The 230686-nt window shown below is 61.4% G+C and carries 188 protein-coding genes, 3 tRNA genes and 1 pseudogene (2 of these 192 cut by a window edge); 77 read left to right on the top strand and 115 right to left on the bottom strand.

Annotation, left to right across the window (positions count from 1 at the left end):
• The 4 genes from PRZ01_RS01430 to uvrC form a co-directional block, all read right to left on the bottom strand.
• A protein-coding gene (locus PRZ01_RS01430) for an HU family DNA-binding protein (RefSeq protein ID WP_273594960.1) crosses the window boundary here: on the bottom strand, window positions 1–271 show its 5' portion. The gene continues 2 nt to the left of window position 1, outside the view; the window shows 271 of its 273 coding nt (coding positions 1–271); it begins with the start codon at window positions 269–271; the stop codon is cut by the window's left edge — 1 of its three bases falls inside, at window position 1.
• Between the two features lie 270 nt (window positions 272–541).
• Window positions 542–1108 carry a CDP-diacylglycerol--glycerol-3-phosphate 3-phosphatidyltransferase gene (gene pgsA / locus PRZ01_RS01425; protein WP_273594959.1) on the bottom strand — a complete coding sequence of 189 codons (567 nt, stop codon included), beginning with the start codon at window positions 1106–1108 and terminating at the stop codon, window positions 542–544.
• Between the two features lie 155 nt (window positions 1109–1263).
• On the bottom strand, window positions 1264–1830 hold the full coding sequence (locus PRZ01_RS01420) for a hypothetical protein (RefSeq protein WP_273594958.1): 567 nt from the start codon (window positions 1828–1830) through the stop codon (window positions 1264–1266).
• A complete protein-coding gene (gene uvrC / locus PRZ01_RS01415; RefSeq protein WP_273595050.1) occupies window positions 1817–3772 on the bottom strand; it encodes an excinuclease ABC subunit UvrC in 1956 nt (651 codons plus the stop codon). The genes PRZ01_RS01420 and uvrC overlap by 14 nt, the downstream gene beginning before the upstream one ends.
• Before the next feature lie 202 nt (window positions 3773–3974).
• On the opposite strand from uvrC, the gene earP reads away from it, so the two are divergent.
• Window positions 3975–5042 carry an elongation factor P maturation arginine rhamnosyltransferase EarP gene (gene earP / locus PRZ01_RS01410; protein ID WP_273594957.1) on the top strand — a complete coding sequence of 356 codons (1068 nt, stop codon included), beginning with the start codon at window positions 3975–3977 and terminating at the stop codon, window positions 5040–5042.
• A 236-nt stretch (window positions 5043–5278) separates the two neighbouring features.
• A complete protein-coding gene (efp, locus tag PRZ01_RS01405) occupies window positions 5279–5833 on the top strand; it encodes an elongation factor P (protein WP_273594956.1) in 555 nt (184 codons plus the stop codon).
• A 169-nt stretch (window positions 5834–6002) separates the two neighbouring features.
• On the opposite strand, the gene PRZ01_RS01400 is transcribed toward efp, so the two are convergent.
• The 9 genes from PRZ01_RS01400 to PRZ01_RS01360 form a co-directional block, all read right to left on the bottom strand.
• Complete coding sequence (locus PRZ01_RS01400) at window positions 6003–6335, bottom strand: hypothetical protein (protein WP_273594955.1); 333 nt, start codon at window positions 6333–6335, stop codon at window positions 6003–6005.
• 74 nt (window positions 6336–6409) lie between these two features.
• The gene (locus PRZ01_RS01395) at window positions 6410–7279 is read right to left on the bottom strand and encodes a 2OG-Fe(II) oxygenase (protein WP_273594954.1); all 870 of its coding nucleotides are present in this window, start codon (window positions 7277–7279) and stop codon (window positions 6410–6412) included.
• A gap of 23 nt (window positions 7280–7302) precedes the next feature.
• Window positions 7303–8085, bottom strand: a complete 783-nt coding sequence (yaaA, locus tag PRZ01_RS01390) for a peroxide stress protein YaaA (protein WP_273594953.1) — start codon at window positions 8083–8085, stop codon at window positions 7303–7305.
• Window positions 8086–8153: 68 nt separating this feature from the next.
• Window positions 8154–9515 (bottom strand): TolC family outer membrane protein, encoded by a 1362-nt coding sequence (locus PRZ01_RS01385; RefSeq protein WP_273594952.1) that lies wholly within the window; start codon window positions 9513–9515, stop codon window positions 8154–8156.
• A 63-nt stretch (window positions 9516–9578) separates the two neighbouring features.
• Window positions 9579–9914: a rhodanese-like domain-containing protein gene (locus tag PRZ01_RS01380; RefSeq protein WP_273594951.1), complete on the bottom strand. Its 336-nt coding sequence runs from the start codon at window positions 9912–9914 to the stop codon at window positions 9579–9581.
• A 19-nt stretch (window positions 9915–9933) separates the two neighbouring features.
• A complete protein-coding gene (locus PRZ01_RS01375; RefSeq protein ID WP_273594950.1) occupies window positions 9934–10587 on the bottom strand; it encodes a protein-L-isoaspartate O-methyltransferase family protein in 654 nt (217 codons plus the stop codon).
• An 86-nt stretch (window positions 10588–10673) separates the two neighbouring features.
• Complete coding sequence (locus tag PRZ01_RS01370) at window positions 10674–13823, bottom strand: efflux RND transporter permease subunit (RefSeq protein ID WP_273594949.1); 3150 nt, start codon at window positions 13821–13823, stop codon at window positions 10674–10676.
• Window positions 13824–13838: 15 nt separating this feature from the next.
• Window positions 13839–14951 (bottom strand): efflux RND transporter periplasmic adaptor subunit, encoded by a 1113-nt coding sequence (locus tag PRZ01_RS01365; RefSeq protein WP_273594948.1) that lies wholly within the window; start codon window positions 14949–14951, stop codon window positions 13839–13841.
• 85 nt (window positions 14952–15036) lie between these two features.
• Window positions 15037–15756, bottom strand: a complete 720-nt coding sequence (locus PRZ01_RS01360; RefSeq protein ID WP_273594947.1) for a TetR/AcrR family transcriptional regulator — start codon at window positions 15754–15756, stop codon at window positions 15037–15039.
• Window positions 15757–15974: 218 nt separating this feature from the next.
• Here PRZ01_RS01360 and PRZ01_RS01355 point away from each other — a divergent pair, with 218 nt between their 5' ends.
• The 7 genes from PRZ01_RS01355 to PRZ01_RS01325 all read left to right on the top strand — a co-directional run bounded on the left by PRZ01_RS01355 (window position 15975) and on the right by PRZ01_RS01325 (window position 23243).
• Window positions 15975–16799 carry an undecaprenyl-diphosphate phosphatase gene (locus PRZ01_RS01355; protein WP_273594946.1) on the top strand — a complete coding sequence of 275 codons (825 nt, stop codon included), beginning with the start codon at window positions 15975–15977 and terminating at the stop codon, window positions 16797–16799.
• A 117-nt stretch (window positions 16800–16916) separates the two neighbouring features.
• A complete protein-coding gene (map, locus tag PRZ01_RS01350) occupies window positions 16917–17729 on the top strand; it encodes a type I methionyl aminopeptidase (protein WP_273594945.1) in 813 nt (270 codons plus the stop codon).
• 70 nt (window positions 17730–17799) lie between these two features.
• Entirely contained in the window at window positions 17800–20382 is a 2583-nt protein-coding gene (locus tag PRZ01_RS01345; RefSeq protein ID WP_273595049.1) for a [protein-PII] uridylyltransferase, read from the top strand.
• The gene (mnmH, locus tag PRZ01_RS01340; protein ID WP_273594944.1) at window positions 20379–21491 is read left to right on the top strand and encodes a tRNA 2-selenouridine(34) synthase MnmH; all 1113 of its coding nucleotides are present in this window, start codon (window positions 20379–20381) and stop codon (window positions 21489–21491) included. Before PRZ01_RS01345 ends, mnmH begins: the two co-directional genes overlap by 4 nt.
• 116 nt (window positions 21492–21607) lie before the next feature.
• The gene (locus tag PRZ01_RS01335) at window positions 21608–22390 is read left to right on the top strand and encodes a DUF2189 domain-containing protein (RefSeq protein ID WP_273594943.1); all 783 of its coding nucleotides are present in this window, start codon (window positions 21608–21610) and stop codon (window positions 22388–22390) included.
• Between the two features lie 17 nt (window positions 22391–22407).
• Window positions 22408–22617 carry a DUF2788 domain-containing protein gene (locus tag PRZ01_RS01330; protein ID WP_273594942.1) on the top strand — a complete coding sequence of 70 codons (210 nt, stop codon included), beginning with the start codon at window positions 22408–22410 and terminating at the stop codon, window positions 22615–22617.
• Window positions 22614–23243 (top strand): YitT family protein, encoded by a 630-nt coding sequence (locus PRZ01_RS01325; protein WP_273594941.1) that lies wholly within the window; start codon window positions 22614–22616, stop codon window positions 23241–23243. The genes PRZ01_RS01330 and PRZ01_RS01325 overlap by 4 nt, the downstream gene beginning before the upstream one ends.
• A gap of 132 nt (window positions 23244–23375) precedes the next feature.
• On the opposite strand, the gene PRZ01_RS01320 is transcribed toward PRZ01_RS01325, so the two are convergent.
• Window positions 23376–25502 carry a TonB-dependent siderophore receptor gene (locus PRZ01_RS01320; RefSeq protein WP_273594940.1) on the bottom strand — a complete coding sequence of 709 codons (2127 nt, stop codon included), beginning with the start codon at window positions 25500–25502 and terminating at the stop codon, window positions 23376–23378.
• A 122-nt stretch (window positions 25503–25624) separates the two neighbouring features.
• On the opposite strand from PRZ01_RS01320, the gene PRZ01_RS01315 reads away from it, so the two are divergent.
• Genes PRZ01_RS01315 through PRZ01_RS01305 form a run of 3 tightly spaced genes read left to right on the top strand, consistent with a single transcriptional unit; the run spans window position 25625 to window position 27929 of the window.
• Window positions 25625–25918 carry an iron uptake protein gene (locus PRZ01_RS01315; protein ID WP_273594939.1) on the top strand — a complete coding sequence of 98 codons (294 nt, stop codon included), beginning with the start codon at window positions 25625–25627 and terminating at the stop codon, window positions 25916–25918.
• A 21-nt stretch (window positions 25919–25939) separates the two neighbouring features.
• Entirely contained in the window at window positions 25940–27610 is a 1671-nt protein-coding gene (locus PRZ01_RS01310; RefSeq protein WP_273594938.1) for a PepSY-associated TM helix domain-containing protein, read from the top strand.
• The gene (locus PRZ01_RS01305; RefSeq protein WP_273594937.1) at window positions 27600–27929 is read left to right on the top strand and encodes a DUF3325 domain-containing protein; all 330 of its coding nucleotides are present in this window, start codon (window positions 27600–27602) and stop codon (window positions 27927–27929) included. The genes PRZ01_RS01310 and PRZ01_RS01305 overlap by 11 nt, the downstream gene beginning before the upstream one ends.
• A 201-nt stretch (window positions 27930–28130) precedes the next feature.
• On the opposite strand, the gene PRZ01_RS01300 is transcribed toward PRZ01_RS01305, so the two are convergent.
• Complete coding sequence (locus PRZ01_RS01300; protein ID WP_273594936.1) at window positions 28131–29000, bottom strand: alpha/beta hydrolase; 870 nt, start codon at window positions 28998–29000, stop codon at window positions 28131–28133.
• Window positions 29001–29404: 404 nt separating this feature from the next.
• On the opposite strand from PRZ01_RS01300, the gene PRZ01_RS01295 reads away from it, so the two are divergent.
• A complete protein-coding gene (locus tag PRZ01_RS01295; protein ID WP_273594935.1) occupies window positions 29405–30955 on the top strand; it encodes a methyl-accepting chemotaxis protein in 1551 nt (516 codons plus the stop codon).
• 95 nt (window positions 30956–31050) lie between these two features.
• Here the strand turns inward: PRZ01_RS01295 and PRZ01_RS01290 are convergent, their stop codons facing one another.
• Together PRZ01_RS01290 and PRZ01_RS01285 are read right to left on the bottom strand one after the other, a co-directional pair.
• Entirely contained in the window at window positions 31051–31701 is a 651-nt protein-coding gene (locus PRZ01_RS01290; RefSeq protein WP_273594934.1) for a c-type cytochrome, read from the bottom strand.
• 14 nt (window positions 31702–31715) lie between these two features.
• A complete protein-coding gene (locus PRZ01_RS01285) occupies window positions 31716–33089 on the bottom strand; it encodes a cytochrome C (RefSeq protein WP_273594933.1) in 1374 nt (457 codons plus the stop codon).
• 275 nt (window positions 33090–33364) lie between these two features.
• Between PRZ01_RS01285 and mgtA the strand changes: the two genes are divergently transcribed.
• Window positions 33365–36127 carry a magnesium-translocating P-type ATPase gene (gene mgtA / locus PRZ01_RS01280; protein WP_409993789.1) on the top strand — a complete coding sequence of 921 codons (2763 nt, stop codon included), beginning with the start codon at window positions 33365–33367 and terminating at the stop codon, window positions 36125–36127.
• Window positions 36128–36422: 295 nt separating this feature from the next.
• Here mgtA and PRZ01_RS01275 read toward each other — a convergent pair whose 3' ends face one another.
• Both PRZ01_RS01275 and PRZ01_RS01270 read right to left on the bottom strand, forming a co-directional pair.
• On the bottom strand, window positions 36423–37991 hold the full coding sequence (locus tag PRZ01_RS01275) for an acyl CoA:acetate/3-ketoacid CoA transferase (protein WP_273594932.1): 1569 nt from the start codon (window positions 37989–37991) through the stop codon (window positions 36423–36425).
• A 55-nt stretch (window positions 37992–38046) separates the two neighbouring features.
• Window positions 38047–39252, bottom strand: a complete 1206-nt coding sequence (locus PRZ01_RS01270; RefSeq protein ID WP_273594931.1) for a thiolase family protein — start codon at window positions 39250–39252, stop codon at window positions 38047–38049.
• Window positions 39253–39446: 194 nt separating this feature from the next.
• Here PRZ01_RS01270 and PRZ01_RS01265 point away from each other — a divergent pair, with 194 nt between their 5' ends.
• The 8 genes from PRZ01_RS01265 (at window position 39447) to PRZ01_RS01230 (ending at window position 48624) form a co-directional block, all read left to right on the top strand.
• Window positions 39447–40277, top strand: a complete 831-nt coding sequence (locus tag PRZ01_RS01265) for a crotonase/enoyl-CoA hydratase family protein (protein WP_273594930.1) — start codon at window positions 39447–39449, stop codon at window positions 40275–40277.
• Window positions 40274–42166: a feruloyl-CoA synthase gene (locus tag PRZ01_RS01260; RefSeq protein ID WP_273594929.1), complete on the top strand. Its 1893-nt coding sequence runs from the start codon at window positions 40274–40276 to the stop codon at window positions 42164–42166. Before PRZ01_RS01265 ends, PRZ01_RS01260 begins: the two co-directional genes overlap by 4 nt.
• Window positions 42163–42927, top strand: coding sequence for an SDR family NAD(P)-dependent oxidoreductase (locus tag PRZ01_RS01255; protein WP_273594928.1), 765 nt, complete (start codon window positions 42163–42165; stop codon window positions 42925–42927). The genes PRZ01_RS01260 and PRZ01_RS01255 overlap by 4 nt, the downstream gene beginning before the upstream one ends.
• A gap of 38 nt (window positions 42928–42965) precedes the next feature.
• Window positions 42966–44108 carry an ABC transporter substrate-binding protein gene (locus PRZ01_RS01250; protein ID WP_273594927.1) on the top strand — a complete coding sequence of 381 codons (1143 nt, stop codon included), beginning with the start codon at window positions 42966–42968 and terminating at the stop codon, window positions 44106–44108.
• A gap of 101 nt (window positions 44109–44209) precedes the next feature.
• Window positions 44210–45247, top strand: a complete 1038-nt coding sequence (locus PRZ01_RS01245) for a branched-chain amino acid ABC transporter permease (protein ID WP_273595047.1) — start codon at window positions 44210–44212, stop codon at window positions 45245–45247.
• Between the two features lies 1 nt (window position 45248).
• Entirely contained in the window at window positions 45249–47027 is a 1779-nt protein-coding gene (locus PRZ01_RS01240; protein WP_273594926.1) for a branched-chain amino acid ABC transporter ATP-binding protein/permease, read from the top strand.
• A 4-nt stretch (window positions 47028–47031) separates the two neighbouring features.
• Window positions 47032–47778: an ABC transporter ATP-binding protein gene (locus PRZ01_RS01235; RefSeq protein ID WP_273594925.1), complete on the top strand. Its 747-nt coding sequence runs from the start codon at window positions 47032–47034 to the stop codon at window positions 47776–47778.
• 186 nt (window positions 47779–47964) lie between these two features.
• A complete protein-coding gene (locus PRZ01_RS01230; RefSeq protein WP_273594924.1) occupies window positions 47965–48624 on the top strand; it encodes a MarR family winged helix-turn-helix transcriptional regulator in 660 nt (219 codons plus the stop codon).
• A 355-nt stretch (window positions 48625–48979) separates the two neighbouring features.
• Here PRZ01_RS01230 and guaA read toward each other — a convergent pair whose 3' ends face one another.
• From guaA to ltrA, 4 genes are all read right to left on the bottom strand, one after another.
• Window positions 48980–50584: a glutamine-hydrolyzing GMP synthase gene (gene guaA, locus PRZ01_RS01225; protein WP_273594923.1), complete on the bottom strand. Its 1605-nt coding sequence runs from the start codon at window positions 50582–50584 to the stop codon at window positions 48980–48982.
• 30 nt (window positions 50585–50614) lie between these two features.
• Entirely contained in the window at window positions 50615–51889 is a 1275-nt protein-coding gene (locus tag PRZ01_RS01220) for a TCR/Tet family MFS transporter (protein ID WP_338111438.1), read from the bottom strand.
• An 87-nt stretch (window positions 51890–51976) separates the two neighbouring features.
• Window positions 51977–53446, bottom strand: coding sequence for an IMP dehydrogenase (gene guaB, locus PRZ01_RS01215; protein ID WP_273594922.1), 1470 nt, complete (start codon window positions 53444–53446; stop codon window positions 51977–51979).
• A 159-nt stretch (window positions 53447–53605) separates the two neighbouring features.
• Window positions 53606–55306 (bottom strand): group II intron reverse transcriptase/maturase, encoded by a 1701-nt coding sequence (gene ltrA, locus PRZ01_RS01210; protein WP_273594921.1) that lies wholly within the window; start codon window positions 55304–55306, stop codon window positions 53606–53608.
• A gap of 1304 nt (window positions 55307–56610) precedes the next feature.
• Here ltrA and PRZ01_RS01205 point away from each other — a divergent pair.
• Window positions 56611–57162, top strand: a complete 552-nt coding sequence (locus tag PRZ01_RS01205; protein ID WP_273594920.1) for a DUF4124 domain-containing protein — start codon at window positions 56611–56613, stop codon at window positions 57160–57162.
• 43 nt (window positions 57163–57205) lie between these two features.
• Here PRZ01_RS01205 and PRZ01_RS01200 read toward each other — a convergent pair whose 3' ends face one another.
• On the bottom strand, window positions 57206–57544 hold the full coding sequence (locus tag PRZ01_RS01200; protein ID WP_273594919.1) for an RnfH family protein: 339 nt from the start codon (window positions 57542–57544) through the stop codon (window positions 57206–57208).
• Window positions 57531–58016 carry a type II toxin-antitoxin system RatA family toxin gene (locus PRZ01_RS01195; RefSeq protein ID WP_273594918.1) on the bottom strand — a complete coding sequence of 162 codons (486 nt, stop codon included), beginning with the start codon at window positions 58014–58016 and terminating at the stop codon, window positions 57531–57533. Before PRZ01_RS01195 ends, PRZ01_RS01200 begins: the two co-directional genes overlap by 14 nt.
• A gap of 51 nt (window positions 58017–58067) precedes the next feature.
• Here PRZ01_RS01195 and smpB point away from each other — a divergent pair, with 51 nt between their 5' ends.
• Window positions 58068–58589 (top strand): SsrA-binding protein SmpB, encoded by a 522-nt coding sequence (gene smpB, locus PRZ01_RS01190; RefSeq protein WP_273594917.1) that lies wholly within the window; start codon window positions 58068–58070, stop codon window positions 58587–58589.
• Window positions 58590–58606: 17 nt separating this feature from the next.
• Here the strand turns inward: smpB and PRZ01_RS01185 are convergent, their stop codons facing one another.
• The 8 genes from PRZ01_RS01185 to PRZ01_RS01150 all read right to left on the bottom strand — a co-directional run bounded on the left by PRZ01_RS01185 (window position 58607) and on the right by PRZ01_RS01150 (window position 73541).
• Window positions 58607–59803, bottom strand: coding sequence for a PLP-dependent transferase (locus tag PRZ01_RS01185; protein ID WP_273594916.1), 1197 nt, complete (start codon window positions 59801–59803; stop codon window positions 58607–58609).
• Between the two features lies 1 nt (window position 59804).
• On the bottom strand, window positions 59805–61217 hold the full coding sequence (gene rimO / locus PRZ01_RS01180) for a 30S ribosomal protein S12 methylthiotransferase RimO (RefSeq protein WP_273594915.1): 1413 nt from the start codon (window positions 61215–61217) through the stop codon (window positions 59805–59807).
• 303 nt (window positions 61218–61520) lie between these two features.
• Window positions 61521–62090, bottom strand: a complete 570-nt coding sequence (phaR, locus tag PRZ01_RS01175) for a polyhydroxyalkanoate synthesis repressor PhaR (protein ID WP_273594914.1) — start codon at window positions 62088–62090, stop codon at window positions 61521–61523.
• Window positions 62091–62249: 159 nt separating this feature from the next.
• Window positions 62250–64262 (bottom strand): M13 family metallopeptidase, encoded by a 2013-nt coding sequence (locus tag PRZ01_RS01170; RefSeq protein ID WP_273594913.1) that lies wholly within the window; start codon window positions 64260–64262, stop codon window positions 62250–62252.
• A gap of 217 nt (window positions 64263–64479) precedes the next feature.
• Entirely contained in the window at window positions 64480–65925 is a 1446-nt protein-coding gene (locus tag PRZ01_RS01165; RefSeq protein ID WP_273594912.1) for an efflux transporter outer membrane subunit, read from the bottom strand.
• Window positions 65926–65933: 8 nt separating this feature from the next.
• Window positions 65934–69080: an efflux RND transporter permease subunit gene (locus PRZ01_RS01160; protein ID WP_273594911.1), complete on the bottom strand. Its 3147-nt coding sequence runs from the start codon at window positions 69078–69080 to the stop codon at window positions 65934–65936.
• A complete protein-coding gene (locus PRZ01_RS01155; protein WP_273594910.1) occupies window positions 69077–72205 on the bottom strand; it encodes an MdtB/MuxB family multidrug efflux RND transporter permease subunit in 3129 nt (1042 codons plus the stop codon). Before PRZ01_RS01155 ends, PRZ01_RS01160 begins: the two co-directional genes overlap by 4 nt.
• Before the next feature lie 28 nt (window positions 72206–72233).
• Window positions 72234–73541 (bottom strand): efflux RND transporter periplasmic adaptor subunit, encoded by a 1308-nt coding sequence (locus PRZ01_RS01150; protein WP_273594909.1) that lies wholly within the window; start codon window positions 73539–73541, stop codon window positions 72234–72236.
• Window positions 73542–73991: 450 nt separating this feature from the next.
• Between PRZ01_RS01150 and PRZ01_RS01145 the strand changes: the two genes are divergently transcribed.
• The 5 genes from PRZ01_RS01145 (at window position 73992) to PRZ01_RS01125 (ending at window position 80487) form a co-directional block, all read left to right on the top strand.
• The gene (locus PRZ01_RS01145; RefSeq protein WP_273594908.1) at window positions 73992–75080 is read left to right on the top strand and encodes an AraC family transcriptional regulator; all 1089 of its coding nucleotides are present in this window, start codon (window positions 73992–73994) and stop codon (window positions 75078–75080) included.
• 214 nt (window positions 75081–75294) lie between these two features.
• Window positions 75295–76938: an AMP-binding protein gene (locus PRZ01_RS01140; protein ID WP_273594907.1), complete on the top strand. Its 1644-nt coding sequence runs from the start codon at window positions 75295–75297 to the stop codon at window positions 76936–76938.
• A 55-nt stretch (window positions 76939–76993) separates the two neighbouring features.
• The gene (gene phaZ / locus PRZ01_RS01135; protein WP_273594906.1) at window positions 76994–77872 is read left to right on the top strand and encodes a poly(3-hydroxyalkanoate) depolymerase; all 879 of its coding nucleotides are present in this window, start codon (window positions 76994–76996) and stop codon (window positions 77870–77872) included.
• A gap of 36 nt (window positions 77873–77908) precedes the next feature.
• Window positions 77909–78382, top strand: coding sequence for a MaoC family dehydratase (locus PRZ01_RS01130; protein WP_273594905.1), 474 nt, complete (start codon window positions 77909–77911; stop codon window positions 78380–78382).
• A 458-nt stretch (window positions 78383–78840) separates the two neighbouring features.
• On the top strand, window positions 78841–80487 hold the full coding sequence (locus PRZ01_RS01125; RefSeq protein ID WP_273594904.1) for an alpha/beta fold hydrolase: 1647 nt from the start codon (window positions 78841–78843) through the stop codon (window positions 80485–80487).
• A gap of 138 nt (window positions 80488–80625) precedes the next feature.
• On the opposite strand, the gene PRZ01_RS01120 is transcribed toward PRZ01_RS01125, so the two are convergent.
• The 4 genes from PRZ01_RS01120 to PRZ01_RS01105 all read right to left on the bottom strand — a co-directional run bounded on the left by PRZ01_RS01120 (window position 80626) and on the right by PRZ01_RS01105 (window position 85074).
• Window positions 80626–80702, bottom strand: a tRNA-Val gene (locus tag PRZ01_RS01120).
• Window positions 80703–80839: 137 nt separating this feature from the next.
• Window positions 80840–83242: a RelA/SpoT family protein gene (locus tag PRZ01_RS01115; RefSeq protein WP_409993788.1), complete on the bottom strand. Its 2403-nt coding sequence runs from the start codon at window positions 83240–83242 to the stop codon at window positions 80840–80842.
• A 46-nt stretch (window positions 83243–83288) separates the two neighbouring features.
• Window positions 83289–84185 carry an alpha/beta fold hydrolase gene (locus PRZ01_RS01110; RefSeq protein ID WP_273594903.1) on the bottom strand — a complete coding sequence of 299 codons (897 nt, stop codon included), beginning with the start codon at window positions 84183–84185 and terminating at the stop codon, window positions 83289–83291.
• A 139-nt stretch (window positions 84186–84324) separates the two neighbouring features.
• Window positions 84325–85074 carry an SIMPL domain-containing protein gene (locus tag PRZ01_RS01105; protein ID WP_273594902.1) on the bottom strand — a complete coding sequence of 250 codons (750 nt, stop codon included), beginning with the start codon at window positions 85072–85074 and terminating at the stop codon, window positions 84325–84327.
• A 228-nt stretch (window positions 85075–85302) separates the two neighbouring features.
• On the opposite strand from PRZ01_RS01105, the gene ompR reads away from it, so the two are divergent.
• Together ompR and PRZ01_RS01095 are read left to right on the top strand one after the other, a co-directional pair.
• Window positions 85303–86046 carry an osmolarity response regulator transcription factor OmpR gene (gene ompR / locus PRZ01_RS01100; RefSeq protein WP_273594901.1) on the top strand — a complete coding sequence of 248 codons (744 nt, stop codon included), beginning with the start codon at window positions 85303–85305 and terminating at the stop codon, window positions 86044–86046.
• Window positions 86043–87377, top strand: a complete 1335-nt coding sequence (locus PRZ01_RS01095) for an ATP-binding protein (protein WP_273594900.1) — start codon at window positions 86043–86045, stop codon at window positions 87375–87377. Before ompR ends, PRZ01_RS01095 begins: the two co-directional genes overlap by 4 nt.
• 22 nt (window positions 87378–87399) lie before the next feature.
• Here the strand turns inward: PRZ01_RS01095 and ispF are convergent, their stop codons facing one another.
• On the bottom strand, window positions 87400–87930 hold the full coding sequence (ispF, locus tag PRZ01_RS01090) for a 2-C-methyl-D-erythritol 2,4-cyclodiphosphate synthase (RefSeq protein WP_273594899.1): 531 nt from the start codon (window positions 87928–87930) through the stop codon (window positions 87400–87402).
• Between the two features lie 22 nt (window positions 87931–87952).
• The gene (ispD, locus tag PRZ01_RS01085; RefSeq protein ID WP_273594898.1) at window positions 87953–88666 is read right to left on the bottom strand and encodes a 2-C-methyl-D-erythritol 4-phosphate cytidylyltransferase; all 714 of its coding nucleotides are present in this window, start codon (window positions 88664–88666) and stop codon (window positions 87953–87955) included.
• 101 nt (window positions 88667–88767) lie between these two features.
• On the opposite strand from ispD, the gene PRZ01_RS01080 reads away from it, so the two are divergent.
• From PRZ01_RS01080 to rraA, 8 genes are all read left to right on the top strand, one after another.
• Complete coding sequence (locus PRZ01_RS01080; protein WP_273594897.1) at window positions 88768–89802, top strand: RNA methyltransferase; 1035 nt, start codon at window positions 88768–88770, stop codon at window positions 89800–89802.
• A gap of 204 nt (window positions 89803–90006) precedes the next feature.
• Entirely contained in the window at window positions 90007–90681 is a 675-nt protein-coding gene (locus PRZ01_RS01075; protein WP_273594896.1) for a CCXG family PEP-CTERM protein, read from the top strand.
• A 115-nt stretch (window positions 90682–90796) separates the two neighbouring features.
• Window positions 90797–94273: a transcription-repair coupling factor gene (gene mfd / locus PRZ01_RS01070; protein ID WP_273594895.1), complete on the top strand. Its 3477-nt coding sequence runs from the start codon at window positions 90797–90799 to the stop codon at window positions 94271–94273.
• Between the two features lie 24 nt (window positions 94274–94297).
• Window positions 94298–95011, top strand: a complete 714-nt coding sequence (gene serB / locus PRZ01_RS01065; RefSeq protein ID WP_273594894.1) for a phosphoserine phosphatase SerB — start codon at window positions 94298–94300, stop codon at window positions 95009–95011.
• A 214-nt stretch (window positions 95012–95225) separates the two neighbouring features.
• Complete coding sequence (locus PRZ01_RS01060; protein WP_273594893.1) at window positions 95226–97412, top strand: putative bifunctional diguanylate cyclase/phosphodiesterase; 2187 nt, start codon at window positions 95226–95228, stop codon at window positions 97410–97412.
• A 318-nt stretch (window positions 97413–97730) separates the two neighbouring features.
• Window positions 97731–99281: a methyl-accepting chemotaxis protein gene (locus PRZ01_RS01055; RefSeq protein ID WP_273594892.1), complete on the top strand. Its 1551-nt coding sequence runs from the start codon at window positions 97731–97733 to the stop codon at window positions 99279–99281.
• Window positions 99282–99329: 48 nt separating this feature from the next.
• The gene (locus tag PRZ01_RS01050; protein WP_273594891.1) at window positions 99330–99572 is read left to right on the top strand and encodes an RNA-binding S4 domain-containing protein; all 243 of its coding nucleotides are present in this window, start codon (window positions 99330–99332) and stop codon (window positions 99570–99572) included.
• Window positions 99569–100063 carry a ribonuclease E activity regulator RraA gene (gene rraA / locus PRZ01_RS01045; RefSeq protein WP_273594890.1) on the top strand — a complete coding sequence of 165 codons (495 nt, stop codon included), beginning with the start codon at window positions 99569–99571 and terminating at the stop codon, window positions 100061–100063. Before PRZ01_RS01050 ends, rraA begins: the two co-directional genes overlap by 4 nt.
• Here the strand turns inward: rraA and PRZ01_RS01040 are convergent.
• Both PRZ01_RS01040 and PRZ01_RS01035 read right to left on the bottom strand, forming a co-directional pair.
• Window positions 100051–101757: a thiamine pyrophosphate-binding protein gene (locus tag PRZ01_RS01040; protein ID WP_273594889.1), complete on the bottom strand. Its 1707-nt coding sequence runs from the start codon at window positions 101755–101757 to the stop codon at window positions 100051–100053. The genes rraA and PRZ01_RS01040 overlap by 13 nt on opposite strands.
• Before the next feature lie 37 nt (window positions 101758–101794).
• Window positions 101795–103033 (bottom strand): MFS transporter, encoded by a 1239-nt coding sequence (locus tag PRZ01_RS01035; protein WP_273594888.1) that lies wholly within the window; start codon window positions 103031–103033, stop codon window positions 101795–101797.
• Between the two features lie 73 nt (window positions 103034–103106).
• On the opposite strand from PRZ01_RS01035, the gene PRZ01_RS01030 reads away from it, so the two are divergent.
• The 4 genes from PRZ01_RS01030 to PRZ01_RS01015 all read left to right on the top strand — a co-directional run bounded on the left by PRZ01_RS01030 (window position 103107) and on the right by PRZ01_RS01015 (window position 106180).
• Window positions 103107–103955, top strand: coding sequence for an AraC family transcriptional regulator (locus tag PRZ01_RS01030; protein WP_273594887.1), 849 nt, complete (start codon window positions 103107–103109; stop codon window positions 103953–103955).
• Window positions 103956–104099: 144 nt separating this feature from the next.
• The gene (locus PRZ01_RS01025) at window positions 104100–104450 is read left to right on the top strand and encodes a hypothetical protein (RefSeq protein ID WP_273594886.1); all 351 of its coding nucleotides are present in this window, start codon (window positions 104100–104102) and stop codon (window positions 104448–104450) included.
• Between the two features lie 180 nt (window positions 104451–104630).
• The gene (nadA, locus tag PRZ01_RS01020; protein ID WP_273594885.1) at window positions 104631–105743 is read left to right on the top strand and encodes a quinolinate synthase NadA; all 1113 of its coding nucleotides are present in this window, start codon (window positions 104631–104633) and stop codon (window positions 105741–105743) included.
• 146 nt (window positions 105744–105889) lie between these two features.
• Window positions 105890–106180, top strand: coding sequence for a late competence development ComFB family protein (locus PRZ01_RS01015; protein WP_273594884.1), 291 nt, complete (start codon window positions 105890–105892; stop codon window positions 106178–106180).
• A 12-nt stretch (window positions 106181–106192) separates the two neighbouring features.
• Here the strand turns inward: PRZ01_RS01015 and nadB are convergent, their stop codons facing one another.
• From nadB to PRZ01_RS00990, 5 genes are all read right to left on the bottom strand, one after another.
• The gene (gene nadB, locus PRZ01_RS01010) at window positions 106193–107842 is read right to left on the bottom strand and encodes an L-aspartate oxidase (RefSeq protein ID WP_273594883.1); all 1650 of its coding nucleotides are present in this window, start codon (window positions 107840–107842) and stop codon (window positions 106193–106195) included.
• 48 nt (window positions 107843–107890) lie between these two features.
• Window positions 107891–108799, bottom strand: coding sequence for a hypothetical protein (locus PRZ01_RS01005; protein WP_273594882.1), 909 nt, complete (start codon window positions 108797–108799; stop codon window positions 107891–107893).
• A gap of 385 nt (window positions 108800–109184) precedes the next feature.
• A complete protein-coding gene (clpB, locus tag PRZ01_RS01000; protein ID WP_273594881.1) occupies window positions 109185–111779 on the bottom strand; it encodes an ATP-dependent chaperone ClpB in 2595 nt (864 codons plus the stop codon).
• 114 nt (window positions 111780–111893) lie between these two features.
• A complete protein-coding gene (gene crcB, locus PRZ01_RS00995) occupies window positions 111894–112274 on the bottom strand; it encodes a fluoride efflux transporter CrcB (RefSeq protein WP_273594880.1) in 381 nt (126 codons plus the stop codon).
• Entirely contained in the window at window positions 112271–112762 is a 492-nt protein-coding gene (locus PRZ01_RS00990) for a molybdenum cofactor biosynthesis protein MoaE (protein ID WP_273594879.1), read from the bottom strand. Before PRZ01_RS00990 ends, crcB begins: the two co-directional genes overlap by 4 nt.
• 241 nt (window positions 112763–113003) lie before the next feature.
• On the opposite strand from PRZ01_RS00990, the pseudogene PRZ01_RS00985 reads away from it, so the two are divergent.
• The 5 genes and pseudogenes from PRZ01_RS00985 to PRZ01_RS00965 form a co-directional block, all read left to right on the top strand.
• Window positions 113004–113312: pseudogene (locus PRZ01_RS00985) on the top strand (SPFH domain-containing protein); the annotation flags it as partial.
• On the top strand, window positions 113313–113465 hold the full coding sequence (locus PRZ01_RS19220; RefSeq protein ID WP_338111440.1) for an SHOCT domain-containing protein: 153 nt from the start codon (window positions 113313–113315) through the stop codon (window positions 113463–113465).
• Window positions 113466–113636: 171 nt separating this feature from the next.
• Window positions 113637–114029: a PA2779 family protein gene (locus PRZ01_RS00975; protein ID WP_273594878.1), complete on the top strand. Its 393-nt coding sequence runs from the start codon at window positions 113637–113639 to the stop codon at window positions 114027–114029.
• The gene (locus PRZ01_RS00970; protein WP_273594877.1) at window positions 114026–114973 is read left to right on the top strand and encodes a PA2778 family cysteine peptidase; all 948 of its coding nucleotides are present in this window, start codon (window positions 114026–114028) and stop codon (window positions 114971–114973) included. The genes PRZ01_RS00975 and PRZ01_RS00970 overlap by 4 nt, the downstream gene beginning before the upstream one ends.
• Window positions 114974–115372: 399 nt before the next feature.
• Window positions 115373–116635 carry an HDOD domain-containing protein gene (locus PRZ01_RS00965; protein WP_273594876.1) on the top strand — a complete coding sequence of 421 codons (1263 nt, stop codon included), beginning with the start codon at window positions 115373–115375 and terminating at the stop codon, window positions 116633–116635.
• 57 nt (window positions 116636–116692) lie between these two features.
• Here the strand turns inward: PRZ01_RS00965 and moaD are convergent, their stop codons facing one another.
• Genes moaD through PRZ01_RS00940 form a run of 5 tightly spaced genes read right to left on the bottom strand, consistent with a single transcriptional unit; the run spans window position 116693 to window position 122273 of the window.
• A complete protein-coding gene (gene moaD / locus PRZ01_RS00960) occupies window positions 116693–116944 on the bottom strand; it encodes a molybdopterin converting factor subunit 1 (protein ID WP_273595043.1) in 252 nt (83 codons plus the stop codon).
• A gap of 8 nt (window positions 116945–116952) precedes the next feature.
• Complete coding sequence (locus PRZ01_RS00955) at window positions 116953–118251, bottom strand: molybdopterin molybdotransferase MoeA (protein WP_273594875.1); 1299 nt, start codon at window positions 118249–118251, stop codon at window positions 116953–116955.
• Window positions 118244–119650: a threonine synthase gene (gene thrC, locus PRZ01_RS00950; RefSeq protein WP_273594874.1), complete on the bottom strand. Its 1407-nt coding sequence runs from the start codon at window positions 119648–119650 to the stop codon at window positions 118244–118246. The genes PRZ01_RS00955 and thrC overlap by 8 nt, the downstream gene beginning before the upstream one ends.
• Before the next feature lie 38 nt (window positions 119651–119688).
• A complete protein-coding gene (locus PRZ01_RS00945; protein WP_273594873.1) occupies window positions 119689–120999 on the bottom strand; it encodes a homoserine dehydrogenase in 1311 nt (436 codons plus the stop codon).
• Window positions 121000–121046: 47 nt separating this feature from the next.
• Entirely contained in the window at window positions 121047–122273 is a 1227-nt protein-coding gene (locus PRZ01_RS00940; RefSeq protein ID WP_273594872.1) for a pyridoxal phosphate-dependent aminotransferase, read from the bottom strand.
• 16 nt (window positions 122274–122289) lie between these two features.
• Here PRZ01_RS00940 and PRZ01_RS00935 point away from each other — a divergent pair, with 16 nt between their 5' ends.
• The 4 genes from PRZ01_RS00935 (at window position 122290) to PRZ01_RS00920 (ending at window position 126417) form a co-directional block, all read left to right on the top strand.
• Complete coding sequence (locus PRZ01_RS00935; RefSeq protein WP_273594871.1) at window positions 122290–122811, top strand: Mth938-like domain-containing protein; 522 nt, start codon at window positions 122290–122292, stop codon at window positions 122809–122811.
• A gap of 157 nt (window positions 122812–122968) precedes the next feature.
• A complete protein-coding gene (locus PRZ01_RS00930) occupies window positions 122969–123451 on the top strand; it encodes a peroxiredoxin (protein WP_273594870.1) in 483 nt (160 codons plus the stop codon).
• 274 nt (window positions 123452–123725) lie between these two features.
• Window positions 123726–125489, top strand: a complete 1764-nt coding sequence (locus PRZ01_RS00925) for a PhoH family protein (protein ID WP_273594869.1) — start codon at window positions 123726–123728, stop codon at window positions 125487–125489.
• Window positions 125490–125550: 61 nt separating this feature from the next.
• On the top strand, window positions 125551–126417 hold the full coding sequence (locus PRZ01_RS00920) for an HAD family hydrolase (RefSeq protein ID WP_273594868.1): 867 nt from the start codon (window positions 125551–125553) through the stop codon (window positions 126415–126417).
• A gap of 30 nt (window positions 126418–126447) precedes the next feature.
• Here the strand turns inward: PRZ01_RS00920 and PRZ01_RS00915 are convergent, their stop codons facing one another.
• Window positions 126448–126885: a YidB family protein gene (locus tag PRZ01_RS00915; protein ID WP_273594867.1), complete on the bottom strand. Its 438-nt coding sequence runs from the start codon at window positions 126883–126885 to the stop codon at window positions 126448–126450.
• Between the two features lie 540 nt (window positions 126886–127425).
• On the opposite strand from PRZ01_RS00915, the gene PRZ01_RS00910 reads away from it, so the two are divergent.
• Window positions 127426–128178, top strand: a complete 753-nt coding sequence (locus PRZ01_RS00910) for a C40 family peptidase (RefSeq protein ID WP_409993787.1) — start codon at window positions 127426–127428, stop codon at window positions 128176–128178.
• A 16-nt stretch (window positions 128179–128194) separates the two neighbouring features.
• Here PRZ01_RS00910 and PRZ01_RS00905 read toward each other — a convergent pair whose 3' ends face one another.
• The 12 genes from PRZ01_RS00905 to PRZ01_RS00850 form a co-directional block, all read right to left on the bottom strand.
• A complete protein-coding gene (locus tag PRZ01_RS00905) occupies window positions 128195–128689 on the bottom strand; it encodes a hypothetical protein (protein ID WP_273594866.1) in 495 nt (164 codons plus the stop codon).
• Between the two features lie 31 nt (window positions 128690–128720).
• Window positions 128721–130775, bottom strand: a complete 2055-nt coding sequence (gene paaZ, locus PRZ01_RS00900; RefSeq protein WP_273594865.1) for a phenylacetic acid degradation bifunctional protein PaaZ — start codon at window positions 130773–130775, stop codon at window positions 128721–128723.
• 145 nt (window positions 130776–130920) lie between these two features.
• Window positions 130921–132084, bottom strand: coding sequence for an ABC transporter substrate-binding protein (locus tag PRZ01_RS00895; RefSeq protein ID WP_273594864.1), 1164 nt, complete (start codon window positions 132082–132084; stop codon window positions 130921–130923).
• Window positions 132085–132165: 81 nt separating this feature from the next.
• Window positions 132166–132801: a TetR/AcrR family transcriptional regulator gene (locus PRZ01_RS00890; RefSeq protein ID WP_273594863.1), complete on the bottom strand. Its 636-nt coding sequence runs from the start codon at window positions 132799–132801 to the stop codon at window positions 132166–132168.
• Between the two features lie 74 nt (window positions 132802–132875).
• Entirely contained in the window at window positions 132876–133958 is a 1083-nt protein-coding gene (gene paaE / locus PRZ01_RS00885) for a 1,2-phenylacetyl-CoA epoxidase subunit PaaE (RefSeq protein ID WP_273594862.1), read from the bottom strand.
• Between the two features lie 16 nt (window positions 133959–133974).
• The gene (gene paaD / locus PRZ01_RS00880) at window positions 133975–134505 is read right to left on the bottom strand and encodes a 1,2-phenylacetyl-CoA epoxidase subunit PaaD (protein WP_273594861.1); all 531 of its coding nucleotides are present in this window, start codon (window positions 134503–134505) and stop codon (window positions 133975–133977) included.
• Window positions 134505–135308 (bottom strand): 1,2-phenylacetyl-CoA epoxidase subunit PaaC, encoded by an 804-nt coding sequence (gene paaC, locus PRZ01_RS00875; protein WP_273594860.1) that lies wholly within the window; start codon window positions 135306–135308, stop codon window positions 134505–134507. Before paaC ends, paaD begins: the two co-directional genes overlap by 1 nt.
• Window positions 135309–135319: 11 nt before the next feature.
• Entirely contained in the window at window positions 135320–135637 is a 318-nt protein-coding gene (gene paaB / locus PRZ01_RS00870) for a 1,2-phenylacetyl-CoA epoxidase subunit PaaB (RefSeq protein ID WP_273594859.1), read from the bottom strand.
• 39 nt (window positions 135638–135676) lie between these two features.
• Window positions 135677–136678, bottom strand: coding sequence for a 1,2-phenylacetyl-CoA epoxidase subunit PaaA (gene paaA / locus PRZ01_RS00865; protein WP_273594858.1), 1002 nt, complete (start codon window positions 136676–136678; stop codon window positions 135677–135679).
• A 48-nt stretch (window positions 136679–136726) separates the two neighbouring features.
• The gene (gene paaK, locus PRZ01_RS00860; protein WP_273594857.1) at window positions 136727–138052 is read right to left on the bottom strand and encodes a phenylacetate--CoA ligase PaaK; all 1326 of its coding nucleotides are present in this window, start codon (window positions 138050–138052) and stop codon (window positions 136727–136729) included.
• Between the two features lie 51 nt (window positions 138053–138103).
• Window positions 138104–138556, bottom strand: coding sequence for a hydroxyphenylacetyl-CoA thioesterase PaaI (gene paaI, locus PRZ01_RS00855; protein ID WP_273594856.1), 453 nt, complete (start codon window positions 138554–138556; stop codon window positions 138104–138106).
• 31 nt (window positions 138557–138587) lie between these two features.
• Window positions 138588–139391 (bottom strand): enoyl-CoA hydratase-related protein, encoded by an 804-nt coding sequence (locus PRZ01_RS00850; protein ID WP_273594855.1) that lies wholly within the window; start codon window positions 139389–139391, stop codon window positions 138588–138590.
• Between the two features lie 192 nt (window positions 139392–139583).
• Between PRZ01_RS00850 and PRZ01_RS00845 the strand changes: the two genes are divergently transcribed.
• From PRZ01_RS00845 to moeA, 5 genes are all read left to right on the top strand, one after another.
• A complete protein-coding gene (locus PRZ01_RS00845) occupies window positions 139584–140186 on the top strand; it encodes a phenylacetic acid degradation protein PaaY (protein WP_273594854.1) in 603 nt (200 codons plus the stop codon).
• Window positions 140187–140306: 120 nt separating this feature from the next.
• The gene (gene moaA, locus PRZ01_RS00840; RefSeq protein WP_273594853.1) at window positions 140307–141437 is read left to right on the top strand and encodes a GTP 3',8-cyclase MoaA; all 1131 of its coding nucleotides are present in this window, start codon (window positions 140307–140309) and stop codon (window positions 141435–141437) included.
• A 48-nt stretch (window positions 141438–141485) separates the two neighbouring features.
• Window positions 141486–142127, top strand: coding sequence for a molybdenum cofactor guanylyltransferase MobA (mobA, locus tag PRZ01_RS00835; RefSeq protein ID WP_273594852.1), 642 nt, complete (start codon window positions 141486–141488; stop codon window positions 142125–142127).
• A complete protein-coding gene (locus tag PRZ01_RS00830; RefSeq protein ID WP_273594851.1) occupies window positions 142120–142722 on the top strand; it encodes a GNAT family N-acetyltransferase in 603 nt (200 codons plus the stop codon). The genes mobA and PRZ01_RS00830 overlap by 8 nt, the downstream gene beginning before the upstream one ends.
• A 19-nt stretch (window positions 142723–142741) precedes the next feature.
• Window positions 142742–144043 carry a molybdopterin molybdotransferase MoeA gene (gene moeA / locus PRZ01_RS00825; RefSeq protein WP_273594850.1) on the top strand — a complete coding sequence of 434 codons (1302 nt, stop codon included), beginning with the start codon at window positions 142742–142744 and terminating at the stop codon, window positions 144041–144043.
• 38 nt (window positions 144044–144081) lie between these two features.
• Here the strand turns inward: moeA and PRZ01_RS00820 are convergent, their stop codons facing one another.
• Window positions 144082–144906, bottom strand: a complete 825-nt coding sequence (locus PRZ01_RS00820) for a YceI family protein (protein ID WP_273594849.1) — start codon at window positions 144904–144906, stop codon at window positions 144082–144084.
• Between the two features lie 92 nt (window positions 144907–144998).
• Here PRZ01_RS00820 and PRZ01_RS00815 point away from each other — a divergent pair, with 92 nt between their 5' ends.
• Together PRZ01_RS00815 and PRZ01_RS00810 are read left to right on the top strand one after the other, a co-directional pair.
• Window positions 144999–145544, top strand: a complete 546-nt coding sequence (locus PRZ01_RS00815; protein ID WP_273594848.1) for an Mpo1 family 2-hydroxy fatty acid dioxygenase — start codon at window positions 144999–145001, stop codon at window positions 145542–145544.
• Window positions 145541–146608, top strand: a complete 1068-nt coding sequence (locus PRZ01_RS00810) for a 2-dehydropantoate 2-reductase (RefSeq protein ID WP_273594847.1) — start codon at window positions 145541–145543, stop codon at window positions 146606–146608. The genes PRZ01_RS00815 and PRZ01_RS00810 overlap by 4 nt, the downstream gene beginning before the upstream one ends.
• Before the next feature lie 26 nt (window positions 146609–146634).
• Here PRZ01_RS00810 and PRZ01_RS00805 read toward each other — a convergent pair whose 3' ends face one another.
• The 18 genes from PRZ01_RS00805 to hrpA form a co-directional block, all read right to left on the bottom strand.
• Complete coding sequence (locus PRZ01_RS00805; RefSeq protein WP_273594846.1) at window positions 146635–147231, bottom strand: nitroreductase family protein; 597 nt, start codon at window positions 147229–147231, stop codon at window positions 146635–146637.
• Between the two features lie 30 nt (window positions 147232–147261).
• Entirely contained in the window at window positions 147262–147669 is a 408-nt protein-coding gene (locus tag PRZ01_RS00800; protein WP_273594845.1) for a DsrE family protein, read from the bottom strand.
• Window positions 147645–148076: a glycine cleavage system protein H gene (locus PRZ01_RS00795; protein WP_273594844.1), complete on the bottom strand. Its 432-nt coding sequence runs from the start codon at window positions 148074–148076 to the stop codon at window positions 147645–147647. The genes PRZ01_RS00800 and PRZ01_RS00795 overlap by 25 nt, the downstream gene beginning before the upstream one ends.
• Window positions 148077–148106: 30 nt before the next feature.
• A tRNA-Sec gene (locus PRZ01_RS00790) sits at window positions 148107–148199 on the bottom strand.
• A gap of 34 nt (window positions 148200–148233) precedes the next feature.
• On the bottom strand, window positions 148234–150198 hold the full coding sequence (gene selB / locus PRZ01_RS00785) for a selenocysteine-specific translation elongation factor (RefSeq protein WP_273594843.1): 1965 nt from the start codon (window positions 150196–150198) through the stop codon (window positions 148234–148236).
• Window positions 150199–150208: 10 nt separating this feature from the next.
• Window positions 150209–151414 carry a ferritin-like domain-containing protein gene (locus tag PRZ01_RS00780; RefSeq protein ID WP_273594842.1) on the bottom strand — a complete coding sequence of 402 codons (1206 nt, stop codon included), beginning with the start codon at window positions 151412–151414 and terminating at the stop codon, window positions 150209–150211.
• On the bottom strand, window positions 151380–152249 hold the full coding sequence (locus PRZ01_RS00775) for a phosphate/phosphite/phosphonate ABC transporter substrate-binding protein (protein WP_273594841.1): 870 nt from the start codon (window positions 152247–152249) through the stop codon (window positions 151380–151382). The genes PRZ01_RS00780 and PRZ01_RS00775 overlap by 35 nt, the downstream gene beginning before the upstream one ends.
• A 12-nt stretch (window positions 152250–152261) precedes the next feature.
• Window positions 152262–153404, bottom strand: coding sequence for an acyl-CoA dehydrogenase family protein (locus PRZ01_RS00770; protein ID WP_273594840.1), 1143 nt, complete (start codon window positions 153402–153404; stop codon window positions 152262–152264).
• A 40-nt stretch (window positions 153405–153444) separates the two neighbouring features.
• Window positions 153445–154890 (bottom strand): L-seryl-tRNA(Sec) selenium transferase, encoded by a 1446-nt coding sequence (selA, locus tag PRZ01_RS00765; protein ID WP_273594839.1) that lies wholly within the window; start codon window positions 154888–154890, stop codon window positions 153445–153447.
• Complete coding sequence (gene fdhE / locus PRZ01_RS00760) at window positions 154890–155972, bottom strand: formate dehydrogenase accessory protein FdhE (RefSeq protein ID WP_273594838.1); 1083 nt, start codon at window positions 155970–155972, stop codon at window positions 154890–154892. Before fdhE ends, selA begins: the two co-directional genes overlap by 1 nt.
• A 122-nt stretch (window positions 155973–156094) precedes the next feature.
• A complete protein-coding gene (locus PRZ01_RS00755) occupies window positions 156095–156733 on the bottom strand; it encodes a formate dehydrogenase subunit gamma (RefSeq protein WP_273594837.1) in 639 nt (212 codons plus the stop codon).
• A gap of 2 nt (window positions 156734–156735) precedes the next feature.
• Window positions 156736–157617: a formate dehydrogenase subunit beta gene (gene fdxH, locus PRZ01_RS00750; RefSeq protein WP_273594836.1), complete on the bottom strand. Its 882-nt coding sequence runs from the start codon at window positions 157615–157617 to the stop codon at window positions 156736–156738.
• 92 nt (window positions 157618–157709) lie between these two features.
• Window positions 157710–160781, bottom strand: a complete 3072-nt coding sequence (gene fdnG / locus PRZ01_RS00745; RefSeq protein ID WP_273594835.1) for a formate dehydrogenase-N subunit alpha — start codon at window positions 160779–160781, stop codon at window positions 157710–157712.
• Between the two features lie 329 nt (window positions 160782–161110).
• Window positions 161111–162205, bottom strand: a complete 1095-nt coding sequence (gene apbC, locus PRZ01_RS00740) for an iron-sulfur cluster carrier protein ApbC (RefSeq protein ID WP_273594834.1) — start codon at window positions 162203–162205, stop codon at window positions 161111–161113.
• A gap of 203 nt (window positions 162206–162408) precedes the next feature.
• The gene (locus PRZ01_RS00735; RefSeq protein WP_273594833.1) at window positions 162409–164085 is read right to left on the bottom strand and encodes a glycosyltransferase family 39 protein; all 1677 of its coding nucleotides are present in this window, start codon (window positions 164083–164085) and stop codon (window positions 162409–162411) included.
• Window positions 164086–164369: 284 nt separating this feature from the next.
• Window positions 164370–166805 carry a serine/threonine protein kinase gene (locus PRZ01_RS00730; protein ID WP_273594832.1) on the bottom strand — a complete coding sequence of 812 codons (2436 nt, stop codon included), beginning with the start codon at window positions 166803–166805 and terminating at the stop codon, window positions 164370–164372.
• Window positions 166806–166843: 38 nt separating this feature from the next.
• Window positions 166844–168793 (bottom strand): HDOD domain-containing protein, encoded by a 1950-nt coding sequence (locus tag PRZ01_RS00725; RefSeq protein WP_273594831.1) that lies wholly within the window; start codon window positions 168791–168793, stop codon window positions 166844–166846.
• 159 nt (window positions 168794–168952) lie between these two features.
• Complete coding sequence (hrpA, locus tag PRZ01_RS00720; RefSeq protein WP_273595041.1) at window positions 168953–172789, bottom strand: ATP-dependent RNA helicase HrpA; 3837 nt, start codon at window positions 172787–172789, stop codon at window positions 168953–168955.
• Between the two features lie 141 nt (window positions 172790–172930).
• Here hrpA and argA point away from each other — a divergent pair, with 141 nt between their 5' ends.
• From argA to PRZ01_RS00655, 13 genes are all read left to right on the top strand, one after another.
• The gene (argA, locus tag PRZ01_RS00715; protein ID WP_273594830.1) at window positions 172931–174271 is read left to right on the top strand and encodes an amino-acid N-acetyltransferase; all 1341 of its coding nucleotides are present in this window, start codon (window positions 172931–172933) and stop codon (window positions 174269–174271) included.
• Window positions 174272–174373: 102 nt separating this feature from the next.
• Window positions 174374–174646 (top strand): oxidative damage protection protein, encoded by a 273-nt coding sequence (locus PRZ01_RS00710; RefSeq protein WP_273594829.1) that lies wholly within the window; start codon window positions 174374–174376, stop codon window positions 174644–174646.
• A 565-nt stretch (window positions 174647–175211) separates the two neighbouring features.
• Window positions 175212–175508, top strand: coding sequence for an H-NS histone family protein (locus tag PRZ01_RS00705; protein ID WP_273594828.1), 297 nt, complete (start codon window positions 175212–175214; stop codon window positions 175506–175508).
• Window positions 175509–176003: 495 nt separating this feature from the next.
• Window positions 176004–179243: a bifunctional diguanylate cyclase/phosphodiesterase gene (locus tag PRZ01_RS00700; RefSeq protein ID WP_273594827.1), complete on the top strand. Its 3240-nt coding sequence runs from the start codon at window positions 176004–176006 to the stop codon at window positions 179241–179243.
• Window positions 179244–179252: 9 nt separating this feature from the next.
• Window positions 179253–181280 (top strand): DNA primase, encoded by a 2028-nt coding sequence (gene dnaG / locus PRZ01_RS00695; protein WP_273594826.1) that lies wholly within the window; start codon window positions 179253–179255, stop codon window positions 181278–181280.
• Window positions 181281–181686: 406 nt separating this feature from the next.
• Window positions 181687–183918, top strand: a complete 2232-nt coding sequence (gene rpoD, locus PRZ01_RS00690) for an RNA polymerase sigma factor RpoD (RefSeq protein ID WP_273594825.1) — start codon at window positions 181687–181689, stop codon at window positions 183916–183918.
• 144 nt (window positions 183919–184062) lie between these two features.
• Window positions 184063–185031 carry an adenylate/guanylate cyclase domain-containing protein gene (locus PRZ01_RS00685; RefSeq protein WP_273594824.1) on the top strand — a complete coding sequence of 323 codons (969 nt, stop codon included), beginning with the start codon at window positions 184063–184065 and terminating at the stop codon, window positions 185029–185031.
• A 33-nt stretch (window positions 185032–185064) separates the two neighbouring features.
• Complete coding sequence (gene hemH, locus PRZ01_RS00680) at window positions 185065–186159, top strand: ferrochelatase (RefSeq protein ID WP_273594823.1); 1095 nt, start codon at window positions 185065–185067, stop codon at window positions 186157–186159.
• Window positions 186156–186572, top strand: coding sequence for an RNA-binding S4 domain-containing protein (locus tag PRZ01_RS00675; protein ID WP_273594822.1), 417 nt, complete (start codon window positions 186156–186158; stop codon window positions 186570–186572). Before hemH ends, PRZ01_RS00675 begins: the two co-directional genes overlap by 4 nt.
• Before the next feature lie 120 nt (window positions 186573–186692).
• Window positions 186693–187235, top strand: a complete 543-nt coding sequence (grpE, locus tag PRZ01_RS00670) for a nucleotide exchange factor GrpE (protein WP_273594821.1) — start codon at window positions 186693–186695, stop codon at window positions 187233–187235.
• 189 nt (window positions 187236–187424) lie between these two features.
• The gene (gene dnaK / locus PRZ01_RS00665) at window positions 187425–189374 is read left to right on the top strand and encodes a molecular chaperone DnaK (RefSeq protein ID WP_273594820.1); all 1950 of its coding nucleotides are present in this window, start codon (window positions 187425–187427) and stop codon (window positions 189372–189374) included.
• Window positions 189375–189505: 131 nt separating this feature from the next.
• Window positions 189506–190651 carry a molecular chaperone DnaJ gene (gene dnaJ / locus PRZ01_RS00660; RefSeq protein ID WP_273594819.1) on the top strand — a complete coding sequence of 382 codons (1146 nt, stop codon included), beginning with the start codon at window positions 189506–189508 and terminating at the stop codon, window positions 190649–190651.
• 189 nt (window positions 190652–190840) lie between these two features.
• Window positions 190841–192460: a response regulator gene (locus tag PRZ01_RS00655; protein ID WP_273594818.1), complete on the top strand. Its 1620-nt coding sequence runs from the start codon at window positions 190841–190843 to the stop codon at window positions 192458–192460.
• On the opposite strand, the gene PRZ01_RS00650 is transcribed toward PRZ01_RS00655, so the two are convergent.
• From PRZ01_RS00650 to ppsA, 9 genes are all read right to left on the bottom strand, one after another.
• Window positions 192457–193572: a PA0069 family radical SAM protein gene (locus PRZ01_RS00650; protein WP_273594817.1), complete on the bottom strand. Its 1116-nt coding sequence runs from the start codon at window positions 193570–193572 to the stop codon at window positions 192457–192459. The two genes, PRZ01_RS00655 and PRZ01_RS00650, sit on opposite strands and share 4 nt — an antisense overlap.
• A gap of 100 nt (window positions 193573–193672) precedes the next feature.
• The gene (gene dnaB / locus PRZ01_RS00645; RefSeq protein WP_273594816.1) at window positions 193673–195109 is read right to left on the bottom strand and encodes a replicative DNA helicase; all 1437 of its coding nucleotides are present in this window, start codon (window positions 195107–195109) and stop codon (window positions 193673–193675) included.
• A gap of 234 nt (window positions 195110–195343) precedes the next feature.
• The gene (gene rplI, locus PRZ01_RS00640; protein WP_273594815.1) at window positions 195344–195799 is read right to left on the bottom strand and encodes a 50S ribosomal protein L9; all 456 of its coding nucleotides are present in this window, start codon (window positions 195797–195799) and stop codon (window positions 195344–195346) included.
• A gap of 13 nt (window positions 195800–195812) precedes the next feature.
• Entirely contained in the window at window positions 195813–196103 is a 291-nt protein-coding gene (gene rpsR / locus PRZ01_RS00635) for a 30S ribosomal protein S18 (protein ID WP_102767400.1), read from the bottom strand.
• Between the two features lie 44 nt (window positions 196104–196147).
• Complete coding sequence (gene priB / locus PRZ01_RS00630; RefSeq protein ID WP_338111439.1) at window positions 196148–196444, bottom strand: primosomal replication protein N; 297 nt, start codon at window positions 196442–196444, stop codon at window positions 196148–196150.
• 46 nt (window positions 196445–196490) lie between these two features.
• Window positions 196491–196853, bottom strand: a complete 363-nt coding sequence (gene rpsF, locus PRZ01_RS00625; protein WP_273594813.1) for a 30S ribosomal protein S6 — start codon at window positions 196851–196853, stop codon at window positions 196491–196493.
• 281 nt (window positions 196854–197134) lie between these two features.
• Window positions 197135–197992, bottom strand: a complete 858-nt coding sequence (locus PRZ01_RS00620) for a TIGR02285 family protein (protein WP_273594812.1) — start codon at window positions 197990–197992, stop codon at window positions 197135–197137.
• 187 nt (window positions 197993–198179) lie between these two features.
• Window positions 198180–200258: a sodium:solute symporter family protein gene (locus tag PRZ01_RS00615; RefSeq protein ID WP_273594811.1), complete on the bottom strand. Its 2079-nt coding sequence runs from the start codon at window positions 200256–200258 to the stop codon at window positions 198180–198182.
• A gap of 160 nt (window positions 200259–200418) precedes the next feature.
• A complete protein-coding gene (gene ppsA, locus PRZ01_RS00610; protein WP_273594810.1) occupies window positions 200419–202827 on the bottom strand; it encodes a phosphoenolpyruvate synthase in 2409 nt (802 codons plus the stop codon).
• Window positions 202828–203033: 206 nt separating this feature from the next.
• On the opposite strand from ppsA, the gene ppsR reads away from it, so the two are divergent.
• Window positions 203034–203855, top strand: a complete 822-nt coding sequence (gene ppsR, locus PRZ01_RS00605) for a posphoenolpyruvate synthetase regulatory kinase/phosphorylase PpsR (RefSeq protein WP_273594809.1) — start codon at window positions 203034–203036, stop codon at window positions 203853–203855.
• 6 nt (window positions 203856–203861) lie between these two features.
• Here ppsR and PRZ01_RS00600 read toward each other — a convergent pair whose 3' ends face one another.
• From PRZ01_RS00600 to rpsB, 16 genes are all read right to left on the bottom strand, one after another.
• Entirely contained in the window at window positions 203862–204644 is a 783-nt protein-coding gene (locus PRZ01_RS00600) for a TrmH family RNA methyltransferase (protein WP_273594808.1), read from the bottom strand.
• Entirely contained in the window at window positions 204641–205276 is a 636-nt protein-coding gene (gene rnhB, locus PRZ01_RS00595) for a ribonuclease HII (protein ID WP_273594807.1), read from the bottom strand. The genes PRZ01_RS00600 and rnhB overlap by 4 nt, the downstream gene beginning before the upstream one ends.
• Window positions 205245–206405: a lipid-A-disaccharide synthase gene (gene lpxB, locus PRZ01_RS00590; RefSeq protein ID WP_273594806.1), complete on the bottom strand. Its 1161-nt coding sequence runs from the start codon at window positions 206403–206405 to the stop codon at window positions 205245–205247. Before lpxB ends, rnhB begins: the two co-directional genes overlap by 32 nt.
• Before the next feature lie 3 nt (window positions 206406–206408).
• Window positions 206409–207197, bottom strand: coding sequence for an acyl-ACP--UDP-N-acetylglucosamine O-acyltransferase (lpxA, locus tag PRZ01_RS00585; RefSeq protein ID WP_273594805.1), 789 nt, complete (start codon window positions 207195–207197; stop codon window positions 206409–206411).
• Window positions 207198–207210: 13 nt separating this feature from the next.
• Window positions 207211–207651 carry a 3-hydroxyacyl-ACP dehydratase FabZ gene (gene fabZ / locus PRZ01_RS00580; protein WP_273594804.1) on the bottom strand — a complete coding sequence of 147 codons (441 nt, stop codon included), beginning with the start codon at window positions 207649–207651 and terminating at the stop codon, window positions 207211–207213.
• Window positions 207652–207653: 2 nt separating this feature from the next.
• The gene (lpxD, locus tag PRZ01_RS00575) at window positions 207654–208697 is read right to left on the bottom strand and encodes a UDP-3-O-(3-hydroxymyristoyl)glucosamine N-acyltransferase (RefSeq protein WP_273594803.1); all 1044 of its coding nucleotides are present in this window, start codon (window positions 208695–208697) and stop codon (window positions 207654–207656) included.
• An 8-nt stretch (window positions 208698–208705) separates the two neighbouring features.
• Complete coding sequence (locus PRZ01_RS00570; protein ID WP_273594802.1) at window positions 208706–209224, bottom strand: OmpH/Skp family outer membrane protein; 519 nt, start codon at window positions 209222–209224, stop codon at window positions 208706–208708.
• Window positions 209224–211536 carry an outer membrane protein assembly factor BamA gene (gene bamA, locus PRZ01_RS00565; protein WP_273594801.1) on the bottom strand — a complete coding sequence of 771 codons (2313 nt, stop codon included), beginning with the start codon at window positions 211534–211536 and terminating at the stop codon, window positions 209224–209226. Before bamA ends, PRZ01_RS00570 begins: the two co-directional genes overlap by 1 nt.
• Window positions 211537–211546: 10 nt before the next feature.
• On the bottom strand, window positions 211547–212914 hold the full coding sequence (gene rseP / locus PRZ01_RS00560; RefSeq protein ID WP_273594800.1) for an RIP metalloprotease RseP: 1368 nt from the start codon (window positions 212912–212914) through the stop codon (window positions 211547–211549).
• Window positions 212911–214110 carry a 1-deoxy-D-xylulose-5-phosphate reductoisomerase gene (gene ispC, locus PRZ01_RS00555; RefSeq protein ID WP_273594799.1) on the bottom strand — a complete coding sequence of 400 codons (1200 nt, stop codon included), beginning with the start codon at window positions 214108–214110 and terminating at the stop codon, window positions 212911–212913. The genes rseP and ispC overlap by 4 nt, the downstream gene beginning before the upstream one ends.
• Before the next feature lie 25 nt (window positions 214111–214135).
• Window positions 214136–215023: a phosphatidate cytidylyltransferase gene (locus PRZ01_RS00550; RefSeq protein WP_273594798.1), complete on the bottom strand. Its 888-nt coding sequence runs from the start codon at window positions 215021–215023 to the stop codon at window positions 214136–214138.
• Window positions 215024–215048: 25 nt separating this feature from the next.
• Complete coding sequence (gene uppS, locus PRZ01_RS00545) at window positions 215049–215783, bottom strand: polyprenyl diphosphate synthase (protein WP_273594797.1); 735 nt, start codon at window positions 215781–215783, stop codon at window positions 215049–215051.
• Window positions 215784–215798: 15 nt separating this feature from the next.
• A complete protein-coding gene (gene frr, locus PRZ01_RS00540; RefSeq protein WP_273594796.1) occupies window positions 215799–216359 on the bottom strand; it encodes a ribosome recycling factor in 561 nt (186 codons plus the stop codon).
• A gap of 46 nt (window positions 216360–216405) precedes the next feature.
• Complete coding sequence (pyrH, locus tag PRZ01_RS00535; RefSeq protein WP_273594795.1) at window positions 216406–217116, bottom strand: UMP kinase; 711 nt, start codon at window positions 217114–217116, stop codon at window positions 216406–216408.
• Between the two features lie 151 nt (window positions 217117–217267).
• Entirely contained in the window at window positions 217268–218164 is an 897-nt protein-coding gene (gene tsf / locus PRZ01_RS00530; RefSeq protein ID WP_273594794.1) for a translation elongation factor Ts, read from the bottom strand.
• A gap of 128 nt (window positions 218165–218292) precedes the next feature.
• Window positions 218293–219039, bottom strand: coding sequence for a 30S ribosomal protein S2 (rpsB, locus tag PRZ01_RS00525; RefSeq protein ID WP_273594793.1), 747 nt, complete (start codon window positions 219037–219039; stop codon window positions 218293–218295).
• A 515-nt stretch (window positions 219040–219554) separates the two neighbouring features.
• On the opposite strand from rpsB, the gene PRZ01_RS00520 reads away from it, so the two are divergent.
• The gene (locus tag PRZ01_RS00520) at window positions 219555–220865 is read left to right on the top strand and encodes an FAD-dependent oxidoreductase (protein ID WP_273594792.1); all 1311 of its coding nucleotides are present in this window, start codon (window positions 219555–219557) and stop codon (window positions 220863–220865) included.
• Window positions 220866–220982: 117 nt separating this feature from the next.
• On the top strand, window positions 220983–222560 hold the full coding sequence (locus PRZ01_RS00515; protein ID WP_273594791.1) for an NAD(P)H-hydrate dehydratase: 1578 nt from the start codon (window positions 220983–220985) through the stop codon (window positions 222558–222560).
• 50 nt (window positions 222561–222610) lie between these two features.
• Here the strand turns inward: PRZ01_RS00515 and rnr are convergent, their stop codons facing one another.
• Window positions 222611–224938, bottom strand: a complete 2328-nt coding sequence (gene rnr, locus PRZ01_RS00510) for a ribonuclease R (RefSeq protein WP_409993786.1) — start codon at window positions 224936–224938, stop codon at window positions 222611–222613.
• A gap of 193 nt (window positions 224939–225131) precedes the next feature.
• On the opposite strand from rnr, the gene PRZ01_RS00505 reads away from it, so the two are divergent.
• Window positions 225132–225216, top strand: a tRNA-Leu gene (locus tag PRZ01_RS00505).
• A gap of 246 nt (window positions 225217–225462) precedes the next feature.
• Here the strand turns inward: PRZ01_RS00505 and PRZ01_RS00500 are convergent.
• The 6 genes in view from PRZ01_RS00500 to hflK are tightly spaced (at most 57 nt apart) and all read right to left on the bottom strand, a layout consistent with a single transcriptional unit that may run on beyond the window.
• Entirely contained in the window at window positions 225463–225984 is a 522-nt protein-coding gene (locus PRZ01_RS00500; protein ID WP_273594790.1) for a phosphoribosyltransferase, read from the bottom strand.
• A gap of 41 nt (window positions 225985–226025) precedes the next feature.
• Window positions 226026–227369 carry an adenylosuccinate synthase gene (locus tag PRZ01_RS00495; RefSeq protein WP_273595039.1) on the bottom strand — a complete coding sequence of 448 codons (1344 nt, stop codon included), beginning with the start codon at window positions 227367–227369 and terminating at the stop codon, window positions 226026–226028.
• A 46-nt stretch (window positions 227370–227415) separates the two neighbouring features.
• Complete coding sequence (locus PRZ01_RS00490) at window positions 227416–228579, bottom strand: ATP phosphoribosyltransferase regulatory subunit (protein ID WP_273594789.1); 1164 nt, start codon at window positions 228577–228579, stop codon at window positions 227416–227418.
• Window positions 228580–228636: 57 nt separating this feature from the next.
• The gene (locus PRZ01_RS00485) at window positions 228637–228828 is read right to left on the bottom strand and encodes a DUF2065 domain-containing protein (RefSeq protein ID WP_273594788.1); all 192 of its coding nucleotides are present in this window, start codon (window positions 228826–228828) and stop codon (window positions 228637–228639) included.
• A 12-nt stretch (window positions 228829–228840) separates the two neighbouring features.
• Entirely contained in the window at window positions 228841–229740 is a 900-nt protein-coding gene (hflC, locus tag PRZ01_RS00480; protein WP_273594787.1) for a protease modulator HflC, read from the bottom strand.
• 20 nt (window positions 229741–229760) lie between these two features.
• Window positions 229761–230686, bottom strand: the 3' portion of a protein-coding gene (gene hflK / locus PRZ01_RS00475; RefSeq protein ID WP_409993785.1) for an FtsH protease activity modulator HflK. It continues 418 nt past the right edge of the window; 926 of the gene's 1344 nt are visible here — the last part of the coding sequence; its start codon lies off the right edge, out of view — the gene reads right to left on this strand; its stop codon occupies window positions 229761–229763.

The raw sequence follows: 230686 nt of genomic DNA, 5'->3' as shown, positions 1-230686 counted from the left end.
AATTCACAGCGTCCTTCAAAGCTTTTCCGGGACGAAATTTTGGCACTTTGGCGGCCTCAATCTTGATGGTGTCGCCCGTGCGCGGATTGCGGCCAGAGCGCGCTTCGCGCTGGGTCACGCTGAAGGTCCCAAACCCCACCAAAGAAACGGAGCCATTTTTCTTCAGTGTGCTCTTGACGCTGCCGATCACAGCTTCGAGTGCACGCGCCGCCGCCGCTTTGGAAATATCGGCTTGCACGGCAATGTGATCGATCAGTTCAGACTTGTTCACTTCGATACCTCTCAAAGGTGGGTAAGCGTGCCCACGGCACGCTCAGATGTTCAGGCCCGCGCTGCACGCAATGCACGGCGGTAGATGTTTCACTGCTCGAAACAATTCAACAAACGCAATAGCGAGCAGAATTTCAAAAGGGGTTGCGGCGCCGACCCGAACGCCGCGAAGCAGCGGATTTTATGCGGATTCAAGACCCGTCAGGGCCAAGGAAAAATCCTGATACAAAAGATCTGACCAATCGACACGCAGCATGCGCCGGTCGCACATTCAGCGCGCTTTGGCGCGAATTTCAGGAAGCGCTTTTTGCAGGTAATAGACCATGGACCAGATGGTCAAGATCACCGCCAGGTAAATCAACCAAGTGCCCCAAACATGCGTGGGGATCAGGTCAAACAGGCGGCCATCAAACAGCAAAAAGGGAATCGCCACCATCTGCACTGTGGTCTTGAGCTTGCCGACCATGTGCACAGCCACACTGCGCGACGCGCCGATCTGCGCCATCCACTCACGCAGCGCAGAAATGGTGATCTCGCGCCCGATGATGACCAAGGCCACCAGCGCATTGACGCGCCCCAATTCCAACAAGACGAGCAAGGCGGCGCACACCAGAATTTTGTCCGCCACCGGATCCAGAAAGGCCCCGAAGGCGGAGGCTTGATTCAGCTTGCGCGCCAAGTAGCCGTCAAGCCAGTCCGTTAGCGCAACCAGCACAAACAGGCCGGTGGCCAGCAGATTCTGATTGACCGCAGAAATGTCCAGGTAGAACACCCCCACGATCAGCGGAATGGCGACGATGCGGGCCCAAGTGAAGAGCGTAGGCAGTGTGAAGAACATGCTGGGCATTGTGCACAACAAAAGGGCATGATTTGCCCTGGGCCGGCAGAGAATGTGGCTTTATTGTTGCGCCGACACGGAGGTGCAGCCACCGCAGTCCTTCACGCGCTTCACCGCAGCCCCAAGTTTTTCAGCCCAGGGCATAGCGCGATACATCAGTCCAGCGTTCGCGGCTTGAATTTGCGCTCGTCGTTGAACAAAAAGGTCTCGGTGAATTTCCAGGGTCGCGGCATGGCGGAGACATCACCATACGGCGCGGCACGGTGTACGGCGTCCATCGCCAGTTGCAAGGTTTCGAGTGCTTGCCCGGGCTTGCGCAACACGGTGATGGCTTTGATGCTGCCGTCCCGCTTCAATTCGACTTCCAACACAGGGATGGCCAACAAGATGGCCGGCACCTCGCCCATATAACTGTGTTCCGGGTTGGCTGCCACCAGACGCTGGGCCGCCTGCTTGCGCAATTCGTCGCCGTTGCGCACCGGCTTCGGCTGCGCGAGCACCACCGGTTTGCCCTCGGCCGAACTGTTGCCGGGCGAAGGCTTGGGGGCTGGATCGCCACGGCCCACAACACCGCCGGCAGCCTCGGATGCCGTACCCACCTGGGGCGTGCTGCCCGCAGCAGGGCGAGGGCCGCCATCCATCGAACAGCCGGACAACAAGGCCGCCAGTCCCAAGCCCAAGGCCACGCGGGACCAAGCGGGCGCAGTTTCAATGCAAGACACGATAAATTTCCTCTGCCAATTCACGGGATATGCCTTTGACCGTCGCAATTTCTTCGACGCTGGCCTGCGCCACGCCACGCACTCCCCCAAAACGCTGCAGCAGTTGGGCCCGCTTTTTCGGCCCCACGCCGTCCACATCCTCCAAACGTGAGCCGCCCGTGCGCACGGCAGCGCGCTTGGCGCGCATGCCCGTGATTGCGAAACGGTGCGCCTCATCGCGTATTTGCGCCACCAGCATCAAGGCGGCAGAGTCCCGGCCCAATGACACTTTGACACGGCCATCCGCGAACACCAATTCTTCGAGCCCCACCTTGCGGCCCTCGCCCTTTTCCACACCGACGATCAGGCTCAAGTCCAGGCCCAACTCTTCGAACACCTCGCGCGCCATCGAGACTTGACCCCGGCCACCATCCACCAGCACCAGATCTGGCAAACGCCCCGTCCCCAATTGCGCCGCTTCGGCCAGTTTGCTGTAGCGGCGAGTCAGCACCTGCCGCATCGCGGCATAGTCGTCGCCACCGGTGATTCCGTCAATGTTGTAGCGCCGGTACTCGCTGCTCTGCATCTGGTGCGACTCGAACACCACGCACGACGCCATCGTCGATTCACCCGCGGTATGGCTGATGTCAAAACACTCGATGCGAAAGGTGTCCAAATCTGGGGCTGACAAATCCAGGGCTTCAAGCAAGGCCCGCGTACGCGCCTGCTGCGAGCCCTCTTCAGACAACAAACGCGCCAAGGCCAACTCAGCGCCCTTGATACACATGTCCTGCCAGATGCGCCGCTGCCCGCGGGGCTGCGCTTGCGTGGTGACCTTGAAGCCGGCTTGCTGGGTCAAGGCCTGCGCCAACGCATCGTCCACCGCCTCACTCACCACGATCAACGAGGGCACTGACGCGTCGAGATAGTGTTGCGCCATGAAGGCTTCCAGCACCTGGCGCTCGGGCGAGTACGCTGTGATTGATCCGGCCTCATCGCCCGCGCCATCAGCGCCGCCGCCCTTGTCGCCATCCTCATCGCCATCCAGGTCGAGCCGAAGCGCGGTGGCCTCTTCCACGTGTTTGGGGAAGAAGGCCCGATCCCCCAGGTGCCGGCCACCGCGCACCATCGCCAAGTTCACGCAAGCGCGCCCGCCATGCACCTTGGCGGCCAGAATGTCGACGTCCCGGTCCCGTCCCGTGGCGCTGTTTTCGTCCATCGACTGCTGCTGCAGCACACTCGCCAAGGCTTGGATCTGGTTGCGGCGCTCGGCCGCCAGCTCAAACTCCAGCCGCTCCGCATGCGCCATCATCTGTGCTTGCAGGCCGTCCATCACCTCCTGAGTTTCACCCAGCAAAAACCGTTCGGCGTTGCTCACATTGCGTGCGTAATCAGCGGTTTGTCCCTCAGGCACGCAAGGCCCCGAACAGCGCCGAATCTGGTATACCAAGCAGGGGCGGCTGCGGTTGTTGAACACAGTGTCTTCACAGGTGCGCAGCTTGAAAACCTTCTGGATCAGTTGCATCGACTCCTTCACTGCCCAGGCACTGGGAAAGGGCCCGAAGTAACGGTGACGCCGATCCACCGCCCCCCTGTAATAGCTGATCCGCGGGTAGGCATGGCCGCTCAACTTGAGATAGGGGTAACTCTTGTCGTCCTTGAACAAAATATTGAACTTGGGGTTCAAGGTTTTGATCAGGTTGTTTTCCAGCAGCAGCGCCTCAGCCTCCGTGCGGACCACTGTGGTGTCGAGCCGCGCAATGCGCGCCACCATCATGCCAATGCGTGTGCCACCGTGGTCTTTCTGAAAGTAGCTGGACACCCGGCGCTTCAGGTGCTTGGCCTTGCCCACATAAAGCACTTGATCCTGGGCGTCAAAGTAGCGATAGACACCCGGCAACCCCGGTAAAGCGGCGACCTGGGCCAAGATTTTTTCGCGCTGCGCAACGGCGGCCCGCTCCATTTCGGCCACACGCTGCGCCTCGGCAGCTTCGATCATCTGGCGCTCGGCGGTCCACTCGGCTTGTTTTTGGGCGCCCAGTTCAGCATCGCTCAAAGGCGATTGGGCAGGATCAGGAGTCTCACTGGCTTGCATGGGACCCGATTGTGCCGCCCCCACAGCAGCCCGACAGCAAGCGGCTCAGCGGCGCCTTGATAATTGCGCCATGAGTTTGCAATGGGATTTGTTTTGCCGCGTGGTCGACAACTTCGGTGACGTGGGTGTTTGCTGGCGGCTCGCACACGACTTGGCCGCGCGAGGTGAAAAGCTGCGTTTGTGGATCGACGACCCCTCCGCACTGCAGTGGATGGCGCCACATCCCAGGCCTGCCAGCATCGAAATCCGCCACTGGGACGCGCCCGCCGCAGGGCTGGCGCCGCCCGACGTCGTCATCGAAGCCTTTGGCTGCGAGTTGCCCAAAGCCTTCGTGGCCCAGATGGCCGTGCAAGCGCGCCCACCGCTATGGCTGAATCTTGAATATCTTAGCGCTGAGAGCTATGTGGAGCGCAGCCACGGCCTGAGTTCGCCGCAATTCAGCGGGCCGGGGCGCGGCTTGACTAAGCGTTTTTTTTACCCCGGCTTCACCTCCCGCACCGGCGGTCTCTTGCGCGAGCCCGATCTGCTGAAATCTCAAGCGGAATTTGATGCGGCCGCCTGGCTGTCGTCGCATGGCGTGCATCGCCGGGCTGGCCAAACTGTGGTCAGCCTGTTTACCTACGCCAACATGGCGCTCCCGGCGCTGCTGTCGGAGCTGGCGCAAGCCGACGTTTTGCTGCTCGTTTGCGCCGGCAAGGTTCAGGACCAAATGACCCGCATGACACTGCCGGCCGACTTGAACTGGCTAGCCCTGCCATTTTTGAGCCAGCCGAATTTCGACCGATTGCTCTGGGCCTGCGACCTCAATTTTGTGCGCGGTGAAGACTCCTTCGTGCGCGCGCAGTGGGCCGGCAAGCCCTTCGTTTGGCACATCTACCCCCAAGACGACCTGGCACATGCACCCAAGCTGGAAGCCTTTATGGCGCGCTGGCTGGCTGATGCTGATGCCACGCTAGCCAATCACTATCGCACCCTGTGGCGGCAGTGGAACGGCCTTCAACCCTGGGCCACCCCAAGCCTGAACCTGCCGGAACTGCTGCGGCTTGGGCCGGCACACGCCCAAGCTTGGCGTGCACATTTGGCGGAACAAGACGATCTCACCAGCCAACTGATCCATCTCGCCCGCAAAACAAGCTAAAATCCGACGCTTTGCCACGCAAGAGGCTCGCCGAGCTGGTTGTTTTGACGACCCGGCTCAGTGGAACTCAGGCATCTAAGGCATCTAAGGCCCAGCGCCTTGGGTACCGTCGGCATTAATTCAAATTGCTGCTTTATTGGCCAGGGACATGAACCCGCCGCGACGGTGACAGGCATATGCCCTCACCCGAACGAATGGCCACCCGCAACATCTGTCCCTCCAATATCGGAACACCCATGAAGATTGCACAAGAAATCCGCGCCGGCAACGTGATCATGCACGGCAAGGACCCGATGGTCGTTTTGAAGACCGAATACAGCCGTGGTGGCCGCAATGCCGCCACCGTGCGCATGAAACTCAAGAGCCTGCTGAACAGCTCGGGCACCGAAGTCGTGTTCAAGGCCGACGACAAGATGGACCAAGTCATTCTGGAAAAGAAAGACTGCACCTACACCTACTTCGCTGACCCGATGTATGTGTTCATGGACACCGACTACAACCAGTTCGAAGTCGAAGCCGAGAACATGGGCGACGCCGTTTCTTACCTGGAAGATGCGATGCCCGTAGAAGTGGTGTTCTACGACGGCAAGGCCATCTCGGTTGAAATGCCCACGTCCGTGGTGCGCGAAGTGACCTGGACTGAGCCCGCCGTCAAGGGCGACACCTCCGGCAAGGTGCTCAAGCCTGCCAAGATCGCTACCGGCTTCGAAATCCCGGTGCCCATCTTCGTTGCCCAAGGCGACAAGATCGAAATCGACACCCGCACGCACGAGTACCGCAAGCGCGTCTGAGCGTTCGCGCTCCAGCACAACAAAAAGGGCATCTTCGGATGCCCTTTTTGTTTGCTGGAACAGCCAACAAACAAATGGGGTCAGAGTCGATTTATCAAACAAATGGGGTCAGAGTCGATTTATTGATAAATCGACTCTGACCCCATTAATTTTTTGACCCCATTAATTTTCAATGCACCTTGTGTGCGGGGTGCTTGGTCTTGGCCTTGTGAGCGCCAGCCGTCTTGGTTTTGCTGGACGACTTACCTGCGGCCGACTTCTTGGTCTTCTTGGACTTTTTGCCGGAAGACGCGTGTGAAGCGTTTTTCTTGCTTGACTTGCTCTTCTTGGCACTGCTTTCGGCCTTGGCGGGGGCCTGGGCAGTGGGCTCGCTGATAACTCGGCCGGCAACGGCTGGCGGCATCGGCTGCGCGGCCTGTTGAGGGGCCTGCTGGGGAATTTGCTGTGCCAAAGCCAAGCTGCTCACCAAACTGGCCAGGGCCAGAACTATCGTCTTTTTCATCAAGAATTTCTCCAGTCGTCTATTCAGCGGAAATTTGCCTGCGCCAATTTTAGGCGCAGCGCTGCCCTACCCTGTCAAATGAACTCACCTTCACGCAACCATTTGGTGGCGACCCATTTTTCACCTGCGCAAACCTGGGCGCCGCCGTGGAGTGTTTGTGTACCGGGGTCCGGCTGGTCATAACTGAAAAACACAGCGTTACCCTTCACCGGTGACACGGCCAGTTGAATGTCCGGGAACACTGTCGCACCGCCCGCCTCAGGCGTATTGAGATAGATCACCAAAGTGCCTACGCGCTGCCCGCCACGCGCAAGAATCGCGGGGGTCGCCACATGGCCAGGATCAAAATAGTCATAGTGCGGCTGATATTCAGCACCAGGGCGGTAATGCAAAACTTGCAGGCCCTCACCGTTCTCGACCGGCCAATTCAAGAGTGCGGCGATGCGTGATTCGATCCGCGCAACACAGGCATCCTCACCGCGTGTAAAGAACATGCCGTCACTGGTGCGGGCGGTGTTGACCTCACTGCCAACGGAGGTGTCTGCAACCGTTTCAGAACGCGACATTCTTGGGCGTGCGCGCGCCACCAAGGCATCGCATTCTTCGTCGGACAACAAGCCCCCAAAAACAACGATGCGAGGCTGCGCCAGGGTCAGTAGAACCTTGACGGTATGCCCCTCCACGACGCACTCCGAACGCTCCGCCGTCAAGTCAGGTTCAGGGAGGCGACCCGAAGGCGGCAACGCCCGCTGCGCTGCTTCAAAACGTTTCAAACCGGGTTGCTGACCTTGCTTGCCCAGAACCGCTTGCACCGCTTGTTCCGCCACATCGGCGTCCCAACCGCTGGCCCGCAAGGCGGCCAGAATCTTGTTCTGGTCATGCCCTTCCTTGAATTGAACGGCGATCCAACGCCGCACTTCCACCGTGACCAACTGCGTCGACATGTGTGCCCCCCCTACTCTGCTCGTCAGGCCAGGCGGCGCCGAAACAACAGGCGCTCAGGCGTCGACAAGGCTGACTCAAAGGCATAGCCCTCTCGATTGAAATCCCGCAAACCCGCCGGCGTGTCAATGCGCTCAGTGATGGCGTAACGTGCCATCAGGCCGCGTGCGCGCTTGGCAAAAAAACTGATGATCTTGTATTGCCCATTTTTCCAGTCCTCGAACTGGCACTCAATGACCCGCGGCTTCAGGCAAGCTCGATCCGCCGCCCGAAAATACTCCTGCGAGGCCAAGTTCACGATGACCGGCACTTGCGCCGCCGCAGCACGCTGATTGAGATGCTCGGCCAATTGATCACCCCAAAAGCTGTAAAGGCTGGCGCCTGATGGATTGGCCAAGCGGGTACCCATTTCAAGCCGATAGGGCTGCACCAGATCCAAGGGGCGCAGCACACCATACAGGCCCGACAGAATCGCCAGATGCTGCTGGGCCCAGCCCAGGTCAGCCAGGCTCAATGTCGGGGCCGATAGGCCGCCGTAGACATCGCCATCAAACGCAAAGGCGGCAGGCTTGCTGTTCTCATGCGTGAATTGTGGCCGCCAGCTTTGATAACGCGCGACATTGAGTCGCGCCAAGTCATCCGACAAATGCATGAGGGCGGCCACCTGGCCTTCAGATTGGGCCCGGAGGATGTCGATCAACGCGCGGGACTGCGCCACGAACTGCGGCTGCGTGCTCAGCGCCTTCACAGCCTCTGGCGTGGGCGTTTCGTAGTCCAGCGCCTTGGCGGGAGAAATCAAATAAAGCATGGCAGCATTTTCATCGACAGCAAAAAACCCGCCGCAGCGGGTTTCACAGAGTCTTCAAAGAGGACAGATTATTTGGCCAGCAACTGATTCACGGCCGACACATCTTCAGCCTTGAGTTGCCCTGAGGCCTGGCGCAGCTTGAGGCCGTTGACCAGCACGTCATAGCGCGCCTTGGCCAAGTCGCGCTGGGTGGTGTAGAGCTGCGTCTGGGCGTTCAGCACGTCCAAGTTGACCCGTACGCCGACTTTGTAGCCCAGTTGCGTGGCATCAAGCGCCAACTTGGAGGAAGACTCGGCGGCCTCATAGGCTTTCACCTGGGCGTTGAGCGATTGCACGCCGAAGAAGGCCCGCTTGGTCCCTTCAGCCACGCTGCGGCGCGCGTAGTCCAGGTCGTTGCGCGCCTTCTCTTCCAAAATCAGGGTTTCCTTGATGCGATTTTGGTTGGCACCGCCGGCATACAAGGGGTAATTGATGCTCAGGCCCAAAGAGGCGGTTTTGGCCGTACCTTCTCCGGCGCCTGTGGCGATCTGAGGATTCTTGATGTTGGTCCGCTCGTTAGAGACGGCCACTGAGCCCGTCATGTCAACCGTGACACCATCATTGGCCCGAGCCTTGGTGGTGTCCAGCTTGGCCACTTCAAGCGCCAGGCGGGCCTTGCGGATCGACGGGTGCAATTCGTCCGCCTGCGTCACCCAAGGGTCCACCGTCACCGGCAGAACCGCAGGCAAGGCGACTGGCACGGCCAATGGCTTCGGTGTCACGCCCACACGGCCCACCAATTGGTCCAGCGTCACGCTCTTGACCCTCAGGTCGTTGTCGGCGGCGATCTCGGTCGCGGTTGCCAGGTCAAAACGGGCCTGGGCTTCACGGGTGTCGGTGATGGTGGCGGTGCCCACCTCGAAATTGCGTTTTGCGGAAGCCAGTTGTTCAGCGATAGCGGCCTTGGCGGCTTGGCTGGTGGACAAAGTGTCTTTGGCAGCCAGCACATCAAAATAGGCTTGCGCCATTCGGACAATCAAGTCTTGTTCGGCCACCTCAAGATCGGCCTGCGCAACGCTCAAGGCCCGCTGTGCCTGCGCGATGGTGGCCGAGCTGGCCGGGTTGTAGAGCGCATATTTGCCAGTCAGGCCGACTTGGGCGGTGGCCGCGTTGAAGTTCAAACCGCTGACAGGCTCGAGACGCTGGCCGGTGTAGCTGCCGCCCAGCCCCAGGCTGGGGCGGCCCAGAGCGTCCGCCTGCGCAGCCTTGTACTGCGCTGAATCCGACAAAGAACGGGCCGAGAGATAGCTCGCATCAAACCCGCGTGCGGCGTCATAAAGCTCTTGCAAACTCTGCGCCTGCACGGCACCGGCCGAGCCAAACGCCAGGAGAAGCGCCAACCCGAGTCGATGGGGGGCGATGCGCAAAGAAGTTGCACGCGATTCAGTCATGAGCGTCCTTGTCAACATGGGTGGGTGCGACCAATGAGTCGTCTGTTAAGGCCGTCAGGCCAGTCAATATCGAGATACCGATGCGTCGATGTCTTGCGACCAAGCATCGATGCCACCGGCGAGGTTATAGACGGTTTCGAAGCCCTGGCGCAGCAAAAATGCGACGACCTGCAGACTTCTCACCCCATGATGGCAATAGCAGACGATGGGCTGCTTGGGGTCGAGCGTGCTGCAGAGCGCCGGCACCTGCGACATGGGCATGAGACGGGCCTCCGCGCCTTCCAGCCGGATGCTGGCCAGCGCAGCCTCCCAGGGCTCGCGCACATCCAGCAGCCGCAAGGGCTCACCCGTTGAGGCACCGCACAGCGCCACCAACTCGCGAGGGCTGATCTGCATCATCGGGTGTACGGCTTGCAGCTCAGAAAGCAAAACCGCTGCGCTCGCCAAAGCCCTGCAGGCGCGGCGCGATGGTGTCGAACAGATCAACGCCGCGGAACTCGTTGTCGCCAACACGCGTCACCAAGCGGGCGCGCATCACGGGCTCGTCGCCCACAATCGCCAGCAAACGGCCGCCCACCTTGAGTTGATTCAACAATTGAGGCGGCACCTCGGCGACGGAACCCGACAGCAAGATGGCATCAAAAGGCGCCTCGCCCGCCAAGCCGTGCACGCCGTCCTGCTCTTGCACGACGACATTGCGCACACCGGAGCGGCGCAGATTTTCCCGAGCCAAAGCCGCCAACTCAGGATTCGTTTCCAAGCTGAACACGCGCTGTGCCTTGTGGCCGAGCAATGCGGCCATGAAGCCGCTGCCCGTGCCGATTTCCAGCACCTTCTCGTGGCGCGACACATTCAAGGTCTGCAGCAGGCGTGCTTCCAGGCGCGGCGCCAGCATTTGCTGGCCGCCCGGCAGGGGCAGTTCGGTGTCCATGAAGGCCGCGCTCTTGTAAGCCGTGGGCACAAAATCTTCGCGCTTCACCACGGCCAACAAGGCCAAAACGCCCGCGTCCAGCACATTCCAGGGGCGAATCTGCTGTTCGATCATGTTGAAGCGGGCTTGTTCGATATTCATCTCAATTCCTCGTCAAAAAGCGACGTCGCATCGCTTGGTTATTTTTGCAATTCTAGTGGCCCGCAAAACGCCAACAGCATGGGCCATCAGGCCTTGCCGCCCAGGAATTTGCGCTTTGCCCACATCGACAAATCATCCAGATAGCAATAGATCACCGGCACCACCACCAGGGTCAGCAGCGAGGACGTGATCACCCCGCCAATCACCGCTTGTCCCATGGGAGCACGTTGCTCGGCGCCCTCGCTCATCGCAAAGGCCAGCGGCACCATGCCAAAAACCATCGCCAGGGTGGTCATCAAGATCGGGCGCAGGCGCACCTTGGCCGCATGCAACAGCGCTTCATTGCGGCCCATGGGCTCGGCGTCGACACCATGCCCATGTTCGCCCTCGCGGGAGCGGATCGCAAAATCAATCAGCAGGATCGCGTTTTTGGTGACCAAGCCCATCAGCATGACAATCCCAATGATGCTGAACATATTCAGCGTCGAGCGGAAGGCCAGCAAGGCCAGCACCACGCCGATGAGCGTCAGCGGCAGCGAGCTCATCAAGGCCAAGGGCTGCAGGAAGCTCTTGAACTGGCTGGCCAGAATCATGTAGATGAACACGATGGCCAAGGCCAGCGCACCAACCGCGTAGCTGAAGGACTCGTTCATGTTCTTGGTCGAACCGCCAAAGCTGTAGCGGTAGCCGGGCGGAAACGCCGTGTCATCCAGCACTTTCTTGATGTCGGCCGACACCTCGCCCGAGCTGCGCCCCAAGGCGTTGGCGTCGATGGTGATCTCCCGGTTCAGGTCCCGTCGATTGATCTGGTTAGGCCCGGTGGAAGCACGCACATCAGCCACCTGGCTCAAGCGCACCGCACGCGGTGTGCCGTCGGCAGCGGCGGCCACATTGATGGGCATGCCGCGCAGGTCGGCGATGGCGTCACGGCTTTCCGGCCCCAGGCGGACGATCACGTCATAGTTCTCGCCATCGGACGCTCGCCAGTTGCCAACAGTCGTGCCCGCCACCAGGGTGCGCAAGGTGGTCGCCAGGCTGCTGACGTTGAGCCCGACATCGGCGGCGGCATCACGCTTGACCTCCACGGACACCGTCGGCTTGTCGGGTTTGAGCGTGGTGTCCAAATCCACCAGCCCCGGGATCTTCTGCAAGCGCACCATCACCTGCTTCGAGAGCCGCTCCAACTCATCCAGATCAGCGCCCTGAAGCGAGAACTGCAGGCTCTTGCCTCCCCCAAGATCGGTCTGGCCGATATTGGTCACCGTGATGCCGGGGATTTGCGCCAGCTTCTCACGCATGGGAGTCGCCAAGTCGTTCACGCTGCGCTTGCGGTCCTTGCGATCCTGCAAGCGCACATACACCGCGCCATAAATCTTTCCAGCCGCCATGCCGCTGTTGATGGTCGTTACGGTGTACTTCACCTCTGGCATGGCGCGCAGTACCGTGTCGATCTGCCGGGCGCGCGCCTCGGTCACCTCCAGGGCCGAGCCCACGGGGGTGTAGAAGTTGATCTGCGTTTCCGACAAATCTGCCTTGGGCACAAACTCTTTGCCCACACCTGAAATCAAGGCGCAACTGCACAGCAGCGACGCCAGGGCGATGGCCAAGGTTTTGCCCTTGTGCCGCAAAGACCAACCCAGCACGGCTTGATAGATGCTCGACAGCCACTCGGTGAAGGTATCGAACGCGCCGGTGACGCGGCCCAGCGTCTTGTCGTACAACGTGACCGGCGGGCCCTTGTGCACGCCATGGGCCTGAGGGTCGTGCCAAATGCTCGACAGCATCGGGTCCAGCGTGAAGCTGACAAACATAGAGATCAGCACTGCAGCCACGATGGTGATGCCAAACTCGTGGAAGAACTTGCCCACGATGCCGCCCATGAAGCCGATGGGCAGAAACACCGCGACGATGGACAAGGTGGTGGCCAGCACCGCCAGGCCGATTTCTTCAGTGCCATCCAGCGCCGCCTGCTTGGGTGAAGCGCCCATTTGCACGTGGCGCACGATGTTCTCGCGCACCACGATGGCATCGTCGATCAACAAGCCCACGCACAGGCTCAGAGCCATCATGGTGATGTTGTTGATGGTGAACCCGAACACGTACATGAACAAGAACGTACCGATCAACGCAATCGGCAGCGTCAGGCCGGTGATGATGGTGGAGCGCCAGGAGTTGAGGAACAAGAAGACGATCAACACCGTCAGCGCCGCACCTTCAAACAAGGTGTGCTGCACGTTCGCCACCGAGACGCGGATGGCGCGCGAGTTGTCGCGATTGACCTCCGTTTTGATACCCTTGGGCGTGACGGCCTTGGACTCTTTCAAGGCCGCGTAGAGGCCGTCCACCACGTCGATGGTGTTCTCGCCCTGGCTCTTCTGCACGCTGAGCAGCACGGTGCGTTGGCCGTTGTAGAGCGCCAGGCTGTCCACCTCCTGCGGGCCGTCCACCACGTCGGCCACCTGCCACAGCTTGACGGACACGCCGTTCTTGCGCGCCACCACGATGTCGCGAAACTCCTCCGGGCGCTTCAAACGGGCGTTGATCTGCACCACCTGCTCTTTTTCGAGCGAGCGCAGATTGCCCATGGGCAGTTCCTGATTTTCACTTTGAACCGCGTTCAGCATCTGGTCGACGGTGACGCCCATCGACTCCATGGCCTGCGGACGCAGGCGAATCTGCACCTGCCGCTGCAGGCCGCCCACCACCGTCACGGAGCCCACGCCACGTACGTTTTCCAGGCGCTTTTGCAAAACCTTGACCGCCCAGGTGGTCAATTCCTGCGTGCTCTGCTTGCCATCTTCAGACAGCACGGCCACATTGAAAATAGGCATGCTTTGCGGGTCGAAACGGGAAACCCGAGGCTCCTTCACCTCGGTGCGCAAGGTGGGTCGCACGAGGGCGACTTTCTCGCGCACGTCCTCAGCCGCCTTGCGGCCGTCCACATCAAGATTGAACTCGATGATGACGACCGAGGTGCCTTCATACGAGCGCGACGTCAGGGCATTGATGCCGGCGACCGTGTTGACCGCCTCTTCGACCTTTTTGGTGACCTCGCTCTCGACAATCTCTGGCGAAGCGCCGGGATAGTCCATCTGCACGACCACGGTCGGGAAGTCGATGTTCGGAAACTGGTCGACCGACAAGCGCTGATAACTGAACAGGCCCAGCACCACAAAGGCCATCATGACCATCACGGCCATGACCGGGTTTTGAATCGATATACGGGTGAACCACATGGTGCGGGCCCGTCCTCAGTGTGCCGTGCCGGAGGCCGGCTGAGCGCTACCCGGGACCTTGTCGTGCCCCAACTCCGCCAAGCTGACCCGCGTGCCGTCAGCCACTTGGCCTGCCGAAATAGCCAGGATTCGCGCGCCATCGCCCAGCCCGCTGTCCGCGCTCACGCGAAGTTCAACCACCGTCTGCCCGGCAATCTCCCCTACAGGGCCCTCTTCCACTTTGATGGCCTTGACCGCGCCGTCCTCAATCTTCAAGACATAGGGCTTGGCCTTGTCCATGCGCACCGCTGACTGGGGCGCCACCAGGGCCTCGTGTTCTTCGAGCAGAAGCTTGCCGCGCGCAAACATGCCGTGCCGCAGTCCCGGCTGGCCATCGATGCGCAAATACACCAGCACCGCGCGCGAGCCGGCCTGCGCCATCGGGTTGATGCGGGCCACCACTGCAGGCACATCGCCCGCCAGGCCTTCAATTTGCAAACGGGCCTTGGCGCCGACCTTCACCGCCCCGGCAAATTCTGGCGCGATGGCGGCCTCCATCTCCAGTTTGGAGAGGTTAACGATTTCCAGGATCTTGCCGTCAATGGCCACGCGCTCGCCCGGCTGGGCCAGCCGCTGCGATACCTGGCCCGAAATCGGCGCCAGCAAACGCGAGTCAGCCAATGATTTGCGCGCCAACTCCACGGCAGCCTGAGCGGCCAGCAAGGTGGCCTGGGCACCGGCTTCGCTGGCCACGGCCTGATCCATGGCGGTTGGCGAAATGAATCCCTGCGCCACCATGGCCCGGTTGTTATCAAGCGTGCGCTTGGCAATGTCCAGTTGCGAGCGGCTGGCAGCCGCTTGCTGCTCCGCCTGGCGCAAACGCCAGTCGAACTCAACGTTGTCCAGTTGGCCAACCACCTGGCCGGCCTTCACCGTGTCGCCCTCGCGCACGCTCAGTTGCGCCAACTCAGCCGCCACCTTGGCCTTGATCACCGCACTGTCCACCGCACGCACATTGCCTGAAATGTCCAGGCTGCTGGTGAAGCGCTGGCGCTTAAGGCTCACTACATCGATATCGGCCAAGACCAATCCCACCGGCGCCTTCGCCCCCATCGCTGCGGCCTCGGCCGCAGCTTGACGCGATTTCATATAACTTTTTCCAGCCAGCCCCATGCCAAGCAACACAACCAGAGACAACGCAATCTTCTGCCAAAGCTTCATGGGCAAACGTCTTTCAAGAGCGGGAGGAAAGGGAAGGAGACGGAGCGGCCAGATCTGTTGTTGGCGCTACCGGTGAACTCAGCAAACCACGCAAGAGCAGATCCAGATGCACCGCCATGACACTGGCGGGATCAATCTGCACCTCTTGAATCTTGCAGGCGCCAAACGCATGTTCAAACAGCACCATGTGCAACATGGGCCCGATCAAGACCGTGACGGTCTCGGCCACTGGCACCTCGCGGAATTCACCGCGCTCAATGCCGCGCCGGATCAAAGCGCACAGCAAGTCGTTGGTGGGCGCGATAACCTCAGTCATGTAGAACTGCGCCAACTCAGGAAAGTTGCCGGCCTCCGCCAGCATGATCTTGCAGATGCCGCCCAGATTGCGGTCGCCAACCTCGCACAGCCAGTCGTTCATGACTTGGCGCAGCAAGTCAACGCTGGAGCCGGTGAAATTGGCCACCTGCACGGCACTGTCTTCGATATGCACCGACAGGTTCTCGCGCACCACTGCCTTGAACAAATCTTCTTTGCTGGGGTAGTAGCGGTACAACGTGCCTTTGGAGACACCGGCGCGTGCCGCCACCTCTTCGCTGCGGGTGGCGGCAAAGCCCCTTTCGACAAACAGCGTCAGCGCCGCGTCCAGCAACTCTTGCGGGCGCGCTTCTTTGCGCCGCTGGCGCGTGCCGGCGCGGCTGGATGAGACCTTGTTCGAAAGGGGGTTGAGGCTCAATGCACGGACCTGATGAATTCAGCGGGCGTCACGAGAGCAGTGCATCGAATGCTCTATTGACTGATCGGTCAGTAATGTATTCGCCCACAAGCCGCCGGTCAACCTCGGCCCTGGCGCATCAAACCCACACACGCCACGGCAACCGCCTGGCCGCCCCACGTCGATTCGTCCGTCACAGGCGCAAGCTATCATCGCGCCCACTTTAAAGAGGAGTAGCCGTGGATCCCGTATTGCTGATCAAAGCCACCATCATGGGCATTGTGGAGGGCTTGACCGAGTTTCTTCCCGTCTCGTCCACCGGCCACCTGATCCTTACCGGCACCCTGCTGGGCATGACGGATGACAAGTCCAAGGTGTTCGACATCGCCATCCAGACCGGCGCCATCCTGGCGGTGATCATCGTGTATTGGCAGCGCATCTCCGGGGCGTTTCAGGACTTTGGCAGCAGCGAGCGGGCACGCCGCTTCATCATCAATGTGGCCATCGGCTTTCTGCCGGCCGCGCTGATCGGCTTCTTCGTCTACAAGAAAATCAAGGTCTTCTTGTTCAACGCACCGGTGGTGGCCGCTGCCTTCATCGTCGGCGGCCTGATCATTCTCTGGGTGGAGCGGCGCGCCAAGCTCACGGTGCGCATCAACGATATCGACGAAATGACCCCGCTGGATGCGCTGAAGGTGGGCCTGGTGCAATGCCTGGGCATGATCCCCGGCACCAGTCGCTCTGGCTCCACCATCATCGGTGGCATGCTGCTGGGCTTGTCGCGCAAGGCTGCCACGGACTTCAGCTTCTTCCTGGCCATTCCCACGCTGGTGGCGGCAGGCGGCTACAGCATGTGGAAAGAACGCGCCATGTTGTCGATGGCGGACACGCCCTTGTTCCTGGTTGGCTTTGTGGTCAGCTTCCTGAGCGCATGGCTGTGCGTGCGCTGGTTGCTGCGCTACATCTCCAGCCACACCTTTGTGCCCTTCGCCTGGTATCGCATCGCCTTTGGCATCGTGGTGCTATTCACCGCCTGGAGCGGCATGGTGGACTGGGTGGCCTGACGCCCAAACTCGGCGGACGCGGCCCTGGCGAATCATCCGGCCTCGTTCGACCTCAGCCCGGGCAAGGACAAGACCGCAGCAAACCTGCGACGGTCGTGTCCCAGTTAAAATGCGCGGATGACGATCACCATCAAATCCGGCGCAGATATCCCGGCCATGCGCATTGCCGGGCGCCTGGCCTCCGAAGTGCTGGACATGCTGACCCCGCATGTCAAACCGGGCACCACCACCGAACAACTCGACAAGCTGGCCCACGACTACATCGTCAACGTGCAGCAGGCGATCCCCGCACCGCTGAACTACACGCCGGCCGGCTACATCCCCTACCCCAAGTCGATCTGCACCTCGATCAATCATCAAGTCTGCCACGGCATTCCCAATGATCGGGCCTTGAAGGACGGCGACATCCTGAACATCGACGTCACCGTCATTAAAGACGGCTGGCATGGCGACACCAGCCGGATGTTTGTGGTCGGCAATGGCTCCATCGCGGCAAAGCGCCTGTGCGCGTTCACCTACGAAGCCATGTGGAAGGGTATCGCCAAGGTCAAGCCCGGCGCCCGACTGGGTGACATCGGGCACGCCATTCAAACTTTTGCCGAAAACGCCGGCTTCTCGATCGTGCGCGAGTTCTGCGGCCACGGCATTGGCCAAGTCTTCCACGAAGAACCGCAGGTGCTGCACTACGGCCGCCCCGGGACGCTGGAAGAGCTCAAGCCCGGCATGGTGTTCACCATCGAGCCCATGATCAACGCCGGCCGCCGCGAGATCAAAGAAACGGGCGACGGCTGGACCATCGTCACCAAAGACCGCTCGCTCTCTGCCCAGTGGGAGCACACCCTGATGGTGACCGAAACCGGCTACGAGGTCTTCACCTTGTCCGACGGCAGCCCGCCGCTGCCCGCCTTCATCACGTCCACAAAGACCTGAGGCCGTGGCTGCCGCCCAAGAAAGCACGCCTGTGACACCGTGCGATCCCCAGCCGTCAGAGACGCCGACGGTGCTGGACATTGCAGCGCTGCGTCAGCAATTCAAGGCTGACAAAAAGCTGATCCTCGACCAGTTTCGCGCCGCCCGATCGACGCTGAGCGCCGGCACAAGCCTGCTGCGCAAGTTGGCGCGGCAGGTGGACCTTCAGTTAAAGGCGCTTTGGGCTGCGGCGGCCATGCCGCAGGGCGCCAGCCTGGTGGCGGTGGGCGGCTACGGGCGCGGCGAACTGTTCCCCTACTCCGACGTCGACGTGTTGGTGCTGCTCCCAAACGGTGTAGAAGCCCACCAATGCACCCCGCTCAAGGCAGGCATCGAAAGCTTCATCACCGCGTGCTGGGACAGCGGGCTCGAAATCGGCTCCTCGGTTCGCACCTTGGGTGAATGCATCACCGAAGCTGCGGCGGATGTGACGGTGCAGACCGCCCTGCTGGAGTCGCGCCTGCTGTGCGGCTCGCGCAAATTGCAGCAGCAGATGGACGCGCAGTTGATGGCCGCCATGGACCCCAAGGCCTTCTTGCGCGCCAAGACGCTGGAGATGCGCCAACGGCATACCAAGTTCGATGAAACACCCTACTCGCTGGAGCCCAACTGCAAAGAAAGCCCGGGGGGTCTGCGCGATCTGCAAGTGCTGATCTGGATTGCTCGCGCCGCCGGCCTGGGCAAGACCTGGCACGAACTGGCCGCCAAGGGCCTGATCACTGCGTTCGAAAGCCACCAGCTGCAGCGCAATGAAGGCCTGCTCAAACTGATTCGCGCCCGCCTGCACCTTGTCGCCGGGCGGCGTGAAGATCGCTTGGTCTTCGACCTGCAAACGGCGGTGGCAGAGAGTTTTGGCTACGCCGGCAGCAAAGCCCAGCGCGCCTCTGAAGTCCTGATGCGGCGCTACTACTGGGCGGCCAAGGCGGTCAGCCAGCTCAATCAAATTCTGCTGCTCAATCTTGAGGAGCAGGTGAATGGCTCTCAACAGGGGCTGATGCGCCCCATCAATGACGAGTTTCTGGACCGTGCCGGCATGCTCGAGGTGGTCAGTGACGACCTCTACCACCGTCAACCGCACGCCATCCTGCGCACCTTCTTGTGCTATCAACAGACGCCGGGCATCAAGGGCCTCTCGGCCCACACCTTGCGGGCGCTCTACAACGCCCGGGGCGTGATGGACGCCAACTTCCGCCGCGATCCGGTAAACCGCGCCACCTTCATGCAGATTCTGCGCCAGCCGGAGGGCCAAACGCACGCCTTTCGCCTGATGAACCAGACCTCGGTGCTGGGGCGCTATTTGTGGGTCTTCCGCGCCATCGTCGGACAGATGCAGCACGACCTGTTCCACGTCTACACCGTGGACCAGCACATCTTGATGGTCTTGCGCAATGTGCGGCGCTTTTTCATTCCCGAGCATGCCCACGAATACAGTTTCTGCTCCTCGCTAGCGGCGCAATGGGACAAGCCGGAGTTGCTGTACGTTGCGGCGCTGTTCCATGACGTGGCCAAGGGCCGGGGCGGTGACCACTCCGAATTGGGCGCCACGGAAGTCAAACGTTTCTGCCGTGCGCACGGCATTAGCAAAGAAGACGGCGAGCTGGTTGCTTTTCTGGTGCAGCACCACCTGACCCTCTCCCGCGTGGCGCAGAAAGAAGACCTCGCCGACCCCGAAGTGATTGCCGCCTTTGCCGCCAAAATGCGCGATGAACGCCACCTCACCGGCCTGTACCTGCTCACCGTGGCAGACATCCGCGGCACCAGCCCCAAGGTCTGGAATGCCTGGAAAGGCAAGCTGCTGGAAGACCTCTACCGTATCACCCTGCGGGCACTCGGCGGCGCACGGCCCAATGCCGACGCCGAAATCGAAGCCCGCAAAAATGAGGCCCGCCACAGCTTGGCCCTGCACAGCATGTTGCCCGGCACTGAAGCCGCCTTGTGGGACACCTTGGAGCTGAGCTACTTTGCCCGGCACGAGGCCAGCGAACTCGCCTGGCATGCGCGCGCGCTGTGGCGCGATGTCAGCAGCGAGCAGCCTAAGGTCAGCGCCCGCCCCTCCCCGGTGGGTGAAGGCCTGCAGGTACTGGTCTACACGCCCGACCGCCCCGATCTGTTTGCGCGCATGTGTGCCTACTTCGACGGCGCCGGCTTCAACATTCTCGATGCCAAGGTGCACACGACCCGCAAGGGCTATGCGTTAGACACCTTTCAAGTCATCAGCCCCGACCTCGACCTGCACCACCGCGATTTAGTGTCGCTGGTTGAAACCAAGTTGACGCAGGCGCTCATGGCCGACAGCCCGCTGCCCGAGCCGCGGCGCGGCCGGCTCTCCCGCCGGGTCAAGAGCTTCCCGTACACGCCGCGCATCGCGCTGCGCCCCGATGAGCGAGGTCAGCGTTGGGTGCTGTCAGTCAGCACCACCGACCGGGCTGGCCTGCTCTATGCCATCGCCCGCGTCATGGCTCGCCACAACATCAATCTGCATCTCGCCAAGATTTCCACCCTGGGCGAGCGCGTGGAAGACACCTTCCTCGTCGATGGGCCTGCCCTGCAGCAAAACAAGACGCAGTTGTTGATCGAGACCGAATTGCTCGACGCCATTGCCCTGCCCCAATGAGCACCGAAGCACAGCCGCAACAACCCCAGCCTGCACCGGCGCCCTCACGCGTGCCCCCCACCGTGATCGACGCCCCGGCGGCCCTGGCGAAGCTGGACGAATTTGATGCCATCATCGACGTGCGCAGCCCCTCGGAGTTTGCCGAAGACCACCTGCCCGGCGCCCTCAACTGGCCGGTGCTGGACGACGAGCAACGGCGCGTTGTCGGCACGCTGTACAAAGCGTCACCCTTCGAGGCCCGTAAACTCGGTGCGGCCTTGGTAGCCCGCAATATCGCCCAACACCTGGACGCGCACGGCGCCGCGCTACCACGCAACTGGCGCCCGCTCGTGTACTGCTGGCGCGGCGGCCAACGCTCCGGTGCCATGCATTGGTTCCTGGGGCAAATCGGCTTCAAATCACGGCAATTGGCGGGGGGCTACAAGGCCTACCGTACCGAGGTGCGTCTCGCGCTGGACGCCATTCCGCTGGACTTTCCCCTGCACGTGTTGTGCGGCAGAACCGGCAGCGGCAAGACCCGCCTCCTGCATGCGTTGCGTGCGCAAGGGGCCCAGGTGCTCGATCTTGAAGGCCTGGCACGACACCGGGGTTCCGTGCTGGGGGCCTTGCCCGATCAGGCCCAACCCAGTCAAAAAGGGTTTGACAGCTTGCTGTGGCAAGCGCTCAAAGCGCTGGATTTGAGCCGACCCATTTTTGTGGAAAGCGAAAGTCGCAAGATCGGCCTGATTCGCCTGCCCGAGGCGCTGCATACGGCCATGCGCGCCACAAAAACATGCTACTGGCTCGAAATGCCCGACGCCGCCCGCGTGCAATTGCTGCTGGAAGACTATGCCCATTTCAAGGCCCAACCCGACCAGTTCTGCACCCTGCTGTCAGGCCTCGTCACGCTGCGGGGCCACCAAAAAGTGAGCCATTGGCAAGCCCTGGCCCGTGCGGGCGACTTCGCCAGCGTTTTCGGCGAGCTCATGCGCGAACACTACGATCCGGGCTATGAGCGCTCGTTGAGCGGGCATTACCCGCAACTCGCCCAGGCACGCCAACTGCATTTGCCCGATGGCGGGCCGCAAGCCCTGAGCGCCGTGGCCACGCAAATGCTGCAAAACCCCTGAAGTGGGCCGGGTCAAGCCGGTGAATAATAGACGTGCAGTTGGGCCGCTGATCCGTGCCCGACTTGACTTCGCTCAAGCTGCACTCCCGCAGCGGCAGGCATCATTCGGACCGTCCCATGCCCATGCTCGAAACTGAAAAAGCCCTGCAGCAATCACGCCAATTCGGCGTGAAACCCATCCCCCTGCTCCGCCCGCTGGGATGGCTGGCGCGCGGCTGGCAAGACTTGTTGCGCTGCCCGGGCGCGTCCCTGCTGCACGGTGTTGTGATGGCGGTTGTTGGCGGTTTGGTCCTGTGGCTGACGCATGACAGGTTCTGGCTGTTGTCCGGGGCCTTCAGTGGATTTTTGTTGGTGGCGCCCATTTTGGCCACCGGCTTGTACGTCATCAGTCGCGACATTGAAATGGGCCGAACGCCCAGCCTCGCCCGTGTGATTGACGCTTGGCGCCCACACGATGGCCGGCTAGTTGTCTTTGGTGTTCTGCTGGCCTTTGCCGGTACCGGCTGGGTGATGACCTCGGCCTCCCTGATCACCGGCTTTGCGCCCCAACCGATTCATACGCCCGAGGACTTTCTGCGTTATGTCGTGCTCAACGACAACTCGCATCTGTTCGAAATTTGGCTGGGCCTCGGCGCTTTGCTCGCGGCCCCCATGTTCGCCTCCACGATGATTGCGGTGCCCTTGATCCTGGACACCCAGATCGGTGTGCTGGGCGCCGTTTTCACCAGTTGGCGTGTGGTGATGGAGTACCCCGCGCCGGTAGCCCTGTGGGCTGCCCTGATCATGCTGCTGAGTCTGGCGGGCATGGCCACGATGCTGCTAGGCCTGGTTGTGGTCGTGCCGTGGCTGGGTCATGCCAGCTGGCACGCCTACCGCGACCTCGTCAAACGCGCCGATTAGGACGACCAGGAACAACCATGTTTGGATTCACCGAACAGCAGATCGCTCAATTCGGCCTGACCTGGGGCGTTGGCGCCTTCATGGTCTACATGATCTTCATCATTTTTCAATTGGCCAGAGAATCTCGCGCGGGCCGCTTTGGCACCTTTGTGCTGTTGCTGGGCCTGGGCTTCGGCATGGTGGGCTTCATTGCCAAAGGCATCATCAAATGGTGGATGAACGGATGAGTGCCGCAGACAAGCTGCGCGCAGCCAGCCGCAGTTTTCGGCACAGCAATTTCGAGGACCTGCAAGCCTTGGTCACCGGCACCTTGTTTGTGGCGCTGGGTGTGGCCTTGTTCAAGCAGGCCGGCATGTTGACGGGGGGCACCGTGGGCATTGCCTTCATGGTGCACTACGCAACAGGCTTGCCCTTTGGCGCACTCTTTTTTTGCATCAACCTGCCCTTTTATTGGCTGGCCTATAAACGCATGGGCTTGGCATTCATGCTCAAAACAGTGACGGCGGTGAGCATGATGTCTGCACTGAGCGAAATCCTGCCCCACTGGATTCAGTTCAGCCAGCTCAACCTCGTGTTTGCGGCCATTGCGGGCGGCCTGCTCATTGGCGCGGGCATGCTGATTTTGTTCCGCCACCGAGCCTCGCTCGGCGGGCTCAATGTGCTGGTGCTTTATCTGCAGGAAAAGAAGGGTTGGCCGGCCGGCATGGTGCAAGCCGGCCTGGACGCCTTGATTCTGCTGAGCGCCCTGAGCTTTGTCTCGCCCGCCCGAGTGGGCCTGTCACTGCTGGGCATGGCCGCCATCAACGCGGCACTGGTGGTCAATCACCGCCCTGGGCGCTACACGGCAGTCTGATCAGCGCGGTCACTGACAATTCGCTCCCTCAAGCCACGCTGCACTGCGATCAGCCAAAGTCGGCCCTATCAGGATGCCGATGAGCGGCAGCTTTGAGGGGCGTCTTACAGGCCGCACCAGCCGCCATGTGCATCAGAGCTTGTAGTCCAGCGACACGCCGTAACTGCGCGGCGCGCCGTACAGGGCGCCGTAGGCCAGGCCGGTGATGTATTTCTTGTCGCTCAGGTTGTCGACGTTCAGGCGCACTGTCATCTTCGAGTTGAGCGCGTACGAAGCGAACACATCGGCGACCGCGTAGCCCGACTGCTTGCCATAGCTGACGTTGCTGATCTCTGACTGCCAGCGGCCGGCCAGGCCGAGGTGCAACTCTGGCAGCGCGGGCATGCGGCTTTCGACGCGGGCTTTGAGTGTGTTGCGCGGCACCCATTCGTAGATGTCCTTGCCGTCGGGGCCGGTCAAGATCAGGTGGGTGTAGCCCAGCGAAACCTTGGTGTCCTTGCTCAGGCGACCGACTGCCTCCAGTTCAAAGCCCTTAGACCGGACGTCCTTGCCCTCGTACCAATTGGTGTTGTAGCGCGGGTCGGTCGTCGGCACGTCGGTGATGAGGCCGGCGTAGGTGGCCAGGTTCTGCTGCTTGGCAGTGAAGAGGGCGAAGGTGGTCATCAACTGCTTATTCAGCCATTCGGCCTTGATGCCAGTCTCCGCGTTCACGCCCTTCATCGGCGCGAGGTAGTGGCCGCCGTGGTCGGTCTGGTCCTGGTTCTGGAAGATGTCCGAGTAGGAGACATAGCCCAGCACGTCAGGCGTGAAATCATAGGTCAGGCCAACATAGGGGCTGAACTTGTTGGTGTCCGGATACTCGGTGTTGGTGGCCGCGCTGCCGTAGATCGAGGCGCCGCTGCGTTCGAGATGCACTGCATTCAATCCGACGATGGCCTTGAGGTTGTCGGTCAGCACCAGGCGAGAGGCCACGTACATGCGTGTCAGCGTCTGCTGACCGCGGGTGCTTGGCGCGCGCACGGCCCAATCGGGTTCGGCGTAGGCGTTACCGCCGTAGGGGAAGGCGGGCAAGGAGTCCCCCATATGCGTCAGCGCAGCGTACGTGTCCACGGCCGTCTTTTCATGCGAACGGCTCAGACCCACCAGCAGGGTGTGCTTGCGACCGAAGGCCGAGAACGGGCCACTGACGTTGGCGTCCAGAACGCTGTCATCCGTGCTGCCCTGGCTGCGGTAAGGCCAGCCGACCAAGCCGGTGTTGTCGTTGTTCAACACGCCGGTGTACGAGTAGGCATAGAGCAGCTTCGTCGCCTCGTTGGCATGGCGGACGTTATAGGTAAGCTTGGCTTCCCAGTCTTGCGTCAGGCGGTGCGTGTACTCGGCAAAGGCGTTGTAGGACTGGGTGTTCCAGTAGGCCCAGTTGGCCGAGGTGGAAGAGCTCACCGGGAAATCGGCCTGCGAGCCCTCCGCGTGCAGCAGCGTCAGAGAACCCCACATCGGCGCATTCTGCTTCGCGTCGACAGCGGTCAAGCCCACGGTCAGCGTGCCGTTCTGCCCGATCTGCCCGTCGACGACCCCATAGATCGTGTTGCGCTTGTTGTGGAGGTCGCGGGTGAAGGAATCCTTGTCCTCGGAAGCCACGACCAAGCGGCCAGCCCAGCTGCCGTCCTGGGTGAATACCTTGTTGTAGTCCAGCTCAGCCCGCTTCAAGCCCCAGGAGCCGAAGCTCACACCGAACTCGCCGCCATCCTCGTTTTTCGGGCGCTTGCGGATGTAGTTGATCGTGCCCGAGGAATTGCCGACGCCGGTGAGCAGGCCGTTGGCGCCACGGATCACCTCGATACTTTCGAAGAGGAAGGTATCCTCGCGTCCGACGACGGTGCCCCAGGAATTGGTCATGCCCAGACCATCCATCTGGGTCAGTTGGATCTCGAAGCCACGTGAATTGAAGGTGGCACGATTGGTCTCGTACTGCTCCACGTTGATGCCGGTGGCCATGGCCAGCGCTTCGTTACTGCCGGTCAGGCCGAAGTTGGTCAGGTCCTCCTTGTCGATCGAGCTGATCGACTGCGGCGTGTCCTTGATATCCATCGCCAAGCCGGTGGCGCCCTTGGAGACGCGGTTGGCGCGCTTGCCGGTGACGACGATCTTCTCCAGCGTGGATGTGCTCTGGGCTTCGGCCTGGGCCTGGGCCTGGGCGACGTCGGCGATCGCAATCAATGCAGCCAAGGCGCAGGCCGTCATCAGGAAGTGAGTTTTCATGGTTTTATTCGTGGGTTCATTTTTGCAAATGCGGATACGACTCTATATTATTTGAGATTGATTCTCATTTAAAATCCGTGAAGTGTTGCGATAATGAGAATTAATCGCGTTTGAAAGTTGCAATGACCACTCCTCCGCCACCGTTCGAAGTCGCCTCCCGCATCGCTGCCAGCTTCATTGGCGGCTGGATCTTTGTCTTTGGCCTGGTGATGCTGGGCATCGCAGCCTTGCTTCGTATCGGCATGCCCTATGCAGATGCCCAGATGGCCATGTACCTGCTGGCCTTCTTGGTCTGGCTCGCGGCCTTTTGCTGGTGCTACGCGGCTGCGAGTGCCTGGCGCGCCTGGCTGGTGCTGCTGGGTGGCGGCGTGGCCATGACTGCCCTGGGCGCTTGGCTGACGCCCTTGTCCATCTGAACCTGCGGAGCTTTTTTACATATGTTTTCGAGCTTTCGTCTTTCGATGAGTTGGCTGCACACCTGGCTGGGCCTGGTGCTGGGTTACCTGCTGATCGTCATCTTTTTTTTCGGTTCCCTATCGGTGTTCGACCGCGAGTTCGACCGCTGGGCGCTACCCGAAACCCGCTTCGCCGCGCAGACCATGCCGTCTTACGACAGCATGCTGGCGCCAATCTTTGCGCAGATGAAGCCCGCGGCGGACGAACTCGAAGCTGCGGGCGGGCGCGTCAAATCGCCGCTGCCAACCGAGCTGAAACCGCTCAACTGGGCCGCCTACACGACGCACCGCGATCCCGTTGTTGGCCTCTATGCCGAGTACGCCGTGCCGGGCAACCCCAACGATGCAGACGACCATGTGCATGGCCACGTCACCGTCGACCCACGCAACGGCCGGGTGCTGCGCGACGACCAGCTGAAGATCGGCAGCGAGTTCTTCTACCCGATGCATATCAGCCTGCACATCGGCTGGAGGAATCTAGGCTACTGGATCGTCGGCCTGGCGGCGCTGGTGATGCTGGCCGCACTGGTCTCGGGCGTGGTTATCCACCGCCGCCTGTTCCGCGAGTTCTTTACCTTCCGACCGAAGAAGCACGTCCAGCGCAGCACGCTAGACCTGCACAACCTGACCGGCGTGGTCGCGCTGCCCTTCCACTTCTTCTTCGCGCTGACGGGCCTGACGATCTTCGCTGGCATATACCTGCCGGTTTCGGAGACGCTGCTGAAGCCGCAGGCCACGGCCGCCGCGATCGCCGAGGCGCAGGCAAAGAACCTGCCCTATGCAGCCTCTGGCGTGCCAGCGTCCATCGCCTCGGTCGATGCAATGGTCATCGAGGCCAAGCGCCGCTGGGCGTCGCACGGCATGGCCGGTGAGGTCGGCTACCTCTACATCAGCCATCCCGGCGACAAGAACAGTTACGTGACCGTCTATCGCGGCGGCAGCGATCGCGTGGCCCTGCTCGGCCAAGCCATCCATTTTGAGGGCGCGACCGGCCGAGTGCTGTTCGAGGAGCCCCAGCCCTCGACGGTGGCGAAGATCAACGAGTTCCTCACCGGCCTGCACCTTCAGCAGTTCGAACATTGGGCACTGCGCTGGTTCTATCTGTTTGGCGGCATGGCGGGCTGCGTCTGCATCGTCACGGGTTTCCTGTTCTTCGTCGAGAAGCGCAAGCGGGCACAGCCGGGACATGCCCGCTGTGCCGATGCGATGGCCGTTACAACAGTAACTGGCATGCTGATCGCCGTGCTGGCCGTCCTGGTGGCCAACCAGCTGTTGCCGCAAGACCTGACTCTGCGTGGTGAGTGGGAGAAGCGCGCGTTCTGGGCCAGCTGGCTTCTTTCATTCGTCCACGCCGCTTGGCGGAGCAAGCCGTTGCGCCCGGTGCAACCGTCGCCGGCCTGGTTCGAACAGTGTTGCGCCATTGCCGTGCTGGCGTTTGCGGCGCTGATGCTGAACAGCATCACCACCGGCGATCATCTGTTGAAGACCGTCTTCATCGAGCACTACTGGCCCGTGGCCGGCGTTGATATCGCCTTGCTGGCTGTCGGCCTGCTGGCCACGGCTACCGCGCGCCGGCTTCGCCTGCGCTGGCCGGCCTTGCAGCCTGGCGCCAGCCAGCGCAGCGCAGCCGCGGAGGAAGGCCATGCGTTCTGAGTCCTTGATCATCTTCGCGGCACTATGGTGCAGCCTGGCCGGCGCTGTCTGGCTGGCGGCCTCACTTGATGTCCACTGGCAGCAAATACGCGGAGCCGAGAGTACAGCGATCGGCAGGAAACAAGTGTCTGCATTGCGCCTGCTTGGCATCACCGCATGGTTCGGCTCGCTGCTGCTGTGCTGCGGCGCCGATCATCTGTCGATGGCCGTGCTCGTCTGGGTGATGTCGATCTCCACTGCCTCGTGCGCCATTGCCTTCATTCTGGCCTGGCGGCCACGCGCATTGCGCTGCATGGTGCCTTGGGCGAGCCTTGAATGACGGAGCAATTCAAAGCCGACTGGCAATTCGCGCCAACAATACGGTTAATAAATGCCCGATCACCGCTGCGATGGCGGTCGCAACTTTTGACAAAGGCGATCATGGCGCGGAAATCCGGTCGTGCGGCGCGGATCGTCAATCACCGCCCGGGCCGCTACACGGCCACCATACGGCAGTCTGATCAGGGCGGTCACGGATCACTCAGAACAAGGCACTGAACCAGCGCAACGCCAGCAGGCGGCGCGTGAGCAAGTGGCTGCGCCCCTGCGGATCGGCCAGATCGTGCAGGATGTCAAAGTGATTGCAGCCCGCAATCTCCTCGCACACAGGCACCGCCCGGCTGCCCCAGGCCTGGCGTATGGCTTGCGTCTGGCGCTTGAACTCCTCGCTCTCCTGCGCGCCCACGACCGCGTAGAACGGTGCCTCGGGTGCCGGAAAATGCACCGGGCTCAAACGACGAACCGCGGCGGCGTCCAGCCTCAAGTCAGCCTGCAAAAAAGGCGTCTTGCGAATGGGGGCCAGGTCGTGAACGCCTGAAATAGAAATCGCCCCTTTGATCAGATGCCGCGGCAAGTCGGCACCCACTGCCTTCCAGTCGCAACACGTCAACATGGCCGCGAGATGCCCGCCCGCCGAGTGACCGGCAATGATGATGCGATTGGGGTCACCGCCATAGCGGGCCGCATTTCGCCAAACCCAGGCCAGTGCCTGCGTTAACTGCAAAGGGATGCGGTCCAAGCTAACTTCAGGACAGAGCGGATAGTTAGGCACCACGACCATGGCTCCTTCCTCCGTGAAGGCGCTGGCCAAAAATGAATAGTCGGACTTGTCCCGCCCCCGCCACCAGCCGCCATGCAGCACCACCAACACCGGCGCGCCCGCCACATCGGTGGGAAACACATCCAGCCGCTCAGAGGGCGTCGGCCCATAGGGCAGATCGAACGCCCTGGCGGCGTTTTCCCGCACAAACTTCGAGGCGCTGGCCATGCGCTCCAAAATCACCGCGCTGTCCTCAACCCGTGCGCGATTGTTGTACTGAGCGTCAAACCAGGCGGAAGAACGAACCTGCATGCAAGACCTTTCAAATCGCTGAAGAATGCACTGTAGCCGCCGACGTCAATCCTGCAGTTTCCGGCAGGCGGAGTGCCTCGTCATCAACACAAACCCCCAAACTCGACGGTAACCGACACCGGGCGAGGATAAACACCAAGTTCGCTCTTTTTGCATGGCAATCCGCCAGGAACTTGCCAATAATCACAGGCAGGCCATTCACGAGTTGGCCTGAATTGACCTGAGTTGGCACTGAAGGCACCCCGGATGGTGCGCAGCCAGTCAATGGGGGCGGAGCAACATGATCCCTGCCCCTAAGCTCTTGCTGCAAGCTGCCGATATACAGCGCAACCACGGGTTTATCCCGCGTGCCCTGCTTTGCCCCCGCAAGTTTGCGGCACCTCGTCTCTAGAAAGGTCCTGGCAATGAATCTGAACAACTATCGACTTGGCACGAAACTTGGCATGGCCTTTGCCATTGTCGTGGCGCTCACATTGGCACTGGGTGGCTTTGCCATCTCACAACTGAGCCGCATCAACGCCAACGTTGAGGATCTGGCCGGCAACTGGCTGCCCAGCGTCAAGGTGCTTGGCGAGTTGCAAGACACGGCCAATCAGTTCCGCCGTCTCCAGGCCAACCACGTCATGGCCATGGACACCAAGGAGATGGACGGCATTGAAAGAGAAATGGCCGGTATCGTCAGCAAATTCGAAAGCCTGCTCAAAACCTACGCACCGATGGTGACGGATGGCGAGGAGCGCCGCGCCTACGAAACGCTCGCCCCCGCCTACAAGGCGACCGGACAAGCCCACGTCAAGTTGTTGAAATTGTCCCGGGGCGGAGAGCAGACGCATGACGAAGCCAAAGCCATATACCGTGGTGAGTCCCGCGAAACCTTTCGTGCGATGAGCGCAGTTTTATCCAAATTGGTTGAAATCAACGCCAAGGGCGCTGACGGATCCTACGACAACGCCAAGACTATTTACGGGCAATCACGCACTTGGGTCATCGTGGCCCTTGTGATCGCGGCGGGCATCGCAACGGCGCTGGCGTTCTGCGTGACCCGCCTCATCACCCAGCCCATTGCGCAGGCTGTGAAAGCAGCCCAACAAATTGCCGAAGGTGATCTGACACACAGCCTGCGCATTGACGGCAGCGACGAAATTTCGCAGTTGCTGAACACCCTGAACGCCATGACGGAGAAGCTCTCCGAAATTGTTGGCACCGTGCGCACGAACGCCGACAACGTGGCCCTGGCCAGTGCTGAAATTGCCCAAGGCAACCAAGACCTCAGCCAGCGCACCGAGCAACAAGCCAGCGCACTGGAAGAAACGGCGGCGTCGATGGAAGAGCTGGGCTCCACCGTCACGCAAAACGCCGAAAACGCCAAGCAAGGCAACCAGCTGGCCATGGGCGCCTCATCGGTTGCGGTCAAGGGTGGCCAGGTGGTCGGCCAGGTGGTCGAGACCATGAAGGGCATCAACGACAGCTCCAAGCGCATCGTCGACATCATCAGTGTGATCGACGGCATTGCGTTTCAAACCAATATCCTGGCCTTGAATGCAGCGGTGGAAGCCGCCCGAGCCGGGGAGCAGGGTCGTGGTTTTGCCGTCGTGGCCAGCGAAGTGCGCAGCCTCGCCCAGCGCAGTGCCGACGCGGCCAAAGAGATCAAGAGCCTGATCTCTACCAGCGTCGAGCGGGTCGAGAGTGGCACTGCCTTGGTCGACCAGGCCGGCGCCACCATGCAAGAAGTGGTCAACTCCATCCGCCGTGTCACCGACATCATGGGTGAAATCAGCAGCGCCAGCAGCGAGCAAAGCTCCGGTGTGGCGCAGGTGGGTGAGGCAGTCACCCAGATGGACCAAACCACCCAACAAAATGCAGCGCTGGTCGAGCAAAGCGCCGCAGCGGCAGAAAGCCTGCGGCAACAAGCGCTGCACCTCGTGCAGACAGTGTCATTCTTCAAGCTGAGGTAAGCACTTTCCCCAAACAAAACGGGCGGGGCCGACTATTCTGAGTCGGCCCCGCCCGTTTTCATGGTCAATCCCGGGGACTCTTTGCCCCTTTGCGCTCAGCGCGACTGCACATAGGCCGCCACGGCCTTCATGTCGGCCGGGTCCAGTTCTTTGATCACGCCGTGCATCACGGGAGAATCGCGGAACTTGTGTTGAATCGCATCCAACTGCCGCACCACATAGGCCGCATGCTGCCCGGCCAGCCGTGGAAAGATGGACACGCCTGCAGCGTTTTCACCATGGCACGCAGAACATGCCGCCACCTGGCGAGCCGGCTCGCCTTGCTCATAAAGTACCTTGCCCCGAGCCAACAGAGCCGGGTCGCCCGGCATCCCCGGGGCAGGCTTTTGAGCCGCGTAGTAGCGCGACAAGCCATCAATCACGGCGTCATCCAGCAAAGTTGCCATGCCCCACATGTAGTCGTGCGCATCCTGCTCGCCCCGTGTCTTGCCCTTGAAGGCCTTCAGTTGAGCATTCAGGTAGGCTTCTTGCTGCCCGGCGAGACGAGGGAACAAGGGGGACGTGCTGGTGCCGGTGGCACCATGACACGAGGCGCAAATCGTTGCAGCCACCTTTTGCGCAGCCTGATCCGCCTGCGCAATGGCATTGGCACCCGGGGCGTCCTGAGCCACGGCCGCACCGGACAAGGCCAGCAACAAACTCGCCACGACCGGGCGGACCCGATATGTATAGATGCTTGAACTCATGATTCAGCCCCTTTTTAGAAAGACACCCAGAGATTCAAAAACACCGTGTTGTTGTCACTTGGGCTGCGCAGGGTCGCTCCGTCATAACCGCTGCCGCTGCTGCCGTTGAACTTGTCATAGGCGGTGTACTGCATCATCAAACGCACGTTTTGCATCGGCAGATAGTCAAGTTCGACGATATTGCCTGAACTGTCGGGCCGCCCGTTCGCGCTGCCGGTGACTGCGCCGCTGGGATACAGCAACGCGTCAGCCGTGCCTGAGCTGGAAAAGTGGCTCAGCGTGACACCGTATTGGTGATCGTAGTAATAGGTGGCTTTGAGCTGCAAAGTCTTCAACACATCGCTTGGATTGGCCGTTGCGCCTTGCGCGAAACTGGAACGGTAGTCCTGCTTCTCATGGATGTAGCGGGCCTGCGCCGTGAAGGTGTGCGGGCTGCCGATGTACTGGTACTGAGCGTCAATGCCTCGGTCGGCGTATCGGTCGGTGCCGCTGCTGGTGTCGGTGTTGTCGACATAACGATCTATCTGCAGACCAAAAACACCCAGCATCAACGAGTTGGCTCCCCACTCCCGGTTGTAAGCAACGCGCACATAGGGGTTGGAGCCGCTCAACTTGGCGACGCCTCCGGGGGTGTTGATGTCCTGTCCGGCGCGCAAAATGCCGAACAGACCATCTGCAGTGCGGTAGGCCGTGACTTCGCCGTACCAAGTGCGGTCGTAAAAAGCGTAGGCCCCCAACCCCGCCACCTGTTGAGCCAAGGCACCTTCAATTTGCGTACCAGCGGTGGGGCCCACGGCAGTGGGTGACCCGGTGAAGGGGTAGCCAAACGCGGGCGTGCTGTTCCAGACGTCTTGCACCGTCGGATTGTTATGCAGGGTGGCGCCGTACAGCAGCTTGACGTCATTGGCGTCCGCGCTGCTCATGCGGCCAACCCAGCGCAGGTCGGTGTTATCAATGCCGCTGTGACCGCTGCTGGTGCCGTCGGTGTTGTAGTTTTGAGAATAGGTCCATTGCACAAAACCACCGACGTTGTCATTCACCTTGCCGGCGAGGAACAAGCTGGCGCCATTCAAGGCCGCCATTCGGTCACGGGCGGTCACCAAGGTGTCGGTGCCCGTGCCGTCGTCATTGTTCTTGATCTGGGTGCGGCTGAGCTGCGCCATCATCGCCACCGGCAGGGTCTGCCGCTGCCCAAAGGTGTAGCCCGACAGCTTGAACCATCGGCCATAGGGCGTGAGCTCAGGAAAACTGACATGGCAGGCCACGCAGTTCTGCCCGGTCTGGCGCGCATAGGCCGGCACCGCCTGGGCGCTCACGCTGCCGAGCGCCAGCACCGCCGCCATCAGCCGCAATGCCCAGCGGCCAGTCGTTCTCTTTGACAGTTCCATGGTAGGACCCCCTGACATGAGTTGAGTTGACTTCCTCGGCGAGTTTGCGCGCAGAACGCACAAAAGCATTGACGGATATCAATCCATCAAAATAAGCCGCTATCCGTTGCGTTTAAGCATTAGGGTTGTCCCGCAAGGTGCCCGCGGCAAAGATTGCGCTGCAAACACCCGGACACATAGCACGGTCACAATAAAAAGTTAAGCCCGCCACTTTGGCGAGTCACATTGAAGTCAACATCGAAGTACGCGTCGAATAATGCGTCGGAGTCAGCGCAATGCCCATGTTCAGCTTCAAGAACGTCTACGTCCGTTTCATTCAATCGCATGGCATGGCGAGGCATTTCCGCAGTCTCGCCATCTGGGACGCCTTTCGCCGGGAGGCCCAGCCCCATGAGATGTCTGACCAGCTCTCGCAGCGCTTGGTGGCTGCAGCCCATACCGCGCCGGAGTCTTTGCTCGCTTCGCTGGGCACGCAACTCAGTGGCCTGAGCGCGGAGCGCGCCAACCTCATTCGCCGCGAAGTCGGGCCCAATGAAGTGGGGCACGAAAAACCCATGCCCTGGTGGCTGCACCTGTGGCACTGCTACCGCAACCCCTTCAATTTGCTGCTGACCCTGCTCGCCGCTGTGTCCTATGCAACAAACGACCTGCGAGCGGCCGTTGTCATCGGCGCCATGGTGCTGCTCTCCACCGTGATGCGCTTCGTTCAGGAAACGCGCTCCAACAAGGCGGCGGACGAACTCAAGGCCATGGTCAGCAACAAGGCCACCGTCATGCGCCGCGACTTGGCCGAAGAGGCCGCTGCCGAGGCGAGGGAGTTCTTCGAGATCCAGCTCCACACCAAGCCCGCCCATCAGGAAGAAGTGCCCATACGGGAGCTGGTGCCGGGCGACATCGTGGTGCTGTCCGCTGGCGACATGATCCCCGCCGATCTGCGAGTCTTGAGCGCCAAGGACTTGTTCGTCAGCCAGGCCGCCATGACCGGCGAGTCGCTGCCGGTGGAAAAATTCGCCCTACCCCGCCAGCCCAGCAACAACGCGCTGGAGCTAGAGAACCTCCTATTCATGGGCACCAACGTGGTCAGCGGCGCCGGGCTTGCCGTGGTGCTGGAGACCGGTGGACGAACTTTCTTTGGTGCGTTGGCCCAACGCGTTACGGCCACTGACCGTGCACCCACCGCCTTCCAGACCGGGGTCAACCGGGTGAGCTGGCTGCTGATCCGCTTCATGGTGGTGATGTCGCCGCTGGTGCTGCTGCTCAACGGCTTCACCAAGGGCGACTGGGTGGAGGCCGCCTTATTCGCGCTCTCCATCGCCGTGGGCCTGACCCCTGAAATGTTGCCCATGATCGTCACCTCCACCTTGGCCAAAGGAGCGGTGGTGCTGTCGCGCAAACGGGTCATCGTCAAGCGACTGGATGCAATTCAGAACTTCGGCGCCATGAACGTGCTGTGCACCGACAAGACCGGCACGCTGACGCAGGACAAGATCTTTCTGGAGCGGCACACCGACATTCATGGCAACAAGTCCGAGGAAGTGCTCAGCCTGGCCTACCTCAACAGCCACTATCAAACGGGCCTCAAGAACCTGCTGGACGTCGCGGTGCTGGAACATGCGGAAGTGCACCGCAGCCTGGACATTGCGGCCAACTACAAGAAGGTTGACGAAATTCCCTTCGACTTCCAACGCCGCCGCATGTCGGTTGTGGTGTCCGAGCGGGACGACCACCATGAGTTGATCTGCAAAGGCGCGCTTGAGGAAGTGCTGGCGGTGTGCACCCGCATTCGCGAAGATGGGCAAGACATGCCCCTCACGCCGGAGCGCCTCGCCGACATCAAGCAACGCACCGCCGCGCTGAACGAGCAAGGCTTGCGCGTTGTGGCCGTAGCGATGAAGGAGGAGCCGCCCCACCGGCAAGCCTACTCAGTGGCCGACGAGTCCAACATGACCTTGATGGGCTATGTCGCCTTTCTGGACCCACCGAAAGAGTCCACCGAACCGGCGCTGACCGCGCTGAAAGCCCATGGCATCGAGGTGAAGATCCTGACCGGTGACAACGAACTCGTCACCGCCAAGATCTGCCGCGAGGTGGGCTTGGAACAGCGCGGGGTGGTGCTGGGCTCGCAGATCGAAGCCATGTCCGACAGCGAGCTCAGCGAGATCGCCGTCAAGTACAACGTCTTCGCCAAACTCAGTCCCGCGCAGAAAGAGCGCATCGTCCGCAGCTTGAAGGCGGCCGGCAATGTGGTGGGCTTCATGGGCGACGGCATCAACGACGCGCCGGCGCTGCGCGCCGCCGACATCGGCATTTCGGTCGACTCCGCGGTGGACATCGCCAAGGAGGCAGCCGACATCATCTTGCTTGAGAAAAGCCTGATGGTGCTGGAAGAAGGCGTGATCGAAGGCCGCCGCACCTTTGCCAACATGCTCAAGTACATCAAGATGACGGCCAGCTCCAACTTTGGCAATGTCTTCTCCGTGCTGATAGCCAGTGCTTTTTTGCCCTTTTTGCCCATGCTGCCCCTGCAACTGCTGGTGCAAAACCTGCTGTACGACATCTCGCAGGTCGCTATTCCTTTTGACAATGTGGACGCCGAACTGCTAACCCAGCCCCAGCGCTGGAACCCGGATGACATTGGCCGGTTCATGGTCTGGTTCGGCCCTGTGAGCTCCTTGTTCGACATTGCCACCTATCTGCTGATGTGGTTCGTGTTCTCGGCCAATACGCCTGAACATCAAACCTTGTTCCAGTCTGGCTGGTTCGTCGAAGGCTTGTTGTCGCAGACCTTGATCGTGCACATGATCCGCACCCGAAAAATCCCCTTCCTGCAAAGCCGCGCCGCATGGCCGCTACTGGGCATGACGCTGGCCGTGATGGCCATGGGCGTTTTCATGGTGATGGGGCCCTTCTCGCACTATTTCAAACTTCAAGCGCTGCCGCCCGTCTTCTTCGTCTACCTTGCCGGCATCCTGATGGCCTACATCGCGTTGACCCAAGCGATGAAGTCGTTCTATGCGAAGCGTTACGGCTGGCAATGAGCCCGGGCGATGGGCCTCGCCCCTTGCCTGACCGGCCCTGACGCGACTCAAACGGCAGGCAAGTAGCGAACCACTTGATCAGCTCACCAGGGATGTCGCCGAGCATGAAGCCGAAACCCCGGGAGAGACTCCGCTGAGGCGGCATCGATGGTATCCAGGTGGGCCCGGGTGGGGGCGTTCATGCCCTGTAAGTACCGCGCCCGCACCCAGTTTCTCAGCGGCATACCGTCACCTACATTCAGCTTTCGCGCCTCTCGCTGTCGCTGCCGATGCCAATGCGCAGCGAGGGCAAGACTCAGTGACGGGTTCCCGCAGAAAGTGCTTTACGCAAGCCGCCCCAGTTGGCGCGAAACAGGTCAGCATCCATTGTGCGCAGTTGGCGAATGATCGGGCGGAACTCCATGTGTGCCAGCACATCCCGCTCCAGATCGACGCCAGGGGCGATCTCAGTCAGCTCTAGACCGTCGGCCCGCAGGTGAAACACCGCACGTTCCGTAACGAACACCACCTCTTGCCCACGAAGGGCGGCATCGCGGCCGTTGAAGGTAATTTGCTCAACCTGCTTGATGAACTTGCGCGAACGCCCTTCCGTCTTGATCGTCAATGCACCCTCCCCAACTTGCAACTCCAGCCCGCCGGCGGTAAAACTACCGCAGAAGATCAACCGTTTGGTAGATCTCGTGATGTTCACAAAGCCTCCGCAGCCAACGGGGCGCCCATTGAATTTGCTGACGTTGACATTGCCTGACGCATCAACTTGGGCCAGGCCAAGAAAGCTGGCATCAAGGCCGCCGCCGTCGTAGTAGTCGAACTGAAAGCTTTGCTCAATGATGGCCTCGGCGTTGTAAGCGAGGCCAAAGTCTCCCTTTTGCGCAGGGATGCCGCCAGTGACCCCACTCTCAATGCTGAGCGTCAGTGCATCGGCAACACCCTCCTCGGCGGCGACCGATGGAATCCCCGCAGGAATGCCAATGCCCAAATTGGTCACAGCGCCTGGCGACAGTTCCAAGGCCGCACGGCGGGCAATCACCTTGCGTTCGTCCAGGGGCATCGGAACAAGGCTGTCTGTGGGAATCTGGATATCACCGCACAACGCTGGGTCAAATTGCGTCGCAATTGTCTGCATGTGGTTCTGAGGCGTTGAGAGCACCACATAGTCGACAACCACACCAGGAATTTTGACAGCCTTGGGATGAAGACTACCCGCCTTGACGATACGTTCAACTTGGCAGATGACGATACCCCCACTGGCCCGAGCGGCCTGAGCAATAGAAAGTTGCTCCAACAACACGCCCTCCTTGTCCAGCGTGACGTTGCCGTGCTCGTCGGCCACCGTCCCGCGGATCAAAGCAACGTCAATCTTAGGGGCCCTGTAGTACAGCCACTCATCGCCGTCGAATTCGACCAGCCGCACCAAATCCTCGGTGGTGCGACTGTTCATCTTGCCGCCTTCCAAGCGCGGATCAACGAAAGTGCCCAACCCCACCTTGGTCAACACGCCGGGCGAGCGACATGCGATCTGTCGCGTGAGGTGCGACAGCGAACCTTGCGGAAAGTTGTAGGCCTCAACTTCACCGTCGAACACCATCTTCATCATCTCTTTGCCGGTCTGGCCAAAGTGCCCCGCCACCACCCGCTTGATCATTCCGGGGTGCGCAAAGTGCTTCATGCCTGCAGCGCCGGAGTTCCCGATCGCACCACAGGCCCAGGTGGAGACGCGCTGAGGATGCCCTGTGTTCAAGAAGTGCTGCTCCACTGCGACCAACAACTCTTCGGGCAAGCTGGTCACGGCCAAACCGCCCAGAAACACGGTGGCATCATCGGCAATCAGGGCGCCAACTTCATAGGGACGAATGATTTTCATGACAAGTTTTTGTATAAAGTTTGTATAACGGGGTAACGCGAGGACTGACGATCGGTCAGCGAATTCGCGCATCAGTGACGCGGAGCACTACTGCCAGCCCCGAATCGCCAGCAGCGCAACCGGTGAACAGGCCAATGCCACCACCACGCAGCACAAGCTCCTCGATCAATTCGATCACCCCGCGCAAACCTGTTGGTGCTTGGGGGTGCCCCCAAATGATGGAGCTGCCATAGTTGTTCATCCGCTCCCACGGGAAGCCGATGTCATGCGCCAAAGCTAAATCATTGACAGCAAATGGGTTATGGGTTTTGACTGCGTCGAGTTGCCCCACATTCAAGCCTGCGCGCCGCAAAGCCTGCAGCGCCGCCGGTCCGGGCGCTGCAGGCATAAAGCCTGGCGCTTCGCGGTAGGTTCCAAAGCTGAGCAACTCGATCTCGATGCCGGGCTCTGCCGAGAATTCTCGGGCTCGAACGCGACTTGTGACGATGGCTCCGGCATTGCCGTCTGCTGGATGAGTTTGCCCACCGAAGGTGATGGAGCCCCCCTCCTTCACAGGCTTGAGCTTTGCAAGGCCCTCTGCCGTGGTCGGAAAAATGCCTTCATCGCTGCTGAGTACCCCTGTGACTTTACGGAAACGACTGTCAGATAGCGGCACATCAACCATGTATTTCCGCTGGAACGCTCGGTTGTCTGCCAGGGCATCCATGTATTGCTCATAGCGCCGCAACTTGAGTGCGTTCTGCTGGGCGGTTGTGAAGCCGTACCGCGCCGCGACGTTCTCGCCGGTCTGCAGCATCGGGTTCTTCGCATAGGGGTCGTGCGCCATGTTGTCGGGCACCCAATGCTCAGTAATGCCGTACCCGCCGCTGCCGCTGGGGTCGGGGTAATAGACCACCGGTCCATTCGACTGGCGGTCAGCCATCACCAGAAGTGCGCAACTGGCGCTGCCTGCATCAACTTCCTGGCTGGCCATCTGCAACGCCCGAACACTCGTGGCGCAGGCCTGCTGAATGGTCGGCCCTGCCACGCGGTCGATGCCCATCAGGCCAGTGACCCAGGGCAAGCCATAGAAGGCACCCTTCTGCGGATTGGTGACGCCAAGGATGCCCAGGTCGATTTGCTCCATCGGGAACTGCCATCGCTCCAATGCAGTACGGCCGCAAATCGCGGCCAACTGAAGCGCATTCAGATTGGCCAATGAGCCCTGCCACTTGGCAAAAGGGGTCGACCAATAGCAACCATAGGGAATGTAAGCACTCATCAAGATCTCCAATTTTCTAGTTAAATTTTATAACTATATTCAGTGAAGCGCAATCGACACAGGGACAAGGACTCTGAACATCACTTCCTCTAAAAACGTCCAACAATCAAGGGTTATTACTCAAAATTTTCGATTGAAATGCACCCCAAAAAAGTGCATGATCCACGCATTGTTTAGTTACGTAATAAAATTATATGGGTGAACATACATCAATCACTGGCAGCCCGGTCGTGCCAGCGGATGGCTTGACCGACGCGCTGGATCTGCTGCAGATCAGTCGGCATGGTGCGGTGCTGCATTTGCGGCTGAATCGACCAGCAAAGCGGAACGCCATCAGTGATGCATTGATTGCCCAACTGCATACTGCATTCCTACACCTACCTGCCGACGTTCGAGCGGTGCTGGTTAGCGGCGAGGGAGAGCACTTCTGCGCGGGACTCGACTTGTCCGCGCTGGTGCAGCGGGATATTGGTGGCGCAGTGCTTCACTCGCGCGGTTGGCACGCGGCTTTCGATGCCGTTCAGTTCGGGCGTGTACCAGTGGTGGTGGTCCTGCATGGTGCGGTCGTTGGCGGGGGGCTGGAATTGGCTGCCGCATGCCATATCAGAGTCGCGGAGGATTCGGCGTACTTTGGCCTACCCGAGGGGCAGCGCGGCATCTTTGTCGGCGGCGGCGGCTCGGTTCGCATCCCGCGCTTGATCGGTGTAGCCCGCATGACAGACATGATGCTGACCGGCAGAGTCTATGACGCCGATGAAGGTGAGCGTTATGGTCTCGTCCAGTACCGTGTGCCTGCAGGCGAGGGGCTCAAAAAGGGCTTGGAGTTGGCCCAGAAGGTAGCAGAGGCCGCCCCAATGACCGCCTTCGCCGTCATGCATGCACTACCGCGAATTGCAGAGCAGTCACCCGCCGAGGGCCTGTTCACCGAATCGCTGATGTCGGCCGTGGCCGCCAGCACCCCGGAAGCGCAGGAGCGACTCGGCGCCTTTCTTAAAGGGAAAGCCGCCAAGGTCGTGAAGTCATGACCAGCGCACAACAAGCCCCGTTCAAACCGGCTCGCGTCGGCGGCTGTGTTGAAGCCGACATCACCGAACTTGAGGGCGGCGCGCGTCTCCTGACATCCCGCGAGCAGCTTGGCTGGTATCCCGCGCGGCTCAGCGACGTGCTCCAGCAGTGGGCAGAACAAACCCCCAACCAAACGCTCATCGCTCGGCGTGATTCGAACGGACTCTGGCTGCGCATCAGTTACGCGGAGATGCTGAGGCGCGCGCGGGCGATGGGGCAAGCATTGCTGGATGCCGGGCTGAGTGCCGAGCGCCCGCTGGCGATTTTGTCTGAAAACGACCTGGAACACGCCACATTGATGCTGGCTGCACTCTGGGCGGGCATCCCCTACACCAGTGTGTCGGTCGCCTACTCGATGGTCTCGACGGACTACAGCAAGTTGCGCCACATTCTTGGCACCATCACGCCCGGCATGGTGTACGCGTCCCACGATGGGTTCGGGCCCGCCATCGCGGCAGTGGTGCCGAGCGACGTGACCGTGGTATTGGGACGTGGTGCGCTTGACGGTCGTCCGACTCGCAAGTTCGACGACTTGTTGAACACGGTTCCCGGAGCCGGTGTCGACGCGGCACATGCCATGACGGGGCCTGACACGATCGTCAAGTTTCTGTTCACCAGCGGCAGCACGAAACAGCCCAAAGGCGTGATCATCACGAATCGCATGCTCTGCGCCAATCAGCAGATGTTGCGTCAATGCATGGCGTTTCTGGCGGACGAACCTCCAGTGCTGGTCGATTGGCTGCCGTGGAGTCACACCTTTGGTGGCAATCACAACCTCGGTATTGCGCTCTACAACGGCGGGACAATTTATGTCGATGACGGTAAGCCCACGCCTTCTGGCATGGCCGAGACGGTGCGCAACCTGAAGGAGATCTCGCCCACCGTTTACTTCAATGTCCCCAAGGGTCTGGAGGAACTCGTCAAAGTCATGGACGGCGATGCCGAATTGCGCAACTCGCTGTTTCGCAATCTCAAAGCTTTCATGTTTGCGGCTGCCGGCCTGTCACAGGCGGTCTGGAAGCGGCTCGACGAGCACGCTCTCGCAGCCTGTGGCGAGCGCGTGCGAATCCTGACCAGCCTGGGCATGACTGAGACGGCGCCGACCTGCACCTTTGTCGTTGGTACCCATGCGCAATCTGGCTATATCGGTTTGCCCTGCCCCGGCGTCGAAGCCAAACTCGTTCCGTCCGAGGGCAAGATGGAGATCCGATTCCGGGGGCCCAATGTGATGCCAGGCTACTGGCGTGCACCGGAGCAAACTGCAGCAGCTTTTGACGAACAAGGGTTCTACTGCACCGGTGATGCCGCGTACTTGGTCGACGAAAATGATGTGTCGCTTGGCCTGTTCTTTGATGGCCGCATTGCGGAAGATTTCAAGCTGACGACTGGCACCTTTGTGAGTGTCGGTCCACTGCGTACCCGCATCGTTCTGCAAGGCCACCCATATGTACAAGACGCCGTCCTTACGGGCATCAACCGTGATCAGCTGGGTGTTCTGATCTTCCCACGTCTGGCGGATTGCCGCGCGCTGAGCGGCCTCGACGAGACCGCCAGCAACGCCGAAGTGCTGCATCACCCTGCGGTACGCGCCTTCTTTCAAGCGCTGGCGGATCAACTCCATCACCAAGGCTCGGGCAGCGCCAACCGCATCGAGCGCATGCATATTCTTGTCGAGCCACCCTCACTCGATCACGGTGAAATCACCGACAAGAATTCAATCAACCTGCGCGCGGTATTGCAGCACCGCGCTTCATTGGTAGAGGCCATTTACGAGGGGCCGCATGCCGACCCCTGGCTGATCCTTCCCAACCGCAACAGCGCAGTCGACGCGCAAAAGGACACACGATGAAGATTCAAGGTCATGCCGCCCTGGTCACCGGCGGCGGCTCTGGATTGGGCGAGGCCGTGGCCCGCGAGTTAGCTCGCCAAGGTGCGAAGGTTGCGATTCTGGACATTAATGCTGTAAATGCAGCCCGTGTGGCGCAGGAAATCGGAGGCATCGCCTGCCCTTGCGACATCACTGACACAGCTTCTTTGCAGTCCGCGATCGATACCGCCGAGGTCGCTCACGGCCCGGCCAGAATCCTGATGTGCATTGCCGGAATCGGCACCGCCAAGCGGGTGATCGGCCGAGACGGTTCGCCGGCACCGCTGGAAGATTTTGAACGTGTCGTGCGCATCAATCTGATTGGCACCTACAACGTCATTCGTCTCGCCGCCGCACGCATTGCAAAACTGGATAGTCTCGAAGACAACGAGCGCGGAACCATTCTATGCACCGCTTCGGTCGCAGCCTTCGACGGACAGGTCGGGCAGGAAGCCTATTCAGCGTCAAAGGCCGGCATCGTCGGCATGACCTTGCCGCTGGCGCGCGACTTGGCCCAGCACGGCATCCGCGTCTGCACGATCGCACCGGGCCTTTTTGCGACGCCGCTGCTGAAGGAGCTACCCGAGGAGGTGCAGGCCAACTTGGCCTCCTCCATCCCATTCCCCAAGCGTTTGGGTAAGCCCGAAGAGTTTGCAGCACTGGCCGCGCACTTTGTCACCAACGTCCACTTGAACGGAGAGGTGATTCGCCTCGACGGTGCGCTGCGCATGGCGCCGCGCTGAATTCCCCTGCCAACAACACACCATAACGGAGACAACTCATGTACCAGCACCGCATCAAAAAGCTGGCCGCTGCGGCCTTGTTCGCCCTGACTGGCAGCGCACATGCCGACATCGTCATTGGCGTCAGCTTGCCGCTAACCGGACCGGCCAGCGGCCTCGGCATTCCGGTTGCCAATGCAATCAAGCTTTGGCCCAGCAAGATCGGCAGCGAGACACTCAAGGTGATTGTGCTCGACGATGCGACCGATCCGACCAAGGGGGTTCAGAACAGCAACCGCTTGACTACCGAGGAACATGCCGATCTGGTCGTGGGCTCGGCGGCGACGCCCGTCGCGATTGCAATGGCCGCTCCGCTGGCCGAATCGGGCACGGTCCAACTGATGCTCTCGCCCGGCATGCTGGCGCCAGGCAAGGATGCATGGACCTTCCGCCTCGCTCAGGCAAATGCGGTGATGGCACATGCGATGCTGCTGCACATGAAAGCCCAAGGCATCAAGACAGTGGGTTTTCTTGGCTACACCGACGCCTACGGCGAGAGTTGGTTGAAGGACTTCCAAGCGGAGGCTGCAGCAATAGCACCCACCATCAAAGTTGTCGCCAGCGAACGATTTGCACGGTCTGATACGGCAGTGACCGGTCAGGCGCTCAAGTTAGTGGCAGCCAACCCAGATGCAATCTTGATTGCTGCTTCTGGCTCGGGTGCGGCGATGCCGCACAAGAGCGTGATCGAGCGCGGATACAAGGGAAAGATCTACCAGACACATGCGGCAGCATCTCGTGACCTGATGCGCATCGGCGGCAAAGATGTTGAGGGCGCATTCGTTGTCTCGGGGCCGGCCGTCGTCGCGGAGCAACTGGCGGCGACCAACCCGTCCAAGGCGCTGGCAATGGACTATGTACAGAAGTACGAGAAAGCCTATGGTCCAGGCTCCCGCAATCAATTTGCTGCCCACGGCTACGACGTGACCTTGCTGCTTGAGAAGATCATCCCGGTTGCACTGAAGAGCGCCAAACCAGGAACGCCGGAGTTCCGCACGGCACTTCGTAATGCCCTCGAATCGATGGGCCGTACCGTGGTCTCGCAAGGTGTGCTGGCTTATTCCAAAGACAACCACTGGGGTTTCACCAATGAAACCGGCGTGATGCTCAAAGTGGTCAACGGCGATTGGAAGGTCGAGTAAACCGCAACGCCATAGATGCCGGCGTTGCGCCGGCCCTGGCATCGACCGGGACGCCCTTGCGCGCGCTCGGTCGAGCCATATTCAGCCTTTTCGGATATCGCATGGACTTTTCCATCTCCAGCATTCTTCTCGCGGACGGCTTGTCCAATGGCGCGGTCTACGCACTTCTGGCCATGGCCACGGTACTGCTGTTCGTGGTGACGCGTGTCATCTTCATCCCGCAGGGTGAGTTCGTCGCCTTCGGCGCTTTGACCCTCGCAATGCTGCAGAACCGACAGGTGCCAGGCACAGTTTGGCTCATGTTGATACTGGCATTTGCCGTTGTCGTCCTGGACCTGGCGCGCGGCCTGAAACTAGCACAGCCGACGCCCCAATTGCTGCGTGGGTCACTGCGCACGCTGGCATACCCACTTGCCATTGGCGGTGTTACCTACCTGATGGCACCCTTGGAGTTGCCGCTTGCGCTGCAGGCTGTGCTTTCCGTGGCACTTGTGGCGCCTATGGGGTCTTTGGTCTACCGCCTCGCCTACGAGTCTCTGGCCGACGCGTCCGTGCTGGTTCTGCTCATCGTTTCGGTGGGTGTGCATTTCGCACTCACCGGGCTGGCGCTCTTGTACTTTGGTGCCGAAGGCTTCCGAAATCCAAGCTTCTGGGATGTGCGCTTCAGTGTGGGCGCAGTAACCCTTTCAGGTCAGACGGTGATCATGTTCGGCGCCTCATTTGCATTGATCGTCTTGCTATGGCAATTCTTTGGTCGCACGGTTTACGGCAAGGCATTGCAAGCCACCGCTGTGAATCGTCTTGGTGCGCAGTTGATGGGCATCTCAACCTCCCGTGCGGGGCGCCTGTCATTCACGCTGGCCGCGCTGATCGGGGCGCTCTCCGGCCTGCTGATTGGTCCGACCACGACCATTTTTTATGACAGCGGTTTCTTGATCGGCCTGAAAGGCTTCATTGCCGCTGTTTTTGCTGGACTCTCGAGCTACCCGATGGCCGCAATCGGCGCGCTCGCGGTGGGCGTGCTGGAGTCCTTTGGTGCTTTCTGGGCCAGCTCATTCAAGGAAGTGATTGTGTTCACCGCCATCCTCCCCGTGCTGTTGTGGCAGTCAATGCGCAACCCGCATCAGGGAGACCACTGACATGGACAAGCGACGCATCTCGTTCGCACTGCTGGTACTCGCGGTGGCGGCCATGCCGCTGGCACCTGTTCCTGAATTGTGGATCACCAACCTCAACTACATCGGACTCTATGCCATAACCTGCCTAGGGCTAGTACTTCTGACGGGCGTGGCTGGCCTGACCTCATTCGGGCAAGCGGCTTTTGTCGGCCTCGGCGCCTACACCTCAGCTTATTTGAGTACGGCCTACGGTCTTTCGCCGTGGTTGGGCCTGTTGGTGGCAATGGTTGTTACTGTGAGCGTAGCGCTCGTCCTAGCGAGCATCACGCTGAGGATGTCGGGCCACTACCTTCCGCTCGCCACCATGATGTGGGGCCTATCGCTGTACTACGCGATGTCCAATATGGACTTCCTGGGCAAGTACGACGGCATCTTGAACATTCCTGGGCTTTCCTTGTTTGGATGGAGGCTGGGCAGCGGGCGTAGCTTCTATGCACTGATCTGGCTCATTGCCCTTGCCGCCGCCGTTGGCGTGGCTCGGCTCCTTGACTCACGCGCCGGTCGCGCGATCCGCGCACTCAATGGCGGCGTCACGATGGCCGAGGCCATGGGGATATCTACGTATCGCTATAAGGTCAAGGCCTTTGTCATCGCGGCCATGCTGGCCTGCACCTCGGGTTGGCTGTTTGCGCACTATCAACGCGCAGTGAACCCATCGTCCTTCTCGCTCTCCAAGGGCATTGACTACCTGTTCATGACTGTAGTCGGCGGTGTAGGCAGCGTTTGGGGTGCGTTCTCAGGCGCAGCCCTCACGAAGATTCTCGAAGACCAGCTTCAGGTACTGCTGCCGCGACTATTCGGTGGTAACGGTAACTATGAGTTGATCGTCTTCGGCATCATCCTTGTCGCGATCCTAAAGTACGCCCCCCTCGGTCTTTGGCCCTATGCCGAGAGATGGCTGCAGCGACATCTACCGCCTGACCGGCGACACCGGGATTGGGGCAGCGCCACCGCGCTAGAAACCCGAAGCAAGCCAACGCCAGGAGAGCTGTTGCTCGATGTCAGGAGCGTGCGCAAGCAATTTGGCGGGCTGGTCGCCGTGAACGATGTCAGCTTCTCGATTCGAGCCGGCGAAATCATCGGCCTGCTAGGCCCCAACGGGGCGGGCAAATCTACAACCTTCAATCTCATCACCGGCGTATTGCCGCTGAGCTCAGGCGATGTCATGTTCCGAGGCGCCAAGGTCAGCGGGCAGCCCTCTCGAGAAATCGCCCGCAGGGGCATGTCTCGGACGTTCCAGCACGTCAAGATGCTTCCTGAGATGACGGTACTTGAAAACGTTGCCCTTGGCGGCTATACCCGCAGTCACGCAGGTGTTATGCAGGCCGTGCTTCGGCTGGATCGCGAAGAGGAGCGTCGCCTTTTCCTGGAAGCCGAGCGTCAGTTGGAGCGCATCGGAATGAAGGACCAAATTCATGAATTGGCTGGAAATCTAGCACTCGGCCCCGCCCGATTGATGGAAATTGCCCGCGCGCTTTGCACCGATCCGGCATTGCTACTGCTGGATGAACCCGCCGCCGGTTTACGGCACAAGGAAAAGCAGGCCTTGGGCCAAGTCCTGCGCCAGCTCAAGGCCGAAGGAATGAGCATCCTTCTGGTGGAGCATGACATGGAGTTTGTGATGAGTCTGACCGATCGCATCGTGGTGATGGAGTTCGGCACCAAGCTGATTGAAGGCACACCTGCCGAGGTGCAGGCCAGCCCTGCGGTACGAGCAGCCTACCTCGGAACGGAACATTGAACCGATGCCCACTTCGACAAGCAATGAATTGATCCTGGATGTCCGTGATCTCCATGCCGGCTATGGCCGTGCAGAGGTTGTGAGCGGACTGAATCTGCAACTCGCTCGGGGTGCTGTGGTGACGGTGATCGGTCCCAATGGGGCCGGCAAGTCAACAACGCTCAACGCCTTGATGGGCGTGTTACCCGCATCTGGTGACATCGTTTTTGATGGCCAATCACTGAAAAATGTCGCGCTAGAAGATCGAGTCATGAAGGGCTTGGCCCTGGTGCCCGAGCGGCGCGAATTGTTCTCAACGATGTCGGTAGAAGACAACCTCATCCTGGGCGGCTACCGACAAATGCGGCTGCGCAATCCCGAATGGATGGCCCAGATCGACACGGTCTACGCATTGTTTCCGCGATTGAAGGAGCGCCGCAAACAGATGGCGGGCACCCTGTCTGGCGGGGAGCGGCAGATGCTTGCAGTGGGTCGCGCCATGATGGGTCAACCCAAGGTATTGATGTTGGATGAACCCAGTCTGGGCCTGGCGCCTTTGGTGGTACGCGACATCTTCCGAACCATTGAGCGCCTGCGAGAAACCGGAGTCAGCATCCTGCTGATCGAACAAAACGCGCGAGCTGCATTGGAGGTGGCCGACTACGCGTATGTGCTGGAGACCGGCGAGATTTCGCTACATGGTCCCGCACGCGATTTGGCTACAGATGTTCGCGTCATTGAATCTTACCTTGGCAGCAAGAAGCATCACTGAAGTCGACCGATGCGCATTGGCGCGCCACCGGCTCAGCGCAGCGGCTCACCGTCGAACATATACGTCAGCCAACCGGACGCTTCACGCTGAAGGTTTGGCGTTCACTCAACGGTCCGACGATTTGCAAGGCTTTATATTAAAGGCGGGAGAAATGACAACGCCGAACGGCTTCCCACAGTCCTTGCGATGGATTTTCGTGGGCGGTTGGCCCGCTCTGCCCGACCAAACGAGACGGGGCGGTCAGTGCTTTCTGCGCCCGAGGCGATTGGATTGGGCACGAATCAAGATTCAACCCTTGCAATTGTCCTAGATGCCGTCATGACCAATATCGACGCAAATTCTTGGCATGATGGCGGGATGACAGCCTCCAAAATCAAGAGATCTCCGTTGGCCGAGGGTGCGCTCGAGTCAGTGATCGGTTATCACATCGCCAAAGCGCGGGTGGCGACCCAAGCGCTGTATGTTCGGCACATTGGCAAACCCTTCAAACTGCGGCCTGTCGAATATTCGGTGCTGATGCTTCTGCGCGCCAACAGTGATCTGACCCCCAAGAAGCTCAGTCGCGCACTGTCCCTTTCCGGCCCCAATTTGACGATCCTACTGGACCGCCTGCAAAACAACGGCCTGATAGAACGAGTTCGCAGCGAGATTGACCGGCGCTCTCAGCAAGTTTTGCTGACGGCTGAAGGGTCAGTGTTCGCAGACGATCTGGCGCGTCGCACTCCCCAAATGGAGGCAGAGTTGGCCCATTGCCTGACGCCTGGCGAGCGCGCCATGCTGGTCGAACTTCTCAACAAGGTCTCCGGGTATCGGCACATCGAAGTTGATGGTGAAGCCGCTGAATGAATGCCTGCGCCCTCAGCCCCCTTCTTAGCTGCCAGTGCCGCGGTCGGTTATCTGAATAGTTCAGGCATTGCTTCTGCATGCCCATGTGACGTGAACAGGATCTACACGCATGTATTGAAGCCGGGGCGCAACAGCCCAGTGGCTACCGCTGACGCAGCCTTCCAAGGCGGATCCTTGGCGCCAATTTCCTGACTTCAAATGGATACCCTGTGGCGAGTTACTTGCCGCTATGGCATCAGCGCCCTACTCCCCATGGGGCCCTAGCCGGCGCCCATGAAAAACGCCATTGATGATGCAAAAAACATCATCAATGGCGCTGGCCTTTTCAATCAAGTCAACGGGTTAGAAATACCCATCACTCCCACTCAATCGTCGCAGGCGGTTTGCTGGATACATCGTAGGTGACGCGGTTGATGCCGCGAACTTCGTTGATGATGCGACCGGATACTTTCTTGAGCAGGCCGTAGGGCAGCTCGGCCCAGTCGGCGGTCATGAAGTCACTGGTTTGCACCGCGCGCAGGGCCACCACGTAGTCGTAGGTGCGGCCGTCGCCCATCACGCCCACGCTCTTGACGGGCAAGAAGACAGTGAAGGCCTGGCTGGTCAGGTCGTACCAGTTTTTGCCGGTGGCTTCGTCCTTCCAGCCACGCAGCTCTTCGATGAAGATGGCGTCGGCGCGGCGCAGCAGGTCGGCGTAGTCCTTCTTCACCTCACCCAGAATGCGCACGCCCAAACCCGGGCCGGGGAAGGGATGGCGATAGACCATTTCGGCAGGCAGGCCCAGGGCCACACCCAGGGCGCGCACCTCGTCCTTGAACAACTCACGCAAGGGCTCAAGCAACTTCAAGCCGAGTTGCTCGGGCAGGCCGCCCACATTGTGGTGGCTCTTGATGGTGATGGCCTTCTTGGTCTTGGTGCCGCCGCTCTCCACCACATCGGGGTAGATGGTGCCTTGGGCCAAAAAGCTTGCGCCTTTGTGGCCACCGTCGCCGGCCTTGAGCTTGGCCGCCTCGGCCTTGAACACGTCAACAAACAGGCCACCGATGATCTTGCGTTTTTTCTCGGGATCAGTGACACCCGCCAGTTGGCCCAGGAAGAGCTCGCTAGCATCCACGCGGATCACCCTGGCGTGCAGCTTGCCGGCGAACATGTCCATCACCATATCGCCTTCGTTCAGGCGCAGCAGGCCGTGATCGACGAAAACGCAGGTGAGCTGGTCGCCGATGGCGCGATGGATCAGGGCGGCAGCCACCGAGGAATCAACTCCGCCTGACAGGCCCAGAATGACTTCCTCGTCACCCACTTGCTCGCGGATCTTGGCCACAGCCTCGGCAATGTAGTCACCCATGATCCAGTCGCCCTTGCAGCCGGCGATGTCGCGCACAAAGCGCGTCAACATAGCCTGCCCCTTGAGGGTGTGTGTCACTTCGGGATGGAACTGGACGGCGTAGTAGCCCTTCTCCTCGTTGGCCATCCCTGCAATGGGGCAACTGGGCGTGGAGGCCATCAGCTTGAACCCCGGCGGCAGCATGCCAACCTTGTCGCCATGACTCATCCAAACCTTGAGCATGCCGTGGCCTTCCAGCGTGGCGTGGTCCTGGATGCCGTCCAGCAGCTTGGTGTGACCATGGGCACGCACCTCGGCGTAGCCGAATTCGCGATGATCGCTCCACTCAACCTTACCGCCCAGTTGCACCGCCATGGTCTGCATGCCGTAGCAAATACCCAGCACCGGCACGCCCAGATCCCACACGGCTTGCGGCGCGCGCAGCTCGTGGTCTTCGTAGGTGGAGGCGTGGCTGCCCGACAGGATGATGGCCTTGGGTGCAAAGCTGCGGATGAACTCGTCGCTCACATCATTGGGATGGATCTCGCAATACACGGCAGCTTCGCGCACGCGGCGGGCGATCAGCTGGGTGACTTGGGAGCCGAAGTCGAGGATCAGGACTTTGTCATGCATGGTAAGGCTGCTTTTTCTCTAAATTCGAATTCAAACGGAGGCTGAGGCCGTAGGGCTGATGGCACGTGTGCGCGTGAAATGGCGCCAGGCGAAGAACAGCGACAAGGCTTGCAAGGCGGCGCAGAAATAAAACGGTGCGCCAATGCGCCAATCACCCCGCGGCATGTGCGACACCAAGCCCAGCAAGGTCGCCCCAACCACAGGCGCCATCACGGCCATCATGCTGTTGAGCGAGGACACGGCGCCCATGGTTTCCCCCTGGGTTTTGGGATCGGCGGCGTTGGAGATCAAGCTTTGAATGGCCGCACTCACGGCGAAGCCCAGCGCATTGAAACCGATGATGGCGTACATCATCCAGCCCTCCGTGGCGGCGCCCCACACCAGGTTGGTCAGCACACTGGACGACAAACCCAGTATCACCAGACGCTGCGGCGAAAAAACCTTCAGCAATTTAGGCAGCAAAAAGCCCTGCACCAGCACGGACATCACACCCACGGCGAACATCGACCAGCCGTTCTCCTTAGGGCCCCAACCGAACTTGAAGCTGGTGTACAGCACCCAACTGGTTTGCAGCACCATCTGCGCCAAGCCGCTCAAGCCGATCACCAGCACGAGCGGGCCCACACCTTTGAGCATGCCGAGCTTTTTCAGTGCCGCCAACGGGTTGGCCTTGCGCCATTCAAACGCGCGGCGATGTTCCGGCTTGAGCGACTCGGGCAAGACGAAGTAGCCATAGCACCAATTGATCAGCGCCATGGTGCCAGCCACGAAGAACGGCAGGTGCAGGTTGATGTCGCCAAGAATGCCACCCATCACCGGCCCGAGGATGAAGCCCATGCCGAACGCTGCACCCAACATGCCGAAGCGCTTGGCGCGTTCTTCAGGCGCCGAGATGTCCGCCACATAGGCATTGGCCACCGAGGCATTGGCCTGCATGGCGCCGCTGACGAGGCGCACGGTGATCAGCATCCACAGCGCCGTCGCCATCGCGGTCACAAAGAAGCTCAGGGCCAGGCCGGAGAACCCAATCAGCATCACTGGCCGCCGGCCAAATCGGTCCGACAAAGCCCCCAAGATGGGCGAGCCGAAGAAGTTGGCAATGCCAAACGCCAAGGCCACCGCACCGTACCAGAAGGCATGATCCGCCTGGTTCGAGGTGAAGGTGCCCACCAGGGGAGGCAGAACGGGAATGATCAGGCCGATGGAGATCATGTCGATCAACACCGCCACCATGATGAAGCCCATGCCAGCCGATTTGCCGGACGGGGCTTCACGCTTGTTCAGCTTTGAACCGCTTTCGCTCACTCTGTCTCCTGGTGACGTCACGCCACTATTGCTGCGCCTTGTTCAGTGAAAAAAGGGGCCGAAGCCCCTTTGCCCACACCCAAGCGATCACTCGGATCGGTAGTTGGGCGCTTCTTTCGTGATCTGCACATCGTGGACATGGCTTTCGCGCATGCCCGCCGAAGTGATTTCAACGAACTCAGCCTTGTTTTGCATCTCTTCGATGGTGCCGCAGCCGCAATAGTGCATCGACGCTTTCAAGCCACCGGCCATCTGGAAGATCACCTGCACCACCGACCCCTTGTACGGCACTTGGCCCTCGATGCCCTCAGGCACCAGCTTGGAGGTATTGGGGTTGTTGGCCGAGGTGTCCTGGAAGTAGCGGTCCGCCGAGCCCTTGGCCATGGCCCCCATCGAGCCCATGCCACGGTAGCTCTTGTAGGAGCGGCCCTGGTACAAGATCAGGTCGCCAGGCGCTTCTTCGGTCCCGGCAAAGGCGCCGCCCATCATCACGCAATCGGCACCGGCCGCAATGGCCTTGGCCAAATCGCCCGAGAAGCGCACGCCACCGTCGGCGATCACCGGCACGCCGGTACCGCGCAGCGCGGTAGCGACGTTGTCGATGGCCGTGATCTGAGGCACGCCCACGCCGGCAACGATGCGCGTCGTACAGATAGAGCCCGGGCCGATGCCGACCTTGACGCCATCCGCACCGGCCTCAACCAGCGCCAGCGCCGCTGCGCCGGTGGCGATATTGCCGCCAATCACATCAACGCCCGGGAAATTCTGCTTGACCCAACGCACCCGCTCCAGCACGCCAGCGCTGTGGCCGTGTGCCGTGTCAACAATCAGCGCGTCCACGCCCGCCTTGACCAGCAAGGACACACGCTCTTCGGTGTCATCGCCAAAACCCACGGCAGCGCCCACGCGCAACTTGCCTTGGGCATCGCGGGCGGCATTCGGAAAGCTGGTCTGTTTGGTGATGTCTTTCACCGTCATCAGGCCACGCAACTCGAAGGCTTCGTTGACCACCACCACACGCTCCAGCTTGTGCTGGTGCATCAAGGCCTTGGCTTCTTCCAGGGAAGCGCCTTCCTTGACGGTGACCAAGCGCTCAGCGGGGGTCATCATTTCGCGCACAGGCAGGTCCATGCGGGTCTCAAAGCGCAAATCGCGCCCGGTGACGATGCCCACCACCTTTTTGCCCTCCAACACGGGGAAGCCGGAGACGCCGTGCTGGCGGCTCAACTCCACCACCTCGCGCACTGTGGCGCTGGGGGTAACCGTGAAGGGGTCCAGAACAACGCCCGATTCGTAACGCTTGACGCGTGCGACTTCGATGGCCTGCTGCTTGGCCGGCAGGTTCTTGTGAACAATGCCGATGCCGCCTTCTTGCGCGATCGCAATGGCCAAGCGCGCTTCAGTCACCGTGTCCATGGCCGCAGAGACCAGGGGCAAGTTGAGGCGGATGTTGCGGGAAAGCCGGGTGGCTAGGCTGGTGTCGCGAGGCAACACATGGGAGAACGCTGGCACCAACAAAACATCGTCGAAGGTGAGCGCTTTTCCTAAAAGGCGCATGAGGGAAGCTCCAGTGGTGGGTAGGGACAGGTCATTGCTGACCCATCCCCCCCTAAGAACCGGACTTGCGACTTTCACCGCATCCGGCTCAAGCACAACAACGTGCGGGTTCGGGGAGCACGTTAGTATATAACACACCCCATTTCCCACACCAAAGCCTCATTCAGAGGCCGGCTTCACAACTGACAACCCGCGTGCATGCAGTTGGTGATGGCATACCGGGTGCAAAAGCACTCGGTTAGATAACGAGTCTGACCCGCCCATCCCCTGGGGTACCAGGTGATGGTCATGCCAACCCGTTTCCTTGGTCATGGCTATGCCGCAGTGAGCGCATTTGCCGTTTTGCGAGCGAAACAACGAAGTCCATTGGGTGCGATACGCCATGCTTTTCAGCAGACGCTGCGCCCTCAATTCCTCGCCGTACGCTTCCCACGCCGGGTCGAAAGGATTGAAGTCCCCTTTGACCTTTTTGTGACGGACAATTTCCGTATCGGCAAGCCGATACAGCCGCTTCCACTTGACTTCACCATCCCCCATCCGAACCCGAGCCGCGAACTCAGAACGTCCGTCAAAGATGGTCCAATACTTCTTGACCACCCAAGCTGCAGACTTCTTCGGATGGATCCGCCGCGCCCAACGCGTCAATCGCCACCAAAGCAGCGAGTCGATTTTGTTGAACGTTTCTTTAGCGACCACCGGCTGATGGTACTGAGCCCAACCCCGAAGGACCGGGTTCAATATCTCAATGAGGTCCGCCTGTTTCACCGTTTTGTGGCTTTTGACGATCTCCCGAACCTTGCCATAGAACGCGCGAACGTTCTTATTGCTAGGCTTAATCAAGAGAGTTCCCGAGTACTTCCGGAAATTCCAACCCAGGAAATCGAACCCATCGTCAATGTGTGTGACTCGTGTCTTAATCGGCGATAGACGCAAGCCTCGTTGTGCAAGGAATGCCTCTATCCACGGCCGAACAACCTCCTCAAGCAAGTCTTTCGACGCGCCTGAGATTACGAAGTCGTCAGCGTACCTGACCACATTGACTTTGAGCTTTTGGACCTTCGACGGAGCCACTTGAGTGCGAATGTATGCACGCAGGCCAGCCTCCAGTCCATTCAAAGCCACATTCGCCAAAGTTGGCGAAATGATGCCGCCCTGTGGCGTACCCTCAATGGTGCTTGTCATCTGCCCCTTGTAGACCACCCCTGCCCTCAACCATTTGCGTAGGATTGTCTTGTCCATGCGGACATGATTCACCAGCCACTCGTGATTGATGTGGTCGAAACAGCCTTCGATGTCCGCCTCCAAGACCCAGGGAGCCGCAGCCTTCTGGGACAAACAAACGAACAACTGACTCATGGCATCAGCCGTCGAGCGATTTCGCCGAAAGCCGTAGCTATTCGGATCACTCAGCGATTCGACGACCGGCTCCAAGCCAAGCAGGTGAAGTGCCTGCATTGCCCTGTCTTTCATCGTCGGAATGCCCAGCGGGCGCTCCTTGCCATTTGCCTTCGGGATGTAGACCCGCCTTAACGGCCTTGGCCTATATCCACGCTGCTGCTTCAAGGCACTGACAGCCTCCCATTTAATGGTCGGCGTCTCCCAAAGTTCACGATCGACTCCCGCCGTCCGCTTGCCTTGGTTCTCAGTCACCCGTCGCACCGCCAAACTTCTGGCGGCAAACGAGCGTGTCAACGACCGTTGCAGAGCTTTCACTCTGCGCCAGTCGCATTCATGCGCTGCCTTCGCAATTCTGATTTGCGTCGTCCTCACGCTCCGCTCAATCTTCTGCCATTGAATGGCATGCCAATCGCTCGGTTCGTGCGAGGACGCAGAATCATCGTTACCGATGACTTCTTCCATGCTTTCCTCGTTGGTGGCCCTTCGAGTGCACACGCCGCCACCCGATGGGCGACGACATGCGCGCCCAAGGGGCAGTTCCAGAACTCAACAACCGACTTGCGACGGTTGCACCAAGTGGAAGTCAGCCTGCTTTCGCAGAGAGGCAAAGTTTGAACCTCTATCCCGACTATTACGGCCGGGCATTCGCTTTTTCCACAATCCCATACCCCCTCACCCGACAGGTCATCTCGCGATTTCCTTGCCTTCGCACCGAGGTGCACAGGCAGATGGTGGGGCTTACCACGTTCCCTGAATTGCCGACATCACATCAAAACTCTGCAATGTCTACCCAGTTAGGGCCTGTCTATCTTGCGACTGCGCGTCGGTGATGTGCCCTCTTTTGCGACAAGGACACCTAGCAGCATGCCTTTTGGCTTTGGCCTAACAGCAGGTTTGGCCAATCAATGCTTACGCAAGTTCAAACGACAGTTCACTTAAGTTACCCATATGGAACTAGCCTAGCCCTTCCCCCGCCTTCCTGCTGGCAGGTTCATACCGTCCTCACGGACAAATATGCCACTAGTGTGGGTGGACGTTGTCCGGTGGGCTTCACACAGAATTGTTACCAATTTTGCATGCCACCGTAGGCTACTGTTGATCACACAACAGGTCATGGCATACCGTTCCCACGGACGCATGACAAGGCAAATCAGAGTTGATCACCCTGAGACGAAGCCTAAAAGAAGGCCTCACGACGAGCGCCCGAAAGCACCCGGTAAATAGCCCTCATAGTGGCTATTGAAACGCACACAGGGAAACACTTTTGGTGTTCCATGCGCACGAATCCCGCAGTCATTCACAGGAAATTCCCCTGCAAACTTCTGATCGTGCGCATTGACCGAAGTCGACCGCGCGTCCAAACAAGCCCTAGGGCTTGAAAGAGCATCCGAAGAAGCCCTTAAACGAAGTTGGAACGAATTCCATCTCCGGCAGAGATGGGTTCAGCCGAAGCTGACCCACACAATCGAGCAGTCAAAAGTCCGCCCGAAACATGAGTTGCACAAAGGCAACCTTCCCATATGACCACGCAAAGGTGGTCGGGTGACACAAACGTGTCGCACCGCAAAGCGGCATTATACGGAATGCCAGCGCCCGCCTTGCCGCGCGGCCAAGAAAAAACCGTTCAAGCTCCACGTTACGCCCAAAATCACGCGTTGAAACTCCCGCCCAGCAAAGCGATCGACCCGGCCGTCTGGCGCACCAAAAGTCACGATTCTGCCTTGGGCGAAATCAACGCTCGAGGCCCATAGCCTTACACTGAGCCCATGCTCCGGCCCACCACTTTCACCCCAACGCAAGGGCTCTGCCGCCTCGCGGCCCTCAGCGCCCTCGGCGCGCTGTTGTTCTGCAGCGCACTGCCCGCCAACGCCCAATGGAAATGGCGAGATGCCGCCGGCAACTGGCAGTTCAGCGATCTGCCGCCGCCCAGCACAGTGCCTGAAAAAGACATCCTCCGGCGCCCAGCCAATGCCCAGGCCGCCCGCATCGTGGTGGTTCCCTATGGCGTCGCCAGTCCAGCCTCGCCGCCCGCCCCTGACTCTGCAGCAAGCGGCCCCAGCAAAGACGAGCTGAAACAACAGGCGAAAGAAAAGCAGCTTGAAAAAGACAAGCTGGCCAAGCAGCGGGAGCAAGAGCAACGCCAAGCAGAACAACGGGCCGCCAATTGCCGCAACGCGCAAGACAATTTGCGCCTGCTTGAAAGCGGCGTGCGACTGAAACGCAGCAACGAGGCCGGCGAGCCGGTGGTGATCGACGACGCCCAACGCGAGGCCGAGATGCAAAGCACCCGCGGCGTGATCCACTCAGAATGCCGTTAATCGGTTGAGCAGTTGATCGGTTAATCGATTGAGCGACTGACGCTTAGCGTGTCGACTTGCCCGCCAGCGGCCGATGCCGCGACACGATGCGCTGCCCACGCGCCTTGTAGCGAACACGACGGGCTTCTTTGGGGTCCACCGTCAGGGGCCGGTAGATTTCAATCCGGTCACGTGCCCGCAGCACCGTGTTCAAAGGCTGAATTCGCCCCCAAACGCCGATCTTCAGCGTCGTCAACAGTGGCATTTGATCGGCAAACGCCGGGCAGGCCAGCAAAGCCTGCTCAAGGGTGCAGCCACTCTCGACGCTGAACGCCGCGTGGCGCACATCACCTGCCTGCGGGCTCCAGACCAACTCGATGTCGATCCACTCAGCGGGCGCCATAGACGGACTCGGCACGCTGGACAAAACGTTCGACAAAAGTGTTTGCCACCCGGTCAAACACGGGGCTGACCACCGCCTCCAGCGCCAGGCTGGAAAAGGCGTAACGCAACTCGAACTCGACCTTGCAGGCCTGTGCCTCCTGCCCCTCAGCCAAGGCCACACCCGGTTTGTTCAACGGGAGAAATTGCCACACACCCTCTAGCATTGAGAACGGCCCGTCCACCAGATTCATGTCAACCCGCCGGTTGTGGCTGTTGTCATTGCGAGTCGTAAAAGCATGCCGCACGCCGGCATAAGCCAAGTGCAGGCGCGCCGTCACCGTCTCGACGGTCGACTCCTGCTGCTGGACGGATAGAACTTCTGCGCGCTCACACCAAGGCAAAAACTCCGGATATCGGTCGACGCCGACGACCAAGTCATACATCTCGCGCGGCGAGTACCAAAGGAGGACAGACTTTTTGACATGCTTCATACAATGGACGGATTGTATTGGCGCCCTGCCTGCCCAAAAAGAATTGAACCCATGTCCACAACCGCTCCCGCCAACCGACCGCCACCCAAGGCCAAAGCTGCCGTCAGCTCCAAGCCCATCGCCGAGAACCGCCGCGCCCGCTTCGACTACCACCTGAGCGAATTCATCGAGGCCGGTGTGGTACTCGAAGGCTGGGAGGTCAAAGCCATCCGTGCCGGCCAGGTTCAGCTGACCGACGGCTATGTGATGAACAAGGGCGGTGAGCTCTTTTTGATCGGCTGCCGCATCAACGCATTGCGCACCGCGTCCACCCACATCAGCCCGCTGGCTGACCGCACCAAAAAGCTCTTGCTGAAAAAGGAGGACATCCGCCACCTGACCGCCAAGACCGAGCAAAAGGGCTTCACCATCGTCCCGCTGAACCTGCACTTCAAGGGCAGCAACGTCAAGGTCGAAATCGCCCTGGCCAAGGGCAAAGACCTGCATGACAAACGAGACACCGAGAAGAAACGCGATTGGGAAAGAGAGAAGGGGCAGTTGATGCGACACGCAGCAACGGGCCGCAAAGGGTAAGCCCCCTCGCCTTTAACTCAAGCCCTCGTCGACCGCTGGCTCAACGCCTGCGCCAAATCGGCCTGCAGATCGGCCGCATCCTCCAGGCCTATAGCAAAGCGCACGATGCGGCCCGGCGCCAGCTTGGAGGGCAAGGCACGGCTGCGGCTCATGTCATAGGGCACAGCCAAACTCATGGGGCCGGCCCAGGAATAGCCGATGCCAAACAAGTCGAGCGCATCGACAAAGGCATCCACCTGAGCCGCGCTGTACTCGGGCTTGAAGATCACCGAAAACAAACAAGCCGCGCCAGCGCTGCTGGTCTGCAGCCAATACGCATGCCCCGGTGAGTCGGCCAGGGCCGGGTGCAGCACTTGAGCCACCTCGGGTCGGCCCTGCATCCACTCAGCCAGTGCACGCGTTGTGGCGTCTTGCGCCCGGTAGCGCAAGGCCAACGTGGGCAGGCCACGCAGCACCAGTTCCACATCGTTCTGACCCAGGCCATACCCCAGGTGCTCGTGCATGTGGTTGAGTCGTTCATGCAGAGCCAAATCACGGGTGCAAACCGAGCCCATCAACACGTCGGCACCGCCCGAGGCGTATTTAGTGAGGGCCTGCATGGAGACGTCAACACCCAGGCCAGAGGCAATCTCGAAGGGATTGAAGGCAATACCTGACCCCCAGGTATTGTCCATCGCCGTCAGCACGCCGTGCTGCTTGCACGCCGACAAAATGCCGATCAAGTCAGGAAACTCCAGGGTGATCGAACCCGCAGCCTCCAGCCATACGAGCTTGGTTTGGGGGCTGAGCAAGGCCTCAAAACCCTTGGCATCCAGCGGGTCGTAGAACTTGTACGCAATGCCAAACTGTGGCAGCAGGGACTCGCTCAGGTAGCGGTTTTGCCCATAGACGTTGTCGGGCACCAGCACCTCATCACCCGGGCGCAACAGCCCCAGGCTGACCAGGGTCACTGCCGCCAAGCCGCTCGGCACCAGCAGGCAATGCGCCGCGCACTCCAGCGTGGCAATGCGCGCCGCCAGCGTGTAACTAGTGGGCGTGCCGTGCAAGCCATAACGGTAGCTCTTGCCGTCACGCGGCCGGTATTGATGCAGATCCGCCGTGTTCTTGAACAAGACCGTGGACGCCTTGAAAACTCCCACGGGATGGGCGTTCCAGCCTTCAGGCGCACGGTAGGGGTGGTGAATTTGCTCCGTAGAGATGGCGCGTTTACTCATGTCAGACCGGCATACCAACCAGATCATGCCCTTCTGCGGCGACGATGCGCACCTTGGTGAACTCGCCCACCTTGAGGATGCGACTGGCCTTCTCTGGCGGCAGGATGCGCACGGTGCCATCAATCTCAGGCGCGTCGGCATAAGTGCGGCCCACCCCACCCTTGCGGCCCAGGGCTGGGGCGGAGTCCACCAACACCTGCATGGTGGCGCCGATGCGCGAGCGCAACTTGGCGATGGAAACGGCCTCGGCCACCTGCATGAATCGCGCCTGGCGCTCCTCACGCACCTGCTGGGGCAAGGCGCCGGGCAAGTCGTTGGCCGAAGCGCCTTCCACCGGCGAGTAAGCAAAGCAACCCGCCCGGTCGATGCGCGCCTCCTGCATAAAGTCCAGCAGATACTGGAACTCCTCTTCCGTCTCGCCAGGGAAGCCCGCGATGAAGGTAGAGCGAATCACGATGTCCGGGCACGTCTCGCGCCAGCGCAGGATGCGCTCCATATTCTTTTCACCGTTGGCGGGGCGTTTCATGCGCTTGAGCACATCCGGATGGGCGTGCTGCAAGGGCACGTCGAGGTAAGGCAAGATGAGGCCTTGTGCCATCAGCGGCAGCACCTCGTCCACATGCGGATAGGGGTAGACATAGTGCAGACGCACCCAGGCGCCATGCGCCTTGGCCATTTCGCCCAGCGCAGCCACCAAGTCGAACATGCGCGTCTTGATCGGCTTGCCGTCCCAAAAACCAGTGCGGTATTTGACATCCACCCCATAGGCGCTGGTGTCCTGGCTGATCACCAGCAACTCCTTGACGCCGGCCTCAAACAAAGCGCGTGCTTCGTTCAACACATCACCGATGGGCCGCGACACCAGATCACCCCGCATGCTGGGAATGATGCAGAAGGAGCACCGATGGTTGCAGCCCTCGCTGATTTTCAAGTACGCGTAGTGTTTGGGGGTTAGCTTGATGCCGTAGGCGGGCACCAAATCGACAAAAGGATCATGTGGCTTAGGCACATGGGTGTGCACCGCATCCATCACCTCTTGCGTGGCGTGCGGCCCCGTAACGGCCAGCACGCTCGGATGCATTTCGCGAACCAAACTGCCCGCATCGGCGCTGGCTGCACCCGCCTTGGCACCCAGGCATCCCGTCACAATCACCTTGCCGTTTTCGGCCAGGGCTTCGCCGATAGTGTCCAGGCTTTCTTTCACCGCATCATCGATGAAGCCGCAGGTGTTGACGATCACCAGATCGGCGCCCGCAAAGGTCTTGGAGGTTTCGTAGCCTTCGGCCCGCAGTTGCGTAAGGATCAACTCGGAGTCGGTCAACGCCTTCGGGCATCCGAGTGAAACAAAACCGATCTTGGGAGCGGCCGCGCCTGTGAGGGTGGCAAGCGGGCTGGGGGTGTGGATGTCATTCATCCCACGATTTTCGCTCATCCCGGCGAAGCGCGCAGTTTCGCATCGATTTACGGCAACCACCGTTGATCTTCAGCGTCAGCGAGGCCCTTCAAATGCCATGAGCAAGCGAGGAAACGCGGGGCGAGAAAATGGCCCACGTTGGCCGTTAACTTGATGCTGCGCGCCCGTTGAACTTCATGAAGGCTCCCCGGGAAACGAACTGAAGGAATACGACGGCGCGTGGCATGTTCGGATCAACGCGCAGTGGCGGCCTGAGCCCAGTAAGCAAATCGGCACGCGGCACGGGCCTGCCGCGCCACCGGCTTATTTCTTGGGTGGAAAACCCGGCATCCCCGGGAAGATCACCCCGGCTTGCTGCATCTGCTCCTGCATCTGCGTCAACAGGTTCTTGGACTGCTCCACGTAGCCGCCCATCAAGCCCTGCAACATGGGCGATTGGGCACCCATGAACTGGGTCCAGAGTTCAGGGCTGAAGGCCAGGCCTTTGCTTTGCTCGGTGAAGCGCGATTGCAATTCGCCGAAAGTCTTGACGTTGCGCTCCAGATAGTCGCCCATCACGCCCTGCATGGCGTGGCCGTAGAAGCGGATGATCTGCTCCAGCGAGCTGGTGGAGAACATGGGCACGCCGCCGGTTTCTTCTTCCAAAATGATTTGCAGGAGGATGCTGCGCGTCAGGTCTTCACTGGTTTTGGCGTCGCGAACCTCAAAGGTTTGACCGTCCAACACCATTTTCTTGACGTCAGCCAGCGTGATGTAGCTGCTGGTCTGGGTGTCGTAGAGGCGCCGATTCGGGTACTTTTTCAAGACCCGAACCTGAGCTGCGGAAGCCGACTCGGCCGAACTCGCCGCCTTGCCTCTTTGGGCAGTCACCATGAAAACTCCTTGTCAGACGGATTATTGAGCACCAGAAGCCCACTGCAGACCCCCACGGCTCTCCTCCCATTCTAAAAGCGGCCCTACCCCGCCTCCGCCGGGATTACCCCTGCGGTGACAAGGCAGCAACGCAACGCTTGAATATTTTGTACTTGCCCCTCACCAAATCCGGATCCGCTGTGCCGGCGCCTTGAACATCGCGTCTCCCGTCTGGGTGCCAAAGGCTTCGTGGAATCCGTCGTGATTGAGCGCCGCACCATTGGCGCGGAACTTGGGCGGTGCGTGCGGGTCAACACTCAAAAGCTGCAGGCTCAAGGCTTCGCGCGCCTGATACCGCCAGGCTTGGGCCCAGGCGTAGAAAAAGCGCTGATCTCCGCTGAGCCCGTCAAGCACCGGCGCAGGCTTGCCGCCCAAGGTATTTTGGTAAGCCTTGTAGGCAATTTGGAGTCCAGACAGATCGGCGATGTTTTCGCCCAGCGTCAAGCGGCCGTTGATCGCCTTGCCGGGCAGCGACTCATACTTGCTGAACTGGGCAACAAGCCGGGCGCCGATGGCGTCAAAGGCCTTGCGGTCTTGCGCGGTCCACCAATTGCGCAGCACGCCATCGCCATCGTATTGGCTGCCCTCGTCGTCAAAGCCATGGCTGATTTCATGGCCGATCACCGCGCCGATCGCGCCGTAGTTGACAGCGTCGTCGGCCGCCATATCAAAGAACGGTGCCTGCAAAATCGCCGCCGGAAACACAATTTCATTGAAAGCCGGGTTGTAGTAGGCGTTCACCGTCTGCGGCGTCATTTCCCACTCGCTGCGGTCCACCGGCTGACTGGCCCGCTGCGCCACGCGCCGGTACTCAAAAGCAGCCGCACGCAGGCTGTTGCCCAAGGCATCGCCGGCCCGCACTTCCAGCTTCGAGTAGTCACGCCAAGCGTCTGGATAACCAATCTTCACCATGTACTTGGCGAGCTTTTCTCGCGCCGCCGCCTGGGTGGCGGGTGTCATCCAGCTCAAGCCGTCGATGGAGTCACGGTAGGCCGCCAACAGGCGCACCACCATCTCTTGCATACGCGCCTTCGCCGCCGGCGGGAAATGCGCCGCCACATAGAGCTGCCCCACCGCCTCACCCAGCGCGCCATTGACGTCGCTGATGCCTTGTTGCCAACGCGGCAGCGCTTGCTTGGCGCCAGTCAGGGCCGCGCCACGAAAGGCAAAGTGCGCGTCCCGAAAGGCCTGCGGCAGCACGGGTGCGCTTTCGTCCAGCACATGCAGCTTGAGGTACAGCTTCCAGTCAGACAAAGGCACGCTGCCCACCAAACCCGCCAAGCCGACGACGGCGCTGGGCTGCCGGACCGACAACAACTCAGGCTCGGCCAGTTGCCCGGCCTTCAGAAACTGCGGCCAATCCAGCCCCGGCGCGCGCTTGGCCAGTTCGGCCGGCGTCATCGGGTTGTAGGTTTTGATGGGGTCGCGGTCAGCCACCTTGTCCCACTGCAGTCGGGCAATGCGCGTCTCCAGCGCCAAAACACGGGCAGCGGCCCGCTCTGGCTGCGACTCCCCGCTAAGGCGCGCCAGGGTGCTGAGGTAGACCAGATAGGCCGTCTTGGCTTGCCGCAGCTTGGCGTCCGACTTGAGGTAGTAGTCGCGATCGGGCAGCCCCAAGCCCCCTTGCAGGGCCATCACGCGGTTCACTCGCGGCTGCGTGGGGTCGGGCATAACAGTCAAATTGACCGGCAAGTTGCTCAAACCCTGGTTTTCACCCAGCCAGCGCGCCAGATCGGTCCGGGCTTGAATGGCAGCGATGCCGTCCAGACGCGCCTGCGTGGGCGCCAACCCGGCTTGGTCAATGGCGGGCAAGTCGATGAAGCTGGTGTAGTAGGCCGCGATTTTCTGCGCCACGCTACCGTCTGGCTGGGGCGAAGCGGCCAGTTTCTCAACCAATGCCCTCACCTGCCGGTCAGACTGATCGGCCAATTGCTCGAACGCGCCATAGGATGATTTGTCCGCCGGAATCGGCGTTGCCTTCAACCAAGCGCCATTGGCAGCTTGAAACAAGTCGTCTTGCGCCCTGACTTTGCGGTCAAACGCCTGCGTGTCGATACCAGAGGCCGCCGAGGCGGCCTCGGTGGGCATTGCGGCAGGCGTGGCCGCTGCAGCCATTGCAAGCCCATTGGACATGGCCACAATCAACAAGCCTGCCGCGGTAACTGTCAGTCTGCTCGGTAGTTTGCGATGTACTTTGCCAGGCACTTTGCCCTGCCACCATCCGGCCCATGCGGCCAAGTGCTTCAATTTCATTCCCAAACCCTTGCCCTAAAAAGCCGGCTAGGTTAGTCCATGCCGCGCTGCGGGACAAGATGACTTTTGGCAGGGCAGCAAAGCACCCTGGGGTTCTTCAGCCGCCCTCAGCCTGCCAGCGACCGCCCAAATTCTTCAGCAAGACATTGGCAGCGGCGAGTTGGCGGTTGCGCAAGGTCACGACCGAGCTTTCGGCCGTCAACGCGGTGCTCTGTGCCGTTGAAACGTTCAGATAGCTGACGGTGCCTGCCTGGTACTGGCTCTGCGTAATTTCAAGGTTGCGGCGGGCGGCTGATAAAGCGTCGTTCTGCAAATTCAACTCGGCGCCGAGTCGCTGCAGCAGTACCAAATTGTCTTCAACTTCCTGAAAGGCCTGCAACACCGTTTGGCGATAGCTGGACACCGCCTGCTCTGCCGCGCTCCGCGCCTGGCTGCTGGCCAATTGGCGCGCGCCACTGTCAAACACCGCCAAAACAGCGGACGGACCCAATGACCACAGCAGGCTCGACGCGTTAAACACCTGCCCCAATGAAGCACTGCGGTAGCTTGCGCTGGCGGACAGTGAAATGTCGGGATAAAACGCCGCATCAGCCACGCCGATTTGAGCAAATGCAGCAGCCACGGCACGCTCTGCGGAGGCAATGTCGGGTCGCCGCTCGAGCAAGCGGGCCGGCAACACCTCAGGCACCGTGGGCAATTGAGGCAAGGCGCCGGTGCTGGCCAAGGTGAGCTGCGTTGGCGCCCGGCCCAGCAGCACGGCGATGGCATGCTCGAACTGCGCGCGTTGTGCGCGGTTTTCTTCAATCTGGGTCTGCACGGTGCGGAGTTGGATCTGCGCCTGTAGCACATCGGTCTGAGACACGACACCGGCGTCCAATCGTGCCTGCGTCAACGCCAGCATGCGTTGGTAGGCACTTTCGGTCTGCATCTGCACGGCCAATTGCGCCTCGGCGGCGCGCAGCGCCAGATAGGTCTGCGCCAAGGTGGCCTGGGCGGAGAGCCGCGCGGCGACCAGATCGTCCTGGCTGGCTTGCAGCTTGATGTCGGCCACTCGCGCGGCGCTACGGTAGCGGCCCCACAGATCAAGCTCCCACGACGCGGACGTGCCGACCGACACGGTATTGGCCGTGGTGCGCGACTCAGCACTGCCGCTCGGCGGACTGCCGGCGCGCGTCCCGCCCGCAGTCAGATTCAGGCTGGGCCACAAAGCTGCCTGACTGGCCTGCAAAAGCGCCTGCGCACTGGCAACCTGGCTGGCCAGCGACTTGAGGTTTTCGTTGCCCACCAGCAGTTGCGACTCCAAGTCATTCAACACTGGGTCTTGAAACAATTGCCACCAGTCAGCCGGCACCACAGCGGCTTTGTCCCGCGGCTGGGTGGCCGCGGCGGGCTTCCAGAGTTGCGCCTCCTTGAAGACCGCGGGCGGCTCGACGGGACGCGCCGTCACGGTAGGCTGCGTGCTGCAGGCAGCCAGAATCAGCCCCAGTATTGACAGCGCCACGGGCGTCAACCCACGGCACACGGTTTGCTTGAAGTGATGCATGGGAAGAGTCATTCAGAGAGATTCACAGGCGAAGGCACAACAGACACCGCGGGCACCAAGGCCGCAGCGGCAGGCTTGGACGAGGCGCGTGGCCGCCGGCGCAAGCGGTCCATGCACACGAAAACCACGGGCGTGGTGTACAGGGTCAGGATTTGACTCAAGGCCAAACCGCCGACGATGGACAGGCCCAGTGGCACGCGCAACTCGGCGCCGTCGCCTTGCCCCAGCGCCAGGGGCACTGCGCCAAAAATGGCCGCAACCGTGGTCATCAAGATTGGCCGCAAGCGCAAAACTGCCGCGCGGTAAATGGCGGCACCCGGGCTGAGGTGTGAGCCTCGTTCGCGTGCCAGCCTCTGCGCGGAGATGGCAAAGTCAATCATCATGATTGCGTTCTTTTTGACGATGCCGATCAGCAGCACCACACCGATCAAGGCAATGATGGTGAAGTCGGTCTTGAGCAGCATCAGTGCCAGCAAGGCGCCCACGCCAGCCGATGGCAACGTCGAGAGAATCGTCACTGGATGGATCAGGCTTTCATACAAAATCCCCAGCACCAGATAGATCGCAACGATGGCGGCAAGCACCAGCCACGGTTGAGATTTGAGTGAAGCCTGAAAGGCCTGCGCCGTGCCCTGATAACTGCCGCGCACCGACACCGGCACGCCTAGGCGTGACAGGCCTTGGTTGATGGCGGCCACCGCTTGCGACAAGGCGACACCCGGCGCAAGGTTGAAACTCACGGTACCCGCCGGGGCGCCACCTTGGTGGTTCACTGCCAAAGGCGTATTGCTGGTTTCGATCCGGGCCAAGCTGCTCAAGGGCACCTGCGCGCCTTGCGGAGTCCCGACGTAGAAGCGTTTGAGCGCCTCCGGGCTTTGGAGTTCTGCACTGGCTAACTCCATGACCACGCGGTATTGGTTGAGCGGGTTGTAGATCACGCCGATCTGTCGCTGGCCAAATGCATCGTTGAGCGCGTTATCAATGGCATTGACGGTGAGGCCGTAACGCGCCACCGCGTCACGGTCGATCTCAAGGCTGGTCTGCAGCCCCTTATCTTGCTGGTCGCTGTTGACGTCAACCAATTCGGGCACCTGCATCATGGCCCGGCGGATGCGGGGCTCCCAGGTGCGCAGATCCGTCAACTCGTCGGCCTGCAGGGTGTACTGCCACGCTGAATTGGATTGCCTCCCGCCGATGCGGATGTCTTGCGCTGGCACAAGAAACAAATTGGCGCCCGGAAGGTGGGCCAGTTTGCCTCGCAAGCGGTTCATGACCTGATCCACATTTTCAACCCGCTCCGGGCGCGCCTTGAGCATGATGAACATATTGGCCGTGTTGCGCTGACCGCCTCCAGTAAAGCCCGTCGCGGTAGCCACCGCCGGATCGGCACGCACGATATCGCTGAAGCTCGTCAACTTGTTCTGCATGGACTGGAAGGAGCTGGCCTGATCCGCCTGTACGCCGCCAATCAACAGGCCGGTGTCTTGTTGCGGAAAGAATCCCTTGGGAATACTGATGTAGAGCGAAACGTTCAGCCCGATCACCCCCGCCAAAGCCAGCAACACCCAGGGTTGATGGCGCAAGGTCCAGCACAGGCTGCGCCGGTACGCGCGCACCAGCTTGCGTTGCAGTTGGCCCAGGCGGCGCGCCCATAGCCCCACCACTTGATGCCGATCGGCGGGCTTGAGCAGGGCCGCCGCCATCATGGGCGTGGTGGTCAGCGAGACCAGCATGGAAACCAGAATGGCGACTGACAACACCACCGCAAACTCCCGAAAGAGCCGCCCGACAATGCCGCCCATAGCCAGGATGGGAATGAACACCGCAATCAGCGACAGGCTGATGGAGACCACGGTGAACCCGATCTCCTTGGCGCCCAGCAAAGCGGCTTCTTTGGGCGAGAGCCCGCGTTCGACATGGCGGGAAATGTTTTCAAGCACCACGATGGCATCGTCCACCACAAACCCGGTGGCCACGGTCATCGCCATCAATGACAGATTGTCGATGCTGTAGCCCAGCAGGTACATCGCCCCGAAGGTACCTGCCAGCGAAACCGGCACTGCCACCGCTGGCAACAAGGCCGCACGAAAATTGCGCAGGAACAAAAACACCACCGCCACCACCAGCCCAAAAGAGATGGCCAGCGTGCGCTGCACCTCCTTGATGGAAGCGCGGATGGTAGGCGTGCGGTCCATCACCACCTGCGTGTCAATGGCGGGGGAAATGGACGCCTTCAACTGCGGCAGCAAGGCGCGAATGGTGTCAACGGTCTTGATGATGTTGGCGCCCGGCGACTTGTTCAGGATCAACAGCACGGCCGGCTTGCCATTGCTCATGCCGTAGTTGCGCACATCCTGCACGCTGTCGGTGACCCTGGCAACGTCGCGCAGGCGCAGGGCGGCACCGTTGGCATAACTCAGTACCAGCGGGGCATATTCCGCCGCGCTGAATGATTGGTCATTGCTGCCCAGTTGCCAGTAGTGGCGGTCGTCCTCCAAGGCGCCCTTGGGCCGGTTGGCATTGCTGGCCACGACGCTGGCACGTACGTTTTCGAGAGACAAGCCTTGCGCCGCGAGCTTGGTGGCGTCCAACTCAATGCGCACTGCCGGCAAGGCACCGCCGCCCACGTTCACCTGCCCCACGCCCTCCACTTGCGCCAGCCGCTGGGCGAGCACCGTGGACGCAGCGTCGTACATCTGCCCGCGTGTCAACGTGTCAGAGGTCAAGGCGACGATCATGATGGGCGCATCCGCCGGATTCACCTTGCGGTAGGTCGGGTTGCTGGGCAAGCCTGTGGGCAAGAGCGCCCGCGCGGCGTTGATGCCCGCCTGCACATCGCGTGCGGCGCCGTCGATGTCACGGCTGAGGTCGAATTGAAGCGTGATGCGGGTGTTGCCTAAGGATGAGGACGAAGTGATTTCATTCACCCCAGCAATGCCGCCCAAGGCACGCTCAAGAGGCGTCGCCACCGTCGCGGCCATGGTGTCGGGGCTGGCACCGGGCAAGGACGCCGACACCGAGATGGTCGGAAATTCAACCTGCGGCAAGGGCGCCGTGGGCAACAAAAAGTAGGCGATGCCACCGGCCAACGCCAAACCCAGGGTGATCAGGCTGGTGCCAATCGGCCGCTCAATGAAGGCGCGTGACAAATTCATGCCGACGGCTCCTGCCCGGGCTCTGAATCGGCCCCACGCGTTCGGCGAATTTTCTGCGCCAAGGCCGAAAAACCGAGGTAAATCACCGGCGTGGTGAACAGAGTCAACAACTGGCTGACGATCAGCCCGCCCACCATCACCACACCCAGCGGATGGCGCAACTCGCTGCCGACACCTGCGCCCAGCATCAAGGGCAAAGCGCCCAGCAAGGCGGCCATCGTGGTCATCAAAATCGGCCTGAAGCGCAGCAGGCAGGCCTTGTGAATCGCCGCCCGGGGGCTCAAGCCCTCCTCGCGCTGCGCGTAGAGGGCGAAATCAATCATCATGATCGCGTTTTTCTTGACGATGCCGATCAAGAGCACGATACCGATGATGGCGATGATGTCCAGATCGAGCCTAAACACCAGCAAGGCCAGCAAGGCGCCCAGGCCTGCCGAAGGCAAGGTGGAAAGAATGGTGAGCGGATGGAGGGTGCTTTCATACAGCACGCCGAGCACGATATACATCGTGACAATGGCCGCCAGAATCAAGAGCAAGGTGCTGGACAGCGAGGACTGAAAGGCCAGCGCCGCACCTTGAAAACTGGTCTCGATGCTGGCCGGCATCTGCAGGGCGGCTTCTTCGGTCTTGATGGCCTTGACCGCGGCCCCCAAAGAAGAACCCGGCGCCACATTGAACGACAAGGTCACGGCCGGAAACTGCGCCACATGGTTGACCGCCAAGGGAGCTACACGCTCGCTGAAATGCGCCACGCTGCTCAATGGCACCTGCACGCCGCCCGTCCCGGCGACATAAAGGTGGTTGAGCGCGTCCAGCCCCCGCTTGTACTCAGGCGCTACCTCCAACACGACCCGGTACTGGTTGCTCTGCGAAAAAATGGTGGAGATCAAACGCTGGCCGAAGGCGCTGTACAGCACGTTGTCAATGGCGGCAACGCTCACGCCAAAGCGCCCGGCCGCGTCGCGGTCGATGTCGACAAAGGCCTGCAAACCTTGCTCCTGCTGGTCGCTGGCCACATCGACCAAACCCGCCTCGGGCGGCAGGCGTTGCAAGCGCACCAGCAAGTCTTGGCTCCAGCGTGAGAGCTCTTTGATGTCGGGTGAGCTGAGCGTGAACTGGTACTGCGTTTTGGCAATGCGGTCTTCAATCGTCAGGTCTTGCACGGGCTGCAGGTAGACCGACAGCCCCGGCAGGTCCTGCGCAAGATGGCTCAAACGCTGAGCCACTGCCTCAGCCGTCTGCTTGCGCTCGGCCAAAGGTTTGAGGGCGATCAGCATGCGGCCGGTATTCAAGGTGGCGTTGCCCCCGTCAACGCCAATGAAGGAAGACACCGTGGCCACCGCGGGGTCTTGCAGAATGCGCTGCGCCATGGCCTGCTGGCGCTCGGCCATGGCCTCGAAGGAGGTGGACTGGGCCGCCTCGGTAATGGCCTGTATCTGCCCCGTGTCCTGCACCGGGAAGAAGCCCTTGGGCACCAAAAAGTACAGCCCGGCCGTCAACAGCAGGGTCAACCCAAAAGCAGCCAAGGTGGCACGGCTGCGGTCCAGCACCCAGGTCAAGGCATGGCCGTAAAGTTCGATGATGCGATCAAACGCGCGGCCCACCGCACGCCACACGCGCCCATGCGCGTCGTCCCGCTCATGCCGCAAAAGCCGCGCGCACATCATGGGCGTGAGCGTCAGCGAAACCACGGCTGATATCAGGATAGACACCGCCAGCGTGATGGCAAATTCATGAAACAGCCGCCCCACCACATCGCCCATGAACAGCAAAGGGATCAGCACCGCAATCAAGGATATGGTCAGGGAAATGATGGTGAAGCCAATCTGCTGAGACCCCTTGAGCGCCGCAGCCATGGGCGTCTCGCCCTCCTCCACATAACGGGCGATGTTCTCGATCATCACGATTGCATCGTCAACGACAAAGCCCGTAGAGATGACCAAGGCCATCAGCGTGAGGTTGTTGATCGAAAAGCCGGCCAGAGACATCACCCCGAAGGTACCTACCAGCGACAGCGGCACCGCCACACTGGGAATGAGCGTGGCAGGAAGGCTGCGCAAAAATACAAAGATCACCGCGATGACCAGTGCAATCGCGAGCAAGAGTTCAAGCTCCACGTCGTCGACAGACGCCCGAATCGTGGTGGTGCGGTCGCTGAGCACCCGCACATCGACCGAAGCCGGCAGGCTGGCCTGCAGCGCCGGCAATTGCGCCCGCACGCGGTCCACGGTTTCAATCACATTGGCACCGGGCTGGCGTTGCACATTCAGGATCACCGCCGGCGTGGCATCCGCCCAGGCCGCCAGGCGAAGGTTTTCAGCGTCGTCCACCAGGGTGGCTACATCGCGCAATCGCACCGGGTTGCCATTGCGATAGGCAAAAATCATGTTGGCGTACTCGGCCGCGCTGCGCATCTGGTCGTTGGCATCGATGGTTGAGGCCCGCAAGGGGCCATCAAAACTGCCCTTGGCCTGATTGACATTGGCCGACCCCACCGCCGTGCGCAAGTCTTCCAACGAGAGACCCAGGGTAGCCAGCGCCGTCGGATTGGCCTGGATTCGAACTGCAGGCCGCCGCCCGCCGGCAATGCTCACCAAACCCACGCCTGGGACTTGCGAAATCTTCTGCGCCAGCCGACTTTCCACCAAGTCATGCACGCGTATGACCGGCAGCGTGGCCGAACTGACCGCAAGGGTCATGACAGGTGCGTCCGCCGGGTTGACCTTGCTGTAAACGGGCGGCATGGGCAGATCGGTTGGCAACAGGTTACCGCCGGCATTGATCGCGGCCTGAACCTCTTGTTCCGCCACATCCAAAGACAGGCTCAAGGCAAAACGCAAGGTAATGACCGAAGCGCCGCCCGAACTGCTGGACGACATCTGCGCCAAGCCCGGCATTTGACCGAACTGCCGCTCCAGCGGCGCGGTCACCGATGACGTCATCACCTCCGGACTGGCACCGGGATACAGGGTCGTGACCTGAATGGTCGGGTAGTCCACCTCCGGCAAAGCCGCCACCGGCAACAGACGGTAGGCCAGCAGCCCGGCCAACAAAGTGGCCAGCATCAACAAGGACGTGGCCACTGGGCGTTCAATAAAAATGCGTGATGGATTGACTGCGCTCATGGGTGGGGTCCGAACCGGGGGCGCGCACTCAAGGCGAACGTGTTGCAGATGCAGGTGCAAGGGTGGAGGGCTGGGCCGCACCAGCACCATCAGCGGCGCGATGCCTCCCCTTGCGCGGCGTAGCTTCGCCGCCCGCACCTTTATCGGCGGGGGTGATCACTTCCACCTTGGCACCATCGCGCAGGCGGTCAGCGCCGTCGGTCACCACTTTTTCACCGGGTTTGAGCTCGCCTCGGAGCGCGACCCAATCGCCATCGGTGCCGTCAATGCTCACGTTGCGCAAACTGACCACACTCCCGTCCCCCACCACATAGACATAACTGCCTTGCGCACCGCGTTGAACGGCGGCACTGGGTACCGCCAAGGTCTGAGGCAAGTTGCCCAGCAACAAACGCACGTTGACAAATTGGTTCGGGAACAGGCTGTTGTCGGCATTGGCAAACAAGGCCTTGACCTTGATCGTGCCGGTCGTGGTGTCGATGCTGTTGTCCGTGCTGGCAACCTTGCCCTGGGCCAACTGTGACTTCTGGGCTCGGTCCCAGGCTTCCACATTAACCTGGGTATGCGCGCCGAGTTGCGCCCGAAGCTGGGGCAGACGCGCATCCGGAATGGCGAAGATCACAGAAACCGGCCGCGTCTGCGCAATGCTGAGCAGCCCGTTGGTGTCACTGGCATGAACGATGTTACCCAGGTCCGCCTGCTTCAAGCCCGCCAGGCCCGAGATAGGCGCTACAACGCGGGTGTAGGCCAGTTGCAACTTGGCGCTGTCCAAGGCTGCCTGGTCCGTCAGCACTGTGCCCTGCAATTGTTGAACCAGCGCATCCTGGGTGTCCAACTGTTGCTTGGGTGCCGCCTCTTTGGCGACCAGATCGCGGTAGCGCTGCAAATCCAATTGCGCATTGCGAAGTTGCGCCTGATCGCGGGTCAAAACGCCTTGCGCTTGATTCAGGGCAATTTGAAACGGCTGAGGGTCAATCAGGGCCAGCACTTGCCCAGCCCGTACCGACTGGCCCTCCGCAAAGTAAATGGCCTTGAGTTCGCCGTCCACCCGGGGCCTGACCACAGCCGTGTTGGCCGCAGCAATCGTGCCAATGGCGCTCACCACCACGCGCAGATCACGACGCTGCACTTCCCCCACCGTAACCGGCTGTGTACGCCCCCCGCCCTTGGCGCCGGGGCCGCCCATCTCCACAACCGCGCCGCCCTTTCCTGCGGGCACCTGTGTCAGCCAATAGCCTCCCGCGGCCATCAAAAAAATCAGCAAACCACCCCAAATCCATGCCTTAAGCCCGGCTTGGCGCCGGGGTGCATTGCCGTCAGAACTCACAGATTTCATACCATCCTTTTCATCCGCCCGCAACGAATCCGGGGGGCAAGCATTTTCATTCAGCTGATTTGCATGGCCACAGGCGAAAAATACCGCGCCCGAGAAATTGCCTGAGTAGCAAAACACCACGCACTGTCACCGCCAGGCGTTGCCACCAGATGAGCAGCATGTAAGGAAATATTGCGACCGTTCTGGCACAAGGCAACTCACCGTTGTGCAACAGGCGGAACCTGAGCGGCAGCCCCTGCAAAATCAGCCACTTGCAGGTAAGTCATCATGGAGAATGTCCCATAAATCAGGCACATTCATCTTGCAGTATTTGGCGTTGCATCCGAAACAATGTGTGGCGACTTCAAACTCGCTCAAACCATTGCACAGGCTCACCGATATGCGCAATACACATTCCGAACCCTTCACGGCCTTCTTCCCGTGCGGCCCCTTGGTCGTACTGCCTGACTGATGCAAGATCGTCTCACTCCATCGACCCGTCCCGCCCAAGAGCTCAAAAAGCCTCGCGCTCAAGCGCGGTTTTCGGCCTTCGAAAAAATCTACACGCCGCTGAAAATTTTTGCGGTCGTTCAGGTTCTCGCGGCGCAGGGTGTCAGGCCGGGCGACATGCTGGCGCATACCGACCTGACCGCGGACGCGCTGGAAAATCCTGGCACTCGCACCTCGCTTGCCCAATTTCTGGCAGTGTGCCGCAACGCCCAGCGGCTGACCCACCACACCGCCTGGGCTCTGCATGTCGGCCGACGCCTGCGGCCCACCAGCTACGGCTTGTACGGCTACGCCCTGATGTGCTCGTCGTCATTGCGCGTTGCCTTTGACCAATCACTCCGGCATCGCCTACTCGCCACGCCCGTTTTACCAATCCATTGGACCGAAGAGAGCGACACGGCAACTTGGCATTTGCCCGCATTCGACACGCTGCAATTGCCTGACCTGGACCACGATCTTTATGTATGCCTGCTCGAAATGCAGGCCGCCATCCACGTCACCCTGATTCAGGACGCCATGGGCGACTGGTGTCGGCCACTTCAGGTGCTAAGTACCGCGCCCCGCCCGCCCCATGCCGATGAAATGTCGACGCTGTTCGGCTGCCCGGTTCTGTTCGAGCAAGCCCGCAACGAACTTCAATACGAGCGTAAATGGCTTGACCGCCCACCCCAACTGGCACACCCCATCACCGCGAGCGAAATGTCAGCCACTTGTGCCCGAATGATCGAAGACATCCAGCACGGGGCGGGACTGTCTCGCAAAGTATGCGAGGCCCTGACGCGCACGCCTGGCGTATTTCCAAGCATTGAGGCCATCGCCAAAGTCCTCAACATGAATGCGAGAACCCTGCGGCGCAACCTTGAAGAAGAAGGAACGGCCTACAGCACCCTGCTGGCCGATGTGCGCCGCTCACTCGCGCTGGACTATCTGAGCCAATCCCCCCTTAGTGTCAGCGACATCGCCGCGGCCCTAGGCTTCAGCGAGGCAGCCAGCTTTCGCCACGCCTTCAAGCGGTGGACTGGCAAGACACCCGCGCAATTCCGCCGCTGACACCCGTTCGGCACGCAATGAAACGGTAAGCAGCGCTAATCCGCAATGCTCCGGTGATGCCCGGGTAATGCCTAGGTGATGCGCCCGTTTCGATGCGCAATTTGTCCTGCTGCAGCATAGGCGCCCAAGACGCCCCTCGACAGAATGTCTCCCAAAGAAGCCAGCACCGGCGCCGCCTCATCGCGCCGGTTTGTTCACCTGACAGGAGACACACATGAGCGCCCGACACTGGACCGAGTCCTATGGAAATATCCCGACAGAAATTGACCCCGACCGCTACCGCTCGGTGCTCGATCTGATTGATGAAGCAATCACGAAATACGCTGACGCGCCGGCCTTCAAGGCCTTTGGCAAGATTCTCAGCTACAACGATGTGGATCGGCTGTCGCAAGCATTCGCCGCCTACCTGCAAGGCACTCTAGGTGTCAAAAAAGGTGATCGCATTGCGCTGATGATGCCCAACGTGCTGTCCTTCCCGATTGCCATGCTGGGCATCCTCCGGGTGGGGGCGGTACAGGTGAATGTGAACCCGCTCTATACCGCCCGGGAGCTGACACACCAACTCAATGACGCGGGCGTCAAAGTGATCGTGCTTCACACCAGTGCACTCGCTACGCTCGCCGAAATCAAGGCAGCCACCGGCGTCGCATCTATCGTGAGCGTCGACCTGGGCGACGCCAAACCTCGCGATGAGGCCAGCGCCCCGGCAAACCCAGAGATTGACCCACGTTTGGGGGCCGTTGTATCCCTCACTGACGCCATCGCACAAGGCACGCAAGGTTCCTTCAAAAAGGTGCCCCTCAGCGGCAGCGACCTGATCTTTCTTCAGTACACCGGCGGCACCACCGGCGTGTCCAAAGGGGCTGCGCTCTCCCATCGAAACCTGGTGGCCAACATCGAGCAATACAAGGCTTTCATGCCCGAGGCCATTGTGTCTGGCGCCGAATCCCTGGTCACGGCAATTCCGGTTTATCACATCTTCGCCTTAACCATGTCCCTGGCGTACTTCTCAGTGGGCGCCCTGAATTGGCTGGTTGCAAATCCCCGTGATATGGATGGCTTTGTCGACACCATCCGTCAAGCTCGGCCCACCATCTTCGTGGGCGTCAACTCCTTGTATGCCGGCTTGGTCCAACACCCCAAAATCAGCGAGGTGGACTGGTCTCGTCTGAAATTGGCGGTCGGGGGTGGCGCTGCCGTGGTGGGCGCCACCTCCCAGCGCTGGCAACAAATCACCGGCAACTTCATTCGCGAAGGATATGGCCTCTCCGAAACCTCACCCGTGGTGAGCTTCAATCCGGCCTATATCCAGGCATTTACGGGCACCACTGGCCTGCCCATGCCCTCTACAGATATCAAGTTGCTTGACGACCAGGATCTCGAAGTGAGCCTTGGGGAGGCTGGCGAAATTTGCGTCAAGGGGCCCCAAGTCATGCGCGGCTACTGGCAACAGCCGCAAGCCAATGCCACGGCCTTTACCAATGACGGCTACTTTCGCACCGGCGACATCGGCGTCTTCGACGAAAAAGGCTTCCTCAAGATCGTTGACCGCAAGAAAGACATGATCATCGTCTCCGGATTCAATGTATTCCCGAACGAAATCGAAGCCGTGGCCGCCAGTTGCCCGGGTGTTGTCGAATGTGCCTGTATCGGTGTGCCAGACGAAAAATCAGGTGAGTCCGTACAACTCTTTGTCGTGAAGACCTCTTCGTCTGCGCTGACGGAAAAGACTGTGCTTGACCACTGCCGATCGCAACTGACGGGCTACAAGATACCTCGGCGTGTCCGCTTCATGGAGTCGCTCCCCAAGTCAACCGTTGGCAAGATATTGCGTCGCGAGCTGAGAGACCTGCAATGAGCCGAGCGTCACCCAGTTGCAGCAGTGCCCTCTCACATAACCTGACGACCTCGTGATGCAAAACGCCTCCACCTTGCCCCGGCCCGCCGCCCATGACCTTGACGCCGTGTCGGCGGCACCGCCTCAAGCCGGTGGTGCCTTCAATATCGAAATGCTGCACGTTGGCGCACAGGTGCTGCGAGTCGGCCGCCAACCCGGTCTGGGTCGCGGGGTGCCGCTGCTCCTTTTCAACGGCATTGGCGGCAACATTGAACTCCTAGCGCCTCTGGCGCGGGCACTTCCTGAGCGCGAAGTAATTACCTTCGACATCCCGGGTGTCGGTCACTCGCTCATGCCCAAGCGCCCTTACCGTCTGGACACCATCATTGAATTGGCCTGCGGCGTTCTCGACCATTTTGGACACAAAACCTGCGATGTACTGGGCATCTCCTGGGGCGGCGGGGCCGCCCAGGAATTTGCACACACAGCGCCAGATCGCTGCAGGCGATTGATCTTGTGCGCCACCGCCACAGGCGTATTCATGGTGCCGGCGCGACCCAGCGTCTTGCTCAAGATGGCCACCCCACGCCGTTACATCAGCCGAAGCTATATCAAGCAAATTTCGGGCGACATCTACGGCGGCGACTTTCGCGCCAACCCCGGTGCCGCCGCACAGTTTTTTGGCCACGTCAAATGGCAGTCAAAGCTGGGGTACTACCTCCAAATTGCGGCCATGACGGGCTGGACCAGCATTCATTGGTTACATCGCCTGAATCAACCCACCTTGGTAATGGCCGGCAATGATGACCCCTTGATTCCATTGATCAACGCACGGCTGATGAATCGCCTGATTCCAAACAGTGAACTCAAAGTATTCGACTGCGGGCACCTCTTTCTTCTGACCCGCATGCAGGAATCAGTCAGCGCCATTCGTGAGTTTCTGCAACGCCCCTAGCAACGCCCTACAAATACAAAACCCTGAGGAGATGAAATGCCCACCCATTCACACCCATCCACCATCGCACCGTCTGCCCTGCTGTCGCGCGTCAACACGGAGCTCGGCGTTTCCAGTTGGATCACACTGGATCAACCGCGCATCAACGCCTTCGCCGACTGTTCTGGCGACACGCAATGGATTCACATCGATGTACCGCGCGCCCAGCGCGAAAGCCCCTTTGGCGGAACAATAGCCCATGGCTACCTGACTCTTTCCCTGCTTGCCCCCACCACCTTCGAAGTCCTCAATGGACTGGTCAGCCTGAAACAAGCCGTCAACTACGGGCTGGAAAAGGTTCGGTTTCTGGCGCCTGTCCGCGCCGGACAGCGCGTGCGCAATCGCATCACGCTTGTCTCAGTTCTGGACAAAGGTGATGGCCGCTACCTGACCACAAGTGAGAACACCATCGAAATTGAAGGGCAGGACAAGCCCGCACTCATTGCCACTTCGCTGGCACTCCTCAGCTGAGCCCTAACCCAAGCCCAACCCGTCCGCACGCACTGAGCCACAAGGCCTGAATTCGCCAACATCCAAATCGGTTGGGCTCTGACTCGCGGGCTTTTCACTGGGTCAGGCGCAGGGGCCTGACCCGACGACAATTCAAACGGAGACAAGCTGATATGGCCAGCACCCGATCCAAAGCGGTAACGAATCCTTCGATCAAAAATTCCGACTCGGCGCCGTCCGCCACGGCGGGCCGCCGGACGCACCGGCAAGGCAAAGCAGCAGGTGATGCGCCCACCTTGTTCCCCGGGATGAATGTCCCCAGGAAAAGAATCCAACGCTCGTCCCCCGCAGCGGCAACCCGGCCGCCGCCCCGAGATAAAGCCGCCCCGCCCGTTGTGACCAGGCCTTTGCCTGCCGCAGCACCTCAAGCACGCACGTCCGCCGTGGCGCAAGTCGACCGAGCCCCGGAAGATCACGCCATGGCTTTCAATCCCTTGATTGGCGTCAGAGGGGGTGATATGGCCACCGCGGCCAAGGCCTTGCTCAAAGCAGTCGTGGTGTCACCACGCAAGGCCGGCGCAAACTATGCGCTCTATCTGAAAGAGTTGGGGCGCGTTGTGCGAGGGAACTCCCAATTGGCCGCCGAGCCCAAAGATCGCCGCTTCTCCGACCCCGCGTGGCAGGGCAACGTCTTGTACAAGCGTTTGTTGCAAGCCTTCCTGCTGACACAAAAAGAATTGGGGCAATTCATCGACCAGTCCGAGTTGACGAGCAAAGACAAGGGGCGGGCCCACTTCTTCGCCTCCCTGGTAACCGATGCGCTTGCGCCATCCAACTGGGTATTGGGCAACCCCTCCGCAGTGCGAAAAATCGTGGATACCGGCGGTGACAACCTCGTCAAGGGCCTGAAAAATCTGGTCCACGACTTGCGCTACAACCACATGCTGCCGTCGCAAGTTGACACCACGCCGTTCAAGGTCGGCGTGAATGTGGCAACGTCCGTCGGCCAAGTGGTGCTGCGGCACGAGATGTTCGAGTTACTTCAATTCACCCCCAGCACATCGACAGTGATGCAGCGGCCCCTGGTGATGTCCCCGCCTCAGGTCAACAAGTATTACGCCATGGACCTTTCACCCGACAAGAGCTTGGTGAAATGGGCCTGCGATAGCGGCGTGCAACTGTTCGTTGTCAGTTGGCGCAACCCCACTCTCGAACAACGCCACTGGGGCTTGACTGACTACGTGAAGGCACTCGACATTGCCGTCAACGCCACCTGCGAAATCACGGGAAGTCCCGACGTCAATATGTGGGGCAGTTGCTCAGGGGGCATGACCCTTGCCGCCTACCTCGGATGGCTGGCAGCACGCGGGGAGCACAAGGTGGCGAACACGTCATGGGCCGTTTGCGTTCTAAACACGGAAGCAGCTATCGAAGATTCGACCCTCGGCCTATTCAGTTCGCCAGAAGCTTTGCGAGCAGCCAAAGCTCGTTCACGGCGCCGAGGCATCGTGACCGGGGAGGAAATGGCCTCCATGTTCGCCTGGCTGCGCCCGAACGATCTGATCTGGAACTATTGGGTGAACAACTATCTCCTGGGCAACAGCCCGCCAGCCTATGACATCTTGGCCTGGAACGCCGACACCACCCGACTCCCCGGCCAGTACCATTGCGACCTCATCGAAATGATGGAAAAAAATCCCTACGTCAACCCCGGCGCATTAGAGATTGACGGCTTGGCTATCGATTTTTCACAAGTACGCGTCAATGCCTACGTCGTAGCAGGGTTGACTGATCACATCACGCCGTGGCGTGCCTGCTACGGAACAGCCCGTCTGTTTGGGCCCAACTCCATCTTCATCCTCGCCAACGCCGGGCACTTGCAAAGCATGATCAACCCACCCGGAATCCCCAAGTCCTATTTCTTCGAAGGAACGGCCAACACGGAGGATCCAGTCACCTGGGCGGCCCAGGCGCAAGCGTCCAGAAAAGAAGGCAGTTGGTGGCCGCATTGGCGCGAATGGATTCAAGGTAAATCTGGCGACTGGATTGAAGCTCCCAAAAAGCTAGGTTCACGCAAACACAAACCTCTGGGTGCCGCCCCCGGGACCTACGTTTTGGAAAAATAGCCCCGAGTGAAGTCGGCACCAAGCCGACTCACCAAACCGATTGGCAAACGCAAAGCAAAAAGCCCGACAGATCAATGATCTACCGGGCTTTGCTTCAACGTTACTTGAGAGTAACGCCTACCTTACGACTTGCGTGTTTGGTAGGCGCGATTGGACTCGAACCAACGACCCCCACCATGTCAAGGTGGTGCTCTAACCAGCTGAGCTACGCGCCTCAAGAGCTTCGCAGTATAGCATGCATTTTTTGGAGTGCGCAAGCACTGTCTGCAAATTTTCGACAATCAAGTTCATGAGCAGGTACTCGGTGCATGCGAAAGCGAGAGGGGCTGAAGGGTGTGAGCCCTACAAGACTTCACTTGCGCCGGGCGGCACGAACGCCTGGCACTTGTGTCACGCTGCGCAGCACTTGCGCCAAGCGCCCTGAGTCGGCCACCTCGACGGTGAAGTTCATCCAGGCGGTTTCTCCCCGCGTTTGTTTGACAGACTGGGTGTTGACTGCAATGACATTCATCTTCTCTTTGGCCAGCACTTCAAGCACGTCACGCAGCAAACCTTGCCGATCGGATGACTCGACGATCACGTCGACCGGATAAAGCGCAGCCCCCTTGCCCTTGGGCCCTGCGACCTCATCCCCGCCCCAGGTCACGTCGATCACACGTTCGGGGGAACGCTGGGCCATCTGGCGAAAATTGATGCAATCGCAGCGATGGATGGCCACGCCTTTGCCGCGCGTCACATAACCGCCAATTTGATCGGGTGGCGCTGGTCGGCAGCAACGCGCAAGGTTGGTCAGCAAGGAATCGACCCCCACCACCAACACCCCGCCCCGAGGAGCTTTGCCCTCCCCTTTGCTCATTCGCTGCGCAAGCAATTCGTCGGACAGGGGCTCTTGCACGGTGGGGCGCAGGAGTTGTTCGATATTGCGCAGCGAGTATTCGTCTTTGCCCACTAACTCGAACAAGGCGTCGGCATTCTTGAAACCCAGGCGCCCGGCCAAGTCTTCAAGTTTGATGGCCGTGCGGCCTTCGCGCTGCAGCAGCTTTTCCACGGCCTCACGGCCCCGTGCAATGGTTTGGGCCTGAGCTTGCGCATTGAACCAGGCGCGCACCTTGGCGCGGGAGCGTGGGCTGCGCAGATAACCGGACTCGAGATGCAACCAGTCCAGCGAAGGGCCGCCTTCTTTGGCGGCCGTTATTTCCACGGTCTGCCCGCTTTGCAAGGGCGTTCCCAGGGGCACGATTTGGCCATCCACTTTGGCGCCACGGCAGCGGTGCCCCAGGTCAGTGTGAACTGCGTAAGCGAAGTCGATGGGTGAAGCACCGGCAGTCAATTCAACAATCGTGGCCTGCGGTGTGAACACATAGATACGGTCATCAAACGTGAGGCTCTTTTCGCTGGCAGCGCGATTCGTGTCGTTTGAACCTGCGCCTGCAGCAGCACCAAGGCCATCGCCTCGGGCGGCCTTTGCCTCACTGTCGGCGTGCTCCTCCTCGGTCGCCCCATGCGCCAGATCACGCTCCCAGGCAAGCAATTGACGCAGTACCGCCTTGCGCGCCTGCGCCACCTGATCTTCGAACTCGCCCGCAGCACTCACGCCGGCGTAACCCCGGGCGCCCGCCTCCTTGTAAGCCCAATGGGCGGCCACGCCGTGCTCGGCATGGTCGTGCATGGCCTGGGTGCGAATCTGAACTTCCGTGGCGCGCCCATCGGCACCCAGTACAACCGTGTGCAGCGATTGATAGCCATTGGGCTTGGGACGGGCAATGTAGTCATCAAACTCACCCGCCACGGGGGTGTAGGCCTCGTGCAGCCAACTCAAGGTGGCATAACACGCCATCAGGTCGGGCACGATCACGCGCAGGGCGCGCAGGTCAAACACGCGGGCCAGCGTCAGGCCCTTGCCTTGCATTTTTTTGTAGATACTGTACAGATGCTTGGGTCGCCCTTGCACTTGGGCCGCAATGCCTTGCGCCCGCAATCCGGCCTGCAAATCGGCGCGTGCACTCTCAACGCCCTGCTCCCGGGCCACCCGCGTTTCGTCCAGGGCGCGGGCCAGATCACGGTAGGCTTGGGGTTGAAGAAAACGAAATGACAGGTCTTCAATTTCCCATTTGATTTGCCAGATGCCCAGGCGGTTGGCCAGCGGCGCGAACACCTGTTGGGATTCAAGCGCCAAGTTGGCGGGGCAACTCCTTTTGCTCTGCGCAAAAAAGCGCAGAGTTTGCAAGCGTGAGGCCAGCCGCAGCAGCACCACGCGCAGATCCCGCGAGAAGGCCAGCAGCATCTTGCGCACACGCTCAGTCTGCTCGGATCGCCGCTCCTGGTCCACCTTGGCTTCACGCGCGGCACGCTGAATCTGAACCAGACGGCGGGTATGCGTCACCAAGCTCGCGTAGGACTCGCCAAAGGCCTTGGCGACCACCTCTTCAGGCTTGTTGAGGTAGTCCCCGGCGTAAACCAGGTACGCGGCGGCTTGCATGGAAGGCGCAGCGCCAATAGCGGCCAGAATGGCCGCCACCCCGTCAGCGTGGACCAGCGCCTCTTCGCCCGTGTCTAGCGCTTGCGCCATCAACAGCGGTTCGGCAAACGCCCGGGCGCGGGCCACGGCGTCCCGACCTAGCGGGGCCGCTGCCGGGCTCGGCATCAAGCCGTGGCCGGGTTCAGCCAACTCGACATCCACCAGGGCAACAATCGGTGCCGCGTTCGGGGTGGCAACTGCACCTGTTAGGCCTAAAGGGGTTAAACCGGTCTTCATCTACTTCTACGACTTCTTCGTCTAACTGCATGGATTCAAGGTGACATCATGCCGCGCCCAGAAACTCGGCAACCGCATTGATCTGCTCGGCATGCACCAAGGTCGGTGCGTGCCCCACGCCGTCAAACTCCTTCAAGCGGGCGCACGGCCCGCGTTCGCCCATGGCATGGGCAGTCTTGAGAGAAAGCAGGTCAGACTCGTGTCCCCGCAGCAGCAGCGTTGGGCAAGAGATGGCGTCGTAGGTCTGCCACAGCGCAGCCGACCCTTGCCGCACCAACTCCTCGGTCATAGACGCAAAGGGCAGCGCAATGGCGGGGTCGTAATGCAGCGAGAAGCGCCCCACCTGACCCGGCAACGCCTTCAACATGGGTGCAGACAAGGCGGCCCATTGCTCTGGCGTGTGCGGACCGAAGCTCTGCGAAATGCTGGCCAGATATGCAGCGCCCTCGTCCAACGACTCGAAGACTTTGGGCTGCCCCAGGTAACGGCCGATGCGCTGCAAGGCCTCAAAGTCGAGTGTGGGGCCGACATCATTCAGCACCAAGCGCCGTATCGGATTGCCAGGCAAGGCAGCCAGCCCCATGCCGATCAGCCCGCCCATCGACGTCCCCACCCAATCCACTTGCGGAACGTCCAGACGCGCCAGCAACGTCACCATATCCGCCACATAGGCCGGAACCTGATAGCCCGCCGGGTTGCTCAGCCACGCCGACTGGCCACGGCCCACCACATCAGGGCAGATCACCCGGTAGCGCGCCTGCATGGCGCGGGCCAGGGTGTCGAAATCACGTCCCTGCCGCGAGAGCCCATGAACGCATACCAGCACGGGAGGCGTCACCCCTTCGGGCAACGCCGGGCCGCCATAGGCCCACTCCCAGTACGCCATGCGATACAAGCCTGAGTTGCCCAAGGATTGCACATGTTTGAGTTGCGGCTGGGTCATGAAAGCGCGTCCTTTCGAAATGAGTACGTCTTGTGGGGGTTCATCTAGTGTGCAGGAGCCCAGCGCATGCTTTGATTTGCCCGAGGCAGGAGCTGGCCCCATAGATGCAAAAGCGGGTGGATAAGCACGCGCACGGCCATCAACGCAGCGTCATCACCACCGACCCATTGACCGTCACAGCTACGGTAGCCTTGCCGGACTCCACCGGCAGAGCCTCGTCGGCTGAAGCGGCCATGGCTTTGAAGCGTGCTTGCGGCGCGGCCATGGGCACGGGGCCGATGTCTTGTGTGTTCACATTGACTTCGCCAATGCTGTAGCCCCCATAGCCGAACTGCTGGGCGTAATCGGCCGCCCGCAATTTGAAATTGGCAATGGCCCGGCCGACCACATCGGCCTCCACCTTCTGGCGCTGATCCTTCGAGAGGTTGTAGCTCACCCTGGAAATCGTCATGGTGTTGATACGGCCCGTCAGTTGGCCGATGCCAGCCATGTCCTTGCCTTCCACCAGCAACTCGGCTGAACCCTGCCAGCCGTTGATACCTCCCTTTGGGGCGTAACGCGGATACAGCGAGAAGTTGCCCGCCTGCACCTCAATCTGGCCGGATTTGGCCACCTTGCGGGCCTCGCTCAACGCAGCGTCCAAAGCCTGCTTCAACGCCGTCTGCACAGCCGCGGCATCACTGCCCTCCTTGGTGGTTGAAAACACAACGCCCAGCACATCGCGCGCCACCTCCACACTGGCGGAGGCCTGCAGATTCAGACGATCGCGTGGCAAGCCATCCGCCCCAGGTTGCCCCGGTGCGGCCTGAGCCAGAGGGCTCGACACGGCCACCACCCACAGCATCAGGATGGGCAATGTAGGCAATATCTTCAAAGTTTGAAACGACATCAAGGCCTCCTCAAGAACATTCAAAATCGATTCACCAACGACAGACCACCAGAGCTTAAGGCCGCAGCGCTGCATTGCAAGCCTTGGCCATCACGATACGCTCTACACCGTCCATCCTATTTGTTACGGAGCTGTAACGGCCGCTATCCGCCCGCCAAAACGGCGAAAAACGCAGCACAATCGCTCTGTTACAAATTCAGCCGCCATCGCGGCCCACTGCGCAACATCATGAACAGCCCGAGCAATACCAGAGCCAACCGCATCCTGGTGGTCGACGACGACGCCCGTATCCGCGACCTCTTGCGCCGTTACCTGACGCAAGAGGGTTTTGATGTGCTGCTGGCCGAAGATGCGCGAAGCCTCAACCGCCAATTGACGCGTGAAACCGTCGATTTGATCGTGCTTGACCTGATGCTGCCCGGTGAAGACGGGCTGACCATTTGCCGCCGACTGCGCGCGGGCAATGACAATACGCCCATCATCATGCTGACCGCCAAGGTCGAAGAGGTGGACCGCATCGTCGGCCTGGAAGTGGGTGCGGACGACTATCTCTCCAAGCCCTTCAACCCGCGTGAACTGCTGGCTCGCATCAATGCGGTGTTGCGCCGCCGCCCCACGCCCGAAGCACCAGGGGCGCCCTCGCTTGAAGCCGCGACCGTGACCTTTGGTGCCTTTGAGTTCGACTTGGCGCAACGGCGCCTGTCCAAAAGGGGCGAAGTACTGCCACTCACCACCGGTGAGTTTTCCATGCTCAAGGCCCTGGTACGGCACCCACGCCAACCACTCTCGCGCGACAAGCTGGCGCAACTGGCACGTGGCCGTGAGTTCGAACCGTTTGACCGCAGCCTAGACGTTCAAGTCTCTCGCCTGCGTAAGTTGCTGGAAGACGACCCCACGCAACCACGCTACATCCAGACCGTATGGGGTGTCGGTTATGTCTTTGTACCTGACGAAGCCACCCCGGCGGGATGATGTTGGAAATCGCCAAGCCCCGCCTGGCGCTCAATCTTTTCTGGCGCACCTTCGCCCTGCTCGCCTTGCTCTTGTCGGGTGGTGTGTTGGCCTGGCAACAAACCTTCAAAGTCCTGGAGGCCGAGCCGCGGGCCCTGGAGTCCGCGCAACAGTTGGCGGGCCTGGTGAACCTGAGCCGGGTGGCGCTGGCTGAAACGGACAGCATCAACCGCGTAGCCGTGTTGTCCACGCTGGCACGAAGTGAAGCCGTGCAAGTCCGCGTGGCCGAGCAACAAGACCGGTGGCAGCCTTACGACGCCAACGCCTTTGCCAAGCAATTGGCCGCAGAGTTGCGCATGCGACTGGGGCCCGACACCGTGGTGGCACGCAGTGTCAATGGCGAGCCGGGTCTGTGGGTCCGGTTTCGCATGGGCAACGACAGTTTTTGGCTGCAAACCAGTGCGGCCCCCCTATCCGTCTCCTTGCCCAACAACGCATGGTGGCTGGGCGTCGCACTGGTGGCCACAGCGCTCGGCTCCGCCTTGATCACGCGGCTGATCAACCAACCGCTGAGAGAACTCAGCTTCGCCGCGCATCGCATCCGCGAGGGCGAATACGACTCCCGCCTCGACGAAAGCACCCGCACCAGCGAGATCCGCGAGGTCAATATGGGCTTCAACCGCATGGCCCGTGAACTGGCCAAGATGGAAGAAGACCGCACCGTCATGCTCGCTGGCATTTCGCACGACCTCCGTACTCCGCTGGCCCGACTGCGGCTTGAAACCGAGATGAGCGTGGCGGATGAGCAAGCCCGCCAATTTATGGCGCACGACATCGAGCAGCTAGACGCCATCATCAACAAGTTCATGGACTACGCCCGCCCGTCCGAGCTGCAACTGCAGCCGCTCGATTTGACCGAGGTGGTGGAGCACGAAGCGCAAGGCTTTCGCAACCTGGACCAGATCCGCATTCGCGTGCTGCTACCGATGGGTTTGAAAGTTTGGGCCGATGAAACCGAGCTGGCGCGGGTGCTATTGAACCTGTTCGAAAACGCCCGCCGCTATGGCCACGCGCCCGGCTTGCCCACCTTGGTGGAAGTCAGCCACGTCCTACAAGGGCCGTGGATCACCTTGCAGGTGCGCGATTTCGGCCCGGGTGTTCCGCAAGACAAGATGGCGCGGCTCACCACGCCATTCTTTCGAGGCGACGCCGCACGCACGGCGGCGACCGGTGCAGGCCTGGGCCTGGCGATTGTTGAAAAATCGGTACAGCGCCTCGGCGGGCAATTGGATATTTGCAACGCTGAAGATGGCGGCCTACTGACGTCGATCCGCCTGCAAAAAGCCAGCTGAGTCGCTGAGAGTCAGCCCGCCTTCAAACGCCGGCCAGCAGGCACACCGCGTGCGCCTCCATCGCCAAACCTTCGCCCACCGGGCCCATTTTTTCAGCGGTCTTGGCCTTGACGTTGACCTGCCCCGCATCGAGGCCTAACGCTGCCGCCAAACGGGCACGCATAGCGGGAATATGCGGAGCCATCTTGGGCGCCTGCGCTTTGATGGTCGAGTCGATGTTCACGATTTGCCAACCCGCTTCACGCACCCGCGCATAGGCCAGCGCCAGCAAGACCATGGAATCCGCCCCCTTGAACTCCGCCGCCGTGTCGGGAAACAACTGACCGATATCACCCAACGCTGCCGCGCCCAGCAAAGCATCGGTGATCGCGTGCGCCAGCGCGTCGGCATCGGAGTGCCCCAGCAGTCCATGGGTGTGAGGGATCGTCACGCCGCCCAAGATCAAGGGGCGCCCGGTCACCAGCACATGCGTGTCCCAGCCCTCACCAATGCGCAAAGCCGGCAATTGCACGGGGCGAATCGGCGAAGACGAAGGAAATTTTGTTTCAGTCATGAGGTTTCCAAAAAGGCGTGCATCAAACCCGGCTCTTCAACAAGGCTTCAGCCATGGAGAAATCTGCCGGCCAGGTGAGCTTGAAGTTTTCCATGGGGCTTTCCACCAACAACGGTTGATGCCCCAGCGCCTCCACCGCACTCGCTTCATCGGTGATGGCCTCATTCAAATTGGCCAGCGCGGGCCGCAGCAGGCCGAGACGAAACATCTGTGGCGTCTGGGCCGCCCACTTTTCACGGCGGTCCACGGTGGCGGCAACGCGCCCATTTCGAGACGATTTCAAAGTATCTGCCACCGGCAAGGCCAGCAAACCGCCCACCTCGTCTTCCCAGCAGGCATCAATCAGGCGATCGACCCATTCAGGCCGCAACAAGCACCGCGCCGCATCATGCACCAGCACCCAATCGTGGGCTTGGGCGCCGCGCGCGAGCAATTCGTCCAACCCCTGGGCTACCGATTGCGCACGGCTTTTGCCGCCCACCCGAGCCACCCAGGCGCGCTCACCGGTGAAACCCGGCACCGCCACTTCGAACTGATCGTCCTGCGGCGACAGCACCACCAGCGTGGCAGCCACGCGCTCCACCTGCAGCAACGCCTCCAGCGTGTGCGCCATCATGGCCTTGCCAGCCAGCGGCACGTATTGCTTGGGCACGGCCGTACCAGCGCGCGCGCCCACGCCGGCAGCCGGCACCAAGGCATAGCATTGGGGCTGCAGGCCCACAGGAAATGTCGTCATGAGGGCATTCTATAAAGCCATGCGCAATGGCCCCGCCGCAGCGGCGGTCAAAACAGATGCAAGCCTCCGCTTTGGGCGGTCTCGCCTAAACTCCGCAGCCCATGCAAATTGAAGACATCCGCCAGCGCCTGCGCGCGCTGGGCGCCAAACCGGTTCACGTGCAACGTGTGTTGCGCGACTGGGTGCGCCTGCGCGCGCACGACAGCGGCCGGCGCAAGAGCCAAGACTTTCTGCCGCTGGCCCTGCGGCAAGAATTGGACCGCCTGGATACCGAGTTATCAACACTGACCAACATGATCTCCAGCCATCCCGGCGTAGACGGCTCCGCCCGCCTGCTGCTGGGGCTGCGCGACGGCCTGACGGTAGAAACCGTGCTGTTGCCCCGCGATGGGGTCTGCATCTCCAGCCAGGTGGGCTGTGCGGTGGGCTGCCAGTTCTGCATGACGGGACGTGAAGGGCTCATTCGCCAGGTCAGCAGCGCCGAGATGGTGGCGCAGGTGGTACAGGCGCGGCGCCTCAGAAAGGTCAAGAAGGTCGTGTTCATGGGCATGGGCGAGCCCGCGCACAACCTGGACAACGTGCTCGAAGCCATCGACCTGCTGGGCAGCGAAGGCGACATCGGTCACAAGAGCCTGGTGTTGTCCACCGTGGGCGACCGCCGCGTGTTCGAACGGCTGCCCAACGAGACCGTCAAGCCCGCGCTGGCCCTCTCCCTCCACACCACCAAGCCCGCGCTGCGAGAACAACTGCTGCCCCGCGCGCCGCGCCTCACGCCCCAAGAACTGGTAGACCTGGGGGAGCACTATGCACGCGGCAGCGGCTACCCCATCCAGTACCAATGGACCTTGCTGGACGGCGTCAATGACGGCCAGGACGAACTCGATGGCATCGTGCGCCTGCTCAAAGGCAAGTACGCGCTGCTGAACATGATCCCTTACAACACCATCCCTGACCTGCCCTTTCGGCGGCCCAGCTGGGACAAGGCACGCGCAATCGCGGCCGAGCTGCACCGCCAGGGCATTTTGACCAAACTGCGAGACTCAGCGGGTCAAGACGTGGACGGCGGCTGCGGCCAGTTGAGGGCAAGAAGTGCCGGTGCGCCGTCAGCGCACATCGTGCATCTGAAGCGGATTTGAGCGACGAGGTGCGCCACGCGCCCCACGCGTACTTCGGCCGTCGCAGGCATCACGCGCACGCTGCTCGCACAAATGCGTGACAAATTGCCAGATTGCTGCCGCTCAACCCTGTGATTGAGGGGGCTGGCAGTCAAGGGTTATTGCTTATATTGGCGACTCTGATGCGTACGCGCTGCACCGTCTAAATAACCCGTTAATCGAACAATGCCTATCTCGATCTCCAAAAGCCTGGCCCTGACTGCCTTCATATTTGCCGCCAGCGCGCACGCCAGCATCATCACTTTCGACGCGGCCTACTCGACCGCAGCGGCACAAAGCAGCGCCGAGGCCTATAAAACCGTTGTCAACGCGGCAGTCGGCCAGACCGGCGCCAAGCACGCCACGGTCAGCACCTACAACAACCTGAGCAACAGCGCAGTATTTGGTGGCTCCAACAGCAACCTGGCCTACCGGTTCACAGTGAACTTCGACGTCAGCGCCGCGAATGCAGGCAACTGGGGTCTGCGTGCCGGTACCGACTTTGGCAAGGGCGGCGCGGTTTTTCTGGACGGCTTGGCACTGGGCTTCAAGTCCAATGACATGTGGTGGAACGGCAGCTACAGCAACACCAATCAGGCCTTCGTCTTCAGCAATATCAGCCTGACCGAAGGTCTGCATACCCTGCAGATTTTCGGCCTTGAAAACTGCTGCGATGGCGGTCAACAGGCGCAGTTCAACATCAAGGGTGCCGGCTACCGGACCATTGCCGCCAACGACGGGCTGAGCCCAGCGCTGCAAGCGGCCAATGTGCCTGAGCCAGCCAGCATGGTCCTGGTGCTGGCGGCCCTGGGCGGCATGGCGCTGGTGACCCGTCGCGGCGGTCGCAACTCCTCGCGCTGAAACGCCCCCAATCTCCGCCATTTACCGATGGACGGCCGGCAAGCCACTGACAGCTTGCCTACAATGACCACAGCCCCCAGCCCCGCTCGGGGCTGTTTTCATTGGTGCGCCCGATATGCAGCTACCCCAGATCTCCCCCGGCAAAAAATTTACCGTCGCCCGCCCTACCGGTTCCGCCGACGCCATGGTGCTGGCGCGTTATGCCATGGCACAAATGGCCGCGGGCCGCATCACCGCAATCATCACGGCTGAGCCGGGCGACACGCAGCGGCTAGAAGATGAACTGAATTTCTTTGCGCCCGACTTGCGCGTGGCCGTATTTCCGGACTGGGAGACACTGCCCTACGACACGTTTTCGCCCCATCAGGACCTGATCTCCGAGCGGCTGGCCACGCTGTGGCGTTTGCTGCAATCACAAGGAAAGCCCGCCGATCAGCGGGAGGCTGACGTGGTGCTGCTGCCCGCCACCACGGCGCTCACGCGCTTGGCGCCGCCCGCCTTTCTCGCTGCTACCACCTTCCACTTCAAGACCAAGCAACGCCTGGATGAAGCCAGCCTCAAATCTCAGCTCACGCTGGGCGGCTACACCCATGTCAGCCAGGTGGTGTCGCCGGGTGAGTACGCGGTGCGGGGGGGGCTGATCGACCTGTTCCCCATGGGCTCGCTGGTGCCCTACCGGGTCGACCTGTTTGGTGACGAGGTGGACTCCATTCGCACCTTTGACCCCGACAGCCAGCGCAGCCTGTACCCAGTGCCTGAGGTGCGCCTGCTGCCCGGGCGCGAGTTTCCGATGGATGAAACGGCGCGGCAAAATTTTCGCGCCCGCTGGCGCGAGAAGATGGAGGGCGACCCGACCCGCTCGCGCATCTACAAAGACATGGCCACGGGCATTGCCACCGGCGGCATTGAATATTTTCTGCCGGTGTTCTTCGAACAAACGGCCAGCATTTTCGAATTTTTGGGAGAGCACGCCGCCCTGGCTTTGCACGGCGAGGTGGACGAAGCGCTGAACCGCTTCTGGACAGACACCCGTGAACGCCACCGCTTTTTGCAGCACGACCCGGAGCGGCCCATCCTGCCGCCGGAAGAAATCTTCCTGAAGGTCGAGGAGTTCTTTGCCCTCACGCACAGCCACCCGGTGCTGGCCATTCGCGGCACGATTACCTCCGAGCAGACGTCCGAGGTGGCACGTCCCCTGCCCGACGTCAGCATCGAACGCGGCGCGCAGGAGCCCCTGGCCCGTTTGTCCGCTCACCTGAAAAGCACGCCTCACCGCGTGCTGCTCGTGGCCGAGAGTGAAGGCCGCCGCGAGAGCCTGCTGGAGCTGCTGCGCGACAACAAGATCGACCCGCCCTCGGTTGGCACGCTGGCGGAGTTTTTGGGCAGCCCGGAGAAATTCGCCATCACGGCAGCGCCCCTGGCGGCCGGCTTCTTCTGGCATGAGCCTGAGCAAGATCGGGTGCTGCAGCTGTTCACCGAGACCGAACTCTTCGCCACCACGCCCACCACCCGCCGGCGGCGCAAGCAAGAGCAAGTCAGCGATGTCAATGCGCTGATCAAAGACCTGTCGGAGCTGAAAGTTGGCGACCCCGTGGTGCACAACAACCACGGCATCGGCCGCTACCAGGGCCTGATCAATATCGACATTGGCGACGGTGCCAGCGAGTTTTTGCATCTGAAATATGCTGATGACGCCACACTCTATGTGCCTGTGGCCCAGTTGCACCTGATCAGCCGCTACACCGGCGTCAGCGCTGAAGAAGCACCGCTGCACCGCCTGGGCTCTGGCCAGTGGGAGAAGGCCAAGCGCAAAGCCGCCGAGCAGGTGCGCGACACCGCCGCCGAGTTGCTCAACCTCTACGCCCGCCGCGCCGCGCGCGAGGGCCATGCCTTCCGCTACTCGCCGCAGGACTACGAAGCCTTTGCCACCAGCTTTGGCTTCGAGGAAACGGCGGACCAGCGGGCCGCCATCCATGCGGTCATCCAAGACATGATCAGCCCCAAACCCATGGATCGCCTGGTGTGCGGCGACGTGGGCTTTGGCAAGACCGAGGTCGCGCTGCGTGCGGCATTTGTGGCGGTGATGGGCGGCAAGCAAGTGGCCATCCTGGCGCCCACCACGCTGCTGGCCGAGCAGCACTATCAAAACATCGCCGACCGCTTTGGCAAATGGCCGGTGCGCGTGGCGGAGATGAGCCGTTTTCGCTCCACCAAGGAGATCAAGGCCGCCATGGAAGGCCTGGCTGACGGCAGCATCGACATCGTCATCGGCACCCACAAGCTGCTGAGCCCCGAGGTCAAGTTCATGCGCCTGGGCCTGCTGGTGATCGACGAGGAACACCGTTTCGGCGTGCGCCACAAAGAAGCCATGAAGGCCATGCGCGCCGAGGTGGACGTGCTCACGCTGACGGCCACCCCAATTCCGCGCACCTTGGGCATGGCGCTCGAGGGTCTGCGCGACTTGAGCGTTATCGCGACGGCGCCGCAACGCCGCCTGGCCATCAAGACCTTTGTGCGCGGCGAAACCAGCGGCGTCATCCGCGAGGCGATTCTGCGGGAGTTGAAGCGTGGCGGGCAGGTCTACTTCCTGCACAACGAGGTGGAGACCATCGAGAACCGCCGCCAAAAGCTCGAAGAGCTGGTACCCGAGGCCCGCATCATCATTGCCCACGGGCAGATGCCCGAGCGTGAGCTGGAGCGGGTGATGCGCGAGTTCGTGGGTGGCAAACACAATGTGTTGCTGTGCTCGACCATCATCGAAACCGGCATCGACGTGCCCAGCGCCAACACCATCATCATGGCCCGCGCCGACAAATTCGGCCTGGCGCAGCTGCATCAATTGCGCGGCCGCGTTGGGCGCTCCCACCATCAGGCCTACGCCTACTTGCTGGTGCCCGATCTGGATGGCCTCACCAAGCAGGCCACACAACGCCTGGATGCCATCCAGGCCATGGAGGAGCTGGGCTCGGGCTTCTACCTCGCCATGCACGACCTGGAAATTCGCGGCGCCGGCCAGATGCTGGGCGAAAACCAGAGCGGCAACATGATGGAAATCGGCTTCCAGCTCTACAACGAGATGCTGGCCGAGGCGGTGCGCTCGCTCAAAGCCGGCAAAGAGCCCGACCTGCTCTCGCCGCTGGCGGCCACCACCGAAATCAATCTGCACGCCCCCGCCCTGCTGCCCGACGCCTATTGCGGAGACGTGCACCAGCGCCTGTCGCTGTACAAGCGCTTGGCCTCGGCAGAGAAAAACGAGCAGATCGACAAACTGCTCGAAGAGGTGACCGACCGCTTTGGCAAGTTGCCGCCGCAAGGGCAGACCCTTTTCGACACCCACCGCCTGCGTGTTTTGGCCAAGCCCTACGGCGTGGCCAAAATCGATGCGGGCGCCACGGCCATGAACATCAACTTCCGCCCCAACCCGCCAATCGATGCGATGCGCGTGATCGAATTGGTCCAGAAAAACCGCAACATCAAACTGGTGGGCAACGACAAGCTGCGCATCGACAAGGCGCTGAGCGACCCCAAGGACCGGGCGCAAGCCATCCGTGAAGTGCTGCGCCTGCTGGGCCAGCCGCTCAAGCAGAATTGACCTGACCCCTACCGCATAAAAGCCATGCCTGTGAATTTTGCTCCCGACCTGGTCATCCAGGGCTTCACCCCGCCGTTGAAACGCGCCGACTTCAAACTCGCCGCCTTCGACATGGACTCGACTCTGATCAATATCGAGTGCATCGACGAGATTGCCGCCGCCGCGGGCAAAAAGGCTGAAGTGGCCGCCATCACCGAAGCCGCCATGCGCGGCGAAATCACCGATTTCAAAGACAGCCTGCGCCGCCGCCTGAGCTTGCTCAAGGGCGTGCCCGTCTCCGCCCTGGAGCAGGTCTTGAACGAGCGGCTCCAGTTCAACCCCGGCGCACGTGAACTCTGCGCGGCGCTGAAGGCCGCGGGCTTGAAACTGGTGCTGGTATCCGGCGGATTCACGTATTTCACTCGTTATGTCGCCGCGCAGTTGGGCATGGACTTTGTGCGCAGCAATGAGTTGGCTTTTGACGCCAATGGCGCGCTGACCGGTGAGTTGGTGATGCAGGACTGGGGTGATATCTGCGATGGCGAAGAAAAGCGCCGCATGATGTTGGCCTGCGCCGCGCAGATTGGCGCCTTGCCCGCCCAGTGCATCGCAGTGGGCGACGGCGCCAACGACCTGCCGATGATGTCGGCCGCCGGTTTGTCCGTGGCCTACCACGCCAAGCCCAAGGTGCGCGAGCAAGCCATGGTGGCCATCAACAGCGGCGGCCTGGACAGGCTACTGTGCGTGCTAAGCGCCTAAGCGACAAATCGCCAAATCGCCACCGACGCTGACACACGCAACGCCCCGTCGTTTGCCAAGTATTCGGGCCAAGGTTGGCGACTCGGCTCCACAGGCGAAATTGCGACAAATGGCGATGCCCCCGTGAAGCACCTGCATTTCAGCCAACCGGGCCGGTCAAAGTCGGCGCAAAATCAAGCGTAACTTTCATCCTGCCCGGAATGTATACGCCGTCATGAGCCGCTTGCCCGAACCGTTAGGACAGATGGATCACCTGCTGTCTCACACGTTGGATGCCGCCGAATTGGGCCTGCTCTGGTTGGATGCGCAGGGGTATGTCGAGTTTGCAAACGAAACCTTTCTGCGATGGGCGGGCCTGACAACAAGCGTCTGGCGCGGCATGGAAGTCACGCAGTGCATTGAGCTGACACCGCAGCAGCAGCTTGCCCTGCTGAATCCACCCGCGCGGCATGCAAAATCTCAATTTCTGAGCTTAGCCCCATCCGGGCAAAGGCTGATGGTGACGTCACACAGGCTGGGCCTTCCCGGTGCTCCGGCGTTGGCACTTTTGTTGAGTGAGCCGCAAAACCATAGCGAGCATCAAATCATCGATGCCCTGCAGCGCGAAATCCTGGAGGCCGTCGCCCTGGGGCGCCCCATGCAGCAGGTGATGGACTTGCTGTGCCGACGGGTGGAGGCCATTGCGCCAGACGTGGTCTGCACGGTACTGGAGGTTGACGATCAGGGTTGTCTGCGTCCGGTTGCCGCACCCAGCATTCCGGCCGCCTACGGGCAGGCCCTGGACGGCTTGCCCATTGGGCCGAACGTGGGGTCTTGCGGTACGGCAGCATGGCGGCGCGAGCCCGTGGAAGTTAAAGACATCGCCAACGACCCCCTCTGGACCCCCTACAAAGAACTGGCCTTGGGATATGGCTTGGCCGCTTGTTGGTCCAACCCCATCTTCGTGAGCGGCGACAAGGTGGGCGCCACCTTCGCGTTGTACTACCGCGAGCCTCGCTCCATCGCCCCCTTCCACCGCCACATGGTGGAGGCCTGCGTGCAGCTTTGCCAAGTCGCTTTGAAGCACGAACACAACAAGCGGCAGATTGAACGCCTGGCCTATTTCGACAACGTCACGGGCCTGCCCAACCGGACGCTGTTTTCCGACCGGGCGGAACAAACGCTGCACATGGCAACTCGGCAAGAAGGCCAAGTGGCGATGTTGCTGCTGGACATGGACCGATTCAAGACCATCAACGACTCGATGGGTCATGCGGCCGGCGACCAGGTATTAGCAAAAGTTGCCACCCGGCTCCAAGCAACCCTGCGAGAGATTGACACCCTGGCCCGCCTGGGCGGAGATGAGTTTGTCGCCCTGTTGCCGGGCTGCTGCGCGCATGACGCCATGCTGGTGGCGGAAAAGCTTCACACGGCCCTGCGAGCAAATCTGCCATTGCCCGAATTCGGGATCGCCGAGTTGAGATTGAGTGGCAGCATTGGCATCAGCACGTTTCCAGGCGATGGTAAGACCCTGAGCAGCTTGCTCAAAAGTGCTGATATCGCCATGTACGAGGCCAAACGCACAGGGCGAAACTGCACGCGCTATTTCCTGCAAACGATGAACCAGGAGCTTGACGAACGCCTGCGCATCGAATCCGCCTTGCGGGTGGCCCTGAGCGCCGGTCATTTGCAGCTTCACTTCCAGCCCAAAGTTCACTTGCAGAACTTGCAGCTGGCGGGTGTCGAAGCGCTGCTGCGCTGGACGGATGCGCAATTGGGGCCCGTGGCGCCCGATGTCTTTATCCCCATTGCGGAAGAGTGCGGCCTGATCAACGCATTGGACGCCTGGGTGCTTGAATCCGCTTGCCGGCAATTGGCCGCCTGGCACGAGGCCGGCGTTGCCGTACCCAATGTGGCCGTGAATGTGTCCGCCTTGCGGTTTTTTCAAGACGATGTGGCGGCCCATGTCGGTCAATTGCTGGAACGCTATCAACTGGCTGCGTCGCAACTCACCCTGGAAATCACCGAACGCTTGTTGCTCGACAACGCCCCCCAGGCGCGCAGCCAACTCCAGGCGCTCGACGTCATGGGGGTGCGCTTATCGGTGGACGACTTCGGTACCGGCTACTCCAGCCTCAGCTACCTGAAACAACTGCCGGTGTCGGAGCTTAAATTGGACAAAAGCTTCGTGCGCGATCTGGAAACCGATGCCGATGACCGTGCGCTGTCCCAGGCCGTGATCAGCATCGGACGTGCACTGAATCTCAGCGTTGTCGCAGAAGGCGTGGAAACTACCGCGCAATACCATGTCTTGCGCGATCTGGGATGCGAGGTGGCCCAGGGTTATTTTTTCGCCCGGCCCATGGCAGCTGCGGATCTACCCAACTGGATGGCCCAGTCATCACCCGACCGCGCCTTTTGACACGGGAGAACGCTGCCCAAAGCGTCGCGCGCCTGACAGTCAGCTTGGCTTGTCTGTTATTTTTCACCGCAAGAATTCAGGGTGAAATCCCCGACTTCTTTGAGGATCACCCCCGCCCGAGGGGAATAAATTTCACTGCGTCCAAGGGAGGACCACGGGATTGAACGATCTGCGCAGTTGTGCGATTGAGGTGGCGTGCCGGCACGACGACCTCATCACATGTCCGCAACTGAAGAACAGCGCGACAGACCCAAGAACGGCGTTTGCACGGTACAGGCTTGAATGCCTTTGCCCACAATTTGAAAAGGCGTCCAAGACATGCGCACCAACCACCCAGTCTCCCAACGCGAGTACGATTTCCCGGCTGCAGCGACGCTGATGTCGACCACCGACACGCAAAGCCACATCATCTACGCCAACGCAGCGTTCATTGATGTCAGTGGCTTTGATCGCGACGAGATCATCGGCCAGCCGCACAACTTGGTGCGCCATCCCGATATGCCTGTCGAGGCTTTTGCCGACATGTGGGCCACGCTGAAGGCGGGTGAATCCTGGACGGCCCTGGTCAAGAATCGGCGCAAGAATGGCGACCATTACTGGGTTCGCGCAAATGCAACACCCGTGGTGCGCAAGGGCCGGGTGACCGGCTATATGTCGGTTCGCACCAAACCCTCGCGTGCCGAAATCGCAGCCACCGAACAACTCTATGCAGAGTTTCGGGAGACGCGCGCCGGCGCCAGAGCCTTCCACCAAGGCTTGATTGTCCGGACCGGCCTGATGGCTTGGACCTCGACACTTCAAACCCTGTCCGTCAGCGCGCGCCTGCGTTGCGCGGTCGCCGCCATGGCCCTGGGCGCAGTCGCGAGCGCCGGTTTGCTGGGCTTGAACGGCATGGCCTGGGGTGGCATGGCTGGCGCCAGCGCCGTACTGGCGGTACTTGTATCGCTATGGCTGGAGGCCCAAATCGCCCGCCCACTTCAACAAGTCAAGCGCCAGGCTTTGAGTGTGGCCTCTGGTCAACCCGGCGAGAACATCGCCCTCAACAGAGTCGACGAAATTGGCATGATCCTGCGGGCCGTCAACCAGTCGGGCTTGAACTTGCGCTCACTGGTGGATGACGTGGCCGGCCAGGTGTCTGGCGTTCGCAATGCCAGCGCCGAAATCGCCTCCGGCAATATGGACCTGAGCTCACGCACCGAACAGGCCGCATCCAATCTTGAGCAAACGGCGGCGTCCATGATGCAGATGACCTCCACCGTCAACAACAATGCCGAAACGGCCCAACAAGCCAGGCAACTCGCTGATGCCGCCAGCACGGCGGCCGCGCATGGCGGTGAAGTGGTCGGGCAGGTGGTCGGCACTATGGAGGCGATCACCGCGTCCAGCAAGAAAATCTCCGACATCATCGGCGTGATCGACGGTATCGCCTTCCAGACCAACATTCTGGCGCTCAATGCAGCGGTCGAGGCGGCGCGCGCCGGCGAACAGGGGCGCGGGTTTGCCGTAGTGGCGGGTGAAGTGCGCAGCTTGGCACAACGCAGCGCCACGGCGGCCAAAGAGATCAAAGGGCTGATTGGCGACAGCGTCGAGCGTGTGGAGCAAGGTTCTGACCTGGTCGGCCGCGCAGGCAAAGCGATGGCTGAAATCGTCAGCCAGGTCAATCGCGTCAACGACCTGATCAGCGAGATCAGCGCCGCGACGAAAGAGCAATCCAGCGGCATTGGCCAAGTCAATACCGCCGTCAACCAACTCGACCAGATGACCCAGCAAAACTCGGCGCTGGTCGAAGAATCTGCCGCCGCTGCGGAGCGCCTGAAGCAGCAGGCGAGCGTTTTGGTTGAGGCGGTTGAAGTGTTCAGCGGTGCTTGAACCCAGCTTGACCACCGGCCCATGCGCCGGTCTGGGACAATACGACGCATGCAAAATATCGACTTTGAATTGCGCGGTGAGTTCATCACCCTGGACAGCTTGCTCAAAGCCTGCGGCTTGGCCGAAAGCGGCGGCCGTGCGCGGGTGATGATCACCGAAGGCAAGGTGCAGGTGAACGGGCAGCAGGAGTTGCGCAAAACTGCCAAGATCCGGGCCGGCCAGGTGGTGGCCCTGCACGACACCCGCATCCACGTGAAAGCCGACCCCCTTCAGGAACTGACCTCGCCATGACGAAGTTTTCAACCTGCGACATCTGCGACACCCACAAAGCTGACGACGGTCGGGTGCTGCGGGTTCTCCCCGGTGTTTATCGCAGTTATGGCGCGCTGCCATGCTTTTCCGGGCCCGTTGTTACGGTCAAATGCCTGGACGACAACAGCCTGGTGAAGGCCGCTGTTGAAAGCCCGGGCAATGGCCAGGTGCTGGTGGTGGATGGTGGGGGCTCATTGCGGCGCGCCTTGCTGGGCGGAAATCTGGCCGCCGCGGCTGCGCGCAATGGCTGGGCGGGCTTGCTCATCGACGGTTGTGTGCGCGATGTGGCTGAACTGGCCCAGGCGCAAACCGGTATTTTTGCCTTGGGTCATGTGCCCATGCCCACCGACCGCAAAAACCAAGGTCTCAGCCAAGTGCCCGTGCAGATTCAGGGTCACTGGCTGCGCCCCGGCGACTGGCTCTACGCCGACGCCGACGGCGTGCTGGTCAGTGAAAGTCAGCTGGTCTGACGACGCGCTAACGCAGCCTCGCGGATCTCCGACAAAGACGCCCGGCTGGTCGACACCTCGCTGGACAGGCGCAGGTGAATCAGCCCGGGGCGGCCCGCAGCCATCAGCGCACGCAAGGCGTTGGCAAAATCTTCGGTGCGCTCCACCTTGCAGGTCACCCAGCCATGGGCTTGCGCCAGCAGGCAAAAATCGGGGTTGAACAGATCGCTGCCCGCCACCCGGCCCGGGTACTCTCGCTCCTGGTGCATGCGGATGGTGCCGTAGGTGCCGTTGTCCACCACCACCACAATCAGCTGCCGTGACCCGTAGCCCGTGGCGGTCGCCATCTCCTGGCCGTTCATCAAGAAATCACCGTCGCCAGCAATATTGACCACCCAGCGATGCGGCTGCAGCAAGCTGGCCGCCACTGCTGCCGGCAAGCCATAGCCCATGGCGCCGCTGGTGGGTGCCAATTGGGTGCGCCCCTGATGTTGCAGTCCTGGGTATTGATGGAAGCGGTGCAGCCAGCCGCTGTAATTGCCCGCACCGTTGGTAAACACCGTGCCCTCGGGGCAGATTTCACCCAAAGACTTCACCACCTCGGCCATGTCCAGCGGGCTCACCGGTTGCGCGGTCAGATTGCCTTGGTAGTCGGCCTGGGCGGCGCTCGTCCAGGCCTGCCAGGGCACTGAAGAAGGCGCCGCCAGTGTCTCCAGAGCCTGTGCGGCGCAAGCCATGCTGGCGTTGATCAACAGGTCGGCGGCATAGACGCGGCCCAACTCTTCAGCCCCGGCATGGATGTGTACCAGCGTTTGCCTCGGCTGGGGGGCTTGCAAAAGGGTGTAGCCGCCCGTCGTCATCTCGCCCAGGCGCGGGCCCACGGCGAGGATGAGGTCAGCGTCCTTCACACGTTGGGCCAGCTTGGGGTTGATGCCGATCCCCACATCGCCGGCATACAAAGGATGGCGGTTGTCGAATAAGTCCTGAAACCGGAAAGCGCATCCCACCGGGAACTGCCAGGCCTCGGCAAAGCGCTGCAACGCGGCACAGCTGTCTGGCGTCCAGCCGCCACCGCCCACCAAGAGCAGCGGGCGCTCGGCCGCCAACAAGCGTTCACGCAATTGGCCTAAGGCCTGCGGCGTCGGCCAAGCCTGGGCGGCTTGCGCAAACGGCAGCACCGGCGCACTTGTGAGCGCCGTGAGCATGTCTTCCGGCAACACCAGCACCACGGGGCCAGGCCGGCCTTGCAGGGCGGTGTGAAAGGCGCGGGCGACGTATTCAGGCAAGCGATCAGCGTCGTGCACCTCACCCACCCATTTGGCGAACCCCAGTGTCCCGGGGCCGAACATCTGCCGGTAATCCACCTCCTGAAAGGCCTCACGATCACGCTGGTCGCTGGCCACCTGGCCAATGAACAAAATCATGGGCGTGGAATCTTGAAAAGCCGTGTGCAACCCGATGCTGGCATTGGTCGCCCCGGGTCCTCGGGTCACAAAACAGATGCCCGGGCGGCCGCTCAACTTGCCTTGTGCTTCCGCCATGAAGGCCGCGCCGCCCTCCTGCCGGCAGGCAATGAAGCGGATCTGCTCCCGGTGCTCATGAAAACCGTCCAGCACCGCCAGATAGCTTTCGCCAGGCACGCCAAACACGGTATCCACGCCTTGGGCGATCAGGGCTTCAACCAGCGCATGGCCGGCCAGTCGGGGAGTTTGCATCGTCATGGTTTGTCGAGGGCTCGTCATGCCCGCGACTTTAGCGCCGTTGCGGGCTCGCAAAGTGCACCAGATTAGCCGCCGCAATGGCCAGCAGCAAGGCGGCCGCTGCGCCCCAGAACACCCCGCCCGCGTGCCCGCCATCCATCAGCGCGCCAAACATGGGCGCTGCCACGGCAAAGCCCAGGTCCAGGCCCGAATAAACCATGCCATAAACCCGCCCGGTAGCGCCGGGTGGCGCAGCGCGCTTGATCAACATGTCGCGAGACGGGCCGGCCAGGCCGGTCCCGAATCCAGCCACCGCCACCACGACGGCCGCCGCCATAGGCGGCAACCAGCCCGTGCCAGCCAGCGCCAGCAAGACCGCGCCCAAGGCCAGAGCCAGGGCGATATTGCGCTCAAGACTGGCGGACTTGGCCACCCAAAATCCCCCCATCACCATGCCCACAGCGCCGCACAACATATAGCCCGTGACCACAAATGCCGTCACGCTCGCATCCAGTTGATACAAGCTGGCCAGCGCCGGGCTGGCAAAGCTTTGAATGGCGGTCAGTGCCGCCGTGCCAAAGAAAAAGAAAGAAAAACACAACCACACCGAGGGCAAACGCAAGAAGGCGAGCGGATGCTCCTCCTTCAGGGCCGCAGCGCCCGGCTTTTGATGCGCCCAACTGCCTTGCGAGTCGTCAATGGCGTCCCGCTTGGCGGCCAACAAGCCGATCACCATCAACGGCACCAGGGCCACGACGAAATAGGCATGCCGCCAGTTGCCCAACGAGGCCGCCATGCCGATCAGCACAACCGGCGCCAAGGCCCAACCCAGATTGCCCGTGATGCCATGAACCGAGAAGGCATGCCCCAAGCGCAAAGGCGACACCTTTTTATTCAAGATCGTGAAATCCACAGGGTGGAAGGGCGAGTTGCCCAAACCCGCCAACGCCGCAGCAAGCAGCAAACCGCCAAAGCCCCCGGCCAGCCCTGCCGCCAGCGCGGCCAGCACAAAGCAGCTCAAGGCCGCGAACAACACCGGTCGCGCCCCCGTGCGGTCCACCAAAAATCCGGCCAAGGCCTGCCCAATGCCGGAGATGACAAAAAACGTGGTCACCAGCAAGCCCAATTCCGAATAGTTCAGCCCGAATTCGCGGATGAACACCGGAAACATCGGTGGCAACAACATGTGGAAGAAGTGCGAGGTGCCGTGGGCCAAGCCGATCAGGCCGATGGTGGCAACGTCGCGTCGGGCTTGTGCCTTGTCGGCAAGAGGCAGTGTGGCTGTATTCATGCCCTCACTGTAGGCGGGGCCGACCCGGCCGGGTTACGATAGTTCGCCAAGTTCTATCGATAAAGCGCCAAACATGCCCACCTCACAGCGCCGCCACCGAACCGAACGCATCAGCCTGCCGCCCCTGGACCCTCAGCGTTATGCACCGACACCAGAGCGTCCCGTGCGCGCGAAATCCCGCGTGCTCGCGCACCACGAAGACATCCACGCCCATCATCACGGCTGGGGCCAGCTGGTGTTTTCAATCAGCGGTGTGGTGCGCGTCAGCACCGAGCGCGCCACTTACCTGGTGCCGCCGTCGCGTGCCGTCTGGATTCCACCCGGCGTGATCCACGCCGTGACAGCGATTGAACAGGTGCACCTGCGCACGCTCTACCTCCATCAGCACCCCGACCGGATCGGCCCGGGCTTGCCCTCTGGCACTGTCGCCGCGGCGGCCTGGGCCGATTGCAGAGTGATGGAGGTGTCGCCCCTATTGCGTGAACTGGTATTGCAACTCGCGCAGCTCTCCCACGAGAGTGCAAGTGAGAGAGAGCATTGGTTGGCCAGTTTGATTGAAGATGAATTGCGCCGCGCCAATTGCCTGCGCCTGGGCATTGACCTGCCCCAGGACAAACGCCTACGCCGCTTCTGTGAGGCCCTGCTTCAAGACCCCCAACGGCACGCTGATCTGGAGGGTTGGGCGGCCGAGGTGGGTGCCAGCACCCGTACCATTTCGCGTTTGTTCCGCCAAGAACTGGGCAGCAGCTACGTGCAATGGCGGCAACAAGTCTTGCTGGCAAGGGCCCTGACCTTGGCCGCCCGCCGGCAGCCCATGGGCCTGATTGCGGCCGAACTGGGTTATGCCAGCGCCAGCGCCTTCAGCGCCATGGTCACACGAACCGTCGGCATGCCACCGAGCCGCTTTTTCGCCGAAGCCTGAATCGCCCGCAGCCGGGGGAAAAATCACTCGCAGGATTGATTCAATTGATATGCTTAAATCATTTCAATCAATTACAATCAACACCGTCGCGCAAAAGAGGGGCAACCCGACCCGAAGGCGCCATCCGGTGAAGTGAGTCACGCCATGAACAGACTGCTGACGCAAACCGTCAAGCCCAATGAATCCGAAAAGCCTCAAGGCGCCAATTCGGCGCCCGTGCTGGCGGCTTTTACCTTCATCGTGCTGATTGGCGGCGCAGCGCTGTGGTGGCAACTGACGACCTCAGTGCCCGGCGCAGGAACCGAGCGGCACCTGCACAACGTTGTCTCGACTCCCCCGAGTCGCTTGCCCATAGAACCCGCCAATGCCAATGATCGCGCTCCACAAGCAACGCAAACCTTTGGCACTGAAGATACCACTCAGTCCACCCTGACGGCGACGGCCACGCCAGACACACCCGCCCCTGCGCAAACCCCAACGCGCATCACCCGCTGACTCGCCGCGCCTCAACGCTGGCAAGGCATCAAAAAATAGGGCCAAGCGCGCGGCGAATCGGCCCGCTTGAAGCGATCCCCTAAAATCCGGCCCATGCCGCTGAGTTCCGCGGCCCACAGTTTGCCGGGTCTTTCAGCGCTGTGTTGGCCTGAAACCCGTTTGAACCCGCCCCCTTCTCCCATGGATCAACTGCTTTTTGACTACACCCGCCAAGACGCCCAGGGCCAAAGTTGCACGGCCCATGCCTGGGCCAAGGTGCCTGCGCCTTTGAGCACCGCCCAGCGTGCAGCCCTCAAGACGGAGGCTGCCGCCCTGCTCAAGGCTCACAACGCCGTGCTGGTGGCGCATTTCTATGTGGACGGCGACTTGCAGGACCTTGCGCTTGAAACCGGCGGCATCGTCTCCGACTCCCTCGAAATGGCACGTTTCGGGCGCGACCACGCCGCGCAAACCCTGGTGGTCGCCGGCGTACGTTTCATGGGTGAAACCGCCAAGATCTTGAGCCCCGAAAAACGGGTGCTGATGCCCGATCTGGACGCCACCTGCTCGCTCGACCTGGGTTGCCCGGCCGACGACTTCACCGCCTTTTGCGACGCCCACCCGGACCGCACCGTGGTGGTCTACGCCAACACCAGCGCCGCCGTGAAAGCCCGCGCCGACTGGATGGTGACCAGCTCCTGCGCGCTGGAAATCGTCTCGCACCTGAAAGCCCAGGGCAAGAAGATTCTCTGGGCACCCGACCGCCATCTGGGCCGCTACATCCAGGAAAAAACCGGCGCCGACATGCTGATGTGGAACGGCGCCTGCATCGTGCACGACGAGTTCAAGGGCCTGGAGCTTGAACTGCTGCGCGAACAGCACCCCGGCGCCATGATTTTGGTCCACCCCGAATCGCCGCAAAGCGTGGTGGCGCAAGCCGATGTGGTGGGCTCCACCTCCGCCTTGATCAAGGCCGTGGTTGAAGGCACCGCGCAAGAGTACGTGGTGGCCACGGACAATGGCATCCTGCACCGCATGCGTCAGTTGGCCCCCAACAAGACGCTCATTGAAGCCCCCACCGCCGGCAACAGTGCCACGTGCAAGAGCTGTGCCCACTGCCCCTGGATGGCGATGAACAGCCTGCAAGGGCTGATCGACTGCCTGAAACTGGGCCAAGGCCAGATCGAACTGGATGAACCTGTGCGGATCGAGGCCAAAGCCTGCATCACCCGCATGCTGGACTTCACCGCTGCGTTGAAAGCCGGAGTGCCTCAGCCACAAGCCGGCCTGGTTCCGCATATCGGCGCGGCTTGACGAGGCCCTAACGCGTCACCTGAGCGCCGCCTGTTCATCACTCCCGCCCGAAATGGCCGCCTTCGAGCGGCCATTTTCTTGGGTCAAGGCGCGGAAAAAGGCTTATCGTGTCTGCCAACTGAAAAGCCCAGTGGGAGACCCTCGTCATGAACCAAGATTTCAGCTCGCTCTACAACTACCATGAGCGCGAAGTGCTCGCCGCAGTGATGAAGTCCGCCTCGGATTTTCCTCTGATCCAGGCCGACGGGGACCTGCTGTGCGACGTGGCCTGCGTGGCATTGAACCGCCTGCCTCCACGCTACATCCGCCACGCAGTCGATTTTTTGTTCTACCTCACCGAACATGAGCGGCGCGAAATCGATACAGCCATTGAAGAAGCGGTCAGCTATGCCTTCCACTTCGTCAATGCCCGCGCAGCACTGCGCAGCAACGGCTAAGGCGAGACGCCTTCAGCGCGTTTTCAACCCGCGCTCTGCCACCAGCACGGTCGGAAAGCTGACGGGCAAAGTGCGCGGATAGTCGCGACTGAAATGCAAGCCGCGGCTCTCATGGCGCAACAAGGCGGAGCGTACGATGAGTTCGCCGCAATCCAGCAGATTGCGCAGTTCCAACAAATCCCGTGTCACGCGAAAGTTGGCGTAGTAGTCATCGATCTCGCCCCTCAGCAGGGCAATGCGGTGCAGCGCCCGCTCCAAGCGCTTGGTGGTGCGCACAATGCCCACGTAGTTCCACATCAGCAAGCGCAATTCATCCCAGTTGTGGGCAATCACCACCTGCTCGTCGGCATCTTCAACCTGGCTTTCATCCCACGCCGGCAGCGGCGCCGGCTCGGCCCGGGCTTGCGCCTGAATGTGTGTCGCACAGGTTTGCCCCAGCACCACGCACTCCAGCAATGAATTGCTGGCCAGGCGATTGGCGCCGTGCAAGCCGGTATAACTGGTTTCGCCCACGGCATACAAGCCCGGCAGATCACAACACCCGTTCAAGTCACTGACCACACCGCCACAGGTGAAATGCACCGCAGGCACCACCGGAATCATCTGCCGGGCGATGTCGATGCCCAGGCTCAGGCAGCGGGCATGAATGGTCGGGAAGTGTTCTTTCAAGAACGGCTCGCCCAGATGTGTAGCGTCCAGCCACACATGGTCCAGGCCGTGCTTTTTCATCTCGAAATCGATGGCGCGGGCCACGATATCGCGCGGAGCCAATTCCATGCGTGCGTCGTGCGCCGCCATGAAGCGCGTGCCATCGGGCAATTTGAGATAACCCCCCTCTCCACGCAAGGCCTCGGTGATGAGAAAACTGCGCTCCTGCGGGTGGTACAGGCAGGTGGGGTGAAACTGGATGAACTCCATGTTCGCCACCCGGCAACCGGCGCGCCAGGCCATGGCGATGCCGTCCCCGGTGGAGGTGTCGGGGTTTGTGGTGTAGCGGTAGACCTTGCCGGCGCCGCCGGTGGCCAGCACCACGGCCTGGGCCGCCAGGGTTTCAACCCGCTGGTTGTCGATGTCCAGCGCGTAGAGGCCGTAGCAACGCGGCTCCTCCTCGCGCTGCACATGGCGGGAGGTGATCAAGTCCAGTGCCATCCAGCGCTGACGTAACTCAATATTCGGATGGGCTGCCGCAGCCGCCAGTAATTGGTCGTGAATCGCCTTGCCAGTAGCGTCCGCCGCATGGGCGATACGGCGCACCGCGTGCCCCCCCTCGCGTGTCAGGTGCAAGCCCAGAGGCCCGCCGCTGTCGGGCGTAAAGGGCACACCGCGCTGCACCAGCCACTCCACCGCCTTTGCACTGCGCTCGGCAATAAAGCGGGCCGTGGCTTCATCCACCAGGCCGCCACCAGCCTCCTGGGTGTCGCGCACATGGCTCTCGATGCTGTCGTCCTGCCCCAGCACACCGACGATGCCCCCTTGCGCCCAAGCCGTGGCGCCCTCACTCAATTCGCGCTTGGCCAGCACGATGACCGGCCCATGATCGGCGAGATGCAAAGCCGTGGTCAGGCCACCTAGACCTGCGCCCACGATCACGATCGGCAAAACTCGAGCAGAAGACGTGGCTGGGGAACTATTTTGCGAAGCAACAGCGTCAGCAGAAGACATGCGAGCCCTGGCGCCGTGTTCAAGCGCCGTCAATGAGAATGACCCATTCTAAAGAGCCTGCCGGACATCGGGCTGAAGGCTCCGCTGACGGCCCCGCTGACGGTGTTGAATCGCACGGGTGCCACCGGTCAGCAAGAGCGTCACGCACACGCCCATCGCAAGCAATCCCACGCCGCCCCAACGGTGCCAGGGCGAGGCTCGGTACTGGCGCAATTGCAAGCTCAGCGCCGCCGCCTCAAGCTGAAGGGCATGCTGTTCGAGTTGCAGCGCCCGGTAGGTGGATTCAGCAGACGCCAGGCGGGCTTCAAGCGACGTGGGGACCAACAGCAACGTCGACGCCGACGCCGACGCCTGCCCAGGCTTGGACGATTCAGCTTGTAGCGCGGCCGCGTGGGCGGTGCCGGATGTCACCGCCACGCTGCTAAAGGCCAAGGCGTCCATATGCAAGCCAGCTCTCTGCAGGCCGGCCTTCGGCACAGCTGGCCGCAGTGCTGATTTGGCAACGGCCGGCCGCCGCACCACCAACGGTCCCGCAGAAGGGGCTTGCATCGGCAAGGCTTGGCTGGCCGCAACGGCCTGCCGGGAAGACTCAGGCATCAAGGCTTCTGGCAGTTGCGGTGGGTCGGCAGCCAACACCGGCTCTGGCGCGGCCGTTGGCGCCGGGTCCATCAGCACCACCACCTGCTGCGCCGGGCAGCCCAGCATGACGCGAACCACCGGTTCATCCACCACGGCCCGCGTGCGCAGGGACAGAACCCCGGTCTGCGCGTCCATATTCAAGGCCAGCGACTTTTGAACCTCCGACTCACCGAGTTGCTGCTCCCCAACGACGACACGGGCAGCCAGGCAAGCCGTGTTCAAGGCTTCTCCAGCGGGCCATCTCAAAGGCAGGCGCAACAACAAGGGCTCGCCCAGGGCTGACAAAGATTGCGGGCGGCCCAAGTCCAAAATCTGCATCGGCGGGGGCACGGACGCTGGTGCAGCCGTTTGCGCGAGCGTAGGGCCGCAAACCGGCAACCCCAGCGACAAAATTACCAGGCGAATGAGGACCCCGCAGTGCCCTCCACTCGCCCAGCGCCGGGGGAATGTACTCAAGCCGGAGCCAGCATGTCGGCTGAAGAGCATGAAATGGCGCCTTTCGAACGGAGTGCCTTGGTCTGTGTGAATTCGACATTAGCACAAACAAGGCGCAGCGCGCTTCGGGGCTGGCCCCACCCAGCAGACGGGGGGCAGGGCTCCAAAAAACATCCCCGGCAACGCGGCCTTGCAAAATGCAAGCGCATTGCCGGGGACTGCTGAGGCCGCCTGTACGCGGGCGGGCCTCAGAAAGGGGCGAAACCCTTCAGTGAACCGTGCGGCCGAACTGGAAGACCCCATCGACCACATCCACCGGAATCACGTCCTTGGGCCCGAAGCGGCCTTCGAGAATCAACCGGGAGAGCGGGTTCTCAACCTGTTGCTGGATGGCCCGCTTGAGCGGGCGGGCACCAAACACCGGGTCGAAGCCCACCTTGGCCAACTCCGCCAGGGCTGCAGGCGTCACATCCAGCGTCATCTCCAGTTTTTCCAAACGTTGTTCCAGGATGCGCAACTGGATTTTGGCAATGGACGCAATGTGCTGGGCATCCAGCGCATGGAAGACCACCGTCTCGTCGATCCGGTTGAGGAACTCGGGGCGGAAATGAGCTTTCACCTCGCTCCACACCGCCTCACGAATGGCTTCTGAAGGCTCACCCACCATGGCCATGATCTGCTGAGATCCCAAGTTACTGGTCATCACGATGACGGTGTTCTTGAAGTCCACCGTGCGACCCTGGCCGTCGGTCAGACGCCCGTCGTCCAAAACCTGCAGCAGCACATTGAACACATCGGGGTGCGCCTTTTCAACCTCGTCCAGCAAGAGCACCGAGTAAGGCTTGCGCCGCACGGCTTCCGTCAAGGCGCCGCCCTCTTCGTAACCCACATAGCCCGGAGGCGCCCCGATCAAGCGGCTGACCGAATGCTTCTCCATGAACTCGCTCATGTCCACGCGAATCAAATGATCTTCGCTGTCGAACAAGAAGCCCGCCAAAGCCTTGCACAGCTCAGTCTTGCCCACGCCCGTGGGGCCGAGAAAGAGGAAACTGCCGGTGGGCCGGTTGGGATCAGATAACCCCGCGCGTGAGCGGCGAATGGCATCGGCAACGGCGGTGATGGCTTCATCCTGCCCCACCACGCGCTGGTGCAGCTTGGTCTCCATCTGCAAGAGCTTTTCACGCTCGCCTTGCATCAGCTTGGAAACCGGGATGCCGGTGGCGCGCGCCACAACTTCGGCAATCTCTTCGGCGCCAACCATGGTGCGCAACAGGCGCGGCCTCGCCTGATCAGGCTTTTTGCCGGCCTCGGTGGCTTGCGCGGCCTTGAGCTTTTTCTCCAGCTCAGGCAGCTGCCCGTATTGCAACTCAGCCACTTTATTGAAGTCGCCCTTGCGGGTGAGCTCCTCGATCTGGAAGCGAATGCGGTCAATCTCTTCCTTGACGTGGGCCGAGCCCTGTGCCTGGGCCTTTTCAGCGGTCCAGATTTCTTCGAGCTCCGCATATTCGCGTTGCAGCTTGAGCAGTTCTTCTTCGATCAGGCCGAAACGCTTTTGCGATGATTCGTCCTTTTCACGCCGCACTGCCTCACGCTCAATCTTGAGCTGGATCATGCGCCGATCCTGCTTGTCCATCACCTCGGGGCGCGAGTCCAGCTCGATCTTGATCTTGGCTGCGGCCTCGTCGATCAGGTCGATGGCCTTGTCCGGCAAAAAGCGGTCTGTGATGTAGCGGTGGCTCAACTCGGCTGCGGCGACGATGGCCGGGTCGGTGATCTCCACACCATGGTGCAACTCATACTTTTCCTGCAAGCCGCGCAAGATGGCGATGGTGGCTTCCACCGTGGGTTCGCCCACCAGCACCTTTTGGAAACGGCGCTCCAGGGCTGCGTCCTTCTCCACGTATTTGCGGTACTCGTCCAGCGTGGTCGCACCGATGCAATGCAACTCACCACGAGCCAACGCGGGCTTGAGCATATTGCCAGCGTCGATGGCACCTTCCGCCTTGCCGGCGCCAACCATCGTGTGGATTTCATCAATGAACATGATGGTCTGGCCTTGATCCTGGGCCACCTCCTTGAGCACGCCCTTCAGGCGTTCCTCAAAGTCTCCACGGTACTTGGCGCCCGCCAACAGCAAGGCCATGTCCAGCACCAGCACCCGTTTGTTCTTGAGCGAATCAGGCACCTCGCCATTGACGATGCGCTGCGCCAGCCCTTCGACAATGGCGGTCTTGCCCACGCCCGGCTCCCCAATCAGCACCGGATTGTTCTTGCTGCGGCGTTGCAGCACTTGGATAGCCCGTCGAATCTCATCGTCACGCCCGATAACCGGGTCGAGCTTCCCCTGGCGCGCACGCTCGGTCAGATCGAGGGTGTACTTTTTCAACGCCTCGCGTTGGCCCTCGGCCTCAGCACTGTCCACCTTCTGACCGCCACGCACCGCATCAATGGCGGCTTCCAGAGCCTTGCGGGTCAGGCCGTGGCCGCGCGCCACACCGGCCAGATCGGTCTTGGCGTCGCTGAGCGCCAGCAAAAACATTTCGCTGGCAATGAACTGGTCGTCACGTTTGCCTGCCTCTTTCTCGGCACCTTGCAACAAGGCCACCAAGTCGCGCCCGGCGCCCACTTGTTGCCCGTCTCCTTTAACTTGGGGCTGGCCAGCAATGACGGTCTCCAGCGCAGTCTTTAGGCCGTTGACATTAACGCCGGCGCGCTCAAGCAGCGCACGCGGGCCGTCGTCCTGCACCAGCATCGCCGCCAGCACATGGGCCGGCTCGATGTAAGGATTGTCTCGGGCAATGGCCAAGCTGGACGCTTCGTTCAGCGCTTCTTGGAAACGTGATGTGAATTTGTCGACTCGCATGTCTGTAACCTCCGTTAAGCAAGCAAGTGGGCCCATGGTCCGGCATTTCAAGGGCCGGACGCATTGACTTGGCTCAAGTGCGATGCAACGAGGTAGCCGTCCAAGGACAGCGTTTCAGAGCAGCCATTGCGCCAGCCGCATCCCCAGGGCCGCCGTGGTCAACGCACCCAGCACATGAACACCGCTGTGCAGCAGGGCCATTTCATAGTGGCCGCGCTGCAGCAAAAGCAAAGATTCGCCGGAAAACGCCGAGAAGGTCGTCAACCCCCCCAGAAAACCGGTAACCATCAGCAGTTGAAGTAACTCGTTGGGTGTGCGGCCAAACCACTCCAGCGCCACACCAATCAGCAGCCCTCCCACTAGATTCGCGGTCAGGGTGCCCAGCGGAAAACCCGCCCAACTGGCGTTGAACGCCAAGCCCAAGCGCCAGCGCAGCAAGGCGCCGCCTGATGCGCCGCAGGAGACCGCCAACACCTTCATGATCAGGCCATTCATGCCGCATTTCCCGATTCAAGGCCTTCAATGCCCCAGCGTGCCACAGCGGCGTCGTCCGCCACGCGTGCATCCACCCATCGCGCGCCGCTGGCCAGGTGCTCTTTCTTCCAGAACGGGGCTTGGGTCTTCAAATAGTCCATCAAAAACTCACAGGCCTGGAAGGCCTCGCCGCGATGGGCCGAGCTGACCAGCACCAGCACGATTTGCGCCCGTGCCGCCAAAGCGCCGACCCGGTGAATCACTCGCGCTGCGCGAATATCAAAGCGCGCAAATGCCTGATCGATCATGCGCTCAATGCTGGCTTCGGTCATGCCGGGGTAATGCTCCAACTCCATCACGCTGAGCGCCTCGCCCTCATGGCTGTCGCGCACGGTGCCGACAAAACTCACCACGGCCCCGACGCAGCCATCCGCCGCCCGCAGCGCAAGCGCTTCGGTGCTCAGGTCAAAGTCGTCGGTTTGAATACGAACACGGGGGAAAGATGTCATGGTCGGAATTGTGGCATCGCCGCCCGCAAGCACGCCTGTTCTACAGCAATGCGCCTAACGGTGAAGGTGGATCGGGATTGACGGTTTTTACCATCAAGGGAAGATTCACCCTTGTTACCGGTGCAAGCGCCACAAAAGGGGAAATGGTGCCAAAACCCCGAACGCCAGCCGCGTCGATACTGTGTCCACCGGGCCAAACGCTGGTCTATCTGCATAGGCTGAAGCCGAGGAACGAGTGAGCATGACTGCGATGACTTTCGACAACAACCCGTTCATCGACCTCATTCAGTGGACCGAAACCGCCGCGCCGCACCCGACCGCCACACTGGCGTGGCGCTTCCCGATGCGGGCCATGGCAATCCAGACCGGTGCGACTTTGATCGTCCAAGAAGGCCAACTGGCCCTCTTCGTGAGTGAAGGTAAGGTGGCGGATGCCTTCGGGCCCGGCCAGTACAAGCTCTGCCCTCAAACCTTGCCCATACTGAACTGCCTGAAGCATTGGGGCCCGCTGTTTGACTCGCCGTTCAATAGCGATGTCTACTTTTTCAGCATGCCTCACTACGCAACAGGCGCCAAAGCCCGCGATGAAAGTGACGAAGTTCTTTCCATGCTCGACAAGTTGGGGGCGTTGGTCAGCAAAGGGATTTTGACGGAGGAAGAATTCGTCGCAAAAAAGGCAGCGCTGTTAAAAAAGATCGGGTGAGGCAAGCGGGAGGGGCGCAACCGCAGCCCATGGCGGCAGACGGTGCCGCACGTTCATGGTTTGACGCAAGCACGCAATTTTCAATGTCGCAATTTGTAAGCGCCGCCCGGCAGCAGTTCAGCGCGGCCTAGAATTTACCCCCTACTCCCACAGCCAGTCCCGTCACCGACCATGTCTGCTTTCAAACGCCTTGTTGCCTCCACGCTGATCACTTCCATCACCTTGATGAGCGCCCCCATGCACGCGCATGCAGACATCGTGCCGACGGATGCACTGCTGGCACCGGCTGCGACTGACGCCGACGCCCACGCGCGGGTGGATGCATTTTTTGCCCGCGCCGATGTCCAACGCGCCCTGGTGTCGCAAGGTGTGGACCCGCTGGCTGCGCAGGCCCGCGTGGCGGCCTTGTCTGACGCCGAACTCGCGCAGCTGGACGGGCGAATCACCCAGGCTCCGGCGGGCGGCGATGTGCTGGGGTTGATTTTCACCGTGTTCGTCATCCTGCTGGTCACCGACATCCTGGGATTCACCAAAGTGTTCCCATTCACACGTTCGATTCGGTGACTACTTCCAACCCCGCTGCGGCGGGGTTTGTTTTGGCCGCCACCCTCGCATTGTGCGGCTGCGTTGCCACACCCGTGCAGCAGCTCACCCAGCAATGGCCGGCTGAGCTGCCCACGCATGCGCAGCTGAACAACACACCCTTCATCGCCCAAGACGACTATGAATGCGGCCCCGCAGCCCTGGCCATGCTGCTGCAGGCCGCGGGCGTTTCTGTACAGCCCGAACAGCTGCGGCCCCAAGTTTTCATCCCCGGTCGCCAAGGCTCTTTGCAGATTGAAATGATGGTGGCCGCGCGCCGCCACGGCCTGCCCGCTTATCGCCTGCAACCCACACTCGAGACCCTGATGCGCGAGGTGGCGGCAGGGCACCCCGTTCTGGTGTTTCAAAATCTGTCGCTGCCCATCTACCCGGTGTGGCATTACGCCGTGGTCATTGGCTACGACCGTGACGACAGCACCCTCACCCTGCACTCAGGCAGCACGCCGGGGCTGACCATGTCGCTGTCAGCGTTTGAACGCACCTGGGCGCGCGGCGACCATTGGGCCTTTGTCGCCTTGCCAACATCCACACTGCCCAGCACCGCTGATGCCGACACCCTGGGCACCGCCATCGTGGCCCTGGAGCGGCTGAACCCCGCTGCCGCACTGCCAGCCTACCGCACTGCGCTGCAGCGCTGGCCAGATGCCCTGGTCCTGCAAATGGGCCTGGGCAACAGCGCCTACGCCGCAGGCGACCCAACCTTGGCGGCGACGGCCTACCGCGCTGCCACACAAAGCCACCCGCAAGCTGCGGATGCATGGAACAACCTGGCCCAAGTGCTGATGGAACAGGGTGCGTTGGGCGCGGCCCGCCATGCCATTGAGCAAGCCATTGCCATCGGCGGCCCCCGCCTGGCCCTCTATCAACAGCTGGCGCGTAGCCTGGATGCTGAGGGCACGCCCTGAAAGCGGCATCCGTAGCTCTGGTGCTGAAAAACGCGCGCTGACTCAGTCACGCCCGCACGGAATTTGTCATTTTTACCAATTGAAAACTTCATCACTTTTACCAATTACACGGCAAAAGTCAGCTTTCATCGGCGATGGTCAAGGGGCTACCGTGCGATGCTTGTCAACACTCAAAGCCCGCCCAAACAGCAGGCCGACACCACAAATCACGCCTGAACGTTACGCCCCGGTCAAGGTTTCCTCATGCTCAAGCCACGCTCGCCGACGCCCCCTGTCTCGTATCGCCCTTCGGCCATCGGACAGCGTCATGACCTTTGCGGCGACACGATGTGGCAACGGCTGGCCCGTTGGTTTCGAGCGCCAGCCGCGCCTGTTTTACCTGCGGTGCCAGAGTCAAAGATGGCTGACGCCCTCAAAATCACCCAGCCCAGCGGCGTTACCCTATCAAGCCCCCAAGGTTTGATGTCCGTGGGTGCACGCCGGCCATTGATTTCGGAACAGGGCGCCTTGGCGGGTTTCGAATTTCGTCTTGGCGAGACCTTGATGGCAAGGCTCATCCAGCGTGGCGACCCGACGGCGGGCGCAGCGCAGAGCCAGGCGCTGTTGGCCGCCATGCGTCTGAGCATTCAGCAAGGTTTTGTGGCCCTGACCGAACTGCCGCTGGCCTGGCTGGCCCATTGCACGGCGCCGAACGCGCTCGCGCCGGGCATGTATTTTCTGGTCCGCCCCAGCCTTGTACCCGAGTCGTTTGAACACGCACGGGACTCGCTGGCGCGCCTGCGAGCTGCCGGGGCCCAAGTAGGGTGGCGCCAAATTGATGTCGAACCCTTGATGATGCTGGGGGCGCCCGACTTCGTTGCGCCACGGCTATTGCCGGACATGAGCGAGGCCGCGCAACGCCATGCCCTGCGCCTGAGCGCGCAAACATGCCCGCAAGTCCCTCAATTGTTGCTTGACATGCCGGATGTCGATGCCATGGAGTCGCTGCTGAAGCCGCCCGTCTGCCTGGCCACCTGCCGCATGGATGCAGGCAGCGCCTCGCTGGACAACCGCGCGCTACCCCCGCATGCGCGCAGCCTGATGCAATTGCTGGCGCGCTTGGTGCGCAACGAAGATGTCGCAGTACTGGCCGCCGAGATCAAATCAGATGTTGCGCTGAGCGTGCGCCTGCTGCAATTCTTGAACAGCGCCGGCGCCACGCCGGGCCGCCCGTTGGAGTCCATCGAGCATGCGGTGATGGTGCTGGGCCGTGACGCCCTGTACCGCTGGACCTCGCAGCTACTGGTGCGCCAGTCGCCCCCCCGCCCTGCCGGGCAGATGCTGCAAGCCATGGCTTTGGCCCGCGCACGGTTGCTGGAATCACTCTCCCGCGCTGCAGGCGAGGCGCAGCCCGAGTGTCTGTACCTGCTAGGACTGGCCTCCGTGCTGCCCCGCCTGCTGCATTGCAGCCTGCAAGAGGCCGCTGAAATCCTGGCCCTGCCGTCCCAGGCCGTACAGGCTCTCATGGACCAAGGCGGCCCCTGGGCCCATTACTTGCTGTTGGCCAAGGCCCTGGACGCCGCCGACGAAGCCCCCGTGGCAAAGCTGAGCCAGCCCTTTGGCGGACCCGCCGCGGTGCAAGCACTGGCAGACGAAGCGTGGCGAAGCGGGTTGCCACACTGAAGAGTTGTCATGCGAAATGACTTCAGCAGCGCCTGCCTTGCGCTGCAGAGGGTTGGATCACCCGCCAGTAACCGGCGGGAAGAAGGCGACCTCCGCCCCCTCCTGAAGCACGGTTTCTTCGCCACACATCAACTGGTTCACGGCACAGCGCAAGGCGCGGGACCGGCCGAGCGCGTGGGCGTGGGCGTCTGAACGCGCCATCAGCAGATCCCGCAGTTGACCGACCGTGGTGCCCGGCGCCAAAGTCAGTGCCTCGTGGCTGCCAAATTGCTCGCGCAGGGACGCAAAAAACCGCAGCTGGACGTTGATCTTGACACTCACGACAGCAACTCGCTCAAAGGCAAAAATCGCACCCGATCGCCCCGGGCGATGATTTGTCCAGGCGGGTTGTCCACCAAGCCATCGGCCCATACGGCGGAGCTGAGCACACCCGAACTCTGGTTGGGAAAAAGGTCCAGCCCACCGGCATCGTTGACACGCACACGCAAAAATTCACGGCGCTTGTCGGCGCGCGGCCAGTCGAAATCTGCGCGCAACTCAAGCCCGCGGGGGGCCAAACGGCTTGCCCCTTGAAGCTGCAGAATCACCGGGCGAACCAGCAGGAGAAAGGTCACAAAGCTCGCCACGGGGTTGCCGGGCAGGCCCATGAACCAGGCACTGCCATCGCCCTCAGCAGCGGTCGCCGTAGCTCGGCGCACGTTACCAAACGCCAGCGGCTTGCCGGGCTTGATGGCGATCTGCCACAAATCGAGCCGACCCTCGGCTTGCACGGCCGGGCGCACATGGTCTTCTTCACCCACCGAGACGCCGCCCGAGGTGAGGATGAGGTCTGCGTGCTGAGCCGCTTCGCGCAGCGCCGCACGCGTGGCGTCCAAACGATCGGGCACGCAACCCAGGTCGATCACCTCACAGCCCAGGCCTTGCAGCAACCCGCGCAGCGTGAATCGATTGGAGTTGTAGATGGCGCCGGGTTTGAGAGGCTGCGGCGGGTCGCTGGGCATCACCAACTCGTCGCCGGTAGAGAACAAGGCCACGCGCGGGCGGCGGGCCACCGTCACCTGCGCCGCGCCCACGGACGCGGCCAGGCCCAGGGCCGCGGCGTCCAGCCGGGTGCCGCCCTTGAGCACGGTACTGCCCTGCTGAACGTCCTCGCCACGGCGACGAATCCACTGGCCAGCTTGCACCGTGGCTTGAATCCGCACAGCACCCCAGTCGCCAACAGGGGGCTCTGCGCCACCGGCCACAAGCTCGCATTGCTCCTGCATCACCACGGCATCGGCGCCCGGAGGAATCTGCGCGCCGGTAAAGACGCGCGCCGCCGTGCCGGGCTGCAAAATTGCGCCCACCACGCCAGCCGGCAGGCGCTGCGTCACCCGCAGCAACGCGCCGGCTTCAAGCACATCCGCCGAACGAACGGCATAGCCGTCCATGCTGGTGTTGTCTTGCGGTGGTACGTCCAGCAGCGATTGAATGTCTGCCGCCAACACCCGGCCCAAGGCATCTTGAGTGCCAATGCGCGCCGTCTGACCCAAAGGTTTGACGGCTTGCAACAGGCGCGTTAGCGCCTCGTCAAGACTCAGCATTGCGGGCCGCTGTACGGCCGGGGCCTCAGACATGGCTTTCCACAAAGGCTTTCACGGCGGCAACATCAACGGGCAGCGTGACCACACGCTTGGGCAAGGCTTCAATGTCATCAAGGCCTGCAGGCCGCGGAGGCTGCACGCCAATGGCCTCGACGATGGTGGCGGCAAACTTTGCGGGCAAAGCGGTTTCCAGCACCAGCATGGTCACGCCGGGCAGGCGGTGTTCCATCGCTACCTTCAGACCGTCGGCGGTATGGGTGTCGATGATCACGCCGAAATCGTTGTAGGCCTTGCGAATGGTGTTCAGGCGATCAGCGTGGCTGCTGGCACCGGACACAAATCCATAATTCTGAATTTCAGCGTACTGATCGCCGTTGAGCGCAAACCGGCCTTGCGTGCTCAGCACCTCGCCGAAAAGGCTTTTCACCTGCGCGCCATCCCGCCCCAGCAGATCGAACACAAAACGTTCGAAATTACTGGCCTTGGAGATATCCATCGACGGGCTGGAGGTTTCATGCGTCTCAGCGCTGCCGCGCACACGGTACACACCGCTGCGGAAGAATTCATTCAGCACGTCGTTTTCATTGGTGGCCACGACCAGGTTCGCAATCGGCAGACCCATCATGCGTGCCACATGGCCGGCACACACATTGCCGAAATTGCCCGACGGCACGGTGAAGCTGACTTGCTCATCGTTGCGTTGGGTGGCCTGGAAGTAGCCCGCAAAATAGTAGACCACCTGGGCCAGCAGACGCGCCCAGTTGATCGAGTTGACCGTGCCAATCTTGTACTTGCGCTTGAAGTCGAGGTCGTTGCTGACGGCCTTGACGATGTCCTGGCAATCGTCGAACACCCCTTCAACCGCGATGTTATGGATATTAGCGTCTTGCAGGCTGAACATCTGCGCCTGCTGGAAGGGGCTCATGCGACCCGCCGGGCTCAGCATGAACACATTCACGCCGGCCTTGCCGCGCATGGCGTACTCTGCCGCGCTGCCGGTGTCGCCCGAGGTGGCGCCCAGGATATTGAGCGTTTCACCACGGCGCGCCAATTCGTATTCGAACAACTGGCCCAGCAACTGCATGGCCATGTCCTTGAAGGCCAGCGTGGGGCCGTTGGACAGCGCCTGCAGCGCCAGTCCGGCCTCCAAAGGCTTCAGCGGCGTGATCTCAGGCGTGCCAAACACCTCGGCGGTGTAGGTGCGCCGGGCGATCGCACGCAGGTCGTCAGCAGGAATGTCATCGATGTACAGCGACAAGATCTCGAAGGCCAGATCGGCATAGGCCAATCCGCGCCAACGGGTCAGCGTCGCGTCGTCGATCTGGGGGTAGTGCGTGGGCAGGTAAAGGCCACCGTCGGGCGCCAGGCCTTCCAGCAGAATTTCGCAGAAACTGCGCTCAGTCTTGTCGCCACGGGTGCTGATGTACTTCATCAAAGAGGCTCTCGAAAACGGGGGAGTCGGGACAGTGCTCAGGCCAGGTCTTCCTTGCGGATGCGCACGATCGGCGCCAGTACCGTAGGCAAGCCCTGCATTTGCGCCAGCGCCTTGTTCATGCGACCTTCCACGGTGTTGTGGGTCAGGATGATGAGGTCGGTCTGTTTTTCACCATCTTCAGATTCACGCTGCAACATGCCGTCGATTGAGATGTCGTGCTCAGCCAGGATGGTGGTGATGCGCGACAGCACGCCGGCCTGGTCGGCCACACGCAAGCGCAGGTAGTAGCCGGTGAGCACGTCTTCCATCGGCAGGATCGGGGTGTCGCTCATGGCATCGGGCTGGAAGGCCAAATGCGGCACGCGGTGGTCGGGGTCGGCCGTAGCCAGGCGCGTCACATCCACCAGATCGGCAACAATCGCCGAGGCCGTGGGCTCCGCGCCGGCGCCCTTGCCGTAATACAGCGTGGTACCCACGGCATCGCCCTGCACCAGCACCGCATTCATGGCGCCTTCCACATTGGCGATGAGGCGGTTGGCGGGGACCAGGGTGGGATGAACACGCAGCTCAATGCCCTTGTCGCGCCGGCGCGTGTGGCCCAGCAGCTTGATGCGATAACCCAGTTGTTCAGCGTACTTGATGTCTGCCGCCTGCAGCTGCGTGATGCCTTCCACATGCGCCTTGTCGAACTGCACCGGCACGCCAAAGGCGATGGCGCTCATGATGGTCAGCTTGTGGGCAGCATCCACGCCTTCGATATCGAAGGTGGGATCAGCCTCGGCATAGCCCAGGCGCTGTGCTTCTTTCAGCACCTCGGCAAAGTCCAGACCCTTGCTGCGCATCTCCGAAAGGATGAAATTGGTCGTGCCGTTGATGATGCCGGCGATCCACTCAATACGGTTGGCCGACAGGCCCTCACGCAGCGCCTTGATGATGGGGATGCCTCCCGCCACCGCGGCCTCAAAGGCCACCATCACGCCCTTGGCACGGGCGGCTTCAAAAATCTCGGTGCCGTGCACCGCCAGCAAGGCCTTGTTGGCCGTGACCACGTGCTTCCCCTGGGCAATCGCCGCCAGCACCAACTCGCGGGCCAACTCGGTGCCACCGATGGTTTCGACCACGATGTCGATGTTGGGGTTGTTGATGATGGCGTAGGGGTCGGCGGTGACGACAGCACGATCGCCCACCACGGCACGGGCGGCGGCCACATCGCGGCGGCACACCATGGTCACTTCAATGCCACGACCGGCACGCCCGCGAATTTCTTCCTGATTGCGCTGCAGCACATGGAAAGTGCCGGTGCCCACGGTACCAATGCCCAGCAGGCCTACTTTGATCGGGTTCATGTTTTTCGTCTTCGCTGAATGCTGTGAATGCCAAGTCGTGCCCAGCGTCAAACGCTGTGCCGCTTGCGGTATTGCGCCAAAAAGCGCTCGATGCGGCCCACCGCTTCCTGCAAATCGTCGATATTGGGCAGAAAGACCAGGCGGAAGTGATCGGGGGCATTCCAGTTGAAGCCCGTCCCTTGGACGATCAACACCTTTTCCTCGGCCAGCAACTCGTAGGCGAATTGCTGGTCGTCCGCGATCGGGTAGATCTTGGGGTCCAGGCGCGGGAACATGTACAAAGCGGCCTTGGGCTTGACCACGCTAACGCCAGGAATCTGCGTGAGCAAGTCATAAGCCAGATCGCGCTGGCGGCACAACCGGCCGGTGGGCGCCACCAAATCTTTGATGCTTTGGTAGCCGCCCAGCGCCGTCTGAATGGCCAGTTGGCCCGGCGTGTTGGAGCACAAGCGCAGGCTGGCCAGCATATTGAGGCCCTCGATGTAATCGCGTGCGTGGCGCTTTTCACCCGACACGACCATCCAACCAGCGCGATAGCCGCAGGAGCGGTAATTCTTGGACAGGCCGTTGAAGGTCACGAACAGCACGTCGTCCGCCAAGCTGGCCATGCTCGTGTGCACATTGCCGTCGTACAGCGTCTTGTCGTAGATTTCGTCGGAGAACACGATCAGCTGATGCTGGCGCGCCAACTCGATGATTTCAAGCAGCACTTCGTTCGGATACAGCGCCCCGGTCGGGTTGTTGGGGTTGCAGACAATGATGCCGCGGGTGCGCGGCGTGATCTTGCTGCGGATGTCGGCAATATCAGGCGTCCAGCCCGACTGCTCGTCGCAGATGTAATGCACCGGCCGGCCGCCGCTCAAGCCGACCACGGCGGTGTAGAGCGGAAAATCAGGCGATGGGATCAGTAACTCGTCACCATCGTTGAGCAAGGCCTGCATGCTCATCTGGATCAACTCGGAGGCGCCGTTACCCAGATAAACATCATCGATGCCGACCCCACGGATCAGCTTTTCCTGGCAGTAATGCACCACCGCCTTGCGCGGGGCGAACAAGCCTTTCGAGTCGGTGTAGCCGGCCGCCGACGGCAGATTGCGGATCATGTCCTGCACGATTTCATCGGGTGGTTCCAGGCCAAAGGCCGCCACATTGCCGATGTTCAGCTTGATGATCTTCTGCCCTTCTTCTTCCATCGCTCGCGCCTTGTCCAGCACGGGACCCCGAATGTCGTAGCTGACATTGGCTAGCTTGGCGGACTTGGCGATCGGTTTCAAAGCGCGGACTCCTGAAATGGGATGGCTGGATGGGCCGAATCTGCGGCGCAATACAGTGAGGAAACGAAGGGGCTTCAACAATGCTGCACCGCAAAACATACAATTTAAACACAGGGATTGCCTGTATCCCGACTCGGCCGCCTCAAGCTCTCAACATCCGCACATGAAATTTCAACTCGACGAGCCGCAAGGCGGCAACAGCATTTCGCGGCACGACGGCCAGAGCATCTGGGTCAACAATAGTCAGCACACACACAGCCTGTTAGTGCCTTGGCAGGGTGAGGTGCAGCCCTGGCCGCTGGATCATTTTGAGTCACTGGCAAACTCGCACTTCGAGCAAATCCTGTCGCTCCAGCCAGAGTTGGTGATTTTTGGCAGCGGCAGCCGCATCCGGTTCGCGCATCCGGCTCTCTATCAATGCTTGATACAGCAACGCATTGGTGTCGAAACTATGGACTTGGCAGCCGCCTGCCGCACCTATAACGTGCTGGCCAGCGAAGGCCGGGCGGTGCTGGCGGCGCTGCTGATCGAACCGTGAAGGCAAAGCCCCGCGCGAAGTCAAGCACCTAATAGCGAAGACTGTTGGCCGCAGCGCACTTCAGACGCCCTATCGGTCAGGACAAGTCGAGGGGTTTGCCATTCAACGTATAATGGACGGCTATGCCTTCCCGGGCACATCATACCCATAACGCCACATGACGCCAGCGCTCAACAAACCTCTACCGGAAATTGAAGCCCTCGCCACCGGAGGCGTGAAGTTCACACCACATACCTATTCAGGTCAAGCCGTGGTGTTGTACTTCTACCCAAAGGACAATACGCCAGGATGCACCACGGAGGCCATGCAGTTTCGTGACCGCCACAAAGACTTCGTCAAGGCCGGCGCTGTCGTCCTGGGCGTGTCCCGCGACAATATGGTGTCGCACGAAAAGTTCAAGCAAACGCTGGAACTTCCCTTCGAATTGATCGCCGACACCGAAGAAAAGCTCTGCCACATGTTCGGCGTGGTCAAGAACAAGATCATGTACGGCAAAAAGGTCAAGGGCATTGAGCGCTCAACCTTTCTGATCGACCCCGCTGGCGTGCTGCGCGCCGAATGGCGTGGCATCAAGGTGGCCGGCCATGTGGACGAAGTCCTCAAGGAAGTCAAAACCTTGACCAAGAAAGAAGCCGCCTGAGCTTAAGGCCAGCGCCGCGCAAGGCCAAAAAGCCGATTCTGGATCATCCGGGTCGGCTTTTTTCATGTCGGCGCGCACCGCTGTGGCGAGAAAGACGCGCCGGGCGGGCTCGCCGGCGTGTCACGGAGCTTTGTGCATAATGAGCCCATGCCCGAGCGCCACGCAGCCCAAAATCTGAAAGCCGTACAGTTGCCTGTGCGGCTTTTGCATTTGCGCCGGGCACTTTCTTGCCGACCGAATGGCCGCAAGCCTGCAGCCTGAAACCCAGCCCAACATGCCACTGCCAAAGCCCCCGACAAAACGCGCCAGCCGCCTTGAAGCCACCGCCTTTGACACCAACCCGGCGGTGAGCAAACCCGGCACATCTCGCCAGACGCCCCCAGCCAAGCCCGCCCGAAAGGCCAGCCCAAGCGCACGCTCCGTCGGCGAATACGAGACCGTTCCAGCAGCACAGACGCCCGCTCAGCCCACCCCAGTCGCGCTGGAAGCACCGATCAAGGCGTCAAAACCTGTGGCCAGCGCCACGCCTGCAGTTCAAACCACCTTTGCCCCTGCCCCGCAACGCCAGGTGTCGGCAGCGACCGCAAAGCCCGCCACGGCGCCGCGAAAACCGCGCAATGGCAAAAGAAATGCCGACGAAGCGCCCAAACTTTTCGTGCTCGACACCAATGTGCTGATGCACGACCCAATGAGCTTGTTCCGCTTCGAGGAACACGACATCTACCTCCCTATGATCACCCTGGAGGAGTTGGACGGCCACAAGAAGGGGATGACCGAAGTCGCCCGCAATGTGCGCCAGGTCAGCCGCGAACTGGATGCACTGGCCTCAGGTCTGCAAGGCAGTTCGGTCGAAGAAATGGCCAAGGGTATGCCACTGGACTGCACGGGCCATAAAGAAGCAGGCGGCAAGCTCTTCTTCCAGACCCAGTTGCTCGATACGGTTCTGCCCATTGGCCTGCCGCAAGGCAAGGCCGATAACCAGATTCTGGGCGTGGTGCAAGCCCTCAAGGCGAAAGATCCCGCGCGCGAGGTGGTGCTGGTGTCGAAAGACATCAATATGCGCATCAAAGCACGCGCCCTGGGTCTGGCGGCCGAAGACTACCGCAACGACAAGACGCTCGAAGACTCCGACCTCCTGTACACCGGCGTGCAAGCCCTGCCCGCTGATTTCTGGGATCGCCATGGCAAAACCATGGAGAGCTGGAGCCAGGGCGGCATCACCTTCTACCGCATCAGCGGGCCCTTGGTGCCCTCGCTGCTGGTGAACGAATTGCTGTACCTCGAAGCGCCGGGCGCCGCGCCACTCTATGCCAAGGTGATGGAGATCACCGGCAAAACGGCCGTGCTGCGCACCTTGAAAGACTACGGCAACCAGAAGCACGCAGTATGGGGTGTCACTGCACGCAACCGTGAGCAGAACTTCGCGCTCAATTTGCTGCTGGACCCTGACTGCGATTTTGTGACCCTCACAGGCACCGCCGGCACCGGCAAGACCCTGCTCGCCCTGGCGGCCGGTTTGAGCCAGGTGCTGGACGAGCGCCGCTATTCAGAAATCATCGTCACCCGGGTCACCGTGCCCGTGGGCGAAGACATCGGTTTCCTGCCCGGCACTGAAGAAGAAAAAATGAGCCCCTGGATGGGCGCCCTGGACGACAACCTGGAGGTGTTGGGCCGCGGCGACAGCACTGCGGGTGAATGGGGACGTGCCGCGACCAATGACCTGGTGCGCAGCAAGATCAAGATCAAGAGCTTGAACTTCATGCGCGGTCGCACCTTCTTGAACAAGTACGTGATCATCGACGAGGCGCAAAACCTGACGCCCAAGCAGATGAAGACACTGATTACCCGTGCCGGCCCCGGCACCAAGATCGTCTGCCTGGGTAATTTGGCGCAAATTGACACGCCGTACCTGACCGAAGGCAGCTCCGGCCTCACCTATGCGGTAGATCGCTTCAAAGGCTGGGCGCACAGCGGCCATGTGACTTTGGCACGTGGCGAGCGCTCACGCCTGGCTGACTTCGCGTCCGAGGTGCTGTAGTCCTTGGGCGGCCTCACCCGCTCGGCCTTGCGCCTTACCTGAACTCGCGGATGCATCTTTCATGAGCTTTTATGTGTCGGATCTCGACGGCACGCTGCTCGACCCGCAAGCCCAGCTCTCGCCTGCCACCCGTGCGGGCTTGAGCCGTTTGCTGGACGAGGGCCTGTGCTTCACCGTGGCCAGTGCGCGCCATGTGTCTTCCATCGCCCGCATCCTGGGTGATTTACCGCTGCGGCTGCCCGTTATTTCGTCCAATGGCGCCTACATCAGCGATCTGCGCAGTGGTCGCCACGAGTTGGTCAATGCCATCGAGCCCGCCCTTGGGCAGGCCTTGTTCGCGTTGATCAGGCAGCGCGGCTTCATGCCATTTTTCTCCACCCACGGCGCCTTGGGCGACCAACTTTTCTACCAGGCCGCAGAAAACGAAGGCCAGCAGCGCTTTGTCGAAGAGCGGCTGCGCAACGCCGACCCTCGCCTGCGCCACACCTCACGCCTGCAGGACGAATTGCATGACCCGGCGGTCACCTTCGTCGTGGTCGAGCGCGAAGCACCCCTGCTGGCCTTGCAGGCTGAAATTGATGCGCAATATGGCGATCTGCTGGAAACCCATGTCGCCGACGACCTGTACCTGCCCGGTTGGCCCTGGCTCACGGTGCACGACCGCAGGGCTACCAAGGATCAAGCCATCAAAACTCTGGCTGAGCGGTACGGCCTGCACGCGCGCGAAGTGGTCGTCTTTGGCGACCATGTCAACGACATCAAGATGATGCGCGCCGCCCACCGCGGCATCGCGGTGGAAAACGCCATCACCGCAGTCAAGGACGAAGCCCACCAAATCATTGGCCCGCACCACACCGACAGCGTGGTGCAATTCATCACCCAGGACGGATGGCAGGATCGGGCCCGGGCCGCGCCAGCAGCCCGATAGAGCCCAACAGAGCCGGCGCTGAGCCCGTACTCAGCCCTGTTTGAGCAAACCGCCCAACATGCCGGCCAAGTCGCCCAGCCCACCCGCACCTGTTGCAGGTACTTGCCCGCCCGGCGTCAGGTGATTCACGATCTGCGGCAGCCATTGCGCCAGTTGAGCGCCCAGTTCGCCGTGCGACAAACCGGCCTGTGCCGCCAGCTTGCCCATGACATCGCCGCCCAAAGCACCGCTGACCTGATCGGCCGACACCGGCAGATTGGCGCCATTCGACACCCAGCTTTGCACCTGATCGGCCAAGCCGGAGCTTTGCAACTGTTGCACCAACCCCGCCAAGCCGCCGTGCTGGTTGATCAAACCCATGGCGACGCTCATCAAATCGCTGCCACCACCCTGCACGCCCGAAGCCTGTGCGCCCTGCCCCGCCAGCGCTTGTTCAGCAGCGCCCACCAAAGAATCCAGCAGTCCCATGAAGCGTTCCTCAAAAAGTCGGTGCCAATCACCGGGGTCTATTGTGAGACCGTAGCGACGCCCCATCGTGACAAAAAGCCCCACCGGTCAAACTTCACACAAGTGCGCGGCAACCGAGCCGGGGAGGCCCGCCCTCGATGGCACTGGCGTTTCGAGAGGCGCAACTGTGTTCCAATCGGGGTCACATCTATTTTCCTGCCAAGGCCCGAATTTCGAGGGCATTGCTGAACAGAATGGCCGGGTGCGAATCCCCTTGGCGGATTTCGCACTTTGTCGCTCAGTGTTTGCGATAGCTCAGACTTTCCCTTGGTCGCCGCCACTTTGCTTGACACCCGCAACAGCCCCCACCTAAGCTGCGCGTCGACCATGCCGACCGCCAGCCGCCGACAGCGCCCCCTCCGCCACACCAGCCCAAGCCTTCAGCGCTTTGCGTTGCGTGCGGTTGCGGCAGTGGCGCTGGTGGGAGGGCTAGGAGGACTCGGCGCTGCACAGGCCCAGCAGCAAACGGGGCTGGCAGCAAAGTTGCCGCCACCGGGCACGATGACTGGTGCATTCGGGCAAGCAGCCCTTCAAAGCCCCGTTCAAGCCCCGTCGCAAAAAACTGCAACTCAAGCCCATTCATCAACGGCGAATGCGGGTAACAAGCAGTCAGGCAATTCAGGCGCCACGGCAAGCACAGCAACGACAAGCACAGCCCCCGCCAACACGATTGCGCTGAGCCCGGGCAGTCCGGCCACACTGGCGGCGGCAACTGCACCCGACCCCTCGGGCGGCGCCACTGACCCCGTCAGCCGGTTTTTGCAAGAACGCGGCATCCTGACGCAGGCACAGGGCGAATCGAGTACCTTGCTGAACCAGGTTCGCGACGGCGCCTCTGACATGGTGTTGTCTGCCATGAACTTTCTGGGCGTGCGCTACACCCGAGGTGGCAGCTCCGTTGAAAGCGGGTTTGACTGCAGTGGCTTCACCCGACACATCTTCGAGATGAGTGTGGGCATGGTGCTGCCCCGCCGTGCCGACGAGCAGGCCAAGATGCCCAGCCTGCTACAGGTCAAGAAAGAAGAACTCAAGCCCGGCGATCTGGTGTTCTTCAACACCATGCGCCGCACTTTCTCGCACGTAGGTATTTATGTCGGTGAAGGTAAGTTCATCCACTCACCCCGCGTCGGCGGTGCTGTGCGCGTGGAAGACATGCGCGAAGCCTACTGGTCCAAGCGCTTCACCGGCGCACGGCGTGCCGACCTGAAGAGCGCCGGCATGGCCCAAGGTAGCAACAGCGGCAGCGCCAACTGACCCGGGCGGCGGCCATTCAAGGCCGCGTGAACTCTTTCTCGGCCCAGGCTTGTGCCGAGGCTTCGGTCAGCTTGAAGCCCGCATCCACCTTCAACTGCGCGATCAACTCGCCAGAGGCGTCTTCGGCGGTCAGTGTGGCATAAGGGTTATCGTCATCGGGCACAATGTCGAGCTTGACCAGCACGCGCCCCCGGTCGCAATCAATCCTGAGATTTTTGTGCAAGCGCGCATGCAGCTGCTGCTCATGCCGGCGCAGCACCTCGGACGCGGTTTTCACCAGCGTATGAAAAGCTGGTGCCGAGAGCGGCTTGGGATTTTTCTTGTCCCGGCCCATGGTCCAGGGGCCCACCAGGGCCGGCTCTTGTTCGCCGGCCAAGGTCATGGCCACGGCCCACCCTTCGTCGTCTTCGTTCTTGATGACGCGGGCGGTCCAGCGTTCGTCACGCCACAGACCGTCTTCTTGCACCCAGCTGTCTTCGGGGTTGCTTGCTGCTTGCACTGTTGAATTCATGCGCCGCACGGTAGCACAGCGCTGCGCCCGTTCAAGCCGCCTTCTTGGCCACCAGGGTCAGAATGTCGTAGCTTGCCACCAATTCGCCACGCTGATTCATGACCTGCACGTCCCAGGCCACCACGCCTTGCGGGGGTTGATCCGGCCGATTGCCACGATCGATGCGGCGCTTGCAGGTCAGGCGGGCCTGGATGGTGTCGCCAATCGCCACCGGGTTGACGAAACGCAGCGTATCAAGCCCGTAGTTGGCCAGCACCGGCCCCGGCGCGGGCGAAACAAACAAGCCTGCCGCGGCCGACAACACGAAATAGCCATGCGCGATGCGCTGGCCGAACTGCGTGTCTTTGGCGGCCACTGCGTCAAAGTGCATGTAGAAATAGTCGCCCGACACACCGCCAAAGTTGACGATGTCTGCCTCGCTGACCGTGCGCCGATGGGTCAGCAGCGAGTCGCCGATCTGGATGTCCTCGAAATGCTTACGGAAGGGATGCACCACATCTTCCTGCACCTGGGCACCGCGCTGATATTCGCCCGTGATCGCACTGAGCATGGTCGGTGAGCCCTGCACCGCACAGCGCTGCAGGTAATGCTTGACGGCGCGCAGGCCGCCCAATTCTTCACCCCCACCGGCCCGGCCCGGCCCACCATGCTTGAGCTGCGGCAAAGGAGAGCCATGGCCCGTGGATTCTTTGGCAGAGGCCCGGTCCAGCACATGGACGCGGCCATGGAAGGCCGCCGCCTGATAAACGGCTTCCGCCGCGATCGCCGGAGTCTTGGTCACCACCGAGGCCACCAAGCTGCCGCGGCCCTTGGCGGCCAGCGCCAGCGCCTCATCCAAGTCGCCGTAGGGCATCAGGGTCGACACCGGGCCGAACGCCTCCACATCGTGCACCACCGAATTGGCAAAAGCGTCGGCGCACACCAGCAGGGTCGGCGAGAAGAACGCCCCCTCAATCACGTCCTCGCCCACCGGCGCAAAGCCATCCGCGGCACCAAACGCCACTTGATTGCCGACGCTCAAGCGCGCAACCCGCTCTGCCACGTCGATTTGCTGCGCCTTGGAGGCCAGCGGCCCCATGCGAACGCCTTCAATCGACGGGTCACCCACCTTGAGCTTGGCCAGCCGCTCACGCAGCGCGCCGGCCACCGCTTCAAGGTGCTGGCGGGGCACGATGGCGCGCCGGATCGCCGTGCACTTCTGCCCGGCTTTGGTCGTCATCTCCCGAAACACCTCTCTGACGAACAGGTCAAATTCAGGGTCGCCCGGCAAGACATCGGGCGCCAGGATGGCGCAGTTGAGGCTGTCTGCCTCGGCGTTGAAGGGCACGCTGCGCTGAACCAGATTGCGGGTCACCCGCAGTTGCGCCGCCGTGTCCGCCGAGCCGGTGAAGGTCACCACGTCGGTTTCTTCCAGGCGGTCCAGCAAGTCGCCGGAGCTGCCCACAATCAGTTGCAGGCTGCCGGCTGGCAACAGGCCTGACGCGTGAATCAAGCGGACGGCTGCTTCCGCCGCGAATGACGTGGCGGTGGCCGGTTTGACAATGCAGGGCATGCCTGCCAAAAAGCTGGGAGCGAACTTTTCAAGCATGCCCCAGATCGGAAAATTGAAGGCATTGATGTGCACCGCCACCCCGCGCTTGGGCGCGAGGATGTGCGTGCCCATGAATTGCCCCTCCTTGCCCAGCGGCGTGGCAGGCCCTTCATGAAACACATTGCTGGACGGCAACTCCCGCCGCCCGATGCTGGCGTAGGCAAACAAAGTACCGATGCCACCTTCAATATCAATCCACGAATCAGCCCGCGTCGCCCCGGTATGCGCCGAGACAGCGTAGAGCGACTCCTTGCGCTCCATGAGGTACGCAGCCAGCGTCTTCAGCAACGCGGCCCGTTGCTGAAAGTCGAGCTTCAGCAGCGCGGGCAAGGCTTGGGCGCGTGCGTAGTGCAGGCTTTCACCGAAGTCGATTTCGTCGGCATGGGTCAGCGCCACCGTGCGGCCGTTGACGGCGCTGTGCAGGCTGCGGCCAGCCTGGCTGCCAATCCATCGGTTGGCGATCAGGCTTTGAAGAAGGGGGGGAGTGGCGCTCATGATGGTTCTCAACAGTCAGTCGAATTTCAAAAAAAACAGCGGCACGGGTCGCAATGGCAAAAACACCAACAAGGGGCACGTTAAGCGGCAGTCATGCCGGACCAGCCCAGCATGACTTCAACGACCCAGGTTCAAGGCCCGCGTTTCAGGGCTGATAGACCCAGGCACCCTTGTCAATCTTGACCATCACGCGGGCACGTTGATCCAGGCCCAGGTGATCGGCGCTCGACATGGAAAACACGCCATGCGCGCCGGGCATTTCCTTCACGCTTTCCAGCGCATCACGCAAGGCAGCGCGAAACACAGGCGTGCCGGGCTCGGCCTTTTTCAGGGCCAGCGGAATGGCTGCCTGCAACAACAGGCCCGCATCCCAAGCGTGGCCGCCGAAGGTCGACACCGTGCCTTTACCGAAGGCCGCCTCGTATTTGGCGATGTACTCCAGCGCGCTCTTCTTCACTGGGTGGTTGGCGGGCAACTGCGTGGCCACCAAGACCGGCCCGGCGGGCAAGAAGGTGCCCTCCACGTCCTTGCCGCCCACGCGCAGGAAGTCGTTGTTCGCCACGCCGTGGGTCTGGTAGAACTTGCCGGCGTAGCCACGCTCCTTCAGCGTCTTCTGCGGCAGGACGGCCGGCGTGCCGGAAGCGCCGATCAGCACGGCATCAGGCTTGGCGGCCATGAGCTTGAGCACCTGACCCGTCACCGAAGTGTCAGTACGGTTGTAGCGTTCGGACGCCACGATCTGCACGCCCTTGACGGCGGCAATCTTGCTGAACTCTGTCAGCCAGCCTTCACCGTAGGCGTCGGCAAAGCCGATGAAGCCGACCGTCTTCACGCCAGAAGCGGCCATGTGCTGAACGATGGCGAGGGCCATCATGATGTCGTTCTGCGGCGTCTTGAAGACCCAGCGCTTCTTGCTGTCTTGCGGCTCCACAATGCGCGAAGAGGCCGCCATCGAAATCATGGGCGTGCCACCTTCGGACGCCACGTCGATCATGGCCAGCGAGTTGGGCGTGACGGTCGAGCCCACCACCACATCCACCTTGTGCTCGCTGAGCAGCTTGCGGGTGTTGGTGACGGCGGCCGTCGTGTCGCTGGCGTCGTCCAGCACGATGTAGTTGACCTTTTGCCCGGCGATTTTTGTGGGCATCAAACTGAGGGTGTTTTTCTCAGGGATGCCCAGCGAGGCCGCAGGGCCGGTGGCAGACACCGTGACACCCACATTGATGTCGGCCCGGGCCGTCCACGCCGTCAGCAGGGCTGAGGCCGCCGCCAAGGCAACCAAGGTCTTCTTGATCAAATGCTTGCTCATCGATGTCTCCGTCATGTTTGCAGTCAATGCTCAGTGGATGCAAGGCTTGGCCCTGCGAGATCGCCAAGGCGCCTCACAGACTCAAACCACCGTCTTCTTCGCAGGCCCGGCGTCGCCAGAGGCGGCGTTCACCGCGCCCAAGCCGCCAAAAAACAAATCCGCCACCATGGGCGCCATGTCGTCATAACTCAAATCTCCATCGGGCTTGAGCCAGGTGAAGGTCCAGTTGATCATGCCGAACAACAGCATGGTCAGGGGCTTGTGCAGTTTGTCCGTCTGCAGGCTCGGCCGAACCGCGGCAACGGCTTGTGCAAACGCATCCACCACGCGCCGTTCGATATTCAGCAGGCGCTCCTGCTCGGCTTTACCCAGGAATTTGACATCCTCCGTCAGCACGCGATGCTGATTTTGGGCTGCGCCGTAACTCTGGACAAAGCGGGCGATGAGCACACGCAAATGCGCCTCCGGCGGCAAGCCCTGCGCGCTCACCTCCTCCACCAGTGCCACCAGCCCTTGCACATGGGTTTCGCAGATCTGCGCCAGCAATTCTTGTTTGTCCTTGACGTAGTGGTACAGCGTCGGCTTGGACACCTGACACGCCTGCGCCACCGCGTTCATGGAGGTGCCAGCATAGCCCTGGTGGGCAAAAAGCCGTGCAGCGGCGTCGAGTATTTCTTCGCGCTGACTTTCAAATCCGGGGGCACGTCCTCTGGCCATCTTGTCCTAACAACAGGGTTTTGAAAAACCGTCAGTGTGCACCAGACCTGCAAGCCCGGCACATGCGCCATGGTTCAGCGTTCGTCAAAAGAAATCACCACGCGCGGCGTCAACGCGTGGGCCTGGCAACTCAAAATGAAGCCAGCCGCCACCTCGTTCTTGTCCAAGGCAAAATTCTTGTCCATGCGCACCTCGCCTTCCAGCAGTTTGCAGCGGCAAGTCGAACACACACCGCTCTTGCAGGAGAAGGGCACGTCCATGCCGGCGCGGGCTGCGGCGTCCAGAATGCTGGCATCCGTCTTGGCGAATTCAATCTCACGGCTCAGCCCGTCGCGGATCACCGTGACGCGGGCGCTGTCGGCGTCACCCGCCAGAACCGCATGTGGGGCGGGCTTGCCCGTTTGCATCTCCGGCGTGCCAAAGCGTTCGATATGAATTTTCTCTTCGGGCACGCCCGCCTCAAGCAGGGCCGCCTGCGCCTGCTCATTCATCTCGAAGGGGCCGCACACAAACACCGCATCAACCTGATCCGCCGGCACCAGGGTGCGCAAAAACGCCTTGATCTTTTCTTTGTCCAGGCGACCCGCGAGCAAGGGCGCGTCCATCGTCTCGCGGGTGAACACATGGTGCAGGGCCAAACGGGTCATGTAGCGGTTTTTCAAATCCTCGATGTCTTCCTTGAACATCGTCGACGCCGGCCGCCGATTGCCGTAGATCAGGGTGAAGCGGCTCCCGGGTTCACGGGCCAGCACCGATTTCATGATCGACAAAATCGGCGTGATACCCGAACCGGCGGCAATGCCCAGGTAGTGGCGCTCGCTCTTTGCCTCCATGCCCAGCGGGAAGAAACGGCCTTGCGGCGGATAGCTGTCAATCACGTCGCCGACTTTCAGCGCATCGTGTACCCAGCCCGAAAAAGCGCCGCCCTGCACATGCCGGACCCCGACACGCAGCTCGCCGTCATCCACGCCAGCGCAGATGGAATAGGACCGGCGCAACTCCTGCCCGGCCACCTCGTGGCGCAGGGTCAGGTATTGCCCGGGCACAAAATCAAATTGCTGCTGCAGGCTGGCCGGTACGTCGAAGCTGACGATTACGGCGTCGTCAGCATCCGGCGTGATGGCGCGAACGGTCAGGGGATGAAAGTGCAAGCTCATAAGGCGCCTGGTCTTGTTAGATGGGTTTGAAATATTCAAAGGGCTCCCGGCAGGCCAGGCAGCGATACAAGGCCTTGCAAGCGGTAGAGCCAAATGCCGACAAACGCTCGGTCTGCATCGACCCGCAGCGCGGGCACGCCAGCTGGGTCATCGCATTGCGGTGCACCAGGCGCATCGGCTGGCCCTCGGCCGACACCACGCGGCCCGGCGGGGCTATGCCATAGGCGCGCAGCTTCTCGCGGCCGACCTCGCTGATCCAGTCGCTCGACCAAGCCGGGGCTCGCTGCAGAATCACCTCGACCGTGCCGAATCGCGCCAGCGCATTGCGCACATCGTCCTGAATCAGCTCTGTGGCCGGGCAGCCGCTGTAGGTGGGCGTTAGCACCACCTCCAGGCCGCCAGCAGTCTCACGCAGGTCGCGCACAATGCCCAGGTCCCACAAGGACAGCACGGGCACCTCGGGATCGGGGATCTGGCGCAGCACCTCCCAAGCGGCCTCCAGGCGGCCGCAGGCTGAGGATTGCAGCGGTGGCGGCGACTGCGTCATCACCATTTGCCGCCCGGGTAGGCGCGCTGCAAATACTGCATCTCCGCCAGCAAATGCCCCAGGTGCTCGCTGTGGATGCCCAAACGGCCGGCAGGCACATAGGCGCTGGGCTTGGGCGGCTTCAGCTGCGCGTCGGCCAGCACCTCGTCCATCTGCGCCTGCCAGTCTGATTTCAAGTCGCCCCAGGTCGGTCCCAGGCCTTGTGCGGCGGCGGCCGTGCTGACCTCGTCGTCCACGAACAACTCATTGAAATAGGGCCACAGCACCACCAAGGCAGCCTGCATGCGGGCGGACGAATCCGCCGTGCCGTCACCCAAGCGAACCACCCAGTCGGCCGCATGCTGCTGGTGATAACGGGCTTCCTTGACGGCCTTGGCGGCGATGGCGGCCACCTCGACATCGCGAGATTCTTCAAGCGCTGCCCACAACAGCTGCAGCCAGGTGGCGACGCCAAAGTTGCGCAACTGGGTCAGGGCAAAGTCGCCGGGCTGGCGGCCGGCGCCGTCCGCGCTATTCGGCAACTCCATCAACACCGGGTTGAAGTACTGGCGTTCGTCCCGCAAGAAGGCGAGTTGATCTTCGTCAAAGCCCTGGCCGTCCAGTTGCCCGGCGCGGGTCAGCAAACCGCGCGCCTGCCCAACAAGGTCCAGCGCCATATTGGAGAGCGCCAGGTCTTCTTCAAGGATAGGCGCGTGGCCGCACCATTCGCCCAGGCGTTGCGACAGGATCAAACAGGCGTCGGCAATACGCAGCAGGTAGTGAACATCGGCCCGGTTGCCGACTTGGATGGAAACATGTGACATGACCCGGCCTCTCACATGTGGTTCACGGATTCGGGCAACTCATAGAAGGTCGGGTGCCGGTACACCTTGTCTTCCATGGGGTCGAAGTACATGCCCTTCTCGCCCGGGTCCGAAGCCACGATCTGGTTCGACAGCACCACCCAGATGCTGCAGCCCTCCTGGCGGCGGGTGTAGACCTCACGTGCCATCTGCACCGCCATCTTGGCGTCGGCGGCGTGCAGGCTGCCGCAATGCTTGTGGTCCAACCCCGCCTTGCTGCGCACGAAAACTTCCCACAAAGGCCATTCATGCTGGCCGCTCGCGGCGGATTGCTTGTTGGTATCGCTCATCTTGATCGTCCTTGGCTGATGTCGTTGTTCAGTGCCGGCTCAGGCGGCCTGCGCGCGGGTGGCTTGCTTCTTGGCGTGTGCCAGTGCGGCCTCACGCACCCAGGCGCCGTCGTCCCAGGCTTTGACACGGGTGGCCAGTCGTTCGCGGTTGCAAGGCCCGTCGCCGCCCACCACGCGCCAAAACTCAGCCCAATCAATCGCACCGAAGTCATATTGGCCGGTCTCGGCGTTCCACTTCAAATCGGCGTCAGGTACGGTCACGCCCAAAACCTCAGCCTGCGGAATCGTGGCATCCACAAACTTCTGGCGCAGATCGTCGTTACTGATGCGCTTGATGCCCCAACGCATCGACTGCTCGGAGTTGGACGAATCCTTGTCGGCCGGGCCGAACATCATCAGCGACGGCCACCACCAGCGGTTGACCGCGTCTTGCACCATGGCCTTTTGCGCCTCGGTACCATCGCGCATCATCACCAGCAAGGACTCATAGCCCTGGCGCTGGTGAAAGCTTTCTTCGCGGCAAACGCGGATCATGGCGCGCGCATAGGGCGCAAAAGAGCAGCGGCACAAAGGCACCTGGTTCATGATGGCCGCACCGTCCACCAGCCAACCGATCACGCCGATATCAGCCCAAGTCAGCGTTGGGTAGTTGAAGATGGAGCTGTACTTGGCCTTGCCCGAATGCAGCGCATCCAGCATTTGATCGCGGCTGGTGCCCAGGGTTTCGGCAGCGGCGTACAAGTACAAGCCGTGGCCGCCCTCATCCTGCACTTTGGCCAACAAAATCGCCTTGCGCTTGAGCGTGGGCGCACGGCTGATCCAGTTGCCCTCGGGCAGCATGCCGACAATTTCAGAGTGCGCGTGCTGGCTGATCTGGCGCACCAGGGTCTTGCGGTAGTGCTCGGGCATCCAGTCTTTGGCTTCGATGAAGTCGCCTGCGGCGATGCGGGCCTCGAAGGCCGCCTCCTTGCGGGCGTCTTCGGCGCTCTGGACCTTACTGGCCACATCTTGGGGGCCAACGCTCATGGCTTGGGTATACATACCTGCTCCTGAAATCTACGGTCTCAAACTCAACACGCTGGGGCTGACTCAGCGCGGGCGCTGATCGACCACCCGCCGCGCCTTGCCCACCAACGTTCGTTCAATGGAATCTGGCGCGCCAACGCTCACCTGGGTCGACACGCCCACCAAGGTCTTGATGCGGTGCTGCAAACTCTTGGCGATGGCACCGACATCGGCCTGCCCAACGGCCGCCATCTGCAACTCGCAGCGCACCTCCACCGAATCCAACGGCCCATCGCGCGTCAAAACGATTTGGTACTGGCCCGACAGTTGCGGTTCTTGCAGCACCAACTCTTCGATCTGCGTCGGGAACATATTGACCCCACGGATGATCAGCATGTCGTCGCTGCGACCGACGATCTTGCCCATGCGGCGCATGGCGCGGGAGGTGGGCGGCAACAGGCGAGTGAGATCGCGCGTGCGGTAACGGATGATGGGCAGCGCCTCCTTGCTGAGCGAGGTGAACACCAACTCGCCCTCGCTGCCGTCGGGCAGCACTTCACCCGTTTCAGGGTCGATGATCTCGGGGTAGAAATGGTCTTCCCAAATCACCGGGCCATCTTTGCTTTCCACGCATTCACTCGCCACGCCGGGGCCCATCACCTCGGACAGGCCGTAGATGTCCACCGCGTCGATGGCGGCCCGACCCTCAATCTCACGGCGCATCGCTTCGGTCCAGGGCTCGGCGCCGAAGATGCCGATCTGCAAGCTCGACGCCGCCGCGTCCAACCCTTGGCGGGAAAATTCTTCGATGATCACCTGCATATAGCTGGGCGTGACCATGATGATGCGGGGCTTGAAGTCCTGAATCAGCTGCACCTGTTTTTCAGTCTGCCCGCCCGACATCGGAATCACCGTGCAACCCAGGCGTTCGGCCCCGTAGTGCGCTCCCATGCCGCCGGTGAACAGGCCATAGCCGTAGGCAATGTGCACCATATCGCCCGCCCGTCCACCCGCAGCACGAATGGAGCGGGCTACCAGATTAGCCCAGTTGTCGAGGTCTTTGGCGGTATAGCCCACCACCGTAGGTTTGCCGGTGGTGCCCGAAGAAGCATGGATCCGCGACACCTGCTGCTGTGGCACCGCAAACATCCCGAAGGGGTAGTTGTTTCGCAGATCCGCCTTGGTGGTGAAGGGGAACAACCGCAGATCATCCAAACTCTTCAAGTCATCGGGATGAACGCCCTTGGCGTCAAAGGCCGCCTTGTAATGCGGCACATTCGCGTAGGCATGCTGCAGCGACCAGCGCAGGCGCTGCAACTGCAGTGCCTGCAACTCGTCCCGGCTCGCCATCTCGATGGGGTCCAACAGCTTCCGGTCCGGAGCGGTGCCCAACTTTTTATGCTCACTCATGCTCATGTGTCGCTTGTCCTGTGTTCGGTGTTCGGTGTTCTGTTCGGGGCGTCAAACAGCGGGTTCGGCCGGCATGGGCAACAACACCACGGGCTTGCCCTTGATGCGGTATGACTTGCCGCGAAACACCGCAATCAATTCATCGTTCTGGTTGGTGACAGTGATGTCGTAGACGCCAGTTCGTCCGGCCAGCGACACTTCCTGCGCCACTGCTTTGAGGCGATCGCCCAAGCGGCTGGGGGCCACGATGTCGATCGAAAAGCCCGAAGCCACGGTCAGTTCATTGTGGGAGTTACAGGCAAACGCGAAGGCCGAGTCCGCCAGCGTCGACACCACTCCGCCGTGGCAGATATCAAAACCATTGAGCATGTTCTCGCGCACCGTCATCACCACGGTGGCAGCGCCAGGCGCAATGTGCAAGACCTCCATCCCCAGCGCCTTGGAGGCACGGTCATTGGCCGTCATCGCATCAAGCACGGCTTCAGCAATCTGTTGGGCGTTCATGCAAAGTCCTGTCTTTTGATCGGTGCTGGGCTCAGCGGTCGGTGAACTTGGGGCTGCGCTTGCTCAAGAAGGCTGTCACACCCTCCAGATAGTCAGGGCTGAAGCCCAACTGGCTTTGCGTCATGGCCTCCAGCTTCAAGGCGTCTTCAAAGTCCAGCAGCGAAGCCTGATCAAAGGCCTGACGCGTCTGCACCATCGCGCGCAGCGGTTGCTGGCTCAGCCGTTGAGCCAGCGCCTGCGCGGTGGCCGCCAGCGTGTCGTCAGGCACGCATTGGTAGATCAGGCCCATGGCCTGCGCCTCGGCGGCCGGCAGCTTCTCGCCCAGCAACGCCAGCTGCAGAGCCCGGGCACGACCCACCAGACGCGGCAGCAGCCAAGTACCGCCGCAATCCGGCAGCAAGCCAATGCGGGCGAAGGCCTGAATGAAATTGGCCGACTGCGCCGCCACCACCAGATCACAACCCAAAGCGAAATTGGCGCCCGCGCCCGCCGCCACACCGTTGACCGCCGCAATCACGGGCACAGGCATGGAGCGCACGCGCAGGGCCAGCGGAATGTAGTAGGCATCAAGGATGTGGCCGATGTCCCTGGGCGACTCTGCCGCGTTCTCGGGCGGCTTGACCAGCGGGTCTGACAAATCCTGACCCGCACAAAATCCGCGGCCCGCCCCGGTGATCACCACGCAGCGCACGCTGGCGTCGTCAGCCGCCTCATCCAGCGCCTGCCGCAGTTGCGCCAGCAAAGTTGCCGTGAAAGCATTCAAAGCCTGCGGACGGTTCAAGGTGAAGGTCAACACATGACCGTCCTGGCTTCTGAGAAATTGCGGGTCTTGCATGGGATGAAGCCTCGAATCCCGGCACTGACATGTCGATGAACGGCAATGAACGTCGACGTTGCCACCAGGGCTTGAACATAGGGAGATCGGCAAACACTCTTGACCGACCGGTCGGTAGATATTAGGCTTGAGTTTGATTTGGCGCAAGTCCGCCAGCTCAGGACTAACCCTAAACTCAACAAAAGGACCGCCATGCCTTGCTACGCCATCGACGGAGTGATCCCGGTCGTTCACCCCACAGCCCATGTGCATCCAACCGCCGTTTTGATCGGCGATGTCCACGTGGGGCCAGGCTGTTATGTCGGCCCATGCGCGTCACTGCGCGGTGACTTCGGTCGCATCGTGCTGGAAGAAGGCTCGAATGTGCAAGACACCTGCGTCATCCATGGCTTTCCCGACTCAACCACCGTGATTGAGCCCAACGGCCATGTCGGCCACGGCGCCGTTTTGCATGGCTGCATCATTCGCCACGATGCCCTGGTCGGCATGAATGCGGTGGTGATGGACGAGGCTGAAGTGGGCGCCTACAGCATCGTCGCCGCTTGCGCCTTTGTGCGGGCCGGCCAAATCCTGCCCGAGAAGTCTTTGGTCGCCGGGCTCCCGGCCAAGGTGCTGCGCGCGTTGACGGAGGATGAAATCCGCTGGAAGCGCGAAGGCACGCAGGCCTACCAGGATTTGACGCTGCGCTGCCACGCCTCGATGGCGGAGGTGCAAGCCCTGCCTGCCGCTGAACCCGACCGCCCCCAACTCCAGACCGGCACCGTGAAATCCCTGCTGGCCACGCGGCGAGTTTGAAACCGAGCCTGAACCCGAGCCGGGTGCCAACGCCCCCGGTCCGGCAAGAAACCTTGCCCTTGATCAAGCCGGGTGCAGCGCGCAACGCCAGCCCGGGTCGCAGCGGGCACAATGGAGGCCATGTCTGACCGAGTTATTCCGATTGCCGATCACCGCCAGGCGCTTGCCGTGACACCGCCTCCCTTGGCTGGGCAAGACCGCCCTTTACCAGCGCCCGGTGAGTTGCAAGACACGCTGGGCCGCCCCTTGCGCGATTTGCGGATTTCGGTCACCGATCGATGCAACTTTCGCTGCAGCTACTGCATGCCCAAGGAAGTGTTCGGCAAGACACACGAATTTTTGCCGCATGCGGCACTCCTGAGCTTTGAAGAAATCACCCGCCTGGCGCAAGTCTTCGCCCGCCTGGGCGTGCAAAAGCTGCGCCTGACGGGCGGTGAGCCCCTGCTGCGCAAAGGCATTGAGCACTTGATCGAGTTGCTGGCCCAAGTCCGCACACCCGACGGCCAGCCGCTTGACCTCACCTTGACCACCAACGGCTCTTTGCTCAAAAAGAAGGCGCGCAGGCTGAAAGACGCCGGCCTGCAGCGCATTACCGTGAGTCTCGACGGACTAGATGACGCCCAATTTCAGCGCATGAATGATGTGGGCTTTCCCGTCGGTGAGGTGCTGGACGGCATTGCCGAGGCACAAGCCGTGGGCCTGGCGCCGATCAAGGTGAATATGGTGGTCAAGCGCGGCGCCAACGACGACCAGATTCTGCCTATGGCGCGGCATTTCCGGGGCACAGGCATCACGCTTCGATTCATTGAGTACATGGACGTGGGCAGCAGCAACGGCTGGCGGATGGATGAAGTCATGCCCTCCGCCCAAGTGCTGACGCGCCTGCGTGAATCTTTCGATCTGCAGGCACTGAGCGCGTCGGCACCCGGCGAAACGGCGCAGCGTTGGGGCTACGCCGACGGTGGCGGTGAAATCGGGCTCATCTCCAGCGTCACTCAAGCCTTCTGCGGGGATTGCAATCGCGCACGGCTGTCCACCGAAGGGCAATTGTTCACCTGCTTGTTTGCGCATCAAGGCACCGATCTACGCGGGCTGCTGCGCGGCCCGGCCGATGATGCGCAGGTGGCGCAAGCCATCGCCCAGCTTTGGCAGCGCCGCAGCGACCGGTACTCACAACTGCGCGCACAAGTCGATGCGCCGCAAAGCCCGGCCGGGCAGCGGCGGGTTGAAATGCATTACATCGGGGGCTGAGTGAGCGGCGTTGCGTCACCCTGCCCGCAGCACCCGGTGAAAAGCCGCTTGGCACGCGACCAAATCACCGGTCTGTTGCTGGCCGGCGGACGCGGCAGCCGCATGGGGGGCTTGGACAAAGGGCTGCAAACCCTCAACGGCCGCCCACTGTTTGCCCACGTGCTGAGCCGGCTGGCGCCCCAAGTCGGGCCGCTGTTGATCAGCGCGAATCGCAATCTTGACGCCTATGCCGCCGCCGGTCACCCCTTGGTGCGCGATGAGGATGACAGTTATGCCGGCCCACTGGCAGGCTGGCTTGCCGGGCTACGCCTGGCCCGCACAGACTGGTTGCTGTGCGTGCCCTGCGACACGCCCGCCCTGCCCCTCGATCTGGCCGAGCGCTTGGCCGAAGCCGCGCTGGCCTGCGGCGCGAAAGTGGCCGTCCCAGTAAGCGCCAGGCCGCAAGCGACCCTAAAAAACGACGTGCATGAGGCGCCGCAGGTCCAAGCGGCGTTTTGCCTGATGCGGGTGGAGCTCAAAGACAGCCTGGCCGCCTACCTCCAAAGCGGTGAGCGCAAAATTCAAACTTGGCTGCGGGCGCAGAAAGCTGTGCCCGTCCCTTTCGACCGACCCGGAGATGTCGCAGCCTTCTTCAACGCCAACAGCCTCGCCGAACTTCAGTCACTCGAACAGGACGCACCGCATGCCTGAAGGCAAGAACAGCACGAAACAGTTGATGGACTGGGCGACCGCCACGGAGCATCTGTCCCGCATGCAAATCGACCTGCAAATTCGCCCCTTGCATCTAGAAGACCTTGCGGCCTACAAAGACCTGCGCGACGGCATGTTGGCACGCCACCCCGAGGCCTTCACCTCCGACGCAGCGACCGAACTGCAACGCGATGCCAACAGCTATCGCAGCCGCTTGAGCGGTGGCAACGGCGGTGCGAATTTATTCACCCTGGTCGGTTGGCAAGGTGCTGACATGGTGGGCGCCATCAGTTGCGAACATGAAGCCCGGCTGAAGATTCGCCACATCGCCCACATCATGGGCATGATGGTGCGGGAAGACCTGCATGGTCATGGCTTGGGTCGCCAATTGCTAGAGAGAACCCTGCATCTGCTGCGCGGCGAAGCCGCACTCGAGCTGGTGACGCTGAGCGTGACGTCCAGCAACACCGCGGCAGTGAAACTGTATGAGCGCTGTGGTTTTACACGTTATGGCCGCCTGCCTGGGGCCATCAAACTGCTGGATGGCCGGGTGCTGGACAAGGACCTGATGTGCCTACGATTGCGCCAGCCCTGACCCTCTTTGATGTTGCCCCATGACAAACGACACCACGCCAAATCACGCGCATGCGCGCGCACAGACCCCTGACCACAAGGCCAAGCCCTCAGAAGCGATACGCGTTGACGAGGCCCAAGCCTTCATCCAACAACTGAGCCTCCCTGCCCGGCAAGCGAGCCGTGTGCCGCTGCGCCAAGCCCTGGGCCGGGTGGTGGCCGAGGACGTGGTGTCGCCACTCAATGTCCCTGCCCATGACAACGCAGCCATGGATGGCTACGCCTTTGCCAGCCAAGACCTTCAAACCGACCACCCGATCTCGCTGACCTTGGCGGGCACCAGTCTTGCCGGACAAGCCGGCGCCACCGCTCTCGTGCGCGGGCAGTGCCAGCGCATCATGACCGGCGCCGTCATGCCGGCCGGCCTCGACACGGTGGTGCCGCAGGAATGGGTGCAACGCGCGGGAGACTGCATCACCTTCCCGCCCGGCGTGATCAAGCCGGGCGACAACCGGCGCCTGGCGGGTGAAGACCTTCGCCAAGGCGGTGTCGCGCTGCAGGCCGGGAAGATACTGCAGCCGGCCGACATCGGCTTGCTGGCCTCGCTGGGTCTGGGTGAGGTTGCCGTCTGGCCGCGCCTGCGCGTGGCCCTCCTCTCCACCGGCAACGAACTGTGCGAGCCCGGCGTCGCGCTAGGTGCCGGCGGCATCTACGACAGCAACCGCTACACCTTGTTTGCGCTGCTGGAACGCCTCGGCGTCGAGGTGCTGGACCTGGGCGCCGTACGCGACGAACCGGCGGCACTGCGTGCGGCCTTTGGACAAGCCATTCAACAGGCCGACGTGGTGATCAGCTCCGGCGGTGTGAGTACCGGTGAAGCAGACCACACCAAGGCGGTGATGGCGGAGTTCGGCGAGGTGCTGTTCTGGCAACTGGCCATGCGCCCGGGCCGCCCGCTGGCGGTGGGCCGCGTACAAGCTGACGGCCACAGCGCACTTTTGTTTGGCCTGCCCGGCAACCCTGTCGCGGCGATGGTGGCCTTCTACGCCTTTGTGCGTGGCGCGCTGCTGCGGGTGAGCGGGGCCCAACCCCGCCCCCTGCTGACGGTGCAAGCCATCAGCCCCCAAGGCATTCGCAAAAAGCCCGGGCGCACAGAATTCTTGCGCGGCATCGTTCAACGCAATGCGCAGGGCCAATGGCAAGTTGAACTGACCGGCCATCAAGGCTCAGGGATTTTGTCCAGCATGAGCCAGGCGAACGGACTGGTCGTGTTGCCGCATGAACAGGGCGATATTCCGCCAGGCGGTACCGTCGAAGTTTGGCCGCTGGACAGCTTGAACTGAACGCGCGCCGGCTTCATCCGCTGAGGCCACTGAAGCTTTCAGTTATTTCTAATCGGGCGCTGACCCGGCACCACGGCGCGCAGCGAGAACTCGACCACCAACTCGTCTGCCACCGCCAGCAAGCCGGCTCCAATTGAAAATGGCGTAACGCCAAATTCACTTTGATGCAGCACCAAAGCACCTTGCGCGCGGAGTGAGTCCGGCCCAGGCTGCACATCCAGCGCCAGCCATTGGACTCGTTTCTGTCCATGCAGCTCGATCTCGACCTCCATCGCGAGCTTTGGCAACTCGCCCGAAATGTGCAAGGACCTGATGCGCACCCAAGGATGCGCCTCAGCCTGCAGACCCGCCTCGCCCAGCATGTTCTTGCGGGTACCGGCGATGGCCTCGGGTGACATCGCGGATGCCCAGGCCGGCCCCAGTGAGGCGCGCTGCGCAGGCTCGTCCACCGCCAGCTCGTCCAGGCGAAAGGCCAGTTCCAGCTGCGCGTCGTTCACCTTCTCAGGCACCAACACCCGCCCGATCAAGCGCGGCGCGGTCAGCACATGGTTGTGACCCAAACCCGCCAGACGACCCGCCCGAAACACATGGATCCGCAAGGACGAAGCGCCTGCATCAAGGGCGAACAAGCGCGCCGCGGGCTGCGCCAGATGCAAAGCCTCATAACGTTGATCCAACTCAGCTTCGGGTGATGCAATTTCCGGCGCATCCCGCACCCGCTCCGCCGTTGTCACTGTGGCCGCAGTGATTGCCACTGTCGGCGCTGGCAGGCTGCAGGCGCTCAACAGCACCGCCAAAATGACCGCAAACGGCACACCCCATGTCGAACACGAAAATCCTGAACGTTTTGAAATTGCTGCCATGAGGGAAAACAGAGCGCCAAATTGTCTCGATTCTGACAGCCCGCCCGGCGCGCTTGTACTAGCATTGAAACTTGACTGACTGGAGGGATTCCATGGCCGCCTCTGCCTTTCGCCCGGCGCTTGATTTGATGGCGCAATACGCCGCCTACCATCGCGACCGCCGTAATATCGCCACCCATTTCGTCGGCATTCCGCTGATTGTGTTTGCGGTCTGCGTGCTGTTGTCCCGGCTCACCGTTGAGGTGGGGGGCTTGAGCCTCACGCCCGCCGCGCTGCTGTGGGCCGTCACCACCGTCTGGTACCTGACGCGGGGCAATATTGCGCTGGGTCTCGCAGTTAGCGCTCTCAACGGCCTGCTGTGCGTGCTGGCCGAACCCCTGGCCGTAGGCTCCACGGGCAGTTGGCTGGCTTGGGGTGTCGGCACCTTTGCCTTGGGCTGGGTCATTCAGTTCCTGGGACACTATTACGAAGGGAAAAAGCCCGCCTTCGTCGACGACCTCATCGGCTTGGCGGTGGGCCCCATGTTTGTGATGGCCGAGTTGATGTTTGCGCTAGGCTGGGGGCGTGAAATGTTATTGGAGATCGAGCGCCGCGTAGGCCCGACTCATTTCCGGGACCTGACCCGGCCGCTCGCTTGAGCAGCCCCGGCCCCATCTCCACCCCCGCATCCGCGCCATCATCACCGCGGGTGCTGGTGATGGGCGCCGGCACCATTGGCTGCTACCTGGGCGGCCTGTTGGTTGCGGCGGGGTTAGACGTCGCCTTCGTGGGCCGCCCACGGGTGATCCAGGCCCTGCGCAGCCACGGTCTGACCCTCACCGACCTGAACCAACGCCGCCTGCATGTCAGCACCGCAATGCTGAATCTGAATGAAACCTGCCCTCCCGGCTGGGCGCCTGACGTCACCCTGCTGTGTGTGAAAAGCGGCGCCACGCCCGAAGCGGCTCGCGAGTTGCAACGCGCCCTGCCGGCAGGCAGTGTCGTGCTGTCCATGCAGAACGGCGTGGGCAATGCGCGCGACGCCCAGGCCACGGCGCCTGACATGGATGTGCGTGCCGGCATGGTCCCGTTCAATGTGGCTGAATTGGCCCCCGGCCAGTTTCACCGGGGCACGGGCGGCGCTTTGATGGTTCATGGCCGCGCCACTGAAAGCGCTTTGCGCGCACTGCCCCAGGCCTTCACCCAAGGGGGGGTTGAGTTGCAGTTGATTGAATCACCCGCGTCCATGCATGCGGTGCAGTGGGGCAAATTGCTGCTCAACTTGAACAATCCCGTCAACGCCCTGTCTGGCCGAGCCCTGCGGGCGCAGTTGCTGGAGCGCGGCTACCGCCAATGTTTTGCGGCACTGCAGCGTGAGGCACTGGACATTCTTGACGCGGCGGGCCTGCCCGTTCAGTCCATGGCGCCCGTGCCGCCACGCCGCTTGATTCAAGTGTTGAATTTGCCTTCGCCCCTGTTTCGTCTGGTCGCTGCCCGCATGCTCAAAATCGATGCCCAGGCACGCTCCAGCATGGCCGACGACCTCAAGCTCGGCCGCCTCACCGAAATTGACGCCCTGTGCGGTGAAGTGCAAAGGCTGGCCGCATCCACCGGCCGCAGCGCGCCGCTGAACAGCCGCATGCGTGAGTTGGTGATGGACTGGCCACAGCGGGCCCGCCCATATTCACCCAGCGAGTTGAAACAGGCACTGGGGCTGCGTTGAAGGCTCGGTCAACCTGAAAAACCTCGTCAGGTGCCCGTCCAGTCTTGCAGCGCCGCAGCCACGCCACCCTTGCGTGATGGGCCGCTGGCTTGGCGGGTGGGCGTACCCAAGGCGATCCAGCCCAGTAAGGTTTCACCGGGTGCACAAAACGCAGCCGTGATGCCAGGGTCACGCACCTTGGCGCCCGACAGCATCTTGCCGCCATAACCCAGCAAATGAGCGGCCATCAAGAAGTTGCTGAGCGCGCCGCCCACACAGGCCCATTGCTCATGCGCGGGCACTTGCCGATGGCCCATGTCGATGCGCGCCACCACCGCCACCGTCACGGGAGGGCGCAGCGCACGCTCGGCATCCAGCGCAGCGCCAGCCTCATCTTTGCCCGCTGCCCGGGCTGCGGCGGCAAACAACTCGGCCATGCGGGCACGCGCATTGCCCGCCACACGTTTGAACCGAAATGGCATCAACTCGCCGTGGTCAGGCGCACGCAGCGCGGCCTCGACCATCAGCGCCAACTCCGCCTCGCTGGGGCCGGGCGCCACCAGATGTTTGGGGCCGATGGAGTAACGGCTTAGCAGCGCGTGCAGCGCTTGCCGTGCGGGCATCTCGTCTGTTGCTTCGTTCATGTGGGAGCCCAACTCTTCAAAACCAAAACTTCAGAAAACCAGGCTGCGCCAGGCCGGATCAGCCACCCGCGCCATGAATTGCACCGCCCCGCCGTGGCCTGAACACTCAGGAATCAATCCATCGCGTTGCATCCCTTGGGCGTGCAGGGCATCGGTGCAGGCCAGCAGAACCGCGCCGTGCGACACCGCCTCCTGCATGGCGTGGTACACCGTTTTTGTAAACAAGTCCGAGGCACGCAAACCCAGAGCCACACCCGGTTTGAGCAAGAGCACGGAGCGAGCGGTGAAGTAGATTTCAACCCGCAAATTCATGGCCGCCGCTGCCGCCGCATGAAAAAACGGGGTCACCAGGCGATGCGGCGCCTCGGGCTCGGCCGCCCACAGCAGCAAGGCGATGCCCGTCACCTCATGGCTCACGAGTCTTGTTGGTTCAGCCATGCGTAATGCTCCATGGGCGCTTGGGCGGCAGCGCCGGTCACCAGCACCGCCAGTTCTTCGCCCAAACGGGTGGGCGCCAACTCCAGCAACCAACCGTCGCCATAGGGGTCGCGCCAGACCAACTCCGGCGTTTCAGCCAGCGCCTCGTTCACGCGCTGCACCCGCCCCGACAAAGGCGTCTTCACCGAGACGATAGATTTGGACAACTCCACCACCGCCATCGAGCGCCCCTGCGCCAGCACCGAGCCGACCGGTTGGGGCCGGCACATATAAATTTCGCCGGAAGCCTTCAAGCCCAGGGCCGTGATGCCCACGCGCACCGCGCCGTCCGGCAGCCACCGCGCCCAGGTCTGATGCTCGACCAGGTAATGCAACTCGTCAGGGATGAGAACGCCGTGGATCAACATAATGTTTTAGGCGAATGAAGGCAAAAACGGCGGAGGGGAATGGGAGTCGAACCCACCCAGCAACGCATGGCGTCACCCACCGGGTTTGAAGCCCGGCCGATCCACCAGGATCGTTTCCCCTCCACAAGCATCGGACACGTCAAATGCTCCATGTCCCTCACCCTTCACACTCGGCCGAGAATAACTTCGAATCGGCACGCAGCTTGTGTGTATCGCCCACGCGGCGGGTCAAGCCCACGCGGTCGAAGTATTCAAGAATCTGAATGGCACGTTTGCGTCCCAGCCCCGCAGCGTCCCGAAAGGCAGCCGCTTTGATCGCCCCCTCCCCGTCGATGGCTTGGCGGGCCAGTTGGGCCAGTTGCGCCATGGCAGGGGCCGCATAGTACAGGTCTTTGACCACCTGGTGCAGTGATCCGCCTTGGGCAAGGCGCGAAAGGCTGACGCGCATCAACGGTTCAGGCGTTTGCGTGTCACGCGCCAGATCACGTGCCCAGGCACCTTCAAAGCCGCCTGAGCGCAACAAAGGGGCGATTTTCTGTGCCACGCGCTCATCCGCCGCAGACAGTTGCACACCATGCTCGGGCAAATGGGCAGCGGCGCCACGCAACACCACCCGCCCGGCCTGTTGAAGCCGCTGAAGCAGGGCGCGCCACAAAGACTCGGCCAGCCGAGGCGCGGCGAGGCGCCGCCAGCGCGCCGTGTCGGGCCCCAACTCATCGGGATGCTGAGCGTGATAGACCGCCAACACCTGCAAAGCGTGTTCGGCCAACGCTGTGGCCTGGTTTGCGCCCAATATCCAATGCGAATCCTCATGGCCGGCCGCGCCTTGCTGACTCAAAGCATCATCGGGCAGGGTCACGTCTTGTCTACCGGCGGAAGACAGCCCTTGCACCGTCGCCCATTGCGCAAGGTCCAAGCCCAGCGGCGCGGCATTCAACAGCGCATGCAGGCGCTGTTGAGGCGTGTCCAGGGCCAGCGCAGCAAGTTCCGCCAGGCGCTCCGGTGTGCGCCGATAACGCGCCGGGGCCACGGGATCGAGCACCCGGCCGCCCGCCATCGTGCGGCTGGCCGACGCATCGCGCAGCACCACACGGTCCCCCGCCCAAGCAGCGACTGGCTGGTGCAACACGAGCTGCACCAGGGCCTGCGCGCCCGGTGCAAGGCTGTCTTTGAGCGCGGCTTCCAACACCGCAACGGTGCCCATCAAGGTGGCGGAACCCAGGTGAACATGCACGCTGCTGCCGCTGCGCAAGGGCTTGGCTTCGCCCGGCCACAGGCGCAATTGCACATCCAGCCGCTGAGTGCAAAAGGCAATCTCGGGCGCCACCCAGCATTGGCCGCGCGCCACCTCGGCCCGATCTACGCCGACCAATCCCAGCGCGCAGCGTTGACCTGCATGCGCCTGCCGCACGCTCTGGTTCTGCGCATGCAGGCTGCGCACCCGGGCAGGCCGCGGCGACTGGCCTGGTGCTGGCGGTACCAGCAACAATTCATCACCCTCGCTGACTTGGCCCGCATGGATGCTGCCCGTCGCCACCGTGCCCACGCCGTCCAGCGAAAACACCCGGTCTACCGCCAAGCGGAAGCCTTGGGTCACGTGGTGAGCCTGCCCGCCACGCCCTTCTCGCGCCAGCGCCTGCAAATGTTGGCGCAGCGCGTCGAGACCCACACCGCTGTGCGCAGCCACCTCGAACATGGGCGAGGCGTCCAGACCAGTACCGGCCAGCAGTTCAAACATCTCCGCCTTGAGCCCGAGCACACGCGCTGCGTCGGCCCGGTCGCATTTGGTGATCACCACCGTGGCGCTGCGAAGGCCTAACAGCGACAACACCGCCAGATGCTCGCGTGTTTGCGGCATCACGCCGTCGTCGGCAGCCACCAGCAAGAGCGCATGGTCAATGCCAGTGGCACCGGCCAACATCGTATGAACCAGCCGCTCATGCCCCGGCACGTCGATAAAGCCCAGCTTGCCGCCCGCGCCGTCGTCCATGAAGGCATAGCCCAGCTCGATGCTGATGCCACGCTTCTTTTCTTCGGGCAGGCGATCGGTGTCGACCCCGGTGAGCGCGCGCACCAGGGTGGTCTTGCCATGGTCGATATGGCCTGCGGTGCCGATAATCAAGAGTGCGTCCTCACATGAAGTTGCGGGTGTGCATGGATGCCAAGCGCTCGGCCTCCGTGCGCTCGAAGCCCAGGCGCAGCAGGCGGGCGCGGCGGCCATCCAGCATCTCGCGTTTGAGTTGCTGCACCCTGGCATGGCCAAGGGCCAACGCGCCTACCGAGCATTCACCGGCGGCCAGGAGTTGCAAGGCGTCAAAGACTTCTTCGTTCAGGCCGGCGCTGCTGGCCAGCGCATCGAAACGTGTCTCGATGGCATTGCGGAGCTGCGACTGGTAGCTGGGCTCCACCCCAAGGCGATAGGCCAAATGGGCCATGCCGAAGGCCACATGACGAGCCTCGTCGATGGCGGCCAGGCGGGCGATCTGGCGCGTCACCGGATCGGGGCCATAGGCATGCAGAAAATTCAACAGGTTAACGAAAGTGCCTTCGCCCAGCACGGCGAGAAGAAAGCTGGCACTGGAAAAATCCGACGCCTCGAACAAGCTTTGCAAAGAGGCTTGCGCGCCAGCCGTGGACAAGACGGGCGCACCGCCGCGCAGTTGGGCGCGGCGGGTGAACACCTCAACATGACGTGCTTCATCCGCACACTGCAGGGCCAGCAGCTGCATCACCTCGCGGTAATGCGGATGGATCTGGGCCAAATGGCGGGCCGGCACCAGCAGGGCGGCGTTCTCATTTTCGACCAGATAGCTCATCAGCTGCACCACCGCTGCTTCAAGCGACGGCGCCAGCTCGAAGGGGGCCTGCCAATCAATGGCCGTGGCCGGGTCCCATTGCGCGGCCGCGCCTTGGGCGTAGAGCTCGGCGGCCGTTTCGGCCCAGAGCTGGTGGCGCTGACGCAGGGCGAAGTTAAAGGGCGGCGCACTCGCCTCCACAAAAGCGCCACGAGCGGCCAGGCCCCAGGCGGGATCGGCCTGGGCGGCGGGAATGGCAGCAGCCTCACCGGTCGGCAACGCCCCACGCCAGCGGCCCTGCGCTTGGCCATGGCGAGTCACCACCGCAATCAGCCGGCCATCGGCGCCGGCCTCCAGGCGCAGTCCATGGCCCTGGCTGCGGCACCAGACGCGCAGATGCAGATCCCAGTCGGGCGACTGGCCCAGCACGCGCAACTCGGCCTCCTCCGGCACGCCAGCCAAGGCCTGACGAATCAGCAGCAAAGCGCCTTGGTCCAGGCCCAAGCCTTCAATATCGATAGTCGGCGGGCAGGATGTGGCCATGGGGGCTGTAAAAGTTCTGTTCATCCACGGCACGCTCAAGCTGGGCGTAGCCGCTGGTTCGCCCGGGCAGCCATTTGCGCAGGCCTTCCAATTCCAGCAACGGACGCACGGCAGGATCGTCCCAGCGCATGGCCAACAGCAGCTGGCAAAAACGTTCGATCTGAGCCTGTGGCGCACCGGGGCTGGTGGTGAAGTTGCAATGGTCGTAGGGCTCGGTACGCGCCAACACCCGTGTGCTGTTGGCAGGCAGGCTGCCATCGGCGCTGAAGCCCAGATGGTTGGCGTCAATCATGCAGCAGGCATCGACCTCGCCGGCCAACAGCGCCATGGCAGCCTCACGCTCGCCGCCGATATGGTCGCCATGTTTGCCGCCTAACACGTCAAATCGACGCACTTCAAAATCGCGCCCGCTCACCAGACCTTGTTCACGCAGATGCTGCAGCGGGATCAAGGTGGCCTGGGGTGAATCGATGGCACCCAGGCCCAGGCGGCGGCCGCGCAGGTCTTGCAGGTTGTGGATATCGCTGCCCTCCCGCACGACGATAAGGGACTGCAGATCGCGGTCGGTGTCACGCATGGCCACGGCAGCCACCTGCAGGCCACGCGCTGCTGCCATGCGGTGGGCGCGCGCCCAGGCCAGCGGCGAATTCCAAGCCAGTTGGATGGCACCCTCGAACTGCGCCTCCACCTGACGTTCGTAGTTGGAATACAGCACGTAGTCGAAAGGCAGACCCTGGGCCTGGAAGTAAGCCTTGAAGCCCTCCCAGATGGTGACCACCTTGGGTGCGTAGGCCACGGCGCCCATCAACAGGGGCTTTGTTGAATCGTTTGTCATCGTGCTAACCATTTAAAACAGCGGCAGACCGGTGATGGCCTTGCCGATGAAGTCGTACAAAACATCGGAGGTGGGTGCCATCACATGGGCGGCACGGGCGTCGCGGAACAGGCGCTCGATACCGGCCTCTTTACGGAAGGCGGCACCGCCACACACACGCATGGCCAAGTCGCTGACCTCCAGCGCGCTCTCGCCCGCGGCGGCCTTGATCTCCAGCACGCGCAGCATGGCGTCGGCGCGGCCCTCGGCGATGGCGTTCAGACCATCATCCAACAGGCAGCGGCACATATCGGTGCGGATACGCGCTCGCGCCAGATATGCGCGCACCGTGGGCAGGTCGGCCAGGCTGCTGTCCAGATGCTGATGACGGGTCTGGCCCACATGCTGGCAGGCGCGCGCCAACACGCCTTCCATCAAACCGATGCTGCAGGAGGCGTTGAGCAGGCTAAACCAGGGCAGCACGGTACTCATCATGGCGTCGAAGCCCTTGCCGTCTTCACCCAGCAGTTGCTCTGCGGTGACGGGCACGCCCTGCGCGAGCACCGGGCTGGAGGCATTGCCGCGCAGGCCCAGGCCATCAAAGCTGCCCTGCACTTGCAGGCCAGTCGCGCGCGCATCCACCAACCACAGGCTGCTGGCACCCTCGGCGCTCAGCGGCTTGCTGGACCAAACATAACTGTCGGCCTCACCGGCCGAAGTGACCCAGCTTTTGTTCGCATCCAGGCGCACGCCCGCGCCCTCGCTACGCGCCGTGCCGGTGGGCGCCCAGAAATGGCTGCGTGAACCGGCTTCAGAAAATGCCAGGGTGCTCAGATGCCGCCCTTGGGCGATAGCCTCGCGCGTGGCCCGCGGCCCCTGTTGCTCCAGCAAGGCGGTGGCGCAGAAATGCATGCACATCACCATGGCTGTGGACGGACAGTCTTGCGCGATGCGCTGCAACATCTGGCTGGCCTGGGCCATACCGGCGCCCTGCCCGCCCAACTCCCGTGCGGAGACCAGCCCCAAGAGACCGGCCTGCGCCAAAGCCGTCACCGCAGCGCGTGGAAAGCGGGCTTGACGATCCGTCTCTAGCGCATGCGGGGCGATGATGTCTGCGCAGATGCGCTCCAGGTCCGCAGCCAGATTCGGCGCCAAGGCTTGTTGACTCGTTCCCATCGTCAGTCCTCCAAAGATTAAATAAACAAGAATTCGCGATTCAGCCGCGCAGTGCTTGGCTGAGCCCCGGCAGTTGCGTGAGCAGATCCGCGGCCCGCTCCAGGCAACGCAGGTCCAGCCAAAGCTGGTCTTCGTGGATGCGGCCCAGCACGGGAACAGGCAGGCCACGCAAGGCCCTGGCAAGTTCGTCAAGCGCTTGGCCGAGTCCTTTTTTACCGCTCAAAATTGGCGTGACCACCAAGCCGCATGACGGCAAGCTCGCAACCGGGAGCGAGCCCGAGCCAATCTGCCCCTGCATGGCCTGCACCTGCACGCGATAGCGCGGGCTAAGGGCTTCAGCCATGGGGACCCGCATCTCGCCCGCCAAGCGCTGGATATCGGCCAGCGGCCGGGTCAACAAGCGCAGCGTGGGCAGATCGCGGGTGAGCCGCTCGGGTCGCAAATACAAGCGCAGCGTGGCCTCCAGCGCCGCCAGCGGCAACTTGGACATGCGCAGCGCCCGCTTCATCGGGAATTTGCGAATGCGTTGAATCTGCGCCTTACTCCCGACGATCAGGCCGGCCTGCGGGCCGCCCAGCAGTTTGTCGCCGCTGAAGGTGACGACATCGCAACCGGCTTTGAGCATTTCCTGCGGCAGGGGCTCGCGCGGCAAGCCCCATTGCGCCAGATCGACCAATGACCCGCTGCCCAGATCGGTGACCAGAGGCAGGCCCTTGGCATGGGCGATGGGGGCCAGCGTGGCTTCATCCACGGCGGACGTGAAGCCCTGGATGGCGTAATTGCTGGTGTGCACCTTCATCAGCATGGCGGTGCCCGCATTGATGGCGCGCTCGTAGTCGGCCGGGTGGGTGCGGTTGGTCGTGCCCACTTCCACGAGGCGGGCGCCTGCGGCGGCCATGACATCGGGCATGCGAAAAGCGCCGCCGATTTCGACCAACTCACCACGCGAGACGATGACCTCACGCCCGCCGGCCAAGGCGGCGATCGACAGCAACACGGCGGCGGCGTTGTTATTGACCACCGTGGCGGCCTCGGCACCGGTGATCTCGCACAGCAGTTCTTCAACCATGCTGTCGCGGTCACCGCGCCCGCCCGTCGTCAGATCAAATTCAAGGTTATTCGGCCCGGCCATCATGGCCATCACATGGGTCAAGGCCGCATCGGCCAAGAGGGCTCGGCCCAAGTTGGTGTGCAAGACCGTGCCGGTAAGGTTGATGACGGCCCGCATGCGCGGCGCCAGGCGCTCTGCGCAGCACTCGCTCAGGCGCTGCGCCAGCACGGGCGGCTGCAACTCGGCCAGTGCCAACGTGCCGGCCAGGGCACGGCTGCGCAAATCATCGAGCAGCGAGCGCGCCACACCCGCCACGAATTGATGGCCGTGACGACTCAGCAGCTCAGGCACTTGCTTGAGCAAACGGTCCAGCGCCGGGAGGTCTTTGGGCCCCGCCTTCAGACCATGAACCATGGATGCTTCGGGCGTATTCATCAGTGGACCTTGGGATCAGGTGGCGGGTCGGTAACGTCGATATCGGCAAATTCGACGGGTTCGCCGGGTTCGTTGGATTCGCCGAACAGCAACATCAGGTTGACGCCGTGGCGGATCAACCCTGTCTCGGAGACGAGCAGATCCAGCGTCAGGGAGGCAAGATCGTCGGCATGCGGTTCGACCTGCTGGTCTTTCTCCATATGCACAATCTTGAGGTAATGCCCACAAGGCTCGCAGCACTCAACCTGAACCGCTTCGGAGCCACTGGGCTGCTCATCGTCTTGCGCCAACAGGCTCTGAAAGCTGATGCCTTTGGTGCTTTGGCAATGCGTGCATTTGATGCGAACGTAGTGCCACTGCGTGGCGCACAGGCTGCATGACAGGTAGCGAAAGCCCGCGCCATCCGCCCCAATGCGCGTGATGCTGGCGACCGGTCGGGACGCGCAGCACGGGCACACCAGCGGGTCATCAATACGCCCGAACGGCGCCAGCACTGAACTGTTGATCTGCACCGACTTCTGCACCGACTGCGCTTGCTCGAATTGCGCCTGCAACTGCGTCACGAGGCGCACCCAATGCAGCTGCAGGGCCGCGGCAATCAGGGGCGCTGTGGCCAGATCCAGCCCCAGCATGACACCGCTGAGCAAGCGCTGCGCTTGTTGATCCAGGGTTTCATCGGGCGCCTGAGCCAAGGCCTGCACGGCATGCCGCGCGGCGCCTTGGGGCAGGCGGGTTGCCAATGTTTGCATGAGGCTGCGCAAGCCGTCCCGCCAAAGGGGGTCCAGCGGCCAGTTGTCGGCCTTCAACAAGGCTTGGCCCACATTCGCGGCGGCTTCGATCTGCGCTGCACTCGGCAAGGCAAGGTGGGCCGGGCGCTTGAATTGCTCATGCTGGGCTTGCGCCAGTTCGGCGGCGAACAGCAGATAGTCTGCCATGGCATGGCCTTGCGCGAGTTGCCGCAAACGCAGCGCACGCTCGGCAAAAACGCCGGGTTCTGGATAGAGCAAAAAAGGAATTTGCTCACCGGCACGCACCGCGATTTCTTCCGGGGACATCAACTTCGCGGCTTGGGTCACAGTCATAAAATTTCCATTTTCTTCAGCTCACCTGATACGCGACCGGAGCGCAACATGCGGCAATCCGCCAGCGTCGAAAAAACAAAAGGGCGGCGCCACAGCCCGCCCTTTTTAACATGGCGCGGGACTTATTTTCCCTTGGTCATTTCCTTGTGCCACAGCGCATGGTTTTGCTTGGCCCAGGCTTCGCTCACCGTGCCACGGGTCATGGCACGGACTGTGCCCTTGACCCAGATGGCCGCATACACATGCATGATGACACCCAAAATCAGCGCCACGGCGCTGGCCGCGTGCAGCAGCACGGCCACGCGGCGCAAGATGATCGGGAAGCTGCCTGCAAACCAGGGCTGCCAGAACATAACGCCGGTCGTGAGCAGCACCAGCAGGCACACCGACATGAGCCAGAACACGCCCTTCTGGCCGGCGTTGTATTTGCCAACCGGCGGCATCTTGCTCTTGTCGCCGCTGAGCATGTCGATGCTGTGCCGTTGCCATTCGACGTCAGCGACATTCAAGACGTTCTCACGCCACAGCTTGAAGAACAGCCCCAGAAAGGACAAGAACATCGCCACGCCCAGGAAGGGGTGAAGAATGCGCGCCCAGACACCGCCACCCACCAGATTGCTCAAAAAGAACAAGCTGGGGTGAAAGAAGGCCAGCCCCGACAACCCCGCCAGAATGAACAGGAGGGCAATCACCCAATGGTTGATGCGGTCACTGTCTGAGTAGCGCTGGATGAATCCGCGTTGAGGTGTTGAGGTTTTCATCATCAGCTCCTTTCGTCCTCAGTCGCGTCGTCCTTGACCTCAATCGGACCCACCTTGATGTAGTGGAAGAAGCCGGCCAGCACCGCTCCGGCCATGGCAGCCACGGCGAGTGGCTTGGCCAAGCCCTTCCACAAAGACACCAGCGGGCTGATGCGGGGATTGGCGGGCAAGCCCGAATACAGCTCAGGCTTGTCGCCGTGCTGCAGCACATACATCACATGGGTGCCGCCCACGCCCTCGGGGTTGTAGACGGCAGCCTGTTTGTAGCCCCGCTCATTCAAATCAGCCACCCGCTCGGCGCCGTAGTCCAGCATGTCTTCCTTGGCGCCGAAATGGATGGCGCCGGTGGGGCAGCTTTTGACGCAGGCCGGCTCCAGGCCCACGCCGACACGGTCGGAGCACAACGAGCATTTGTAGGCCTTGTTGTCGGCCTTGGAGATGCGCGGCACATCGAAGGGGCAACCGGTGACACAGTTACCGCAGCCCACGCAATGCTCGGAGATGAAGTCGACGATACCGTTGGCGTACTTGATGATGGCACCGGGCGCCGGGCAGCTTTTCAGGCAACCCGGGTCCTCGCAGTGCATACAGCCGTCTTTGCGGATCAACCACTCCAGCTTGTTGGCCTCAACCTCCACCTCAGCGTAACGCATCACCGTCCAGGATTGGGCTGAGAGGTCGCGGGGGTTGTCGTAGGTGCCGTGGTTCTCACCCACCTCGTCGCGCAGATCGTTCCACTGCATGCAGGCCACCTGACAGGCTTTGCAGCCGATGCAGGAGGACACGTCAATGAGCTTGGCGACCTCGATGGTCTTGCGCGCTTGCGGGCTCGGCGTGGTGGTGGCTGAGCGCTTGGCGATGTCCAGGGATTGAAGTGACGACATATCAGACCTCCCGCCGGGCCGTCCCAAGGGAGGGCTGCGCCTCCTCGGGGGGCAGTGAACGAATGTGAACGTGGGGGCTCATAGCCGTTACCTCATGCCTTCTCAATGTTGACGGTGAAGCTCTTGAACTCCGGCGTCTGGGTGTTGGCGTCGCCCACAAAGGGGGTCAGCGTGTTCACCAGATAGCCGGGCTTGGCCGCACCGACAAACCCCCAGTGATTGGGCAGGCCGACGGTGTGCACCTTCTGCCCCGCCACGTCCAGCACCGGAATGCGCTTGGTCACCACCGCCACGGCCTTGATGAAGCCGCGATTGCTGCTGACCTTGACCCAACCGCCGTTAGCGATGCCCTTCTCCTTGGCGAGCTCTTCGCTGATTTCAACGAATTGCTGCGGCTGGATGATGGCGTTGCTTTCGCAGTTCTTGGTCCAGTAGTGGAAATGCTCGGTCAGCCGGTAGCTGGTCGCCACATAAGGGAAGTCTTTGGGCTTGCCGAAAGCCTCCATATCGCCCTTGAACACACGTGCCGCGGGATTGGCCCGCGCCTTGTCGTTCTTGGGGTGCATGGGGTTGTTGGGCAGGGGCGACTCGAAGGGCTCGTAGTGCTCCGGCAAGGGACCGTCGACCAAGCCGGTGGGCGCGAACAAACGGGCCACCCCTTCGGCGGTCATGATGAAGGGGTTGACGCGATCCGGGTCGTTTGGGTTGGCATCGGGTCGGATGTCAGGGATGTCGGAGCCCGTCCAACGCTCACCGTTCCAACCGATCAGGCGCCGCTTGGGATTCCAGGGCTTGCCCGTCGAATCGCAGGACGCGGCGTTGTAGAGCACCCGCCGGTTGGCCGGCCACGCCCAGGCCCAGTTGAGGGTCTGGCCGATGCCGTAGGGGTCGCTGTTATCGCGCCGGGCCATTTGATTGCCCGCCTGTGTCCAGCTGCCCGCAAAGATCCAGCAGCCGCTGGCGGTGGAGCCGTCATCGCGCAGCAGAGCAAAGCCCGGCAGCAACTCGCCAGCCTTGGCCAGGAGCTTGTTGGGGTCCTTGGGGTCTTGCAAATCGGCCAGTGCACGGCCATTGGCTTCCTTGGCCAATTCTTCGGCTGAGGGCGCGTTGGGAATCAAATAGGGCCAGGTCAGGTTGAGCATGGCGTCCGGGAAGGCGCCGCCCTCTTTCTGGTACGCGGCCTTCATGCGGGTGAAGAGCTCGGCGATGATTTCCGGGTCGCCCTTGGCTTCGCCGGGAGGCTCGGCGCCCTGCCAGTGCCACTGCAGCCAACGGCCGGAGTTGGTGATGGAGCCCTCCTCCTCGGCAAAGCAGGTGCTGGGGAAACGGAACACCGTGGTCTGGATCTCTTCGCTCTTGACGTCGTTGTGCTCGCCGAAGTTTTTCCAGAACTCAGCCGTCTCGGTGTTGAGCGGATCAATGATGACCAGATACTTGAGCTTGGACAGCCCGGCGATGATCTTCTTCTTATTCGGGAAGGAACCCACCGGGTTGAAGCCCTGGCAGATGTAACCGTTGAGCTTGCCCTGCCCCATCATCTCGAAGGCCTGCAGCACGTCGTAGGCCTTATCCCATTTGGGCAGGTAGTGATAGGCCCACTCGTTCTCAGCGGTGGCGGCCTTGCCCCACCAGGACTTCTGCAGGCTGACGAAGAACTTGGGGTAGTTCTGCCAGAAGCTCATCTGGCCAGGGCGCAAGGGCTTGGTGGCGCGCGGTTTGTAGTAAGTCTCCAGATCCTGCTCAGTCTCGCGCGGCAGGGTCATATAACCCGGCAACGAGGTCGAGAGCAGACCCAGGTCGGTGAGGCCCTGGATGTTGGAGTGACCGCGCAGCGCATTCATGCCGCCGCCCGCCAGGCCGATATTGCCCAGCAACAGCTGCATGATGGCCCCGGTGCGAATCATCTGAGCGCCGTAGCTGTGCTGGGTCCAGCCCAAGGCGTACATGACGGTCATGACCTTGCCCGGCTTGGCCGTCTCGCTGATCATCTCGCAGCACTTGAGGAACTTGTCCTTGGGGGTGCCGGTGATGTTGCTGACCACCTCAGGTGTGTAGCGCTCGTAGTGGCGCTTCATCACGTTGAGCACGCAGCGCGGATGCTGCAGGGTCTCATCGACCTTGGCAAAGCCTTTGTCGTCGAGCTCATACGCCCAGCTGGCCGGGTCGTACTTGCGCTTGGCTTCGTCGTAGCCCGAGAACAGGCCATCTTCGAAGCCAAAGCCTTCATTGATGATGAAGCTGGCGTTGGTGTACTTGCTGACGTACTCGTGCTGGATCTTGTCGTTAGACAACAGGTAGTGAATGACCCCACCCAAAAAGGCAATGTCAGACCCCGAGCGGATCGGTGCGTAGTAATCGCTCATGGCAGCCGAACGCGTGAAACGCGGGTCGATCACCAGCAGCTTGGCCTTGTTCTTGTGCTTGGCCTCAATCACCCATTTGAAGCCGCAGGGGTGGGCCTCGGCGGCATTGCCGCCCATGATCAAAACGAGATCGGCGTTCTTGATGTCCACCCAATGGTTGGTCATCGCACCGCGCCCAAACGTCGGGGCCAGACTGGCCACCGTCGGGGCGTGTCAAACGCGCGCCTGGTTGTCGAAGACCAGCATCCCCATCGAGCGCATCGCCTTGTGGGTGATGTAGCCCGCTTCGTTGGAGGACGCTGAAGCACACAGCATGCCGGTGGTGAGCCAGCGGTTGACGGTCTTGCCGTCCGCGTTTTGAGCGACAAAGTTGGCGTCGCGGTCGGCCTTCATCAGCCGGACCAGACGATCCATCGCTTCATCCCAGCTGACACGCTTCCATTCAGTGGCGCCAGGCTCGCGAATCTCGGGCCACTTCAGGCGGTTCTTGCTGTGCACAAAGTCCAGCAGACCGGCGCCCTTGGGGCACAGCGTGCCGCGGTTGACAGGGTGATCGGGGTCGCCCTCGATGTGCATGATCTCGCTGACGACGTTCTTGGCCTTGTCGCCCAAGCTGTACATCAGGATGCCGCAACCGACGGAGCAATAGGGACAGGTGCTGCGGGTTTCGGTAGCGCGGGCGAGCTTGAAGTTTCTCGCCTCGGCCAAGGCCTGCGTGGGCGAAAAGCCCAAGGCCACCAAGCTGGAGCCCAACAGCCCCGCCCCACTCACCCGGAAGAAATGCCTCCGGTTCATATCCATGGTATGTGCCTCCTGTGGGTATCAACCCAAGATTCCCAGTCGTCCAGGCGCCTTCGCGAACGCCCTGAAACTTCGAAAAAAACGCTTACCGCGATCTTGGCAGTGGGACATATTCCACCGACCAACGTCATCAGTATTGCCACTCATATCAGGCAACTATGGGCCCTGGCACAAAAGGCCCCCCCTGCTGTCCTGAGTATGCAATACCGCACCAGCGCATCATCGCTCCGGCGGGTTAACTTTTAATCTTCGAATCTGAAACTTACATGGAGATTGCAAAGGATGCAAGGAGGCACGGCGTCAAGGCGCCAAGGAGCCGCCCACCGATTTCAGCTGTTCTTTGAAATCGAAATGGTCGGAAACTTGGCGGAATAGTCCTTGGCCTGCGATGCGATCTTGACGGCCACCTTGCGGGCCAGGGCCTTGTAGAGGGCCGCGATGTCACCCTCGGGCTCCGCCGCCACAGTGGGTTGGCCAGCGTCGGCCTGCGCACGGATGGACATGGCCAAAGGCAGGCCGGCGAGATAGTCGAGCTGATATTGCGCCGCCATCTTGCGGCCGCCATCCGCGCCGAAGATGTGTTCGGCATGGCCGCAGTTCGCACAGACATGTACAGCCATGTTTTCCACGATGCCGAGAATGGGCACGCCGACCTTCTCGAACATTTTCAAGCCCTTCTTCGCATCAATCAGCGCAATGTCTTGCGGGGTCGTCACGATCACCGCGCCAGTGACCGGCACACGCTGTGACAGGGTCAGCTGAATGTCCCCCGTACCCGGCGGCATGTCGACCACCAGGTAGTCGAGGTCATGCCAGCGCGTCTGCCGCAACAACTGCTCCAGCGCCTGCGTGGCCATCGGGCCGCGCCAGATCATGGCCTGATCTTGTTCAACGAGAAAGCCGATGGACATCACCTGCAGGCCATGCGCTTGCAGCGGCTCCATGGTCTGCCCATCCTGGCTCTCCGGTTTACCGCTAACACCCAACATCAGCGGCAGGCTGGGGCCGTAGATGTCAGCATCCAAAATACCCACCCGGGCGCCTTCAGCCGCCAACGCCAGCGCCAGATTGGCGGCGGTCGTGCTTTTGCCTACCCCACCCTTGCCGGACGCCACGGCGATGATGTTCTTCACCCCGGGCAGCAGTTGCACGCCGCGCTGCACGGCATGCGCCGTGATCTTGCTTTGCAGATGCACGCTGACATTGCCCACACCCGGCACCGTGCGCGCTGCAGCCACCAACTGGCGCCGCAGCTCAGGCATTTGGCTCAGCGCGGGATAGCCCAATTCGACCTCAAAGGACACATCGGCGCCGTCGATGCGCAACTGTTTCAATTGCCGGGTGCTGACAAAGTCTTGGGCGGTCTGGGGGTCGACAACTGTCTGCAAGGCCTGCAGGAGGACGGTTTCTTCAAGAATGGACATGAGCGAAAACGATAGTGAGCCAATTCAGGCCAAGCGGCCCGAACAGCGTGGGAGGACTTTGCAGCACGGATGCAAAGTCTAGCCCACGCCCTGGAAGCCCTGCCCGATGGAGGGCCAAGAAGGCGTTGTAGCTTTGCGCCCTTCGCCTTCGCTGTCGCTGTCGTCGTCGTGTCTAGTTTGGCCGAAGAACAACCCGCCGGACTTCAACGCGGGCAAGCCGCCGGGTTGTGTGCCGGCAAGATCGCCCACATCACATCCAACTCTGGGCCGCTGTTGGCAAACCGGGTCCAATGCATCTTCACATCACCCGTGAATTGCGCCTGCGCCACCAACTGCTGCAAGGACGGCGACAGGGGCACATTCATGTCACGCCGGTCAACCACGATCAGGGCGCCACAGTCTTCCAGCATATGGGGCTTGATCCACGGTGACTTCTGCGCGTCGGCGTCGATGTACACCAAAGGCTGGTATTTGGAACGCACTGAAACATTGCCGGCCAGCCAGGTTTCACCCACCACAACACGCATGGGCGTCGCGCCATGCGCGTCCCAGACCTCGTCCAATTGATGGGCCAATTTCGCGGCCGGAAAATTCGACCGCGCGGCCCGCCCCGCCACATCAGCCAACCAGCCACTGCCCAAGGCCATGCCGATGGCCAGCAACAACTCCATGGCAATGCCCGCCCACAACACGCTGCGTACAAACTGCGGCGTCGCGGCCGGCGGCTTCATCGGCAAGCTCACCAGAGCCAAGATACCGCCCATCACAAAATAGGTGGCGGCCCAGGCTGCGCCGAGTCGAACGCCCACAACACCCAGCACAGTCGTGAGCAGCATGGGACCGAGGCCCATGAACAAAACGAACCGCCATTCAGGGCTGGCCGACAACTGATCCCGTCCGTCAGCCTGTAGGGCGCCAGATACCCCGGCACCGCCCTGCGCCAGCAAATCGCGCTTGTTCGCCCGGAGCAAGAGCCAGTTGACCAGACCCAGGCCCAGCAGCATGGGCAGCACCCGGGCGAACTGAATCAGCCAAAATTTCCCCAAGCGCCCCCAGTGGCCAATCGAGTCCGGGTCGTTCTGCCCTTGAATGGCCTTGCTGGCGTAGTTCAAACCGGGTGAGCCGTCATGCAACAGCCAGCTGATATGGGGCGACACCAAAATGGCGCAGATTGCCACCGCCAGCGTCACCCCGCCCCAGGCGCGCCAGGAACGCATGCGCTTGTCCTGCAGCATCCACACGCCCAGAATGGCCAGCCAAATCAAGGCACTGTATTTTGACAACAAGCAAAGCGCCGCCGCGCAGCCCACCAAGGCCCACCGCCACATCTGCCCTTCACGCACCGCCAGCAAAGACAGCCAGAGCAGCAAACCCACCGGCATCAATTGCAAGGTGTTGTGATTGGCCATGATGCCGTGGACACCGTGATAGATGAGCAAGCTGCTCAATACCACCGAGGCAAACGCACGCGCTGGCGAAGTGACCAGCAACGCAATTCGCCAGACAAATAGTTGCATCAACACCACACTCATTTGTGCGGAGAAGAAGGTCACCCACATCGAACGACCGAGCAACTCGGTCCAGCCATGCACCCACCAAGTCGGGAATGGCGGGTGTTTGTAGTAGCCCCACTCCAGAGACTGCATCCACACCAATTGTTCAATATTGTCCCAGGGCGGTGCGCGGTGACTCAATGTGGCGAGCAGGGTCCACAAGAACAGGTGAAACCCCAGATACGCATAGGTCAGCCACGCCATATGCTTGGCGTCGGAGCAATCGATACGCCACAACTTGGGCGTCGATGGCAGCAAATTTTGAGCGCCCAGCGCGTACGAAGCCGCACCGGGCTCGGCCACGGTGAGCCCTTCTGTCCTGTCCATTGAAACCCCTTAGCAGGCGAACTCTCGCCAGCAAACTGCACCAAACCCGCATTGCAAACACCTGCAGAGCGTCTACCGGCTCCCACAATTGTCGCAGACGCCCCCCAAAAGAGCGACGCGAAACGGCTTTACAAACCAGCAATCATAAATTCACAAGTGCTTACATGTCACCCGTGAATGAGGGCTGGCAGCGCTGTCACACGACAAATGACCGGCGCAACACACCCGCAACTCCCCCAACACCCGTTGGGGGCGCTTAAGAAAGCGTTGACGATCTCAATGGACTACTGAGGCTGCCGGAAGGCCATCACGGCCTGATTGCGTAAGGTGCGCAGCAGCGAGAGTTCTTTCTCACCCAAATCCAGTTCACCGGCATGATCTCTGTCGGCATAAATCAAGGCAAAGGTCTTGCCTTTCAGGGCCAGGGGTAATAACAAGAAGCTGCGAGCACTGACCGCGCCGCTGTACCAAGCGGGCAGTCGCTGGGCGATTTTCTCAGCCGAGGCGTCGGCAATCAAGGTGTCGGCCGCACGCTGGCAGACCGCCTCAAACAAATTGGCGCGCGTGGAAGGCGCCAGGGCAATCTTGAAGAAAGGCACCACGGTTTCGACGTCTTGCCCCAATCCGAAGCGCCCCGTCAGGCAGTCTTGCTTGGGATCACGCAGGCAAAACACCACGCGCCGAAAACCCAAGGCCCGAAAGATGGACTCCAGAATCATGCGCAGCACTTCATTGAGCTTGAAGTTCTCCACCATGGCGTTGCTCACGTCTTGAATGCCGGCAGCCAAAATCTCGACCGCATGCTCCCGACTTTGCTGCTGCTGGCTCTGGCCGGAAGGCGGCTCAATCACCTGAGTGGCCTGCAACTGGAGGGCTGACAAAGAATCGTCAGCCGAAGGTGTAAGCGGGGCCAACAAGCGCAGGGCCGGTGAATTTTTGGGCAATGACAAATCCATTGCCGCCGTCATTTGAGCCAGGCGTTGGCGTGCTTGATCCGCCGCATGGTCAAACACCTCAGCACTGACGCCAAGGCACCGGGCATAACGCTGCGCCATAGCGTGCACTCGCGCATGCGCCTGGGCAGGCTCCGTTCGCAAAATCACGTCGGCCACATCGTTGGCGGCATGCGCCAACCAACGTTGGCGTTCATCCGTATTGGCAAGCTGACGCACCGGCGGCTCGCCCTCTGGGCGCCGCATGCTGAGCTGCAAGCTCTCAGGCAACCCCCATTTGCGCGCAACCCCAATGCCCAGCCGCTCATAGCTCATCCCCAGTACCCGCGTGGAGGCCACCGATTCAGACACCGGCGCTGGCGCGTCCTTGCCCATGAGTATGTCTCGCTCGGGGCGGGTGATGCGACGAATTTGCCGAGCTTCATCCGGAAAATAGAACTCGGTCAGTGCACGCCCGAGGTTATGGAACATGGCACAAAGAAATGCCTCCTCACCCCCCTGTGCATCGAGACACAGCTCGCGTGCGAGCGATGCAGCCATCAAAGAACGAAGAAATTCCTCCCGCAATTGCTGGGCATGGGTCTTGTTCTCCATGCGTTCCAGCAAGATCAGAGACAAAGCCAGATTGCGGATGCCACCAAACCCCACCAAAGCCACGGCCCGTGAAATCGTCGTGATGCCGCCCGCCCCTGCATGGCTGAACCGAACAGTATTGACCAAGCGCAGCAGCTTTTGCGTCAGGGCCACGTCCTTTAATATCTCATTGGACAGGCTGCTGAGGCTCTCGCTCTCCGACATCGTCAGGCGCTGAATTCGCCCGACCGCGTCGGACATCGCCGGGAAGTCGCCTTGATGCTGCATCCGCCGAAGCAAGAACTCCAAGGCCGCGCCTTCAGCCGCGCCGCCCGCGTCTTCAGCCTGGCTGGGGTTCAACCACACTGCCAAAGCGTCATGCATGGCGCGTGCGTCCGGCCAGCGCTGCATGGGGTCACGTGCCAGGCCGCGCTGCAAAATGGCACGCAAGGCGTCATCCACATCAGGGCCAAGGTGGGTCGGAATTTGCAAATCTTCATCAATCACGCGCTGCACCGCCCGCCAGGGGTCAGGGTCGTAGTTGAGGCGCTTGCCACTGAGCATTTCGACCATCATGATGGCGACCGCAAACACGTCCATCTGCGGACTGGGTGCTGCGCCACGCGCCGCTTCCGGCGAGAGGTAGCCCGGCGTGCCCACGATGCGCTCGCTGCGATGCGCCTGCGCTGCGGGGCTCGCATCGCTGACCACACGACCCGCAATGCCAAAGTCCATGACCCGGGCGCGGCCCTTGGCATCGATGAGGATATTGCTGGGTTTCAAGTCCCGATGGACAACGCCGGCCTGGTGTGCCGCGTGAAGTCCATCCAGGACATCCATACATAACTCCACAACTGAGCGGGCAGGCAAATTTTTGTGCGCACGCAGGTGATCGGTCAAGGTGCCCCCCGGCACATACTCAAACACCATATAGGACTGGCCGCCCTGGGTGTCGGCTTCAAAAATCGGCACGATGAAGGGGTGTGTCAAGCGGCTCACGGCACGCGCCTCGTGCAACCATTCACCCACACTGCCCGGGTCGGTGCCGGGGCGAAGTACCTTCAGCGCAACTTCGCGGTCCAAACGGGAGTCGTGTGCCAGCCAAACGGTGGCCTGCGCGCCTTCGCCCAATCGTCGCAACAGGCGAAAGCGCCCCAATTGAGGCAAAACATCAATGCCTCCGGCAACGGACATCGATGGGGGACGAGGTGGCACGTGAGTCAAAGAGGCCCTTATTGACCGCCACTGCGGCCCGAGGATGGAAGAGACGCCAGCCGCCCGCGCAATGCAGACGCCTTGGGCGCGGGAACGCTACCTGCAACCGCAGGCGCTGTATGTGACACATCTGCTTCAGCTTTTTGAGCGTCTTTTTGAGCTGCCGCCATTGGGCCGACAGGCATGGCGTCATCGCCACCTTCGCGGCCAGTCAAATGATCGGGGGGGGCGCTTACCTCGTCCTCCGCTTGAGGGGCGGCGGGATGCACAGCGTTGTAGATTTCACGCAAACCCACACCCAAGGGGCGCGCGTACCGCCGGGTCGCAGCTTCAATGCTGGCCTGACGGCGCGGTTCAGGGTATTGCAAGGCATCAACCAACTCATTGGCCAGGCTGCAGGTGAGCCGCAGCAGGTCAGCATCGCTATCGGTGCTGCGAACGGGGGCCTCCGGCGACTGGCGGCGGATCATGTGGAGCAACTCATCACCCAAGCTCCAATGCCGCGCCACCGCCGCGCCCAGGCTGTCAAGATCGCAACCCAGAACTGCGAAGGCTGCCGCCTGCTCGCTCATGCACGCTGGGTGCGGGTTGTCAGCGGTGGGCTCCGGCGGAAGCATCAGTTGACGGATTTGCTGTGCGTCATCCGGAAAGTGGTATTGCAACAGCAATCGGCCCAGGTTTTGCATCACGGTGATCAGGTAGACCACCTCCGCGTCATAGCCTGCGGGACGCAGGCCCTGCGCGATCTGCCCGGCATGTTGAACACGCTTCATCAAGCTTTTGAGCAACTCCGCCTGCACCGGGCTCAGCGGACCGGGCCAGGGCTTGAGCGCCCGGGCTGCCTGCTGCACCCCCTCCAAACCCAGCATGGCGATGGCCCGCTGCATGTTCAGCACCGTGCCATCACGCGCCGATCCCTGCTGCTGGAGCGAGTTGTTCACGCGCCGCAGCAACTCCAGGCTCAGCGCCATGTCTTGCAACACCAGACCCGACAAGGCACTGGTGTGCTGCCGCTCCATCGCCGAAGACTGCCCCACGCGCAGCAAGGCCGTGCTGGTACTGGGTAAATGGCCAATGCGCTGCAACTTATCCATCAACAAAGCGATCGGCCCGCCTTGGTCCTGCGCCACAGCGGTGCGCCAGCCGTCCAGCGCCCGTAAGAAGCTGCGGGCCATGTGATAGCGCTGGCGCGTCTGCCGATCGGTCGCACGATTGCAAATGGCACGCAAGGGCTCGGGGATGGGGTGCGGCGTTTCCCACCCCATACGAACCAACTCACGGCCCAGGGGCTGCATCTGCTGAACCACGGCTTGCAGGTCGGCCTGCTCCAGCACTTGCCGCCCACTCAGGATGCGGTGCAGCAACAAGCCCACACACAACACGTCCTCTTCAGCCGACTCCCGCACCGCACGACGAGTCACAGCATTGAAATCAAGCGTGGCCGGGAACACCTCTTGCGCCACCTCCAGGCCGAGCACCCGGACCTGGTTGGTGGAACTGATCACCAAGCTGGCGCATTGGATGTCGCGATGCGCGTGTGCGGCCTCATGCGCGAAGGCCAGCCCCTCCAGGAATTGGCACACCCAGTCGGCGGCCTCCACAGGCAAGGGAGCGGTTTGGCGGGCCAGACGCTCATCCAAGGTTTCGCCCAACGCGCGGTCGTAGGCGATAAAGGGCCATTGTTCAACCTGCCCGACTTCAATCACATGGGCAATATTGGGATGCTGGATGCGCGCCACACCATTGGCCATCTTCAACCAGTGCGCCAGTGCCCCTGGGCTGTTGGGCGCTGTACGCGGCAAGCACAGAATCAGCTCCTGACCCAGTCGCGGGTCAAACACCAGCCACAGCATGCTGCGCGCGCTCTTGCTGAGCAAGGCACGCAACTCAAAACGCCCAAAGCGCCGCATGGGCGCAGGCTTGGACGCTGCACCAGTGGGGGACTGCGGATTCTCAGATGCTGACATGGAACTAATGGCTCAGCCAGACGGCATTTGACGTCTTGTTGTTGACCACTCTATTGGACACAAAGCGGTCCTTGCCAAAAGGCCAAGCTGCCTGCCATTCCGGGGCCAAATCGAAAACAAGTGGGCTTTGGCCCCGTGATTTGAATGGCCGCCCAACCATCAGGCCGAAATTTGCGCCCAAACCTTCTCCAAACGTTTGACGCTGACGGGCTGCGGCGTCCGCAACTCCTGGGCGAACAGGCTGACCCGCAACTCCTCCAACTGCCACCGAAAATCAGTCAATCGGGCATCCGCCTGCCCTTTCAGCTCAATCACGCGGCGCAGGTATCGCTGCTCCAGGGGGCGCAACTCAGCCAAGAGCTTGGCATCACGCGCCGCATCGGCCCGCAGTTTGTCCAGGCGGGCGGTGATGGCCTTCAGGTAACGCGGTAAATGCTGGAGCTGTGCCCAGGGTGTGCCGGTGACGAAGTTCTTGGGCACCAGACGTTGCAACTGAGCAGTGACGTCCTCCGCCACCTCCTTGGCCGCGCGCGCGTCCTTGAGCTTGCGAGAAGCAGCGGTGTACTCCTGCAGCACCACGCCGGTCTGACGCGCCACTTCCTGGGCAATCAGATTCAGGCGCGAGCGCCCTTCTTCCAGCCTTGCTTTGAACTGAAACTCATCTTTGGGCAAGGGCTCAACCAGGAAGGCACGGTCCAGGGCCACGCCGATGACCTGGTCGCGCAACTCCTCCGCAGTGCCCAGCCCCATGAACAGCACCGACATTTTTTGCAGATCGGGAATGTTTTTTTCCAGAAACTTGAGCGGTTCCTTGAGCTGCAAGGCCAACAACCGGCGCAGGCCCAGGCGGTGCTTGGCGGCGGCCACCTCGGGCTCGTCAAACACCTCGATTTCCACATGCGTGCCACGGTCCAGCAGGGCCGGGAAGCCGATCAGACTTTGCGCCCCACGGCTCACTTCCATCAACTCGGGCAACTCGCCGAAGGTCCAAGCCGTGTAGCTCGACGCTGCCTTGGGCGGGATGGATGCCCCCTGCTTTAGCGCCCCGGCGGGCGCACGCACTTCAGCACGAATGCCGCCCGCAGCAACCGGCGGCAGCGCGGCTGGCTTTGCCCCCTCAGACACAGCCGGCATCTTCAACGCCGCCAACGCCTGAAAGGCCGAGCGCGCTTGCCCGCCCAACTCAGACTTCAGCGCTGCCAGATTTCTGCCCTGCCCCAATTGCCGCCCATGCTCATCCACGATGCGGAAGTTCATGAACAGATGAGGCTGCAACTGCTCCAGCTTGAAATCATTGCGCTGCACGGCCAGCTGAGTGCGCTCCTTCACGGCCTTGAGCAAGACCTCAATCAATGCTCCCTGCGCAAAACCTTGAGTCGCGGCGAACTCTTTGACGAAGTCCGGCAGCGGCACCAGGCGCGAACGCGGGCGTTGATGCAGGCTCTTCAGCAAGGCCAGGACCTTGGCATCCAGCATGCCGGGCACCAGCCACTCGGCACGTTCTTCGCTGACCTGGTTCAAGGCGTAGATGGGCACCGTCACCGTCACGCCATCACGGGCATCGCCAGGTGCGTGCAAATACTCCGCCGCGCAGTCCACGCCGCCCAGCCGAACCATCTTGGGGAAGGCGTTGCTGGTGACTCCAGCCGCCTCATGTCGCATCAGCTCTTCGCGGCTCAGATGCAGCAACTTGGGCTCAGCTCTTGAGGCGTGGCGGTACCAACGCTCCAGCGTCGCCCCCGAGCACACCTCGGGCGGCAACTGGCTGTCGTAGTAGGCAAAGATCAACTCATCATCCACCAGCACGTCCTGGCGGCGCGATTTGTGCTCCAGCTCTTCAACCTTGGCGATCTGCTTCTGGTTGTGAGCGATGAAGGGCAAACGGCTTTCCCATTCGCCATTCACCAGGGCCTCGCGGATAAAAATTTCACGGGCGGCCTTGGCATCCACATTGCCAAAGTTGACGCGGCGGTTGCTGTAGATGACGATGCCGTAGAGCGTGGCCCGCTCCAGCGCAATCACCTCAGCCGCCTTTTTCTCCCAGTGCGGCTCCAGCAACTGGGTCTTGATCAAATGGCCGGCGATGCCGGGCAGCCACTGAGGTTCGATGTTAGCGATGCCACGGCCGAACAAGCGCGTGGTGTCCACCAACTCGGCAGCCACAATCCAGCGCCCCGGCTTTTTGCTCAGGTGGGCGCCAGGATGACGCCAGAACTTGATGCCGCGCGCGCCGAGGTACCACTCGTCTTCATCGCTTTTACAGCCCAGATTGCCCAGCAGGCCGGCCAGCATGCTGAGGTGAAGCTGCTCGTAGGTGGCCGGGCTGCCATTCAGGCGCCAGCCCTGTTCAGCCACCACGGTGTGCAGTTGGGAGTAGATATCTTTCCACTCGCGCACACGGCGCGGGCTGACAAAATTTTCACGCAGCAGGGCCTCGTACCGCCGGTTTGAAAGTTTATGTTCGCCGTGCCCGCCCTTGGCTTCTTCGATCCATTTCCAGATCTTCAAGTAACCCAGGAACTCGCTCTTATCGTCGTCGAATTTCTTGTGCTTTTCGTCGGCCGCTTGTTGCTGCTCCATGGGGCGGTCGCGCACGTCCTGCCCCGAGAGCGCGCTGGCGATGATCAGCACCTCGTTCAGCGCCTCGCGATTGCGCGCCTCCAAAATCATGCGGCCCACGCGCGGGTCCAGGGGCAGGCGCGAGAGCTCTTTGCCCAAGGCCGTCAAGTCGTTGAGCTCGTCCGTTGCGCCCAACTCTTGCAACAGTTGGTAGCCGTCAGCCACAGCCTTGCGCGGCGGCGGCTCAATGAAGGGAAACTCATCCACCTGCCCCAGGCCCAGCGACTTCATGCGCAAGATCACGCCGGCGAGCGAGCTGCGCAAAATTTCAGGGTCGGTGAAGCGCGGGCGCGCGAGAAAGTCCTTCTCGTCGTAAAGCCGTATGCAAATGCCGTTAGCCACCCGGCCACAGCGGCCCGCACGCTGGTTGGCCGAGCTCTGGCTGACCGCCTCGATCTGCAACTGCTCAACCTTGTTGCGATAGCTGTAACGCTTGACCCGAGCGGTGCCGGGATCGATCACATAACGGATGCCGGGTACGGTCAGAGAGGTTTCAGCGACGTTGGTCGCCAGCACGATGCGGCGCTGGCCATGCGGCTCGAACACCTTGTCCTGCTCCTGCTGCGACAAGCGCGCAAACAAGGGCAGCACCTCCACACCCGGCGGGTGGTGTTTGCGCAAGGCCTCCGCCGCCTCGCGGATTTCACGCTCGCCAGGCAAGAACACCAGCACGTCGCCACCACCCTCGCGCCAAAGTTCGTCCACCGCGTCGCAGATGGCGTTGTTCAGGTCGTACTCGCGTGACTCCTCAAAAGGACGGTAACGCTGCTCGACCGGAAAGGTACGACCGGAAACCATCAGCACCGGCGCCGGCCCCTTGGCTGATTCGAAATGCTTGGCGAATCGATCGGCATCGATGGTGGCCGAGGTGACAATTAGCTTCAGGTCAGGCCGGCGCGGCAACACCTCGCGCAAATAACCGAGCAGAAAATCGATGTTCAGCGAACGCTCATGGGCCTCGTCGATGATGAGGGTGTCGTAGGCCTTGAGCAGCGGGTCAGTCTGCGTCTCGGCCAACAAAATGCCGTCCGTCATCAGCTTGACGCTGGCACCGGGCTGCAATCGGTCCTGGAATCGCACCTTGTAGCCCACGATCTCGCCCAGTGGCGTCTTCAGCTCCTCGGCAATGCGCTTGGCCACGCTGCTGGCGGCAATGCGCCGCGGCTGAGTGTGGCCAATCAACTTGCCCGTATTGGCGCGCCCCCGCCCGAGGGCCAAGGCGATCTTGGGCAACTGCGTGGTCTTGCCCGAGCCGGTTTCACCACAGACGATGATGACCTGATGCTCAGCGAGCGCCCGGGCGATGTCCTCGCGCCGACTGGAGACGGGCAGCGACTCGGGGAAGGTGATGGGCGGCAGCGGATTGGCCGACTGGATTCGGGCCTCTTGTTGGGGCCTGGGGCGGCGCGCTGCGGGCGGTTTGGGTGTGGGGGTCTGATCGTTCACGAGGCGCGGATTATCCGTGCTCCAGCGACACAGTCTGCACAAGAGACCGAATCACTGCGGCACAATCCTGGCATGAGCCTGGTTTTCCCCCACACCTTCGTCCCCTGGTTTCGCGCCGTTGCGCCCTATATTCACGCCTACCGGGGTGAAACCTTCGTGGTCGGCATGACCGGGGAGTTGGTTGCTGCCGGCAAGCTCAATGCCTTTGTGCAAGACCTCGCCATCTTGCACGCCATGGGCATCAAGATCGTGCTGGTACATGGCTTTAGGCCTCAGGTGAATGAACAGTTAGCAGCCAAAGGCCACCCCGAGCGCTATGCCCAAGGCATGCGCATCACGGACGCCGTGACCCTGGATTGCGCCCAAGAGGCCGCCGGCCAACTGCGTTTCGAAATCGAAGCCGCCTTCTCGCAAGGTTTACCCAACACGCCCATGGCAAACGCTGCGGTACGGGTGGTTTCGGGCAACTTCCTAACGGCGCGCCCTGTCGGCATCGTCGATGGCGTGGACTTCGTGCACAGCGGCGTGGTCCGAAAAGTCGACGCCACCGCCATCCAGAAGGCCATCGACATCGGCGCCATCGTGCTGCTCTCGCCTTTTGGTTTCTCGCCCACCGGCGAGGCCTTCAATCTGAGCATGGAAGACGTGGCCACGAGCACCGCCATTGCCCTGCAGGCCGACAAGCTGCTGTTTGTCTGCGAAGTGTCCGGCGTGCCGGAAAACCCGAGCGACCCGGACAGCCCCATCGACACCGAGTTGGCCGTTATTGACGCGCAGCGCATGCTGGCCGCCCAACCCAAACCAACCTCACCTCTAGACGTAGGCTTTTACCTGCAGCACTGCGTGCGCGCCTGCCTGGGCGGCGTTGAGCGCTCACATATCCTGCCGTTGGCGGTTGACGGCGCCTTGCTGCAAGAGGTTTATACCCACGATGGCATTGGCACCATGGTGGTCGACGAAAAACTCGAAAGCCTGCGCGAGGCCAGCTCGGACGACGTTGCCGGCATCATTGCCCTGATTGAACCCTTTGAGCGCGATGGCACCTTGATCAAGCGCGATCGCACTGAAATTGAGCGCGACATCGAGGTATATACCGTCATCGAACACGACGGCGTCATATTCGGTTGCGCGGCGCTGTATCCGTATGTCGAGGCCAAGACGGCTGAAATGGCCGCGCTCACCGTTTCCCCCAATGTGCAAGGCCAGGGTGATGGCGACCGTATCCTCAAACGCGTGGAACAACGCGCCAAGGCCATGGGCCTGTCGAGTATTTTTGTGCTGACCACCCGCACTATGCATTGGTTCATCAAACGGGGTTTTGCCCAGGTCGACCCCGAGTGGTTGCCCGAAGAACGAAAACGCAAATACAACTGGGACCGCCGCTCTCAGGTGCTGGTCAAAAAGTTGAGCTGACCGGATGTCCATTCAAGCGCGCCGAAGTGCTTGTAGGCCCCCTGGTTATTCATGCCACGCTAAAGTGTGGTCACCGTCAATTTGAAATTCAAGAGGTTTTCCATGGCTCGCACCGTGCAATGTGTTTATTTGAAAAAAGAAGGTGAAGGCATGGACTTCGCCCCCTATCCGGGCGATTTGGGCAAGCGCATCTATCAAGAGGTCAGCAAAGAAGCCTGGGCGCTCTGGATGAAGCACCAAACCATGCTGGTGAACGAAAACCGCCTGAATCTGGCCGATCAGCGGGCGCGCCAATATCTGGCCCGCCAAATGGAGCAATTCTTTTTTGGCTCCGGCGCCGAAGCCGTTGCCGGGTATGTTCCACCATCACCATGAGCAGACGCCGGCATGACCGGCTGACCATGATGTCTAGATAGAAGCTAGATGCACTGAATCGGCGGCCCCAGCCACTTTGGGGCCGCTTTTTTTATTCTTGCAAATAACTCAACCACACGAGGCGATTGCCAGGTGATATTCAGCCAGCCAATGCACGTTGCCGCCTGCGCTACACCGTGCTCTGACTCATGGGTACCAGATGAGGCCCTGTTCGGCCGCACAAGGCACCGCCCTCGACCCCAGGCGAGCCAAACACAGCGCGCCCCGGTTGAATTTCGGAGAGATTCGCCCCACAACATTCCCTCGTGTTCAAGTGCAGCTTTCTACTGCATATTTTTTGCTACAAATCTTCACGCAAGTGCACAGAATCAAGAAGCCTGCTGTGCAGGCACCTTGAACTTATAAAGACCTGCGCTGATACCCACACTAGCCCCTAAGTTCTTGTGGGCACCAAGCTCACTCGGGTATTACATGGGCCAAATATAGGGGGTGGATATTTTTTTTAGATCGTGTCTATAATGGCCCGCACCAGCTTCGACTTCCCCATATCTCGCGAGGTTTCAAAATGTCAACACTTAAAGATCTCCTGGCCCAACGTGCGGCACTGGACGAGCAAATCTCCCAAACCAAAGATCGCGAACGGGCTGACGCGATTGCAAAGGTCAAGTCGCTGATGGCCGATTACGGTTTGACCGCTGCTGACCTGAGTGCACGTGCGCCCAAACAAGCCAAAGTCTCCAAAGTTGCGGTCAAGTATCGCAACCAAGCAACGGGTGAAACTTGGAGTGGCCGTGGCTTGCAACCCAAGTGGCTGAAAGCAGCCATTTTGGCTGGCGCAAACTTGGCTGATTTCCACGTTTAATAGCGTGCAGGCCCAGGGCAACGTAAAAATGCCCCAACAAAAAGCCACCTTCGACGGTGGTTTTTTTTCGTTCTCTTCGTGCTTGTTGCCTTTTTCTTTCCCTTCTACCCGCCGGGATTTACAAGGTTTTCCCACCCACTCGAATAGAGGGGCCGTTGCCATGGGCCCTCCGTGCACAACTGCTAGGATTCCGCCGGGCTTGTTCCAGCCCACGGCATTCCCGTAGGCCAAACGTTATGCGCAGCAACCGGGATTGATTTCAAGTTGATGGCACGCGGTTTCTTCGAACCGCACGGGCGGCAAATGAATCAAAACCGATGCTCCGATGAATCAGTTGTAGGGCATCAGGACGCCGCTGTGGGCAAACCGGTTTGCATAAACAAATACTTTCAATCTTGTTTTTCCATTGCTTTTGACATTCTTTGACCATCGGCCCGACCCCGCTGTCATCCACCACCCGCTGCCTGCGCAGCAAGACCACTACAAAGCACCTTTGTGAACGTCTCAAACAGTCGAACCAACCCGGCCCCCACAACTTCTCGGGCGGTCGAATTCCAATGGAGCGACTTACTGCGTGATTTGCAATGGGTGGGCGCCTACGTTCTGGCCGCCGGGCTCGGCCTGCAAGCTGCGGCGCACGTCAGTCCCCTGACGCCCCTGATTTGGCCGCCGGCCGCGATCGCGTTGCTCGGCTTCTTTGTGGGGCGTACCCGTGCTTGGCCGGGGCTTTTGTTGGGGGTCGCGGTCTTTCAATGGCTGTCAATGAACGCCGAGGGCATGACGCGCTGGAACGCTGAGCTTTGGACAATGGGCCAAAGCGCGAGCGAGTTGGTCGGCCCAGCCTTGGCTGCATTTTTGTTGCTACGGTGCGATTTTTCCCCGGCACTTGATCGACGCCGCGACCTGATGCTGTTGTTGGCACTGGGCGTGCTGCTCGGGCCACTGCTGAGCACTGTGACGGCAAGCCTCTGGCCTCTGTTACACGCTGCGCGGCAGGCATTCAGTTGGCAAGCTTTTGCGCTGCACTGGGGTCAACAATCGATGGCGGTGTTGATGTTCAGCCCTGGACTGCTCCTGATCGCCCATGCCGCATCCCCCCGTGAGCGCCGTACCCCGCGGTCCAACGAGGGCTGGCAACGCGTGCTGCGGCAGCAATGGGTGGCTGGCAGCACCCTCCTTGTGGCGATGGCCGGCGCCGGCGCCTTGTTTTTCACCCCGACCGACGCTGCCATCGCCATGGCAAGCTCAGGTTTGAGCGCAATTACCAGCTTGTTTGCCCTGCAACTGCTGTTGGGATGCGCCGCGCTGGGGGCGCCCCGTCGGTTGCTGCTTGCTGCCATTGTGCTGATCCAGGGCTTGGCTTTGTGGGGCAGTCAACTCGGGTTGGGGCCCTTCGCGACGGTTCAGGCTGCGCCGCTGCAGGATTGGACGGAGATATTGCCGCTGTGGGGCTTCATCACCAGTTTGAGCGCCATCGCCGGTTTCAGCAGTGTGGTGCAGTCCTCGCTGCGCCGACACAATAAAGAGACAGCCCAAATCCTCCAACACGCTGAACTCGCACAAGCCGTCTGGCAATTCAACGCCCGCGGTGCGCATTTGATCTACGCCAGCCCCATGTGGAAGGCCTATCTGGGCTTGGACGAAGGCCGCGGCTACGCCTATTCCGAATGGCAGGAGGCCATGCACCCGCTCGACAAGGACCAGGTGCGCCGGTCCATGGCCGCCTTGCTCGACGCGCATGGCCCGGGGCATTGCGAGGAAAACCTGCGGCTGCTCGTTCCAGGCAAAGGATGGCGCTGGTTTGAGCTACGCGTCCTGGTGCTTGACCGCCAGCGCCAAGGGTTGCGCCGCGGCAAGGTTCGTCGCATACATTGCACGCTGGCTGATGCCGATTGGCGGCACACGGCGGAAGAGCGTCAACGCCTGAGCATTGCGCTGTATGCGCATTTGCAAGAAGGGTTGATCGTGACCGATCTGGAGCACCGCGTTCTGGACGTCAACCCGGCGTACTGCCAAATGATGGCCGCCCCTCGCGACGCCTTGATCGGGCACAGTGCCCAGCCCTTGGCCGAGCAGACCTTGCGCCAGGCCGGCTACGACCCCGTGCGGTTGGACCAAGACCTGCAGGCCCAGGGTTATGTCCACGCCCGGGTTCAGCTCAACCGCGCCGATGGGGTGTCCTGCCAGTTGCAACTGACGGTATCGGCCCTCCCAGAACCCGCTGGGCCTGCGCGTTACCGCGTTATCACGGTGACTGATGTCACAACGGTTTGGCAGCAGCAGTTGCTGCTTGATCGGCAGACGCGATTTGATGCCCTGACGCAGCTACCCAATCAACACGAATTCATGCGACGTCTGCATGAGGGTGTCACACAGGCCGACAAAGAAGGCTTTCGCCTGAGTGTGTGCCGCGTGGATTTGGACCATTTCAAGCAGATCAACGAACGCTATGGGCACGCCCAGGCCGATGCCGTGCTGCAAGACGTGGCGCATCGCCTGCGTGCGTCCCTGCGCAGTGCGCCGCAGTGGTCAGACACCGTTGCTCGGCTCAGTGGCGATGAGTTCGCACTACTGATCCGCACCAGCGGCCCCGAAGAAACACAGTTGGCGCTGGAGCGCCTGCTCAAGGTCTTGTCCGCGCCGTATTGGCTGCAGCCTGCTGGTGGCTCGCAAGACCCGGCGCAAGGTGCCCCACTCAATGATTTCGATGGACTGACAGCCTTGGGCGGCGAGCCAGATACACAGGGCAAAATACCGCTGATGCTGACTGCTAGCATCGGCGCCACGGTGTTCCCCCAAGACGCCTCGGACCCCGAAACCCTGCTGCGCCACGCTGGCCACGCGCTCTACCGTGTGAAACACAGCGGCCGCAATGCCCACCAATTGTTCGACACCGCCAAACGCCTGCGGGACGAAGCCAGTTTGATCGCCTTGGCGCGGGTTCAACAAGCGCTCGACGCCAATGAATTGCGCCTCTACTACCAACCCAAGATCAATATGCAAACCGGGGCGGTTCAGGGCGTAGAAGCCTTGCTTCGCTGGCAGCACCCGGATCGCGGGCTGCTGCCGCCTTTGCATTTCTTGCCCCTGATCGAATCGACCGGACTGGTCTTGCAAATTGGTGACTGGGTCATCGAGCAAGCGCTCAAACAAAGTGCGCAGTGGCTGGCTGAGGGGCTAACCCTGAACGTCAGCGTCAACGTCACACCCCGCCAGCTTCAATTGCCCGACTTTTCACTGCGGCTGCTGGAGTTGATTCACCGGCACCCCGAGCCGGTGGCCCAACATCTGTGCCTCGAAGTGCTGGAGTCCGCCGCGCTGGCGGACGTGGACGCCACTCATGTCCTGATCCAACGCTGCCGTGCGTTCGGCCTGCGCTTCGCGCTGGACGACTTCGGCACAGGCTACTCGACGCTCACCTACCTCAAGCGCCTCCCGGTGGATGAATTGAAGATCGACCGTTCGTTTGTACGCAACCTGCTGGTTGACGCCCAGGACCGCGCCCTGGTGGACGGCGTCATCGGGCTGGCCAACACTTTTGGCTGCAAGGTGGTGGCTGAGGGGGTGGAGTCCACAGCCCACGCCCGAGCCTTGCTGCGCATGGGATGCCAACTGGGCCAGGGCAATGGCATCGCCGCCGCCATGCCGGCCCATGAAGTGCGCGGCTGGGTGGAAAGCTTTGCGCAATCAGCCTGGACGGGCAAGATGTTCAGCCGGGAACAAGGCTTGGCTTAGACTCCCGCGGTGATTCCTCCTGGCTTTATCCAAGACCTACTCGCCCGCACCGACATCGTCGAGGTGGTGGGCCGCCATGTCGAGCTCAAAAAGGCGGGCATCAACCACAAGGGCCTGTGCCCCTTCCACGGCGAAAAGTCACCCAGCTTTATCGTCAGCCCTACACGGCAAACCTACCACTGCTTTGGCTGCGGTGTGCACGGCAACGCGGTGGGTTTTTTGATGGAGTACAGCGGCCTGGGCTTTGTCGAGGCCGTACAAGACCTGGCGCAGCAAGTCGGCATGGTGGTGCCCGAGGACGAGCGCTCCGCCGAAGAGCGTGAACGTGCCGCCCAGCAAAAGCAACGCCAAGCGACCTTGACCGAAGTGCTTGAACGCGCGGCCAAGCACTACCGCGTGCAGCTGAAAAAGTCCCCCCGGGCCATCGACTATCTCAAAAAGCGCGGGCTCACCGGACAAATCGCCGCCCATTTCGGCCTGGGCTTCGCCCCCGAAGGTTGGCGCAGCCTAGCTAGTGCATTCCCCTCCTACGACGATCCGCTGCTGACCGAGTGCGGCATGGTGATCAGTCACCCTGCTGATGAAAAAGAAGCGGGTGACGCGGCGGTAGGTACCAGCACGGATAACACCGCGAGCAACAGCGGCACAAGAGAAGCCAAACGCTACGACCGCTTCCGCGACCGCATCATGTTCCCGATCCGCAATGTGCAGGGTGAAACCATCGGCTTCGGCGGGCGCGTGCTCGACAAGGGCGAGCCCAAATATCTCAACTCGCCCGAAACGCCGGTGTTCAGCAAAGGCCGCGAGCTCTATGGCCTGTTCGAAGCCCGGGCCGGACTGCGCCAACGCGGCTACGCCTTGGTGGTTGAGGGCTATATGGACGTGGTGGCGCTGGCGCAAAGCGGCTTCAACAACGCCGTGGCGACGCTGGGCACGGCCTGTACCGCTGAGCACGTGCAAAAGCTGTTTCGCTTCACCGAGACCGTGGTGTTCAGCTTTGACGGTGACGCCGCAGGACGGCGTGCCGCAGGACGCGCGCTGGAGGCCGCCTTGCCCTACGCCACGGATGTGAGGTCGGTCAAATTCTTGTTTCTGCCGGCCGAGCATGATCCCGACAGCTATGTGCGTGAATTCGGACCAGAGGCTTTTGAGCGGTGCGTGACCGATGCGATACCACTGTCCCGCCAGGTGATTGAGTCCGCCGCCGAAGGCTGCGACTTGGCCGTGGCGGAGGGCCGCGCCCGCCTGCTCGCCAACGCCAAGCCTTTGTGGAACGCCCTGCCCGCTGGCCTGCTCAAACGCCAATTGCTGGGCGATCTGGCGCGCCGCTCCCAATTGCCCGACCAGGAATTGCTGGCGCTTTGGCAAGTCAACCCCAGTCCAGCCAGCCACACGCGCCGCGCCGATGAACGGGACGCCCAGCGCGGGGATGAAAGCCCCGAACCGCCACCGCATCACCACGATGCCAATAGCGGCAGCGGCAGCAGCAGCGACTCCGGCGGCCAAGCCAAATCCTGGAAAAAGAAGGAATGGAAAAAGGACTGGAAGCCCAGCGGCAATTGGAAGCGCCGCGGCGAGCCCGAGGATGAAACCATTGGCACCCCGCGCCGCCAACCTGCCGCCAAAGCCGACCATGCCGTGCGCATGCTGCTACTCAACAGTGATTGGTGGGCACGGCTGAGCCCGGACGACCATCAATTGCTGCATGAATTGCCCGGCGTCCATGGCGAGTTGGTGGCTTGGCTGGAACGCTATATGGTCAACCATGGCGCCTGCCCCTGGTCGGTGCTTGAGGCCGCTTTGGCCGAAGACGATCTGCTAACGCAAGCGCGTGCGCTGACGGGCGAGTTGTACAGCGAAGACGAGATGGCCTTCGAAGACTTCCAGTCCCTGATCAAAGGCCTCTGGCTGGTGCGCCTGAAAGCGGAATCAGGACGCCTGGCTGCGTCGAACCCGCAAGGGGCGGACTTTGAGCGCTTCAAACAGGTGCTGGAGCAAATCCGGGCCCTGGAAGCGTCGACTCCGCCCGCGCCATGACACCTTCAAACAACGCTCTTTTTGACCTTGGCCTGCAATTGACCGATAATTAAGGGTTTTCGCGCGCAGCCAAGAGTGGCCGCAGCGATTTGCCGGACCCGGCCACCCAGCGACACTGGGCGCCCCTTGAGGCATCAAGGCCACCTTATCCGCCAAGCGCTGCATTGACAAAGGCTCACGCTAACTTGTATGCGCCACGGTTCGGGCTTTTCTTGTTTCTACAGGAAAGACCCAAACTGTCCGAAAGCCACCTGGGACGAGCTCCGCCTTGAAAAGCGTAGTAAACGCCCCCAGGTGGCTACTGCATTGTTCGAACGGTTTTTTTCGAAGTTTTTGCGAAGTTTTTTGCCGATTTTGCAAAGAAACCGTTTCTGGCCCGCCCGCCCCCATCCACTCGAGGATTTGCATGACTGCCAAGAAGACCACGCCCACGGCTGAAGTTGACGAGATCAAAAAACCTGCCGCCAAGGTGGTAAAGGCCGTGAAAGCAGCCAAGGCAAGCCCTGCGCCTTCGGCTGAAGGCGCAGGTGCGACCGACGACAAGCCCAAGCGCGGCCGCAAGCCCAAGGCAGCCACCGAGACCAAGAAGCCCGCTGGCAAAGCCAAGGCCGAGGTGGAAGAAGAAGACTTCTCCGATCTGGAGGCCGACCTGGAAGGCGAACCCGAGGCGGAAGCTGAAGTCGAAGTGGCCGACGCCGCCGAAGACAAGCCCAAGGCCAAGCCTCTGCGCATGAAGGTCAGCCGCGCTAAAGAGCGCGCGCTGATGCGCGAGTTCGGCCTGGAAGAAACGGCGCTGACCGAAGAAGAAGCCGCCAAGCGCCGCCACGAGCTCAAGACCCTGATCAAGATGGGCAAGACGCGGGGTTTCCTGACTCACCAGGAAATCAACGACCACTTGCCCGAAAAGCTGGTCAACGAGGAAATCCTCGAGGCCATCATTTCCATGTTGAATGACATGGGCATTGCGGTCTACGAGCAAGCGCCTGATGCTGCCACGCTGCTGATCCAGGGCAACGCCACCACCACCTCGACCGAAGAAGAAGCCGAAGAAGCCGCAGAAGCCGCGCTGTCCACGGTGGACTCTGAATTCGGCCGCACGACCGACCCGGTGCGCATGTATATGCGCGAAATGGGTACGGTGGAGTTGCTGACCCGTGAAGGCGAAATCGAGATTGCCAAGCGCATCGAAGGTGGCTTGCAAGCCATGATGCTGGCCATCTCAGCCTCGCCCACCACCATCGCCCACATTTTGGATCTGGCCGAGAAAATTCGCGCCGGTGAAAAGACCATTTCCGAAGTGGTGGACGGCTTCGTCGCTGCCGATGAGGCGGACGATTACGTGGCCGAAGAAGACTTCGACGAATTCGATGAAGAAGACGACGACGACGGCAATGGCGGCTCCAAGGCCCTGACCAAGAAGCTGGAAGAGCTGAAGAACGCCGCACTGGTCAAGCTGGATTCCCTGGCCATCAACTTTGACAAGATGCGCAAGGCCTTTGAGAAGGACGGCTACAAGTCCTCCACCTATAACAAGGCCCAGCACGCCATCAGCGCCGAGCTGATGACCATCCGCTTCACCGTCAAGACCATCGAGAAGCTCTGCGATTTGCTGCGCTCGCAAGTGGACGATGTGCGCCGCTACGAGCGCGAGTTGCGCAAGATCGTGGTGGACAAATGCGGCATGCCGCAGGAATATTTCATCAAGAGCTTCCCGCCCAATGCGCTGAACCGCGAATGGGCCGAGAAGGAAATCGCCTCCGGCAAGCCCTACGCCAATGTGCTGGCACGTAACCTGCCACCTGTGCAGGAACTGCAACAAAAGCTGATCGACATCCAGAGCAAGGCCGTCGTGCCGATTGATGACCTCAAGGACATCAATAAAAAGATGAACGAGGGCGAAAAGGCCTCGCGCGATGCCAAGAAGGAAATGATCGAGGCCAATTTGCGCCTGGTGATCTCCATCGCCAAGAAGTACACCAACCGCGGCCTGCAGTTCCTGGACCTGATCCAGGAGGGCAATATCGGCCTGATGAAGGCGGTGGACAAGTTTGAATACCGGCGCGGCTACAAGTTCTCGACCTATGCCACTTGGTGGATTCGCCAGGCCATCACGCGCTCCATCGCCGATCAGGCCCGCACCATCCGCATCCCGGTGCACATGATCGAGACGATCAACAAGATGAACCGCATTTCGCGCCAGCATCTGCAAGAGTTCGGCTTCGAGCCGGATGCGCCGACCCTGGCCGAGAAGATGGAGATCCCGGAAGACAAGATCCGCAAGATCATGAAGATCGCCAAGGAGCCGATCTCGATGGAAACCCCCATCGGTGACGACGACGACAGCCATCTGGGCGATTTCATCGAGGACACCAACAACACCGCACCTATCGAGGCCGCCATGCAAGCCGGCCTGCGCGATGTGGTGAAGGACATCCTCGACAGCCTGACCCCGCGCGAAGCCAAGGTGCTGCGCATGCGCTTCGGCATCGAGATGAGCACGGACCACACGCTGGAAGAAGTCGGCAAGCAATTCGACGTCACCCGCGAGCGCATCCGCCAGATCGAAGCCAAGGCCATCCGCAAGCTCAAGCACCCAAGCCGGAGTGACAAGTTGCGGACCTATTTGGACAACCTGTAATCGGGTTGGTCTGATACCTTGCCGTAGTCAAAAGGGCTGGAGCAATCCAGCCCTTTTTCATGGGCTTTTCAAGCAATGGAGGCCTGATTCAACGACTAAACTGCGGAAAAATTTATCCACCCAGCCAGGCTTTTTCAACTCACCATGACCCAAATTCGGGAGCGCACCGTCTTGTTTGCCGATTTACGCGGCAGCACGGCGCTTTTCGAAACCCTGGGCAATGCCGAAGCCACTTCAGTCGTGACCCACACCGTCAATCGGGTGGCGCAGGCCGTCAGCGAGTGCCATGGCCGCCTGATCAAGACCTTGGGGGATGGCCTGATGGCCGTTTTCGATGCGCCACGCGATGGCGTTCACGCAGCCATCCGCATGCATGAGTTGCTTGAGCGTGTGGCCGCCATGGGCCGGCAACACGGTGCGTCGTCAGGCTTACGGGCCTTGCGCATGCAAGTGGCACTGGCGCGGGGGGAAGTGGTGGAGATGAATGGCGACTGTTTCGGCGATGCCGTCAATGTCGCGGCCCGGCTGTTGGACCATGCCGGCGACAACGAAACCTTGATCACCGAGGAAGTTCTGCTCGGATTGCCCAGCGCGCAAACCTCGCGGTTTCGAAGCCTAGACCTGATCGCCGTGCGCGGACGCGCCGAACCGGTTCATGTGCACGTGTTGAATCAAGCCCATCATGGCGATATCGCCGCAGCAACGCAATTCGGCGAGGTGGTGCAGGCCATTGAACCCGACGGCATCCGCCTGCAATGGATGGACCTCGACCGGGTGTTTGACATCGAAAGCATGCCCATTGTGCTGGGCCGCAGCGTGCAAGCCACCTACTGCATCACCGATGGTCGCGTATCGCGCTCGCATGCGCGCATTGACTGGCATGGCGGCAGCTTCTCAGTCACCGACCTCAGCTACAACGGCACCTTTGTTCGCTTCAGCGATGACGCCGAAATTGTCAGTTTGAAGCGCGGCAGTTGCACCTTGCATGGCAGCGGCGTGATCGGCCTGGGCAGCCCACCGATTGATGCCACCTCACCGACCGTGCGCTTCGAAGTGCTGCATTTCGCCGACACCGAACCCCAGGGATTGGGCCTGCATCACCCCAGAATTTAAGCAAGTGCCGTCAATTTGGCGACAATGCCGCGCATGAGCCCCCCAAAAACCGAAGCGCCTTACGTCCACGGCAGTGCGCCCAAGACCGCCATCCTCTTCTGCAACCTCGGCACGCCTGACGCCCCGACACCCGCTGCGTTGAGACGTTATCTCGCTCAGTTTCTGAGCGATCCGCGTGTGGTGGAAATTCCGCGCCTGATCTGGATGTTCATCCTCCACGGCATCATCTTGCGTGTACGGCCCGCCAAATCGGCGCAGAAATACGCCAAGGTCTGGACCTCTGAAGGCTCACCCCTCAAAGTCTGGACCGACAAACAGGCCAAACTCTTGCAGGGCCTGTTGGGCGAGCGGGGGCATCGGGTGACCGTGCGCTACGCCATGCGCTACGGCGCGCCCGCCATCGGTGCCACGCTCGATGCCTTGCGCGCCGAAGGGGCCACCCGCGTGCTGGTGTTGCCGGCCTATCCGCAATACTCCGGCGCCACCACCGCCAGCGTGGTGGACGATGTGGCACGCTGGGCACTGCAAACCCGTCACTTGCCCGAACTGCGCTTCATCAACCACTACCATGACGATGCTGCGTATATCGCCGCGCTGGCGACCAACGTGCGTCAGCATTGGGCCGAGCATGGCCGGCCCGACCGGCTGGTGATGAGCTTCCACGGCATGCCAGCACGCACACTGGCGTTGGGCGACCCCTATCACTGCGAATGCCTCAAAACTGGTCGCCTGCTGGCCGAACAACTGGGGCTGACCCAGCAAGACTATCAAGTCACTTTTCAAAGCCGCTTCGGCAAGGCCAAATGGCTGGAGCCCTATACCGAACCGACCCTCAAGAAGATTGCAGCAGAGGGTGTCAAACATGTGGCGGTCATCTGCCCCGGCTTCAGCGCCGATTGCCTTGAGACGCTGGAAGAAATCGCCATCGAAGCGCGCAACACCTTCCTGCAGGCGGGCGGCCAGCGGTTTGACTACATCCCCTGTCTCAACGATGCCCCTGCCGGCATGCGCGCACTGGCCGATTTGACGGAACGCCATTTGCAAGGCTGGCCCACCCAAGAAGCGCCGGACGCTGCGGCCCTCAAAGGCCAATTGGCACGCGCCCAAGCCCTGGGTGCAAAGCATTGAAAACGGGCAGCGCCGCCGGACTCAGGCTGGACAAATGGCTGTGGGCCGCGCGTTTTTTCAAAACCCGCGCCTTGGCGGCTGACGAAATCGGCAACGGTCGGGTTCAAATCAATGGACAGGTGGCCAAGGCCTCGCGCGACATGAAGTTGGGCGATCTGGTGCGGCTGCGCCAAGGCGTGGTCTGGCGCGAAGTCTGGGTGCGCGGCCTGAGCCACGCCCGCGGGCCAGCAGTGCAAGCCCAGACCCTGTACGAAGAAACCCCTGAAAGCATCGCCCAGCGCGAGCATGCGGCGGAGCAGCGCCGCCTAGCCCCCGAGCCCGCCCAATCCATCAGCCAAGGCCGCCCCACCAAGCAAGACCGGCGCAAACTCCACGATTGGAATCGCTGGAGCGCCGATCAGGACGGCGAGTAAGCGTGCGGCGCGAGCCGCCGCGACTCACAGCACTTCACTTTGCATCGATAATCGCCCTTTCCCCCTCTTGAATTGTGGGCAATGGGCTCCATATGGGCGCCATTGCCTCTTTTTTGCATCATGACCACAGCTCAAACACCCCAACCTGACCTCTCCTCTGACCAGGCCGCAGCCGCTGATGTGGGCGCAGACGGTGCAGCCGCGCATCCTGCCGAGGCCAAATTGGCTGAAGTGGAAAGCCGCCTGGCTGAAATGTCGGACGCTTACTTGCGCGCCAAGGCCGAGGTGGAGAACATTCGCCGCCGCTCAGAGGACGAAATGTCCAAGGCGCGCAAATTCGCCGTGGAGTCATTTGCCGAAGCCCTCTTGCCCGTGATGGACAGCATGGAAGCTGCCATTGCCATGCCCGATGCCAAGGTGGAAACCGTGCTGGAAGGCGTGCATGCCACCAAGCGGCAATTGGCCGCCGCGCTGGAGCGCAACAAGGTGCTGGAGATCAACCCAGCAGCCGGCGTGAAATTCGACCCGCATCAACATCAGGCCATCTCAATGGTGCCGGCTGAACAGGAGCCGAACACCGTGGTGGCCGTACTGCAAAAAGGCTACACCATTGCCGACCGCGTCTTGCGACCGGCACTGATCACCGTTTCCGCACCGCGCTGAGTTTTCAGGGGGAAATCGACGTTTTTGGCTCATTTTTGGCAAAAACCTCATAAAGCCCCTTGAAAGTCGCTGTGCGGCCCGCAGTTGAGAGCCATGCGCCAAACGGCTGCTTGATTCACCAATTCGAGACCCCGCTGCTCGCTGAACCGCCAGCAGCGTTGAACCCCACAAATTTCAGGAGATAGACACATGGGAAAGATCATCGGCATTGACTTGGGCACCACGAACTCGTGCGTGGCCGTCATGGAAGGCAACACGACGCGCGTGATCGAGAACGCCGAAGGCGCTCGCACCACGCCGTCCATCATTGCCTATCAAGAAGATGGCGAAATTCTGGTTGGCGCCTCGGCCAAGCGCCAGGCTGTCACCAACCCCAAGAACACCATCTACGCCGTCAAGCGCCTGATCGGCCGCAAGTTCGGCGAAAAGGAAGTGCAAAAGGACATCGACCTGATGCCCTACACCATCACCGCCGCCGACAACGGCGACGCCTGGGTGGATGTGCGCGGCAAGAAGTTGGCCCCTCCGCAAGTCTCGGCTGAGATCCTGCGCAAGATGAAGAAGACCGCCGAAGACTACCTCGGCGAAGAAGTGACCGAGGCCGTCATCACGGTGCCCGCCTACTTCAACGACGCTCAGCGTCAGGCCACCAAGGACGCCGGCCGCATCGCCGGCCTGGACGTCAAGCGCATCATCAACGAACCCACCGCCGCGGCCCTGGCCTTCGGCCTGGACAAGCACGGCAAGGGCGATCGCAAGATTGCAGTCTACGACTTGGGCGGCGGCACGTTTGACGTGTCCATCATCGAAATCGCCGATGTCGATGGCGAAATGCAATTCGAAGTGCTGTCGACCAACGGCGACACCTTCCTGGGCGGCGAAGACTTCGACCAACGCATCATTGACTTCATTGTCAGCGAGTTCAAGAAGGAACAAGGCGTTGACCTGACCAAGGATGTGCTGGCTCTGCAGCGCCTGAAGGAAGCCGCTGAAAAAGCCAAGATCGAGCTGTCCAACTCCGCACAAACCGACGTCAACCTGCCCTACATCACCGCTGACGCCACCGGGCCGAAGCACTTGAACGTCAAGTTGACCCGCGCCAAGCTGGAGTCGCTGGTGGACGAGTTGATCGAGCGCACGATTGCCCCCTGCCGCACAGCCATCAAGGACGCTGGCGTGGCCGTGAGCGCGATCGACGACGTGATCCTGGTCGGCGGCATGACTCGCATGCCCAAGGTGCAGGAAAAGGTCAAGGAGTTCTTCGGCAAAGAACCCCGCCGCGACGTCAACCCTGACGAAGCCGTGGCCGTGGGCGCCGCGATTCAAGGCCAGGTGCTGGGCGGCGACCGCAAGGACGTGCTGCTGCTGGACGTCACGCCTCTGTCCTTGGGCATTGAAACCCTGGGCGGTGTGATGACCAAGATGATCAAGAAGAACACGACCATCCCGACCAAGTTCTCACAGACCTTCTCGACCGCCGACGACAACCAGCCCGCCGTGACCATCAAGGTCTACCAAGGCGAGCGCGAGTTGGCCACCGGTAACAAGAGCCTGGGCGAGTTCAATCTGGAAGGCATCCCGCCGGCACCCCGCGGCACGCCCCAGATCGAGGTGAGCTTTGACATCGACGCCAACGGCATCCTGCACGTGGGCGCCAAGGACAAGGGCACCGGCAAGGAAAACAAGATCACCATCAAGGCGAACTCCGGCCTGTCTGAGGCCGAGATCGAGAAGATGGTCAAGGATGCCGAGGCCAACGCCGCCGACGACAAGCTCAAGGTCGAACTGGTGCAAGCCAAGAACCAAGCCGACGGCATGGTGCACTCCGTGAAGAAGTCACTGGGTGAGCATGGCGACAAGTTGGAAGCCGGTGAGAAGGAAAAGATCGAAGCCGCCATCAAGGACCTGGAAGAAGCCATCAAGGGCGAAGACAAGGCCTCGATCGAAGCCAAGACTGAAGCCCTGATGACCGCCAGCCAGAAACTGGGTGAAAAGGTCTACGCCGACGCCCAAGGTGCTGAAGCCGCAGCGGCCGCTGCAGCAGGCGCAGGCGCTGCCGAACAGCCCCAGGCTGCAGGCAAACCGGCTGACGACAACGTGGTCGACGCCGAGTTCAAGGAAGTCAAAGACTCCAAGTAAACCGCTCTGGCGCGCCAAGTCCCTCCGTACGCAAGGACTTGGCCGTCATCTCGCCGCCGCGTCGCAGCCTCGGGTTTTTAACCCTTAGAGCTCGTCGCGGCGCTGTTGTTTGAACTGCACGGATCCTGCCCATGGCAAAGCGTGACTATTACGAAGCCCTTGGTGTCGCGAAGACCGCCACCGAGGAAGAGATCAAGAAGGCCTATCGCAAGATGGCCATGAAGCACCACCCTGACCGCAATCAGGGCGAGGGTGCCAAGAAGGCCGAAGAGCAATTCAAGGAGGTCAAAGAGGCCTACGAGATGCTCTCCGACCCGCAAAAACGCGCCGCCTACGACCAGTACGGCCATGCCGGCGTGGACCCGAACATGGGCGGCCGTGGCGGGCCGGGCGCAGAAGGCTTTGGTGGCTTCGCCGAAGCCTTCGGCGATATCTTCGGCGACATCTTCAACGGCGGGGGCGGCGGTGGCCGGCGCGGCGGTGGCCAGCAGGTCTACCGTGGCAACGATCTCAGCTACGCCATGGAGATCACGCTGGAAGAAGCGGCGCGCGGCAAAGAGTCGCAAATCCGCATCCCCAGCTGGGAAGGCTGCGAAGTCTGCAGCGGCACTGGTGCCAAGCCCGGCACCAGCGCCAAGAGTTGCGGCTCCTGCAATGGCTCGGGCACGGTACATATGCGCCAGGGCTTCTTCTCGGTGCAGCAGACTTGCCCGCACTGCCACGGCACGGGCAAGATCATCCCCGACCCCTGCACGGCCTGCAATGGCCAGGGCAAGGTGAAGAAGAGCAAGACGCTGGAAGTCAAGATTCCCGCCGGCATCAACGAAGGCATGCGCATCCGCTCTGCCGGCAACGGTGAACCGGGCGTGAACGGCGGCCCGGCGGGTGACCTCTACATCGAGATCCGCATCAAGCAACACGATATTTTTGAGCGCGACGGTGATGACCTGCACTGCACCATGCCCGTGGGTCTGACCACGGCAGCCTTGGGCGGCGGCATCGAGGTGCCCACCCTGGGCGGTAAAGCAGAGATTGAATTGCCCGAAGGCACGCAGCACGGCAAAACCTTCCGCCTCCGGGGCAAAGGCATCAAAGGCGTGCGCAGCAGCTACCCTGGCGACTTGTACTGTCACATCAGCGTGGAAACTCCGGTCAAACTGACCGAGCACCAGCGTAAGCTGATGAAAGAGTTGGACAAATCGTTTCGCGACGGCGGCGAGCGCCATTCCCCCAACGCCAAGAGCTGGACCGACCGGGTGAAGGACATCTTCAAGTAAGCCCGGGTTTCGACACCTGTCCTCTGCGCGCAAAGCGTTACTCTGCTCGCCCTGCAACCTTGTGTCTGCAGGGCGTTTTTCATGCGAGGTACCAGGGATTGCCCCCATTCAAGTCGGCGGTACAAAGGCCGATAAGACAGAGGTGATAAATCCAAAATCCCCGGCGGCTGCGGTCCAACCCGCGTACCCATGGCACTGCTAGACAACAGCATCCAGAGCGCCAGCGCCCTGATCATCGACAGCAACGCCACTTCGCGCAGCCTGTTGTCAGCACAACTGCGTGATCTGGGTGTCCAAACGGTGCGGCAGGCCACACGCATTCACGACGCACGCATGATCCTGGAGCACAAGGCCTACGACATCGTGCTGTGCGACTACCACTTCGACGGCACAGAAATGTCCGGCCAGGATTTGCTCGACGAATTGCGCCGCGAGCAATTGCTGCCCTACTCCACCGTTTTCGTGATGGTCACCGGCGAGGCCACCTATGCCAAGGTAGCAGAGGCCGCAGAGGCCGCTCTGGACGCCTATCTGATTAAGCCCTATACAAGTGCTTCGTTATCTGAGCGGCTCAGCCATGCCCGGCATCGCAAGCGGATACTCAAGGAAATTTTCGAGGCGATTGAAAAACAAGACTTCGAAAGCGCGGCCAACCACTGCCTCGCCCGCTTCAATGCGCGTGCTGAGTTCTGGCTCTACGCCGCGCGCATCGGCGCCGAACTCTTGCTCCGGCTCGCCCGCCACGACGAGGCGCAAAAGCTCTACAACGCCATCATCGATGCGCGCACCGTGCCCTGGGCGCGCCTTGGCGTCGCACGCACCGAACTGGCTGCGGGCAATGCCATCGCAGCACGCCGCACTCTGGAAACGCTGATCGGCGAGATTCCGGACTATGCCGACTCCTACGACGTGATGGGCCGGGTGCAGATGGAACAAGGCGAAATCGAAGGGGCGCTGCGCACCTACCGCATGGCCGCCACGCTCACGCCCGGCTGTCTGCTGCGTCAGCAAAGTTGTGGCAGCCTGGCCTTCTATGCCGGGCAGCGTGGCGAAGCCATCAAGATGCTGGAACGCACCATGGCCCAAGGCCTGCGGTCCAAGCTCTTTGACATGCTCAGCCTGATGCTGGTGGGCTTCATGCGCTTCGACAACAAAGACAGCAAAGGTCTTAAGTACGCGCAAGACGCCTTGCTGCAAGAGCTTGAACGCAAGCCTGGTACCAAACGGCTTCAGCGTTTCGACCTGGTCTTCCACGCGTTGCGTAAATTGCAGGAACGCAAGATCGGAGACGCGCTCGAAATTTCGCGCCAATTCGCCACCGAAATCGACAATGAAGACTTCAACCTTGAGGCCGCAACCGTGTTGGTGGGGCTGTGGGTGCGGTTGGCCAGCCAAGAGATTCAACTCGACGAAATGGACGTCTTGATGCAGCGGGTTGGATTGCGTTTTTGCACCTCCAAAGCCAGCACCGAACTGCTGGTATCCATGACCGAAAACAATCTCGCGGTTGCCGAAGAATTTCGCCGTTGCCACACCAAGATCTTTGAAGTGGCCGAAACCGCCATGCGCCACTCCATGCGAGGCTCAGCCCGTACCGGCGTGGAGCTATTGATTCAACAAGGTGAAGCGACCCGCAACGCAAAACTGATCGACATGGCGGCCTTGGTGCTCAAGCGACATGCAGAGAAAATCGAAGATGCGCCCGCCTTGGCCGAGCGCATCTCGCAGTTGCAAAACCTCTACGTTCTGCCACTGGGCATTTCCAACAGCCGCAGCCGTGCAGCTGGCGGCTTGGCGCTGCGCACCTAAAACAACTGACCTTGCGCGCCCGCAGCAATGGGGCGCCGAAACTGGCCTGTCTCCAGCACAAAGCGCTCCCGGTTCAGCCCCAGGCGGGCGCAGCACTTGTGCAGACGCTGCCGTGTCAACTCAGCCCACAAGCCCTCACCGGTCATGCGCTTGCCAAACCGGGCGTCGTTCTCGCGTCCACCCCGCATATCGCGCAGGCGCGCCATGATGCGAGCGGCACGCTCAGGCACATGCTGCGCAAGCCAGTCCTGAAACAAGGGATTCACCTCCCAAGGCAGGCGCAGCGCAATACTGAAGGCGCTGCGCGCCCCGGCGTGTGCCGCGGCCTCGAGAATCTGCTCCAGCTCAGGCTCGTTGAGAAAGGGGATCAAAGGCGAGACGCTCACCCCCACCGGTACACCCGCCTGTGCCAGCGTTTTGATGAGCGCCAGGCGGCGCTGAGGCGAGGCCGCACGCGGCTCCAAGCGGCGCGCCAGGCCGGCATCCAAGGTGGTGACCGACACGTACACCGAAACCAACCGGCCTTGTGCCATGGGGCCAATCAAATCCAGATCCCGCTCAATGCCCGCTGATTTCGTCACCACTGAAAATGGGTGCGCATGGGCATGCAAGACCTCGATCAATCCCCGGGTGATGCGCAGGCGCCGCTCCACAGGTTGATAGGCATCGGTCGCGGCGCCCAAACAAATCTGCCGGGCCTGATAGCCAGCCTTCGCAAAGGTGGCCGACAAAAGCTCAGCCGCGTTAACCTTGGCAACGATGCGGGTCTCAAAGTCCAGCCCCGGCGACATGTTCAGGTAACTGTGGGTGGGGCGGGCAAAGCAATATACGCAACCATGCTCACAGCCCCGGTAAGGATTGATGGACTGATCGAAAGGGATGTCAGGCGAGTTGTTGGCGGTGAGGATGCTGCGCGCCTGCTCCTCGATGATCTCAGTCTTGGGTGGCAATAATTGCTCTTCAACGCCTTGTTGCGTCGAGCCCCAACCATCGTCAAAGGCCTCGCGCCCTGCCGTCTCGAACCGGTGCGGCAACACCCAGGCAGTGCCTCGCCCTTTCAGTACCGTGCCGTGCGAGTCATGAGTTAGTTGGCGTTTGTTTGCAATTTTCATACTGTATTTTTATACAGTATTTGAGCAACATTCAAGAATTCATTGTCAAAAAAAAACCACCCGGTCAGTCCGGATGGCTCGTTTGGGTGCTGATCGAAAATCAGTAGTCATCGCCCCCCGGGCTGACATAGCCCGGGGCCAGGTTCTCGAACTTGGTATGCATGCGTTGGAAGAACAGCTTCACCGTGCCCACCGGGCCATTACGCTGCTTGGCAATGATGATCTCCGCGACCCCGGGTTCCTTGCACTCTTCTTTGGTGTAGTACTCGTCACGGTAAATGAACATGATGATGTCGGCGTCTTGCTCGATGGCGCCAGACTCCCGCAGGTCCGACATCATCGGGCGCTTGTCGGGGCGTTGCTCAACGCTTCGGTTCAGCTGAGACAGCGCAATCACGGGGCATTGCAACTCTTTGGCCAAGGCTTTCAGCCCCCGCGAGATTTCACCAATCACCGTGGCCCGGTTTTCTTCATTGCCGCCATTGCCGCTCATCAACTGCAAGTAGTCGATGATGATCAGCCCTAACTTGCCGCAGATACGGGCTTGGCGGCGTGCACGGGCACGCACTTCGGAGGGGCTCAGGCCGGGGCTCTCGTCAATGAAGATGCTGGCCTTGCCGAGTTTGTCCACCGCCTCTGAAAGGCGGCCCCATTCATCGTCTGCCAAGCGGCCGGTGCGCAGATGGCTCTGGTCAATGCGCCCGATCGAACCCACCATACGCATGGCCAATTGGGCAGCGCCCATTTCCATCGAATAGATGACGACCGGCAGGCCTTCGTTGATGGCCACGTTCTCGCCGATATTGACCACAAAGGCGGTCTTGCCCATGGAGGGGCGCGCGGCCAGAATAATGAGGTCACCAGGCTGGAATCCGGCGGTCATGCGGTCAAGGTCGAAGAAGCCGGTGCGCACGCCGGTGACGTCTTCGGCACCGTTCTCGGCCAACTCGTTGACGCGGTCGATCAGCGCAACCACGAGGTTGTCCATGCTCTGAAAGCCCTGCCGGCTGCGTGAGCCCTCCTCGCCGATGCGGAAAATCTTGCCTTCCGCCTCGTCAAGAATTTGCGTCACAGCCCGACCTTGCGGTGCCAGGGCCGCCGTGGCGATTTCGTCGCTGGCGGTGACCAGCTTGCGCAGAATCGCGCGCTCGCGCACGATTTCGGCATAACGGCGCAAATTTGCGGCACTGGGCACGCTCTGCGCCAAGGCGTTCAAATAGGCCAACCCACCACACTCTTCGGCCTTGCCGATGGAGGTGAGCTCTTCAAATACGGTCACCACGTCGGCTGGCTTGCCTGCATTGATCAACTTGCCCGTGGCCGCGAAGATCTGCTTGTGCTCGAAGCGATAGAAATCGCTTTCGGTCAACAGATCACCCGCCCGGTCCCAGGCCGAGTTGTCGATCAGCAACCCGCCCAGCACACTTTGCTCGGCCTCAATGGAGTGCGGCGGCACACGCAGGCGCGCCACTTCGTCATCACGTTTTTCGGCGCCGTTCGAACCCGGCAGAGAAGGAGGATTAAAGGTGGCACTCATCGGAGAACTGAGCGGATGCTTTCAATGGGTCTGACGCAAGATGCGCCCGACATTGGCAAGATCACATGTGGATAAGTCTGTGGACGGCAGCGGGATAACCCGGGACAAACTGATGCAGCAAAAAAGCAAAAAGCCGACGGCATGATTGCTGTCGGCTTTTTGCATGCTAACCCAGTGAGTCAGCAGGTTCCATACATGACAGGAAAAATGTCCTGTCGATGCAAGGCAGGCTGATTACTCAGCTTCGCGGTCCACCTTGACCGAGACTTCCACCACCACGTCGGTATGCGGAGCCACGTTCACGGAGAACTCACCCACGGCCTTCAGGGGGCCCAAGGGCAGACGAACCTGCGACTTGACGATGGAAGCAAAGCCCATCTTGACCAAGGCTTCAGCGATGTCAGCGTTGGTGACCGAGCCGAACAAACGGCCGTCCACGCCAGCCTTTTGGCGAACCAGAACCGTCTTGCCAGCCAGGCTTTCGCCCAGAGCAACGGCCACGGCCAGCTTCTCGGCAGCAGCTTTTTCCAGCTCAGCGCGGCGGGCTTCGAATTCCTTGATGGCGGACTCGGTGGCACGACGTGCCTGGCGGGTCGGGATCAGGAAGTTGCGTGCGTAGCCGTTCTTGACCGTGACGACGTCGCCCAGGTTGCCCAGGTTGGCCACTTTTTCAAGCAGAATAATTTGCATGGTGGGCTACTCCTCAAACCTTGTGCTGGTCGCTGTAGGGCAGCATGGCGAGGAAACGCGCACGCTTGATCGCCACAGTCAGTTGACGCTGGAAGAAAGCGCGCGTGCCGGTCAAACGGGCAGGCGTGATCTTGCCGTTTTCGCCGATGAAATCGCGCAGGGTGTCGATGTCCTTGTAGTCGATCTGCTCAACACCAGTAACGGTGAAGCGGCAGAAGCGCTTGCGACGGAACAACAGAGATTGGGTATTGCGCTTGGGCTTCTTGTCTTTGGAGAAGCGACCCTTGCCACGTGGTGGTGCCATTTTGTGACCTCTTTAATTTAATCCGGATACGAACAGTGCCGTGTTCAAGAAGCGATGCTGTTGCTGCTACCTTCAATGCCCGTGATGTGAAATATCACACCGCGACCATTGCGCTGGGTGGTGAGAAAGCCCGTAAACAAGGCCATTGCGCCAACACCCAAACTCTGCAGACGCTTGACGCCATCACCGATTACCACCGCTTTGATCTCCATGGAGACTTTGCGGGGTCTGCCAGCTTCCTGAACCTGGGACTCATGCTTCAAGCTGCAGTCCAAGGCCATCAAACCGGCCGGTGTGTAACGAACAAGCCCTACTTCGAGCAGCTGCGCTTGTAAAACCAATCGGTTCAAACGAGCGCCATCTCTTCAAACAACAGGCTTGGCCTGATTAGGCCGTCGCGACTTGAGGCGCCTTGCGAGCGTCTTCGCGTTCTACGGTCTTCATCATCACCGACGGAGTGGTCTCAGCCTTGGGCTTGACAACGGTCAGGTGACGCAACACGGCGTCGTTGAAACGGAAACCGGTTTCGAGTTCACGCAGCGTTTCGATGTTGCACTCGATGTTGACGCACAGATAGTGAGCCTTGGCCAGCTTCTGGATCAGGTAAGCCATTTGGCGGCGGCCCCAATCTTCGACGCGATGCACTGCGCCACCACCGGTGGTGATCAGGCTCTTGTAACGCTCCAGCATGGCCGGAACTTGTTCGCTTTGATCCGGATGGATCAGCAGAACGATTTCATAATGACGCATAAGTACTCCTTGTGGATTCCAGTCCCGCCGTGCTGCCGTCTTGACAAGCTTCAGGCTTTAACTTCAGGACTGTAGAAGCCGTGGCACGGCGTCGATTGACGTGTTCACGGCAAGGGGGAACCTGCGATTCTAGCGCACTTTGGGAAACTTGCCTAGTCTGCGCTGCAAATCAGCGCGCCATCGGTTGCCATGGGCAACACACCTTGGCGTCCGGGGTCCGATAAGCAGGGGATTTGCGCGGCCTGCTGCGATGCGCTAGCCGATAGTGGGCAGCCCCCGATTCAGTCCAATATCACGTCGAGCTTCATCCGTTCATCAAGATAACTGCGGGTCTTTTGCAGGGCTTCGGGTTTCAAGCCATGAGGCTGCCAATCGACAATAGCGTTGCGCACCGTTGAGTCGGCCGCCACGCGTCGCATCGCTTTGTCGATGGCGGTGATAGTGTCCAGTCCCCAAGGCGTCCGCGGACATGCCGCCTGAGACTCAATCCAGGCGGAACTTCCCTGAATGGGCAGCGCTGCCAACTTGGCTTTCAAATTGTCGTTTTGGTTGATGTATTCAGCCACACCGGGATAGTCGATAGAAAAATCAACCCGTCCCTGTGCCACCAAGCGTGCAGATTGCCCCGCCCGGGACATGGATTCCCGGCGCAGTCCCGTGGTGGTGGCCTGATCCAACACCTTGTCCAGCCCCGCACCGTAGCTGCGACCCGCTTCAAGCAAACCCACCACATCAGACTTCAAAAGCAACAGCGGCAATGCCACGCCGTCACGGGTGGTGCCAAATTTTTCGACCTCGTCGGCTCGAACAATCAAATGAACCGGCGGCAAGAGTATCAAGGGCGCGAAATACGCAAGCTTGGATCGCTCCGGTGTACGGATCGCGGCCACCGAGCAAATCGGCTCACCCGCCTCTATGGCGCGCCAGAAGCGCCGTGAGTTGAGCACTTTGAATTTATGCATCCGCTCGGGCATCTCCCGCGCTAAGCCTGAGATCAAGTTGTCCAGCGAGCCGCGCCCCAATTCAGCCAGGGCTTGCGGCTCCCGGCCCTGCTGGAGGATGAAAAACGGCGGCCAATCCGGCACTGACCACGTCATGTCGTTCACCGGCGCCGCGAGCGCAGGCACAGCACCTGACATCAACAATCCAATGACCCATGCTGAAAAACGCGCTTGCAAGACTGCACTCCCCTTCAACGCCACAGATCCTGACTTGCCACCCAGTATGCAATAGAAGCCGCGTGATAGGCATACGCCGTTTGGCCCCAAATCCGCCCCACGCTAGGTTGCGTTGAATCCCTGCCGCGGCGACGGGTCAGCTCGCGCTTCAGGGCGCGGGCGGGCTGTGCAGCCGCGCAACCATGTCGGCTTGCTCGCTTGTCGGTGCCGGTGTCAGCAGGCTGCCCCACCATACCGCCACAAATCCCGCCGCTACACCAAACAAGCCAGCCGACACCGGTTGAATACCCCACCACAGTTGCGGCTGCCCCTGTAAACCGAGCGCGGTACGCAACCAGGGCGTGGCCACGGCAAGATAGTACGCCGTCACCCCAAACCCCATCAACATGCCCGCCACCGCGCCCTGCCGATTGGCACGCTGCCAAAAAATGCCCAGCGCCAGCGCAGGAAAGAACGTGGCCCCCGCAACCGAAAAAGCAGCAGCCACCAAAAACAGAATGTCGGCCGGGCGCTGTGCTGCGATTGCCGCGGCCGCCAGGGCCGTCACCAACAGCAAAGCCTTGGAAAGCGTGACTCGGCGCGTCATGAGTGCGTCGGGGTTCACCGTGCGGAAGTACACGTCGTGGGACAGCGCGGCTGAAATGGTCAACAGCAGGCCATCAGCGGTCGACAATGCCGCGGCCAAGCCGCCGGCGGCAACCATGCAAGACACCACAAACGGCAAGCCCGCCAGCTCCGGGGTCATCAACATAACGATGTCGCTGCTGATGCGCATTTCTCCCAACTGCAAGATGCCATCCTGGTTGATGTCGGTCACCGACAACAAGCTCGGGTCCACTCGGCTCCATTGCCCGATCCAGGCAGGCAACTCCGTGAACGAGCGCCCCACCAATTCCGTGAACACCTCGTACTTGACCATCACCGCCAAAGCCGGCGCAGTGAAGTACAGCAAGGCGATGAAGAACAAAGACCACGCCACCGACTGGCGCGCCTCCCGCACCGTGGGTGTGGTGTAGAAGCGGGTCAACAGATGGGGCAGGCCCGCCGTGCCCACCATCAGGCAAAACATCAGGGCCAAAAAATTACGCCGCGACTCGGTGAATTGCTGCTGCTCGTTCGGCGTCCCCTTGGGGTCTCCGGCGAACACCTGGGCCTGCCTGGGCATCCCGCCGAGTGGCATGGCCCGCAACTCGTTGGCCTGCCGGGCCCGCTCCCATTGCTCGGTAGCGTCCACGGTGGTCTTGGGCAAAGCGGCACGGCGCTTTTCAGCGGCCTGCACTTCCGCCAGAGGGGCGTCATGCGCCTTTAAACGCGCCACCTGCTGCGACGCCCGCAGGCGCTCCTGCGCCAGGGCCGTGGGCACGTCCTGCAATTTGCGGGCGTAACCTTCTGCCTCCCGCGCATAGAGCCCGCGCACTTGCAGCTCTTTGGGGTCGCCCATCAACTGCTGCTCACGCTGGGTAAGTTTGTGCAGTTGCACGCCGACCATCAACTGCGGGAGCGGCACGCCGGTCTGCTTGACACACAACCACACGACAGGCACCAAATAGGCGATCAGCAACACGATGTATTGCGCCACCTGCGTCCACGTAACCGCCCGCATGCCCCCCAGAAACGAGCACACCAGCACGCCGCCCAGACCGACAAAAACGCCGATCTCAAAGGTCAACCCCGTCAAGCGTGAGGTGATCAAACCCACGGCATAGATTTGGGCCACCACATAGATGAAAGACACCAGCACCGCCGCCCCCGCACCCAGCAGCCGCGGCGCGTAACCGCCGTAGCGCGCCGCCAGGAAATCGGGAATGGTGTATTGCCCCAGGCGCCGCAGATACGGGGCAAGGCACAGCGCCACCAAGCAAAACCCGCCTGTCCAGCCCAATACGTAGGCCAAGCCGGCATAACCCGCCAAATAGAGGGTGCCCGCCAGCCCAATGAAAGAGGCTGCACTCATCCAATCTGCACCCGCGGCCATGCCGTTGTAAATCGCGGGCACGCGGCGTCCGGCCACGTAATACTCGTCGGCATCGGTGGTGCGGCTGATCAGGCCGATCACCGCGTATACACCCACGGTGGCTACCAGAAAACAAGAGCCAATCCAGATTTTGGGCAGTCCAAGCCGCTCGCACAATGCCAGGCCCAGCACGAAAGCGACGAAGCCCAGGGTGTACCAAGCGTAGATACGGTGCAAACGGGTGCGCAAGGCACGCATAGCGGACAAAGTCATGGGAGCCGAAACCTTGAGTCACTCAAAGGAGGGATGATGCCCCCCGCCCGGCTGGCCTGTCGATAGCAAGGAACCCGCGCCCTGGCGAAGCACTACCACCAACAGAAACAGCCCCGCAGGGCTGTTTCTGTTCAAGGCTTTGACGCTTAGCGTTGAAGGCTCAACGCTTGGCCAGACGCTGCCAGGTTTCGATCACCGAGTCAGGATTCAGTGAGATCGACACAATGCCTTCGTCCGCCAACCACTCAGCAAAGTCGGGGTGGTCACTGGGGCCCTGGCCACAGATACCGATGTATTTGCCAGTGGCGCGGCAGGCATTGATAGCGCGCGAGATCATGGCCTTCACCGCTGGGTCACGCTCATCGAAGTCACCGGCCAATTGCTCCAGGCCCGAGTCACGGTCCAGCCCCAGGGTCAGTTGCGTCAAATCGTTAGAGCCGATGGACATGCCGTCGAAGTGCGCCAAGAACTGATCCGCCAAGATGGCATTGCTAGGCACCTCGCACATCATGATGACGCGCAAACCGTCGGTCCCACCAGCGGCAGCGCGCTTCAGGCCGCGCTCGGCCAGCATGGCCACGACCCGCTCAGCCTGTCGCACGGTACGCACAAAGGGCACCATGATTTCGATATTGGTGAGGCCCATCTCGACCCGAGCACGCTTCAAGGCTTCGCACTCCATGGCGAAGGCATCGGAGAACTCGCCGCTGATGTAGCGCGAGGCGCCACGGAAACCCAGCATCGGGTTCTCTTCATCAGGCTCATAACGTGAGCCGCCAATCAGCTTGCGGTACTCGTTGCTCTTGAAGTCCGACAAACGCACGATCACAGGACGCGGGAAGAAGGCGGCAGCGATGGTGGCAATGCCTTCCACCAGCTTGTCCACATAAAAAGCGCGTGGCGAGGCGTGGCCGCGGGCCACCGACTCGACGGCCTTTTTCAGGTCAGCATCAATGTTCGGGTAGTCCAGAATCGCCTTGGGGTGGACGCCGATATTGTTGTTGATGATGAACTCCAGGCGCGCCAGCCCCACGCCTGCCGAGGGCATCTGCGCGAAGTTGAAGGCCAGTTGCGGGTTGCCCACGTTCATCATGATCTTGACCGGGCAGTAAGGCAGCTCACCGCGGTGGACTTCGCTCACTTCGGTTTCCAGCAGGCCGTCGTAGATGTAGCCGGTGTCGCCTTCGGAGCAGGCCACGGTAACCAGCTGCCCGTCCTTGAGTTTCTCGGTTGCATCGCCGCAACCGACCACTGCAGGAATACCCAATTCACGCGCAATGATGGCGGCGTGGCAGGTGCGCCCGCCGCGGTTGGTCACGATGGCGGAAGCGCGCTTCATGACTGGCTCCCAGTTGGGGTCCGTCATGTCGGTGACCAGAATATCGCCGGGCTGAACGCGGTCCATTTCGGCAATGCTCTCAACCAAGCGAACCGGGCCGGTGCCGATCTTCTGACCGATGGCACGGCCTTCAGCCAGAACCGTGCTGTGGCCTTTGAGCTTGTAGCTGTGCTCGACCTGGCCTTCCGCCTGGCTCTTCACCGTTTCAGGGCGGGCTTGCAGGATGTAGATGCGGCCATCCACACCGTCACGGCCCCACTCGATGTCCATGGGACGCTCGTAGTGCTTCTCGATGATCATGGCGTAGCCAGCCAACTCGATTACTTCTGCGTCGTTCAACGAATAGCGATTGCGCATTTCCGGCGCGGTGTCTACTGTTTTCACCAGCTTGCCGCTGCTGGCCCGCTCCTCCGCCGAGCTGAACTCCATGCTGATCAGCTTGGAGCCCAGGTTGCGGCGGATGATGGGCAGCTTGCCGCGCTGCAGCGCGGGCTTGTGCACATAGAACTCATCAGGATTGACGGCGCCCTGCACCACTGTTTCGCCCAGGCCGTAGCTGGAGGTGATGAACACCACGTCCTTGAAACCCGATTCAGTGTCGATGGTGAACATCACGCCGGCGGAGCCAAGGTCGGAGCGCACCATGCGCTGCACACCCGCCGACAAGGCCACGTCGGCATGGGCAAAGCCCTTGTGCACGCGGTAGCTGATGGCGCGGTCGTTGTAGAGGGAGGCAAAGACCTCCTTCATCTTGTGCAGCACTTCTTCAATGCCCACCACATTCAGGAAGGTTTCCTGCTGCCCGGCGAAAGAAGCGTCAGGCAGGTCTTCAGCCGTTGCGGACGAACGCACGGCAAATGACACGCCCGGGTTGTCTGCCGTCAGCTTGGCGAACGAGGTACGGATTTGTGCCTCAAGATCCGCCGGAAACGGCTGCGCCTCCAGCCAACCGCGGATTTCAGCGCCAGCCTCGGTCAGCGCACGCACGTCATCGGTATTGAGGGTGACCAAGCGCGCTTCGATGCGTTTGTCCAGCCCTTCATGCTTGAGAAACTCGCGGAAGGCGTGAGCCGTCGTGGCAAAGCCACCCGGCACACGAACCCCCGACGCTGCGAGTTGTGAAATCATTTCGCCGAGGCTGGCGTTCTTACCGCCGACCACCTCGACGTCAGTCATCCTCAGATTCTCAAAGGGAACGACCAAGGCGGTCGGTTCGTAGCGTTGTGACATGGGAAAGCTCCGTGATGATAAAAATTCCGGGCTCCCGCAATGACGCCGCCGGCGGCGCCATCCATCAGGCTGACACAGGCTGTAACCGCAGCGATTCTTGATTCTGATTGTGAGCTGGGGGCAGTCATGTTGCTGAACGGGATGATTGCGTCGGATTCTAAAGGCAAGCCCACTATGATTGGGCAGGACTTTAGAGCAACCCCACCATGCCCAATCGCACCGTGTACTTTGTCTCGGACGGCACCGGGATTACCGCTGAAACTTTCGGTAACTCCATCCTGGCGCAATTTCCGATCAAGCCGCGTCATGTACGCCGGCCCTTCATCGATTCGCCCGAAAAAGCCTATGCCGTCGTGCGTGAAATCAATGAAACCACGACCCGCGAGGGCGCTCGGGCTATCGTCTTCGCCACCCTGGTGGACCGGGATGTGCTGAAAATCGTGCGCGACCATTGCCACGCCCGGGTGATGGACATGTTCGGCACCTTCATCGAACCGCTGGAAGAAGAGTTCGAGGTCAAGAGCAACCACCGCGTGGGGCGCTTCTCTGACGTGGCACGCAGCCAGGAATATCACGACCGCATCGAAGCCATCAATTTCTCGTTGGTGCATGACGACGGGCAATCCGCCAAGAACCTGGACGTGGCGGACGTGATTTTGGTCGGCGTCTCTCGCAGCGGTAAAACCCCCACCTCGCTGTACCTGGCCATGCAACACGGCATCAAGGCGGCGAACTACCCGCTCATTCCGGAAGACTTCGAGCGCGGCAAGCTGCCCTCCATGCTGATCGCCCATAAGCGCAAATGCTTCGGCCTGACCATCGACCCCGAGCGTCTCAGCCAGATCCGCAACGAGCGCCGCCCCGGCAGCAAATACGCCGACCTGATGAACTGCCGCTATGAGGTCAATGAGGCCGAAGCGATGATGAAAAAAGACGGCATCGCCTGGTTGTCGTCGACCCACAAATCCATCGAAGAAATCGCCACCACCATCCTGCGCGACCTGCGGCCGGATCGGCTGATTTACTGAGCGGCGCTACGCCACCGTCAGTCGCTGCCGCGCGCTTTCATACAGGCAGATCGCCGCAGCGCTGCCCACATTGAGCGACTCCTCGCCGCCCGGTTGTGGGATGCCTACGGTCAAGCGGCAGCGTTGCATCAATTCGGCTTGAACGCCCTGCCCCTCATGCCCCATCACCCAGGCACAGGGCCGGGGCAGGCTGAGTTGATGAAGCTGCTTTTCGGCATAGGAGCTGGTCGCAATCAGCGGCAATTGCAAACCGTCAAGATCAGCGGGGCCGAGCCCCTCGATCAAACGCAAGCCGAAGTGCGCTCCCATGCCAGCCCGCAAGACTTTGGGCGACCAAAGGGCCGCTGTACCCTTCAAGGCCAGAATCTGTTTGAACCCGAAGGCCCCAGCGCTGCGCAGAATGGTGCCGACGTTGCCCGCGTCTTGCAGCCGGTCGAGGATCACCGTGTCCACGGCCGGATCGATGCGCTGCGCGGCGTCATGCGGCACCTCGAAGCCGATCTGCGCCGGTGACTCCAAACCGCTGATGGTTTTGAACAACGCGGTCGGTACCACCAACTGGCGCGGCGCGGCGTCCGCCAAGGCACGCAAGACAGAATCTTGCGCCGCTGCCTCAGTCATTACCGCCAAAGTAACAGGATAGTTGCGCTGCAGACAAGCGCGCACCAGATGGTCGCCCTCCAGCCAGACACTGCCCAGCTTGCGGTAGGCGCCGCCGTCCTGGCTGAGTTTGCGCAGGCGTTGGAGCACCGGATTGTCACGAGAGGTAATGTGTTGAAGCTGGCTCATGGGGGGCCTGACAATTCCAGAATCGCGCGCACCGGGCCGAATGTGCGGCGATGCCAGGGCGTGACCCCATGCGCGCGCAAGGCCGCCAGATGCTCAGCGGTGGGGTAGCCCTTATGGGTGGCGAATCCATACGCCGGATGGGCCTCGTGCATGGCGATGCATTGCCGGTCACGCTGTACCTTGGCCAGGATGGAGGCGGCCGAAATTGCCTGCACCTTGCTATCACCCTTGACGATGGCCTCCGCCGGAACCTTCAAGACCGGCAGGCGATTGCCATCCACCTGCACCAGGGCCGGCTTGAGGCGCAAGCCCTCCACCGCGCGGCGCATGGCGAGCAAGGTGGCTTGCAGAATGTTCAGGCGGTCAATTTCTTCGACACTGGCCTCGGCGATGCAAAAGCACAAAGCCTTGGCGCGAATTTCATCGAACAGCTGCTCGCGCCGTTTCTCGCTCAGGATCTTGGAGTCGCGCAGCCCCTGCACGGGCGCCGCGTCGTCCAAAATCACCGCAGCGGCCACCACGGGCCCGGCCAAGGGGCCTCGGCCGGCCTCATCCACGCCAGCCAGCAAGCCCGGCCCCACCCAAGACAGCCCCAATTGCTTAGGCTCGGCCAATGACTTGCGCGATCGCATCGCTGGCCCTTTGCGCAGTATTGCAGCGCAGCAGTAGATGTTGTTCGGCGAAGCGTGCTTGCACCCGCGTATAACGCTCAGGTTCAGCGAACCATGCCAAGCCCTCACGCGCCAACGCTTCGGGCGTGCATTGGTCTTGAATCAATTCAGGCACCAAGAACTCGCGCGCCAACACATTGGGCAAACCCACCCAGGGCTGGTAGTTCTTGCCCTTCATGCGCCACCAGTTCAACCAGTGCATGCGGTAGGCAATCACCATCGGGCGCTTGAACAAGGCCGCCTCCAGGGTGGCAGTGCCGCTCGCCACCAGGGTGACATCGCAGGCCGCCAGAGCTTCGTGCGAGCGGCCCTCCAGCAAGGTGAGATTCAGCGTCGGCGCCACGCCTTGCACCAAGGGCTCGATCAAGCCACGCAAACCGGGTGCCACGGGCATCACGAAGCGCAAGTAAGGCCGGGCTTGCTGCATCAGCAACGCGGCGCGCAAAAAAGGCTCGGCCAGGTACTTGATCTCGCTGCGGCGGCTGCCCGGCAGCAAAGCCACCACAGGCCCCTGCCCGCCCAAGCCCAAGGCAGCGCGGCTTTCAAGTTGAGGTGGCTCCAAGGGAATTGCATCAGCCAGGGGATGGCCGACATAACTGGCAGCGATACCGGACTTTTGAAGCAACTCGGGTTCAAACGGAAACAGGCACAGCACATGGTCGGCCGAGCGTCGGATCTTCTCTACCCGCTCAGCCCGCCAAGCCCAGATGGACGGGCAGACGAAGTGAACCGTCTTGATACCGCCTTCACGCAAGCGCTGCTCCAGGCCGAAGTTGAAGTCGGGCGCGTCAATGCCAATGAAGGCGGCTGGGCGCTCAGCTTCAGGCAGGGCCAGCAGGCGATCGCCCAGTTGCCTGCGCAAGCCCAGCAACTCGCGCAAATTCAGCAATGCGTCCACATAGCCAAAGATGGAGAGCTTGTCATGCGGCCACCAAGCCGTGAAGCCCTGTGCGGCCATGCGTGGCCCACCAATGCCCCAGGCCTGCAGATCAGGCCAGCGCGTGCGCATGCCTTGCAGCAGCAGGCCAGCCAACAGGTCACCGGAGGCCTCGCCGGCCACCATGCCAAAACGAGGCGGGGTTGATGTCATGACTTAGCGAACAATGCCACGCGTGGCGGCGGCCAGAAAATCCAGCATGAGCGTCACATCGGCATCTGCCTCTGGCACCTGGCCTTGCAACGCGGCAATCGCCTCGACCGCCTGACCCAGCGTCAACGACGATCGGTACAGCAGCTTGTGGATCTGCCGAATCACCGAGATGCGTTCAGCCGTGTAGCCGCGCCGCTTAAGGCCCACCACATTGACCGCACGCGCCGCCAAAGGGTTGCCGTCCACCGTCATGAAGGGCGGCACATCCTGGGCCACATGCCCTTGAAAGCCGATCATGGCGTGGGCCCCAATCTTGACAAACTGGTGCACGCCAGACAGGCCACCAATCGTCGCCCAATCGCCCACATGCACATGCCCGGCAAGGGTAGCGTTATTGGCCAGCACCGTGTGGTTGCCAAGGCGAACATCATGGGCAATGTGGACGTAGGCCATGATCCAGTTGTCCGACCCGACCCGGGTTACACCCTCGTCCTGCGCGGTGCCAAGGTTCAAGGTGCAGAACTCACGGATCGCGTTGCGGTCGCCAATCACCAGCTCGGTGGGCTCGCCCGCGTACTTCATGTCCTGCGGGGTTGCGCCGATGGAGTTGAACTGGAATATCTTGTTGTCGACACCCAGGGTGGTGCGCCCCTCCACCACGCAGTGCGGCCCGATGACCGTGCCGGCGCCGATGCGTACGTGTGGGCCAATCAGCGTGTAGGCGCCCACCGCAACCGAACTGTCAAGTTCAGCGGCAGGGTCGATGATCGCAGTGGGGTGGATCAGGCTCATGGCGGCCCAAGCCTCAGGCGTCGATCTTGCGCATGGTGCAGATCAGCTGCGCCTCGGCGGCCAGTGCATCGCCCACAAACGCCTTGGCACTGAACTTGAAGATGCCCGCCTTGGCGCGGTCCAGTATCACCTCTTGGCGCAGCTGGTCGCCGGGCTCTACGGGCCGCTTGAAACGGGCGTTATCGATACCGGCAAAGTAGACCACCGTGCTGTCGTCGAGCTGGATGTCCGAGCTTTCCAGTGCGAGCAGCGTTGCCACCTGCGCCATAGACTCCAGAATCAACACCCCCGGCATCACCGGGCGGTGCGGGAAATGGCCGACGAAATAGGGCTCATTGATGCTGACGTTCTTGATCGCCACAATGCGCTTGCCGGCTTCAACCTCCAGCACGCGATCCACCAACAACAGCGGATAACGGTGCGGCAGCTTTTTCAGGATGCTATGGATGTCCATGGTCAGTCTTTTTTCTTTTCAAGGTCACGCACGCGAGTACGCAGTGTGTGCAGTTGTCTCAAGGTGGCGGCATTCTTTTCCCAGCTGGCATTGTCCTCGAAGGGATAAACGCCGCTGTAGAGCCCCGGTTTTGCAATGCTGCGGCTGATCAGCGTGGCAGCGGACACGTGCACATGGTCGGCCAGGGTCAAATGGCCAACGATGTTGGCCGCTCCACCGATGGTACAGAAGGCGCCGATGCGAGTGCTGCCGGCCACAGCCGTGCAGCCTGCAATCGCGGTATGCCGGCCAATATGAACGTTATGGCCAATCTGGATCTGATTGTCGAGCTTGACGCCGTCCTCCAGCACCGTGTCGGCCAAGGCGCCACGGTCGATGCAGGTGTTGGCGCCAATTTCAACGTCATTGCCGATGCGGACATTGCCCAGTTGCTCGATCTTTACCCATCCGGGGTTTTCGCCCTTCAAATCGGCAGCAAAACCAAAGCCGTCAGCGCCGATGACCACACCGCTATGCAAGATGCACCGGTCACCGATCTGGCAGTTGAATCCCAGCGCCACCCGCGCACTCAAACGCGTATCCGCACCCACGCGCGCGCCGTGCCCGATGACGCAGTGAGCGCCAATGCGCGCGCCGTCACCGATATGCGCTTGCGCCTCAATCACGGCCAGCGGGCCGATGTCAGCGCCAACGCCGATGTGGGCACCGGGGTCTATCACTGCGCTGGGGTGAACGCGCGGAGGAGACAGAGGCCGCGTCTGCGCTGCCCACCATTGCGTCAGGCGTGCGAAGTAGAGGTAAGGGTCCGGCGTGACGATGGCGGCGCCACGTGCTGCGGCGGCCTCTGCAAAGGCAGGTGCCACGATCACGCAGGCGGCTTGGGTCTGGCCCAGTTGCGCTTGATAGCGCGGGTTGGCCAGGAAGCTGATGGACTCAGCATCGGCCTCGTCCAATGGCGCGATCCGCGCAATCAAGGTTTGCCCCGCGCCATGAAGATCGCCGCCCAAGGCGGCGATCAGATCATCCAGGTGAACCTTGGGGGTCACCTGAGAAATCACTTCTGGGCGTTGAGCGAGTCGATCACCTTCTTGGTGATGTCAACGCGCGGGCTGGAGAAAATCGCGTCCTGCACGATCAGGTCGTACTTTTCAGTGTCGAAGATCTGCTTGATGGCGCGGTTAGCCCGATCAACGATGACGGACATTTCTTCTTGTTTGCGCTGAGTCAGATCTTCTTGCCACTCGCGGCGCTTGCGCTGCAATTCGCGGTCAGACTCCACCAGATCACGTTGACGGCGATTGCGCTCGGCTTCGCTCAGCGTGGGGGCATCTTTCTCAAGCTTTTCTGCGGCGCCACGCAATTTCAGCTCGGCGTCCTTCAAGTCTTTTTCACGCTTGCCGAACTCTGACTCCAGCTTCAAGCCCACAGCCTTGGCCACATTGGCTTCGCGCAAAACCCGCTCGCTGTTCACGTAGCCAATTTTCAATTCTTGTGCCTGAGCAGACACAGCGGCAGTGGCCGAAACCGACAACAGGGCGGACAGAGCCACCGCTTTAATGGACAAGCTTTTCATCAGAATGCATTCCCGATCTGGAATTGGAATTTCTCGATTCTATCTGTGGGTTTCTTACGCACAGGCGAACCGTAACTCAAACGCAGGGGCCCCATGGGGGAAATCCAGCTTAAACCGATACCCGCCGAGGAGCGCATCGAGTCAAAAGTGACCTGATCTTGCGGGCCCCAGACATTGCCAGCGTCAAGGAAGCCGAAGAAGCGGAAGGTCTTGTCATTGCCCCCCCCTGGCACCGGCAAGTACAACTCGGCATTGACGTTGAACTTGCGATTGCCACCGGTGTAGGAGCCCGTGACGTCCACCGGACCCAAGGAGCCCGCTTCAAACACCCGCACCGAACCCAGGCCGCCAGCATAGAAATTCTTGAAGATCGGATAGGGGCGGCCATTCAAGCCCGCACCCCAACCCAGTTCACTGTTCAAACCCAGGGTGATCTTGTTGGTAACCGGAATGTATTCCTGGTACTGCAAGTTGGCCCGGGCATAACGCGCATCGCCCAGCACACTGGTTTCAAGATTGACACGGGCGTAGCGGCCCACGGTGGGGGAGATGACGCTGTCGCGGTTGTCGCGTGCCCAACCGATGGTCAGCGGGTACTCGGAGCTGTCTTTGCCGAACTGGCGACCATACAGAAGATAACTGTTAGGCAAGCCGGAGGTCGTGCTCATCCGCGTGCGGGCAAAGCCGAGGCCGAAGAACACGGTGTCGATTTCAGAGAACGGCACACCAAAGCGGACCGACCCGCCGTGGGTGATCAACTCATACTGCTCACCCAAGGTGTTGATGGGCTTTTGCGTGCGATAGAACACATCGAAAGAGCGGGAGACACCGTCCACGGTGAAGTAAGGATCGGTTTCACTGAGCACCAGCGCCCGCCCGGTGGATGCGGTGTTGACCGAGATCCCCAGCGAATGGCCGGAACCAAAAATATTGTCCTGCTGGATAGAGCCGGTCAGCGAAAGTTTTTGCTGGCTCGAATAGCCCGCACCCACCATGATGTTGCCGGTGGGGCGCTCCACCACGGTCAGCAGCACATCGACCTGGTCTTGCGTGCCCGGCACCTCTTGGGTGTCGATGGTGACTTCACCTTGCTTGAAGTAACCCAAGCGCTCCACACGGTCCTTGGAGGCCTTGATGCGCTGGCCGTCGTACCAAGCCGATTCGAACTGGCGGAACTCGCGGCGAATCACTTCATCCCGCGTGCGGGTGTTGCCGCCAATGATCACGCGACGCACATAGACCCGGCGCTGCGGGTCACCAGTGAACGTGACCACCACCTGGCCTGTGGCTTTGTCGATTTCAGGCCGGCTGTCGACACGTGCAAAGGCATAACCGAAGGTGCCGTAATAGTCGGAGAACGCACGCGTGGTCTGCGCCACGGCTTCGCCCTGATAGGGCTGGCCGGGCTTGAGCTGGATCAGGCGTTTGAAGTCTTCTTCGCGGCCCAGGAATTCACCCTCCAACTTCACCGCGGTGACCGTGTAGGGCTGCCCTTCATTCACGGTAATGGCAACGCTGATGCTTTGCTTGTCAGGTGAAATCGTGACCTGCGTTGAGGTGACCGCAAACTCCAGATAACCGCGATTCAGGTAATAAGAGCGCAAAGTCTCCAGGTCAGCATTCAGCTTGGAGCGCGAATAACGGTCTGTCTTGGTGTACCAAGTTAACCAGCCGGAGGTGGTTTGATCCATCAGGCCCAGCAGCGTGCTCTCCGAGAAGACCTTGCTGCCCAGAATGCGCACTTCACTGATTTTGGCCGGCTCGCCTTCGGTCACGGCAAAGCTGACGTTGACCCGATTGCGCTCCAGCGGCGTGATGGTGGTCGTGACTTCGGCACCGTAGAGGCTGCGCGTCAGGTATTGGCGCTTGAGTTCTTGTTCGGCACGGTCGGCCAAGGCTTTGTCGAAGGGCTTGCCTTCGCCAATGCCCACATCTTTCAGTGATTTGGTCAACGCTTCGGTGTCGAATTCCTTCAGACCCGTGAAGCTGACGTTGGCAATGATGGGGCGTTCTTCGATCACCACCACGGCGGAGGTGCCGTCAATGTTGATGCGAACGTCCTTGAACAAGCCGGTGGCGAACAGCGCACGCAATGCTGCCGCGCCCTTGTCGTCGCTGTAGGTGTCACCAATGCGGAAAGGCAGACTCGCGAACACTGTACCCGGGTCGGTGCGATTCAGACCTTCGACGCGAATGTCCTTGATCACAAAGGGTTCCACCGCCCAGGCGACGCCTGACTGCAGTGTGGCCACAATGGCCAAAGTCAGGATTGAGGGGCGCAAGCGCGCACCTGTTCTTAGAAATGAGGACATGCAGATAGAGTCAATGCAGGCCCGTCAAGCGGGCCACGTCGTTGGAAAGGGCTAAAGCCATCATCAGCATCAGGATCAACGCACCTGCACGCTGCAGTTGCGTTTGCCACCACTCCGAGATGGGGCGGCCGCTCAAACCCTCAAAAAGATAATACATCAGGTGTCCGCCATCCAGCATCGGCAGTGGCAGCAGATTCAATATACCGAGGCTGACACTGACCAGCCCCAGAAAGCCCAGGTATTGGCTGAGGCCCATGCGCGCGGACTGTCCGGCGTATTCAGCGATGGTAAGCGGGCCGCTGAGATTCTTCAGCGAGGCTTGTCCAACCAACATGCGACCAAACACCTTCAAGGTGGTCCAAGAGAGCTCCCAAGTGCGCTGTGCACCGCGAACCAGGCCATCCAGAAATCCATAGCGCTGCTGCACCATCTGAGGCACACCACCCACCAAGGCCTCGATGCGGCCGATCTTGCGGCCATTGTCATCGACCACCTTGGGGCTAACCTCGATGTCAAGCGGCTGCCCTGCCCGCTCGATCCGCCACGCCATGGCGTGTTGCTGGCCATCGGACGCCGAGGCGCGGATCAAGCCTCTCAAACTGGCCGCATCCGCCACGGGCGTGGCATCAATGGCTCTCACTCGGTCGCCTTCACGCAGGCCCGCAAGATCAGCCGCGCCGCCCGCGGTAATCCGGCCCAACACGGGTTCGCTGAACGCACTGCCAAGGCCCAACTGGGCGGCCGAGGCGGCGTCGAACTCGGTTGCGGCCAAGGCGTCGGTGCTCAGCGTCAGCTCGCGCCGGCCCCGGCCTTGCGCATCGCTCACACTCAGGTGCAATCGCTGACGCTGTGCCACCGCGTTCATGACTTGCTCATGCAGGTCGAGCAGTGAATCGATGTCGCGCCACTCTTGCCCGTCAACGGACACAGCCTGAACCCAATCACCCGACTGCATGCCAGCACGCTCAGCCAGGGAGCCCGCCACGGGAGCACCCAGCAGCGCCTTGGGCACCTCCATGCCGACCCAATTGGCGGCGCCAAACAAGAGCACCGCCAAAACCAAATTGGCCAAGGGACCAGCCGCCACCACCGCCACACGCTGGCGCAAGGGCCGGTTGTTGAAAGCCTGGTCACGCAGCCCCGCTTCAACGGGTGCCTCACGCTCGTCCAGCATGCGCACATAACCACCCAATGGGATGGCGCACAGGGTGAACTCGGTGGCGTCAGGGTGTGCTTGCCGGCGCCAGATCACGCGCCCGAAACCGACAGAAAACCGCAGCACCTTGACCCCGCAAGCCCGCGCCACACGGTAATGGCCGTACTCGTGCACGACCACCAGCAAGGCCAGCGTGACCAGAAATGCAAGCAAGGTCGTCATGCAGCAAGGCTCGTGATCAAGGCCTGAGCGTGGCGTCGCACCCGCGCGTCCAAACTCAACAAGCCCTCAACGCTGCTGCACTCACCGGCCTGCGGGAGCAACTCGTCCAAGCATTGCACATTGAGTCGGTGAATTTGATCAAAGCGCAGGCGGCGGTTCAAGAAAGCGTCCACCGCCTCTTCATTGGCGGCGTTTAACACGGTCGTTGTACCTTCCGCAGCACGCAGTGCACGCCACGACAAGAACAAGCCAGGGAAGCGTCGCTCGTCAGCCTCCTCAAAGCTCAAGGCCGACAACTTCTCCAACTCAAGGCGGCTGGCGCCGGCATCGATGCGCGCGGGGAAAGACAGGCCGTAGGCGATGGGCACCCGCATATCGGGCGTGCCCATTTGCGCCAGCACCGACATGTCGCGGCAAACCACCATCGAATGCACGATGCTCTGCGGATGAATCAACACCCGAATTTTCGCCGGGTCCAGGCCAAACAACCAACGCGCTTCGATCACCTCCAGCGCCTTGTTCATCATCGTGGCGGAGTCCACCGAAATCTTGCGCCCCATCACCCAGTTCGGGTGCGCGCAGGCTTGCTCTGGGGTGATGGCGGCCAAAGTCGCCGGATCACGTTGGCGGAAGGGCCCGCCGGAGGCCGTCAGCACGATATGGTCAATGCGCTGCGCCCAAGTGCTGCGGTCTTCCGGCAAGCACTGGAAAATAGCGGAATGCTCGCTGTCGATCGGCAGCAGGGTCGCCCCACCGTCCGCCACGGCCTGCATGAACAAGGCCCCCCCCACCACGATGGCCTCTTTATTGGCCAGCAGCAAACGCTTGCCCGCACGGGCCGCCGCCAGGCAAGGGGCCAGCCCAGCTGCACCGACAATGGCACCCATCACCATGTCAACGTCGGGATGGGCCGCGATGTCGCACAAGGCCGGGGCACCGTCGAGTACCTCGGTCCGGCTGCCCTGCTCACGCAAGCGCTCGCGCAAGCGGGCGGCCGCGGCGGTATCGGGCATCACCGCGAAACGGGGTTGCCAGTGCAGACACTGGGCCAGCAATTCATCGACGCGGCTCATCGCCGACAGCGCAAAAACCTCGTAGCGATCGGGGTGGCGAGACAACACATCCAGCGTGTTGACCCCGATGGAACCCGTGGAGCCCAACACACTGATACGTTGGCGTTGAAAAGATGCGGTCATGTCAACAGACTCAAAAGGCCCGGCCTCAGGCGGCCAAGCTGAGGGAACTCAAAGCCATCGCCAAAGGAAACACCGGCAGCAGGGCATCCACCCGATCCAAAACACCGCCGTGGCCGGGTAACAGCTGACTGCTGTCCTTGGCGCCCACAGCCCGTTTGATCAGAGACTCAAAAAGATCGCCCACGACGCTCATGGCACTGAGCATCAACACACTCAACACCCCAACAAACAGCCCCTGCCGCGCCAGCAATTGGTACAGGCTGGGGGAGTCAACCGCCAATTGCCGATCGATCACCTGACTCCAGACCAGCGCCAACACCAGCACCGCCGCCATACCAGACCACACACCTTCCCAGCTTTTGCCGGGGCTGATGGCCGGGGCCAATTTACGGCGCCCGAAAGCCCGCCCCCCGAAGTAGGCCGCAACATCGGCGGCCCACACCAGGCAAAAAATCGACAACAGAAAATTAATACCCAAGGTCTTGGCCTGAACCATCGCCAGCCATGCCGCCCAGAGCGCCAAAGCACCCAAGACCAAACGCAAGGGCCGCGAGGCATGCGGCCATGCCGCCGGGCCGCCGCGCAGAGCAAACACCCCACCCAACACCCAGATCAAACCCGCCAACCACCAGCACCACACCGGCGGTGCTTGCAAGCCCAGGCCGTAGAGCGTGGCGGCGCAGACGCCAGCCACCCCGATGCCGAAGCCATAGGGCATCAACCCGGCTGTCCCCGCACGGGTACTGGCGCCATCCACCGGGCCTGCGCTTGAATTCAAACGGGCCCACTCCCATCCTGCGGCAGCGATCATCAACAGCGTCAGCAGTGCAAAAGGCCAGGGGGACGCTGCAAACAGGCAAGGCAGCAAAACGGCAAGCAACACCAAAGCGGTGATAACGCGTTGTTTCAGCATGGCGACCTCGTCAATTCGGGGTGGGTCACGCCGCAACAGCCGTGGGGGGAGTTGATTTGACGCCACCAAACCGCCGGTCGCGCTCACGGAAGGCCTCAATCGCGGCATCCAACTGCGCCTCGCCGAACTCCGGCCACAAGCAGTCGGAAAACACAAACTCGGTATACGCCACCTGCCACAGCAAGAAGTTGCTGATGCGCACCTCACCGCCGGTTCGAATGAATAAATCCGGATCAGGTGCGTAGCTCATTGCCATGAACTCGGACAGCTTCGACTCGGTGAGCGCCTCTGGCGACACGCCCGCCTGCATCGCCGACTTGCAGGCCTGCACGATGTCCCAACGCCCGCCGTAATTGAAGGCCACGGACAAGGTCAATTTGGTGTTGTGCGCGGTGGCAGCCTCCGCCTCGTTCCAGGCGTTGCGCAATTTGGGACTCACGGCATCGCGGTCGCCCACGATGCGAATGCGCACACCCATCGCGCCCATTCGCGCCAGGTAACGCGACACCGCAGCAAGCACCAAGCCCATCAAGCCTGACACCTCATCCGACGGACGCTTCCAGTTTTCTGACGAAAACGCGAACACCGTCAGGTAGTCGATATTGCGGTCAATACAGGCTTGAACAACCTTGACCAGGGCATCAACTCCCTGTTTGTGGCCAAAAAATCGCGGTAGAAAACGCTTCTTCGCCCAACGACCATTGCCATCCATCACGATGGCCACATGGCGGGGAACCAAGGCGGCTTGATCGGAACTCACGCGCAGCGATTCCGCTCAGACCGCCAGAATTTCGGCTTCTTTGCCTGCGACCACACGCTCGATCTCGGCGATGGTGCGGTCGGTCAGCTTTTGCACGTCGTCCAGGCTGCGGCGCTCGTCGTCTTCGCTGATCAGCTTGTCTTTGGTGAGCTTCTTGGCCTGCTCATTGGCTTCACGGCGCAGATTGCGCACGGCAATCTTGGCGTCTTCACCGGCATTGCGCACGACCTTGGTCAGGTCGCGGCGGCGCTCTTCATTCAGCGGCGGCATCGGCACGCGGATCAGATCGCCCTGGGACGCAGGATTCAGGCCCAGGTCGGACTCACGGATGGCCTTCTCGATCTTGGCGCCCAAGCCCTTTTCCCAGGGCTGCACGCTGATGGTGCGGGCGTCCAGCAAGCTCACATTGGCCACCTGGCTGATCGGCACCATGGAGCCGTAGTAATCGACACTGACCTGATCCAAGATGCCAGGGTGAGCGCGGCCCGTACGGATCTTGTGCAATTCACCCTTGAGGGCTTCGACCGACTTGCCCATTTTCACTTCGGCGTTCTGCTTGACTTCTGCAATGCTCATGATGCTTCTCGATATTTCCTGAACTGAACTTAAGCGGCGTCCCGCCTCAGACGTGCACCAGCGTACCTTCGTCTTCACCCATCACCACGCGTTTCAGCGAGCCGGGCTTCAGAATGCTGAACACACGGATCGGCAGCTTCTGGTCACGGCACAGCGCAAAGGCGGTGGCATCCAACACCTGCAGATTGCGAGTGATGGCCTCGTCGAAAGTAATGCGGGAATAGCGCGTTGCGGTGGGGTCTTTTTTCGGGTCGGCAGTGTAAACGCCGTCAACCTTGGTGGCCTTGAGAACGATTTCTGCACCGATTTCCGCGCCGCGCAGTGCGGCCGCTGTATCAGTGGTGAAGAAGGGATTGCCGGTGCCCGCTGCGAACACCACCACTTTGCCTTCTTCAAGATACTGCAGCGCCTTGGGGCGCACGTAGGGCTCAACCACTTGCTCGATGCCGATGGCCGACATCACGCGGGCGGTAATGCCTTCTTGGCGCATGGTGTCCGCCAGGGCGAGTGAGTTCATCACCGTGGCCAGCATGCCCATGTAATCAGCGGTGGCGCGGTCCATACCCACCGAACCACCCGCTACGCCGCGAAAAATATTGCCGCCACCGATCACGACGGCAACCTCAATCCCGAGTTCAGTGACCTCGCGAATCTCCTGCACCATGCGCACAATGGTCGCACGGTTGATGCCGAAGGCGTCGTCGCCCATCAGAGCTTCGCCAGAGAGTTTGAGCAGGATGCGTTTGAGCGCGGGCATGTGTGACCTCTAAATGCTGCAGTTGACCGCGATTGCGGGACAAATCTTGGAATACCGCGCCGGGTGCCGCCGCCCTTGTGGGACAGCGCAACGACCGGCGCGGGCATAAGTGTAAAGGGCGCCAGAGGCGCCCTTTATTTTTTACAGAGGCTTAGGCCCCTTTTGCGGCAGCCACTTGCGCAGCCACCTCCGCAGCGAAGTCGTCCACCTTCTTCTCAATGCCTTCACCCACCACATACAGGGTGAAGCCCTTCACGGTGGTGGCCTTGTCTTTCAACATGGCGGCCACGGTCTGCTTGCCATCGGCAGCCTTGACGAAGACTTGGTCCAGCAGCGACACCTCTTTGAGGAACTTCTGCACCGAACCCTCGACCATCTTGGCGACGATCTCGGCAGGCTTGCCAGACTCGGCAGCCTTCTCGGTGGCGATCTTGCGCTCTTTCTCGACCAGCTCAGGAGCAACTTCGGCCGACGACAAGGCGGCAGGCTTCATGGCGGCCACGTGCATGGCGACGTCCTTGGCGGCGACTTCGTCACCCTCGAACTCAACCATCACACCGATGCGGGTGCCGTGCAGGTACGAAGCCAGCTGAGCACCGGCGTTGTACAGTTTGATGCGGCGCAGGCTCATGTTCTCGCCGATCTTGCCGATCAGGCCGCGGCGCACATCTTCCACCGTCGGGCCGAAGCCTTCTTGGCTCAGCGGCAGAGCGGCCAGTGCTTCGACTTCAGTCACCGCATGTTCTGCGGCCACCTTGGCGCAGGCATTGGCGAAGGCCAGGAACGCGTCGTTTTTGGTAACGAAGTCGGTTTCGCAATTCACTTCCAGCAAAGCACCGGTGGTGCCCACGACGGCCGATGCCACCACGCCTTCGGCGGTCACGCGCGAAGCGGCCTTGCCGGCTTTGTTGCCCAGCTTGACGCGCAGGATTTCTTCAGCGCGACCCAGATCGCCTTCGGCTTCAGTCAGGGCCTTCTTGCACTCCATCATCGGAGCGTCGGTACGAGCGCGCAGCTCGGCAACCATGCTAGCGGTAATCACAGCCATTTGGATTCTCCAGTTTCTTGATTGAATCGCACACCCGTACAGAAGACGACGCGGCGCGGACTCGTTGACAGCAAAATTCTTTAAAAAAAAGGGGCTGAATCAGCCCCTTTGGTCTTGGCGTCAGGAGCTTAAGCGCCTTCGCTGACTTCCACGAACTCGTCACCAGCGGGGGCTTGAGCGTGCACCACTTCATTGCCGGCGTTGGCACGGCCTTCCAGCACCGCGTCAGCCACGGCACGGGCGTACAGCGCCACAGCCTTGGCGGAGTCGTCGTTGCCAGGGATCACGTAGTCGATGCCTTCAGGCGAGTGGTTGGTGTCAACCACGCCGATCACGGGGATGCCCAGCTTCTTGGCTTCAGCCACGGCGATCTTGTGGAAGCCCACGTCGATCACGAAGATGGCGTCAGGCAGGCCAGCCATGTCTTGGATCCCGCCGATGTCTTTTTCCAGCTTGGCCAAGTCACGCTGGAACATCAGCGCTTCTTTCTTGATGGAAGGCTGGGTGCCTGCGTCGACCTGCGCTTGCATGTCCTTCAGGTTCTTCAGCGAAGTCTTGACCGTCTTGAAGTTGGTCATCATGCCGCCCAACCAACGCTGGTCGACATAAGGCATGCCAGCGCGCTGAGCTTCCAGGGCCACGACTTCACGGGCTTGGCGCTTGGTGCCAACCATCAGAATGGTGCCGCGCTTGGAAGCGAGGTTACGGACGAACTTCATCGCCTCTTCGAACGCAGGCAGCGTCTTCTCGAGGTTGATGATGTGGATCTTGTTGCGATGGCCGTAGATGTACGGGGCCATCTTGGGATGCCAGAAACGAGTTTGGTGACCAAAGTGGACGCCGGCTTCCAGCATCTCGCGCATAGTAACGGACATAATTTTTACTCCGAAGGTTGTGTCTTAAATCCGGCTCGAATTGCTCTGCAATACTTCTGATGCCCCGCACCCTCGCCCCTTATGGGACCCGAGTGCCAGACCTGAGCAGCAGCAACACCTCTCGAACAGCCGGTTTGCGATTGATCTGTCGTTGCTCAATGGGGTCGAATCGGACTTGGCTGATTTAGCTTCGCTAAGCTTCGCCCCCCAATGAAAACTCTTGCTCGCCACCTGAAACCACGCTGAATTCGTAGAGAATTCACAGCAGTTTTCAAAGCGACTTCAAGGCTGCCGGACTGAAATTTCAGCCCGCGGCCAACGGCAAAACCCAAAGAGTATACAACATCTATGCACAACGACCTGAGCAGCGCCCCTGAGCGCCTGCGAGAAGGCCGAATCGGAGCCCAGCAGTTCCCCGGTGCCTCCCTCAATTCCAAGGTGGTTTTCAAGCCTGAGCCCGCCCGTCAACCTGCCCTGAACCGTCACGCAGCGCTCAGCTGCAAGGGGCATTGAGCATGCGGATCGCCATCATTGGTGCCGGCATTGCCGGCGTCACCACCGCCTACGAACTTAGCGCCCAAGGCCATCAAGTCACGGTTTTTGATCGGTGCGGCAGCGTTGCCGCCGAAGGCAGCTTCGCCAATGCAGGCATCGTCGCCCCGGCCATGATTTTGCCTTGGACCGCCAAGCCCTGGCCGCACCTGAGCCTGCGCCACAGCCTGGGTTGGCAATGGCAGCGGCGCCGTGCCGCAAAAGCCAGCAACCCCGCCGCGCAGGAGCAGCTGCTCAAGCTCGCTCAATTCAGCCTCGATCGCCTCCAGACGCTGCGCCGCAGCCTGCAACTGGACTATGAGCGCACAGAGGGCCTGCTGATGCTTTTGCGCACCGAGCGCGAGCGCCAGCAGATTCAACCCGGGCTCGAACGACTGGCCCAAATGGGTCTGAGTGCGACAACGTTAGACGCCGAGCAATGCCGGCGCATCGAGCCAGGACTCAATCCCGAGCAAGCCCTGCTGGGCGGCATCTATTTGCCGCAGGCCGAGATCGGCAATTGCCGCCAATTCGCCCATTTGCTGCGCATGGAGGCGCAACGCCTGGGCGCACAGTTCCGCTTTCACACCACGGTGCGCAGCATCACACCCGGCAGCCCAGCGCAGCTGGTGCACGAATACACGCCGCCAGAAGAGCGGCCCGGCCCCAGCACACGCCAGGGTGACAGCCGCGAGCCCAAAGACAACATCGACACCCAGCCCGCACCCGCTGGGCCGCAACATGAAAATTTTGACGCCATCGTGGTCTGCGCCGGCGTGGGCGCCATCCCGCTGCTGCAGCCCCTGGGCTTCAAGCTGCCCATGGTTCAGCTGCAGGGTGAATCACTGACGGCGCCGTTGCGGCAACTCGAAGCTCACCCAGACCTCGGGCCTCGCGCGGGCCTGGTGGATCAAACCAGCGGCATCAGCATCAGCCGCATCGGCCAACGCGTCCGGCTGAGTATCAGCGGCCACTGGAACAGATCACCGAGCAGCGCCAAAGACAGTCACGCGGCCATGCACAAGGTCTTGAACGACTGGTTTCCCGGCGCCATGCAGAACGGTCAACTACAACAGTGGCGCGGCACACATGCCCACGTGGCGGACGGCCTGCCCATTCTGGGCACAAGCGGCCACGCGGGCATCTGGCTTAATCTGGCCCTTGAACCCAGCAACCTCCTGAGCTGGACCCTGGCGAACGGCGCAGCCAACGTATTGAGCCATCAGATCAGCGGCAACCAGGCCGGCCCGGACCTGCCTGAGATCAGCGACCTGACGATGGGTCGCCTGGGCTAGTCGCAGCCGCAGTGGAATGAGCGCACGGGGCGTCTTGGGATGCTTGGGGCACTCGGGGCACTTGGGGCGCTTGAAAATTGCCTTCACAATCGACACGTGATCCGCATTCAACACCCTTTGCATACACTCAGTCTCTACGGCATCGCGGGCACGCGCACCCTGGAGACACAAGCCCTGGCTGCAACGCCCCCACAGGCCTTGATGGAGCGCGCCGGACTTGCCGTGGCCAAATTGGCCCTCGCCCTGCACAACCATGCAGAGCGCCCCATCTGGATCGCCTGCGGGCCCGGCAATAACGGTGGTGACGGCCTGGTGGCGGCACGCCATCTCCACGCACAGGGCTGCCAAGTTATTGCCTCGCTGCCGACCAGACAAAGCGCCGGCTCCGTGGACGCCCACGCTGCACTGTTGGCCGCGCAAGCAGCCGGCGTACGCATCACGCAAGACCTGACCCCACCGGCCAGAACCGCCCTGGCCATCGACGCCCTGCTCGGCATCGGCGCCACGACCAAGCCAGATCACTCTCCTGATCAAGCACTGCACCAGGTGCTGCGCAGCCTCAATGCGCTTAGCGCCCGCGACATTGCAACCCTGGCCGTTGACGTACCCAGTGGGCTTTCGGTAGAGACGGGCGAATGCCTTCATGCGGATGCCGTTCACGCCACCCACTGCCTGACTTTTCTCACGCTCAAACCTGGGCTATTCACCGGCCACGGCCCCGCGCATTGCGGAGAGATTTGGTTTGACGATCTGGGCTTGAGTGGTGATTTTTCAGGCAACGTAGCCAACGACATTGCGCCCATCAACCGAATCACCCCCGATGCCGATGCCGACTTGATCGGCCACGATAGCCTGCTGAACTGGCTACGCCCTGCCCACCCCTTGAGCCACAAAGGCAGCCACGGCGATGTGTGGGTGATTGGCGGCGCACCTGCCATGCGCGGTGCAGCACGGCTGGCCGCACGTGCGGCACTGGCCGCTGGCGCAGGGCGCGTCTACGGCAGCATGCTGGGCGACATCACCGTTGCTGGCGATGAAACACCTGAATTCGATTCACAGCGTCCGGAGTTGATGCGGCGGCCGGTAGAGGTCACCGCGCCCGGCACGTTTCTGCCCTCGCTGACCGTGGTGTGCGGCTGCGGCGGCGGCCAAGAAATACACGCGGTCTTGCCCGCCATCCTCAAAGGCGCAGCTCGATTGGTCCTGGACGCGGACGGCCTCAACGCCTTGGGCGCCGACCCGGCACTTCAAGCGTTGCTGATCCAACGCCGGGCAGTTGGCCAGAACACCGTGCTGACGCCCCACCCGCTGGAAGCCGCCCGCCTGCTCGGTACAGACACGCACCGTGTGCAGGCCGGGCGACTGAAGGCGGCGCAAGAACTGGCTGATCGCCTGAACTGCCACGTGGTGTTGAAGGGTGCCGGGTCCGTCGTTGCCGCCCCGGCCGATACGGGACGCAAACCCCTCATCAATTGCAGCGGCAGCCCCGCCCTGGCAACGCCCGGCAGCGGCGATGTGCTGGCCGGCTGGCTGGGTGGCCTTTGGGCGCAGGCACCCGCAGCATGCCCGCAAGGCCTCGCCGCAGCCGCCGTCTACTGGCACGGCTTGGCGGGCGAATCACAAGGCTTGGGGCCCTTGCGTGCTGCCGACCTGATCGAACGCATGCACGGGCTGCGGAGCCGCTGGGGGCCTTGAGTCCGCCAGCTTGTTCACTCGCCCCCCCAACTTGCCACTCGGCAACTTGCTCAGCGACGCTTTCGCGCCCGGGCTTCGCCCGCCCCCGCTGCAGGCTGTGTTCGCCCTTTTCGGGCAGCCTGACGTGCCGCCTTGACCGGATGCGCCGCGGCCACGGCAGGCGCCGCAGCAGGTTTGGCCTTGCGCCCGCCCTTGGCTGAGCGCTTGCCTGAACTCTTCACCTCCCGGTCCATGCGACGCACTTCTTCCAAAGCATCGAGTGGCGACTGCCCTGCAGCCTGTACTGCACCAGAGATCGCACCACTGCTCTTGACACCACCACGGGCTGAGGGCGGCAAGCCGGCCTTGTCGCGCTGGGCGCGGGCCACAAGCTTGGCTTCGTCGCTGTCGCGAACCAGGCGGAAGTCGATCTTTCGGGCATCCAGGTCCACCCGGCTCACCTGCACTTGCACCCGCGTGCCGGTGGCATAGCGCAAGCCCGTGCGCTCACCACGCAACTCCTGGCGAAGTTCGTCGAACTTGAAGTACTCCCCGCCCAATTCGGTGATGTGAATCAAGCCCTCGACGTACAACGCATCCAACTGCACAAACAGGCCAAAGCTGGTCACCGCACTGACCGTGCCGGCAAATTCCTCTCCCAAATGTTCGCGCATATAGCGGCACTTGAGCCAGGCCTCGACATCACGTGACGCCTCATCCGCACGGCGCTCGTTGGCGCTGCAATGGGCCCCCACCACCTCCCAACGTTCCATCTCCGTGTTGGCCTTGGCGGGGTCAATGGGTTGCGCACGGCCCGGCCGCTTGGTGGCCATCGGCACATCCATCTTGCCGGCATCCAGGTGGTAGCGCTTGCCTTGCAGAATCGCTTTGATGACCCGGTGCACCAGCAGATCGGGGTATCGCCGAATCGGGCTGGTGAAGTGCGTGTACGCCTCGTACGACAGGCCGAAATGGCCGGCATTGGCCGAGGTGTAAACCGCCTGCTGCATGGAACGCAGCAACATGGCGTGGATTTGCGCCGCATCCACCCGGTCCTTGGTGGCTGCAGCGATCGCAGCAATCTCTTTGGGCGTGGGTTGATCGCTGACGGACAAGCCCAGACCAAGGGCACGCAAATAGGCTTGCAGCGCCACCCGCTTTTCTGGTGTCGGCCCCTCATGCACACGGAACAGCGAGGCCTGCTTGTTCTCGGCGATGAAATCCGCCGCGCAGACGTTGGCAGCCAGCATCGCCTCTTCGATCAGCTTGTGCGCGTCATTGCGTGTGCGCGGGATGATGCGCTCGATTCGCCCGTTATCGTCACAGACGATTTGGGTTTCAGTCGTATCAAAATCAATCGCCCCCCGGCGACTGCGCTCCGCCAGCAGTGCCCTGAACACCTCATGGAGATGCAAGAGATGCGGCACCAGGTCGCGTCGCTTGGCGGCTTCGGGGCCATGCGTATTGGCCAAGATTGCGGCCACTTCGTTGTAAGTAAAGCGGGCATGCGAGCAAATCACCGCGGGATAAAACTGATACGCCTGGACCTCACCGCTATCATCCACCAGCATGTCGCACACCATGGACAAGCGGTCTTCATTGGGGTTGAGCGAGCACAGCCCGTTGGACAGCTTCTCGGGCAGCATCGGGATCACGCGGCGCGGGAAGTACACCGAGGTGGCGCGCTCATAAGCGTCTTCATCCAACGGATCGCCCGGCTTGACGTAATGGCTCACGTCGGCAATGGCCACCAGCAGGCGCCAGCCCACGAAGGCAGTCTTGCCGCGCCCATGCTTGTGCGGCTCGCAAAACACCGCGTCATCGAAGTCGCGGGCATCTTCACCATCGATGGTGACCAGCGGCACATCGCGCAGGTCGATACGGCCTTTCAAATCAAGCGCGCGCAATTTCTCGGGCAGCTTGGCAGCTTGCGACAAGGTTTCGGCGCTGAAGCGATGCGGCACCTCGTATTTGCGCACAGCAATCTCGATCTCCATGCCAGGGTCGTCGATTTCACCCAGCACCTCGACCACCCGCCCGACCGGTTGCGCATACAAAGACGGCGGCTCGATCAACTCGACCGCCACCACCTGGCCCGCACGCGCATTGGCGGTGCCGTTCTTGGGAATCAGGATGTCCTGCCCCATGCGCTTGTCTTCCGGCGCCACCAACCAGATGCCGGACTCCAGCAGCAGGCGCCCAATGATGGGCTTCTTCTTGCGATCGAGAATCTCCAGCACCCGCCCTTCAGGACGGCCACGCTTGTCATAACGTGCAACCCGCACGCGCAGGCGATCGCCATGCATGACGGCATGCATTTCCTGCTGCGGCAGGTAGATGTCTTGCGTGCCTACGTCGGGAATCAAGAAGCCGTGGCCATCCCGATGGCCTTGCAACACGCCCTCGACTTCGCTGAGCAGTGCTGCGCCTTCGTTCGGGGCGGGACTTGTGTGTTTAATGTTTTTGATGATAGAATCCTTGTCTTTCCTGAAACGTCACAGATTACCGGACGTACTGGGCGCAGGGCATGAGGCTGAACAAATAGCCCAAGGCCATAAAACTGCACCAGACCACGGTTGACTTGTGAACCTTGCCCAGGTGGCGGAATTGGTAGACGCACTAGTTTCAGGTACTAGCGGGTAACTCCGTGGAGGTTCGAGTCCTCTCCTGGGCACCAAATTTCTCAAAGGCCGGTATCGAAAGATATCGGCCTTTGTTTTTTCAAACCTTGAACTGCATGGCCGCTTGTCTGTTGACATGCGGCCATTTTGCTTTGCGCGGATGGCTTGACGGGTCAAATTTGCCATCCGGCCGAAAAAAAATTAAACGGCATTCACCGAAAACCCATAAACAACAGGCCGGACGCAAGACATGCGTTCGGCCTGTTGAAAGGGCGCGAAGTCCCAAGAAATATGACGCCAGATCAGACCACGAATTTCTTGGCCAATGCGTCAGGGCGCATATCGTCGTACTCTTCAAAAGGTTGATGAATCCAGGGACTGGTTTCCAGCATTTCGACGTAATAGTCAGGCGTGTAGCTTGAGACGCCCTTGGTCCAGATCACCGCAGAGCGCAACTCCGAGATGGATGGCATGCCGCGCAAGCGCTCCACCACCGCCTTTAAGGTCACGCCGGAATCGGCAAGGTCGTCGACCAACAACACGCGACCGGCCAACTCGCCCTTGGGCATGGTGATGTATTTCGCGATATCCAAGCGGCCTTGAATGGTGCCAGCCTCCGCGCGGTAAGAACTGGTGGACATGATGCCCAGCGGCTTGTCGAATACACGAGATAACACGTCACCTGGACGCATTCCGCCGCGGGCCAAGCACAGGATCTGGTCGAACTCCCAGCCCGATGCATGAACCTTCAGCGCAAGGCGCTCGGTCAGCATGTGATATTCGTCCCAAGAGACGTAGAGATGTTTGCCGTCGTCAGTCAGCATGGTGGAGAACTCCAGTTTTTGATGTTGGCGCGGCGGCACGATCAGGCCGCAGCACCTTGGTAAGGGTGACGTAGCAGAATGGTGTGCTCACGATCGGGGCCAGTCGACACCATGTCGATGGGCGCGCCGATCACTTCCTTGATGCGCTCCAGATAACGGCGCGCATTCAAAGGCAGCTTATCCCAGGCGGTTACGCCGAAGGTGGTTTCAGTCCAGCCCGGGAAGGTTTCATAGACGGGCTGGCAAGCGGCAATCTCATCGGCATCCAGCGGCAGGATATCGAACTGGCGGCCATCCATCTCGTAGCCCACGCACATCTTGATTTCACTCAGACCGTCCAGCACGTCGAGCTTGGTGATGCACAAACCGGTGATGCCGTTGATGATGACCGAGCGCTTCAACGCTGCCGCATCAAACCAGCCACAGCGGCGAGCGCGGCCAGTGACGGTGCCTCGCTCCTGGCCAACCGTCGCCAGGTGATAGCCCACGGTGCCTTCTTTTTCCCACTCCAACTCGGTGGGGAAAGGGCCCGAACCCACACGCGTGGTGTAAGCCTTGGTGATGCCGAGCATGTAATGCAGCATCTGCGGCCCCACACCAGCGCCAGCAGCGGCATTGCCCGCTACGCAGTTGCTCGATGTCACATAAGGATACGTGCCGTGATCGATGTCGAGCAAGGTGCCTTGCGCGCCTTCAAACAAGATGTTGGCGCCCGCCAGATGAGCCTTGTGGATCAGGTAGCCCACGTCCGCCATCATGGGTTTGATCAGCTCGGCCATCTTCATGGCTTGATCGAAGATGGGCTGGAACTCCAGCGCACTGGCGTTCAAATAACCCGTTAGCGCGAAGTTGTGCAGTTCAAGTAACTCGCGCAGCTTCTTCGCAAAGCGCTCCGGGTGCTTGAGGTCTTGCACGCGCAGCGCACGCCGTGCAACCTTGTCTTCGTAGGCCGGGCCAATGCCCTTGCCTGTCGTGCCGATCTTGCCACTGCCGCTGGTTTCACGCAGGGCTTCACGGGCCTTGTCCACCTCAACGTGGAAGGGCAGGATCAAAGGGCAAGACTCGCTGATGAACAAACGCGAGCGCACTTCGACACCCGCTTTTTCGAGGCGCTCAATTTCACTCAACAAATGGGTGGGGTCCACCACCACGCCATTGCCGATGTAGCAAGCCACGCCGTCGCGCATGATGCCGGAGGGAATCAATTGCAGCGCCGTCTTCACACCCTTGATCACCAAGGTATGACCCGCGTTGTGGCCGCCCTGGAAGCGCACCACGCCTTGCGCGTGATCCGTCATCCAGTCAACAACCTTGCCCTTGCCTTCGTCACCCCATTGGGTGCCCACCACCACGACATTGCGGCCACGTGAGATTTCGCTATTCATCTTACTCATTCCGATGATCAAAAATTGAGAGTCAGGCCGGCGTCACTCAAAGCGCGCACAAGACCCACTGTTGGTCGACCAGCCGCAGCTCTCGGTCGCACTCGAATTCATCGCCTTCATGCTCATGCCCCGGCAGGACACAGACCACCGTCTCGCCCGCCTCACGCAGACGACGAACGGCGGCGCGCAAACCCGCCTCTTCGCCCCAGGGCGCCCGCACGGCCGCGCGCAAGGGGCTGCTGGGCGTCAGGGCCACCAGCGTTTTCAAATCCAGGCTGAAGCCAACCGCCGGACGGCGACGACCAAACACCGCCCCCACCTCGTCATAGCGCCCACCACGCAACAGCGCGTCGCTGGAGCCTTGCGCGTACAACGCAAAACGTACGCCGCTGTAATAGGCATAGCCGGTCAAATCTGCCAGGTCGAAACTCAGTCGCATCTCTGGGTGAGTGAACTGCAGATGCTTGGCCAGCCATTGAAGGTCGTCCAATGCTGCCGTCACCAAGGCAGTCACAGGCAATACCGTGCGCGCATGCGCCAGCACATCAACACCACCGTAAAGGCTTAATAAGGCCTCCAGGCCCTTCATCACATGGGCCGGCAAGACGGGCGCCAATTCGCGCAGGGCCGCCAAGTCCTTACCAGCCAATGCGGCAATCAAGCTGTCGAGTTGCGCGGCCGAAAGAGGCGAGTCACCCAGAATGCCCTTGACCAAACGAGCATCGCCCAGATCGAGAATGACGTCCTTCAAGCCCGCGCGGCGCACGACCTCAAGTGCCATCTCCTGCACCTCGAGATCGGCTTCCAGCCCAGCGTGACCATAGATTTCAGCGCCGAACTGCAAAGGCTCACGCGTCGAATGCAGGCCGTCGGGCCGTGTGTGCAACACCGGGCCGCAGTAGCACAGGCGGGTCACGCCAGCACGGTTGAGCAAATGGGCGTCGATTCGGGCAACCTGGGGCGTCGTGTCAGCCCGCAAACCCATGGAACGGCCGGAGAGCTGATCAACGAGTTTGAAGGTCTTCAGATCCAGGGCGTGCCCGGCACCAGACAGCAAGGATTCCAAGTGCTCCAGCAGCGGTGGCATCACCAACTCGCAACCGTAGGTACGCGCCATGTCCAGCAAGTCTCGGCGCATCTCTTCGATGCGGCGGGCCTGGGAGGGCAGAACGTCAGCAAGATGCTCGGGCAGCAACCAAGCAGAGGCCATGGGTATTTTCGCCAGCGGTTAAAAACGGCATTGTACCGGGCTCAGGCCCGCCACAGCCTATTGCCAGACAAGCGCCAGCAACAACAAGCCGGCGAGAATGCTTGACAAGCCGACAAAACGAATCTGCCCGTCGGTCATGCTGAGCATGCGGGCAAACACTTGGCGCCACATCGTCGGGTTGATCAAGGGCAAGGCGCCCTCAATCACCAACATCAAGGCCAGTGCCGCAAAGACCTGCGCGGTAGACACCGGGCCACAACCTTACTTGCGCGAAGTCGGCGCGGCAGGCGCTGCACTGCCCGAGCCGCGCATCGCCTTGAAGAAGTCGCTGCTGGGGTCCAGCACCATCACGTCAGACTTGTTGCGGAAGGTGCTGCGATACGCTTCCAGCGAGCGGTAGAACTGCGCAAATTGCGGGTCACGGCCGAAGGACTCCGCATAGATGGCCGAGGCTTTGGCATCACCCTCACCCTTGATCTTCTGCGCATCACGATAGGCTTCCGCCACGATCACTTCACGCTGGCGATCGGCATCGGCACGGATTTTCTCGCCTTCAGCGCCGCCGGTCGATCGAGCTTCATTGGCTACACGCAAGCGCTCTGACTTCATGCGGTTATAGACCGAATCGGTGATGTTGGCGGCGAAGTCCACGCGCTTGATCCGCACGTCGAGGATCTCGATGCCGAACTGCTTGGCTTCATCAACCAGGCGAGCGCGAACGTCATTCATGACCTTCTCGCGTTCGGTGGCCAGCACGGCCAGCACGGTGCGCTTGGTCACTTCTTCATTGAATGCGGCCTGAACCACAGGGCTCAGCCGATTCTCAACGTTACGCATATTGGCACCGTTGTTGCGGATGAACTGGCGGGGCTCCGCGACGCGCCACTTCACCAGCCAATCGATGACCAAACTCTTTTTCTCAGCGGTAAAGATGGGGCGCGACTCCGGGCTGTCCAGCGTCTGCACGCGACGGTCCAGCAACACCACGTTCTGCACCGGCGGGGGCAGCTTGAATTTCAAACCCGGCTCGGTGATGACCTCCTTGATTTCGCCCAAGGAGTAAACAACGGCGAACTGGCGCTGATCGATGATGAACAGCATGGAGCTGGCAACCATGAAGGCGACCAACAAGCCAGCGACGATGGCGGCAATACGATTCATGAATAGTCTCCCTGCTCTTCTCAGCGGCCATCACGGCTGCGCAGGCCGTCACGGGATCTCAGGTCATTGGCACCGGTGCTGGGCGCTGCACTCTCAGGCTGTGCCACCACGGTCGGCGGCGTCGCGGTCACCGTCCCGTTACCGGCTGCGGTTTGCTGCATCAGCTTGTCCAGCGGCAGGTACAGCAGATTGGAGCCGTTGCGGCTGTCCACCATCACCTTGCTGACGTTGGAGTACACCTGTTGCATAGTGTCGATGTACAAGCGGTCACGGGTCACTGCGGGCGCTTTTTGATATTCAGCCAGCACGCTCTTGAAGCGCTGACCATCACCCTCGGCCTGCGAAACCACACGCGATTTGTAGCCTTCGGCTTCTTCAAGCAGACGCGCGGATGTACCTTGTGCCTTCGGGATCACGTCGTTGGCATAGGCTTGACCTTCGTTCTTGAGACGCTCGCGATCAGCTCCCGCCTTGAATGCATCGTCAAACGCGGCCTGAACTTGCTCAGGCGGCGCCACGTTCTGCACATTCACGCTCTTGACCTGGATGCCTGTCTTGAGCCGATCGAGCTGGTTTTGCACCGACTGCGCCAATTCAACCGCGATGGCGTCACGCTGCTCATAGAGCACCGAGTCCATCTTGCTCTTGCCGACGATTTCACGCACTGCGGACTCGGCCGCCAGCACCACGGCTTCGTCCGGATTGCGGTTTTCGAACAGATAGTCGCGCGCATTCTTCAGCACGTATTGCACGGTGAAACGGATGTCAACAATGTTCTCATCCTGCGTCAGCATGCTGGAGTCACGCAGGCCGGACGCAGGCACCACGATGGCACGGCCCACTTCAACTTGCTGCAGTTGCGTGACCGAGACCACCTCCACGGCCTGAAAGGGGTAAGGCAGGCGCCATTGAAAGCCCGCCTCCACCGTCTTGCTGTACTTACCGA

The sequence above is a fragment of the Roseateles koreensis genome (assembly GCF_028595305.1).
GTDB classification, from domain to species: Bacteria; Pseudomonadota; Gammaproteobacteria; order Burkholderiales; family Burkholderiaceae_C; genus Paucibacter_A; species Paucibacter_A koreensis.
The sequence above is the reverse complement of the archived record's forward strand: the minus strand, read 5'-3'. Positions and strand labels throughout refer to the sequence as shown.

What these genes read in the sequence shown, in the direction of transcription:
- pgsA (WP_273594959.1), bottom strand. Translation starts at nt 1,108, where the DNA reads ATGTTCTTCACACTGCCTACGCTCTTCACTTGGGCCCGCATCGTCGCC.
- uvrC (WP_273595050.1), bottom strand. Translation starts at nt 3,772, where the DNA reads ATGGAGCGGGCCGCCGTTGCGCAGCGCGAAAAAATCTTGGCCCAGGTC.
- earP (WP_273594957.1), top strand. Translation starts at nt 3,975, where the DNA reads ATGAGTTTGCAATGGGATTTGTTTTGCCGCGTGGTCGACAACTTCGGT.
- efp (WP_273594956.1), top strand. Translation starts at nt 5,279, where the DNA reads ATGAAGATTGCACAAGAAATCCGCGCCGGCAACGTGATCATGCACGGC.
- PRZ01_RS01400 (WP_273594955.1), bottom strand. Translation starts at nt 6,335, where the DNA reads ATGAAAAAGACGATAGTTCTGGCCCTGGCCAGTTTGGTGAGCAGCTTG.
- PRZ01_RS01395 (WP_273594954.1), bottom strand. Translation starts at nt 7,279, where the DNA reads ATGTCGACGCAGTTGGTCACGGTGGAAGTGCGGCGTTGGATCGCCGTT.
- yaaA (WP_273594953.1), bottom strand. Translation starts at nt 8,085, where the DNA reads ATGCTTTATTTGATTTCTCCCGCCAAGGCGCTGGACTACGAAACGCCC.
- PRZ01_RS01385 (WP_273594952.1), bottom strand. Translation starts at nt 9,515, where the DNA reads ATGACTGAATCGCGTGCAACTTCTTTGCGCATCGCCCCCCATCGACTC.
- PRZ01_RS01380 (WP_273594951.1), bottom strand. Translation starts at nt 9,914, where the DNA reads ATGATGCAGATCAGCCCTCGCGAGTTGGTGGCGCTGTGCGGTGCCTCA.
- PRZ01_RS01375 (WP_273594950.1), bottom strand. Translation starts at nt 10,587, where the DNA reads ATGAATATCGAACAAGCCCGCTTCAACATGATCGAACAGCAGATTCGC.
- PRZ01_RS01370 (WP_273594949.1), bottom strand. Translation starts at nt 13,823, where the DNA reads ATGTGGTTCACCCGTATATCGATTCAAAACCCGGTCATGGCCGTGATG.
- PRZ01_RS01365 (WP_273594948.1), bottom strand. Translation starts at nt 14,951, where the DNA reads ATGAAATCGCGTCAAGCTGCGGCCGAGGCCGCAGCGATGGGGGCGAAG.
- map (WP_273594945.1), top strand. Translation starts at nt 16,917, where the DNA reads ATGACGATCACCATCAAATCCGGCGCAGATATCCCGGCCATGCGCATT.
- mnmH (WP_273594944.1), top strand. Translation starts at nt 20,379, where the DNA reads ATGAGCACCGAAGCACAGCCGCAACAACCCCAGCCTGCACCGGCGCCC.
- PRZ01_RS01335 (WP_273594943.1), top strand. Translation starts at nt 21,608, where the DNA reads ATGCCCATGCTCGAAACTGAAAAAGCCCTGCAGCAATCACGCCAATTC.
- PRZ01_RS01330 (WP_273594942.1), top strand. Translation starts at nt 22,408, where the DNA reads ATGTTTGGATTCACCGAACAGCAGATCGCTCAATTCGGCCTGACCTGG.
- PRZ01_RS01325 (WP_273594941.1), top strand. Translation starts at nt 22,614, where the DNA reads ATGAGTGCCGCAGACAAGCTGCGCGCAGCCAGCCGCAGTTTTCGGCAC.
- PRZ01_RS01320 (WP_273594940.1), bottom strand. Translation starts at nt 25,502, where the DNA reads ATGAAAACTCACTTCCTGATGACGGCCTGCGCCTTGGCTGCATTGATT.
- PRZ01_RS01315 (WP_273594939.1), top strand. Translation starts at nt 25,625, where the DNA reads ATGACCACTCCTCCGCCACCGTTCGAAGTCGCCTCCCGCATCGCTGCC.
- PRZ01_RS01310 (WP_273594938.1), top strand. Translation starts at nt 25,940, where the DNA reads ATGTTTTCGAGCTTTCGTCTTTCGATGAGTTGGCTGCACACCTGGCTG.
- PRZ01_RS01305 (WP_273594937.1), top strand. Translation starts at nt 27,600, where the DNA reads ATGCGTTCTGAGTCCTTGATCATCTTCGCGGCACTATGGTGCAGCCTG.
- PRZ01_RS01300 (WP_273594936.1), bottom strand. Translation starts at nt 29,000, where the DNA reads ATGCAGGTTCGTTCTTCCGCCTGGTTTGACGCTCAGTACAACAATCGC.
- PRZ01_RS01295 (WP_273594935.1), top strand. Translation starts at nt 29,405, where the DNA reads ATGAATCTGAACAACTATCGACTTGGCACGAAACTTGGCATGGCCTTT.
- PRZ01_RS01290 (WP_273594934.1), bottom strand. Translation starts at nt 31,701, where the DNA reads ATGAGTTCAAGCATCTATACATATCGGGTCCGCCCGGTCGTGGCGAGT.
- PRZ01_RS01285 (WP_273594933.1), bottom strand. Translation starts at nt 33,089, where the DNA reads ATGGAACTGTCAAAGAGAACGACTGGCCGCTGGGCATTGCGGCTGATG.
- mgtA (WP_409993789.1), top strand. Translation starts at nt 33,365, where the DNA reads ATGCCCATGTTCAGCTTCAAGAACGTCTACGTCCGTTTCATTCAATCG.
- PRZ01_RS01275 (WP_273594932.1), bottom strand. Translation starts at nt 37,991, where the DNA reads ATGAAAATCATTCGTCCCTATGAAGTTGGCGCCCTGATTGCCGATGAT.
- PRZ01_RS01270 (WP_273594931.1), bottom strand. Translation starts at nt 39,252, where the DNA reads ATGAGTGCTTACATTCCCTATGGTTGCTATTGGTCGACCCCTTTTGCC.
- PRZ01_RS01265 (WP_273594930.1), top strand. Translation starts at nt 39,447, where the DNA reads ATGGGTGAACATACATCAATCACTGGCAGCCCGGTCGTGCCAGCGGAT.
- PRZ01_RS01260 (WP_273594929.1), top strand. Translation starts at nt 40,274, where the DNA reads ATGACCAGCGCACAACAAGCCCCGTTCAAACCGGCTCGCGTCGGCGGC.
- PRZ01_RS01255 (WP_273594928.1), top strand. Translation starts at nt 42,163, where the DNA reads ATGAAGATTCAAGGTCATGCCGCCCTGGTCACCGGCGGCGGCTCTGGA.
- PRZ01_RS01250 (WP_273594927.1), top strand. Translation starts at nt 42,966, where the DNA reads ATGTACCAGCACCGCATCAAAAAGCTGGCCGCTGCGGCCTTGTTCGCC.
- PRZ01_RS01245 (WP_273595047.1), top strand. Translation starts at nt 44,210, where the DNA reads ATGGACTTTTCCATCTCCAGCATTCTTCTCGCGGACGGCTTGTCCAAT.
- PRZ01_RS01240 (WP_273594926.1), top strand. Translation starts at nt 45,249, where the DNA reads ATGGACAAGCGACGCATCTCGTTCGCACTGCTGGTACTCGCGGTGGCG.
- PRZ01_RS01235 (WP_273594925.1), top strand. Translation starts at nt 47,032, where the DNA reads ATGCCCACTTCGACAAGCAATGAATTGATCCTGGATGTCCGTGATCTC.
- PRZ01_RS01230 (WP_273594924.1), top strand. Translation starts at nt 47,965, where the DNA reads ATGGATTTTCGTGGGCGGTTGGCCCGCTCTGCCCGACCAAACGAGACG.
- guaA (WP_273594923.1), bottom strand. Translation starts at nt 50,584, where the DNA reads ATGCATGACAAAGTCCTGATCCTCGACTTCGGCTCCCAAGTCACCCAG.
- guaB (WP_273594922.1), bottom strand. Translation starts at nt 53,446, where the DNA reads ATGCGCCTTTTAGGAAAAGCGCTCACCTTCGACGATGTTTTGTTGGTG.
- ltrA (WP_273594921.1), bottom strand. Translation starts at nt 55,306, where the DNA reads ATGGAAGAAGTCATCGGTAACGATGATTCTGCGTCCTCGCACGAACCG.
- PRZ01_RS01205 (WP_273594920.1), top strand. Translation starts at nt 56,611, where the DNA reads ATGCTCCGGCCCACCACTTTCACCCCAACGCAAGGGCTCTGCCGCCTC.
- PRZ01_RS01200 (WP_273594919.1), bottom strand. Translation starts at nt 57,544, where the DNA reads ATGGCGCCCGCTGAGTGGATCGACATCGAGTTGGTCTGGAGCCCGCAG.
- PRZ01_RS01195 (WP_273594918.1), bottom strand. Translation starts at nt 58,016, where the DNA reads ATGAAGCATGTCAAAAAGTCTGTCCTCCTTTGGTACTCGCCGCGCGAG.
- smpB (WP_273594917.1), top strand. Translation starts at nt 58,068, where the DNA reads ATGTCCACAACCGCTCCCGCCAACCGACCGCCACCCAAGGCCAAAGCT.
- PRZ01_RS01185 (WP_273594916.1), bottom strand. Translation starts at nt 59,803, where the DNA reads ATGAGTAAACGCGCCATCTCTACGGAGCAAATTCACCACCCCTACCGT.
- rimO (WP_273594915.1), bottom strand. Translation starts at nt 61,217, where the DNA reads ATGAATGACATCCACACCCCCAGCCCGCTTGCCACCCTCACAGGCGCG.
- phaR (WP_273594914.1), bottom strand. Translation starts at nt 62,090, where the DNA reads ATGGTGACTGCCCAAAGAGGCAAGGCGGCGAGTTCGGCCGAGTCGGCT.
- PRZ01_RS01170 (WP_273594913.1), bottom strand. Translation starts at nt 64,262, where the DNA reads ATGTCCAATGGGCTTGCAATGGCTGCAGCGGCCACGCCTGCCGCAATG.
- PRZ01_RS01165 (WP_273594912.1), bottom strand. Translation starts at nt 65,925, where the DNA reads ATGCATCACTTCAAGCAAACCGTGTGCCGTGGGTTGACGCCCGTGGCG.
- PRZ01_RS01160 (WP_273594911.1), bottom strand. Translation starts at nt 69,080, where the DNA reads ATGAATTTGTCACGCGCCTTCATTGAGCGGCCGATTGGCACCAGCCTG.
- PRZ01_RS01155 (WP_273594910.1), bottom strand. Translation starts at nt 72,205, where the DNA reads ATGAGCGCAGTCAATCCATCACGCATTTTTATTGAACGCCCAGTGGCC.
- PRZ01_RS01150 (WP_273594909.1), bottom strand. Translation starts at nt 73,541, where the DNA reads ATGAAATCTGTGAGTTCTGACGGCAATGCACCCCGGCGCCAAGCCGGG.
- PRZ01_RS01145 (WP_273594908.1), top strand. Translation starts at nt 73,992, where the DNA reads ATGCAAGATCGTCTCACTCCATCGACCCGTCCCGCCCAAGAGCTCAAA.
- PRZ01_RS01140 (WP_273594907.1), top strand. Translation starts at nt 75,295, where the DNA reads ATGAGCGCCCGACACTGGACCGAGTCCTATGGAAATATCCCGACAGAA.
- phaZ (WP_273594906.1), top strand. Translation starts at nt 76,994, where the DNA reads ATGCAAAACGCCTCCACCTTGCCCCGGCCCGCCGCCCATGACCTTGAC.
- PRZ01_RS01130 (WP_273594905.1), top strand. Translation starts at nt 77,909, where the DNA reads ATGCCCACCCATTCACACCCATCCACCATCGCACCGTCTGCCCTGCTG.
- PRZ01_RS01125 (WP_273594904.1), top strand. Translation starts at nt 78,841, where the DNA reads ATGGCTTTCAATCCCTTGATTGGCGTCAGAGGGGGTGATATGGCCACC.
- PRZ01_RS01115 (WP_409993788.1), bottom strand. Translation starts at nt 83,242, where the DNA reads ATGAAGACCGGTTTAACCCCTTTAGGCCTAACAGGTGCAGTTGCCACC.
- PRZ01_RS01110 (WP_273594903.1), bottom strand. Translation starts at nt 84,185, where the DNA reads ATGACCCAGCCGCAACTCAAACATGTGCAATCCTTGGGCAACTCAGGC.
- PRZ01_RS01105 (WP_273594902.1), bottom strand. Translation starts at nt 85,074, where the DNA reads ATGTCGTTTCAAACTTTGAAGATATTGCCTACATTGCCCATCCTGATG.
- ompR (WP_273594901.1), top strand. Translation starts at nt 85,303, where the DNA reads ATGAACAGCCCGAGCAATACCAGAGCCAACCGCATCCTGGTGGTCGAC.
- PRZ01_RS01095 (WP_273594900.1), top strand. Translation starts at nt 86,043, where the DNA reads ATGATGTTGGAAATCGCCAAGCCCCGCCTGGCGCTCAATCTTTTCTGG.
- ispF (WP_273594899.1), bottom strand. Translation starts at nt 87,930, where the DNA reads ATGACTGAAACAAAATTTCCTTCGTCTTCGCCGATTCGCCCCGTGCAA.
- ispD (WP_273594898.1), bottom strand. Translation starts at nt 88,666, where the DNA reads ATGACGACATTTCCTGTGGGCCTGCAGCCCCAATGCTATGCCTTGGTG.
- PRZ01_RS01080 (WP_273594897.1), top strand. Translation starts at nt 88,768, where the DNA reads ATGCAAATTGAAGACATCCGCCAGCGCCTGCGCGCGCTGGGCGCCAAA.
- PRZ01_RS01075 (WP_273594896.1), top strand. Translation starts at nt 90,007, where the DNA reads ATGCCTATCTCGATCTCCAAAAGCCTGGCCCTGACTGCCTTCATATTT.
- mfd (WP_273594895.1), top strand. Translation starts at nt 90,797, where the DNA reads ATGCAGCTACCCCAGATCTCCCCCGGCAAAAAATTTACCGTCGCCCGC.
- serB (WP_273594894.1), top strand. Translation starts at nt 94,298, where the DNA reads ATGCCTGTGAATTTTGCTCCCGACCTGGTCATCCAGGGCTTCACCCCG.
- PRZ01_RS01060 (WP_273594893.1), top strand. Translation starts at nt 95,226, where the DNA reads ATGAGCCGCTTGCCCGAACCGTTAGGACAGATGGATCACCTGCTGTCT.
- PRZ01_RS01055 (WP_273594892.1), top strand. Translation starts at nt 97,731, where the DNA reads ATGCGCACCAACCACCCAGTCTCCCAACGCGAGTACGATTTCCCGGCT.
- PRZ01_RS01050 (WP_273594891.1), top strand. Translation starts at nt 99,330, where the DNA reads ATGCAAAATATCGACTTTGAATTGCGCGGTGAGTTCATCACCCTGGAC.
- rraA (WP_273594890.1), top strand. Translation starts at nt 99,569, where the DNA reads ATGACGAAGTTTTCAACCTGCGACATCTGCGACACCCACAAAGCTGAC.
- PRZ01_RS01040 (WP_273594889.1), bottom strand. Translation starts at nt 101,757, where the DNA reads ATGCAAACTCCCCGACTGGCCGGCCATGCGCTGGTTGAAGCCCTGATC.
- PRZ01_RS01035 (WP_273594888.1), bottom strand. Translation starts at nt 103,033, where the DNA reads ATGAATACAGCCACACTGCCTCTTGCCGACAAGGCACAAGCCCGACGC.
- PRZ01_RS01030 (WP_273594887.1), top strand. Translation starts at nt 103,107, where the DNA reads ATGCCCACCTCACAGCGCCGCCACCGAACCGAACGCATCAGCCTGCCG.
- PRZ01_RS01025 (WP_273594886.1), top strand. Translation starts at nt 104,100, where the DNA reads ATGAACAGACTGCTGACGCAAACCGTCAAGCCCAATGAATCCGAAAAG.
- nadA (WP_273594885.1), top strand. Translation starts at nt 104,631, where the DNA reads ATGGATCAACTGCTTTTTGACTACACCCGCCAAGACGCCCAGGGCCAA.
- PRZ01_RS01015 (WP_273594884.1), top strand. Translation starts at nt 105,890, where the DNA reads ATGAACCAAGATTTCAGCTCGCTCTACAACTACCATGAGCGCGAAGTG.
- nadB (WP_273594883.1), bottom strand. Translation starts at nt 107,842, where the DNA reads ATGTCTTCTGCTGACGCTGTTGCTTCGCAAAATAGTTCCCCAGCCACG.
- PRZ01_RS01005 (WP_273594882.1), bottom strand. Translation starts at nt 108,799, where the DNA reads ATGCAGATTTTGGACTTGGGCCGCCCGCAATCTTTGTCAGCCCTGGGC.
- clpB (WP_273594881.1), bottom strand. Translation starts at nt 111,779, where the DNA reads ATGCGAGTCGACAAATTCACATCACGTTTCCAAGAAGCGCTGAACGAA.
- crcB (WP_273594880.1), bottom strand. Translation starts at nt 112,274, where the DNA reads ATGAATGGCCTGATCATGAAGGTGTTGGCGGTCTCCTGCGGCGCATCA.
- PRZ01_RS00990 (WP_273594879.1), bottom strand. Translation starts at nt 112,762, where the DNA reads ATGACATCTTTCCCCCGTGTTCGTATTCAAACCGACGACTTTGACCTG.
- PRZ01_RS19220 (WP_338111440.1), top strand. Translation starts at nt 113,313, where the DNA reads ATGCCTCACTACGCAACAGGCGCCAAAGCCCGCGATGAAAGTGACGAA.
- PRZ01_RS00975 (WP_273594878.1), top strand. Translation starts at nt 113,637, where the DNA reads ATGTCTGCTTTCAAACGCCTTGTTGCCTCCACGCTGATCACTTCCATC.
- PRZ01_RS00965 (WP_273594876.1), top strand. Translation starts at nt 115,373, where the DNA reads ATGGCTGACGCCCTCAAAATCACCCAGCCCAGCGGCGTTACCCTATCA.
- PRZ01_RS00955 (WP_273594875.1), bottom strand. Translation starts at nt 118,251, where the DNA reads ATGTCTGAGGCCCCGGCCGTACAGCGGCCCGCAATGCTGAGTCTTGAC.
- thrC (WP_273594874.1), bottom strand. Translation starts at nt 119,650, where the DNA reads ATGAAGTACATCAGCACCCGTGGCGACAAGACTGAGCGCAGTTTCTGC.
- PRZ01_RS00945 (WP_273594873.1), bottom strand. Translation starts at nt 120,999, where the DNA reads ATGAACCCGATCAAAGTAGGCCTGCTGGGCATTGGTACCGTGGGCACC.
- PRZ01_RS00935 (WP_273594871.1), top strand. Translation starts at nt 122,290, where the DNA reads ATGGGATGGCTGGATGGGCCGAATCTGCGGCGCAATACAGTGAGGAAA.
- PRZ01_RS00930 (WP_273594870.1), top strand. Translation starts at nt 122,969, where the DNA reads ATGACGCCAGCGCTCAACAAACCTCTACCGGAAATTGAAGCCCTCGCC.
- PRZ01_RS00925 (WP_273594869.1), top strand. Translation starts at nt 123,726, where the DNA reads ATGCCACTGCCAAAGCCCCCGACAAAACGCGCCAGCCGCCTTGAAGCC.
- PRZ01_RS00920 (WP_273594868.1), top strand. Translation starts at nt 125,551, where the DNA reads ATGAGCTTTTATGTGTCGGATCTCGACGGCACGCTGCTCGACCCGCAA.
- PRZ01_RS00915 (WP_273594867.1), bottom strand. Translation starts at nt 126,885, where the DNA reads ATGGGACTGCTGGATTCTTTGGTGGGCGCTGCTGAACAAGCGCTGGCG.
- PRZ01_RS00910 (WP_409993787.1), top strand. Translation starts at nt 127,426, where the DNA reads ATGACTGGTGCATTCGGGCAAGCAGCCCTTCAAAGCCCCGTTCAAGCC.
- PRZ01_RS00905 (WP_273594866.1), bottom strand. Translation starts at nt 128,689, where the DNA reads ATGAATTCAACAGTGCAAGCAGCAAGCAACCCCGAAGACAGCTGGGTG.
- paaZ (WP_273594865.1), bottom strand. Translation starts at nt 130,775, where the DNA reads ATGAGCGCCACTCCCCCCCTTCTTCAAAGCCTGATCGCCAACCGATGG.
- PRZ01_RS00895 (WP_273594864.1), bottom strand. Translation starts at nt 132,084, where the DNA reads ATGAGCAAGCATTTGATCAAGAAGACCTTGGTTGCCTTGGCGGCGGCC.
- PRZ01_RS00890 (WP_273594863.1), bottom strand. Translation starts at nt 132,801, where the DNA reads ATGGCCAGAGGACGTGCCCCCGGATTTGAAAGTCAGCGCGAAGAAATA.
- paaE (WP_273594862.1), bottom strand. Translation starts at nt 133,958, where the DNA reads ATGAGCTTGCACTTTCATCCCCTGACCGTTCGCGCCATCACGCCGGAT.
- paaD (WP_273594861.1), bottom strand. Translation starts at nt 134,505, where the DNA reads ATGACGCAGTCGCCGCCACCGCTGCAATCCTCAGCCTGCGGCCGCCTG.
- paaC (WP_273594860.1), bottom strand. Translation starts at nt 135,308, where the DNA reads ATGTCACATGTTTCCATCCAAGTCGGCAACCGGGCCGATGTTCACTAC.
- paaB (WP_273594859.1), bottom strand. Translation starts at nt 135,637, where the DNA reads ATGAGCGATACCAACAAGCAATCCGCCGCGAGCGGCCAGCATGAATGG.
- paaA (WP_273594858.1), bottom strand. Translation starts at nt 136,678, where the DNA reads ATGTATACCCAAGCCATGAGCGTTGGCCCCCAAGATGTGGCCAGTAAG.
- paaK (WP_273594857.1), bottom strand. Translation starts at nt 138,052, where the DNA reads ATGAGTGAGCATAAAAAGTTGGGCACCGCTCCGGACCGGAAGCTGTTG.
- paaI (WP_273594856.1), bottom strand. Translation starts at nt 138,556, where the DNA reads ATGAACGCCCAACAGATTGCTGAAGCCGTGCTTGATGCGATGACGGCC.
- PRZ01_RS00850 (WP_273594855.1), bottom strand. Translation starts at nt 139,391, where the DNA reads ATGCAAGACCCGCAATTTCTCAGAAGCCAGGACGGTCATGTGTTGACC.
- PRZ01_RS00845 (WP_273594854.1), top strand. Translation starts at nt 139,584, where the DNA reads ATGCCTTGCTACGCCATCGACGGAGTGATCCCGGTCGTTCACCCCACA.
- moaA (WP_273594853.1), top strand. Translation starts at nt 140,307, where the DNA reads ATGTCTGACCGAGTTATTCCGATTGCCGATCACCGCCAGGCGCTTGCC.
- PRZ01_RS00830 (WP_273594851.1), top strand. Translation starts at nt 142,120, where the DNA reads ATGCCTGAAGGCAAGAACAGCACGAAACAGTTGATGGACTGGGCGACC.
- moeA (WP_273594850.1), top strand. Translation starts at nt 142,742, where the DNA reads ATGACAAACGACACCACGCCAAATCACGCGCATGCGCGCGCACAGACC.
- PRZ01_RS00820 (WP_273594849.1), bottom strand. Translation starts at nt 144,906, where the DNA reads ATGGCAGCAATTTCAAAACGTTCAGGATTTTCGTGTTCGACATGGGGT.
- PRZ01_RS00815 (WP_273594848.1), top strand. Translation starts at nt 144,999, where the DNA reads ATGGCCGCCTCTGCCTTTCGCCCGGCGCTTGATTTGATGGCGCAATAC.
- PRZ01_RS00805 (WP_273594846.1), bottom strand. Translation starts at nt 147,231, where the DNA reads ATGAACGAAGCAACAGACGAGATGCCCGCACGGCAAGCGCTGCACGCG.
- PRZ01_RS00800 (WP_273594845.1), bottom strand. Translation starts at nt 147,669, where the DNA reads ATGGCTGAACCAACAAGACTCGTGAGCCATGAGGTGACGGGCATCGCC.
- PRZ01_RS00795 (WP_273594844.1), bottom strand. Translation starts at nt 148,076, where the DNA reads ATGTTGATCCACGGCGTTCTCATCCCTGACGAGTTGCATTACCTGGTC.
- PRZ01_RS00780 (WP_273594842.1), bottom strand. Translation starts at nt 151,414, where the DNA reads ATGGCCACATCCTGCCCGCCGACTATCGATATTGAAGGCTTGGGCCTG.
- PRZ01_RS00775 (WP_273594841.1), bottom strand. Translation starts at nt 152,249, where the DNA reads ATGACAAACGATTCAACAAAGCCCCTGTTGATGGGCGCCGTGGCCTAC.
- PRZ01_RS00770 (WP_273594840.1), bottom strand. Translation starts at nt 153,404, where the DNA reads ATGGGAACGAGTCAACAAGCCTTGGCGCCGAATCTGGCTGCGGACCTG.
- selA (WP_273594839.1), bottom strand. Translation starts at nt 154,890, where the DNA reads ATGAATACGCCCGAAGCATCCATGGTTCATGGTCTGAAGGCGGGGCCC.
- fdhE (WP_273594838.1), bottom strand. Translation starts at nt 155,972, where the DNA reads ATGACTGTGACCCAAGCCGCGAAGTTGATGTCCCCGGAAGAAATCGCG.
- PRZ01_RS00755 (WP_273594837.1), bottom strand. Translation starts at nt 156,733, where the DNA reads ATGAAAACCTCAACACCTCAACGCGGATTCATCCAGCGCTACTCAGAC.
- fdxH (WP_273594836.1), bottom strand. Translation starts at nt 157,617, where the DNA reads ATGTCGTCACTTCAATCCCTGGACATCGCCAAGCGCTCAGCCACCACC.
- apbC (WP_273594834.1), bottom strand. Translation starts at nt 162,205, where the DNA reads ATGTCCATTCTTGAAGAAACCGTCCTCCTGCAGGCCTTGCAGACAGTT.
- PRZ01_RS00735 (WP_273594833.1), bottom strand. Translation starts at nt 164,085, where the DNA reads ATGGACAGGACAGAAGGGCTCACCGTGGCCGAGCCCGGTGCGGCTTCG.
- PRZ01_RS00730 (WP_273594832.1), bottom strand. Translation starts at nt 166,805, where the DNA reads ATGTCCGTTGCCGGAGGCATTGATGTTTTGCCTCAATTGGGGCGCTTT.
- PRZ01_RS00725 (WP_273594831.1), bottom strand. Translation starts at nt 168,793, where the DNA reads ATGTCAGCATCTGAGAATCCGCAGTCCCCCACTGGTGCAGCGTCCAAG.
- argA (WP_273594830.1), top strand. Translation starts at nt 172,931, where the DNA reads ATGAGCCTGGTTTTCCCCCACACCTTCGTCCCCTGGTTTCGCGCCGTT.
- PRZ01_RS00710 (WP_273594829.1), top strand. Translation starts at nt 174,374, where the DNA reads ATGGCTCGCACCGTGCAATGTGTTTATTTGAAAAAAGAAGGTGAAGGC.
- PRZ01_RS00705 (WP_273594828.1), top strand. Translation starts at nt 175,212, where the DNA reads ATGTCAACACTTAAAGATCTCCTGGCCCAACGTGCGGCACTGGACGAG.
- rpoD (WP_273594825.1), top strand. Translation starts at nt 181,687, where the DNA reads ATGACTGCCAAGAAGACCACGCCCACGGCTGAAGTTGACGAGATCAAA.
- PRZ01_RS00685 (WP_273594824.1), top strand. Translation starts at nt 184,063, where the DNA reads ATGACCCAAATTCGGGAGCGCACCGTCTTGTTTGCCGATTTACGCGGC.
- hemH (WP_273594823.1), top strand. Translation starts at nt 185,065, where the DNA reads ATGAGCCCCCCAAAAACCGAAGCGCCTTACGTCCACGGCAGTGCGCCC.
- grpE (WP_273594821.1), top strand. Translation starts at nt 186,693, where the DNA reads ATGACCACAGCTCAAACACCCCAACCTGACCTCTCCTCTGACCAGGCC.
- dnaK (WP_273594820.1), top strand. Translation starts at nt 187,425, where the DNA reads ATGGGAAAGATCATCGGCATTGACTTGGGCACCACGAACTCGTGCGTG.
- dnaJ (WP_273594819.1), top strand. Translation starts at nt 189,506, where the DNA reads ATGGCAAAGCGTGACTATTACGAAGCCCTTGGTGTCGCGAAGACCGCC.
- PRZ01_RS00655 (WP_273594818.1), top strand. Translation starts at nt 190,841, where the DNA reads ATGGCACTGCTAGACAACAGCATCCAGAGCGCCAGCGCCCTGATCATC.
- PRZ01_RS00650 (WP_273594817.1), bottom strand. Translation starts at nt 193,572, where the DNA reads ATGAAAATTGCAAACAAACGCCAACTAACTCATGACTCGCACGGCACG.
- dnaB (WP_273594816.1), bottom strand. Translation starts at nt 195,109, where the DNA reads ATGAGTGCCACCTTTAATCCTCCTTCTCTGCCGGGTTCGAACGGCGCC.
- rplI (WP_273594815.1), bottom strand. Translation starts at nt 195,799, where the DNA reads ATGCAAATTATTCTGCTTGAAAAAGTGGCCAACCTGGGCAACCTGGGC.
- rpsR (WP_102767400.1), bottom strand. Translation starts at nt 196,103, where the DNA reads ATGGCACCACCACGTGGCAAGGGTCGCTTCTCCAAAGACAAGAAGCCC.
- rpsF (WP_273594813.1), bottom strand. Translation starts at nt 196,853, where the DNA reads ATGCGTCATTATGAAATCGTTCTGCTGATCCATCCGGATCAAAGCGAA.
- PRZ01_RS00620 (WP_273594812.1), bottom strand. Translation starts at nt 197,992, where the DNA reads ATGTCAGGTGCTGTGCCTGCGCTCGCGGCGCCGGTGAACGACATGACG.
- PRZ01_RS00615 (WP_273594811.1), bottom strand. Translation starts at nt 200,258, where the DNA reads ATGACTTTGTCCGCTATGCGTGCCTTGCGCACCCGTTTGCACCGTATC.
- ppsA (WP_273594810.1), bottom strand. Translation starts at nt 202,827, where the DNA reads ATGTCACAACGCTACGAACCGACCGCCTTGGTCGTTCCCTTTGAGAAT.
- ppsR (WP_273594809.1), top strand. Translation starts at nt 203,034, where the DNA reads ATGCCCAATCGCACCGTGTACTTTGTCTCGGACGGCACCGGGATTACC.
- PRZ01_RS00600 (WP_273594808.1), bottom strand. Translation starts at nt 204,644, where the DNA reads ATGAGCCAGCTTCAACACATTACCTCTCGTGACAATCCGGTGCTCCAA.
- rnhB (WP_273594807.1), bottom strand. Translation starts at nt 205,276, where the DNA reads ATGCGATCGCGCAAGTCATTGGCCGAGCCTAAGCAATTGGGGCTGTCT.
- lpxB (WP_273594806.1), bottom strand. Translation starts at nt 206,405, where the DNA reads ATGACATCAACCCCGCCTCGTTTTGGCATGGTGGCCGGCGAGGCCTCC.
- lpxA (WP_273594805.1), bottom strand. Translation starts at nt 207,197, where the DNA reads ATGAGCCTGATCCACCCCACTGCGATCATCGACCCTGCCGCTGAACTT.
- fabZ (WP_273594804.1), bottom strand. Translation starts at nt 207,651, where the DNA reads ATGGACATCCATAGCATCCTGAAAAAGCTGCCGCACCGTTATCCGCTG.
- PRZ01_RS00570 (WP_273594802.1), bottom strand. Translation starts at nt 209,224, where the DNA reads ATGAAAAGCTTGTCCATTAAAGCGGTGGCTCTGTCCGCCCTGTTGTCG.
- bamA (WP_273594801.1), bottom strand. Translation starts at nt 211,536, where the DNA reads ATGTCCTCATTTCTAAGAACAGGTGCGCGCTTGCGCCCCTCAATCCTG.
- rseP (WP_273594800.1), bottom strand. Translation starts at nt 212,914, where the DNA reads ATGACGACCTTGCTTGCATTTCTGGTCACGCTGGCCTTGCTGGTGGTC.
- ispC (WP_273594799.1), bottom strand. Translation starts at nt 214,110, where the DNA reads ATGACCGCATCTTTTCAACGCCAACGTATCAGTGTGTTGGGCTCCACG.
- PRZ01_RS00550 (WP_273594798.1), bottom strand. Translation starts at nt 215,023, where the DNA reads ATGCTGAAACAACGCGTTATCACCGCTTTGGTGTTGCTTGCCGTTTTG.
- frr (WP_273594796.1), bottom strand. Translation starts at nt 216,359, where the DNA reads ATGAGCATTGCAGAAGTCAAGCAGAACGCCGAAGTGAAAATGGGCAAG.
- pyrH (WP_273594795.1), bottom strand. Translation starts at nt 217,116, where the DNA reads ATGCCCGCGCTCAAACGCATCCTGCTCAAACTCTCTGGCGAAGCTCTG.
- tsf (WP_273594794.1), bottom strand. Translation starts at nt 218,164, where the DNA reads ATGGCTGTGATTACCGCTAGCATGGTTGCCGAGCTGCGCGCTCGTACC.
- rpsB (WP_273594793.1), bottom strand. Translation starts at nt 219,039, where the DNA reads ATGTCCGTTACTATGCGCGAGATGCTGGAAGCCGGCGTCCACTTTGGT.
- PRZ01_RS00520 (WP_273594792.1), top strand. Translation starts at nt 219,555, where the DNA reads ATGCGGATCGCCATCATTGGTGCCGGCATTGCCGGCGTCACCACCGCC.
- PRZ01_RS00500 (WP_273594790.1), bottom strand. Translation starts at nt 225,984, where the DNA reads ATGCTGACTGACGACGGCAAACATCTCTACGTCTCTTGGGACGAATAT.
- PRZ01_RS00495 (WP_273595039.1), bottom strand. Translation starts at nt 227,369, where the DNA reads ATGAATAGCGAAATCTCACGTGGCCGCAATGTCGTGGTGGTGGGCACC.
- PRZ01_RS00490 (WP_273594789.1), bottom strand. Translation starts at nt 228,579, where the DNA reads ATGGCCTCTGCTTGGTTGCTGCCCGAGCATCTTGCTGACGTTCTGCCC.
- hflC (WP_273594787.1), bottom strand. Translation starts at nt 229,740, where the DNA reads ATGAATCGTATTGCCGCCATCGTCGCTGGCTTGTTGGTCGCCTTCATG.